The 175395-nt window shown below is 71.8% G+C and carries 168 protein-coding genes and 1 pseudogene; 69 read left to right on the top strand and 100 right to left on the bottom strand.

Annotated features, from left to right (window positions below):
- A partial coding sequence (locus tag ACWEF6_RS08815) for an ALF repeat-containing protein (RefSeq protein WP_449682340.1) occupies positions 1–890 on the bottom strand: 890 nt, incomplete at its 3' end.
- A 286-nt stretch (positions 891–1176) separates the two neighbouring features.
- Here ACWEF6_RS08815 and ACWEF6_RS08810 point away from each other — a divergent pair.
- Entirely contained in the window at positions 1177–1683 is a 507-nt protein-coding gene (locus tag ACWEF6_RS08810; RefSeq protein WP_449682339.1) for a hypothetical protein, read from the top strand.
- A gap of 43 nt (positions 1684–1726) precedes the next feature.
- On the opposite strand, the gene ACWEF6_RS08805 is transcribed toward ACWEF6_RS08810, so the two are convergent.
- Positions 1727–2395 carry a YoaK family protein gene (locus ACWEF6_RS08805; protein WP_449682338.1) on the bottom strand — a complete coding sequence of 223 codons (669 nt, stop codon included), beginning with the start codon at positions 2393–2395 and terminating at the stop codon, positions 1727–1729.
- Positions 2396–2667: 272 nt separating this feature from the next.
- On the opposite strand from ACWEF6_RS08805, the gene ACWEF6_RS08800 reads away from it, so the two are divergent.
- The gene (locus ACWEF6_RS08800; RefSeq protein WP_449682337.1) at positions 2668–3519 is read left to right on the top strand and encodes a helix-turn-helix domain-containing protein; all 852 of its coding nucleotides are present in this window, start codon (positions 2668–2670) and stop codon (positions 3517–3519) included.
- A 304-nt stretch (positions 3520–3823) separates the two neighbouring features.
- Here ACWEF6_RS08800 and ACWEF6_RS08795 read toward each other — a convergent pair whose 3' ends face one another.
- From ACWEF6_RS08795 to ACWEF6_RS08770, 6 genes are all read right to left on the bottom strand, one after another.
- Positions 3824–4942 carry an amidohydrolase family protein gene (locus ACWEF6_RS08795; protein ID WP_449682336.1) on the bottom strand — a complete coding sequence of 373 codons (1119 nt, stop codon included), beginning with the start codon at positions 4940–4942 and terminating at the stop codon, positions 3824–3826.
- A complete protein-coding gene (locus tag ACWEF6_RS08790; RefSeq protein WP_449682335.1) occupies positions 4939–5463 on the bottom strand; it encodes a GNAT family N-acetyltransferase in 525 nt (174 codons plus the stop codon). Before ACWEF6_RS08790 ends, ACWEF6_RS08795 begins: the two co-directional genes overlap by 4 nt.
- A 79-nt stretch (positions 5464–5542) precedes the next feature.
- Complete coding sequence (locus ACWEF6_RS08785; RefSeq protein ID WP_043783250.1) at positions 5543–6295, bottom strand: succinate dehydrogenase/fumarate reductase iron-sulfur subunit; 753 nt, start codon at positions 6293–6295, stop codon at positions 5543–5545.
- Positions 6292–8208 (bottom strand): fumarate reductase/succinate dehydrogenase flavoprotein subunit, encoded by a 1917-nt coding sequence (locus ACWEF6_RS08780; protein WP_449682334.1) that lies wholly within the window; start codon positions 8206–8208, stop codon positions 6292–6294. Before ACWEF6_RS08780 ends, ACWEF6_RS08785 begins: the two co-directional genes overlap by 4 nt.
- 52 nt (positions 8209–8260) lie before the next feature.
- Positions 8261–9085: a hypothetical protein gene (locus ACWEF6_RS08775; protein ID WP_449682333.1), complete on the bottom strand. Its 825-nt coding sequence runs from the start codon at positions 9083–9085 to the stop codon at positions 8261–8263.
- Positions 9082–9369 (bottom strand): hypothetical protein, encoded by a 288-nt coding sequence (locus tag ACWEF6_RS08770; protein ID WP_003054488.1) that lies wholly within the window; start codon positions 9367–9369, stop codon positions 9082–9084. The genes ACWEF6_RS08775 and ACWEF6_RS08770 overlap by 4 nt, the downstream gene beginning before the upstream one ends.
- Before the next feature lie 234 nt (positions 9370–9603).
- On the opposite strand from ACWEF6_RS08770, the gene edd reads away from it, so the two are divergent.
- From edd to ACWEF6_RS08735, 7 genes are all read left to right on the top strand, one after another.
- Positions 9604–11493, top strand: a complete 1890-nt coding sequence (gene edd / locus ACWEF6_RS08765; RefSeq protein WP_449682332.1) for a phosphogluconate dehydratase — start codon at positions 9604–9606, stop codon at positions 11491–11493.
- On the top strand, positions 11490–12095 hold the full coding sequence (eda, locus tag ACWEF6_RS08760; protein ID WP_449677723.1) for a bifunctional 4-hydroxy-2-oxoglutarate aldolase/2-dehydro-3-deoxy-phosphogluconate aldolase: 606 nt from the start codon (positions 11490–11492) through the stop codon (positions 12093–12095). Before edd ends, eda begins: the two co-directional genes overlap by 4 nt.
- A gap of 204 nt (positions 12096–12299) precedes the next feature.
- Positions 12300–14267 carry a PEP/pyruvate-binding domain-containing protein gene (locus ACWEF6_RS08755; protein ID WP_449682331.1) on the top strand — a complete coding sequence of 656 codons (1968 nt, stop codon included), beginning with the start codon at positions 12300–12302 and terminating at the stop codon, positions 14265–14267.
- Positions 14268–14289: 22 nt separating this feature from the next.
- Entirely contained in the window at positions 14290–15597 is a 1308-nt protein-coding gene (locus tag ACWEF6_RS08750; protein WP_449682330.1) for an MFS transporter, read from the top strand.
- A 176-nt stretch (positions 15598–15773) separates the two neighbouring features.
- Complete coding sequence (locus ACWEF6_RS08745) at positions 15774–16532, top strand: DUF6119 family protein (RefSeq protein WP_449682329.1); 759 nt, start codon at positions 15774–15776, stop codon at positions 16530–16532.
- 69 nt (positions 16533–16601) lie between these two features.
- Positions 16602–17267 (top strand): DUF6119 family protein, encoded by a 666-nt coding sequence (locus ACWEF6_RS08740; protein WP_449682350.1) that lies wholly within the window; start codon positions 16602–16604, stop codon positions 17265–17267.
- Between the two features lie 76 nt (positions 17268–17343).
- The gene (locus ACWEF6_RS08735; protein WP_449682328.1) at positions 17344–17514 is read left to right on the top strand and encodes a hypothetical protein; all 171 of its coding nucleotides are present in this window, start codon (positions 17344–17346) and stop codon (positions 17512–17514) included.
- Between the two features lie 37 nt (positions 17515–17551).
- Here the strand turns inward: ACWEF6_RS08735 and ACWEF6_RS08730 are convergent, their stop codons facing one another.
- From ACWEF6_RS08730 to ACWEF6_RS08715, 4 genes are all read right to left on the bottom strand, one after another.
- A complete protein-coding gene (locus ACWEF6_RS08730) occupies positions 17552–18079 on the bottom strand; it encodes a regulatory protein RecX (RefSeq protein WP_449682349.1) in 528 nt (175 codons plus the stop codon).
- Between the two features lie 150 nt (positions 18080–18229).
- A complete protein-coding gene (gene recA, locus ACWEF6_RS08725; RefSeq protein WP_449682327.1) occupies positions 18230–19276 on the bottom strand; it encodes a recombinase RecA in 1047 nt (348 codons plus the stop codon).
- A 236-nt stretch (positions 19277–19512) separates the two neighbouring features.
- Positions 19513–19707 (bottom strand): DUF3046 domain-containing protein, encoded by a 195-nt coding sequence (locus tag ACWEF6_RS08720; RefSeq protein WP_310976440.1) that lies wholly within the window; start codon positions 19705–19707, stop codon positions 19513–19515.
- A 31-nt stretch (positions 19708–19738) separates the two neighbouring features.
- On the bottom strand, positions 19739–21574 hold the full coding sequence (locus tag ACWEF6_RS08715) for an Hsp70 family protein (RefSeq protein WP_449682326.1): 1836 nt from the start codon (positions 21572–21574) through the stop codon (positions 19739–19741).
- 433 nt (positions 21575–22007) lie between these two features.
- Between ACWEF6_RS08715 and pdxA the strand changes: the two genes are divergently transcribed.
- The 5 genes from pdxA to def all read left to right on the top strand — a co-directional run bounded on the left by pdxA (position 22008) and on the right by def (position 30794).
- Positions 22008–23300: a 4-hydroxythreonine-4-phosphate dehydrogenase PdxA gene (pdxA, locus tag ACWEF6_RS08710; protein ID WP_449682325.1), complete on the top strand. Its 1293-nt coding sequence runs from the start codon at positions 22008–22010 to the stop codon at positions 23298–23300.
- Positions 23297–24574 carry an MFS transporter gene (locus ACWEF6_RS08705; RefSeq protein ID WP_449682324.1) on the top strand — a complete coding sequence of 426 codons (1278 nt, stop codon included), beginning with the start codon at positions 23297–23299 and terminating at the stop codon, positions 24572–24574. Before pdxA ends, ACWEF6_RS08705 begins: the two co-directional genes overlap by 4 nt.
- On the top strand, positions 24546–25334 hold the full coding sequence (locus ACWEF6_RS08700; protein WP_449682323.1) for a DeoR/GlpR family DNA-binding transcription regulator: 789 nt from the start codon (positions 24546–24548) through the stop codon (positions 25332–25334). The genes ACWEF6_RS08705 and ACWEF6_RS08700 overlap by 29 nt, the downstream gene beginning before the upstream one ends.
- A complete protein-coding gene (locus ACWEF6_RS08695) occupies positions 25327–29997 on the top strand; it encodes a DEAD/DEAH box helicase (RefSeq protein WP_449682322.1) in 4671 nt (1556 codons plus the stop codon). Before ACWEF6_RS08700 ends, ACWEF6_RS08695 begins: the two co-directional genes overlap by 8 nt.
- Before the next feature lie 296 nt (positions 29998–30293).
- The gene (gene def / locus ACWEF6_RS08690; protein ID WP_449682321.1) at positions 30294–30794 is read left to right on the top strand and encodes a peptide deformylase; all 501 of its coding nucleotides are present in this window, start codon (positions 30294–30296) and stop codon (positions 30792–30794) included.
- A gap of 4 nt (positions 30795–30798) precedes the next feature.
- Here the strand turns inward: def and ACWEF6_RS08685 are convergent, their stop codons facing one another.
- The 5 genes from ACWEF6_RS08685 to ACWEF6_RS08665 form a co-directional block, all read right to left on the bottom strand.
- Positions 30799–31860, bottom strand: a complete 1062-nt coding sequence (locus tag ACWEF6_RS08685; protein ID WP_449682348.1) for a GNAT family N-acetyltransferase — start codon at positions 31858–31860, stop codon at positions 30799–30801.
- 74 nt (positions 31861–31934) lie between these two features.
- Entirely contained in the window at positions 31935–32057 is a 123-nt protein-coding gene (locus tag ACWEF6_RS08680; RefSeq protein ID WP_449682320.1) for a hypothetical protein, read from the bottom strand.
- 101 nt (positions 32058–32158) lie between these two features.
- Positions 32159–32890 carry a VOC family protein gene (locus tag ACWEF6_RS08675; protein WP_449682319.1) on the bottom strand — a complete coding sequence of 244 codons (732 nt, stop codon included), beginning with the start codon at positions 32888–32890 and terminating at the stop codon, positions 32159–32161.
- A 58-nt stretch (positions 32891–32948) separates the two neighbouring features.
- On the bottom strand, positions 32949–33719 hold the full coding sequence (locus ACWEF6_RS08670; protein ID WP_449682318.1) for a maleylpyruvate isomerase family mycothiol-dependent enzyme: 771 nt from the start codon (positions 33717–33719) through the stop codon (positions 32949–32951).
- Positions 33709–34854, bottom strand: coding sequence for an SAV_6107 family HEPN domain-containing protein (locus ACWEF6_RS08665; protein WP_449682317.1), 1146 nt, complete (start codon positions 34852–34854; stop codon positions 33709–33711). The genes ACWEF6_RS08670 and ACWEF6_RS08665 overlap by 11 nt, the downstream gene beginning before the upstream one ends.
- Before the next feature lie 167 nt (positions 34855–35021).
- Here ACWEF6_RS08665 and ACWEF6_RS08660 point away from each other — a divergent pair, with 167 nt between their 5' ends.
- Together ACWEF6_RS08660 and ACWEF6_RS08655 are read left to right on the top strand one after the other, a co-directional pair.
- A complete protein-coding gene (locus tag ACWEF6_RS08660) occupies positions 35022–35534 on the top strand; it encodes a YbaK/EbsC family protein (RefSeq protein WP_449682316.1) in 513 nt (170 codons plus the stop codon).
- Positions 35531–36103 carry a GNAT family N-acetyltransferase gene (locus tag ACWEF6_RS08655; protein ID WP_206792398.1) on the top strand — a complete coding sequence of 191 codons (573 nt, stop codon included), beginning with the start codon at positions 35531–35533 and terminating at the stop codon, positions 36101–36103. The genes ACWEF6_RS08660 and ACWEF6_RS08655 overlap by 4 nt, the downstream gene beginning before the upstream one ends.
- Before the next feature lie 18 nt (positions 36104–36121).
- Here the strand turns inward: ACWEF6_RS08655 and ACWEF6_RS08650 are convergent, their stop codons facing one another.
- The 3 genes from ACWEF6_RS08650 to ACWEF6_RS08640 form a co-directional block, all read right to left on the bottom strand.
- Positions 36122–36985: a DMT family transporter gene (locus ACWEF6_RS08650; protein ID WP_449682315.1), complete on the bottom strand. Its 864-nt coding sequence runs from the start codon at positions 36983–36985 to the stop codon at positions 36122–36124.
- 214 nt (positions 36986–37199) lie between these two features.
- Positions 37200–38882 (bottom strand): DUF885 domain-containing protein, encoded by a 1683-nt coding sequence (locus tag ACWEF6_RS08645; RefSeq protein ID WP_449682314.1) that lies wholly within the window; start codon positions 38880–38882, stop codon positions 37200–37202.
- 42 nt (positions 38883–38924) lie between these two features.
- Positions 38925–39809: a methylenetetrahydrofolate reductase gene (locus ACWEF6_RS08640; protein ID WP_449682313.1), complete on the bottom strand. Its 885-nt coding sequence runs from the start codon at positions 39807–39809 to the stop codon at positions 38925–38927.
- A 49-nt stretch (positions 39810–39858) separates the two neighbouring features.
- Between ACWEF6_RS08640 and merB the strand changes: the two genes are divergently transcribed.
- Genes merB through ACWEF6_RS08615 form a run of 5 tightly spaced genes read left to right on the top strand, consistent with a single transcriptional unit; the run spans position 39859 to position 44156 of the window.
- Complete coding sequence (merB, locus tag ACWEF6_RS08635; RefSeq protein ID WP_449682312.1) at positions 39859–40548, top strand: organomercurial lyase; 690 nt, start codon at positions 39859–39861, stop codon at positions 40546–40548.
- A 60-nt stretch (positions 40549–40608) separates the two neighbouring features.
- Positions 40609–41700 (top strand): polyprenyl synthetase family protein, encoded by a 1092-nt coding sequence (locus ACWEF6_RS08630; RefSeq protein ID WP_449682311.1) that lies wholly within the window; start codon positions 40609–40611, stop codon positions 41698–41700.
- A 1-nt stretch (position 41701) separates the two neighbouring features.
- Positions 41702–43174 carry a phytoene desaturase family protein gene (crtI, locus tag ACWEF6_RS08625; protein ID WP_449682310.1) on the top strand — a complete coding sequence of 491 codons (1473 nt, stop codon included), beginning with the start codon at positions 41702–41704 and terminating at the stop codon, positions 43172–43174.
- Positions 43171–43380: a hypothetical protein gene (locus ACWEF6_RS08620; RefSeq protein ID WP_449682309.1), complete on the top strand. Its 210-nt coding sequence runs from the start codon at positions 43171–43173 to the stop codon at positions 43378–43380. The genes crtI and ACWEF6_RS08620 overlap by 4 nt, the downstream gene beginning before the upstream one ends.
- Positions 43377–44156 (top strand): LLM class F420-dependent oxidoreductase, encoded by a 780-nt coding sequence (locus ACWEF6_RS08615; RefSeq protein WP_449682308.1) that lies wholly within the window; start codon positions 43377–43379, stop codon positions 44154–44156. Before ACWEF6_RS08620 ends, ACWEF6_RS08615 begins: the two co-directional genes overlap by 4 nt.
- Positions 44157–44160: 4 nt before the next feature.
- Here ACWEF6_RS08615 and ACWEF6_RS08610 read toward each other — a convergent pair whose 3' ends face one another.
- The 4 genes from ACWEF6_RS08610 to ACWEF6_RS08595 all read right to left on the bottom strand — a co-directional run bounded on the left by ACWEF6_RS08610 (position 44161) and on the right by ACWEF6_RS08595 (position 46159).
- Complete coding sequence (locus tag ACWEF6_RS08610) at positions 44161–44682, bottom strand: CGNR zinc finger domain-containing protein (RefSeq protein ID WP_449682307.1); 522 nt, start codon at positions 44680–44682, stop codon at positions 44161–44163.
- 240 nt (positions 44683–44922) lie between these two features.
- The gene (locus ACWEF6_RS08605) at positions 44923–45339 is read right to left on the bottom strand and encodes a hypothetical protein (protein ID WP_449682306.1); all 417 of its coding nucleotides are present in this window, start codon (positions 45337–45339) and stop codon (positions 44923–44925) included.
- 6 nt (positions 45340–45345) lie between these two features.
- Entirely contained in the window at positions 45346–45744 is a 399-nt protein-coding gene (locus tag ACWEF6_RS08600; RefSeq protein WP_449682305.1) for a hypothetical protein, read from the bottom strand.
- 46 nt (positions 45745–45790) lie between these two features.
- Positions 45791–46159, bottom strand: coding sequence for an Rv2175c family DNA-binding protein (locus ACWEF6_RS08595; protein WP_449682304.1), 369 nt, complete (start codon positions 46157–46159; stop codon positions 45791–45793).
- 103 nt (positions 46160–46262) lie between these two features.
- Here ACWEF6_RS08595 and pknB point away from each other — a divergent pair, with 103 nt between their 5' ends.
- From pknB to ACWEF6_RS08570, 5 genes are all read left to right on the top strand, one after another.
- On the top strand, positions 46263–48287 hold the full coding sequence (gene pknB / locus ACWEF6_RS08590; RefSeq protein ID WP_449682303.1) for a Stk1 family PASTA domain-containing Ser/Thr kinase: 2025 nt from the start codon (positions 46263–46265) through the stop codon (positions 48285–48287).
- Positions 48284–48493: a hypothetical protein gene (locus tag ACWEF6_RS08585; RefSeq protein WP_310976463.1), complete on the top strand. Its 210-nt coding sequence runs from the start codon at positions 48284–48286 to the stop codon at positions 48491–48493. The genes pknB and ACWEF6_RS08585 overlap by 4 nt, the downstream gene beginning before the upstream one ends.
- Positions 48494–48548: 55 nt before the next feature.
- Positions 48549–50045, top strand: coding sequence for an SPFH domain-containing protein (locus tag ACWEF6_RS08580; protein WP_449682302.1), 1497 nt, complete (start codon positions 48549–48551; stop codon positions 50043–50045).
- 136 nt (positions 50046–50181) lie between these two features.
- Positions 50182–50886 (top strand): hypothetical protein, encoded by a 705-nt coding sequence (locus tag ACWEF6_RS08575; protein WP_449682301.1) that lies wholly within the window; start codon positions 50182–50184, stop codon positions 50884–50886.
- A 186-nt stretch (positions 50887–51072) separates the two neighbouring features.
- Positions 51073–52389 carry a wax ester/triacylglycerol synthase family O-acyltransferase gene (locus tag ACWEF6_RS08570; protein ID WP_449682300.1) on the top strand — a complete coding sequence of 439 codons (1317 nt, stop codon included), beginning with the start codon at positions 51073–51075 and terminating at the stop codon, positions 52387–52389.
- On the opposite strand, the gene ACWEF6_RS08565 is transcribed toward ACWEF6_RS08570, so the two are convergent.
- Positions 52386–52547 carry a hypothetical protein gene (locus tag ACWEF6_RS08565; protein ID WP_449682299.1) on the bottom strand — a complete coding sequence of 54 codons (162 nt, stop codon included), beginning with the start codon at positions 52545–52547 and terminating at the stop codon, positions 52386–52388. The genes ACWEF6_RS08570 and ACWEF6_RS08565 overlap by 4 nt on opposite strands.
- 95 nt (positions 52548–52642) lie before the next feature.
- On the opposite strand from ACWEF6_RS08565, the gene ACWEF6_RS08560 reads away from it, so the two are divergent.
- Together ACWEF6_RS08560 and ACWEF6_RS08555 are read left to right on the top strand one after the other, a co-directional pair.
- On the top strand, positions 52643–52852 hold the full coding sequence (locus ACWEF6_RS08560) for a hypothetical protein (protein ID WP_449682298.1): 210 nt from the start codon (positions 52643–52645) through the stop codon (positions 52850–52852).
- 288 nt (positions 52853–53140) lie between these two features.
- A complete protein-coding gene (locus ACWEF6_RS08555) occupies positions 53141–53341 on the top strand; it encodes a LuxR C-terminal-related transcriptional regulator (RefSeq protein ID WP_449682347.1) in 201 nt (66 codons plus the stop codon).
- Here the strand turns inward: ACWEF6_RS08555 and ACWEF6_RS08550 are convergent.
- On the bottom strand, positions 53338–54729 hold the full coding sequence (locus tag ACWEF6_RS08550) for a class II 3-deoxy-7-phosphoheptulonate synthase (RefSeq protein WP_449682297.1): 1392 nt from the start codon (positions 54727–54729) through the stop codon (positions 53338–53340). The two genes, ACWEF6_RS08555 and ACWEF6_RS08550, sit on opposite strands and share 4 nt — an antisense overlap.
- Before the next feature lie 24 nt (positions 54730–54753).
- On the opposite strand from ACWEF6_RS08550, the gene ACWEF6_RS08545 reads away from it, so the two are divergent.
- Positions 54754–55350, top strand: a complete 597-nt coding sequence (locus tag ACWEF6_RS08545) for a hypothetical protein (RefSeq protein WP_449682296.1) — start codon at positions 54754–54756, stop codon at positions 55348–55350.
- 10 nt (positions 55351–55360) lie between these two features.
- Here the strand turns inward: ACWEF6_RS08545 and ACWEF6_RS08540 are convergent, their stop codons facing one another.
- From ACWEF6_RS08540 to gltB, 5 genes are all read right to left on the bottom strand, one after another.
- Positions 55361–55672 carry a hypothetical protein gene (locus ACWEF6_RS08540; RefSeq protein ID WP_449682295.1) on the bottom strand — a complete coding sequence of 104 codons (312 nt, stop codon included), beginning with the start codon at positions 55670–55672 and terminating at the stop codon, positions 55361–55363.
- Between the two features lie 39 nt (positions 55673–55711).
- Positions 55712–57106: an alpha/beta hydrolase gene (locus ACWEF6_RS08535; RefSeq protein WP_449682294.1), complete on the bottom strand. Its 1395-nt coding sequence runs from the start codon at positions 57104–57106 to the stop codon at positions 55712–55714.
- Positions 57107–57188: 82 nt separating this feature from the next.
- A complete protein-coding gene (locus ACWEF6_RS08530; RefSeq protein WP_449682293.1) occupies positions 57189–58070 on the bottom strand; it encodes a trypsin-like serine peptidase in 882 nt (293 codons plus the stop codon).
- Between the two features lie 161 nt (positions 58071–58231).
- Positions 58232–59740 carry a glutamate synthase subunit beta gene (locus ACWEF6_RS08525; RefSeq protein ID WP_449682292.1) on the bottom strand — a complete coding sequence of 503 codons (1509 nt, stop codon included), beginning with the start codon at positions 59738–59740 and terminating at the stop codon, positions 58232–58234.
- Positions 59733–64286: a glutamate synthase large subunit gene (gltB, locus tag ACWEF6_RS08520; RefSeq protein ID WP_449682291.1), complete on the bottom strand. Its 4554-nt coding sequence runs from the start codon at positions 64284–64286 to the stop codon at positions 59733–59735. The genes ACWEF6_RS08525 and gltB overlap by 8 nt, the downstream gene beginning before the upstream one ends.
- Before the next feature lie 301 nt (positions 64287–64587).
- Between gltB and ACWEF6_RS08515 the strand changes: the two genes are divergently transcribed.
- Positions 64588–65373, top strand: a complete 786-nt coding sequence (locus ACWEF6_RS08515; protein WP_449682290.1) for an SDR family oxidoreductase — start codon at positions 64588–64590, stop codon at positions 65371–65373.
- Positions 65374–65493: 120 nt separating this feature from the next.
- Here ACWEF6_RS08515 and lgt read toward each other — a convergent pair whose 3' ends face one another.
- From lgt to ACWEF6_RS08495, 4 genes are read right to left on the bottom strand one after another with little or no spacing between them, the layout of a single operon-like run.
- On the bottom strand, positions 65494–66522 hold the full coding sequence (gene lgt / locus ACWEF6_RS08510) for a prolipoprotein diacylglyceryl transferase (RefSeq protein WP_449682289.1): 1029 nt from the start codon (positions 66520–66522) through the stop codon (positions 65494–65496).
- A gap of 18 nt (positions 66523–66540) precedes the next feature.
- A complete protein-coding gene (locus tag ACWEF6_RS08505; protein ID WP_449682288.1) occupies positions 66541–67710 on the bottom strand; it encodes a M20 metallopeptidase family protein in 1170 nt (389 codons plus the stop codon).
- Positions 67707–68831 (bottom strand): amidohydrolase family protein, encoded by a 1125-nt coding sequence (locus ACWEF6_RS08500; protein ID WP_449682287.1) that lies wholly within the window; start codon positions 68829–68831, stop codon positions 67707–67709. The genes ACWEF6_RS08505 and ACWEF6_RS08500 overlap by 4 nt, the downstream gene beginning before the upstream one ends.
- Positions 68828–70255 carry an APC family permease gene (locus ACWEF6_RS08495; protein ID WP_449682286.1) on the bottom strand — a complete coding sequence of 476 codons (1428 nt, stop codon included), beginning with the start codon at positions 70253–70255 and terminating at the stop codon, positions 68828–68830. The genes ACWEF6_RS08500 and ACWEF6_RS08495 overlap by 4 nt, the downstream gene beginning before the upstream one ends.
- Before the next feature lie 55 nt (positions 70256–70310).
- Between ACWEF6_RS08495 and ACWEF6_RS08490 the strand changes: the two genes are divergently transcribed.
- Positions 70311–71669, top strand: coding sequence for a glutamine synthetase family protein (locus ACWEF6_RS08490; protein WP_449682285.1), 1359 nt, complete (start codon positions 70311–70313; stop codon positions 71667–71669).
- On the opposite strand, the gene ACWEF6_RS08485 is transcribed toward ACWEF6_RS08490, so the two are convergent.
- The 7 genes from ACWEF6_RS08485 to ACWEF6_RS08455 form a co-directional block, all read right to left on the bottom strand.
- Complete coding sequence (locus ACWEF6_RS08485; protein WP_449682284.1) at positions 71661–72317, bottom strand: peptidoglycan recognition protein family protein; 657 nt, start codon at positions 72315–72317, stop codon at positions 71661–71663. The two genes, ACWEF6_RS08490 and ACWEF6_RS08485, sit on opposite strands and share 9 nt — an antisense overlap.
- Positions 72318–72364: 47 nt before the next feature.
- Positions 72365–72931, bottom strand: coding sequence for a Uma2 family endonuclease (locus tag ACWEF6_RS08480; protein ID WP_449682283.1), 567 nt, complete (start codon positions 72929–72931; stop codon positions 72365–72367).
- Positions 72932–73065: 134 nt separating this feature from the next.
- The gene (gene trpA, locus ACWEF6_RS08475; protein ID WP_449682282.1) at positions 73066–73857 is read right to left on the bottom strand and encodes a tryptophan synthase subunit alpha; all 792 of its coding nucleotides are present in this window, start codon (positions 73855–73857) and stop codon (positions 73066–73068) included.
- Complete coding sequence (trpB, locus tag ACWEF6_RS08470; protein ID WP_449682281.1) at positions 73854–75065, bottom strand: tryptophan synthase subunit beta; 1212 nt, start codon at positions 75063–75065, stop codon at positions 73854–73856. The genes trpA and trpB overlap by 4 nt, the downstream gene beginning before the upstream one ends.
- Entirely contained in the window at positions 75062–75871 is an 810-nt protein-coding gene (gene trpC / locus ACWEF6_RS08465) for an indole-3-glycerol phosphate synthase TrpC (protein WP_310976495.1), read from the bottom strand. Before trpC ends, trpB begins: the two co-directional genes overlap by 4 nt.
- 124 nt (positions 75872–75995) lie before the next feature.
- A complete protein-coding gene (locus tag ACWEF6_RS08460; RefSeq protein ID WP_449682346.1) occupies positions 75996–76523 on the bottom strand; it encodes a Trp biosynthesis-associated membrane protein in 528 nt (175 codons plus the stop codon).
- 43 nt (positions 76524–76566) lie between these two features.
- Positions 76567–78126, bottom strand: a complete 1560-nt coding sequence (locus ACWEF6_RS08455; RefSeq protein WP_449682280.1) for an anthranilate synthase component I — start codon at positions 78124–78126, stop codon at positions 76567–76569.
- 95 nt (positions 78127–78221) lie between these two features.
- Between ACWEF6_RS08455 and ACWEF6_RS08450 the strand changes: the two genes are divergently transcribed.
- A complete protein-coding gene (locus ACWEF6_RS08450; protein ID WP_449682279.1) occupies positions 78222–78836 on the top strand; it encodes a TetR/AcrR family transcriptional regulator in 615 nt (204 codons plus the stop codon).
- A gap of 150 nt (positions 78837–78986) precedes the next feature.
- A complete protein-coding gene (locus ACWEF6_RS08445; RefSeq protein ID WP_449682278.1) occupies positions 78987–79820 on the top strand; it encodes a helix-turn-helix domain-containing protein in 834 nt (277 codons plus the stop codon).
- A gap of 8 nt (positions 79821–79828) precedes the next feature.
- On the opposite strand, the gene ACWEF6_RS08440 is transcribed toward ACWEF6_RS08445, so the two are convergent.
- Genes ACWEF6_RS08440 through hisF form a run of 4 tightly spaced genes read right to left on the bottom strand, consistent with a single transcriptional unit; the run spans position 79829 to position 81694 of the window.
- Positions 79829–80191, bottom strand: a complete 363-nt coding sequence (locus ACWEF6_RS08440; RefSeq protein ID WP_310976500.1) for a DUF1304 domain-containing protein — start codon at positions 80189–80191, stop codon at positions 79829–79831.
- Positions 80188–80550: a phosphoribosyl-AMP cyclohydrolase gene (hisI, locus tag ACWEF6_RS08435; protein ID WP_086841627.1), complete on the bottom strand. Its 363-nt coding sequence runs from the start codon at positions 80548–80550 to the stop codon at positions 80188–80190. The genes ACWEF6_RS08440 and hisI overlap by 4 nt, the downstream gene beginning before the upstream one ends.
- A complete protein-coding gene (locus tag ACWEF6_RS08430; RefSeq protein WP_310976503.1) occupies positions 80547–80924 on the bottom strand; it encodes a hypothetical protein in 378 nt (125 codons plus the stop codon). The genes hisI and ACWEF6_RS08430 overlap by 4 nt, the downstream gene beginning before the upstream one ends.
- Complete coding sequence (gene hisF / locus ACWEF6_RS08425; RefSeq protein ID WP_310976505.1) at positions 80921–81694, bottom strand: imidazole glycerol phosphate synthase subunit HisF; 774 nt, start codon at positions 81692–81694, stop codon at positions 80921–80923. Before hisF ends, ACWEF6_RS08430 begins: the two co-directional genes overlap by 4 nt.
- Before the next feature lie 108 nt (positions 81695–81802).
- On the opposite strand from hisF, the gene ACWEF6_RS08420 reads away from it, so the two are divergent.
- The 3 genes from ACWEF6_RS08420 to ACWEF6_RS08410 all read left to right on the top strand — a co-directional run bounded on the left by ACWEF6_RS08420 (position 81803) and on the right by ACWEF6_RS08410 (position 84520).
- Entirely contained in the window at positions 81803–82975 is a 1173-nt protein-coding gene (locus ACWEF6_RS08420) for a phytase (RefSeq protein WP_449682345.1), read from the top strand.
- A gap of 70 nt (positions 82976–83045) precedes the next feature.
- The gene (locus ACWEF6_RS08415) at positions 83046–83546 is read left to right on the top strand and encodes a SigE family RNA polymerase sigma factor (RefSeq protein ID WP_449682277.1); all 501 of its coding nucleotides are present in this window, start codon (positions 83046–83048) and stop codon (positions 83544–83546) included.
- Positions 83543–84520, top strand: coding sequence for a hypothetical protein (locus ACWEF6_RS08410; RefSeq protein WP_449682276.1), 978 nt, complete (start codon positions 83543–83545; stop codon positions 84518–84520). The genes ACWEF6_RS08415 and ACWEF6_RS08410 overlap by 4 nt, the downstream gene beginning before the upstream one ends.
- Here ACWEF6_RS08410 and ACWEF6_RS08405 read toward each other — a convergent pair.
- Positions 84510–85448, bottom strand: a complete 939-nt coding sequence (locus ACWEF6_RS08405; RefSeq protein WP_449682275.1) for a hypothetical protein — start codon at positions 85446–85448, stop codon at positions 84510–84512. The two genes, ACWEF6_RS08410 and ACWEF6_RS08405, sit on opposite strands and share 11 nt — an antisense overlap.
- 223 nt (positions 85449–85671) lie before the next feature.
- Here ACWEF6_RS08405 and ACWEF6_RS08400 point away from each other — a divergent pair, with 223 nt between their 5' ends.
- Complete coding sequence (locus tag ACWEF6_RS08400; protein WP_310976514.1) at positions 85672–86058, top strand: PPOX class F420-dependent oxidoreductase; 387 nt, start codon at positions 85672–85674, stop codon at positions 86056–86058.
- Here the strand turns inward: ACWEF6_RS08400 and ACWEF6_RS08395 are convergent.
- The 5 genes from ACWEF6_RS08395 to ACWEF6_RS08375 form a co-directional block, all read right to left on the bottom strand.
- The gene (locus tag ACWEF6_RS08395) at positions 86042–86518 is read right to left on the bottom strand and encodes a GNAT family N-acetyltransferase (RefSeq protein ID WP_449682274.1); all 477 of its coding nucleotides are present in this window, start codon (positions 86516–86518) and stop codon (positions 86042–86044) included. The two genes, ACWEF6_RS08400 and ACWEF6_RS08395, sit on opposite strands and share 17 nt — an antisense overlap.
- 82 nt (positions 86519–86600) lie before the next feature.
- Positions 86601–87179, bottom strand: coding sequence for a TetR/AcrR family transcriptional regulator (locus tag ACWEF6_RS08390; protein WP_449682273.1), 579 nt, complete (start codon positions 87177–87179; stop codon positions 86601–86603).
- Positions 87180–87394: 215 nt separating this feature from the next.
- Positions 87395–88141 (bottom strand): bifunctional 1-(5-phosphoribosyl)-5-((5-phosphoribosylamino)methylideneamino)imidazole-4-carboxamide isomerase/phosphoribosylanthranilate isomerase PriA, encoded by a 747-nt coding sequence (gene priA, locus ACWEF6_RS08385; protein ID WP_449682272.1) that lies wholly within the window; start codon positions 88139–88141, stop codon positions 87395–87397.
- A gap of 36 nt (positions 88142–88177) precedes the next feature.
- On the bottom strand, positions 88178–88795 hold the full coding sequence (gene hisH / locus ACWEF6_RS08380; RefSeq protein WP_449682344.1) for an imidazole glycerol phosphate synthase subunit HisH: 618 nt from the start codon (positions 88793–88795) through the stop codon (positions 88178–88180).
- A 32-nt stretch (positions 88796–88827) separates the two neighbouring features.
- The gene (locus ACWEF6_RS08375) at positions 88828–89691 is read right to left on the bottom strand and encodes a hypothetical protein (protein ID WP_449682271.1); all 864 of its coding nucleotides are present in this window, start codon (positions 89689–89691) and stop codon (positions 88828–88830) included.
- Between the two features lie 170 nt (positions 89692–89861).
- Here ACWEF6_RS08375 and ACWEF6_RS08370 point away from each other — a divergent pair, with 170 nt between their 5' ends.
- The 3 genes from ACWEF6_RS08370 to ACWEF6_RS08360 are packed head-to-tail and all read left to right on the top strand — an operon-like array spanning position 89862 to position 91839.
- Positions 89862–90038, top strand: coding sequence for a hypothetical protein (locus tag ACWEF6_RS08370; RefSeq protein WP_449682270.1), 177 nt, complete (start codon positions 89862–89864; stop codon positions 90036–90038).
- Between the two features lie 48 nt (positions 90039–90086).
- Entirely contained in the window at positions 90087–91259 is a 1173-nt protein-coding gene (locus tag ACWEF6_RS08365; protein WP_449682269.1) for an acyl-CoA dehydrogenase family protein, read from the top strand.
- Between the two features lie 37 nt (positions 91260–91296).
- Positions 91297–91839 (top strand): NIPSNAP family protein, encoded by a 543-nt coding sequence (locus ACWEF6_RS08360; protein WP_449682268.1) that lies wholly within the window; start codon positions 91297–91299, stop codon positions 91837–91839.
- Here ACWEF6_RS08360 and ACWEF6_RS08355 read toward each other — a convergent pair.
- From ACWEF6_RS08355 to ACWEF6_RS08345, 3 genes are all read right to left on the bottom strand, one after another.
- Entirely contained in the window at positions 91825–92250 is a 426-nt protein-coding gene (locus ACWEF6_RS08355) for an NUDIX hydrolase (RefSeq protein WP_449682267.1), read from the bottom strand. The two genes, ACWEF6_RS08360 and ACWEF6_RS08355, sit on opposite strands and share 15 nt — an antisense overlap.
- 635 nt (positions 92251–92885) lie before the next feature.
- Entirely contained in the window at positions 92886–93779 is an 894-nt protein-coding gene (locus ACWEF6_RS08350; RefSeq protein ID WP_449682266.1) for a transketolase family protein, read from the bottom strand.
- Positions 93780–93782: 3 nt separating this feature from the next.
- Entirely contained in the window at positions 93783–94475 is a 693-nt protein-coding gene (locus tag ACWEF6_RS08345) for a thiamine pyrophosphate-dependent enzyme (protein ID WP_449682265.1), read from the bottom strand.
- A 52-nt stretch (positions 94476–94527) separates the two neighbouring features.
- Here ACWEF6_RS08345 and soxR point away from each other — a divergent pair, with 52 nt between their 5' ends.
- Positions 94528–94989: a redox-sensitive transcriptional activator SoxR gene (gene soxR, locus ACWEF6_RS08340; RefSeq protein ID WP_310977196.1), complete on the top strand. Its 462-nt coding sequence runs from the start codon at positions 94528–94530 to the stop codon at positions 94987–94989.
- 34 nt (positions 94990–95023) lie between these two features.
- Positions 95024–95557: an RNA 2'-phosphotransferase gene (locus ACWEF6_RS08335; RefSeq protein WP_449682264.1), complete on the top strand. Its 534-nt coding sequence runs from the start codon at positions 95024–95026 to the stop codon at positions 95555–95557.
- Between the two features lie 395 nt (positions 95558–95952).
- Here ACWEF6_RS08335 and ACWEF6_RS08330 read toward each other — a convergent pair whose 3' ends face one another.
- Positions 95953–96546, bottom strand: a complete 594-nt coding sequence (locus ACWEF6_RS08330; RefSeq protein WP_449682263.1) for a TetR/AcrR family transcriptional regulator — start codon at positions 96544–96546, stop codon at positions 95953–95955.
- A gap of 206 nt (positions 96547–96752) precedes the next feature.
- On the opposite strand from ACWEF6_RS08330, the gene ACWEF6_RS08325 reads away from it, so the two are divergent.
- The 3 genes and pseudogenes from ACWEF6_RS08325 to ACWEF6_RS08315 all read left to right on the top strand — a co-directional run.
- A complete protein-coding gene (locus tag ACWEF6_RS08325) occupies positions 96753–98927 on the top strand; it encodes an MMPL family transporter (protein WP_449682262.1) in 2175 nt (724 codons plus the stop codon).
- Positions 98928–99019: 92 nt separating this feature from the next.
- The gene (locus ACWEF6_RS08320; protein ID WP_449682261.1) at positions 99020–99370 is read left to right on the top strand and encodes an effector-associated constant component EACC1; all 351 of its coding nucleotides are present in this window, start codon (positions 99020–99022) and stop codon (positions 99368–99370) included.
- A gap of 66 nt (positions 99371–99436) precedes the next feature.
- Positions 99437–100783, top strand: a pseudogene (locus ACWEF6_RS08315) (caspase, EACC1-associated type); the annotation flags it as partial.
- Here ACWEF6_RS08315 and ACWEF6_RS08310 read toward each other — a convergent pair.
- From ACWEF6_RS08310 to hisD, 5 genes are all read right to left on the bottom strand, one after another.
- The gene (locus tag ACWEF6_RS08310) at positions 100674–101588 is read right to left on the bottom strand and encodes a hypothetical protein (RefSeq protein ID WP_449682260.1); all 915 of its coding nucleotides are present in this window, start codon (positions 101586–101588) and stop codon (positions 100674–100676) included. The pseudogene ACWEF6_RS08315 and the gene ACWEF6_RS08310 sit on opposite strands and share 110 nt — an antisense overlap.
- Positions 101589–101759: 171 nt before the next feature.
- A complete protein-coding gene (locus ACWEF6_RS08305; protein ID WP_449682259.1) occupies positions 101760–101918 on the bottom strand; it encodes a hypothetical protein in 159 nt (52 codons plus the stop codon).
- Complete coding sequence (hisB, locus tag ACWEF6_RS08300; RefSeq protein WP_308675145.1) at positions 101915–102514, bottom strand: imidazoleglycerol-phosphate dehydratase HisB; 600 nt, start codon at positions 102512–102514, stop codon at positions 101915–101917. Before hisB ends, ACWEF6_RS08305 begins: the two co-directional genes overlap by 4 nt.
- Positions 102511–103611, bottom strand: coding sequence for a histidinol-phosphate transaminase (locus tag ACWEF6_RS08295; protein WP_449682258.1), 1101 nt, complete (start codon positions 103609–103611; stop codon positions 102511–102513). The genes hisB and ACWEF6_RS08295 overlap by 4 nt, the downstream gene beginning before the upstream one ends.
- A complete protein-coding gene (gene hisD, locus ACWEF6_RS08290; RefSeq protein ID WP_449682257.1) occupies positions 103608–104933 on the bottom strand; it encodes a histidinol dehydrogenase in 1326 nt (441 codons plus the stop codon). The genes ACWEF6_RS08295 and hisD overlap by 4 nt, the downstream gene beginning before the upstream one ends.
- An 83-nt stretch (positions 104934–105016) precedes the next feature.
- On the opposite strand from hisD, the gene ACWEF6_RS08285 reads away from it, so the two are divergent.
- Complete coding sequence (locus ACWEF6_RS08285; protein WP_449682256.1) at positions 105017–105811, top strand: carbon-nitrogen hydrolase family protein; 795 nt, start codon at positions 105017–105019, stop codon at positions 105809–105811.
- A 96-nt stretch (positions 105812–105907) separates the two neighbouring features.
- Here the strand turns inward: ACWEF6_RS08285 and ACWEF6_RS08280 are convergent, their stop codons facing one another.
- Genes ACWEF6_RS08280 through eccB form a run of 3 tightly spaced genes read right to left on the bottom strand, consistent with a single transcriptional unit; the run spans position 105908 to position 108671 of the window.
- Complete coding sequence (locus ACWEF6_RS08280; RefSeq protein WP_449682255.1) at positions 105908–106546, bottom strand: response regulator; 639 nt, start codon at positions 106544–106546, stop codon at positions 105908–105910.
- A complete protein-coding gene (locus tag ACWEF6_RS08275) occupies positions 106543–107238 on the bottom strand; it encodes a response regulator transcription factor (RefSeq protein ID WP_235190866.1) in 696 nt (231 codons plus the stop codon). Before ACWEF6_RS08275 ends, ACWEF6_RS08280 begins: the two co-directional genes overlap by 4 nt.
- Before the next feature lie 11 nt (positions 107239–107249).
- A complete protein-coding gene (gene eccB / locus ACWEF6_RS08270; protein WP_449682254.1) occupies positions 107250–108671 on the bottom strand; it encodes a type VII secretion protein EccB in 1422 nt (473 codons plus the stop codon).
- Positions 108672–108811: 140 nt separating this feature from the next.
- Here eccB and ACWEF6_RS08265 point away from each other — a divergent pair, with 140 nt between their 5' ends.
- Positions 108812–109852, top strand: a complete 1041-nt coding sequence (locus ACWEF6_RS08265; RefSeq protein ID WP_449682253.1) for a type VII secretion protein EccE — start codon at positions 108812–108814, stop codon at positions 109850–109852.
- A gap of 1 nt (position 109853) precedes the next feature.
- On the opposite strand, the gene ACWEF6_RS08260 is transcribed toward ACWEF6_RS08265, so the two are convergent.
- The 7 genes from ACWEF6_RS08260 to ACWEF6_RS08230 all read right to left on the bottom strand — a co-directional run bounded on the left by ACWEF6_RS08260 (position 109854) and on the right by ACWEF6_RS08230 (position 116556).
- Positions 109854–111119: a glucuronoxylanase gene (locus ACWEF6_RS08260; protein WP_449682252.1), complete on the bottom strand. Its 1266-nt coding sequence runs from the start codon at positions 111117–111119 to the stop codon at positions 109854–109856.
- Positions 111120–111199: 80 nt separating this feature from the next.
- Positions 111200–112570, bottom strand: coding sequence for a type VII secretion integral membrane protein EccD (eccD, locus tag ACWEF6_RS08255; protein ID WP_449682251.1), 1371 nt, complete (start codon positions 112568–112570; stop codon positions 111200–111202).
- Positions 112570–112890, bottom strand: coding sequence for a YbaB/EbfC family nucleoid-associated protein (locus ACWEF6_RS08250; RefSeq protein ID WP_310977180.1), 321 nt, complete (start codon positions 112888–112890; stop codon positions 112570–112572). The genes eccD and ACWEF6_RS08250 overlap by 1 nt, the downstream gene beginning before the upstream one ends.
- Positions 112887–113357, bottom strand: a complete 471-nt coding sequence (locus ACWEF6_RS08245; RefSeq protein WP_449682250.1) for a hypothetical protein — start codon at positions 113355–113357, stop codon at positions 112887–112889. The genes ACWEF6_RS08250 and ACWEF6_RS08245 overlap by 4 nt, the downstream gene beginning before the upstream one ends.
- Positions 113357–114718 carry a WXG100 family type VII secretion target gene (locus ACWEF6_RS08240; protein ID WP_449682249.1) on the bottom strand — a complete coding sequence of 454 codons (1362 nt, stop codon included), beginning with the start codon at positions 114716–114718 and terminating at the stop codon, positions 113357–113359. Before ACWEF6_RS08240 ends, ACWEF6_RS08245 begins: the two co-directional genes overlap by 1 nt.
- 3 nt (positions 114719–114721) lie before the next feature.
- Positions 114722–115753, bottom strand: a complete 1032-nt coding sequence (locus tag ACWEF6_RS08235; RefSeq protein WP_449682248.1) for a WXG100 family type VII secretion target — start codon at positions 115751–115753, stop codon at positions 114722–114724.
- A gap of 32 nt (positions 115754–115785) precedes the next feature.
- On the bottom strand, positions 115786–116556 hold the full coding sequence (locus ACWEF6_RS08230; protein ID WP_310977176.1) for a WXG100 family type VII secretion target: 771 nt from the start codon (positions 116554–116556) through the stop codon (positions 115786–115788).
- Between the two features lie 142 nt (positions 116557–116698).
- Between ACWEF6_RS08230 and eccCa the strand changes: the two genes are divergently transcribed.
- The gene (gene eccCa, locus ACWEF6_RS08225; RefSeq protein WP_449682247.1) at positions 116699–120625 is read left to right on the top strand and encodes a type VII secretion protein EccCa; all 3927 of its coding nucleotides are present in this window, start codon (positions 116699–116701) and stop codon (positions 120623–120625) included.
- 20 nt (positions 120626–120645) lie between these two features.
- Here eccCa and ACWEF6_RS08220 read toward each other — a convergent pair whose 3' ends face one another.
- Positions 120646–121272, bottom strand: coding sequence for a hypothetical protein (locus ACWEF6_RS08220; protein WP_449682246.1), 627 nt, complete (start codon positions 121270–121272; stop codon positions 120646–120648).
- Positions 121273–121761: 489 nt separating this feature from the next.
- On the opposite strand from ACWEF6_RS08220, the gene ACWEF6_RS08215 reads away from it, so the two are divergent.
- From ACWEF6_RS08215 to ACWEF6_RS08200, 4 genes are all read left to right on the top strand, one after another.
- Positions 121762–123771, top strand: coding sequence for a trypsin-like serine protease (locus tag ACWEF6_RS08215; RefSeq protein ID WP_449682245.1), 2010 nt, complete (start codon positions 121762–121764; stop codon positions 123769–123771).
- A gap of 63 nt (positions 123772–123834) precedes the next feature.
- Entirely contained in the window at positions 123835–125385 is a 1551-nt protein-coding gene (locus ACWEF6_RS08210) for a tachylectin-related carbohydrate-binding protein (protein ID WP_449682244.1), read from the top strand.
- A 16-nt stretch (positions 125386–125401) separates the two neighbouring features.
- Positions 125402–127267, top strand: coding sequence for an FG-GAP-like repeat-containing protein (locus ACWEF6_RS08205; RefSeq protein WP_449682243.1), 1866 nt, complete (start codon positions 125402–125404; stop codon positions 127265–127267).
- Positions 127268–127326: 59 nt separating this feature from the next.
- Positions 127327–127770, top strand: coding sequence for a YdeI/OmpD-associated family protein (locus ACWEF6_RS08200; protein ID WP_449682242.1), 444 nt, complete (start codon positions 127327–127329; stop codon positions 127768–127770).
- Here ACWEF6_RS08200 and ACWEF6_RS08195 read toward each other — a convergent pair whose 3' ends face one another.
- Both ACWEF6_RS08195 and ACWEF6_RS08190 read right to left on the bottom strand, forming a co-directional pair.
- Positions 127771–129177, bottom strand: coding sequence for a class I adenylate-forming enzyme family protein (locus tag ACWEF6_RS08195; RefSeq protein ID WP_449682241.1), 1407 nt, complete (start codon positions 129175–129177; stop codon positions 127771–127773).
- A 31-nt stretch (positions 129178–129208) separates the two neighbouring features.
- A complete protein-coding gene (locus ACWEF6_RS08190) occupies positions 129209–130198 on the bottom strand; it encodes a hypothetical protein (RefSeq protein WP_449682240.1) in 990 nt (329 codons plus the stop codon).
- 217 nt (positions 130199–130415) lie between these two features.
- Here ACWEF6_RS08190 and ACWEF6_RS08185 point away from each other — a divergent pair, with 217 nt between their 5' ends.
- The 6 genes from ACWEF6_RS08185 to ACWEF6_RS08160 all read left to right on the top strand — a co-directional run bounded on the left by ACWEF6_RS08185 (position 130416) and on the right by ACWEF6_RS08160 (position 134486).
- Entirely contained in the window at positions 130416–130760 is a 345-nt protein-coding gene (locus ACWEF6_RS08185) for a WXG100 family type VII secretion target (RefSeq protein WP_152603733.1), read from the top strand.
- Positions 130761–130777: 17 nt separating this feature from the next.
- On the top strand, positions 130778–131080 hold the full coding sequence (locus ACWEF6_RS08180; RefSeq protein WP_003057455.1) for a hypothetical protein: 303 nt from the start codon (positions 130778–130780) through the stop codon (positions 131078–131080).
- 103 nt (positions 131081–131183) lie between these two features.
- Complete coding sequence (locus ACWEF6_RS08175; protein ID WP_086847144.1) at positions 131184–131570, top strand: hypothetical protein; 387 nt, start codon at positions 131184–131186, stop codon at positions 131568–131570.
- On the top strand, positions 131567–132862 hold the full coding sequence (locus ACWEF6_RS08170) for a WXG100 family type VII secretion target (RefSeq protein ID WP_449682239.1): 1296 nt from the start codon (positions 131567–131569) through the stop codon (positions 132860–132862). Before ACWEF6_RS08175 ends, ACWEF6_RS08170 begins: the two co-directional genes overlap by 4 nt.
- Positions 132862–134130, top strand: a complete 1269-nt coding sequence (locus tag ACWEF6_RS08165) for an alpha/beta hydrolase (RefSeq protein WP_449682238.1) — start codon at positions 132862–132864, stop codon at positions 134128–134130. The genes ACWEF6_RS08170 and ACWEF6_RS08165 overlap by 1 nt, the downstream gene beginning before the upstream one ends.
- Entirely contained in the window at positions 134127–134486 is a 360-nt protein-coding gene (locus ACWEF6_RS08160) for a hypothetical protein (RefSeq protein WP_449682237.1), read from the top strand. The genes ACWEF6_RS08165 and ACWEF6_RS08160 overlap by 4 nt, the downstream gene beginning before the upstream one ends.
- Positions 134487–134693: 207 nt before the next feature.
- Here the strand turns inward: ACWEF6_RS08160 and ACWEF6_RS08155 are convergent, their stop codons facing one another.
- The 4 genes from ACWEF6_RS08155 to nadA form a co-directional block, all read right to left on the bottom strand.
- A complete protein-coding gene (locus tag ACWEF6_RS08155; RefSeq protein ID WP_449682343.1) occupies positions 134694–135830 on the bottom strand; it encodes a S8 family serine peptidase in 1137 nt (378 codons plus the stop codon).
- Positions 135831–135917: 87 nt separating this feature from the next.
- Entirely contained in the window at positions 135918–136811 is an 894-nt protein-coding gene (gene nadC, locus ACWEF6_RS08150; protein WP_449682236.1) for a carboxylating nicotinate-nucleotide diphosphorylase, read from the bottom strand.
- Complete coding sequence (locus ACWEF6_RS08145) at positions 136808–138451, bottom strand: L-aspartate oxidase (protein WP_449682235.1); 1644 nt, start codon at positions 138449–138451, stop codon at positions 136808–136810. Before ACWEF6_RS08145 ends, nadC begins: the two co-directional genes overlap by 4 nt.
- The gene (gene nadA, locus ACWEF6_RS08140; protein WP_449682234.1) at positions 138448–139458 is read right to left on the bottom strand and encodes a quinolinate synthase NadA; all 1011 of its coding nucleotides are present in this window, start codon (positions 139456–139458) and stop codon (positions 138448–138450) included. The genes ACWEF6_RS08145 and nadA overlap by 4 nt, the downstream gene beginning before the upstream one ends.
- 113 nt (positions 139459–139571) lie before the next feature.
- Here nadA and ACWEF6_RS08135 point away from each other — a divergent pair, with 113 nt between their 5' ends.
- Together ACWEF6_RS08135 and ACWEF6_RS08130 are read left to right on the top strand one after the other, a co-directional pair.
- Positions 139572–140204, top strand: a complete 633-nt coding sequence (locus ACWEF6_RS08135) for an NUDIX hydrolase (protein ID WP_449682233.1) — start codon at positions 139572–139574, stop codon at positions 140202–140204.
- A 40-nt stretch (positions 140205–140244) separates the two neighbouring features.
- Positions 140245–140961: an LON peptidase substrate-binding domain-containing protein gene (locus tag ACWEF6_RS08130; RefSeq protein ID WP_449682232.1), complete on the top strand. Its 717-nt coding sequence runs from the start codon at positions 140245–140247 to the stop codon at positions 140959–140961.
- Positions 140962–141743: 782 nt separating this feature from the next.
- Here ACWEF6_RS08130 and ACWEF6_RS08125 read toward each other — a convergent pair.
- From ACWEF6_RS08125 to ACWEF6_RS08080, 10 genes are all read right to left on the bottom strand, one after another.
- Positions 141744–142772 carry a M48 family metallopeptidase gene (locus tag ACWEF6_RS08125; RefSeq protein WP_449682231.1) on the bottom strand — a complete coding sequence of 343 codons (1029 nt, stop codon included), beginning with the start codon at positions 142770–142772 and terminating at the stop codon, positions 141744–141746.
- Between the two features lie 48 nt (positions 142773–142820).
- Positions 142821–143417, bottom strand: coding sequence for a DUF2567 domain-containing protein (locus ACWEF6_RS08120; protein ID WP_449682230.1), 597 nt, complete (start codon positions 143415–143417; stop codon positions 142821–142823).
- Between the two features lie 369 nt (positions 143418–143786).
- Entirely contained in the window at positions 143787–143990 is a 204-nt protein-coding gene (gene bsaP, locus ACWEF6_RS08115; protein ID WP_396137001.1) for a biotin synthase auxiliary protein BsaP, read from the bottom strand.
- Positions 143977–144990 (bottom strand): biotin synthase BioB, encoded by a 1014-nt coding sequence (bioB, locus tag ACWEF6_RS08110; protein WP_449682229.1) that lies wholly within the window; start codon positions 144988–144990, stop codon positions 143977–143979. The genes bsaP and bioB overlap by 14 nt, the downstream gene beginning before the upstream one ends.
- Before the next feature lie 79 nt (positions 144991–145069).
- A complete protein-coding gene (gene bioD / locus ACWEF6_RS08105) occupies positions 145070–145789 on the bottom strand; it encodes a dethiobiotin synthase (RefSeq protein ID WP_449682342.1) in 720 nt (239 codons plus the stop codon).
- Positions 145790–145908: 119 nt separating this feature from the next.
- Positions 145909–148092 (bottom strand): SulP family inorganic anion transporter, encoded by a 2184-nt coding sequence (locus ACWEF6_RS08100; RefSeq protein ID WP_449682228.1) that lies wholly within the window; start codon positions 148090–148092, stop codon positions 145909–145911.
- A gap of 307 nt (positions 148093–148399) precedes the next feature.
- Positions 148400–150631: a bifunctional SulP family inorganic anion transporter/carbonic anhydrase gene (locus tag ACWEF6_RS08095; RefSeq protein ID WP_449682227.1), complete on the bottom strand. Its 2232-nt coding sequence runs from the start codon at positions 150629–150631 to the stop codon at positions 148400–148402.
- Positions 150632–150839: 208 nt separating this feature from the next.
- Positions 150840–152120, bottom strand: a complete 1281-nt coding sequence (locus ACWEF6_RS08090; protein WP_449682226.1) for an adenosylmethionine--8-amino-7-oxononanoate transaminase — start codon at positions 152118–152120, stop codon at positions 150840–150842.
- Positions 152121–152254: 134 nt separating this feature from the next.
- Positions 152255–153466, bottom strand: coding sequence for a cytochrome P450 family protein (locus ACWEF6_RS08085; RefSeq protein ID WP_449682341.1), 1212 nt, complete (start codon positions 153464–153466; stop codon positions 152255–152257).
- Positions 153467–153488: 22 nt separating this feature from the next.
- The gene (locus ACWEF6_RS08080; RefSeq protein WP_449682225.1) at positions 153489–153902 is read right to left on the bottom strand and encodes an SRPBCC family protein; all 414 of its coding nucleotides are present in this window, start codon (positions 153900–153902) and stop codon (positions 153489–153491) included.
- Between the two features lie 64 nt (positions 153903–153966).
- Here ACWEF6_RS08080 and ACWEF6_RS08075 point away from each other — a divergent pair, with 64 nt between their 5' ends.
- A complete protein-coding gene (locus tag ACWEF6_RS08075; protein WP_449682224.1) occupies positions 153967–154581 on the top strand; it encodes a uridine kinase in 615 nt (204 codons plus the stop codon).
- On the opposite strand, the gene ACWEF6_RS08070 is transcribed toward ACWEF6_RS08075, so the two are convergent.
- The 4 genes from ACWEF6_RS08070 to ACWEF6_RS08055 form a co-directional block, all read right to left on the bottom strand.
- Positions 154578–155735 carry a glycosyltransferase family 4 protein gene (locus ACWEF6_RS08070; RefSeq protein ID WP_449682223.1) on the bottom strand — a complete coding sequence of 386 codons (1158 nt, stop codon included), beginning with the start codon at positions 155733–155735 and terminating at the stop codon, positions 154578–154580. The two genes, ACWEF6_RS08075 and ACWEF6_RS08070, sit on opposite strands and share 4 nt — an antisense overlap.
- A 71-nt stretch (positions 155736–155806) precedes the next feature.
- Positions 155807–156862, bottom strand: coding sequence for a C40 family peptidase (locus ACWEF6_RS08065; RefSeq protein ID WP_310977148.1), 1056 nt, complete (start codon positions 156860–156862; stop codon positions 155807–155809).
- 443 nt (positions 156863–157305) lie between these two features.
- Positions 157306–157563: a hypothetical protein gene (locus ACWEF6_RS08060; RefSeq protein WP_449682222.1), complete on the bottom strand. Its 258-nt coding sequence runs from the start codon at positions 157561–157563 to the stop codon at positions 157306–157308.
- A gap of 124 nt (positions 157564–157687) precedes the next feature.
- The gene (locus ACWEF6_RS08055; protein ID WP_449682221.1) at positions 157688–159085 is read right to left on the bottom strand and encodes an NYN domain-containing protein; all 1398 of its coding nucleotides are present in this window, start codon (positions 159083–159085) and stop codon (positions 157688–157690) included.
- Between the two features lie 97 nt (positions 159086–159182).
- On the opposite strand from ACWEF6_RS08055, the gene ACWEF6_RS08050 reads away from it, so the two are divergent.
- Entirely contained in the window at positions 159183–160886 is a 1704-nt protein-coding gene (locus ACWEF6_RS08050) for a DEDD exonuclease domain-containing protein (RefSeq protein WP_449682220.1), read from the top strand.
- A gap of 220 nt (positions 160887–161106) precedes the next feature.
- Here ACWEF6_RS08050 and ACWEF6_RS08045 read toward each other — a convergent pair whose 3' ends face one another.
- On the bottom strand, positions 161107–161874 hold the full coding sequence (locus ACWEF6_RS08045; protein WP_449682219.1) for a MerR family transcriptional regulator: 768 nt from the start codon (positions 161872–161874) through the stop codon (positions 161107–161109).
- A gap of 44 nt (positions 161875–161918) precedes the next feature.
- On the opposite strand from ACWEF6_RS08045, the gene ACWEF6_RS08040 reads away from it, so the two are divergent.
- Both ACWEF6_RS08040 and ACWEF6_RS08035 read left to right on the top strand, forming a co-directional pair.
- Positions 161919–162656 (top strand): maleylpyruvate isomerase family mycothiol-dependent enzyme, encoded by a 738-nt coding sequence (locus ACWEF6_RS08040; protein WP_449682218.1) that lies wholly within the window; start codon positions 161919–161921, stop codon positions 162654–162656.
- Between the two features lie 45 nt (positions 162657–162701).
- Positions 162702–162983, top strand: coding sequence for an Lrp/AsnC family transcriptional regulator (locus ACWEF6_RS08035; protein WP_086848133.1), 282 nt, complete (start codon positions 162702–162704; stop codon positions 162981–162983).
- Positions 162984–163193: 210 nt separating this feature from the next.
- Here the strand turns inward: ACWEF6_RS08035 and qcrB are convergent, their stop codons facing one another.
- From qcrB to ctaE, 4 genes are all read right to left on the bottom strand, one after another.
- Positions 163194–164876, bottom strand: a complete 1683-nt coding sequence (qcrB, locus tag ACWEF6_RS08030) for a cytochrome bc1 complex cytochrome b subunit (RefSeq protein ID WP_449682217.1) — start codon at positions 164874–164876, stop codon at positions 163194–163196.
- Complete coding sequence (qcrA, locus tag ACWEF6_RS08025) at positions 164873–166039, bottom strand: cytochrome bc1 complex Rieske iron-sulfur subunit (RefSeq protein WP_310977140.1); 1167 nt, start codon at positions 166037–166039, stop codon at positions 164873–164875. Before qcrA ends, qcrB begins: the two co-directional genes overlap by 4 nt.
- On the bottom strand, positions 166036–166854 hold the full coding sequence (qcrC, locus tag ACWEF6_RS08020; protein WP_310977139.1) for a cytochrome bc1 complex diheme cytochrome c subunit: 819 nt from the start codon (positions 166852–166854) through the stop codon (positions 166036–166038). Before qcrC ends, qcrA begins: the two co-directional genes overlap by 4 nt.
- Before the next feature lie 63 nt (positions 166855–166917).
- Complete coding sequence (gene ctaE, locus ACWEF6_RS08015; RefSeq protein ID WP_063749462.1) at positions 166918–167541, bottom strand: aa3-type cytochrome oxidase subunit III; 624 nt, start codon at positions 167539–167541, stop codon at positions 166918–166920.
- A gap of 95 nt (positions 167542–167636) precedes the next feature.
- Between ctaE and ACWEF6_RS08010 the strand changes: the two genes are divergently transcribed.
- The 3 genes from ACWEF6_RS08010 to trpD all read left to right on the top strand — a co-directional run bounded on the left by ACWEF6_RS08010 (position 167637) and on the right by trpD (position 169562).
- Complete coding sequence (locus ACWEF6_RS08010) at positions 167637–168050, top strand: hypothetical protein (RefSeq protein ID WP_449682216.1); 414 nt, start codon at positions 167637–167639, stop codon at positions 168048–168050.
- A gap of 61 nt (positions 168051–168111) precedes the next feature.
- Complete coding sequence (locus tag ACWEF6_RS08005) at positions 168112–168522, top strand: response regulator (RefSeq protein WP_310977137.1); 411 nt, start codon at positions 168112–168114, stop codon at positions 168520–168522.
- A gap of 5 nt (positions 168523–168527) precedes the next feature.
- The gene (trpD, locus tag ACWEF6_RS08000) at positions 168528–169562 is read left to right on the top strand and encodes an anthranilate phosphoribosyltransferase (protein ID WP_449682215.1); all 1035 of its coding nucleotides are present in this window, start codon (positions 168528–168530) and stop codon (positions 169560–169562) included.
- A 215-nt stretch (positions 169563–169777) separates the two neighbouring features.
- Here trpD and ACWEF6_RS07995 read toward each other — a convergent pair whose 3' ends face one another.
- Positions 169778–170698, bottom strand: coding sequence for a DMT family transporter (locus tag ACWEF6_RS07995; RefSeq protein ID WP_449682214.1), 921 nt, complete (start codon positions 170696–170698; stop codon positions 169778–169780).
- An 83-nt stretch (positions 170699–170781) separates the two neighbouring features.
- Here ACWEF6_RS07995 and ACWEF6_RS07990 point away from each other — a divergent pair, with 83 nt between their 5' ends.
- Positions 170782–171741 carry a GlxA family transcriptional regulator gene (locus ACWEF6_RS07990; RefSeq protein ID WP_449682213.1) on the top strand — a complete coding sequence of 320 codons (960 nt, stop codon included), beginning with the start codon at positions 170782–170784 and terminating at the stop codon, positions 171739–171741.
- A gap of 53 nt (positions 171742–171794) precedes the next feature.
- On the opposite strand, the gene ACWEF6_RS07985 is transcribed toward ACWEF6_RS07990, so the two are convergent.
- Both ACWEF6_RS07985 and ctaC read right to left on the bottom strand, forming a co-directional pair.
- Positions 171795–172214: a cytochrome c oxidase subunit 4 gene (locus tag ACWEF6_RS07985; RefSeq protein WP_043781541.1), complete on the bottom strand. Its 420-nt coding sequence runs from the start codon at positions 172212–172214 to the stop codon at positions 171795–171797.
- Positions 172215–172246: 32 nt separating this feature from the next.
- Positions 172247–173188 carry an aa3-type cytochrome oxidase subunit II gene (gene ctaC / locus ACWEF6_RS07980; RefSeq protein ID WP_449682212.1) on the bottom strand — a complete coding sequence of 314 codons (942 nt, stop codon included), beginning with the start codon at positions 173186–173188 and terminating at the stop codon, positions 172247–172249.
- A gap of 185 nt (positions 173189–173373) precedes the next feature.
- Between ctaC and asnB the strand changes: the two genes are divergently transcribed.
- Entirely contained in the window at positions 173374–175308 is a 1935-nt protein-coding gene (asnB, locus tag ACWEF6_RS07975; protein ID WP_449682211.1) for an asparagine synthase (glutamine-hydrolyzing), read from the top strand.
- Positions 175309–175395: the final 87 nt, after the last annotated feature.

Genomic DNA, 175395 nt, shown 5'->3' with positions numbered 1-175395 from the left:
GCCCGGTTGGCGGCGTCGGCCGCCCGCGCCGCGGCCTGGGCGGCCTGCTCGGCCGAGCCCTGCGCCTTGCGCGTTTCGTCGGCGGCGATCTGCGCGTCGACCTTCGCGGCCGCGGCGGCGGTCGCGGCCTGGTCGGCCGCGTCCTTCGCCGCCTGCGTCTGCTCGGTCGCGCGGACTTGGGAGCTCTTCGCGAGGTCGGCGAGCTGCGCGACCGTCGCGGTCTCCTGGTCACGCTGCAACGCGACCTGGTAGCCGCTCTGGAGGAACCAGCGCACGTCGTCCGCGCTGGACGACAGCGCCCAGTTGCCGACCTTCTTGACCTCGGCCCCGGCGGCGTTGATCAGCCGCTGCACGGCGATCCGGTCGTCCATCACCTGGGCGCGCTGGTAGCCCTGGCCGAGGAAGGCCAGCTGGGCGTCGGACGTGCCGTTGAGGGCGGTGTTGGCCGCGCTCTTCACGGTTGGGCCGGTGGCGGCCGACTGGAGCCGCGAGACCTGCACGCGCAGGTCGGTCTGCCAGGGCTGTCGCCACCCGTTCGCGAGGAAGGCCCGCACATCGGCGATGGTGCCGCCGAGGGCGGCGTTCGCCGCGTGCTGCGTTGCCGGGCCGCCGGTGGAGATCATCTGCTGCACGGCGACGCGGTCGGAGACCTCCTGCACCCGGCTCAGCCCGGTGGCCAGGAAGGTGTGCACGTCGTCGTCGGTGCCGCACAGCGCGGCCTCGGCCGCGCGGGAGATCACCGGGCTGCCGTCGCGCATCAGCGCCAGCACCCGCTGGCGTTCCGTCGGCTGCGGCGGGTCCGCCGCCGCGGCCGGTGTCGCCATGATGCCGGCGACGAGCGCGAACGCCGTCGTCGCCGTCAGAACGGCCCGTAGGTGTCGGATGCCCATGTACCCCGCTGCCCCCTCGTCAGATCGGCAGGGGGTTCGGCGGCAGCAAGCCGCCGGCTGCCGCGCCCACGCGGTCCCCCCTGTGTCAGCCGAGACGTACCTTAAGCGCAGGTTCGCCGTGAAGAAAAGACTCCGATCAAGTAATGATCACCGCCGTTGACCGGACCGTGGAACGGGGGATACGGTCCGTCTGTTCTCGCATGGGGGGCCATGTCGGGTCGAGGACGCAGCACCCTGTCCGGCGACGCGCGCCCAGCCCCGTCAACGACAAGGAGTGCAACCCGACATGCGTTTCCGCACCACCCTGCTCGCCGCGGCCGCCGTCGCCGGCGCCGCCGTGATCTCCGGCACAGCCGCGATCACCCACGCCGCGACCGCCGACGACACCCCGCCCGGCCTGGTCGAGGACTACAGCTACCCGGGCGCGGACAAGATCCTGCGCGACCGCGGCATCACCCTGGTCAGCGGCGACGGGCACATCGTCCTGGTCGGCTGCGCCGACCACACCGGCGTGATCGAGGTGTACTCGACGAACAACCCGGCCGACCACGGCACCGACCCGGGTCACTACTGCTTCCAGGTGACCGGGCCGAGCGGCTACCTCAAGCTGAGCATCCCGTACGCCTTCCAGGCCAAGGGCGACGACCAGGAAGCGCACAACGTCAAGGCGACGGTCACGATCAAGGGCGCCCCGACCACGGTGAACGTGGACACGCACGGCTGGACCGGATTCGGCGAGGGCGCGGGGCAGGACCCGGCGACGCTGGTCGAGCTCAGGGTCACCGGCGCCTGATCCGGCTCCGGGGAGGCCACCGCGGTGGCCTCCCCGGTCCCGGTCAGTCCTCTGTGGACCGCTTCGCCCGGTGCAGCGCGGCGAGCACGGCCAGGACCAGCACCAACGCCACGGCGAGCGCGGCCCACATGGCCACGTGCAGCTGCAGCAGCCCGCCGGCGAAGGCCCCGGCGAGCATCGCGCCGACGGCGGCCACCTTCCGCAGCGGGTGGGAGCCGGTCCCACCGGCCGCCTTGGAGTCGGCCGCGAAGCCGGTCAGCGTCATGGTCAGGACGGTCGTCGTCAGGTCGGGCGCCCCGATCCGGCGGACGGCGGCGTTCTGCAGGCCCATCGCCAGCCCGAGCACGACGATCAGCAGTTCGGCGCCGAGCCGCGTACCGCCGCCGAGGGTGGCGGAGAGCACGACGGCGACCGCGATCAAGGCGGCCTGCACCACGGTCGCCTGCCGCAGCGCGTCGTAGTCGTCCTCCCGCCGCGCGAGCCGGCCACCGGCGAGCGCGCCGGCCAGGAACGCGAGCACGGCGGTCAGCGAGGCGAGCACCGACAGCGTCGTCTCCCCCGCCGCCGCGAACCCGAGGAACACCACGTTCCCGGTCATGTTGGCGACGAAGACCCGGCCCAGCCCGAGGAAGCTGACGGCATCGACCACCCCGGTGACGACGGTCAGCGTCAGCAACAGGGCGGCCAGGCCCCGCGGTTTCGGTTCAGCCATGCGGGCAGTCAACCACCTCGCGCCCGGCCGCGCTGCCGTCGGCCGCCCCCGCACCGAAGCGGCTCCGCACCATTTCGCCGAATCGCCGGACGCATTTTTTACGCCGCCCTATATCGCTTAGGATGCGCGAAGCGCCTTCGCCGCGCGAAGCAGCTTCACACCGCTTCGGGAGCCGGATTGCGTTGTCACACAGGCGGAACAGCGACCTCCTTGCGGTGAATCCGCGCGCGGCGTGCGTCGTTTTGTCGGAGGTCCCCTCTACCGTCCGTGCCATGACCGAAAAGAGCACGGTGCGCACGCGCGAAATGGCCTACGAGCTCAAGGGCCAGCGCGAGCAGAAGCGGATGACCCTGCGCGAGGTGGCCCGCCGCGCGGACTGGTCGGCGTCGAAGGTGTCGGCCTGGGAGAACGGCCGCCGCATCTCGGCGGTCGACGCCGCGATCTACCTCGCCCACTGCGGCACCGGAGCCGCCGAACGCGCGCGGCTCCTCGAGCTGGCCAAGCCGTCCGGCGACCTCTACTGGGTGCGGCCGTACTTCGACAAGCTCGTCGACCCGACGAAATCCCTCCTCATCCAGGAGAACCTCGCGCGGTCGATGGTCTACTACAGCCCGGCCGCCATCCCCGGGATGCTGCAGACGGAGGAGTACGTCCACACCTGTTTCGAACTCACCGGCCGCTACACCGCGGACAGGCTCGACACGCTGACCCGCGCCCGCGTGGACCGGCAGCAGCTCCTGCAACGCCACAACCCGCCGAGCTGCACCTTCTTCATCCACGAGCGCGCGCTGCGCTCGGTGGTCGGAAGCCCGTCGCTCATGCACGAACAGTTGCAGAACCTCGTGCTGGCCACGAACCTGCCGCACTGCGTCATCCGGGTGGTCCCGGAGTCGGACCCCACGTTCCGCGTACTGAGCACGACGTTCACGGTCATGGAGTTCCCCGAACACCCACCGGTCGTCTACGAAGAGACGTACACCGCGGGCTTGTTCGTCGACGACCGCATCGCCGTGGAGGCGTTCTACCTGCTCACCACCCGCCTGGAACAGGTGGCCCTCCCCGAAGGCCAGTCCCTGGAGTGGCTCGTCCGGTTCGCGGACGAGTACGAACGCCTGAGACAGTGACCGAGAACGTCACCGCAGCCCGGGCCACGAAGGCACCCGGCGCCGGGCACCGCACAGCCGAATGGCTTGCGTGGCAACGGTTCCACGCCGAGGAGACGGCTTCGAGCCCAGCTACGCGTCCCTCTTTCTCCGACCCCGGCGGAATACTGATGCGCCCGGCTCACGCTCGAAGTCCACCGAGCTGATCCACTCGAGGTCGCCGCCGGCATCCTCTTCGCCGATCACCAGCCGGGAACCGAGCCCGGATACCTTCTTCGGCCACCCTGCACCGAAAACGCCCCCATCAGAGGTCCGGCTCAACCACTCACGGACGCGCCCCGATAACGCGCTTCCCACCCTGCCAGACCGCCCGGGTCCGCCCCGGCAGGTCGGTCACGTCGAGACCCGTGCCGTCCAGCAGCACCAAATCCGCGCGCAACCCCGGCTCGATGCGGCCGCGGTCGTCGTCGAGGCGGAGCAATCGCGCCGCCTCGGAGGTCGCCGCCTTCAGCGCCGCCGCTTCGCCGAGCACCTCGGCCAGCAGTCGCAATTCGGTCGTCAAGTCGACATGGGGACGCAAAGCCAGGTCCGAGCCGGCGGCGATGCGGACCCCCGCCTCCGCTGCGAGCCGGAGCGAACGGCGGTGCGTCTCGGCGAATTCGCTATCGCTGATCGGCGAGAGCGTCGGCACGTACCAAGCGCCGGCCAGCGCCTCGACGGCGGCGTCGTCGAGGAAGGTGCCGTGCTCGATGCTGCGTGCCCCGGCGCGGGCAGCCGAGACGACGGCGGCGGACGTGTGCGCGTGGGCCAAGACGTCCCGGCCGCAGCGGCGGGCCTCGTCGACCAGCGCGGCGAGCTCGTCGTCGGTCGGCCGGACGTCGGTTCCCGAGCGCACCGCTCGCATCGCCCCGCTCGCACCGACCTTGATCCAGTCGGCGCCCGCCCGCACCATCCGGCGGACCGCCGCGCGCGCCGAGTCCGCGCCGTCGAAGAGCGGGTCGGGCAGCGACGGGTCGCCGTAGTGGTCGACGGCGCCGGCGGGCGGCTCCCAGCTGTCGCCGAGGCCGCCGGTCGGCCCCAGCTGACGCAGGCTGATCAGCAGGTCCGGCCCGGCGATCCACCCCTCGCGCAGGGCGTGCTTGAACCCGGCGTCGGCGCCCCAAGCGTCTCGGACGGTTGTGATCCCGCGCGCCACCAACCCGTGCAATACCGGCACGGCTTCGAGGATCCGGGCGCTGCGCGGCAACGGCTCGGGCCGCGGAAAGGCGACGTGTACGTGGCAGTCGATGAGCCCCGGAATCAGCAGCCCGCCCGCGCAGTCGACCCGCTCGCCGTCGAGGCCCCGGCCGACTTCGGCGATCCGGTCGCCGTCCAGCCGCACGTCCGCGCGGGTCGTCTCCCCGGTTTCGGGGTCGAATACGCGCGCTCCGGCGAGCACCGTCACGCGAGCTCCTTGCGGTAGATGAGGAAATCGCACGGCGTGGCCAGCGACGGCGCGAGGTGCGGGTAGTCCTCGGCGAGGTCGGCGCGGTGCGTCACGCGGTAGCCGAGGCGGCCGTACCACTCGGCCAGGAACTGCTTCGACGGATGCGTCCAGCCGCGTGGCACGAGCAGTTCGAGCTGCATCTCCCGGCATCCGGCGTCGCGGCTGGTCTGCTCGGCGAACCGCACCAGCTCCCGCCCGACGCCGAGGCCCCGCCGTGCCGGATCGGCGGCGAGCATGCCGAATTCGCCGACGACGTCGTCGAGCCGCCGGATCCGCACGGACCCGGCGAGGTCACCGTCCGCGAAGGCCGCGGCGATTTCCCCGGCTGCCACGAAGCCGGTGATCTCGTCGCGGGACGTCCGGTCGGTGCTTCCCAGCCAGAGCCCCTTCTCGGACTCGGCGTAGACCTGGTTGACCAGCCCGGTGATCCGCTCGATCACCGCGGGGTCGGCGGACGGCGGCAGCAGCTCGATCTCCATCCCCCCACCTTGCCACGGCGAAAAAAGACGCTCGCGAACCGGCCCGAGGCGCGGTTCGCGAGCGTCGAGGGGGAAAGCCCTACTTGTCCCGCCGGAAGAGCTTGTTGCCCAGCCACACGATCGGGTCGTACTTCCGGTCCGCCACGCGCTCCTTCATCGGGATCAGCGCATTGTCCGTGATGTGGATGCCCTCCGGGCACACCTCCGAACAGCACTTCGTGATGTTGCAGTACCCGAGACCGTGCTCGTCCTGCGCCGCGTCACGCCGGTCCGCGACGTCCAGCGGGTGCATCTCCAGCTCCGCGATGCGCATCAGGTACCGCGGCCCGGCGAAGGCTTCCTTGTTCTCCTCGTGGTCGCGCACCACGTGGCAGGTGTTCTGGCACAGGAAGCACTCGATGCACTTGCGGAACTCCTGCGACCGCTCGACGTCGACCTGCTGCATCCGGTACTCGCCCGGCTTCAGGTCCGCCGGCGGCGTGAACGACGGGATTTCGCGCGCCTTCGTGTAGTTGAACGACACGTCGGTGACGAGGTCGCGGATCACCGGGAACGTCCGCATCGGCGTCACCGTGATCACCTCGTCCTCGGTGAACGTCGACATCCGCGTCATGCACAGCAGGCGCGGGCGGCCGTTGATCTCCGCCGAGCACGAGCCGCACTTGCCCGCCTTGCAGTTCCAGCGGACGGCGAGGTCCGCGGCCTGGGTCGCCTGCAGCCGGTGGATGATGTCGAGGACGACCTCGCCCTCGTTCACCTCCACCGTGAAGTCCTGCAGCCCGCCGCCGTCGGCGTCGCCGCGCCAGACCCGGAAACTCGCCTTGTAGCTCATGCCTTGCTCCCGGGGTGCGTCTCGAGCTCCGCATCGGTGTAGTACTTCCCGAGTTCGCCGAACTCGAACAGCTCCAGCAGGTCCTGCCGCAGCGGCACCTGCTCCTTCACCTCGACGTCGACGTCCGGCACCACCGGGTTGTCCCCCGGGGACGCCGAGCACACGAGCAGCTTGTTGCGCCAGTCCGCTTCCATGCCGGGGTAGTCGTCCCGTGTGTGCCCGCCGCGGCTTTCGGTTCGCGTCAACGCCGCCTTCGCGACGCACTCGCTGACCATCAGCATGTTGCGCAGGTCGATCGCGAGGTGCCAGCCGGGGTTGAACTGCCGGTGCCCTTCGACGGTCACGCGCAGGATCCGTTGCCGCAGCTCGTCGAGCTTCGCCAGCGCCTGCGCCATCTCCTCCGCCTTGCGGATGATGCCGACCAGGTCGTTCATCGACTGCTGCAGCTCGGTGTGCAGCGTGTACGGGTTCTCCGCGGAAGCACCGGCCGGCGGGTCGAACGGCGCGAGCGCCATCTTCGCCGCGGCGTCCACATCGGACTCCAGCACGGCGGGCCTGCCGTCGAGACCGGACACGTACTCGGCCGCGCCCAGGCCTGCGCGCCGGCCGAACACCAGCAGGTCGGACAGCGAGTTGCCGCCGAGCCGGTTGGATCCGTGCATGCCGCCCGAGCACTCGCCGGCCGCGAACAGGCCGGGCACGCTCGCCGCCGCCGTGTCCGGGTCGACCTCGATGCCGCCCATGACGTAGTGGCAGGTCGGGCCGACCTCCATCGGCTCCGCGGTGATGTCGACGTCCGCCAGCTCCTTGAACTGGTGGTACATCGACGGCAGCCGCTTGCGGATCTCCTCGGCCGGCAGCCGGCTGGCGATGTCGAGGAAGACGCCGCCGTGCGGGGAGCCGCGGCCCTCCTTGACCTCGGAGTTGATCGCGCGGGCCACCTCGTCGCGGGGCAGCAGGTCCGGCGTGCGCCGGTTGTTGTCCGCGTCGGCGTACCAGCGGTCGGCTTCGTCTTCGCTCTCCGCGTACTGCCCCTTGAACACGTCGGGCACATACTCGAACATGAACCGCTTGCCGTCGGAGTTCTTGAGCACGCCGCCGTCACCGCGCACGCCCTCGGTGACGAGGATGCCCTTGACGCTCGGCGGCCAGACCATCCCGGTCGGGTGGAACTGGACGAACTCCATGTTGATCAGCTTCGCGCCCGCCCGCAGGGCCAGCGCGTGGCCGTCACCGGTGTACTCCCACGAATTCGACGTCACCTTGAACGACTTGCCGATGCCGCCGGTGGCGAGCACGACCGCGGGCGCCTCGAAAAGGATGAACCGCCCGCTCTCGCGCCAGTAGCCGAACGCGCCGGCGATGCGGCCCTCGGTGGTGAGCAGCTCGGTGACCGTGCACTCGGCGAAGACCTTGATCTTCGCTTCGTAGTCCCCGGTCTCGGCGAAGTCCTCCTGCTGCAGCGAGACGATCTTCTGCTGCATCGTGCGGATCAGCTCGAGCCCGGTGCGGTCACCGACGTGCGCCAGCCGCGGGTAGGTGTGCCCGCCGAAGTTGCGCTGGCTGATCCGGCCGTCGGCGGTGCGGTCGAACAGCGCGCCGTACGTCTCGAGCTCCCAGACGCGGTCCGGCGCCTCCTTGGCGTGCAGCTCGGCCATCCGCCAGTTGTTGAGGAACTTCCCGCCGCGCATGGTGTCGCGGAAGTGGACCTGCCAGTTGTCGTTCGAGTTCGCGTTGCCCATCGAGGCGGCGCACCCGCCCTCGGCCATCACCGTGTGCGCCTTGCCGAACAGGGACTTGCACACGACGGCGACGCGGAAGCCGCGTTCACGGGCTTCGATCACGGCGCGCAGACCGGCGCCACCGGCACCGATCACCACCACGTCGTAGCTGTGCCGTTCGACCTCGGTCATGAAGAGATTCCACCTCGGAACTGGGGACGTCTGTGGTTGGGAAGATGCGGCGCTAGTTGACGAATCTCAGGTCCGAGATCGCGCCGCTGGCGACGAGCATGACGTAGAAGTCGGTCAGCACCAGCGTGCCGAGCGTCGTCCAGGCCAGCGTCATGTGGCGGGTGTTGAGCTTCGAGACCTTGGTCCAGATCCAGTAGCGCACCGGGTGCTTGGAGAAGTGCTTCAGCCGCCCGCCGGTCACGTGCCGGCACGAGTGGCAGGACAGCGTGTAGGCCCAGAGCAGGATCACGTTGGCCAGCAGGATGATGTTGCCGAGCCCGAAGCCGAAGCCCCCGGTCTTCCCGTGGAACGCCGTGATCGCGTCGTAGGTGTTGACCAGCGAGACGATCAGCGCGACGTAGAAGAAGTAGCGGTGGACGTTCTGGATGATCAGCGGCAGCCGTGTCTCGCCGGTGTACTTGGCGTGCGGTTCCGCGACGGCGCAGGCGGGCGGGGAGAACCACACCGACCGGTAGTAGGCCTTGCGGTAGTAGTAGCAGGTCAGGCGGAACCCGAGCAGGAACGGCAGCACCACGAAGCCGAGCGGGATGAACCCGGGCAGGTCGCCGAACCAGTGGCCGAAGTGGCTCGAGCCTTCGACGCAGGAAGTGGACAGGCACGGCGAGTAGAACGGCGTCAGGTAGTGGTAGTCGGGCACCCAGTATGCGGTGCGCACGAACGACCGGACCGTCGCGTAGATGATGAACGCCGACAGTCCGAGCACGGTCAGCAGCGGCTGGAGCCACCACCGGTCCGTGCGGAGGGTGCGCTCGGCGATCCGGGCCCGCTTGGGGGCCCGGACGCCGGTGCCGACGCCGTTGTCAGCGGGAGCGCTCACCGCTGGTCGCGCTTGTAGCCGCCGACGCCTTCGTCATCGGCGCCGTGCCACAGCGCCGGGTCGTAGGGGGTGTCGGGGACGGGGACGCGCTCCGCGGCCTTCGCCTGGGCGGGCACCGCGAGGGGCACGCCGTCGAGGTCCGCGGTGTCGATGTCGAGGCGCTCGACGTCGTTGGCGAGCCGGCGGACCGCCGACGCGTCGCCGTAGCGAGAGCGCAGTGCGCCGACGCACTGCCGGAGCTGGCCGATGGTTCGCCGCAGCTCGGCGATCTCGGAGGTGGACATCATGCCTCCCGTGTGGTGGGGCTGGCAGGGAACCGGCTACGGCTGTGCCACGCGTCGTGCAGTGTGACAACTAGCACACTAACGGTTCCAGAGGTGATCGGGGTCACGCGGGTCGATCTTCTGAATCGATTTTGATTCGACGTTTTCCCGAGGTAGTGTGGCCAGTGTCACGACCCTGAGGCGTCAGCGCTGCCGTCCCGCGGACCACCCCACACCAGTGATCCGGAGCCGGACATGAGCCCGACCCCCACCACATCGTTGCACCCCGTCATCGCCGAGGTCACCGCCCGCATCGCCGCGCGCAGCGCCGCGACGCGCTCCGCCTACCTCGACCGCACGGCCGCCGCGCACGAAGAAGGCCCGGTCCGCCGCGGCCTCGCGTGCAGCAACCTCGCCCACGGTTTCGCCGCGATGGACGGCGTCGACAAGGAAGCGCTGCGGGCCGCGCGCGCTCCCGGCGTCGCGATCGTGTCGTCCTACAACGACATGCTTTCGGCGCACCAGCCGATGCAGGAATACCCGGCCTGGCTGAAGAAGGCCGTGCGCTCGGCCGGCGGGGTCGCCCAGTTCGCCGGCGGCGTGCCCGCGATGTGCGACGGGATCACGCAGGGCCGCGCCGGCATGGAGCTGTCGCTGTTCAGCCGCGAGGTCATCGCGATGTCGACGGCGATCGCGCTCTCCCACGACATGTTCGACGCCGCGCTGCTGCTGGGCGTCTGCGACAAGATCGTCCCGGGCCTGCTGATCGGTGCGCTGTCGTTCGGCCACCTGCCGGCGATCCTGATCCCCGCGGGACCGATGAACTCCGGGCTGCCGAACAAGGAGAAGGCCCGCGTCCGGCAGCTCTACGCCGAGGGCCGCGCGACCCGCGAAGACCTCCTCGACGCCGAAGCGGCGTCGTACCACTCGGCCGGCACCTGCACCTTCTACGGCACGGCCAACTCGAACCAGATGGTCGTCGAGGTGATGGGCCTGCACCTGCCGGGCGCCAGCTTCGTCCAGCCGGGTTCTTCGTTGCGCCAGGCGCTGACCGAGGAAGCGGGGCGGCGGGTCGTCGCGCTGTCCCGTGGCGAGGAGTACACGCCGGTGGCGCGGATCCTCGACGAGAAGGCGTTCGTCAACGGCGTCATCGCGCTGCTCGCCACCGGCGGGTCGACCAACCACACGATGCACCTGGTCGCGATCGCCGCGGCCGCGGGCATCCAGCTGACCTGGGACGACTTCTCCGACCTGTCGGCCGTCGTGCCGCTGCTGGCCCGGGTCTACCCGAACGGCAGCGCCGACATCAACCACTTCCACGCCGCCGGCGGCATCCAGTTCCTGGTCGGCACGCTGCTCGACGCCGGGTTGCTGCACGAAGACGTGCACACGGTGGCCGGGTTCGGGCTGCACCGCTACCGCGCCGAGCCGATCCTGTCCGACGGTGAGCTGGTCTGGCGGGACGTGCCCACCCGCAGCCTCGACGAAGACGTGCTGCGCCCGGTGTGGCGCCCCTTCGCCGCCGACGGCGGGCTGCGGATGGTCGAGGGCAACCTCGGGCGCGCGGTGGTCAAGGTGTCCGCGGTGGCGCCCGAGCACCGGGTGGTCCAGGCGCCGGCGCGGGTGTTCACCACGCAGGAGGACTTCAAGGCCGCGTTCGACGCCGGCGAGCTGGACCGGGACGTCGTCGTCGTGCTCCGGCAGCAGGGCCCGCAGGCCAACGGCATGCCGGAACTGCACGGCCTGACACCGGCGCTGGGGGTGCTGATGGACCGCGGGTACGCCGTGGCGTTGCTCACCGACGGTCGCATGTCGGGCGCCTCGGGCAAGATCCCGGCGGCCATCCAGGTGACGCCGGAAGCGGCGGCGGGCGGCCTGATCGCCCGCGTCGCGGACGGCGACGTCATCCGGCTCGACGCGTCGGCGGGCTCGCTAGACGTGCTGGTCGGTGACGAAGAACTCGCCCGGCGTGAACTTGTGGACGCCCCTCCGTCCGAAGCATCCTGGACCGGCACCGGCCGAGAGTTGTTCGCCGCGTTGCGCCGTGCCGTCGGCCCCGCTGACCAGGGCGCTTCGGTGTTCGGCGGCTTGACGCCGGAACACTTCGGAACGCCCGCTTTCGCTACCCAGGAGGTTGGTCAGTGACCACCGGTCAGGACCTGCTCGAGCTGTCCCCCGTGATGCCCGTCGTGGTGATCGACGACGCCGACGACGCGGTGCCCACGGCCCGGGCCCTGCTCGCCGGCGGGATCGGGGTCATCGAACTGACCCTGCGCACCCCGGCGGCGTTGTCCGCGATCGAGCGCGTCGCCGCGGAGGTGCCGGACATCGTCATCGGCGCCGGCACGGTGACCTCGCCGGACCAGGCGAAGCAGGCCGCCGACGCGGGCGCGAAGTTCCTCGTGACGCCGGGCTGCACGGACGCCGTCGTCGACGCGTGCTTCGAGTCCGGGCTGCCGTTCCTGCCGGGCGCGAGCACGGTGTCCGAGGCGATGCGGCTGGCCGAGCGCGGGCTTTCGGCGTTGAAGTTCTTCCCGGCGGAGGCCTCCGGCGGTGTCGCGTACCTGAAGTCGATCGCGGGTCCGCTGCCGTCGCTGAAGTTCTGCCCCACCGGCGGGATCACGGTGGCCTCGGCGCCGTCCTACCTGGCGCTGCCGAACGTCGGCTGCATCGGCGGATCGTGGCTGACGGCCTCGCTCGATCCCGCCACGATCGAGAAGCTGGCCGCGGAGGCGGCCGCGCTGTAGCGGAAATCACCCCGCGTCATCGCCGTCCCCTAACGGCGGAATACGCGTCCGCATTCCGGGAGCACCGTTCCAGTGCGTTGGAACGGTGCTCCGAGCGGGTGTGGCGCCGGTCATGCATCCCGCTGAATGGCGCATTCGCCGCTCTGGTGCGTTATTTACCTGCCTGTTATCGTTTCTCTTCGCTATTTCCAGCGAGGAGAATCCGTGTCCCTGACCAGCGTGGTCACGCCCAGTCCTGCCCCCGAGACCGTCGCCGCCCTGGTCGGCGAACGCCTTTCGGTGTCCGCACTCCACCAGCTCGGCGGCACTCTCGGCGGTTATTCCTTCGTCAAGGTCGTGGTCGACCGCGAGCAGGAGAAGATCCACTTTCTGAACAACGCGTGCCATTCCTTTCACGCGATCTATATCGGCGAAGAGATCCTCGGTGTCGGCGAAGAACGCGTGCGCGCCGAGATCGACTCGTACAACGAGGCTTTCTACCACGCGCCGGACCGCCGGTTCCTCCTCGGCATTCTCGCGCTGCACCCGCAGATGCTTTCGCTGGAGACGGTCGAGGTCGACACGATGCCGGCCGCGTTGATCCGCGAGTTCCACGCCTTCGTCGCGCAGTACGTCGACCCGGCGCTGCCGCTGCTGTTCAAGCCGGCCAACCAGCTGCAGGAGCGGATCGTCCGGGAGATCCCGGCGAGCGAGCTGCCGCGCGTCTTCGCGCACGAGCTGTTCTCCACGGCGCCGTTCGTGGCGCTGAACCCGGGCACGGCCGTCGGGCGGCTGCGCGCGTTCCGCAGCGAAGCCGAGTACCGGGCCGCGACGCTGGACTGGACCGACATCATCGTGATGGACCGCGTCCCCGACGACATCCCCCGGCTGGCGGGGATCGTCAACGCCCGGCACACGACGCCGTTGTCGCACACCAACGTCCTCGCCACCGGCTGGCAGATCCCGAACGCCGTCCAGCTCGGCGCCCTGGCCGAGATCGAGCGCCGCGGGCTCGACGGCCGGTGGGTCGAGTACACAGTGGACGCCCAGGCGCTGACCCTGCGCGAGGTCGACGAGCCGGCCGACGCGGCCCCGCCGTCCTGGTACGCCCAGCGCGTCACCCTGGAACAGCCGGAGGCCGACCACAGCGCGATCGTGAACCTGGCCCGGCTGCGCGCGGCCGACCGCCACCGCTACGGCACCAAGGCGGCCAACCTCGGCGAGCTGCACCACGTGCTGACGCACGGGTCCCAGCGGCTGCTCGGCTTCTACCAGGTGCCGCGGCCACCGCGGGACAGCCTGCTCCCCTATCTGGCGCGGCTGCTGGACGTCCCGCTCGACGCGGACCTCGGCGCCGCGGCCCGCCGGCTGCTCGACGAGCACGTCCGCGTCCCACGTGGCATCGCGCTGCCGTTCTCCCTGCAACGCCGGTTCCTGGAGTCGTCGCCGCGGATCCAGCAGGCCATCGGCAAGCTGAAGATGGCCCTGGAGCTGGACGCGCGGGAGATCGAGCCGCTGTGCGTCGAGCTGCAGGGCCTGATCCGGTCGGCACGCCTGCCGGGTGCGCTCGCCGGCGAGATCGACTCGGCACTGGTGTCGCACCTGGCCGGCGTGCGGGCGTTCGTCGTCCGGAGTTCGTCGAACGCGGAAGACCTCGCCGGGTTCTCGGCCGCCGGGATCTACGAGTCGCACAACCACGTCACGACGGCCGAGCGGATCTTTGCCAGCGTCAAGGAGGTGTGGGCGTCGCTGGTGTCGGTGCGCAGCGTCCGGCTGCGGCAGCAGGCCGGGATCTCCCTCGACGAGTGCTACATGGGCGTGGTGATCCAGGAGCAGGTCGCGGCGGACTTCGGCGGGGTGCTGGTGACGACGAACCCGATGAACCGAGCGGACTTCCGCACGGTGTACGTCAACGTCTCACCGCGCGTGACCGACGTCGTCGACGGATCGGCCCTCCCGATGCAGTACCTGTATTCGACGGTCGAGGGCGGCGGCCGCACGCTGTCCCTGGGCGACGCGCCGGCGGACCTCGACTCGCGGGCACACGACCAGCTCCAGCGGCTGGCGATCGCCGGCCGCCTGCTGCAGGGCCACTTCTCGCCCGACTACACGTTCGACGCACCGGTGGACATCGAGTGGCTCGCCGACGGCGAGCACCTCCACCTCGTGCAGCTGCGCCCCTATTCGGCTTGACCTCCCCGGGAGAAACGCGATCATGCTGGGCCTCCGTCTGCCCGCGAAACCCGACGTCCAGCGAGCCGTCCGGCTCACCTACGGGTTCCAGTTCTTCTTCGGCCTGCTCCTGTGGGTGCCGATCTTCTACTCGTACCAGAAGCTCGTCGGGCTCACTGACAGTGAGATCTTCGGCATCCAGAGCATCTACTACATCGTGTTCTGCCTGCTCGAGATCCCGACCGGGATGATCGCCGACCGCTTCGACTACCGCACGTCCCTGACGGCGGGCGCCGGCGTGCTGGTGGCGGCGAACCTGGTGCCGGTGTTCCTGGGCTCGTACGCGGGGTTCCTGGTGCACTTCGTCCTGATCGCCCTGGCCCGCTCGCTGGTGTCCGGCGCGCAGAGCGCGTATCTGTACGAGTACCTGCACGCCGCCGGCGCGGGGGAACACTACCTCCGCGTGGAGGGCGTCGGCCGCGCGTACAGCCTGGTCGGCAAGATCCTGTTCTGGCCGGTGATCGGCCTCCTGATGTCCTGGAGCCTCCCCTCCCCGTATTGGTTGACGGCGATCAACGCGGCCATCGCGCTCGCCTTCGCGGTCAAGCTCCCCCCGATCCCGGGAGGCCGCCGCGTGACCGGCAAGACGGCCTCGCTGGTGGCCGGAGTCGGCGGCGCGCTGTCGGCCCTGCGGTCGTCCCGCTGGCTGGTGCTGCTGATGGTGCAGGGCGTCGCGATGTTCACGTTGGTGCGCATCTGCCAGGTGAACCTGTTCCAGCCGATCCTGGAATCGAAGACGCTCTCGGTGAACTGGTACGGAGCGGTCCTGGCCGCGATGACGGTCTTCGAGGCCCTGGGTGCGGCCCGCCCCCATCGGCTCCGCCGCGCGATCGGCCCGGTGGGCACGGTCTTCACGCTGACGATCGTGATGGCGGTGTGCCTCGGGGTGATCGTGTTCGTCGGCTCCTTCCCGGCGGTGGTCCTGTTGTGCGTCTTCGCGGTGGCGACGGGCATCGCGTTCCCGGTCCAGAAGCAGCTGCTGAACGACTCCATCCCGGACTCCCGCTACCGGGCCACCCTCCTGTCCATGGAGTCCATTGTGGACAGGGCGGTGTGCGCCCTGGTGGCGGTGGCCCTGGGCGCGTACTTGGCAGCCGGGCAGCTGAACGAGTTCCTGGTCCTGACGGCCATCGTGACGTGCGTCGCGATGGGCTTGCTGGCGTTGCTGTTGCTGGCCGTGCGCAAGCACCGCTCCGACCGCCGCCGACCGGCCGTCGAGGCCATGGACAGCCACGCCTCCCTCGTACCGGACCGACCTGCCGTTGCCACGGCTCGAAACTCCGCGCAGTGAACTTGGATGCAGGAAGTCCACTCTGATTCTTCTTGTGGATGAGGATCGAATTATCCAGTAAATGACCAATTTCCGTCCACTTTGGATAACTGTGAAGTCTCGCCGCGAGGGCCGACCGAGTGAATGCCCTTGCAAGCCGTGGACTTGATCAGCTGAGCGTTGATATCGATCCGTAGATGACCGAGCAGCCGATCGGAGCAGACGAGCCGAGCTCATTCCCGACACGCAAGATGAGCCTGTACCGGATGTACCCGGCCGACTCGCTGCAGGAACTCGCCGCGCTGAAGATCCTCGATGACGCAGCGGAGAGGTTCACCCACCACGAGGTCCGGGTCGGTTCGACGCCGGGCTTGTTGATCTCGGGCGAGTCACCGGCGGAAGTGGTGGACTGGGTGCCAGCGATCACTTCGTTGACCGGGGTGAACCTCGGCTTCACCAGCACTACCGCATCCGCGGCTCTATTCCTCCGGATCGGCGACGTCAACTACGCACTGACTTTCGGACACGGGTGGCGATACCTGCGGGACAGCAAGCTCGACCGTGAGTTCGGCCTCGAGGTGGCAGTCCGGCTGCTCGATCCCGACGAGATCCGTCGCATCACGCGGTGGGCGCTCAGCGCCAAGGCGAGAGTTGACCAGAACATGGTCCCCGGCGGCCAGGGTCTCTGGGCCTTCGGTTTGAGAGAGCATGTCGAGCTGGTGCGTAAGCTCAGCGGCAAGGTGCACGGCGACATTACTGTCGACCTCGCATACGTCCGGCAGCGAGGCAACTACCGGAACTTCCGGCTCAACCTGGAGTGCGGTGACGGAGTTCAACTTCCCCTGGGCATCCAGGGGAAATCTTCGGAGTCGGACTTGCGACTTACTCGACTCGACCGTGGTCGATCTGCTGGCACAGCCGGATCGGAATCGATGACCTCCGCACGGGGATCGTGAGTCAGCCCGCCGCAGAGCAGCTCCGAGCACTACGCACAGCACGATCGAAGGCCTCGACGAAACCGGCAAATCACTCGGTGGAACGTTAGTGCGCTTCCCTGGATGGCTGCCGAGATCATCGACCCCGGGTGTCGCTACATCCTCCTCGACGGCGATTGGTACCGACTCGGCGACAAGTACCTCCAGCACGTGGATCGGATCGTCACCGAGGCCTTCGCGAACACTCCGGCATGGACACTTCCGGCTTGGAACATGGCTCCGCTCAACTCCGCCACCAACTCGGTGCACGAGCGGGACTACAACAGATATGTTCCAACCGTCGACGACAGGTTTCTGTGCCTTGATCGCAAACTGCTCAGAACGAGAGTCCATCCGCAGGGGTTCGAAACCTGTGATCTGCTCGGCCCCGGCAACGTTCTCGTCCATGTGAAGAAGGTCAGCAGCGAGACCGGCTCGTCAGTCCTCAGTCACCTTTTCGCGCAAGGCTTGGTGGCCGTCGAGAGTCTCAACGATCCGGCCACCTGGACCGAGTTCATCGAATTGGTCCGGAACCAGGACCCGGCCAGAGCCGAAACCCTCGGCTCCAGGCCCGAAGGTTTGGTGTACGCGATCCATCGATCCGATAAGCCACTTCTACCGAGCTCCCTCTTCACCTTCGCACGGTCAGCCCTGGTCTCCGCTGCGATCTCACTGACCTCCGCCAATATCCCGTTGCAGATCAGTGTGATCCCTTAGGGTCAGATTTTCCGGTTCGATCGACAAGCATGTCGGGCGCCGTTACCGCCGCCGCGGCTGCCGGTGGAAGTAGACCGTGACGTGCGTCGCGATGGGCTTGCTGGCCTTGCTGTTGCTGGCCGTGCGCAAGCACCGCTCGGACCGCCGGGTGCCGACGGCCCGCCGTCCCGGCCAGGCCGGCACGAGCCTCCCGACGGCCGCCCCGGAACTCCGCGTGCAGCACCGAGTGGGAGAACTCCGCCGCTGACCCACGGCCCCGGGCACCCGCCCGGAGCCCGAACCCGTCAGTCGATGACGGCGTCGTCGAGCAGGGTGGACTCCGCGCCGTACTCGCGGAGTTCCTCCCTGATCACGGTGTAGGCCAGGCCCTGCGGGTAGCCCTTGCGCGCGAGGAAGCCGAGCAGCCGCCGCAGGGCGGTCTGTTCGTCGACGTTGCCGAGCGAGCCGAGGCGCTTGCGGACCAGTTCCCTGGCCATCTGCTCCTCGGACTCGCGATCGACCTCGCCCGCCGCCTGCGCGGCGACCTCACCGTCGACGCCCTTGCGCCGCAGCTCGGCCACCAGCGCGGTGCGGGACAGCCCCTGGTTCGCGTGCCGGGACTTCACCCACAGCTGGGCGAACTCCTCGTCGTTGACCAGCCCGGCCCGGTCGAGCTTGCCGAGCAGGGTTTCGCTGGTTTCCTCGTCGAATCCCTTGCGCTGCAACGCCTGCCGCAGCTCTTCCTGAGTCCGCGGCCGAGCGGCCAGGAGATCGAAGCAGATCTCCTTGGCCTTCTTGTACCGCTCCTCGGGAGCGAGCTCGGCCGGCGGCACCTTCGGCGCCCTGGCCACCTCGATCACTCCTCGTTCTCACGGCCCCAGCAGACACGTCACCGAGGCCGGACGTCACCACCCGGCGCAACTCCGGGGGACACGGCGAAGGGACAAGGGCGAGCGCACACTCACCCCGCCGCTCCCCTCCGATCAGAAGTCGACCGGCGCCGGGACCGCGTCGACGGCGGCCGCGTCGACCTGCGGGCCGATGCCGAGCTTCTCCTTGATCCGCTTCTCGATCTCGTTGGCGATGTCCGGGTTGTCGCGCAGGAACCGGCGCGCGTTCTCCTTGCCCTGGCCGAGCTGGTCGCCCTCGTAGGTGTACCAGGCACCGGACTTGCGCACGATGGCCTGGTCGACACCCATGTCGATGAGCGAGCCCTCGCGGGAGATGCCCTGGCCGTACAGGATGTCGAACTCGGCCTGCTTGAAGGGCGGCGCCACCTTGTTCTTGACGACCTTGACGCGGGTCCGGTTGCCGACCGCCTCGCCGGCGTCCTTCATTGTCTCGATGCGGCGCACGTCCAGGCGGACCGACGCGTAGAACTTCAGCGCCTTGCCACCGGTGGTCGTCTCCGGGGAGCCGAACATGACGCCGACCTTCTCGCGGAGCTGGTTGATGAAGATCGCCGTCGTGCCCGAGTTGGACAGCGCACCGGTGATCTTCCGCAGCGCCTGGCTCATCAGGCGGGCCTGCAGACCGACGTGCGAGTCACCCATCTCGCCCTCGATTTCCGCGCGCGGCACGAGCGCGGCCACGGAGTCGATGACCAGGATGTCGAGCGCCCCGGAGCGGATCAGCATGTCCGCGATCTCGAGGGCCTGCTCACCGGTGTCCGGCTGGGAGACGAGCAGCGCGTCGGTGTCGACGCCGAGGTTCTTCGCGTACTCCGGGTCGAGCGCGTGCTCCGCGTCGATGAAGGCCGCGATGCCGCCGGCGCGCTGCGCGTTCGCCACCGCGTGCAGGGCGACCGTCGTCTTACCGGAGGACTCCGGGCCGTAGATCTCGACGACGCGGCCGCGGGGGAGCCCGCCGATGCCGAGTGCGACGTCGAGGGCGATCGAGCCGGTGGGGATCACGGCGATGGGCGGCCGGGTGTCCTCGCCGAGGCGCATCACCGAGCCCTTGCCGTACTGCTTGTCGATCTGCGCGAGCGCGAGCTCGAGCGCCTTGTCCTTGTCGGGTGCTGCAGGCATGGAAGTCCACCTCGCTGGTCGAAGCCCCGTGTCCCGGGGTCTGTGTCGGTTCTTCAGCTGTCCGGTCCGACGCTAGCGGCGGGGACCGACAATTCCAGGCGCGGCGCCCAATCTGTGGATCGCTGGACCCGATGTGGACAACACCTTAGACGAACACCTGTTCGAGGTCGGCAGCGACACACCCTTGCACTAGGATTTTCGCCCACCCGGGTCGACCCTGGCCCGGAAACCCCAGGTCAGCGCCGTTCGACCGGGACGTCGAAGGCGTCGCAGACCTCGCGCCAGATCTCCTTGGCGGGGATTCCCGCGGTCAGCGCCTGGTCGACGGTGCGCCCGCCGAGCCCGCTCAGGACGTGGTCCCTGGCCAGCACCTGGGCCCGCCCGGGACCGAACTCCTCGGCCATCAGCCGCCGGAAAACCGTGATCCGCATCGGCCCCACTCTAACCGGCGGGCCCGGCCGGCTACTGCCCCGGCTGGACGCTCGCCTCGAAGTAGTCCGCCAGCGTGCCGGGCGTGGTCGCGGCCGCCTGGTCATTGGTGTTCAGCTGGTAGATGAACCCGGCCAGCGGCCGGTCCGCCACCGTGAACACGAGCACCGCCGACGTCTTCCCCGCGGCCGACGAGTAGTGCCCCTTGAGCCCGTTGCCACCCCAGTCGGCCTCGGTGCGGTCGCCGCCCGCGGAGGCGAGCAGCCCGTCGGTGTACTGCTTGAGCGCGTCGGCGCTGTCACCGTGGACGTAGGTGACCTGCGTGCCCGCCCGGCCCGGCGCGGAGCAGGTGGAGGAGGCGCCCAGGCGCTGCGCCGGCGCCGCCGGGCCGTTGCCCATGCCCGGCTTGCAGTCGCCGGTGTCGGCGATCTTCCCGGCGAGCTGGCGCAGGCATCCGGTGAAGCCCTTGTCGTCCTCCTGCCCCGGCGTCTTGCACTGGTCCGCGGTGTAGGTCGGCACCGAGGACGACGACGTGAGGAAGAACGTCACCCCGGCCGCCAGCACCACGACGACCGCGGCCGCGATCCCGATCAGCAGCTTCTTCTTCCCGCGAGGCTCGGCCTTCTCGGGCGCGGGCGCGTACGCCGGGAAATTCGACGGCACCGGCTGCGGGCCGCTCGGCGGGAAGTTCGACGGCGCATAGCCCGGGTACTGCGGAGGCGGCGGCGCGTACTGCGGGCGGTGCGGCGGCGCACCCGCGGCCACCGCTCCTTCGACGTTCTGGGTGCGCACGGACAGCCCGTCGCGGGCCACGTGCTGCGCGCCGAGCGCGACCGCGGTCTCCGGCTGGTCGAGGCTGCCCGGCACGACGCCGAGCTTCTCCGCGATCATCGTGCCGACCAGCGGCAGCCGGCTCGACCCGCCGACGAGGTAGATGCCGGCCAGCCGGTCCGGGGTCAGCCCCGACGACCGCAACGTCCGCGACAGCAGTTCGACGCTGCGCAGCATCGCCGGCCGGACCAGGCCTTCCAGCTCGCCGCGCGTGACGAGGACGTCCTTGAACGGCTCGGGCATCGGCACCTCGGTCTGCGGGTGCCGCGACAACGCCTCCTTGGCCGCCTTGACGTCCTCCTGCAACGCGCGCCGGGTGCGCCGGTCCCCGGTCGATTCCGGCCGCAGGAGCCGCTGCCAGCGCTGCGGGTCGGAGTGCGACACCTCGCGCCCGACGTGCACCATCAGCGCCTGGTCGACGTCGAGGCCGCCCAGGTCGGGCAGGCCGTCCTCGGCGAGCACGGTGAACCCGTTCTGGGTGGCACCGACGACCGCGACGTCGAAGGTGCCCGCGCCGAGGTCGTACACGGCGAGCGCCTGCCCGGGCGCGAGCGACTTGCCGGGGAACGACGCGAAGTGCGCCGCGGCGGCGACCGGCTCGGGCACCAGCAGGATGTTCGGGCCCATCCCGGCGAGCCGGGCGGCGGACATCAGCACGTTCCGGCGCGTCTGCCCCCACTGCGCGGGGTGGGTCAGCCGGACCTCGTCGGGCTGCTCGCCGCCGAGCTGGCGGGAGGTTTCTTCGAGCACGCGGCGCAGGATGGCGGCCAGCGCGTCGGTCACCGGGACGACGTCGGTGCCGAGCAGCAGGGTCTGCTCGTCGATGCGGCGCTTGGGGTTCGGTTCGAAGCGCGTCGGGTCGAGGCGGGCGCGCCGCTCGGCGTCGCGGCCGACCATGATCGTGCCCTCTTCGGTGGCGAACACCGCCGACGGCATGTTGGCCGAGCCGTCCACTTCAACGACCCGGGGCGGCCTGCCGTGCGCCGACAGCACGGCGACGGTGTTGGACGTCCCGAGGTCCACCGACAGGATCCGCACAGCACTCCCCTTCGCGAAAACACGCCACGACGGCGCCCGCGTGATGCTGCCATGTGCGCGGTCACCGTGCGTGCGGACCCGGCAAAGTCACTGCTCCTTGACGCGGGCGGCGATCAAGGTGCACGATAGTTGCGCAGTTCGATCAACTCGACTGCTCGAAATGCGCAACAAGGGAGGGTCCGATGCCGGAAAGCGGGATCGACGCGCTGATGGGTGCACTTGGGTACCCGGCACGTCCCGCCGCCACACGCGGTGCGGGCGGCCATCGACCTCGTCGGGCCGGTCGAACTCACAGGGAAACGCGCGGACACGACGCTGAGCGGCAACGTCGGCGCGGAGCCCGAAGCCGTCCTGGCCTCGGCGCCCGAAGCGCGGGCCCGGCCCGGCCGCCGCCGCGCGCGAACTCCTGGCCGCCGGCCACCGTGTGGTGGGCATGCGAGCACGCGCACCCGGAACACCGGTCGCCCCGGCTCCCGCCCGCCCTCAGGGGGACACCCGGCTGGTACTCGGCGCGCATCGGATCGGCGGGCTCCACGCCACCTGCGGCGACATCGCCGTCGAGGTCACCAAGGCGCTCGGGGCCGAAGTCCTGCCCTTCGCGATCGCCGGACGGCTGTCCGGCGGCGGGCTGATCGGCTGGCGCGGTCGCCTGCCCGAAACACCTCAACCACGTCCTGGCCACCGGAAGGAACAACCTGTGAGCGACCTGCCCGTTCTCGCCGTCACCCTCGGCGACCCCGTCGGCATCGGCCCGGAGATCACCCTCAAGACCCTCGCCGAGCCCGAAGCCCTCCAGCTGGCGCGCGGGGTGGCGGTGGGCGACGCGATCGTCCTGGAACGCCTGGTCCGGCACCTGGGCCTGCACCTGGAGATCAACCCGATCGCCACGGTCGCCGACGCGCGCTTCACCACCGGCGTGATCGACGTGCTCAACCTCGGCGTCGTCACCGAAGACCTGCCGTGGGGCGAGGTGAACGCGACCGCGGGTGCGGCGGCGGTCGGGGCGATCGAAGTCGCCACCCGGCTCGCGCTGGCGGGCGAAGTCGACGCGGTGGTGACCGCGCCGATCAACAAGGAGGCCATCTGGGCGGCGGGCTCGCAGCACCTCGGGCACACCGAGATGCTCGGCGAGCTGACCGGGTCGACCCGGTTCAACACGATGTTCTGGGTGTCCGGGCTGAAGATCTTCTTCGCCACCCGGCACCTTTCCCTCCGCGAGGCGATCAACCAGATCACCCGCGAGAACATCGAGTACGCGATCCGGGAGGCGTACACCGCGCTGGAAGTCTTCGGCACGGAGAAACCGAGACTGGCCGTGGCGGCGTTGAACCCGCACGGCGGGGAAAACGGCAAGTTCGGCGACGAAGAGATCGTCGCGATCGCCCCGGCGGTCGCCGCCGCGCGGGTGGCCGGGCTCGACGTGGTCGGCCCGATCCCCGCGGATTCCGTGTTCCACCAAGGGATCCAGGGCCGGTTCGACGGCGTGCTCTCGCTCTACCACGACCAGGGGCACATCGCGTCGAAGACGTACGACTTCGACGGCACGGTGTCGGTGACGGTCGGCCTGCCGATCCTGCGCACCTCGGTCGACCACGGCACCGCGTTCGACATCGCCGGCACCGGCCGGGCGTCGCACGGCACCATGCGGGCGGCGTTCAAGGCCGCGGCCACCCTGGCGCCCTACGCGCGGAAGCTGCCCGTCATCTACCCGCCGAGCCTCCGGTGATCCCCCGCAAGCGCTGGGCGTACGTCATCCCGGTCGCGGTGGTCATGTACATGCTGGCCTACCTCGACCGCACGAACGTCGCGGTGATCCTCCCCTACATCGGCGACGACTTCCCGTTGTCCGCCAGCGCGAAGGGGCTGGCGAGCGGCATCTTCTTCGTCGGCTACCTCGTGCTGCAGATCCCGGCGGCGGTGCTGGCGGCGAAGTGGAGCGCCCGCAAGACCGTGGTGCTGCTGATGATCGCGTGGGCGGTCGCGGCGGTGTTGTGCGGCCTGGTGCGGAACGAAACGCAGCTGCACCTGGCCCGGCTGCTGCTCGGGCTGTTCGAGGGCGGTGTGTGGCCGGCCGTGCTGATCCTGCTGGCGTCCTGGTTCCCGCAGGCGGAGCGGGCGCGGGCGAACGCGCTGTGGATGACGTGCCTGCCGATTTCGGCCATCCTCATGTCGCCGCTGTCCGGGTTCATGCTCGACCACATGTCCTGGCGCTGGGTGTTCGTCCTGCAGGGGCTGCCGCCGCTGGTGTGGGCGGTCGTCTGGTGGTTCGCGGTGGCCGACCGGCCGGCGCAGGCCCGGTGGATCTCGGCGGCGGAACGCGAATACCTCGAAACCACCTTGAAGACCGAAGAAGACGCGAAGCCGGCGTTCGCCAAGCAGGGCTACCGGCAGGCGCTGGCGAACCGCCAGGTGCTGTTGCTGGTCGGCGTCTACTTCTTCTGGATCACCGGCTTCTACGGCTTCTCCCTGTGGCTGCCATCGGTGGTGAAGACCATGACGGGCGGCTCGGCCACCGCGGTCGGCTTCCTGTCGGCTGCGCCGTACGTGCTGGCGCTGGCCGGGATGGTCGCCTGCGCGCACTGGTCCGACCGCACCGGCAACCGGCGGCTCGCGGTCACCGTCCCGCTGCTCGTCGCGATCGCCGGGTTGCTGCTGGGCAACCTCGTGCACTGGCCGGCGGCCGTGCAGCTGGTCCTGCTCTGCGTCGTCGCGACCGGCGTCTACATGCCGTACGGGCCGTTCTGGGCCATCCCCAGCCGGGTCCTGGGCATCGAGGTCGTCGCCGTGGCGATGGGCCTGATCAACGCGCTGGGCAACCTCGGCGGGTTCGCCGGGCCCTACTTGGTCGGCTGGCTCACCGATGTCACCGGCACGGCGACCACCGGGTTCGTCGTCCTGGCCGCGTTCCTCGCCGTGGCCGCCGGCCTGGCGTTCTTCGGGCTGAAGCCCGCGACTGTGGAAGAGTCGGCGCATGTCCCAGCCGCGACCAGGCACCCGTGACCGGCGCGCGCTGCTGCTGGAAGCCGTCCGTGACGGCGCCGGCGGCATCGCGGAGCTGGCCGAAGAGTTCGGCGTCTCCGAGTCGACGATCCGCCGCGACCTCGCCTCGCTCGCCGGTGCCGGGCACGTCGTCCGCACCTACGGCGGCGCGCTCGACACCGAACGCAGCCCCCGAGAGAAGGACCGGGAGCACGCGGCCGCCAAGGAGGCGATCGCCCGGGAGGCCGCCGCGCTCGTCCAGGACGGCGAGGTCGTGCTGCTCGACGCCGGCACGACCACCGGCAGGCTCGCCCGCCACCTCGCCCACCGCGAGGGGCTGACCGTGGTGACCAACGGCGTCACCGCGATCCGCGAGCTCGCGGGCTTCCCCGGGATCGACCTCATCGTCCTCGGCGGCCGGCTGCGGCACCCCAGCGAAGCGATCCTCGGCGAGAGCGTGCTCGCGCAACTGCGGCACATCTCATCCGATCGGGTGTTCCTGGGCGCGGACGGCGTGGTCGCCGATCGGGGGCTGTGCTGCCCGTCACTGGAGCAGTCGGTGGTCAAGCACGCGATGCTCCACGCGGGCGGCGAAGCCTACGTGCTGGCCGACCACTCCAAGCTGGACCAGGCCCCTTTTTCCTACTGGGCCCCCCTGGACCGCGAGTACCGGCTGATCACCGACGAGCCGAAGGTCGACGTCACGTTCCCGCAGTTCGCCCACAGCGTGATCCTGGCGAGCGGGCCGGAAACTGTCGGTGGTGCCGCGCATCATGAATGACGTGGCTACCGATGTGCTCGACCTCTTCTCCCCCGCGACCCGGGACTGGTTCGCGGGGGCCTTCGCCGCGCCCACCGCGGCGCAGGAAGGGGCCTGGCGGGCCGCGCACGCGGGTGAGCACGCCCTCGTCGTCGCGCCGACCGGGTCCGGCAAGACGCTGTCCGCGTTCCTCTGGGCGCTGGACAGGCTCTCGGTGGAGCCGCGGCCGGCCGAAGCCACCAAGCGCTGCCGGATCCTCTACGTCTCGCCGCTGAAGGCCCTCGCGGTCGACGTCCAGCGGAACCTGCGGGCCCCGCTCGCCGGCATCTCGCAGGCCAGCCGCCGGCTCGGGCTGCCGGTGCCCGGCATCGAGGTCGGCATGCGCACCGGCGACACCACCGCCGCCGAGCGCCGCACGTTCGCCAAGACACCGCCCGACGTACTGGTCACCACACCGGAGTCGCTGTTCCTCATCCTCACGTCGTCGGCGCGGGAGTCGCTGCGCGGCGTCGAGACCGTGATCGTCGACGAGGTGCACGCGGTCGCCGGCGGCAAGCGCGGCGCGCACCTGGCGCTCTCGCTGGAGCGGCTGGACGCGCTGCTCCCGAAGCCGGCGCAGCGGATCGGCCTGTCGGCGACGGTCCGCCCGATCGACGAAGTGAGCGCGTTCCTGGCCGGCGGCCGTCCGGTGCGCGTGGTCCAGCCGAAGCTGGCGAAGACCATCGAGGTCCGCGTCGAGGTCCCGGTCGAGGACATGAGCAACCTCGACGCGCCTCGCAGCGGCCCGGCCCCGAGCCCGCTCGACGCGCTGGAATCCCTGGAGTCGCTGACCGAGGCCTTCCCACCCGGGGACATCGCGCCGGGTGGGCTGGGCACCCTCGAAGAGATGGCCGGCAACCCCGTCCAGCGGCCGTCGATCTGGCCGGCGGTCGAGGAGCGGGTGCTGAGCCTGATCCGCGCGCACCGCTCGACCATCGTCTTCGCCAACTCGCGCCGGCTCACCGAGCGGCTCACCGCCCGGCTGAACGAACTGGCCGCCGAGCAGACCGAGCTCACCCCGGCCGACACGGTCCCCGCGGAGGCCATCGCGCAGTCCGGTGTGAGCACCGGGGCACCGCCGGTGATCGCCCGGGCCCACCACGGATCGATGTCGCGGGAACAGCGCACGCACGTCGAGGAGTCGCTGAAGTCCGGGCAGCTGCCGTGCGTGGTGGCGACTTCGTCACTGGAACTGGGCATCGACATGGGCGCCGTCGACCTGGTGGTACAGATCGAGGCACCGCCGACGGTGGCGTCCGGCCTGCAGCGCGTCGGCCGCGCCGGGCACCAGGTCGGCGCGGTGTCGTCCGGGGTGATGTTCCCGAAGTTCCGCGGGGACCTCGTCTCCTGCGCGGTCGTCGCGGAGCGGATGGCGACCGGGGCGATCGAGGCGGTCCGCTACCCCCGCAACCCCCTGGACGTCCTGGCGCAGCACGTCGTCGCCATGGTGGCGCTGGAGCCGTGGACGGTGCCGGACCTGGCCTCGCTGGTCCGGCGGGCGGCTCCCTTCGCGGCGCTGCCGGACGACGCCCTGCACGCGGTGCTCGACATGCTGGCCGGCCGTTACCCGAGCGAGGAGTTCGGCGAGCTGCGGGCGCGGATCACCTGGGATCGCATCGGCGGCGAGCTGCGCGGGCGGCCCGGCGCGCAGCGGCTGGCCGTCACGTCGGGCGGCACCATCCCCGACCGCGGCCTGTTCACCGTCATGACGCCGGGAGCGGACGACAAGCCGGGTTCGCGCGTCGGCGAGTTCGACGAAGAGATGGTGTACGAGTCGCGCGTCGGCGACACCATCCTGCTCGGCACGTCGTCGTGGCGGATCACCGACATCACGCACGATCGCGTCATCGTGGTCCCGGCGCCGGGTGAACCGGCGCGGATGCCGTTCTGGAAGGGCGACGCGCCAGGGCGCCCACTGGAATTGGGCCGCGCGCTCGGGAAGTTCGTCCGCGAATTGTCCACTTCGGACGATGTGAAGGCGCGCGAGCGAGCCGAGGCGGCAGGCCTGGACCAGCGGGCGTGCGACAACCTGCTCGCCTACCTGACCGAGCAGAAGGCGGCCACCCGGCACGTCCCGAACGACCGGACGATCCTGCTGGAGCGCTACCGCGACGAACTCGGCGACTGGCGGATCGTCGTGCACTCGCCGTTCGGCGCGCAGGTGAACGCACCGTGGGCCCTCGCGATCGCCGCGCGGTTGCGGGAAAACCGCGGGGTGGACGCGCAGGTGGCGCACTCCGACGACGGCATCGTCCTGCGGCTGCCGGATGCCCTGGACGCCGATGGCGGCGAAGTCACCATCGGCGCGGACGACGTGCTGCTCGACCCCGAGGAGGTCGAGCAGCTGATCGTCGCCGAAGTCGGCGGCTCGGCCGTGTTCGCGGCACGGTTCCGGGAGTGCGCGGCCCGGTCGCTGCTGCTGCCCCGCCGGGATCCGCGGCGGCGGACTCCGCTGTGGCAGCAACGGCAACGCGCGTCCCAGCTGCTCTCGGTCGCGGCGAAGTACGAGCGGTTCCCGGTCGTGCTCGAGGCCATGCGGGAGGTCTTGCAGGACGTCTACGACGTCAGCGGCCTGCGTGAGCTGATGGCCGACGTCCGGGCCCGCAAGGTCCGGCTGGTGGAGGTGGAGACGCCGGCCGCGTCGCCGTTCGCGCGCAGCCTGCTCTTCGGCTACATCGGGATGTTCCTGTACGAGACCGACGCACCGCTGGCCGAGCGGCGGGCAGCGGCGCTGTCGCTGGATTCGGCGCTGCTGGCCGAACTCCTGGGCACCGAGGCGATCCGCGAGCTGCTGGATCCCGAAGCCGTCGCCGAAGTGCAACGGTCGCTGCAGCGGCTCGACCCGGACAGGCACGCCCGCTCGGCCGAGGACGCTGCCGACCTGCTGCGGTTCCTCGGCGACCTGACCGTCGAGGAGGCCGCGGAACGCGGGATCCAGGCCGAGTGGCTCACCGAGCTGGAAGCGGCCCGGCGGGCGATCCGGGTGCGGATCGGCGGCGCGGAACGGTTCCTGGCGATCGAGGACGCCGGCCGGGTACGTGACGCGCTGGGCACCGCGCTGCCGGTGGGCGTGCCCGAGGCGTTCACCGAACCGGTGGCGGACCCGCTCGGGGACCTGCTGTCGCGCTACGCCCGCGGCCGGGGCCCGTTCGCGGCGGCGGACGCGGCCGCGCGGTTCGGGCTCGGCACCGCGGTCGTCACCGGCGTGCTCGACCGGATGACCGGGGAAGGCCGCCTGGTCCGCGGCGAGCTGAGCCCGGTCGGCCATCCGGAAACCCACGGCGTCGGGGTCGAGTACTGCGACGCGGCGGTGCTGCGCCGGCTTCGGCGGGCGTCGCTGGCGAAGCTGCGCGCCGAAGTCGAGCCGGTCGAGCCGGCGGCGCTGGGCCGGTTCCTGCCCGCGTGGCACGGGTTCGGCGGCCGCGTCCGGGCGGCCCCGACGGCGGACGACGTGCTGTCGGTGGTCGAGCAGCTCGCCGGGGCACCGTTGCCGGCGAGCGCGGTGGAGTCGCTGATCCTGCCCGGACGGCTGCCGGGCTACTCCCCCGCCCTGCTGGACGAGCTGACAACGGCGGGCGAAGTGACGTGGGCGGGTTGCGGCGCCCTGTCCGGCGGCGACGGCTGGATCGCCCTGGCCCCGACCGACGTGGCCGACCTGCTGCTGCCCGAAGTAGTCGAGGACATTCCGACCGGCCCGCTGCACGACGCGATCGTGTCCACATTGGAGGGTGGTGCGCTGTTCTTCCGCCAGCTGGTGGACCGCGCGACGGTCCTGGTGGACAAGGCCCCCAACGACGCGGAAGTCGTGGCGGCGCTGTGGGACCTGGTCTGGGCCGGGCTGGTCACGGGCGACACCCTCGGCCCACTGCGGGCGCAGGTCGCCGGGCACGGCGCCCACAAGCCCCGTCGCCAGGCTCCCCGCGGCCGCTACGCGCGGCTGCGGGCAGGCCGACCCCAGATGCCATCGCGGTCCGGCCCGCCGACGGTCGCAGGGCGCTGGGCACTGACCCCACCCCGCGAGACCGACGCAACCCGCCGGGCGCACGCGAGGACGGAGGCGTTCTTGGAGCGCCACGGCGTCCTGACCCGCGGCGCGCTGGACACCGAACGCGTCACGGGCGGGTTCTCCGGGATCTACAAGGTCCTGCGCGGCATGGAGGACACAGGCCAGGTGATCCGCGGGTACGTGGTGGAGGGCCTCGGCGCGGCCCAGTTCGCGGCCAAGGGCGCGGTCGACCGCCTGCGCGCCCTGTCCGGCCCAGGCCGCCCGGCCCCGGGCCGCCCAGTGGTCCTGGCGGCGGCGGACCCGGCCCAACCGTACGGCGCAGCCCTCCCCTGGCCGGCAGCAACGGGCGACACGAAGCACCGCCCCGCCCGCAAGGCAGGCGCACTGGCAGTCCTGGTCGACGGAGTCCCGGCCCTGTACGTGGAGAGAGGAGGCCGATCCCTGCTGAGTTTCACGGAGGAGCGCCAGCCGCTGGCAGAGGCGGCCCAGGCATTGTCGGCAGCGGTCCGCGAAGGCTGGCTGGGCCAGCTGTCGGTCCAACGCGCAGACGGCGAGCAAGCCCTGACCTCAGAGCTGGCGGAGGTGTTGCAGGAGGCAGGCTTCCGAGCCACGCCCTCAGGCCTGCGCCTACGCGCCTGAGACCGGAGCGGACCGGCCGAGCAGCCCACACCGAAACCGGTCGGGGCGGATCAAGCCGGTGCGGGGACCAGGCGAAGCGCTCAGCCGCAAGCCGGAATCGCCTGCCTGGCCCGCCGCGACTTGCCGTGCTCGTTCCACCGAACCCGGTCGGCCCGCCCCACCGCGATCTCCGCCCCCGACCCCAGGCAGCGCAGACCCAAGCTGTCCCCAGGCGAGGCCGGTTGGCGATTCCCGCGCGATCGGCTTCCTCGCTGCCCTAAGCTGCCAGTCCGACACGCACGAAGGATGTTCTGCTCATGGCGATGCGCGAACTGCGCTATTTCGGCGACCCGATCCTCAAGTCCGTCTGCGATCCGGTCACCGTGTTCGACGAGAAGCTCGAGGCGCTCGTGCGGGACCTGGTCGACTCCGTCAAGCCCGCCGGGCGCGCGGGGCTGGCCGCGCCGCAGATCGGAGTGGGGCTTCGCGTCTTCAGCTACGACGTCGCCGGGCTGACCGGGTACGTCATCAACCCCGAGATCGTCGAACTGTCCGAAGAGACACACGAGATCGACGAAGGCTGCCTGTCCGTGCCGGAACTGTGGTTCCCCACCCAGCGCGCGAAACACGCGAAGGTGCGCGGCGTCGACGTCCACAACGAGCCCATCGAGGTCGAAGGCGAAGACGTGCTGGCCCAATGCCTGCAACACGAAACCGACCACCTCGACGGCGTCCTCTACCTCGACCGGCTCACCGCCGAGCGCAAGAAGTCCGCCCTGCGCGAGGCGCGCGGCAAAGACTGGTTCTGGAAGCGCTGACGGCTCAGGCCGGCAGGAACAGCCTCAGCCGGGCGCCGTCGTCGATGCTGCGTTCCGTGCGCAGGCCTGCCCGGGCCGCCGTGCGGGGCAGGATGTCGTCGCCCGCCAAGCACTCCGCGGACAGCTCCGTGATGCCCTGGGCCTCCGCCAGCACCGCGAGCCGCGCCAGGAGGGCCGTTCCGATTCCCTGCTGCTGCCAGTCGTCCTCCACCAACAGGGAGATCTCCGCGCCGCCGGTGAGTGTCGGGATGAGCTGGGCCAGGCCGATCACCTCGCGGCCGAACACGGCCAGCACGCTCGTGCCGCGCGGCGGCACCAGCAGCCGGTGGAGGCGGCGGCGCGGGACCGTCCGCACCCCTGTGTGGTAGCGGCGGAACAGGGTCGCCATCGAGCAGCGGCGGTGCAGTTCGGCCACCGCGTCGGCGTCGCCGGGGACGCCCTTGCGCAGGACGATCGCCGCGCCGTCCGGGCGGTCGAGGACCACCGGGCCGGCCGCGTTCCGGGCCGCTGCCGCGAGCAGTGTCACCAGCGCTTCGGCGCGGGTCAGCTCCAGCTGCACGAACGGCGCCCACTGGCGGCGCGCCACCAGCGCGCCTCCGTCGGTCAGCGCGAACACCGCCCGGTGCCCGCTCTCCGTGCGCGCCGGGTTCGCCTCGACGGCGGGGACGAGTGTGACGACGTCCGCGGCCAGCACGTCCTTCAGCACCTCCACCAGGCGCGCCGGGTCGTCGATCGCGCGGCGGGCCGCGAGCAGCGTCGACGCCGACGGGTCGACGAGCTCGTGGACGTCGGCGTCGATGATCGCCGTGCACTCGCAGCCCTCGGCGCGGATGGCGTCGACCAGGTGCCGCCGGGGCAGGCCGGTCGCCGGGCGCAGCACGATCTCGTCGAGCACTCCGCCCGGCACCGGCAGCACAGACAGCCCGAGGATGTTGCACTCGAGGTCGGCGAGCCGGATGGCGATGCGGGCGAGGGTGCCCGGGTGGTCGTGCATCCGGATCCGCACCCGCCACGCCGACGGCGCCGCCGGCTCCTCGGCGACGGCCGTCCGGCCCGGCTGGGGCAACGCTTCGGAAGTCTCCATGCCCCCACGGTCCCCCGGGGTTGTTGCCGCTCCAGGACGCCGGTGTTTCGCGCAGATCAGCGTTCGACGCGGCCCGGCAACGCCGCCGAAACACTCAGCCAGGACCGCAGCTCGATGGCCAGCGCGACCGGGGCGTCCGGCTGGACGAGGTGCCCGGCGCCGGCGACCGGGGCGACCACGGCGTGCCGTGGCAGAACACCACCGCGGGCCCCGATCCGGCGCGATCCCAGGCGATCCGGCGCCCCTGCCAGTCGAAGAACTCCATGATCCGCAAGCTAGGTCAGCGCGGGGTGAGCACGCAGAACTCGTTGCCCTCCGGATCGGTCAGCACCCGCCACGGCAGCGCGGGACCGCCCAGGTCCGCCGGCGCCGCACCGGCCGCGATGACCTGCGTCACCGCCGCGGCGTGATCAGCTTCCGCCGGGGGCGCGACGTCCAGGTGCACGCGGTTCTTGCCCCTCTTGACGTCGTCGTTGCGCAGGAACTCCAGCCACGGCCCCCGGCCGGACGGCGCGCGCAGCCCCACCAGGACGTCACCTTCGCGGGCCTGGATCGGGCGGCCGGTGATCCCCGCCCAGAAGCCCGCCAGCAGCTCCGGGTCGTGGGCGTCGACCAGGATCGACGCCACCGCGCCGGTGTCCGCGTACCGCTCGCGGGGTTCGAGGACGCAGAACTCGTTGCCTTCCGGGTCCGCGAGCACCACCCAGGGCACGTCGCCCTGCCCGAGGTCGACCCGGCGGCCACCCAGCTCCAGGGCGCGCGCCACCAGCTCGGCCTGGTGCTCCGGGGTCGTGCTCGCCAGATCCAGGTGGATGCGGTTCTTGACCTCCTTGGGTTCGGGGACCGGCACGAAGACGAGGTCCAGGTCCCAGCCGTCGCTTTCCGGGGCCCGGACGTCGACCTCGCCGGGCTCCTCGACGGCGACGTGCCAGCCGAGCAGCGCGGCCCAGAAGTCCGCCAGGACTTCCGGGCGCGCCGCGTCGATCACCAGGTTCACCAGGCGCGTGGTCATGCGCCGCAGGCTAACCGCCACCTCCGACAATTCCGGTTCGGCTTCCCCACCGGCCGGGTCATCGGGTCGCGAGCCGCAGCAGCGCCCAGAGCTGGGCCGCCTGGTCGTGCACGCCGCGCACGGTCACCGCGGTCAGGGACGCTCGGCCCCAGAGCCACAGGTAGATCTGCGCGGGTTTGGCCGCCGTGACGACGTCGTCCGCGGCCTCGGCCTCCTCGGCCGAACAGCGCCAGGCCTCGGTCGTGACGGGGCCGGCCCGCGCGATCCAGCTGTGCGCGCCGGCGCGGACGCCGACCGAGCCCGCCTTCGTGCCGGTCAGGCCGAGCATCGGGAGCTTCTGCCCGAACCACAGGGTGAGCACCTCGTCGATGCCGTCGATCGCGACGTCTTCGGGCACGCCGCGCGGCTCGGCGCCCGACGCCTGCTCGATGTCCACCCGGTGGACGACCGTCTCGTGCAGCATCCGCCGGCGCCAGAACCCGTAGGTCCGGTCGGCCGGCCACCAGGTGTCGGCGCGGTCCTCCGGGTCGTGCGCGGCGAGCTCGTCGAGCAGTTCGGTGAGGCCCTCCTCGAGGAACGCCCGCAGGCTCTGGCCCGGCTCGGGTTCGCGTGGCCAGTCTTCGGGGCTGCGGCCGTCGGTCAGCCGGCGCCGGACCAGCCGGTAGAGGCTCCCGACGTGCCGGGCGACCTCGCCGATCGACCAGCCGGGGCAGGCGGGCACCGGCGCTTCGGTCGGCGCCGCGTGCACCGCTTCGGCGAGCAGCCTGCCTTCGATTCCCAACGCCGTGAGCAACCGCCCCTGGTCGACCGGGCCGTGCTCACGCGACATGGGCTTCCCCGGTGATCGGCAGGCCGTGCACGAGACGGCGAACGAGCTCGAGGAACGGCGTGGCGGCCCCGACCAGCCCGGCGGCGGACTCGGCGGTGACCTTCCCGGTGATCCCGGCCTGCGCGGCGGCGCGGGTGGCCGAGTTGCTGGCGAAGAAGGCGGACCATTCGCGCAGCTCGGGGGCGACGGAGTCGAGCAGCACCCAGGTGCTGGCGGGCCGCGCCCGCCCCCGGTGCGGCCGCCCCCGGGCGGCGAGCACGGCAGCGGCCCCGCGAAGGGCGGCGAGGTAGGCACCGATGAAGCGTTCGGCGGGCCGGGTCTCCTGAGCGGCCTCGGCCAGCCCCCGCCGCGCTTGCGCCAGCAACCCGGCGGCCGCCGGCGACGCGGGCGGACGCAGGGACATGGGCAGCGGCGACTGATCGGAGTCGGCGCCGGGCGGGCGGAGCTCCATGGGAAGTTCGGGCTCGCCGGCGGCCGGGGCTTCGGCCATTGCGGGCGGCTGGGTCTGCGGCTTGACAGGCTGCCCGGAGTCGGCAGCGGACGGCGCGATCGGCTGCGGCTCGGCCTGCGGCGAACCCGCCAACGCGGCGGGCTGGGCGGAGCCGGTAGTGGACGGCATCACCGGCCGCGGCTCGGCCTGGGGCGAACCCGCAAGCGCGGCCGACTGGCCCGAGCCGCCACGAGACGGCGCGACCGGCTGCGGCTCGGCCTGCGGCGCATCCACCAGCGCGGCGGGCTGGCCGGAAGCGAACGGCGCCACCGGCTGCGGCGCATCCGCCAACGCGGCGAAGTCGCCGGAGCCGGCAGCGGACGGCGCGACCGGCTGCCCAGCCAGCTCCACAGCCGACAACTCGAGCTGCCCCGAATCCGCGACAGTCCGGCCCGAATCGGTGGTCACCGGGCGGGTCTGCGCCGGGATCGCCGGGGCCGGCAGCTCGGCTCCCGAAGTGCACAGGGCGATCGGCAGCTGCGGCTGCCGGGAATCCGCCGCCGACGACGGGCGCTGCCGTGAGTCCGCTGCCGGCGACACGCACTGCCGGGAGCGGCGGGCGCCGACCGGGGATGGCTGCGGGCGCAGCGACATGGGCAGCTCCGGCTGCCCGGGATCCGTGGGGGACACGACCTTGACGGACATGGCGACCCTCCTCCTGCGCGGGTGAGCCCCGGCACCTGTCCGGTGCCCGCTCACCGATGTCGAACGCCTGTTCGAACAATTTCCAGAGTAACCCCCGACCCGGTGCCCGCTCAACCCCAGGGGGCGTGGTGCGGGACACCAGGTCGGTGCCGTGATCTCATACGTTCATGAGTTCGCTGGAGCACCCCGCCGTCGCCAAGGTGGCGGCCGCGCTGGCCGAAGCCGGGCAGCGCGGCGCCGCCGAGGGCATCCGTGTCCTGCCCGCCGAGGTCCGGACCGCCGCTCAGGCGGCCGAGGCACTCGGCGTGCCCGTCGGGGCCATCGCCAACAGCCTCATCTTCCGCCTGGGGTCCGACAAAAAAGCGCTCCTCGCCCTCACCTCGGGTGCCCACCGCGCCGATCCGGCCACCCTCGAACGGCTGGCCGGGGGCACGATCGGCAAGGCCGACGCCGATTTCGTACGGACGCACACCGGGCAGCCGATCGGCGGCGTCGCGCCCGTCGGGCACCCCTCGCCGCTGCCGACCCTGGTCGACACCGCGCTGCGCAAGCACGACGTCGTCTGGGCCGCCGCCGGGCACCCGAAGGCTGTCTTCCCCACGACCTTCGCCGGGCTGGTCGCCTTGACCGGGGGCACCCCGGGCGCGCTCGGCGGCGCGGAGGAGGATGGACAGCCGTGACCGCGATGCCCGCCGGCTGCTCCCGGTACGTCCAGCTCTCCGCGGACGAGTTCCGCGCCCGCCTGCCCGAAGCGCTCGACATCTACGTCCGGGCGATGCGGTACCCGGCGGGCACCGCCGAGCAGCGCGCACCGATGTGGCTCACCCACGCGCTGCGCGAGGGCTGGCGCTGCATGGCCGCGCTCGACGCCGACGACGTCCTGCTCGGCGTGGCCTACGGCTACCGCGGCCGGGCCGGGCAGTGGTGGCACGAGCAGGTCCGCCACGGCCTGAGCCGCCGGTCCGGGGCCGCCGAGGCCGACCGGTGGCTGGCGGACTACTTCGAGCTGACCGAGATCCACGTCCGGCCGGAGAACCAGGGCCACCAGATCGGCGAGGACCTGCTGCGCAGCCTCCTCGAAGGTGTCCCGAGCGCGAACGTGCTGCTGTCGACGCCCGAGGGCACGAGCCGGGCGTGGAAGCTCTACCGCCGCACCGGTTTCGTCGACGTCCTGCGCGACTACCACTTCGCCGGCGACCCGCGGCCGTTCGCGATCCTGGGGCGGGCGCTGCCCCTCGACCCGCGCTGAGCCGAGGGGCAGCAGCTCTCACCGCGGCTCGGGCCGCCAATAACCGACGACCAGCGCCGCGACCAGCACGGCGGCGCCGCACCAGGCCGTGACGCTGAGCCGTTCACCGAGCAGCGCGGCGGAGAGCACCGCGGCCGTCAGCGGCTCCAGGACCGCCGACAACGAGCCGAGCACGGGGTGCGCGTCGGCCAGTCCGCGCAGGTACGCGGCGTACGCGAGCGCTGTCGGGACGGCGCCGAGGTAGCAGACGATCGCGAGGACGTCCGCGTGCAGCGGGACCGCCATGCCCGCCCAGCCCGCGGCCGGCAGGAGCAGCAGGCCGCCGGCGAGGCAGCCGAACCCCGTCGTCGACAGCGGGTCCAGGCCTTCGACGGGCTTCGCGGTGACCAGCGTGAGAGTGGCGAAGCCGGCCGCCGCGAGCAGCGCGAAGCCGAGTCCGCCGAACGAGATCGCTTCGCCCGGTGACCACTGGAGCAGCACCAGGCCGGCGAGGGTGCCCGTCACCGAGACCAGCGTCCAGCGGCGGAGTTTCCGCACCGACGCGAGGGTGACGAAGACGGGCGCGGCGCCGATCGTGGTCATGGTCGCGACGCTCACCGAGCTGAGCGCGACGGCCGCGAAGTAGCTCGCCTGGAAGAGGGCGAACAGCCCGCCGACGGCGAGGACGCGCCGGCCGGCCTCCGCCGTGCGGGGCAGGGGACGGCCGTTCAGGAGGAGGGTCGCGACGGCGCCGCCGACGAGCAGCCGGTAGTCGGCGACGGCGAGCGGGTGGAGGCCGGCCCGGCGGGCGAGCAGCGAGCCGGCGAGGCCACCGGTGCCCCAGAGGACACCGGCGAGGATGAGCGCGGCCGAGGAATGGGCGCGCGTGGACAGAGACACCAAGGGAACGCTCCTGCGTCGAAGGAAAACGGAGATCGACGACGCGGGGTGAGTGCGCACCACGAATCAGCCGCAGGCCCCGAAGGCCACGCGGCGGAGGACCACCCCGCTCAGGCGCGAGGCGGTGGGGTGACGAAGAGGATTCGGCGCACGAGGCGAACCTATCGGGGCGGGGCGGAGCGGGGCCACCGGTTTTCGGTGACCCCGCCTCGAGTGCTCAGTCCAGGTGGGACAGCTGCTCCCGCAGCGTGTCCAGACCCATCCCGCCCAGTTTGAGCGCCTCCGTGTGGAACCGCTTGATGTCGAACCCGGCGCCGGCGCGGGCCTGGGCCTCGGAGCGGGCCGTCAGCCAGAGGCGCTCGCCGATCTTGTACGCCGGGGCCTGGCCCGGCCAGCCCAGGTAGCGGTCGATCTCGTCGCGGATGTGGGCCTGGTCCGTGATCGTGCGGGTCAGCATGAACTCCAGGCCCAGCTCCGGCGTCCACCGCTCGCCCTCGTGGAAACCCGTCCCGGCCGGGATCTGCAGCTCCAGGTGCATGCCGAGGTCCACCACCACGCGGGCGGCGCGGAACAGCTGCTCCGACAGCATCCCCAGCAGGTCGCCGTCGTCGGCGAGGTAGCCCAGTTCCTCCATCAGGCGCTCCGCGTACAGGGCCCAGCCCTCCGCGTGGCCCGAGGTGAACGCCAGCAGCCTCTGGTACTTGTTCAGCCCGCCCGACTGGTCCACCGCCGTCGCGATCTGGAGGTGGTGGCCCGGTGCGCCCTCGTGGTACACCGTGCTCGTCTCGCGCCAGGTGCTGAACTCGTCGCGGCCCGCCGGGAGGGACCACCACATGCGGCCCGGCCGCACGAAGTCCTCGCTCGGTCCCGTGTAGTACGCGCCGACGCCGCCTCCGGGCGGGGCGATCTTGCACTCCAGGGCCATCACCCGGTCGGAGATGTCGAAGTGCTTGCCGCGCAACGACTCCAGGGCGTCGTCGGACAGGCGCTGCATCCACGCCTCGAACTCCGCGCGGCCGCGGATGCGGTACCGCGCGTCCGCGTCGAGCGCGGCCGCGGCCTCCGCGGCGGACGCGCCCGGCTTGATGCGGTTCGCCACCGCGCGCATCTCGGCCTCGATCCGGGCGAACTCCGCCCAGCCCCACTCGTACGCCTCCCGCAGGTCCAGCGTGGCGCCGACGAAGAACCGGGACCACAGGCGGTAGACGTCCTCGCCGACGGCGTCCTTGACCGGGGCCTTCGGGGCCAGTTCGGCCCGCAGGAAGCCGGCGAACTCCGCGAACGCCTCGTCGGCGGCCCGCGCGTGACGCCCGAGGTCGGCCTGCAGCCCTTCCGGCGACCCGCCGCCGGCGAGCTCGGTGAAGAACCCCGTCTCCTCCTTCAGGCCCGCCCACGTTTCGCACTGCTCCGCGACCTTCGCGACCTGCCGCAGCGCCGCGACGTGCCCCGCGTCGGACGCCGAGAGCAGGCCGCTGCGGATGTTCGCCAGCGCCTGCGGGACCTCGGCGATCCGGTCCGAGAGGACCGCCCAGTCCTGCTCGGTTTCCCGGGGCATCAGGTCGAACGCCATCCGCAGTTCCTGCACCGGGCTGGAGATGACGTTCAGGCTCGCCACGTCCAGGCCGGCCTCGTGGATCTCCAGCTCCAGGCCGACGCGCTCGGTGAACACGGCCTTCGCCGCGCGCTCGGCGGCGTCGCGCGGCTCGGCGGCGGTGACGGCGGCGTGCGCCCGCGCGGCCAGGCCGGCGCGCTCGGCGTACCCCTCCGCCGAGTAGTCGGTCAGCCGGTGGTCGTGGCCGGCGATGCCGTGCGCGGTCGCCGCGACCGGGTCGGCGGCCGCGTAGTCGTCGACGTACCGGTCACAGGTTTCGTGCACGCCTTCGGAAGCAGTAGAAGCCATGCAGGGCACGCTACCGGGCCACCCGTACCCGGTGGTACGTACTTAAGCACGGGCCGGGACGAGACCCAATCGCGCGATCACCTCGCGCGTCGCCTTCGAGCGGTTGAACGTGTAGAAGTGCAGGTTCGGCACGCCCTCGGCGATCAGCTTCTCGCACAGCTCGGTGGTGACGTCGATGCCCGCCGCGCGGAACGCCTTGGGGTCGTCGGCCAGCGGTTCGAGCCGGTCCAGGACCTTGCGGGGGGCCGGCGCGCCGGAGAGCTTGATCGTCGTCTGCAGGGTCCGCATGGTCGTCAGCGGCATCACGCCGGGCAGCACCGGCACGTCGCAGCCGGTCGCGGCCACCCGGTCGCGCAGGCGCAGGAAGTCCTCGGGATCGTGGAACAGCTGGGCGATCGCGAAGTCCGCGCCCGCGCGCAGCTTGCGGACCAGGTACTTCGTGTCCGACTCGAGGTCGGACGAGCGCGGGTGGCCGTAGGTGTAGGCCGACACGCCGACGCAGAAGTCGCCCAGCTCGCGGACCAGCTGCACCAGCTCTTCGGCGTAGGTGAGGCCCTCGGGGTGCGGGATCCACTCGCCGTAGACGTCGCCGGGCGGGTCGCCGCGCAGCGCGAGGATGTTGCGGACGCCGACCGAGGCGTACCAGCCGATCACGTTCCGCAGCTCGGCGACGGAGTGGTTGACCGCGGTCAGGTGCGCCATCGGCACCAGCGTCGTCTCGGTCGCGACGCGGGCGATGCTGCGGACCGTGCCGTCGCGGCTGGAGCCGCCGGCCCCGTAGGTGATCGACATGTAGGCCGGGTCGTACGGCTCGAGTTCCCGGATGGCCTTCCAGAGGACGGCCTCGTCCGCCGTGTCCCGGGGCGGGAAGAACTCGATGGAGAACTTCGGCCCGTCTCCTCGCAACCGCTCGATCACCGACGTCATACCTCGAATGTTAAGGGTCCCGGCTCTAGACTCGATACAGGAGTGAGCGATGAGGGATGACGACGCGAGCTGGGACGAGGACGTGCGCCTGGCCGTCTACCACGCCTTCGCCGGCCGCGGCCGCGCGCCGACCGGGCCGGAGCTGGCCGACGCCGCGGGCGGGTCGCTCGCCGTGGCCAAGCAGGCGCTGCACCGCCTCGCCGACGCCCACCACCTGGTGCTCGACGAGTGCGAGCACGTCGTGCTGGCCCACCCGTTCGCGGCGAAGTCGCTCGGCTTCTCCGTGATGGGCTCGAACACGCTCTGGTGGGGCGGCTGCGCGTGGGACTCCTTCGCCATCCCCCACCTGGTCGACACCGAGCCCGAAGTGCTCGTCGCGACCCGCTGCCCCGGATGCGGGCAGCCGCACGCACTGGTCGTGAACCGCGCGGGGCCGCCGGAAGGCGCGCAGGTGGCGCACTTCCTGGTGCCCGCCGCGCGGATGTGGGACGACGTGCTGCACACGTGCGCGCACCAGCGCCTCTTCTGCTGCGAGTCCTGTGTGGACGCCTGGCTGGCGGAAACCGGGCAGGCCAAGGGGTCCGTGCTCGACCTGGTCACCCTCTGGCGGCTCGCGCGCGGCTGGTACGCGGGCCGGCTGGAGCGCGGCTACCGGCGGCGCGAACCGCACGACGCCGTCGCCTACTTCGCCGAAGCGGGCCTCACCGGTCCGTTCTGGGCCGCCACGGCCGGAGTCTGATTCACCACATCCGGGAGCCCCGGCGGGCCGTGCCCCCGCGAGTTCGGCGAGGATGGCGGGATGAACGCGCCCGCCGCCGACAGTGACCTGCCCGCCCACGTCGAGCGCGCGCTGGCCGGATTCCTCGACCGGGCGGGCACCGCGATCCTCGACACCGAGCCCACCGTGGCCGCCGGGATCGACGCGCTGCGCGGGTTCGTGCTGGGCGGCGGCAAACGCTTGCGCCCGACGTTCGCCTGGTGGGGCTGGCGCGGCGCGGGCGGCGACCCGGCGGGCGCGGACGCCGAAGGCGTGCTGCAGGCGGTGTCCAGCCTGGAGCTGATCCAGGCGTGCGCGCTGATCCACGACGACCTCATCGACTCCTCCGACTCCCGCCGCGGCAACCCGACGGTGCACATCGCGGGCGCGAAGCTGCACGCCGACCGCGGCTGGCTCGGCTCGCCCACGACGTTCGGCCTGGCCACCGCGGTCCTGGTCGGCGACCTGGCGCTGGCCTGGGCCGACGACATGTTCGCCGACGCGCCGCTGCCCGCTGCGACGCTCGCCGCGGCCCGCCCGGCCTGGCGCGCGATGCGCACCGAAGTCCTCGCCGGGCAGTACCTCGACGTCCGCACGCAGGCCACCGGCGACGCCTCGGTCGAGGCCGCGCTCAAGATCGACCGGCTCAAGACCGCCGCCTACACCGTGCAGCGGCCGCTGCACCTGGGCGCCGCGCTCGGCGGCGCGTCCCCGGAACTGATCGCCACGCTGCTGGAGTTCGGCGGCGAGGTCGGCGTGGCGTTCCAGCTGCGCGACGACCTGCTCGGCGTCTTCGGCGACCCGTCGGTCACCGGCAAGCCCGCCGGGGACGACCTGCGCGAGGGCAAGCGCACCCTGCTCGTCGCGCTCGGCCTGCAGCTCGCCGCCGAAACGGGCGAGCGGGCCGCGGCCACGGTGATCGCGGACGCGATCGGCGACGCGGACCTGTCCGACGAAGGCGTCGAGACCGTCCGGATGGCGTTGCAGCAGGTCGGCGCGGTCGACGCGGTCGAGCGCCGGATCGACGAGCTGACGACGGCGGCGATGGCCGCGCTGGACCGCGCGCACCTGGCCGAGCCCGCGCCCGCGGCGCTGACCGGGCTGGTCGTCAAGGCCACCCAGCGGACGTACTGACGTGCGGACGAGCAGGGGGCCCGCCGACCACGTCGTCGTCATCGGCGCCGGGCTGGCCGGCCTCTCGGCGGCGCTGCACCTGCTCGGCGCGGGACGGCAGGTCACGCTGCTGGAGCAGGCGGACGTCCCGGGCGGCCGGGCCGGGCAGCAGAGCTTCGACGGCAACGCCGTGGACACCGGCGCGAGCGTGCTCACCATGCCGGAGCTGCTCGAAGAGGCGTTCGCCGCAGTCGGCGAGCCGCTGGCCAAGAACCTGCGCCTGACCAGGCTCGACCCGGCGTACCGGGCGCGGTTCGCCGACGGCAGCTCACTGGCGCTGCGCACCGACGGCGACGCGATGGAAGCCGAAATCCGCGCCTTCGCCGGCGCCCGCGAAGCGGCCGGCTACCGGGCGTTGCGCCGCTGGCTGACCGAGCTGTACGCGGCGCAGAAGGACCACTTCCTGGCCGCGAACTTCGACTCGCCGCTCGACCTCGCTCGCCCGGAGCTGGCCCGCCTTGCGGCGCTGGGCGGCTTCGGGCGGCTCGGCCCGCGCGTCGGCCGCTACCTGCTCGACGAGCGGGTGCGGCGGCTCTTCACCTTCCAGGCGCTCTACGCGGGCCTCGACCCGGCTCGCGCGATCGGCGCGTACGGCGTCATCGCCTACATGGACACCGTCGGCGGCGTCTACTACCCCGAAGGCGGGATGGGCGAGATCGGCCGGGCGATGACCGGCGCGGCCGCGCGAGCGGGCGCGGACGTCCGGTTCGGCACCGAAGCGGCCTGGCTCGAACGGGTGAACTCGCGGGTGCGCGCGGTCCGGACGCGCTCGGGCGAGCGGATCGCCTGCGACGCCGTCGTACTGGCCACCGAGCTCGGCACGGCCTACCGGCTCCTCGGCGCGCGGCCCCGGCGCCCGCTGCCCCTGCGCTATTCGCCGTCGGCCGTAGTCCTGCACGGGCGGACCGGCGAAAAGTGGGACCTCGGGCACCACACGATCTTCTTCGGCGGCGCCTGGGAGCGGACGTTCGCCGAGATCATCCGCGAGGGCAAGCTGATGAGCGACCCGTCGCTGCTGGTCACCCGGCCGACGGCGACCGACCCGGGGCTGGCCGGGCGCGGCGGCGAGATCGTCTCGGTGCTCGCGCCCGCACCGAACCTGCGCCGCGGGCCGATCGACTGGGAGCGCGTCCGCGGGCCGTACCGCGAAGAGCTGCTGCGGACCCTGGAGGCACGCGGGCTGACCGGCTTCGGCGGCGAGTTCAGCGTCGACGAGACGATCACCCCGGCGGACTGGGCGGCGCGCGGGCTCACCGCCGGGACGCCGTTCTCGCTGGCGCACACGTTCACCCAGACCGGCCCGTTCCGGCCGGCGAACCTAGTCCGCGCGGCCGGGAACGTCGTGCTGGCCGGCTGCGGCACCACGCCCGGCGTCGGCATCCCGCCGGTGCTCATCTCCGGCCGGCTGGCGGCGGACCGGATCACCGGCCGGTGAACGAACTCGACGCGGCGTTCGGCGTTTCGCGGTCGCTGCTCGAGGCCCGCCGCCCCGACCCGCGGATCCGGGCGGCGATGGCGTACTTCGTCGCGCGGAGGCGGGCGGTGGCGCCGAAGTCGCGGAGACTGGTGGTCGCACTACCCCCATCGGCCACGGTCTGGGCGCGCGAGACGTTCCGCGGCGGTCGTAGGCTGCGATCATGACCCAACGACGCATCCGGATCGGCCTGCAGCTCCAGCCGCAGCACGCCGACTACGACAGCATCCGGCGCACCGCGTCGGCCGCCGAAGACCTCGGGGCCGACATCGTCTTCAACTGGGACCACTTCTACCCGCTGTACGGCGAGCCCGAGGGCAAGCACTTCGAGTGCTGGACGATGCTCGGCGCGTGGGCGGAGTCGACGTCCCGGGTGGAGATCGGGGCGCTCGTCACCTGCAACAGCTACCGCAACCCCGAGCTGCTGGCCGACATGGCCCGCACGGTCGACCACATCTCCGGCGGCCGGCTCATCCTCGGCATCGGCTCCGGCTGGTTCGAGAAGGACTACGACGAGTACGGCTACGAGTTCGGCACCGCCGGCGGCCGGCTCGACGACCTCGCCGAGTCCCTCCCGCGCATCGAGTCGCGCCTGGGCAAGCTGAACCCGGCGCCGACCCGCAAGATCCCGGTGCTCATCGGCGGCGGCGGCGAGAAGAAGACGCTCAAGCTGGTCGCCAAGCACGGCGACATCTGGCACGGCTTCGGCGACCCGGAGGTCGTCGGCCGCAAGGTCAAGATCCTCGACCAGCACTGCGCGGACGTCGGCCGCGACCCGGCCGAGATCGAGCGTTCGTGCGGCGTCCAGGGCGACCCGGACGAGCTCGGGCCGAAGCTCCTGGAGCTGGGCGTCACGACGTTCACCGTCGGCGTCGGCGGCCCGGACTACGACCTCGACGCGCTGAAGTCCTGGATCGCCTGGCGCGACAAGAACCAGGGCTGACGCTTCACCCGCGCGCCCGGTGCGCGGCGACGCGTTCGCGCGTCGCGCACCGGGGCGAGCAGTACCTCCGCGGGCTTCCCCCGCCCGTGTGGGCGAACGGCTTCCCGCACGTCGGGGACGCGCACAGCCCGCCCGGCACGCCCTGGCGCTCCGCCAGCAGCGACGCCAGCCCCAGGGCCGAGGACGTCACCAGCCACGCTCCCCACGGCCCGTCGTCGGCCGCGTCCGCGTGCAGGTGCCAGCCGTAGTCCTCTTCGTGGTTCGTCAGGCGCGGCGGGCCCGCGTACGCCGCGAACAACGCGTTGAGCACCGAAGCCGCCGAAGCGACGTCGCGCGCCGCGAACACTTCGCGCAGCTCAAGAGCCGCCGCCCGCAGTTCCGCGATGTCCTCCGGGGACAGCGCGATCTCCGGTTCGCCGTGGTCGCGCAGCACCCGCGCCACCGCGGCCGGGTCGGGGGACGGGACCAGCAGGACGTTCAGCAGGTCGACAGCGCGCTGCACGGAATCCCGGTGCGGAAAGGCCATGCCCCACTGTAACGTCTCGACAGTGATAAGACGTTACCTCCTCGGCGCGACGCTCGCCCGGACCGGTGACGAGCTGTCCGGGCCCGCCTTGCTGCTGCTCGGGATGACCGCGGGCCCGCACGCCGGGGCCGCTCTGCTCGCCGGGCTGACCGCGGCCGCCGCCGTGGGCGGGCCCGGGTTCGGCGCCCTGCTCGATCGCAGCGCTCACCCCGGGCGGCTGCTCGCCGTCGCGCTGGGCGGCTACGCGGGCGGGCTCGCGCTGGTCAGCGCCCTCTTCGGGCACCTGCCGCTGGCCGCCGTGGTCGGCGTGGCGGTCGTCGCCGGACTGCTCACCCCCGCCATCGCCGGCGGGTGGACCGCGCAGCTGCCCACCGTCGCCGGGCCCGCGTTGCCGAAAGCCAGCCGGCTCGACGCCATGACGTTCACCGCCGCCGCCCTTGCCGGGCCCGGGCTCGCCGGGCTGCTCGGCGGCCCGGCCGGCCTGGTCGTCGCGGTCGGCATGGTCGCCGCGGCGATTCCCGTCGCGTGGCTCCTGCCGGAGCGGACGCCGAAGAAGTCACGCCTCAAGGACGGCCTCCGGGTCCTGGTCCGCAACGCGCCGCTGCGACGGGCGACCGTCGCCTCGACGATCTCCTGCACGGGGATCGGGATGGTCACCGTGTGTTACCCCCTGCTGGGCGCGGCGTACCTGCGCGGCCCGGCGGACGGCGCCCTGCTGCTGGCCGTCCTGGCCGTGGCCTCCCTGCTGGCCAACGCCGTCTTCGCGAAGAAGCCGCTGCCGTGGACGCCCGACCGGATCGTCTGGCTGAGCACGCTCCTGCTGGCGGCGAGCTGCCTCGTGGCCGCGACCGGACACGGCGTCGTCGTCGCGGCCGTGCTGGCCGGGTTCGCCGAAGGTCCGCAGCTCACGGCGTTGTTCGCGATCCGCCACCGGGAGGCGCCGGAGCACGTGCGCGCGCAGGTGTTCACGACGGCGGCGAGCGTGAAGATCACCGGGCTGGCCGCGGGCGCGGCGCTGGCCGGGCCACTGGCCGCGTGGTCGCTGCCGGCGTGCCTGATCATCGCGGCGGCTGTTCAACTGATCGCCGCGGCGAGCTGTATCAGCAGGTCAGAACGCCATGGCCTGGGCGCGCCGCTTGACCTCGGTGCCGTGGCTGGTCCGCAGGGCGTTGATGGGCGTGCTGCCGGGCAGCGTGTCGTCCGCGGTGAACAGCCACCGCAGCATCTCGGTCCGGGAGAACCCCGAATCGGCGAGCACGGTGATCGTGCCGGTCAGGCCCTTGACGACGCCGTCCTTCACGAAGAAATCGCTGGGCACGCACAGTTCGCCGCCGCGCTTCAGCGCGATCAGCTGCCCGTCGCGCAGCATCTGCCGGACCTTGTTGGCCGAGGTCCCGAGGACGGTCGCCACCTCCGTCAACGGGAGGACCGCGATGGCGGTGTCGAGGATGTCTTCGGCGACAGGAATCCCACTCACAGGTGACACTGTGCCACATTTCGTCCCCTCACCCGCTAGTGCGCACGGGTGACCCGCGAGGTCTCCTCCACGAGGCGTGGCCGATTCCGTACGATCCATACTCGTGACACGCACCCAACCCAGCCTGGTCGGCACGCTCTTGGAGCGGCGCTACCGGGTGGACCGGCTGCTCGCCCACGGCGGAATGTCTTCCGTCTATCGGGGGACGGACACCCGGCTGGACCGTCCGGTCGCGATCAAGATCATGGACCCGCGCTTCGCCGACGACCGGTCGTTCGTCGACCGGTTCGTGCGCGAGGCGCAGTCGGCGGCGCAGCTGCACCACCCGCACGTCGTGGCGGTGCACGACCAGGGCTTCGACCTGCCGCCGGGTGCCGAGTCGGGCCTGGCCTTCCTGGTGATGGAGCTGGTGGACGGCGGGACGCTGCGCGACCTGCTGGACGACGAGGGCCCGCTGGACGTCGCGGTGGCGCTGAGCGTCGCCGAGCCGGTGCTGTCGGCGCTGGCCGCCGCGCACGCCTCCGGGCTGGTGCACCGGGACGTGAAGCCGGAGAACGTGCTGATCGGCCGGGTCGGGCAACACACCGGCGGTGCGGTGAAGGTCGCGGACTTCGGCCTGGTGCGGGCCGTGGCGAGCGCGGGCACGACCAGCTCGAGCGTCATCCTCGGCACGGTCGCCTATCTCGCCCCCGAGCAGGTCGAAACCGGCGCGGCGTCCGCGCGCGGCGACGTCTACTCGGCCGGGATCCTGCTCTACGAAATGCTGACCGGCCGGGTCCCCTACACCGGGGACACGGCCATCTCGGTCGCCTACCGGCACGTGAACGACGACGTGCCGCCGCCGAGCCGGCTGCGCCCGGACCTGCCGCCCGCCCTCGACGACCTGGTCGTCCGGGCGACGCGCCGCGACCCGCAGCTGCGGCCGGCCGACGCCGGGGAGTTCCTCACCGAGCTGACCGCCGTGCGCGCCCAGCTGGGCCTGCTGCCGGTGACCGTGCCGATCCCGGTGTCCCACGGCCAGGGCGACCTCGCCGACACCGAGCGCACGCTGCCGCGGATCCCGCAGGTGCCGGACACCGAGAAGACGATGCCGGTGCACCGCCCGGACGTGACGCGGGCGCTGAGCCACGCCGCCGGGCCGGCGACCACCCGGGTGCCGCCCGTGGCGCCGCCCCCGCCGCGGCGCCGGAGCCGGCCCGAGCCGGAGAAGCCGCCGCAGGACAACCGCAAGAGGATCCTCGTCATCGCGGCCGCGGTGCTGCTGCTCGGCGGCCTGATCGGGGCGTTCGCGTTCATCCTCACCGACACCGGCGGCGACAAGACCGCGCGGGTGCCGAAGCTGGTCGGGCTGAACCAGGCCGCGGCCGGCGACGCGCTGCGGGCGGTGAAGCTGAACCCGCAGTTCAGCCAGGAGTACGACAACACCGCGCCGTCGAACACGGTGCTGCGCGCGGACCCGGCCGAGGGCACCACGCTGTCGCCGAACGCGACGGTCTCGGTGGTGCTGTCGAAGGGCCGCCCGCAGGTGCCGGACATCCAGCCGGGCACCGCGCTCGCCGACGCCGAGCAGGCGATCAAGGCGTCGCAGCTGACCCCGGTCCGCGGCGGCGACGACTTCGACGCCGAGGTCCCGCAGGGCGCGGTCATCCGCACGACGCCGTCGGCGGGCAGCCAGCTGACCATCGGCGGGCAGGTCACGATCATCGTGTCCAAGGGCCCGATCCCGCTGCCGCCGGTCCCGGACGTCACCGGCCGGCCCAAGGACGAGGCCTTCCAGCTGCTGCAGCAGGCCGGGTTCGAGCCGTTCCAGGCGGGCGAGGAGTTCAAGCAGGACGTCCCGGCCGGCGCGGTCACCCGGACCGACCCGCCGGCGAACGCCCAGCCGAAGGCCAAGCGGATCGGCGTGTTCGTCAACAACGCGGTCCAGGTGCCGGACGTCCGGTTCCGCTCGTTCGAGGACGCCCAGAAGATCCTGGAGCAGGCGGGCCTCAAGGCCGACCGCGACGGCGGCCGCGGGCGCGGCAACGGCGGGGGCGGCGGGTTCGACTTCGTGTTCCAGCAGGACCCGCAGCCGGGCACGTTCGTGGCGAAGAACTCCAAGGTCAAGCTGAAGGGCTTCGGGGGATGATCGGCAGCCGAGGCCGCGTGACGGGCACGATCGGCCCCGGCCTCATCGGCGAAGTTCTGCTGAACGTCCGCGGCGGGACCGAGGCGTTCTACGCGTACCCGGCGGACCCGGAAGAGACGTTCAGCTCCGGCACCCAGGTGCTGGTGGTGGACTTCGAACCGCCGCGGACGGTTTATGTCGAACGGTGGCAACCGCTGACCCGCTGACGGCGTCGAAGAGGCACCAACACACCCACAACCGAAAAGCGAGGGGGTCGGTGCCATGAGTTTCGTCGAAATCCTGCTGGTCTCGGCCGGTGGCGTCATCGCCGTCCTGATCGTCGTCTTCGGGATCCTGCGGCTGCTCTACAAGGTCGCCGAACCGAACGAGGCGCTGATCATCTCCGGGCTCGGGGTCCGCGTCGACCGGGCCGAGACCGCGGACAGCCTGGGCTTCAAGATCATCACCGGCCGCGGGGTGAACGTCATCCCCGGGTTCCAGACCGCGCGGCGGCTGTCGCTGGACACGCGCGGGGTCAACCTGCAGGTCTCCTGCGTCACCAAGCAGGGGCTGCCGGTCACCGTGCGGGCCGTGGTCATCTACAAGGTCGGGGACGACTACGCCTCGATCGCCAACGCCGCCCGCCGGTTCCTGGACCAGCAGAAAGGCATGAACGACACGATCCACGAGCTCTTCTCCGGCCACCTGCGCTCGATCGTCGGCGGGCTGACCATCGAGGAGATGATCCACAACCGGGACGCGCTCACCGGCGAGGTCCGCCAGTCCTCGGCCACCGAGATGATCAAGCTCGGACTGATCGTCGACTCGCTGCAGATCCAGGAGATCGACGACGAGTCCGGGTACATCCTCAACCTCGGCAAGCCGCACGCCGCCGCGATCGCCGCGTCGGCCCGCATCGCCGAGGCGCAGCGGGACCAGGAGGCCGCCGAGGTCGAACAGGTCTCCGCCGCGAAGAAGGCGGCCGCCGTCCGCGAGAGCCAGATCCAGCAGGCCGGCTACCAGGCCGAGGTCGACCAGGCGCGGGCGAAGGCGTCGCAGTCCGGTCCGCTGGCCGAGGCGACCGCGCGCCAGGAGGTCGTCGTCCAGGAGACCCGGGCCGCCGAGCTGGAGGCCGCGCTGGCCGAGCAGCGGCTGCAGTCGCAGGTCCGCAAGCCGGCCGACGCGAAGGCCTACGACACTCGCACCACCGCCGACGCCGCCCGTGACGCCTCGATCGCCAAGGCCCAGGCCGAGGCGAAGGAGACCGAGCTGCGGGCCGCGGCGGACGCCACCCGCGTCAAGACGGCCGCCGAGGCCGAGGCCCAGGCCACCAAGGCCCGCGCCGAGGCGATGGCGGGCGCGACCCGGGCGACCGGTGAGGCCGAGGCCGCCGCGGCCAAGGCCCGCGGTCTCGCCGAGGCGGAAGCCGCGAAGGCCCGCGGCCTCGCCGAAGCCGAGGCGGCCCGCGCGAAGGGCCTGGCCGAAGCCGACGCGATCAAGGCGCGCGCCGCGGCGCTGGCGGAGAACCAGGAAGCCGTCGTCGCGCAGCAGCTGGCCGAGCGCTGGCCGGAGATCGTCGAGGCGGGCGCGAGCGCGTTCGGCAACGTCGACCACATGGTCGTGCTCAACGGCGCCGACGGCATGTCCGACATGTTCGCCAAGGCCCTTTCACTCGGCGGAACCGGTCTCGGCCTGGCCCGGCAGCTCATGGACGCCATGGGCAAGCCGGCCGAAGACGAGACCGCCCGGCGCAACGGCGAGCTCAAATTGAGCGATTGACGAGTCACGCTGCGTGCGGCCCTTGTGTCCGGGATCACCGGAAGCAGGGGCCGTACGCCCGATCGGGGGCGGAAATTCCCGGGCGGTTGTCCTACCGTGGGCGCATGGTGCCGGACAGCGTGTCGCGGGCCGCCCGATGAGCAGCTTCTTCACCGGCGGTCCGCGCGAGCGTCCCCTGTTCCCCGTCCCGGAGCAGGAGCTCTACGCGTTCAACGGACGGCACTGGACCGATCCCCCGCGCGAGTACATCGTCCCGGCGGTGCTGCCGTGGGCGCAGCCGCTGGGCCGCTCCGAACGCACGGTGGTCGCGCTGCGGGCCATCGAGGTGTGGCCGGAGGCGCTGACCCTGCGCGTCACGGTGTACTCGCGGGACAGCCTGGTCGACGACCCCGCCGAGGGGCTGATCGACCACCGCCGCAAGCCCGACTACAACGGGCTGCTGATCGGCGTGCTCTACGCCGACGGCAGCCGGGCGAGCTCCGAGACGATCTCGGTGCCGTCCGCGTCCGAGCCGGAGGCCCCGGTGCTGCGGGCCACCCCGGTCGGCGGCACGCGGTTCGCCGTCGAGCATGAGATCTTCCTGTGGCCGCTCCCCTCGGCCGGCCCGCTCAAGCTGGTCGTGCAGTGGACGGACCGCGAAATCCCGGAGACCCGCACGACGCTCGACGGCGGCGCGATCCGCTCCGCGGCGAAGGACGCCGCGGAAATCTGGCCGGGACTCGGCCGGCGGCAGGTGAACGGCCTGCCGGTGCGCCGCGTCGGCAAGCAGGTGGCGCTCACCCCCGATTGGGGGGCGCCGGTCGCCCAGGCGGACGCCCCCCGGCCTGCTCCGGGGGAATGAACCTCCTTCTCGATCTGTGAGCCCGGGCACCGCGGCCCGGGGTATCTCGAATGGATGAACGGGGCCGCTCGTTAGCGTGGTGGAAACACTTCGACCACCCGGCCGTCATGTCGGGCTGGTGCAGTGGGTTCCTTCCCTTCCGACGCACGTGGCCGTGCGCCCCCCGCGAACCCGGAAAGGTCGCCCATGGCAGGCTCGCCGCTCAGCGCACTCGACGTCGCATTTCTTTGCCTGGAAAGCGAAACCACCCCGATGCACATGGGCGCGGTGGTCACCTTCACCGCCCGCGGCCACCTCGACCCGGCCGCGCTGACGGCGTTGCTCGCGCAGCGGGCCGCCCGCCTGCCCAAGCTGCGCCAGCGGGCGCGCGCCGAACTGTTCCCGCCCGGCTCGGCCCGCTGGAGCGACGACCCCGGTTTTGTTGCGAGCGACCACATTCACCACGTCGTGTTGAGCTCACTGTACGAGCCGGACCCTCTGTCCGCGTACGCGTCGCGGTGGATCGCCGAGCCGCTCGACACGACCCGGCCGCTGTGGCACCTGACCCTCGTCACCGGGCTGCCGGACGGGAAATTCGCACTGCTGTTGAAACTGCACCACGCGCTCACCGACGGCGCCGGCGCGTACGCGGTCGCGGCCGGGCTGCTCGACGGCGTCAAGCTGCCGGAACGGATCGCCGCGCCGGCCCGCCCGATCCCGGCGCCGCGCTCCACTTTGGACACGGTGAAGGACGCGCTCGGCACGGTGTGGGGCCAAGCGAACGAGACCGCCGGGATCGCGTCGTCGCTCGTGCGGGCCGCGCGCCCGCCGCTCTCACCGGTGTCGGCCCCGCCGTCGGCCGAGCGGCGCCTCGGGTTCGTCCGGCTGCCGCTGACCGAGCTGCGCCGGGTGCGCCGCACGCACGGCGGTACGACCAACGACGTCGTCCTGGCGGTGCTGTCGGGGGCGCTGCGCGAGTGGCTGGTGAACCGCGGGCAGCGCGCCGACGGCCGCACGCTGCGCGCGCTGATCCCGGTGAACGTGCGCGGCCGGGCGGCCGACCAGCTCGGCGGCAACAAGCTTTCGGGCTACCTCTGCGACCTGCCGGTCGGCGAAGACGACCCGGTCGAGCGGCTGCGGGTGGTCCGCAGGGCGATGACCCGCAACAAGGCGGCGGGCCCGAGCCGCGGCGCCGGCGCGCTGCCGTTGCTGGCCGGCCGCGTCCCGCCGCTGCTGCACCGCCTGGGCACCCGCACCGCGGGCCAGGCCGCGCCGATGCTGTTCGACCTGGTGATCACCACGGTCCCGCTGCCCCCGACCCGGCTCTCGCTCGACGGCGCCCGGCTGGCGGAGGTCTACCCGTTCGTGCCGCTGGCCCCGCGCCACGCGGTGGGCATCGCGGTCGCGACCTACCGGGATTCCGTCCACGTCGGACTGCAGGCCAACGGCGCGGCGGTGCCGGACGTGGGTTCCCTGCGCGACGCGGTCCTGAAGTCGGCCGCCCGGCTGCTCGACGCCTCCTAACGCATCACCTCCGTGGCCTCGTCCAGTTCGAGGTGACAGGCGTCCCGGGTGACGATCAGCGCCTCGACGCCGTAGACGAGCATCAGGGCCATCGTCAACCGGCGGTGCTCCTCCGGCGGCAGCTTGCCTTCGAGGGGCTCGAGGACCTGCCGGGTCATGCGGATCCGGCTCTCGCCGCGGACCGGCGCCTCCGCCGAGGTGTCGCCTTGCTCGAACCAGCGGTCGAGGTTCGCGCGGACCAGGGCGCGCCAGTATGGAGAAGCTGCGGGACCGTGAAGCGATCCGCGGCTGCTACGAATTCCTGTTCGGGGCGATGCTGGAAGAGCGGATCGAACCCGTCTCACGCCGGTACGGCGGCGACTTCCTCGTCGACGAATGCCGGGTCACCTGCCTGACCGGCAAGGACGGCCGGATGACGCGCGAGAACGTCTGGCAGGGCCCGCCGGTCCCGGTCGGCGGGTGATCGCCGTCGTCCTGGCCGGAGCTTGCCCGATGGCCACCACCGGAGTCACGGTGGTGGCCACCGCGGCGACCGGCGCGGAAGCGATCGAGGCCGTGCGCGAGCACCGGCCGGACGTCCTGGTGGTGCCGGTCCTGGTGTTCACCGAGCCGGACGACGACGTCGCGCTCACCGGCGCCCTGCGGGCCGGGGTGCGCGGCTACCTGCCCGCCCACCCCGGGCCGGCCGACGTCGCGCGCGCGATCCGCAACGTCGCGGCCGGCGCGGTCGTGTTCGGCGACGGCCTCGCCGCTGCCAGAGCTCAGCCCACGGGACCGCGAGATCCTGGCGCCGGCCGCGGGCGGTGTCGCCGACGCGGTGATCGCGCGCCGCCTCGGGATCGCGCCCAGGACTGTGCGCAACCGCGTGTCGGTGATCAGCGTGAAGCTGGGGGCCAGGGGCCGCGCGCGGGCGCTCACCCTGGCCCGGGCCGCGGGCCTGGCCCCGGTCTAGCCGCGGAGCATCTCCGCGACCAGGAACGCCAGCTCCAGCGACTGCTGCGTGTTCAGCCGCGGGTCGCAGGCCGTTTCGTAGCGGCCCGACAGGTCGACGTCCGAGATCTCCTGGGCGCCGCCGAGGCACTCGGTGACGTCTTCGCCGGTCAGCTCCACGTGGATGCCGCCCGGGTAGGTGCCCAGCTTGTTGTGCACCTCGAAGAAGCCCTGGACCTCGTCCACGATGCGGTCGAAGTGGCGGGTCTTGTAGCCGGTCGACGACTCGTGGGTGTTGCCGTGCATCGGGTCGCACTGCCAGATGACCTTGTGCCCGGACGCCTCGACCTGCTCCACGATGGCCGGCAGCACCTCGCGGACCTTGCCGTTGCCCATCCGCGCGATCAGCGTCAGCCGGCCCGGCTCGAAGCGCGGGTCGAGCCGCTCGACGTACTCCAGGGCCTGCGCCGGCGTGGTCGTCGGGCCGATCTTCAACCCGATCGGGTTGGCCAGGAGCTCGGCGAACGCGATGTGCGCGCCGTCCAGCTGGCGGGTCCGCTCGCCGACCCAGAGGAAGTGCGACGAGAGGTTGTACAGCTTCGGGTTCGCCACGTCGGCGTTGTCCAGGCGCAGCATCGAGCGCTCGTAGTCGAGCAGCAGCGCCTCGTGGCTGGCGAAGATCTCGGTCGACTGCAGCGACGTGTCGGTGACGCCGCACGCCGACATGAACCGCAGGCCGCGGTCGATCTCGTTGGCGAGCGACTCGAAGCGCTGCGCCGCCGGCGAGGCCGACACGAAGTCCTTGTTCCAGTCGTGCACCTGGTGCAGGTCGGCCATGCCGGCCGCGGTGAGGGCGCGGACCAGGTTCATCGCGGCGCCCGCGTTCGCGTAGGCGCGGATCATCCGGCCCGGGTCCGGCACGCGCAGCTCGGGCTTGGCGACCAGGGAGTTGATGATGTCGCCGCGATACACCGGCAGGCCCAGCGCGTCCGTCGCGGCCGAGCGCGGCTTCGCGTACTGCCCGGCGATGCGGCCGACCTTGACCACCGGCAGGCTCGCGCCGTAGGTGAGCACGACCGCCATCTGCAGCAGCGTGCGCAGGTTGGCCCGGATGTGCGGCTCGGTGTTGGACTCGAACGTCTCCGCGCAGTCACCTCCCTGCAGGAGGAAGGCCTCGCCGCGGGCGACCATGGCCAGCTGCCCCTTGAGGCGGTCGATCTCGGGCGGGACGGTGATCGGCGGCACGCTCTCCAGCACGGCGCGGACCCGGCGGGTCGCCTCGGGGTCCGGCCACTCCGGCTGTTGCGCGGCCGGGAGCGCCAGTGCCTTGTCGAGCCGCTGACGCAGTTCGGGCGGCAGCGGCGGCAGCTCGGGCAGTGTGTCGACGGGGACGTCCACAGTCCAGTTCACGCAGACCAATATAAGGTTTGCGCCGTGCTCCGCTTCGCCAGGTTTGCCACCGAGGTCTTGGCACCCTGGGTGTGGGTGCTCACGCTGCCCCTCGCCGTCGCCTGGGCCGCGACCGGCCACCGGCCGCTGCCGGCCCTCGGCTGGGGCCTGCTGATCTCGGTCACCGGCTCGCTGATCCCGATGGCGGTGATCGTCCGCGGGGCCCGGCGCGGCCGGTGGGACGGCCACCACGTGACGAACCGGGCGGGCCGCCGGGTGCCGCTGCTGGCCGCCGGGGTGTCGCTCGGCCTCGGCTTCGCCGTGCTGCTGGCCGGGGGCGCACCCGCGCAGCTGGTCGCCCTGGCGGCGTCGATGCTGGCGAGCCTGCTGGTCGCGGTGGCGATCACGTTCGGCGCGAAGTTCAAGATCTCCCTGCACGCCGCGGTCGCCTCGGCCGCCGTCGTCGTGCTGGCCCTGACATACGGGCCGTGGGCCCTGCTGCTCGCCCTGCCCGCGGCCTGGGTGGCGTGGTCACGCGTCGCGCTGCGCGACCACACCACTCCCGAGGTGCTGGCCGGCCTGCTGATGGGGGTCGTCGTCGGCGGGGGCGGCTACTGGGCGCTGCTCACCGCCTTGACCTGACCACCGGTCTTCAGCAGGGCCGCCCCGAGGCGAACGTCGCGAACACGGTGGCGCTCGAGAACGCCGGAACCCGCAGCATCAATCCGCTGTATTTCGGGCCGGTGTACAGGCACCAGGTGTTCTGACTGCCGTTTTGTTCGGCGAACGCGGTGAACGGCGGTGTGATCGACGGTGTCGGCACCCCGAGGCAGAGGTCGTTGCCGTCCGTGCCGAGCAGCCGGAGGCTTTCCGGAATGCAGAACGTGGTCCGGGCCGACGCCGCGGGGGCGGCCAGCAGGGCGGCGGCCAGCACGGGCACGACGAAGAACAGCACTCTTTTCATGATTTTTCCCCTCATTTCCCCCGAGGGGAAAAATCCCCCTCACCGCCCAGACTGGCAGGAACCGTCCGCCGCCGGGAAGACCCCGTCACGCAGATAGCCCAGCACCGCTTCGTTTCCGCAAGCGTTTTCCCGCGTGAAGACGCCGTGCCCGCCGGCGTCGACGGTGATCATCCGCGCGCGGGCCCCGAACGCCGCCCGCGTCTCCCGCGCACCCGACAGCGGGGTGGCCGGATCGCGCCGGTTCTGCACCAGCAGGACGTTCGCCGGGCCGGGGCCGCCGACGCGCACCGGCGGCTCGGCGCGCTCGACGGGCCAGAACGCGCACGGGTTCACGTTCGCCGCGGCGGGACCGAACATCGGGTGCCGCGCCCGTTCGCGTTCGACCGCGTGCTGGTAGTAGCCGACCTGCTCGGGCCAGTCGAAGTCGTTGCAGAGCACCTGGAGCTGGAGTGCGGCATGGTTGTCGCCGTCCAGCGGCCCGGCCGCCGCTCGCGCGACGCCCGCCCAGTCCCGCGCCATGGTGGGGAAGGAGGCGTCGTCGTACAGCCCGTTCCAGGTGTTCGAGCGGAATTCCGGGCCGCGGACGGCGGCGAGCTCGAAGAACTTGGCCGTGACCGCGGCCGGCGTCCGCCCCAGGTGGTAGACGTCGTCGCGCTCGGCCGCCCACGCGGCGAAGTCCGGGAAGCGGTCGTCGAAGCCTTCCGCGAAGCGCTGGTTGGCGCGGACGTCGAGGCCGCGCGGGCCGAGGACGCTGTCGAGCACGATCCGGTCGGTGCGGGCCGGGAACATCGACGCGTAGGCGGCGCCGAGGTAACTGCCGTAGGAAACACCGTAGTAGGAGATCTTCTTCTCCCCCAGTGCTTCCCGGATCCGGTCGAGGTCGCGGGCGGTGTTCGCGGTCGTCATGTGCGCCAGGAGGTCCTTTGTGGACGCACTGCCGCACTTCGCGGCCACGGCCCGCGCTTTCGCCGCGGTGGCGAAGACGTCCCGCGGCCTGTCCGCATAGGGGCCGAGGACCGCGCCCCGCTCCTCCGGCGTCGTCATGCCGCAGGTCACCGGCGTGCTGTAGGTGGTGCCGCGGGGGTCGAACCCGATGACGTCGTAGACGTCCGGCAGGCCGGAGCCGCCCATCCGCTGCAGCAGCTGGGCGGGCATGGCGAGCCCGGGACTGCCCGGCCCGCCGGGGTTCATCAGCAGCACGCCGCGCTTCTTGCCGGGGGCGGCGGCGTGCCGGGAGAGCGTGAGCTCGATGGTCCGGTCCGGGTGCGCGTAGTCGAGCGGCACGCGCAGGGTGGCGCATTCGAGGCCGGCCGTCGGGGACGGCGACATGCCGTAGTCCGGGCAGGGGGTCGTCCACTGGAGTCGTGGTGCCGCCTCCGCCTCAGCCGGGGGCGCGGCGAGCAGGAACACCAGGGCGATCAGGATTTTCCGCATGCCCCGAGCCTGGCCTGCCCGCAGCGCGCGGACGTCAGCCCAGGGACCGGAACTCGTGCTCCGCCCCTGGGCTGACGTGCGGTCACGCGGCTTGCGCGCGGTTGTACAGGTTCTGCGCGTCGGTGCCGAAGTACGGCCCGAACATGTAGCCGGGCAGGAAGGTGTAGCCGAAGCTGTTCACCGAAGCCTGCACGCCGGTGCCGGTGCCCTCGTTGAACGACAGGAACCACGGACCGCCGCTGGAGCCACCGGTCATGTTGCAGTTCATGCCGTGGTCCTTGGTCAGCAGGAAGTCGGTGAAGGTGCTGCCGCTGCAGTAGATCAGCTTCGTCCCGTCGTAGGGCGCGGCAGCCGGGTAGCCGAAGGTGTACATGGTCTGGTTCTTCGGCTGGTTGAAGGCGATGCCCTGCGCGCCGACGACGTCGGTGAGCCGCTGCGAGTTGAGCGGGTTGACCACGGCCATGCCGACGTCGTAGTTCATGTCCTCACTGGCTTCCCACTGCGGCGTGGTGAGCGTGGTCTTCGCCGTCCACTGGCCGTAGGGGGCGTTGCCGTTGTTGTAGCCGGGCACGAAGACCCACTGGGTGTGCCAGCTGCCCTGGTACTTCACGCAGTGCCCGGCGGTGACGACGACGCTGCCGTTGGTGCTGGTGACGGCGTCCCCGGAGCACGACGCTTTCTGGCCGTTGAACAGGAAGAACACCCGCCCGGCGGTCTGCGTGACCTGGCCGCCGCCGCTCCAGGTTCCCCCGCCGTTCGGGATGCTCTGGATGATCGTGCTCCGCCCTTTGGCCACGTCTTTCGGCGTGACTTCCGGGGCTTTGACGAGCGACTCCATGGGGACGGCCGCCCGCATGGCATCGGGCGTCCAGAAGGGTTTCGGTGCCGCCTGGGCCGGGGTCCCGACCAGGGCGAACGCGAGAGCGAGGACGGCGGTGATGACCGCGGTTTTCGTGTGCTTCAAGACGCCCCACCTTCCGCAGAAGTGAATCGTCGCAAAGGCGACACAGCTACTCGAAAGTAGTTGTCTGTGTACAGAGTGCACAGCCACCGTTCGGCGTAACGCTTTCCGAATGCGGCGAAGGCCCCCTCACCAGTGGCGAGAGGGCCTCCGAGACGAACGGATCAGACGACCGCGAGCGGAAGCGCCGTCGGGTGCACCGGGGCCGGGAGGTCCGACGCCCCGGTCAGGTACGTGTCCACCGCGTTGGCCACCGAACGGCCTTCCGCGATCGCCCACACCACCAGCGAGGCTCCCCGGTGCGCGTCACCGCAGACGAACACGCCCGGCGTCTCCGTCTGCCAGTCCGCGCCGCACGACAGGGTTCCCCTGCGAGTCAACGAAAGGCCCAGCCCGTTGAGCAGCGGCATCTCCTCGACGCCCTCGAAGCCGATCGCCAGCAACACCAGGTCCGCCGGCAGCGTCTCGACCTCGTCGTTCACCGGGATGACCTCACGACGGCCGGAAGCGGGATCCTTCTGGACGCGGACCTGCTGCAGCTCCACCGCCGTGACGCGCCCCTCGGAAGACCCGACGAACCGGCGCACCGCCACCGCGAACTTCCGCTCGCCCGCTTCCTCGTGCGCCGCGTACGTGCGCAGGATGTACGGCCACGTCGGCCACGGCGACCGCTCGTCGTCGCGCACCGAGGGGGGCATCGGGTACTGGTCGAGCTGGGTCACCGACAGGGCGCCCTGGCGGGTTGCCGTTCCGTAGGAGTCCGCTCCCGTGTCGCCGCCGCCGATGATCACCACGTGCTTGCCGCGGGCGTCGATCGCCGGCGGGCCGTCGCCCTCGACGTACTTGTTGGCCGGGACCAGGTGCTCCATCGCCAGGTGGATGCCCGCCAGCTCGCGGCCCGGGGTCGTCGTGTCGTCGCGGCCGCGCAGGGCGCCGACCGCCAGGACCACCGCGTCGTACTGCGCGCGCAGGTCGTCCACCGACAGGTCGACGCCCACCTCGCAGCCCGTCACGAACCGGGTGCCCTCCTTGCGCAGCTGCGCCAGGCGCCGGTCGAGGACCTTCTTCTCCATCTTGAACTCGGGGATGCCGTAGCGCAGCAGCCCGCCGAGGCGGTCGTCGCGCTCGAACACCGTCACCTCGTGCCCGGCGCGGGTCAGCTGCTGGGCGGCGGCGAGCCCGGCCGGCCCGGAGCCGACGATCGCCACCCGGCGGCCGCTGGACACCTCGGACACCTGCGGCTGGACGTAGCCCGCTTCCCAGGACTGGTCGGCGATCGTCTGCTCGACGCGCTTGATCGACACCGGCCCGCCCGAGGCCGGCGAGATCGACAGCACGCAGCCCGCTTCGCACGGCGCCGGGCACAGCTTCCCGGTGAACTCGGGGAAGTTGTTGGTCGCGTGCAGCCGGTCGCTCGCCGCGGCCCAGTCGCCGCGGCGGACCAGGTCGTTCCACTCCGGGATCAGGTTGCCCAGCGGGCAGCCGGACCCCCCGGAGTGGCAGAACGGGATGCCGCAGTCCATGCACCGCGACGCCTGCTTGCGCACCTGCTCGTTGCGCTCGTTCGGGTCGACGTCCGCGTAGACCTCGCCCCACGAGGAAAGCCTTTCCTCATAGGACTTCTTCGCGGGCTCTTCGCGTTCGAACTTCAGGAAACCGGTCGGGTCAGCCACGAGCGGCCTCCATGATCGCCTCGTCGACGTCGCGGCCGGCAGCGCGCGCCGCCTTCGCCGCGTCCAGGACCCGCTGGTAGTCGCGCGGCATCACCTTCGTGAACGCCACGGACCGGCGCGGCCAGTCGCCGAGCAGCGAGGCCGCCACCGCGGAGCGGGTGAGATCGTAGTGCTGTTGCACGGTTTTCTTCAGCCACGCCAGGTCGTCCGCGGTCGGGCGCAGCAGGTCCACCATGTCCTGGTTGACCTTCTTCGCGTCGACGTCGAGGACGAAGGCGATGCCGCCGGACATGCCGGCCGCCAGGTTGCGCCCGGTCGGGCCGAGCACCACCGCGCGGCCGCCGGTCATGTACTCGAAGGCGTGGTCGCCGACCCCTTCGGCGACGACCGTGGCGCCCGAGTTGCGGACGCAGAACCGCTCGCCGACCTGGCCGCGCAGGAAGATCTCGCCGCCGGTGGCGCCGTAGGCGATCGTGTTGCCCGCGATCGTCTGCGCCTCGGCGGCGAACGTCGCCTCCGGGTCGGGGCGGACGACGACCCGGCCGCCGGAGAGACCCTTGCCGACGTAGTCGTTCGCGTCGCCGACCATGTCGAGGGTGATGCCGCGCGGCAGGAACGCGCCGAGCGACTGGCCCGCCGAACCGGTGAGCTTGACGTTGATGGTGTTCTCGGGCAGGCCGTCGCCGCCGTAGCGGCGGGTGATCTCCGAGCCCAGCAGCGTGCCGACGGTCCGGTTGACGTTGCGCACCGGCAGCTCGATGTTGACGTGGTGGGCGTCTTCCAGGGCCGCCTCGGCGAGCTGGATGAGCGTGCGGTCCAGGGCGTGCTCGAGGCCGTGGTCCTGGCCGCGGGTGCGCCGCTTCGCGCCGCCGTACGGGGTCTCCGACGGCATCTCGAAGATCGGCTTCAGGTCGAGCCCGGCCGCCTTCCAGTGGTCGACGGCCTCGTCGGTGTCCAGCAGCTCGGCGTGGCCGATGGCCTCGTCCAGCGTGCGGAAGCCCAGCGCGGCCAGCGTTTCCCGGACTTCTTCGGCGACGAACTTGAAGAAGTTGACCACGTGCTCGACCTGGCCCGTGTACCGCTTGCGCAGCTCGGGGCTCTGCGTGGCGACGCCGACCGGGCACGTGTCGAGGTGGCAGACGCGCATCATGATGCAGCCCGCGACGACGAGCGGGGCCGTCGCGAAGCCGTACTCCTCGGCGCCGAGCAGCGCCGCGATGACGACGTCCCGCCCGGTCTTCATGGCGCCGTCCACCTGCACGGTGATCCGGTCGCGCAGGCCGTTGAGCAGCAGCGTCTGCTGGGTCTCGGCGAGGCCGATCTCCCACGGCGTGCCCGCGTGCTTGAGCGAGTTCATCGGGGACGCGCCGGTGCCGCCGTCGTGGCCCGAGATGAGCACGACGTCGGCGTGCGCCTTGGACACCCCGGCCGCGACCGTGCCGACACCGAGCGAGGACACCAGCTTCACGTGGATGCGGGCGTGCTCGTTGGCGTTCTTGAGGTCGTGGATCAGCTGGGCCAGGTCCTCGATGGAGTAGATGTCGTGGTGCGGCGGCGGCGAGATGAGGCCGACACCCGGCGTCGAGTGCCGGGTCCGCGCGATCCACGGGTAGACCTTGTTCGGCGGCAGCTGGCCGCCCTCGCCGGGCTTCGCGCCCTGCGCCATCTTGATCTGGATGTCGTCCGCGTTCACCAGGTACTCGCTGGTGACGCCGAACCGGCCCGACGCGACCTGCTTGATCGCGCTGCGGCGCTCGGGGTCGTACAGCCGCTCCGGGTCCTCGCCACCCTCGCCGGTGTTGGACCGGCCGCCGATGCGGTTCATCGCGATGGCCAGGGTTTCGTGCGCCTCGGCCGAAATCGAGCCATAGGACATCGCGCCGGTGTTGAAGCGCTTGAAGATCGCTTCGGCGGGCTCGACCTCGTCGAGCGGCACCGGCTCGCGGACGCCGTCCTTGAACGAGAACAGCCCGCGCAGCGTGCCGCCCTCGCGGTAGAGGCGGTGCACCTCGTCGGTGTACTTGCGGTACACCTCGTCGCGGCCGGTCTTGGACGCGTGCTGCAGCAGGAACACCGTCTCCGGCGTGAACAGGTGCAGCTCGCCCTCGCGGCGGTAGGCGTACTCGCCACCCGTCTCGAGTCCACGGTGGACCCGATCGGTCGGGTTCTCCGGGTACGCGCGGCGGTGGCGCGTCGCGACCTCTTCGGCGAGCACCTCCAGGCCGACGCCGCCGAGCTTCGACGACGTCCCGGTGAAGTACTCGTCGAGCAGGTCCTGGCTCAGGCCGAGGGATTCGAAGACCTGGGCGGCGGTGTACGCGCCGACCGTGGAGATGCCCATCTTGGACATGATCTTCAGGACGCCCTTGACCAGCGCGTACACGTAGTTGCGGACGGCCTTGGCGGGCTCGATGCCGGTGACCGCGCCCTGGGAGATCATGTCTTCGATGGTCTCGAAGGCCAGGTACGGGTTGACCGCGGCGGCGCCGTAGCCGAGCAGCAGCGCGATGTGGTGCACCTCGCGCGCGTCACCGGATTCGACGACCAGCGCGACGCGCAGGCGTTCCTTGGTGCGGACCAGGTGGTGGTGCACCGCGGAGACCAGCAGCAGCGACGGGATCGGCGCCATCCGGTGGTCGGAGTCGCGGTCGGACAGCACGAGCGTGCGCGCACCGGCCGCGATCGCCTCGGACGCCTCCCGCCGGACGCGCTCGATCGCGCCGGCGAGCGCTTCCGCGCCACCGTCCACTTCGTACAGTCCGGAAAGGACGCTGCAGGCGAAGCCGGGGAGGTCGCCGTCGTCGTTGATGTGGATGAGCTTGGCGAGCTCGTCGTTGTCGATGACCGGGTACGGCAGCTTCAGGTGGCGGCACGACGCCGGGCCGGGGGCGAGCAGGTTGCGCTCGGGGCCCATGATCCGCGCCATGCAGGTGACGAGTTCCTCGCGGATCGCGTCCAGCGGCGGGTTGGTCACCTGGGCGAAGTTCTGCTTGAAGTAGTCGTAGAGCAGCCGGGACCGCTGCGACAGCACCGCGGGCGGGGTGTCCGACCCCATCGAGCCGATCGGCTCGGCCCCCTTCTCGGCCATCGGCGCGAGCAGGATCTTGAGCTCTTCTTCGGTGTAGCCGAAGGAAAGCTGGCGGCGCAGCACGGAGTCGTGGCTCTGCACGACGTGATCGCGGTCGGGCAGCTCGGCGATCTGGAGCAGGCCCGCGTGCAGCCACGAGTCGTAGGGCAGCTCGCTCGCCAGCGCGGACTTGACCTCTTCGTCGTCCACGATCCGGCCGGCCACCGTGTCGACCAGGAACATCTTGCCGGGCTTGAGGCGCCCCTTGGCGACGACGTCCTTCGGGGCGACGTCCAGGACACCGGCCTCGCTGGCCAGGACCACGCGGTCGTCGGCCGTGCGCCACCAGCGCGCCGGGCGCAGGCCGTTGCGGTCCAGGACCGCGCCGACCAGGCTGCCGTCGGTGAAGGTGACGCACGCGGGGCCGTCCCACGGCTCCATGAGACTGGCGTGGAACTGGTAGAACGCGCGGCGCTCGGGCTTCATGGTGGCGTGGTTCTCCCACGCCTCCGGGATCATCATCAGCACCGCGTGCGGCAGCGACCGGCCGCCCAGGTGCAGCAGCTCGAGGACCTCGTCGAAGGACGCCGAGTCCGACGCGTCCGGCGAGCAGATCGGGAACAGCCGGGACAGGTCGCCGGGGAGGACGTCGGATTCCAGCAGCGCCTCGCGGGCCCGCATGCGGTTGCGGTTGCCGCGGATGGTGTTGATCTCGCCGTTGTGGGCGACGAACCGGAACGGGTGGGCCAGCGGCCACGACGGGAAGGTGTTGGTGGAGAAGCGGGAGTGCACCAACGCGATGGCGCTTTCCAGGCGTTCGTCGCGCAGGTCGGCGAAGAACGCGGGCAGCTGCTCCGGCGTCACCATGCCCTTGTAGACGATCGTCCGCGAGGACAGCGACGGGAAGTACGTGCCGCAGCCGGCGTTCGCGCCCTCGTTCTCGACGCGCTTGCGCAGGCAGAAGGCCTGCCTGTCCAGCTCCACGCCGGATTTTCCGTCGGCGGTGACGAAAAGCATGGCGAAGTGCGGCATCACCGAGCGGGCGGTCGGGCCGATGTCGGCGCGGTCGGCGTCGACCGGCACCTCGCGCCAGCCGAGGACCTCCAGGCCCTCTTCGACGGCGATGCGTTCGGCCAGCCCCACGGCCTTGCGGCGCTGCTCGGCGTCTTGGGGCAGGAAGGCGATGCCGGCGGCGTAGGTGTGGTGGCCGTCTTCGTCGGACGCGGGCAGCTCGAAGCCGGCCTCGGCGCGCAGCAGCGCGTCGGGCAGCTGCAGCAGGATGCCGGCGCCGTCGCCGGAGGTGGGCTCGGCGCCCGCGGCGCCGCGGTGGTCGAGGTTGGTCAGCGCGGCCAGGCCGTCGGTGACGATGCCGTGGGAACGGCGCCCGCGGATGTCGGCCACCATGGCCACACCGCAGGAGTCCTGCTCGGTCTCCGGGTCGTACAGACCCTGCTTGCCGGGCATGGCGGAGAAGATCAACGGGACCTCCTTCGTCGTCTTGTTCGTGCGGGGCCGGGCTACCGGCCGGGAAGCGCACGGGACGACGATGGCCCGCTTCGTTAGCGCGACTTTAACACCTGGGAAACATGCCAGCAGCATCTCAGAGCGCCCCGGACGGCGTCGGACGGTAACGATCTGGCTGCGCGGAACGACGTAGTTCCTGATGGGCTTCCGGTAGTTCGTTCCGCTAAGTATACGGCCCGGAAACTCCGGTCAAGTCTAACGTGACCTGATCGGCTCGCTGTGTCCGCGGTCACTAGAACGTGTTACATTTCGCCGCATGATCCTCGATCGGTTCAAGCTCACCGACCAGGTGGCGGTGGTCACCGGCGCCGGGCGCGGGATCGGCGCGGCCACCGCCGTGGCCCTCGCCGAGGCGGGCGCCGACGTGGTGATCGCGTCCCGCACCGCCGCCCAGCTCGACGAGGTCGCCGCCCGGGTTTCCGCGGCCGGCCGGCGTGCCGTGCCGGTGCCGGGGGACCTGTCCGCACCGGAGGCGGCGGCCGCGCTGGCCGAGACGGCGGTCTCCGAGTTCGGCCGGCTCGACCTGGTCGTCAACAACGTGGGCGGCACGTACCCGCGGCCCCTGCTGGAGTCGACGGTGGACTTCATGGAGGAAGCGTTCCGCTTCAACGTGGCGACGGCCCACGCGCTGACGGTGGCGGCGGCCCCCTCGCTGCTGGACACGGGCGGCTCGGTCGTCAACATTTCCTCGGCCATGGGCCGCCTCGCGGGCCGGGGCTTCGCGGCGTACGGAACGGCGAAGGCGGCCCTGGCCCACTACACGCGCCTGGCGGCGGCGGACCTCGCCCCTCGCGTCCGGGTGAACGCCATCTCGGTGGGCTCGGTGGCGACGTCAGCCCTGGAGATCGTGGTGGGCAACCCGGAGCTCCGCGCCAAGATGGAGGGTGCGACCCCGCTGGGGAAGATCGGCGAGGCGGAGGACATCGCGGCGACGGTGGTGTTCCTGGCGTCCCGGGCGGGCGGGTACATCACCGGCAAGATCCTCGAGGTCGACGGCGGGCTGCAGGCGCCGAACCTCGAGCTGGGCCTGCCGGACCTCTGACCCGGCGTCAGTCCAGAGCGCCCCAATGTGGCGTTCGGTGCGTCCAGCGCACCCAATGTGGCGTTCGGTGCGTTGGACGCAACCAACGCCACATTGGGGCGCTTGGGACCAAGCGCCCCGTCAGCTCTCGTCGGTCTTCTTCGGCTCTTCGGCCTGGGCCTCCGAGGAAACCGGCTTCTCCGAGGAAGCCGGGGCCTCGGCCGTGACCTTGGCGGGCTCGGCCTCGGGCTCCTCGGCCGGGGCCTCCGCAGCCGGGACCTCGTCCGGCTCCGCGGCGTCCTTGCTCACCAGGGTCTCCGGTGCCTCCCGGGGCCCGCGCTTGCCCGCGACCACGAAGTACGCCACCGCGCCCGCGAACAGCAGGATCGACGTCCACACGTTCACCCGCAGCCCGAGGATGTGGTTCGCCGTGTCGGTGCGCATCATCTCGATCCAGCCGCGGCCGACCGTGTACCCCGCCACGTAGAGCGCGAACGCCCGGCCGTGGCCGAGCTTGAACTTGCGGTCCGCCCAGACCACCAGGAGCGCGACCAGCAGGTTCCAGATCAGCTCGTACAGGAACGTCGGGTGGACCGGGCTCTCCGGCAGCGGGATGTGGCCCGTCGCGACGCCGTTCAGGAGGTTGTCCGGGTCCTCCGGGTTGAAGCGCTGGTAGACCTCCAGGCCCCACGGCAGGTCCGTGTGCGCGCCGTAGAGCTCCTGGTTGAAGTAGTTGCCGATGCGGCCGATGGCCTGCGCGACGACGATGCCCGGCGCCACCGCGTCCGCCACCGCCGGCAGCGGGATGCCCTTGCGGCGGCAGGCGATGAGCGCACCCACCGCGCCGAGGGCGATCGCGCCCCAGATGCCGAGGCCGCCGTCCCAGATCGCGAACGCGTTCCACGGGTTACGGCCCTCGGTGAAGTACAGCTCGGGGTCGGTGATCACGTGGTACAACCGGCCGCCGACCAGGCCGAACGGCACCGCGAACACCGCGATGTCGATCACCGTGCCCTTGGTGCCGCCGCGGGCGATCCAGCGCCGCTCGCCCCACCAGATCGCCACGATGATGCCGGCGATGATGCACAGGGCGTACGCGCGGAGCGGGATCGGTCCCAGGTGCCAGACACCGCGGTCGGGGCTCGGGATCGTCGCGAGGTAGGCGCTCATCACGCGGCCACCGTAGCGCTAAGGCGCCGGAGCTTCCAAGGCGGCCAGGTAGCCCGCCACCAGCGCGTGCGCGACCTGGGTGACGGCTTGGTCACGCGGCAGGAACCGCTCGTCGTGCAGGCTCGGCACCCCCGCCGTGTCGCCGAGGCCGACGAACAGCATCAGCCCGCGGGTGCCGCCGCCGCAGTAGTGGGCGAAGTCGTCGGCGCCGAAGGAGCGGAACTGGTCGTCGACGACGAAGCCGGCGTGCCGCAGCCACCGCTGCGCGCCCGCGGCCAGCGCCGCGTCGTTGTCCAGGACCGGCTCGCAGGGGCTGATTTCCAGCTCGGCCGTGCAGCCGTGGGCCCGCGCGGTGCCGTGGACGATCTCCGCCAGCGTTTCCAAGGCCCGTTCGCGGTCCTTCGTGCGCATCAGGCGCAGCGAGCCGAACGCGCTCGCGCTGTTGGGGACGACGTTGGCCGCCGCGCCGCCCTGGATGCGGCCGATCGAACAGACCGCGCCGAACACCGGGTCGATCCGGCGGGACGCGAGCTGCTGCAGGCTCACCACCAGCTGGGACAGCGCCAGGATCGGGTCGCGCAGCAGATGCGGGTAGCCGGCGTGGCCGCCCTGGCCGTGCATCGTCACCTCGAACTCGTCGGTGGAGGCGTTGACCGGCCCCGGCACCGCCGAGACGACGCCGTGCGCGATCCGCGGCTGGACGTGCGCGCCGATCACCGCGTCCACGCCGTGCTCGGCCAGCACCCCGGACTCGACGACGTCGAGCGCGCCCGGCGGCGACGTCTCCTCCCGCGGCTGCAGCAGCGCCAGGATCGGCCGCGGCACGCCGACGCGCTGCGCGGCCCGGCCGACGGCGACCAGCGCGGCGAGGTGGACGTCGTGGCCGCACGCGTGCATGAACTCGTTCCCGGACGCCCACGGCACGCCGGTGCCCTCCAGCACCGGCAGGGCGTCGAGCTCGGCCCGCAGCGCCACGGCCGGGCCGGCCCCGCCGGGCAGCGGGATGGCGCGCCCGGTCTTGGCGACGCGGGTGCCGTCGCCCGCGCCGAGCGCGCCGGCGACCAGACGGGCGGTGTCCTCCTCGTCACCGGAGCCGCGCGGGTCGGCGTGCACGGCGTGCCGGAGCTCGACGGCGGCGGGCAGTTCGTCGGCGATCGCCTGCGTCCACCGGGTCCACAGATCACTCACACGTGCTCCAAGCGGTAGATCCTTCTCGCGTTCTCGTGTCCCACCAAAGCACACAGCCGGACGGCGTCCTTTTCGGACATCGCGTCCGCCTCCAGCGCGGCCCGCAGGAAGTCCGACAGGCCCTGCCGGAACAGGGCCGTGCCCAGGTGGTACAGCTCGGCCAGGCCGAAGGCGTCGGTGGAGAAGAGCACCTTCCCGAACGGCGCGAGCTCCAAGAGCTCGGCCAGCACGGCCGGCGCCCGGAAGCCCGCGTTGTGGGTGATGAGCCCGGCGTCGACGAACACGTGCTCGAACACCTGCGCCAGATACGCCGCGTGACGGTGGAACGGGTAGTTGTGCAGCAGCAGGATGGGCACGCCGCGGCCACGGGTGGCCCGCAGCAGCCCGGTGAGCAGCAGCGGGTCGCACCGGTGCAGGTCGACGTCGGAGTCGCCGTAGCCGACGTGGAACTGCACCGGCAGGCCCAGGTCGAGGCCGGTGAACACGAGGTGGCGGTGCAGCACCTCGTCGGCCAGCCGGCCGCCGCCCGCGGCGAGCCACCGCCCGGCGGCGGCCTCGACCTCCGCCGGCGACGGCCGCTCCCCGGCCAGCTCCAGGCCGACGCGGTACGCGGCGATCGACTTGAGCCCGACGGCCGTCGCGGCGCGGTTCCCCAGCTCGTCGGCGAAGGCGCCGGCGAACCCGGCCGCGGTGGTTCCCCCGATCACCGCCTCGGCCACCTGTTCCAGCCGGACGACGTCGTGCGCGCGGGTGCCCGCGAGCTCGGCGAACTCCGGCGTGGTGGTCAGCGCGTCCGGCAGGAAGCCGCCGTCCAGCAGGAAGCCGGTCGTGCCGGTGGCCCGCAGGAACCGCCGGGCCACCTCGGCCGCGCCCAGTTCGGCGCGGCGCTCGAGGTAGGCCTCGGCCGGGGCGTGCTTCGGCAGGTCGAGCACGGGCGCGCAGCGGGCCCGCACGGCCAGCCCGATCAGCGAGTCGAACAGGCTCGTCCCCAGCGGTGACGGCGCGTCGGCCTCGGTCAGCATCGCCTCGAAGTCCGCGCGGGTCACGTCCCGGGTGACGACACCGTGGCAGTGGTGGTCCACCAGCGGCAGATCCGCGACGAACGGGAGCAAACTCGTCATGCGCCTCCGTCCGCGTTCGTCAGCCTCTCCCCCACCCTACGAGCGAACCGCGGCGCGGACAGGACGGCGATCACGGCGAGCACCAGCACCGCCGAGGCCACCACCGGGAACCACCGCGCCGGACCCTCGGTGGGGTACGGCACGACGTTGACGTACACGGTGTACCCGAGCACGGCGAGCGCGCCGATCGGGAAGACGAGGTGCCAGGCCGGCACGCGCATCCGGCGCTTCACGAACAGCAGCAGGATCGCGCCGACCGTCGTGAGCAGGTAGATGACCAGCAGGATGAGCGTCCCGATCGAGCCCGACCAGGCGAACGTGTCCGACGCCGTCGCGCCGAAGAAGACCGCGCACACCACGATGATCAGCGCCGCCGCGGCGGTCACGGCGCTCACCGCGGCCACCGGCGTGCCGCGCGAGGACGTCCGGCCGAGGCCGCCACCGGCGTCGCGGCCCAGGGCGTAGAGCAGCCGCGAACCGCCGACGACGCAGGCGAGGCAGCAGCCGAACGCGCTGATCGCCGCGCCGACGCTGATGACGTCGCCGGCCCAGGCGCCCGCGTACCGGCTGCCGAGGTCGCCGAGCAGGGACGGCGAGTCGTGGAACGCGCTCGCGTCGCTGCCGAACGCCATCATCTCCACGGCCGTCACCACCACGAAGTAGAGGCCGCCGAAGAGCGCCGTGCCGAGGATCGCGCGCGGGATGTTGCGCTTCGGGTCGTGGGTTTCCTCGCCGAGCGTCGCGGCGGCTTCGAACCCGGCGAAGGACAGGAAGCCGAAGACCGCGCCGAGGAACACCCCGGACAGCCCGGTTTCCGGGACGAAGACCGCCATCGTGAACCGGGCGCCGCCGGGGGCGTTCCCCGCGACGAGCCGGACGCCGATCACCACGGTGACCAGCAGGATCACCGCGATCGTCGCGCCTTCGACAGCGAGCAGGGTGCTCGTGCCGCGGCGCGCGGGGACCACGGACAGCAGCCAGGCGCCGAGCAGCGCGACGGCCGTCAGCACGAACGGCCCCCAGGACGGCGGATCCGGCCAGATCCCGGTCTGCGTCAGGAAAGCCGTGCCCAGCGTGCCCGCCGCCGAACTGGTGACGACGGCGTAGAACGTGTACGTCCCGAGCAGCCCGATGCCCGAGACGACCCCCGCGCGCGGGCCGAGGGTCGCGCCGACGAAGGCGTACACCGACCCGGCGTGCTGGTAGTACTGGCAGAGCTTGACGAAGCCGTACGCGACCAGCAGGACGCCGACCGCGGAGAGCAGGAAGGCGAGCGGCACCGCCCGGCCGGCGGCCGCGGCGGTCTGCTGGGGGTTGATGTTGGCGGCCATGCTCGGGGCCATCAGCGCCACGGACAGGCCGACGGCCTGCCAGACGGAGAGGGAGCGGCGCAGCCCTGGACGGGTTTCGACGGTGTCTGACACGATCTTCACCTCTCTTCTCAGGTGAGCGGATCCAGTGAACAGCGATGGGGGCAGGATGAGCCAGCTCGATCGGGCAGAGCTCGCGCAACAGGGCGCACTCCGGGCCGACGGCCTGCGCGCCGCCGGCGTGGAGCTCGTCGCGCTGACCTTCGTGGACAACAGCGGCATCGCGCGGGTGAAGGCGGTCCCGGTGGACCGGCTGTGGTCGGCCGCGGCGTGGGGCGTCGGCGCGTCGAACTCGTTCGACTTCTTCCTGGCCACCGACGAGATGGTGGGCGGCGAGTACTCGCGCGGCCCGGTCGGCGACCTGCGGCTGCACCCGGACCTCGACGCGCTCGTGCCGCTGGCCGCGCAGCCCGGCTGGGCGTGGGCGCCGGCCTGGCGCTACGATCAGGAAGGCGAGCCGCACCCGCAGGACGCGCGGGCGCTGGCGGCGGCCGCGACGGCCCGGCTCGCGAAGCTGGGCTACAACGTGCGGACGGCGTTCGAGATCGAGTGGGTGGTCACGGCGGCCGACGCGCCGGACGACCCGCGCTCGGCCACCGCGGGCCCGGCGTACGGCTACGCGCGGCTGTCTTCCCAGGCGCGTTACCTGCGGACGCTGGTGTCCACGCTGGGCGCCCAGGGGGTCGCGGTGGAGCAGATCCACCCCGAGTACGCGGCCGGGCAGTTCGAGGTGTCGGTGGCGGCGGGCGACCCGGTGCGCGCGGCGGACGTCGCCGTGCTGACGCGCGAAACGATCCGGACGGTCAGCGAGCACCACGGGCTGCGGGCGTCGTTCACGCCGAAGTTCGCCCCGGACGGCGTCGGCAACGGCGGCCACGTCCACCTGAGCCTGTGGGACGGCGACCGCAACCTGTGCGCCGGCGGCGACCGGCGGTTCGGGCTCACCGAGACGGCGGAGGCGTTCGGCGCCGGGATCCTCTCCCGGCTGCCGGCGCTGCTGGCGATCGGCGCGCCCTCGGTGGTCAGCTACCTGCGGCTCCAGCCGCACCACTGGGCCGGGGTGTTCCACGCCTGGGGCCTGGAGAACCGCGAGGCGCCGCTGCGGCTGGTCCAGGGCCCGGCCGGGCAGCGCGACCGGGCGGCGAACTTCGAGGTCAAGTGCTTCGACCTGACGGCGAACCCGTACCTGGTAGTGGCGGCCCTGCTCTTCGCGGGCCTGGCCGGGCTTTCCGAGAAGGCGCCGCTGCCGGCCCCGGTCGACGTCGACCCGGGAACGCTCCCCTCGGCGTCGCGGCTGCCGGCGTCGCTGGCCGAAGCGGTGACGGCGTTCGAAGCGGACTCGGCGCTGACGTCGGCATTCGGCCCCGAGCTGGCGACGACGCTGATGGACGTCCGCCGCGGCGAGCTCGACCGGCTGGGTGCGTTGCCGCCGGACGAGCTGTGCGCCGTGATGCGGTACCTACATTAGGGCTTTCGCCACCTCGCTCCGGAGCTGCGGGAGCTTCGCGTAGAGCTGGTCGCCCGGGCATTCGGTGTTGTAGTAGTCGCGGTGGCCCTTGATCTCTTCGACGGGGATGCCGTACTGGCGGCAGATGTAGGCGCAGAAGACGACGAGCGACGCCCACTGCGGCTGGGGCGGTTCGACGCTGGTGTAGAGGCCTTCGTTCTCGATGCCGATGGCGTTGGTGTTCTGCCCGGGGCAATGCGCGCCCTGGATCATGGTGGTCCGGCCGCGCAGCGCGTCGAGGCTGCCGTGCCGCCCCTCGAGCCGATACCCGCCGCGGCTGACAGTGAAGTGCTGGCCGGTGTCGGACCAGTGGTTGTTGTCGATGTGGTCGTGCTGGTCGTCGCGCGCGACCTGGAAGGCGTGGGCCAGCGAGTAGTCGGTGCTGTTGGCGCTGGCGATGTGGTGGATGAGGATCCGGTTCGCGGGGTGGTCGAGCGTGGTGAGCGCGTCGGCGGGCGGCCGGGCACCCCACTCGGCACAGCTGTAGATCCGCGGTTCGGTTCCCGCGGCTCGGGCGGCTCGGGGGAGGACCAGGCCGGCAGCCCCGGCGACGGCGAGCCCGGCGGCACCGCGGAGGAAGCTGCGCCGCGGGAGGTGTGCGATGTCCATGGCGCGGACTTTGCCGCGGAGGCGTACAGCTTTCGTACAAAGACGGATCAGGCGAGGCGGATTGTGGCGGTGAAGGGGCGAGTGAGGGCGAGATCCGTTTTGTCGCTCTTGGCGACGGGTTCGTACTCGCCGGCGTGGAGTTCGAACAGGGTCGCCGCGATGGGGTCGCCGGGCTCGACGAGGAGGTAGTACGGGATCAGGGCTTCGGCGTAGATGGCCCGCTTGAGGACCCGGTCCTGGATTTTGGTCGACGGTGAGACGATTTCCGCGGCCAGGAGGACATCGCTCGCTGCGTAGGCGACGGTGTCGACGCCGGGGCAGTTGAGAATCACCAGGTCGGGGATCAGCAGCCGTTGTGGTCCGATCCGCACGTTCACGCCGGGGAGCAGCTCGGTGTCGTCTGGCAGCGCAGGTGCGAGGGCCAACTGCAGTTTCTGCAGGAGCCGCTGGTGGCGGGAGGTCGGCGCGGGACTCACGAAAAGAGCTCCGTCCACGACTTCGATCCGCTGCCGTGACACCTGGTCTTCGGGCAGGGCGAGAACTTCGTCGACCGTCCACCCTTCCGGCCTCGGCGGGATGTGGAATTCAGCGCCGGGTTCAGTCGGTGCCGCCATCGCGCTTCACCTCCGCTCCCGTGCGTCGCCGTGGGTCTGTCCCAGTGTGGCATGTTCGCTCGGTCCCCTCGTTGTGGATCATCACACGAGGAGTATGCAGACCGCCACCGACAGTTCTGATCGGGCGATGGGTGTCACGCAGGTGTGACGGCCCGGCGCACACCTTCGGCCAGCTCCGCCGACAACGCACGCACGCCGTCCGCACCCTCGGCCGCCGCCGTGACCAGGGCGGAACCCACGATCACCGCGTCCGCGAACGAAGCCACCTCGGCCGCCTGGTCGCCCGAGCGGACACCCAGGCCCACGCCGATCGGCAACGACGTGTGCGCCCTCGTCCGCCGGACCAGCTCTTCCGCTCCCGCGCCGACCTGGTCGCGCGCGCCCGTCACGCCCATCACCGCGGTCGCGTAGATGAACCCCGACGACGCCGCCGCCGTCAACGCCAGGCGCTCCTCCGACGACGACGGCGCCACCAGGAACGTGCGGTCCAGGCCGTGCTCCTCCGAAGCCGTCATCCAGGCGCCGGCCTCGTCCGGGATCAGGTCCGGGGTGATCAAGCCGAGCCCGCCCGCCGCGGCCAGGTCGCGGGCGAAACGGTCCACGCCGTAGCGGTTCACCGGGTTCCAGTACGTCATCACGACCGCGCGGCCGCCGCGGGCGGACACCGATTCGACCACCTCGAACACGTGCTTGAGGCGGAAGCCGTTGTCCAGCGCCGTCACCGACGCCGCCTGGATGGTCGGGCCGTCCATCACCGGGTCCGAATACGGGACGCCGACCTCGATCAGGTCCGCGCCGCCGTCGACGCAGGCCGCGATCAGGTCCTTCGAGCCGGCCACCGTCGGGAAGCCCGCCGGGAGGTAGCCGACCAGTGCGGCGCGGCCCTCGGCGCGCGTCGAGGCGAAGAGGTCGTCCAGCCCGCTCATTCGTTCACCAGTCCGAACCACTTGGCCGCCGTGTCCATGTCCTTGTCGCCGCGGCCGGAGAGGTTCACCACGATGAGGCCCGAAGGGCCCAGCTCGCGGCCCAGCTCCAGCGCGCCGGCCAGTGCGTGCGCCGACTCGATCGCCGGGATGATGCCCTCGGTGCGGGACAGCAGCTTGAACGCGTCCATCGCCTCGGCGTCGGTCACCGGGCGGTACTCGGCGCGGCCGGTGTCCTTGAGCCACGCGTGCTCCGGGCCGACGCCCGGGTAGTCGAGCCCGGCCGAGATCGAGTGCGACTCGACCGTCTGGCCGTCCTCGTCCTGCAGCAGGTACGTCATCGCGCCGTGCAGGTTGCCCGGCGTGCCCTTGGTGAGCGTCGCGCCGTGGCGGTTGCCCTCGATGCCTTCGCCGCCCGGCTCCAGGCCGACCAGCCGCACCGACGGGTCGTCGTAGAAGCCCGAGAAGATGCCGATCGCGTTCGACCCGCCGCCGACGCAGGCCGCGACGACGTCGGGCAGGCGCCCGGCCTGCTCGAGGATCTGCGCGCGGGCCTCTTCGCCGATCACGTGGTGGAAGTTGCGCACCATGGTCGGGAACGGCGCCGGGCCGGCCGCCGTGCCGAACAGGTAGTGCGTGCTGTCGGCGTTGGTGACCCAGTCGCGCAGCGCCTCGTTGATCGCGTCCTTCAGCGTCCGCGACCCGGTCTTGACCGGGATCACCTCGGCGCCCAGCAGCCGCATGCGGGCCACGTTCAGCGCCTGGCGCTCGGTGTCGACCTCGCCCATGTAGACGACGCAGTCGAGGTCGAGCAGCGCGCACGCGGTGGCCGTCGCGACGCCGTGCTGGCCCGCGCCGGTCTCGGCGATGACCCGCTTCTTGCCCATCCGCTTGGTGAGCAACGCCTGGCCCAGCACGTTGTTGATCTTGTGGGAGCCGGTGTGGTTCAGGTCCTCGCGCTTGAGGAACACGCGCGCGCCGCCGGCGTGCTCGCCGAAGCGCTTGGCCTCGGTGAGCAGCGACGGACGGCCGGCGTACTCGCGCAGCAGGCGGTTGAACTCGTTCAAGAACTCCGGGTCGTGGCGGGCCTTCTCGTACTCGGTGGCGACCTCGTCGACGACGCCGATCAGCGCCTCCGGCATGAACCGCCCGCCGTACGGGCCGTAGTAGCCGCGCTCGTCCGGGTCGTGTTTGCCGTGTTCGCCCGTCACCGCGACGGCCTCGGGCAGGCGGGGTGGGACCCGGCGGTGACCAGCTTGACCAGGGCACCCTTCGGGTCGCCGGACGCGACGAGCCCCTCGCCGACCAGCACCGCGTCGGCGCCGTGGCCGGCGTAGGACATCAGGTCGCCCGGGCCGCGGACGCCGGATTCGGCGACCTTGTAGACGTCCATCGGCAGGCCGGGGGCCAGCCGCGAGAAGACGTCGCGGTCCACCTCGAGGGTGTGCAGGTTGCGCGCGTTGACGCCGATGACCTTGGCGCCCGCCTCGAGGGCCCGGTCGGCCTCCTCGGCGTTGTGGATCTCCACCAGCGCGGTCATGCCGAGCGATTCGACGCGGTCGAGCAGGGCGACGAGCGCGTTCTGCTCCAGCGCGGCGACGATCAGCAGCACCATGTCGGCGCCGTGCAGGCGGGCCTCGTGCACCTGGTACGGGCTGACGATGAAGTCCTTGCGCAGGATGGGGATGTCCACCGCGGCGCGGACCGCGTCCAGGTCGGCCAGCGAACCGCCGAAGCGGCGCTGCTCGGTGAGCACGCTGATCACGCGCGCCCCGCCGGCTTCGTAGTCCTTCGCCAGCGCGGCCGGGTCGGGGATGTCGGCCAGCTCGCCCTTCGAAGGGCTGCGCCGCTTGACTTCGGCGATGACGCCGATGCCGGACTCGCGCAGGGCGGCCATCACGTCGCGCGGCGCCGGGGCGGCGGCCGCGCGCAGCTTCAGCTCGTCGAACGGCAGCGCGGACTCCCGCACGGCGAGATCTTCCCGCACGCCGGCGACAATGTCTTCGAGCACGCTCACCGGGCGCCCCCACCAGGGCGCGTGCTCACGGATTCACTCGCAAGGTCGCTCACAAAAACCTTCCCCTTCCCGCCGAAACGATGCTAACCCCCGCATCCGCGACGCCCGGTTCCGGGTGTGCGCGTTACTCCGAATGCCTCCCCCGCACGTCGGTCGGATCTTCCCCTTCGGACAGGGCCTCCCACAGCTCCGCGTCGGGGTCACGGACCTTTTTCCGGGTGGCCGGAGCCGCGTACTTCGCCCCGAGCCGGGTGGCCCGGGACGCACCCTTGACGGCTGCCAACCCGCCGGTGGCGACGAGAATTCCCCCGAGCACGGCCAGGCCGCGGCCCAGCAGCATCTGGGTGACCGGCAGGCCGTCGGCGTAGCCGGAGAACCGGACCCCGGCGACGCCGAGCCAGACCGCCGCCACGCCGGCCAGCGCCAGCACGACGCCGAGCGCGCGCCGCGCCCAGCCGCCGGTGGCCACCAGCCCGGCCACGCCGGCCAGGGCCAGCAGTGCCAGCGGCACGAGCGCGGCGGCCTGCTGCTCGCCGGTCTCGCGGTAGAGCACCGTCCCGCGCACGCCGCCGTCGCGGAACTCGGCGAACCACGTCAGCCGTGACGCACCCCACAACGCGGCCGCGCCCAGCAGGAGCGCGGTCACCATCATCCACAGTGGACGCTTCGAGGGGGCCGGGTCCGGGCCCGGCGCGTCAGACACGGGCGGCGTCCGCGGCCGGGTCGAGGGCGCCCGCCGGCACCATCGTCTGCGCCGCGGCCACCGCCGACAGCACGGTCCGGGCCTTGTTCAGCGACTCGGTGTCCTCGTAGTCCGGCACCGAGTCGGCGACCACCCCGCCGCCCGCCTGCACGTGCGCGATGCCGTCCTTGACCAGCGCCGTGCGGATCGCGATCGCGGTGTCGGCGTCGCCGGCGAAGTCGAGGTAGCCGACGACCCCGCCGTAGAGCGCGCGGCGGACCGGCTCGAGCTCCTCGATCAGCTCCATCGCGCGGACCTTCGGCGCACCGGACAGCGTCCCGGCCGGGAAGCACGCCGTGACCGCGTCGAACGCCGTCTTGCCCTCGGCCAGCTCGCCGGTGACGGTGGACACGATGTGCATGACGTGGCTGTAGCGCTCGATCTGGAAGAAGTCGACCACGCGCACGGTGCCCGGCTTGCAGACCTTGCCGAGGTCGTTGCGGCCGAGGTCGACGAGCATCAGGTGCTCGGCGCGCTCCTTTTCGTCGGCCAGGAGGTCCTTGGCCAGCTTCGCGTCCTCTTCGGGGTCGGCACCACGCCAGCGGGTGCCCGCGATCGGGTGCGTGGTCGCGCGGCCGTCCCGCACGGTGACCAGGGATTCGGGGCTGGAGCCGACGATGTCGAAGCCTTCGAGCCGCAGCAGGTACATGTACGGGCTCGGGTTGGACGTCCGCAGCACGCGATAGATGTCGAGCGCGTCGGCCGCGGTCGGGATCTCGAACCGTTGCGACGGCACGATCTGGAACGCTTCGCCGGCCTTGATCGCTTCGACGGCCTTCTCGACGGCCGCGTGGAAGTCTTCCTTGGACCGCTTCCGCACGAAGTCCGGCGCGGGCCGGTCGAACGCGGCGACGGTGGCGGGCGCGGCCACCTGCAGCTGCTCGGTCATCGCGGAGAGGCGGGCGACGGCGTCGTCGTAGGCCGCGTCCACGCGCTCGGGCGAATCGTCCCAGTTGACGGCGTTCGCGATGAGCGTGACCGTGCCCTCGTGGTGGTCGAACGCGGCCAGGTCGGTGGCCAGGAGCATGGTCAGCTCGGGCACGTCGAGGTCGCGCTCGGCCAGCTCGGGCAGGTTTTCCAGCCAGCGCACGGCGTCGTAGCCGATGTAGCCGACCATGCCGCCGGTCAGCGGGGGCAGCCCGGGCAGCGGCTCGGTGTGCAGGGCCTCGATGGTCTCGCGCAGGACCTCCAGGGGGTTGCCCTCGCTGGGCAGGCCGACCGGCGGGGTGCCGGTCCAGACCGCTTCGCCGTCGCGGACGGTGAGCGCGGCCGGGCTGCGGACGCCGATGAACGACCAGCGGGTCCAGGACGCACCGTTCTCGGCGGACTCGAAGAGGAACGTGCCGGGCCGGTCGGCGGCGAGCTTGCGGTACACCCCGATCGGCGTCTCGCCGTCGGCGAGGACCCGGCGCACGACCGGGATCACGCGGCGGCTCTCGGCGAGGACGCGGAAGTCTTCGCGGGACGGGCTGACCGTGCCGGGACCGGCCGGACCGGCGGATGCGCTGACCATGGACCTCATTGTGCCGGTCCCCCGGCACCCGGCTTCTCCGGGTGTCGAATTCAACGCTCATTGAATTTCATGGATCCGTGCGTCATGATGGGTGCGTGAGCACCACGGACCACACCGAGACTACTGCCCGTCGCCGCGGGCGCCGCCCGGCCGGCCAGGACACCCGCACGGCGCTGATCGACGCCGCGCGGTCGGTGTTCGCCGAAAACGGCTACGACGGTGCGACCGTGCGCGCGATCGCCACTCGCGCCGGCGTCGACGCGGCGATGGTCAACCACTGGTTCGGCAGCAAGGAGGGCCTGTTCGCCCAGGCGGTCCTCGAGCTGCCGTTCGACCCCCTGGAGCTGCAGAAGGCGCTGCGCAACGGCCCCGCCGACGAGCTGGGCGAGCGGATCGTCCGCACGTTCATCACCCGCTGGGACAGCGCGGGCGGCGGCCAGTTCGTGGCGCTCATCCGCAGCATCACCGGCCACGAGCAGGCCGGCCACGTGCTGCGCGACTTCTTCCAGCGGTTCTTCAGCGGGCTGATCACCTCGATCGGCTCGGACCGCAACGCGCTGCGGATGAACCTGTGCGCGACCCAGATGGTGGGCCTGGGCATGGTCCGGTACGTGGCGAAGTTCGAACCGCTCACCACCGAGGACGTCGAGGTGCTGGTGCGGGCGATCGCGCCGAACCTGCAGCGCTACCTGACCGGCGAGATCGGCTGACCCCGCGACCGGAATCGCGTCGAAGCCGCAAGAAAAGGCACAAGTCAACCGGCTCGCGCGTCACCCGAATGCCGGACGAATTGCGGCCGATCGCCATTCGTGGACACCATTCGCACAATCGTGGAATTGAGCGATTCGTAGTATCGCCGCATGAAGCCAACGTCTTCGGGACCCGCCGCGAGAACACTGGCCGCTTCGCTGCGCGAAGAACGCGAAGCGCGCAAAATCGGCCTGCGGGCTCTCGCCGACAAACTGGGCATCCTCCCCCAGTTGCTGTCCGTGTGGGAAAAGGGACAGCGCCTGCCGAGCGTCGAAGACGTGTCGGCGATCCTGGCGCTGCTCGGCGTCACCGGGGAAAAGCGCGACCGGATCCGGGCGCTCGCCCGGCACGCCCGCGAACCCAACTGGCTCGCTTCGGGCAACACCGATCTGCCCTTCGCGCTCACCACGAGACTGGACCTCGAACGGACCGCGAACGCCATCACCTCGTGGTCGCCGCTGATCGTTCCCGGGCTGCTGCAGACCCCGGACTACATCCGCGCCATCGTGGACAGTTCCGCGGTCCCGATCGAACAGGCCGACCGGCAACTGCGGGTCCGGCTCGCCCGGCAGGCGATTCTCACCCGCCGCGAACCCATCCGGTTCACCGCTTTGCTCGGCGAACGTTCCCTGCAGGAGGATTTCGGCATTCCCGGGGTCATGTCCGACCAGATCGACCACCTGGAGGCGGTGTCACAGCGCCGGAACATCAGCCTGCGGATCGTCCCCGCCGGAATCGGTTACCACCCCGGCCTGATCGGCCCGTTCGAAATCTACGAGTTCCCCGGTTCGCCGCCGATCGTCTCCGTCGAACACGTCTGCTCGACGGCTTTCCTGCACGAGGACGCGCAGATTTCCGGGCACCAGCAGGTGGCCAGGCTGCTCGCCAAGGCCGCGCTGAGCGAGGAGGCTTCCCTGGCGCTGCTCCGGGACGCCGCCCGGTGACCGGACGGCTACCGCGCGAGCAGCAGCGCGATGAGCGCCAGCGCGCCGGGGACCACCTGCACGAACAGGATCCGCTTGCTGGCCGTCGCGGCGCCGTAGAGGCCCGCGACGATCACGCAGACGATGCCGTAGAGCTTGAGCTGGAACCCGGTCGGGTCGCTCGCGATGAGGCCCCACACCAGCGCGAGCGCCAGGAAGCCGTTGTACAGCCCCTGGTTGGCGGCGAGCGTCTTGGTCTCCTCCGCGAACTCCTTCGTGGTGCCGAAGCCGGCGCGGGCGCGGGGCGACGTCCAGAGGAACATCTCCAGGACGACGATGTAGAGGTGGATCAGGGCGACGAGCCCGACCAGGATGTCGGCGACGATGGTCACGCGTGCTCTTTCTCATCCGCCAGGAGGAGGCGTTCCTCGGTGTCGAAGCAGGTGTGCGTGCCGGTGTGACAGGCCGGGCCGGTCTGGTCGACGCGCAGCAGCACCGTATCGCCGTCGCAGTCGATCCGCACCTCGCGAACGTGCTGGTAGTGCCCGGACGTTTCGCCCTTCACCCACAGCTTCTGCCGGCTGCGCGACCAGTACGTCCCGCGGCGGGTGGCCAGTGTCGCCGCGAGGGCGTCGTCGTTCATCCAGGCCATCATCAGCACGTCCGAAGTGGCGTGTTCGACGACGACCGCGGCGATCAGGCCGTCGGCGTTGCGCTTGAGGCGCGCCGAGACGGCCGCGTCCAGGGTCATGCGGTGGCTCCCAGGATGTGCCGCTTGAGCGGCATCGAGTTCAGCAGGACGAACGCGTAGCCGTAGCCGGCGAAGGACAGGCCGGAGAACAGCTTGTTGAACCACAGCTCGGCGGCGAGCAGCAGGAACGCGTGCAGCAGCGCGAAGACGACGGTGACGACCAGGCCGCCGATCCGCGCGCTGCCCATCTTCAGCACGAGCCCGGTGGTCACCACGGCCCCGAGCAGCAGCGCGAGCGCGGGCATCCGGTAGATGGCCAGGCCCGCCCCGGCGCTCAGCACCGGGATCAGGTCGAGCAGCGCCCACGCGACCGGGAGCCCGACCAGCAGGCCGGCGGTCACCTTCACCTCGACGGGTGCCTGCCAGGACTTCACCGGACCTCGACCCCGCCTTCGCGCAGGGCGCCCTTGACGTCCCCGATCGTCAGCTGTCCGAAGTGGAACACGCTGGCGGCGAGCACGGCGTCGGCCCCGGTCCGCACCGCGGGCAGGAAGTGCTCGACGGCCCCCGCTCCCCCGCTGGCGATCACCGGGACGCGCACGGCCTTGCGCACCAGTTCGAGGAGTTCGAGGTCGAAGCCGTTCTTCGTGCCGTCGGCGTCCATGGAGTTGAGCAGGATCTCGCCGACGCCCAGCTCCTCGCCGCGGGCCGCCCACTCGACGGCGTCGATCCCGGTGCCGCGGCGGCCGCCGTGGGTGGTGACCTCGAAGCCGGAGGCGGTCGGCTCGCCGCCCTCGGGCACGCGGCGGGCGTCGACGGACAGCACGATGCACTGGGCACCGAACCGCCGCGACGCCTCGCTGAGGAACTCGGGCCGCGCGATGGCGGCGGTGTTGATGCTCACCTTGTCGGCGCCGGTCCGCAGCAGCCGGTTGACGTCGTCGTTGCTGCGGACGCCGCCGCCGACGGTGAGCGGGATGAACACCTGCTCGGCGGTCCGGCGGACGACGTCGTAGGTGGTCTCGCGGTCCCCGGAGGAGGCCGTGACGTCGAGGAAGGTGAGCTCGTCGGCGCCTTCGGCGTCGTAGCGCCGGGCCAGCTCGACAGGGTCTCCGGCGTCACGGAGGCCGGCGAAGTTGACCCCCTTCACCACCCGGCCCGCGTCGACGTCGAGACAGGGGATCACCCGCACCGCGACAGACATGGCCACCAGCGTAGTCAAGGGGGTCGGACCGGCCGCGATCCGGCATCCGCCGTTCACGCCCCGGCCACCCGGTTCGTCTAGTTTCCGCGCGTGCGCAGACTCCTCCCGGTGGCCGTGGCCGCCGTCTCCCTCCTGACCGCCGTCCCCGCGTCGGCCGCTCCCCGCGACCCGGCGCCCGTCCTCCAGACCCAGGCCTTCGTCGACGACGCCGGCGCCACCCCGGCCGACGCCGACGCCGACGACCCGGCCATCTGGGTGCACCCGCGCGACCCCGAGCGCAGCGTCGTCCTCGGTGCCCTGAAGGAAGGCGGCCTCGCCGCGTTCGACCTCGGCGCGCGGACCCTGCAGCTGGTCCCCGCCGGCCCCGGCGGGCGGTTCAACAACGTCGATGTCGTCGGGGACCTGGCCGTCGTCAGCGACCGGGGCCGGGACCGCGTCCGCGTCTACCGGATCGACCCCGCGGGCGCGGCGGCCGGCGCGCACGTGCTGCGGGACGTCACCGACCCCGCCGCCGCACCGGTGTTCTCCGCGTCGGAGTCCGAAGTGGACGAGCAGCGGACCGCCTACGGCCTGGCCGCGGGCCGGGACCCGCGCACCGGTGTCCGGTGGGTCGCGGTGACCCGGCGGCACGAAACGCGAGTGGCGCTGCTGCGGCTGGTGGACCGGCCGGGCGGGTCGGTCGGCACCGCGCCGATCGACACCGTGGACCTGCCGGCGCGGTTCCGGCTGCCGGACGGGACCTCGTGGTCGCCGTGCGAGGAGCCCGGCGAGGGACCCCAGCTGGAGGGCTCGGTGCTCGACGGCCGCGTGCTCTACACCGCCCAGGAAGACGTCGGGATCTGGCGGATCCCGCTGACGTCCGGGGGCTTCGGGCGGCCCGAGCTGATCGACCGCGTGCGCTCCTTCGGCGTCCCCTCGCGCTGGGACGCGGCTTCGGAGGAGTGCGTCCCGGACGGCGCCGACCCCGGCTACGGCGGCCGCCGGCTGACGGCCGACGCGGAGGGGCTGGCGGTGGCGAACGGCACGCTGTTCGCCTCCAGCCAGGGCGACTCGCGGTTCGTCGTGTACGGCCGGCACGTCCGTGACCTGCGGATCGTCGCGGGCCGCGGCACGGACTCGGTCGAGCACTCCGACGGCTCGGCGATCAGCACCGCTTCCCTCGGCCGCCGCTTCCCGCACGGCCTCCTGGTGGTCCACGACGGCGAGCGCCGCCCGTCGGCCGGGGACCTGCCGACCACGGGTTTCGCGTTCGTCCGGCTGGAGGACGTCCTGCCCCGGTGAAAAAAGTTCCGTCCGCCGTGCAGCGGCACGGCCCCCTCGCGCGTCCACAGGAGTGACCGAAAGGACGCGTGTGACCTTCGAAGAGTTCGTGGCGGAGCGGCTGGACGGGCTGCTCCGCTACGCCACCGTCCTGACGAACGACCCGCACCTGGCGCAGGACGTCGTCCAGGACGTGCTCCTGCGCGCCCAGCAGCGGTGGGACGGCATCGCCGCGCCGCCGGCCTACGTGCGGCGGATGATCACCAACGAGTACCTGTCCTGGCGGCGGCGGGCGGTGCGGCGGATGGTGTCGAGCAGCCACGACGTCCTCGACGACTTGGGCCCGCCCGAACCCGACCCCGCGACCGCCTACGACGAGCGGGACGCCATGCTCGGCCTGCTCGCCACGCTGCCCCGCAAGCAGCGCGCGGCCGTCGTGCTGCGGTACTACGAGAACTACTCCGACGCCGAGATCGCCGCCGTCCTGCGCTGCGGCGCGTCGACCGTGCGCAGCCAGATCTCGCGCGCCCTGACCACCCTGCGCCAAGCCGGGTTGAAGCACACCGCCGTCACCACCGGAGCCCCCGAATGACCCGCAGCGACCACGACACCGAGACGCTGATCCGGGACAGCCTCGACCGCCTCGCCGCCCGCGCCCCGGACGGCCACGCGGTGCGCGACGCGCTCGCCCGTGCCGGGCGGAGGCGGCGGCCGGCGACCCGGCTGGCCCTGGTCGCCGCCGCCGTGGTCGTGGTGGTCGTCGGCGTCATCTCCGGCACGCAGCTGCTGACCCGGCCGGACCTGGCGCCGGCCGCGAGCCGGCCGGTGCTCGGCTACGGCCCGGAGTGGCTGCCGGACGGCTTCACCGAGCAGTACCGCGAAGGCGGCCCCGGGCTCACCCCGCAGGTCCGGCAGTGGACGGCCGGCTTCGCCAAGGTCACGCTGACGGCGTACCCCACCGCCGACCCCGAGTGGTCGCAGACGGCGCTGCGGATCGCGTCCATCAAGGACCAGGTCTTGGTGCACGGCCGGGTCGCCATGCTCACCGGCTCCCGCGGCACCGCGGAGCTCACCTGGCTGGCCGACGAGCAGCACGTGCTGGTCGTGCAGGTCCTCGGGATCCCGGACGCCGGCGCGATCGCCCAGCGGGTCGCCGGCTCGGTCGCCACCGACCCGGTCGGCGTCCGCGGCGAGCTGCGGTTCGGCCCGCTGCCGGCCGGGCTGGCCGAACGTTCGACCGTGGTGAAGGGCACCGGCCCCGGTGACGCGGGTACCGAGCTGACCGCGGCCGACCCGGCCCGGCCGTCGGTCGCCGCGGTCCGGGCCGCCGCCGGCCGCGATGCGCCCGGCGTGCAGGGTGCCGAACCGGTGACCGTCCGCGGCGGCGAAGGTTTCTTCGTGCCGCCGGCGACCGGGCGGGACGCGATGGTCGCGGTGCCGCTGCCGTCGGGGCGCTGGCTGACGGTCTCGGGAGCGCGGCCGGAGGCCGAGCTGATCGCCGTCGCGAACGGCGTCCAGCTCGACCCGGCACCCGACTACCGCTGGCTCGGGCGGGCTACCAGTTGATCATCGGGAACCAGATGATCCCGAGCCGGCCCAGCACGCGGACGTCCCAGTAGAGCAGCGTGAACGTGCCGCCGACGAGCAGGGCCACGCCGGTGACGGTGGCGATCCGCGCCGGTTTCGCGGCCAGCCAGCGCTGCACGCGCCCGCCCGTGGCGTAGGTCAGGATCAGGAACAGCACCGCCATGACGACGATGTTGCCGAGCGACTGCAGCGCGAACGCGGCGGCGCCGTAGAGGACGTCGTGCTGCTCGGCGGCGTCGCGGAACATGATCCGGAAGAGCGGGTACGGCCGTCCGATGAGGAACCCGCCGATGAGCGCGCCCATCAGCACGAGGGGCGCGGCGGGGTGGCGGCGCGTGAAGCCGGCGAAGGGGTTGCGGAGGATGCCGAGGGCGATCAGGCCCATCAGGAGGAAGACCAGGCCGACGACGCCGAAGGCGACCATGGACTGGATGCTGCGCGGGGAGAGCCCGGTGGTCTTCGCGGTGGAGAACTGCGGCATCCGCGTGCCGACGAGCGCGACGATGACGCCGTAGACGACGGACACGGTGAGCATGCCGGCGGAGATCCAGCCGAGCGGTTTGAGCGCGTTCCGCTTCCCGCCTGCCTGGTCGCCGACCAGCGGCGCGACGGCGCCGAACGCGGCGATGTTGCAGGCGGTGAAGGAACCCGCGAGGCCGGAGACGAAGGCGAAGAGCGTCCCGGCGAGGACGCCGCTGATCGGGGTGGCTTTGGCGTCGTGGCCGAGGAGCCCGTTCGCGACGCTGTCGCCGATCACGGAGTCGACGAAGGGGGCCGACCAGATGGCGGTCAGCACGAACCCCGCCACGACCGCCGCGACGGCGATCGCGGCCCGGCGCGCGGGATACGGCCCGGCGCCGAAGAAGCCTGCCTGCGGATGAACCGGTACTTGCTGTTTGACCGCCATCGATGCCCTCCAGGGTGCGGGAACCCAGCCCGAAAAGCGTTGCAGGTAGATGTGTTGAAACGCTTCGGCCAGGCGTGTGGGCTTTCCGCGCCGAAAGGCCTATGCATTCTTCACACCGGTCACGGTGGGACATGACCTTCCCCGGCGGCGCCGAGTGCGGTCTCGCGTGGGCGGTACACCGCTACCCGGGCATCGCCGTCCGCCACCCGGCTACGGTGGGCTCATGACCTCCGAGACCGACCGCCTCGCCGCCGAGCGCTACGTCGTCCTGACCACGTTCCGGCGCGACGGGCGGGCCGTGCCGACCCCGATCTGGGTGGCCGGCCGCGACGGCGAGCTGGTGCTGTGGTCGGTGCGCGAGGCCGGCAAGGTCAAGCGCATCCGCAACAGCGGCCGCGTCGAGGTCCAGGCCTGCGACGTCCGCGGGCGGAAGACGCACGGCGCGAAGGTCTCCGGCCAGGCCCGGCTGCTGGACGCCGCCGAGACCGAGCAGGTCCGGCGGGCGATCGCCCGCAAGTACGGCATCGTCGGGCGGGTCACGATGTTCTTCTCGAAGCTGCGCGGCCCGGAGGACCGGACGGTCGGCATCGCGGTCAAAGTGGACGGCTGAAGCTGCGGAAGCCGCGCCGCAGGTAGTTCGGCAGCGCGTTCGGGTGGTCGAGCGTCGAGGTGTGCAGCCAGACGCGCCGCGTCCCGGGCAGCGCCCACGCGTCGGCGACGACGAGGGTGAGCGCGCACCCGCCGAGTCCTTTCCCGACGAACTCCGGCAGCAGGCCGAACGTGGTGATCTCGACGTCGTTCCCGGGCTGCGGCTCGAAATCCGCGGCGCCGGCGAGTTCGCCGTGGTATTCGACGAGCCGGTATTCGCGGCGGGGTGCGGCGAGCCAGCGGTCCCACTCGGCGTCCCCGCGGGTGGCGCCCGGCCACCGGTACGGCGTCCCGATCCGGACGTGCAGCTCACGGATCAGCGGCCCCGGCCCGGTGGTCCGCAACGCGACCCCGTCGACGAGCGGAGCGGGGTTCAACTGGCCGGCGGCGGTCATTTCGAGCTGGGTGACGATCTCCTCCACCCGCGGCAACCTACGACGCACGGCGTCCGCTGTCAGCCGCTTTTCGGCCTCAAGCGGCGGCGTGCAGGGCGGCCGCAGGCGGTCACGGCTGCCCGGCCAGCAGCCGCTCGACCAGCGCGGTGACCAGGTCGCGGCGCTCCTGCTCGGTGAACAGGTCCGGCAGCGTCAGCCGTTCCATGATCAGCCAGTTCAGCGCCAGCCACAGCAGGACCACCATCGTGCCGTCGCCGGGCAGGCCGGACTTCTCGTGGTACTCGACGTTGAAATCGACGTCCGTGCGGATGCGGCTGGTCAGCACTTCCCGCAGTTCCGGACGGCGCGCGGCTTCCAGCCGCAGTTCCAGCAGGGCCAGGAAGCCCGTCGGGAACGCGGCCACGCGGTCGACCAGCTCGTGCATCAGCGCGGTGACGCGGGCGCGGTCACGCGGGCCCGCCAGGCCGCCCGCGATCACCGCGTCGTCCACCAGCCGCTCGTAGACCCGCTCTCCCGCGTGCTTGAGGATTTCGCCGCGGTTGGCGAAGTAGTTGGACGCCGTGCCGACCGGCACCTCGGCCTGCTGGTCGACCGCGCGGAAGGTGAGCCCGCGCGCGCCCTCGTTGGCCAGGACTTCGATCGCGGCGTCGAGCAGCGCCGCGCGCCGCTCGGGATTGCGTCGCACCATGACGTTGACACCACTCCAGACGTAGTACTACCACGGCCTCAACCACTTCGCCCAAAGTACTACATCCGGAGTTAATCCACATGCGCAAGCTCGTGCCCGGCGATCCGCTGGCCCTGGCGCGGCGGCTCAAGGCCGAGACGGCCTGGACATCTGGCTGTGCGGGCGATCGACGAACTGGTGGTCAAGTCCTACCCGGTGGTCGCGGGGATCACGACCTACCGCGCCTGGACCTTCGCGACCGCGGCGAGCGCCTCGGGCAGCGTGAACGCGCCGGCGTAGAGCGCCTTCCCGACGATCGAGCCCTCGACCCCGTCGGACGCCAGGCCCGCCAGCGCGACGAGGTCGGCCACGCTCGACACCCCGCCGGAGGCGATCACCGGTGCGTCGGTGCGGGCGACGACGTCACGCAGCAGGTCGAGGTTCGGGCCGCGCAGCGTGCCGTCCTTGCTGACGTCGGTGACGACGTAGCGGGACGCGCCGTCGCGGTCGAGGCGTTCCAGGACGTCCCACAGGTCGCCGCCATCGGAGGTCCAGCCGCGGGCCGAGAGGCGGTGGCCGGCCTCGGTGATCCGCACGTCGAGGCCGATCGCGACGCGGTCGCCGTACTCGCCGATCACCCGGGAGGTCCACTCCGGGTCTTCGAGCGCGGCGGTGCCGAGGTTGACCCGCCGGGCCCCGGTGTCCAGGGCGGCCTTCAGCGACGCGTCGTCGCGGATGCCGCCGGACAGCTCGACCTTGACGTCGAGCGTGCCGACGACCTCGGCGAGCAGCTCGCGGTTGCTGCCCTTGCCGAACGCGGCGTCGAGGTCGACCAGGTGGATCCACTCGGCGCCGTCGCGCTGCCAGGCCAGGGCGGCTTCCAGGGGGCTGCCATAGGAGGTCTCGGTGCCGGCCTCGCCCTGGACGAGTCGCACGGCCTGGCCATCGGCCACATCAACGGCGGGAAGCAGCGTGAAAGTCACGCGGGTAACTCTAGGGCGGCGACCCGGCTCACCCGGTCAGAGGGTCGCCAGCCAGTTGCGCAGCAGATGCGCCCCGGCGTCGCCCGACTTCTCCGGGTGGAACTGGGTGGCCCACAGCGGCCCGTTCTCGACCGCGGCGACGAAGTCCTCGCCGTGGTGGGCCCAGGTGACCTTCGGTTCCTGGCCGGGCAGGCCGTCCAGTTCCCACGCGCGCGCGGCGTAGGAGTGCACGAAGTAGAACCGTTCGTCCGGGTCCAGCCCGGCGAACAGCTGCGAGTCCGCGGGCGCGCGCACGGTGTTCCACCCCATGTGCGGCAGGACGTCGGCGTGCAGCCGGTCGACGACCCCTGGCCACTCGCCGGTGCCCTCGGTCTCCTCGCCGTGCTCGACGCCGCGGGAGAAGAGGATCTGCATGCCGACGCAGATGCCGAGCACCGGCCGCCCGCCGGCCAAGCGCTTGCCGATGATCCGGTGCCCGTGCACGTCCAGCAGCCCCGCCATGCAGGCGGAGTAGGCGCCGACGCCGGGAACGACCAGGCCGTCGGCTTCGACGGCGGCATGCGGGTCGGCGGTGACCTCGACGTCGGCCCCGGCGCGCGCCACAGCGCGTTCGGCGGAGCGGAGGTTGCCGGAACCGTAGTCGAGGATCACCACACGAGACACGCCACCCAGCGTAGCCGTCGCTCTCAGCGGCGTTCGAACGAATAGACGTCGGTCACGGTGTTGCAGGGCGACGGCGGCACGACCTCGACGCGCAGCACGCCGGCGTCGTAGTCGACGCCTTCCGGGGTGAAGGTGCCCGTGCAGGTGCTGACCAGCGGGACCTGGCCGAGCTCGTGCACGTCCGCGGTGACGTCGCGGCCGTCGAGCGGCCGGGCGAGGTCGATCTGCAGGAGCTGCAGGTTGGTCGGGTACAGGTCGTTGTACGGGTCGCTCGTCGCGCAGATCAGGCGCGTCACGCCGACGAAGTCACAGCCCTGGGCGCTGCGGACGTGGTGGTCGAGGTGGATGCGGGCGGCGACCGGCAGGTCGCCCGCCTGCCGCGGGCCGCGGGGGTTGAGGAACGGCGTCGGGGAGACGTAGAGGCGGTCGATTTCGCCGAGCGGGCCGGAGACGAGCCACTGCCCGTCGGGCGTGGCCGCGACCTGGGCGTTCGCGTTCACGGCCGGCTCGTCGGGCTGCAGCGGGTGGACGAACTCCGTCGTGGTCCCGTCGGGCCGGGTGACCAGGTACATCTTCGTCGTGGGCGTCGGGGTGCGGGTGTCCTGGTAGACGTCGAAGACGTAGCCGCGCAGCGAATCGGGGTCGCCGACGTGGCCCCAGCCCTCGTCCTTGAGCGGCTGCGGGATGGTGGCGGCGTTGCGGTAGACGAGCTCGGGGACGTGGCCGGGCCGTCGCAGCGTGGCGAGGCCTTCGCCGCTGATCCGGTTCTCGGCGGTGGTGTGGCCGACCTGCCGCCAGCCACTGCCGTGCGCGGTGGCGACGCCGGCGCCGGCGAGCAGGGTGGCGGTGGTGAGGGCGAGCAGACTTGCCGTCCGCAGTGTGCGCATGTGCGCTCCTCGGGAGTGGAGGCCTTGGCGGCGGCGACGTCATCCTGCCACAGAGCGCACGCTCCCCGGAAAAATCTTGAAGACACCCGTTTGAGCGTCCCGCTCGCCGGGTATCACTTCACCCGATCGTGTGCGCTGAGGTGCCACGACCGGACGCCAGGGAGGCGAAGATGGCCGAGGACGATCTGCTGTCCCAGATGCTGCACGCCTGGCGCGACGACATCGAAAGCGTGCCGTTCCCGCAGTTCAGCGAGCTGCTGATCCCGCGCCAGCAGACCCGCCCACGGTGCGGCCCGAGCACGTCTGCTGCGCGCGTGACGAACGCCACGCGGAGAACAGACGCCTGACTGTGGTTTCCTGCGGGGGCCGCATCGACGCGTCCCCCGGGAGCCCTCATGAGTCGCACCCCTGACCCGCACGACTTCCTCGACCTCGACGCCGGGCTCGCCGAGGAGGAACGGGCGATCCGCGACGCCGTCCGCGCGTACGCGAAGGACCAGCTGCTCGGCCACGTCGCCGACTGGTACGAAACCGGCGCGCTCCCCGCCGCGGAACTCGCGAAGGGCTTCGGCTCGCTCGGCCTGCTCGGCATGCACCTGGAGGGCTACGGCTGCGCCGGCACCAGCGCCGTGGCCTACGGCATCGCGTGCCGCGAGCTCGAGGCCGTCGACTCGGGCCTGCGCAGCTTCGTCTCGGTGCAGGGATCGCTGGCGATGTACGCGATCCACCAGTGGGGCAGCGAAGAGCACCGGCAGGAGTGGCTGCCGCGGATGGCGACCGGCGAAGCGCTGGGCTGCTTCGGGCTGACCGAGCCGGACGCGGGCAGCGACCCGGGCTCGATGCGGACGCGGGCGGTGCGCGACGGCGACGACTGGGTGCTGTCCGGCACGAAGATGTGGATCACCAACGGAACCGTCGCCGACGTCGCGGTCGTCTGGGCCCAGACCGACGACGGCATCCGCGGCTTCGTGGTCCCGACGGCCACGCCGGGCTTCACCGCGAACGAGGTCAAGCACAAGCTGTCGCTGCGGGCGTCGCTGACCGCGGAACTGGTGCTCGACGGCGTCCGGCTGCCGGCGTCGGCGGCGTTCCCCGAGGTCCGCGGGCTGCGCGGGCCGCTGTCCTGCCTGAACGAAGCTCGCTACGGGATCCTGTTCGGGGTCGTCGGGGCGGCACGCGCGTGCTACGAAGCCGCGCTGGAGTACACGCTGTCGCGGTCGCAGTTCGGGAAGCCCCTGGCAGGGTTCCAGCTGACCCAGCGCAAGCTCGCCGACCTGGTCGTCGAGGTCAACCGCGCCGGGCTGGTGGCGCTGCAGATCGGCCGGCTGAAGGACGCCGGTTCGCTGCACCACAACCACGTCAGCTTCGGGAAGATGGCGAACGTCCGGTCGGCGCTGGACGTGGCCCGGACCGCGCGGTCGATGCTGGGCGCCAACGGGATTTCGCTGGAGTACCCGGTGATGCGGCACATGGCCAACCTCGAGACGGTGCTGACGTACGAGGGCACCGAGGAGATGCACGCGCTGTCACTCGGTCAGGCGGTCACGGGGCTCGCGGCGTTCCGCTGACCGGTTTTTGTCGGTGGTGCCCGCTAGCTTCGGCGGCATGACGTTTTCCGAGTTCGAAACCGTGGTGGAGCTGCGGCGCTACACCTTGCACCCCGGCCGGCGCGACGAGCTGATCGAGCTGTTCGAGCGCGAGTTCGTCGAGCCTCAGGAGGCGGCGGGCGCGCACTTGTTCGGGCTGTTCCGGTCGAGAGCGTCACCGGACGAGTTCGTGTGGCTGCGCGGCTTCCGCACGATGTCCGAGCGCAAGGCGGCCCTGGAAGCGTTCTACTCCGGCCCGGTGTGGCAGGAACACCGGTCGGCGGCGAACGCGACGATGGTCGACTCCGACAACGTGCTGCTGCTGCGCCCGGTCCGCCGCGGCCTGGCGGCGCCACCACCGGGCGCGGGCGTGCACGTGACGATTTCGCCACCCGCTCCCCCACCGGAGCCGGCGTTCGCGGCGTTCGAAACCGAGCCGTCTCCGAACAACTTCCCGCAGCTGCCGGTCCGCACGGACGGCCCGTTCTCGGTGTGCTTCAGCCGGGTGCCGTCGGAGTCGTCGTTCGAGCTGGTGCCGACTACCCGGTCACTGATCCGGTGAGAGGAGTTCGATGAGCCCGGTGGGGTAGAGGATCTTGCTGCCGTCGCGGAAGTCGCGGACGTCGACCCAGCGCGCGGTGGCGGGGTCGTCGAGGATCTTCATCTCGGCGAGCTCGTACCGAGCGCGATCGGCGAACTCGGCGGCGTAGAGGAAGACGATCTCGTGCCCGGGCCGGTCCTGCCAGGTGAAGACGTTCTCGAGCACGCCGAGCAGCTCGTTGACGACGATTTCGGCGTCGAGTTCTTCGCGGAACTCCCGTTCGAGGGCATCCTTGCTGCTCTCGCCGAACTCGATGCCACCCCCGAGCGGCCGGTGGAAGGTCTGGTCCTTGAACTCGTCGTGCGCTTCGAAGACGAGAAGGGAGTCGCCGCGCCGGATGACGGCGAGCACGATGGGCCGGATCGATGGCATGGCGGCCACGCTATCGACCCGCGGCTCCCGAAGCACGAGCCCGGCAACCCGCCCGGCCCCGGCGACACCGAGCACCCCGGCGGCCACCCACCCCCGAACACCCCGGCCACGGCAACGACCACCACCCCGACGGGAGGTACACCCAGGGCGAAGACCCCATCTTGACGTCGTCCCACACTCCTCGACTGGGCCTGAATACCGGCCTGACATGGTCGGATCCTGGAGGGCGAGGCGCATGCGCAGGCTTCGGCTCGTCGTCGCCCTGGCGTTGCCCGGTCTCTTCGGCTACGGCAAAGGCCCGCTCCCGCCGCCCGGCGAGAGTGAAGACACGTCGGGGAGCGCAAGTGCCCGCGGTGCGGCGGCACCCTCCGCCGTCGCGAAGGCAAGTCGTACTGCCGCGAGTGCGCCAGGGTGATCTACAAGTCGCCGGGGAACGGCTGAGGTGGCCGGCCCCGCGCTGCCCGACGCCGCCGTCGGGCTGGGGTCCGCATCGGCCGCTACTTCAGGGCTCCTGCTCGCGCTAGGCCCGTACTTCCTCGCGTACATCGCCTATCGCGTCCGTCGCGGCGGCGAACCCGAACACCTGCGGTACAAGCATCCCGCCGCCGGTACCCCCAGCACCGGCGACAGTGCCGCTACTCCCCCAAGAACGCCCTGATCGAAAACCCCAGCGACCCGGCATCCAGCCCGTGCGCCAGATCGTGGTCCCCGATGCTCCCGTACGTCCGGACCTCCACGTCCCGCCGCACGCCCAGCGACCGCAACCGGTGCGGCACATCGGAAAGCGCCTCCGCCACCCACGCCGCCGACGTTCCCGCCAGGTACGGCTCCACCAGCACGACGGAAGCGGACGACGCAAGCACCGCCGACCGCAGACCGGCCGCGTCGAACGGGCGGATCGTCGAGGCGTACAGCACCGTCACGTCCACGCCCGCCGTCGCGCGCAGGACCCGGTCGAGCACCGGGCCCACCGCCACCACCACGCCGGCCGACCCGGACCGCAGCCGGGTGAAGCCCACGCCCAGGTGCGGGGAAGCGTTTTCCTGCGCCGAAAGCCGCAGGTAGACCCGGCTGTCCCCGGGGATCGACTCCAGCAGCAGGCGCTCGGCCTCGGCCGGGTGACCCGGCACGTGGACCGTCCAGCCCGGCAGGGAATCGATCAGGGCGACGTCGCCCGGGGACTGGTGCGTGCGCCCCGCCGTCGGCATGTCGTACGACCCTCCCCACGACACCAGGACGCCACCCACGTCCTGGTGCGAGAAGTCCAGCTTGATCTGCTCGAAGGCGCGCTCCACCAGGAACGGCGGGAACGTGTGCACGATCGGCCGCAGGCCCGCCAGCGCCAGCCCGGCCCCCGTGCTGACCAGCAGCTGCTCGCGGATCCCGACGTTGATCACCCGGTCCGGGTGCCGCCGCGCGGCGCCGGCGAGCTGCGCGGCCGAGATGTCGGCCAGCACGACCGCGACGTCCGGGTCGGCGTCGACGATCTGCTCGGTGGTGGCGAGGAAGGTTTCCCGCATCGGCAACATCGTTCAGCCCTTCGGTTCGACGACGGCGACCACGGCGAGAGGCCGGCCGGGGTGAGTGGTGGTGAAGGCGTCGTACAGCGCGTCGTGGTCGCGGCCGGACACCGTGCGCGTCTCCCAGCCTTCGACGGCGAAGCGGCGGGCGATGCCGTCCGGCCAGCCGCGCGTCGACGACTGGTTGTCGACCACCACCGTGGTCAGGTTTTCGAGGCCTTCGCGCGCCGCGACGACGATCGCCTCGTGGTTCGAGCCTTCGTCGAGCTCGGCGTCGCCGACGAGTGTCACGACCTTCGCGTCCGTCAAGCCGCGGGCGCGCAGGCCGAGCGCGGTGCCGAACGCGATCGGCAGGCCGTGGCCGAGCGAGCCGCTGGAGATTTCGACGCCGGGGATGCGGCGCCGGTCGGGGTGGTAGCCGAGCCGCGACGCCGCGTTGGACCACGTCGCCAGTTCCGCCTCGGCGATGAAGCCCTTCGCGGTGAGCACGGCGTAGTAGGCCATCGGCCCGTGTCCCTTGGACAGCAGGAACCGGTCGCGGCCGGGCTCGCGGAAGTTCTCGGAGGTGACGTCGAGCACCCGGTCGTAGAGCACCCACAGGACGTCCAAAGTGGACTCGGCGGCGGCGCTGTGCTTTTCGTCGCCGGTCATCAGCGAAATCAGCCGGGGCAGATCGGCGTAGCCCGGTGCGGTCACAGTGGTCATGACCCGACGATGCAACCTCGACTAAACTCGAAGTCAAGGATAGCCTGACCAGGTGACCAGGCTCGCTGAACATCTCAGCATCGGACAGGTGGCGGAACGCAGCGGGGTTCCGCACACGGCACTGCGGTTCTACGAGGAGAAGGGGCTGATCAGCTCGGAGCGGTCGGCGGGCAACCAGCGCCGCTACGCACGCTCGGTGCTGCGTCGCATCGCGTTCATCCGCGCGGCGCAACGGGTCGGGCTCTCGCTCGAGGACATCAGCACGGCGCTGGAGACGCTGCCGGCGGACCACGCGCCGACGAAGGCGGATTGGGCGCGCCTGTCCCGAGACTGGCAGCACGAGCTCGACGCGCGCATCGACGCCCTGCAACGGCTTCGCGACCGCCTCACCGGCTGCGTCGGCTGCGGCTGCCTCTCCCTGCGCAGCTGCGCGCTGTACAACAACGACGACGAGCTGGCCCGCTTCGGCCCGGGCGCGAGCAAACTGCGCCCGGCGGTCGAGGGCGGCATCTAAACCGCTTGCGCGCGGGGAGGATGCTGGGGAGGCAATGAACGAAAAGGAAATCATCCGCATCTCGAAGCGGCTGTCCCGGCACCTCCGCCACGACCCCGCCGCCCTCGGCCTGACCCTGGCGCCCGGCGGCTGGGCACCGGTCGACGCGCTCCTGCGCGCGCTCGCGATCACCCGCCCGGAGCTGGACGAAGTGGTCAAGAAGAACAACAAGCGCCGCTTCGCCTTCGACGAAACGGGCACGCGCATCCGCGCCAGCCAGGGCCACAGCATCCCGGTCGACTTGGCGTTGCCGGACGCAACACCCCCGGACATCCTCTACCACGGAACGGTCGCGAAGTACCTCGACGCAATCTTCCGCGAGGGCTTGCGCCCGATGAACCGCCACGCGGTCCACCTGTCGGCAACGATCGAAACGGCCCGCACGGTCGGCGCCCGCCGCGGCAAGCCGCTGATCCTCCGCATCGACGCCGCCGCAATGACCGCGGCCGGCCACACCTTCCAAGTAAGCGCCAACGGAGTCTGGCTGACGGCTTCAGTCCCCCCGCCCTACCTCAGCCACCTCACCTAACCCCGTGTCGCCCCTCCAATCACGCGAGATCGCCGCCCAAACACGCGAGTTCCGCCCCTGATCACGCGAGTCCCGCCTTCAATCACGCGACTCCCGCCTTCGATCACGCCGACCGACCCTCCCGGCAGGCGAGCCGACCGATCAAGGACACGCCCCTCGCGTGATTGAGGGCGGGACTCGCGTGATTGGGGGCGGAACTCGCGTGATTGCGGGCCGAACTTGGTTGATCGGGGCCGGGACTCGCGTAACCACAGGCCGAACTCGCGTGACCGGACGCGGAACTCGCGTGATCAGCGGGGCATCTCGCGGGCTTGGGGAGGCATCTCGCGTGATCAGCGGGGCATCTCGCGTGATCAGCGGGGCATCTCGCGTGATTGGAGGGGCATCTCGCGTGATCAGAGGGTCGACACGGGGGTGAGGGGGCGGCGGCGGGGGCGGCCGAGGAGGCGGCGGCCCACGTCCAGGAGTTCCGTTCGCAGCTCTTCGTCGCCCAGGCCGGCCAGGTCCGGGGAGCCTCCGGCCATCGCGATCCCGGTCAACGTCACCAGGGCGTTGACGCGGGCTGCCGTGTCCGGGTCCGGGCCCGAGAGGATGCCCAGCATCGCGCGGCCGAAGCCCTCCATGCCGCCGTGGGCGGACTTCTCGATCGCGCGGGCGATGCCCGGGTCGCTCGAAAACAGCGCCACCAGCGCGCGGTGGCGGATCACCAGATCGACGAACCCCTCCAGCAGCAGGTCCACCTGCGCTCCCCGGCGCTTCAACGCCGCCGCTCGCCGGACGAGGTCGTCCAGGTCGCGGACGCCCGGCTCCGCCACCGCCTCGGTGATCTCCGCCTTCGTCTTGAAGTGGTAGTACACAGCCGCCTTGGTGATGCCCAGCGCGTCGGCGATCATCTGCAGCGACGTGCCCTCGACCCCGTGTTCGGTGAACAAGCGCAGTGCGGTCTGCAGCAGTCGGGTCCGGGTGTCCTCGGCCGGGCCGGCGGTCATTCTTCCTCCTCAGCGAGCCGTCGGAGCCTACGTCACGCCCTGTCGATCGGCAAACCGCCTTACTAGCCGAACGGCTAGGGATAAACCTTGCTGTTCGGCAAGTCACATACTTGCCGATCGGCTTGGAGTCGCCCTTGCCGATCGGCTAGCTTGGAAACGACCCTGTGGAGTGAACTGACCCCGTTCGGGCGAAACGGAGCTGACTCGTGGCGACCTTCCTGTACCGGCTCGGCCGGTTTTCCTTCCGGCGCAGAGCGCTGGTCGCGGCCGTCTGGGCGGCGGTCCTGGTGGCACTGGGCCTGGGTGCGTTGACGCTCTCGAGCCAACTGTCGAACTCGGTGACGATCCCCGGCACCGAGTCGCAACGGGCGATCGACCAGCTCACCGAGAAGTTCCCGCAGGCCAACGCCGGTGGTGCCACCGCGCGCGTGGTCATCGAGGCCCCGGCCGGCACCACGGTGACCGACGCGAAGGGCAAGGCCGCCGTCGAAGCGCTCGTCGGCCAGCTGAAGACGGCGCCCAAGGTCGCCGCGGTGGTCGACCCGTTCCAGGCGCAGTCGATCTCACCCGATCGGCGCGTCGCCCTCGCCCAGGTCAGTTACGGAGCGAAAGCGTACGAACTGACCGACGAGGACCGTCAGGCCCTGCTGGACACCGCGAACGCCGGACGCGCCGCCGGGTTCACCGTCGAGTTCGGCGGTGACGCCGTGCAGGGCGTGCCCGCGACCGGCGCCACCGAAGGCCTGGGCGTGGCCGTCGCCGCCGTCGTGCTGATCATCACCTTCGGCTCATTGCTCGCGGCCGGCATCCCGCTGCTCACCGCGCTGATCGGCGTCGGCACCGGGATGGCGGGCATCTTCCTCGCGTCCGGGTTCCTCGAGCTGAACTCGAACACGCCGGTGCTGGCGCTGATGATCGGCCTGGCCGTCGGCATCGACTACGCGCTGTTCATCGTCTCGCGCTACCGCCACGAACTCGGCATCGGCCGCGACCCCGAAGAAGCCGCCGGCCGCGCCGCGGGCACCGCCGGGTCCGCCGTCGTCTTCGCCGGGCTCACCGTCATCATCGCGCTGGCCGGCCTCACCGTGATCGGCATCCCGTTCCTCGGCCAGATGGGCGTCGCCGCGGCCGCCACCGTCGCGATCGCCGTGCTCATCGCCCTGACGCTGCTGCCCGCGATCCTCGGCTTCGCCGGGTCCCGGGTCGCCGGCGGCCGCATCCGGCTGCGCCGCAAGCCGGTCGAAACGACGCACGGCGAGCGTTGGGCGCGGTTCGTCGGCCGCCACCGCATCCCGGTGCTGCTGGTGGCGCTGGCCGGGATGGCCGTCGTCGCGCTGCCCGCGCTGAGCATGCAGCTCGGCCTGCCCAACGACAGCACCGCGGCACCGGAGTCGACGCAGCGCAAGGCGTACGAGATCGCGAGCCGCAGCTTCGGCGAAGGCTCGAACGGCCCGCTGCTGGTCGTCGTCGACGTCTCCGCGAGCGGCAACCGCCAGGCCGCGCTCGGCCAGGCCGCGGCCGACATCCAGAAGCTGCCCGACGTCGCCGCCGTCACGCCGCCGCGGCTCAACCAGGCCGGCGACACGGCGTTGCTCACGGTGATCCCGAAGAGCGGCCCGAGCAGCATGCAGACCGAGGACCTGGTGGCCGCGATCCGCGCGGAATCCGGCAACCTGGACGCGAAGCTGGCCGTCACCGGCCAGACCGCGGCGAACATCGACGTCTCGGAGAAGCTGTCGGACGCGATGCTGCCGTACCTGGCGCTGATCGTCGGGCTGGCGTTCGTGCTGCTGATGCTGGTGTTCCGCTCGGTGGTGGTGCCGCTGAAGGCGACGATCGGCTTCCTCGGCTCGGTCGCGGCGACGTTCGGCGCGGTGGTCGCGGTGTTCCAGTGGGGCTGGCTGACGGACCTGCTCGGCGTCGAGTCGACCGGCCCGATCATGAGCATGCTGCCGATCCTGCTGATCGGCGTGCTGTTCGGGCTGGCGATGGACTACCAGGTGTTCCTGGTGACGCGGATGCGCGAGGAGCACGTCCACGGCGCGGAGCCGCAGGAAGCAATGGTGACCGGCTTCCGCCACGGCGCCCGGGTGGTCGTCGCGGCGGCACTGATCATGATCAGCGTGTTCGCCGGCTTCGTCCTCGCGGAATCGTCACTGATCCAGTCGATCGGCTTCGCGCTGGCGTTCGGCGTGCTGGTGGACGCGTTCGTGGTCCGAATGACCCTGGTCCCGGCCGTGATGTCGCTGCTGGGCCGCAGCGCGTGGTGGCTGCCGAAGTGGCTGGACCGCATCCTGCCGGACGTCGACGTCGAGGGCGAGAAGCTCACGAAGCACCTGGACGAGCCCGAGGAGCGGGAACTGGTCGGCGCGAATCGCTGACCGAGGAATTACGGCCTGGCCGTGACGTGGGCAAAACCACGTCGTGGCCGGCTTTCCCGTTTTCCCGTCAGGCACGAACTACACTACGACGCGTGACGGGGAGAACAGTATCGATCACGGTCGAGGGTGAAGACGACGCACTGGGTCTGCTGCACTGGCTCGAGGAAGATTTTCCCGGGAAAGCGCGCCTGGACAACCGGTCCGCCGGCAAGGGCACGATGGGCCCGGCCCTCGACACCGTGACATTGGTGCTCACCAGCGGCTTCACCGCGATGACGACGTCGCTCGTCGCCTATCTCAGGACGCGAGGCATGAAGGTCGACATCACGGTGAAGGCAGGTGACAAAACTGTTTCCCTCAAGGGGGAACGAGTCCACCGGACCGCCATGAAGGACCTGAAAGACGCCGCGGTAGCGCTGGCCGAGCAACTCGGCGAGGAATGAATGCGCCTGGCCGACCCCGCCGGGTCCAAAGCGATCCTGATCGGCGCCGCGTAATACGACGACCCGGCGCTGCCGGAGATCGCCCAGGCGCGAGCCAACGTCGAGGACCTCGCTGCCGTCTTCGCCGACCCGGAGCTCGGCGGCTTCCTGCCCGGCAACATCCGCACGATGATCAACCCGCGGCACAAGGACGACGCGGGCTTGGAAATCGCACGCTGGTGCCGCACCGCCACCGACACCTTGGTCGTCTACTACGTCGGCCACGGACTGGTCGACGTCAACGGCGAGCTGCTGCTGGCCACGAGTGACACGTTCGAGGCCGAGAAGGAGCACCATTCCCTGCGCGCCGACCTGCTGCGCCGGGCCGTACGGGACAGCGACGCCAAGATCAAGATCTTCGTCGCGGACTGCTGCTACTCCGGCCGCGCCTTCGGCAAACCGATGGCGGACAAGGCTTCCGGCGTCCTCGAACAGATCGAGACGACGGGCACGTGCGGGCTGGCTTCGGCGCCCGACAACCTGGCGTCGCTGTTCGTAGAGGGCGAGCGGCACACGGTGTTCTCGGGTGAGCTGATCACGGTGTTGCGGGACGGGTTGCCCGGCGAAGGGCCGGTGCTCCCGCTGTTCACGGTCTACCGGCAGTTGCGCCGCCGGATGCGGGAGCGGAACCATCCCGAGCCGAAGATCGTGCACAGCGACTCGGTCAGCGAGTTCGCACTGGTTCGCAACCGCGCCCACCGCTCGGCGGAAAAGCCGGTTCCCCGCACCGACGATCGGCCAGTCACCGCCGTGCCGACCGACCCGGCACCAGCACTGCCGCGGCTGCACACGATCGCCGAGGCCGACGAGCTCGTGAGCCGCGACGGCACCACGTACACCGAGCTCGCCTCGGCCGCGACAAACCCGGGCTGGCCCGTCCTCGCCCGGTTGCGTTTCGTCTCGGAGCTTGTGCACGCGGACCAGAAGTTTTTCGCCGAGCAAGCTCTGCGGGAATTCCTGGTACCCGACTCGGCGCAGTCATTCCACGCCATCAAGCGGCTGCGCCGGGGACTGACCACCGGACGGGCATGGGAAAGCGGCAATTGGGACGTCCGCGAGCTACTCCCGGGCACCGAGCCGGTCACCGACGCCGAAGCCCGGCAGCTCTGGGGAACCGCGATGGCCATGCTGCTCGCCGCCGCCGAGCTGCCCAACCCGCTGCGCGTTCAGGCGATCCGGGAACTCGCCGACCTCGGCCACCCCGACGAGGCGGAGCTGATCGCCCAAGGCGTGCTCCGTGGCCGCCTGGCCGACCCGGCGCTGATCAGCGCGACAACGGACTTTCTGCGCCGGGCAGCAGGCGGAACACCGGATCGGACTGACGCAGACCATCGAGGACGCCGGCAATCCGGCCGGGCAGCGCCCCCGCACTGATTGCGAGAACGAGGTCGGTGAGCGCCCACCTGCCCCACCGGGCCGCAGCAAAGGCCGCGGCGATCGCGCCCAGCACAAGAACGCCCACCAGCCAGCCCGGCGGCTTCCCGAACATCAGCGCGACCAGCGCCGCCACGACGAAGAAGCCGGCGACCAGCGAGCCCACCACCGCGAGGCGGTTCTCGACGTTGTCGATGACTTCGTCGATGGCTTCCCCGACGACGTCGCTCGAAGCGTCGTCATCGGCGAACGCGTGGAGCAGGAAGAACCCGAGCAAAGGCACGATCAGGTACGCACCGGCCACCGCGGCGGCCGTCAGCAGGAGCTCGACGAAGCCCGCCAGGTCGAACGTCGCCACGGTGGTGATCAACACGACGGCCGCGCTGGCCCCGAAGCCCGCGGCCAGCATCAGCAGGTACGCGTAATGGTCCGTCAAACGCCCGTACTCCGGCAGACTGTCGTACAGGAGGATCGTCACCACGGCGACCGAGGCGGCGGCGAACGACGCCGTGCTCAGGTTCACCAGGTCGTCCCAGCCGGAACCGAAGTCGACGAAGATGTCGGCGACCAGCGACGCTATGGCGAAGAACGGCAACCTGACGATCAATGCCTCCCCGCCGTCGGCGAACGAGACGGCCACCGCCCCGATGCCGACCAGCGCTACCATGACGATGCCGAGCAGTGGCTGGGGAGCGTGTATCCGCTCGTCGAAATGCGTCACTTTCCGAGCGACCACCGCCGCGATCCCGACGGCCAGCACGAAGATCCCGAAGCCGTACCCGTGCTGGGCCATCGCGGTCAGCACCAGCGCGGCGCCGACGCCGACCGCGAACCAGGAGCTACCCGTGACCACGCCGGCGCTCTGCGGCGGAACGCTGACGACGAGATGCGCCAGGAGGCCGGCGACACCCAGGACAGTCACGAACAGTCCAGCTTTGCCCACGGTCGGTCATCGTACCGCCGCGGGGCTGGAACGCTAGCTGGAGAACCAGAAGATCGCGCCGCCGATGGCCAGGAGGGCTGCGATGCCCAAGACCACCGCCAGGAACTTCGACGACTTCCAGGTCGACCAGACCCCGCCCACCAGGAAACCTCCGAGGGCGAGCAACAGCACCCCGACCACTCCGTTGCTCACAGGACGCCCTTCGTCGAGGGGATGCCGCCCGCGCGCGGGTCCGGCTCCGTGGCCGCGCGCAGCGCCCTGGCCACCGCCTTGTACTCCGCCTCCGCTATGTGGTGGGGGTCGCGGCCGTGGATCACCCTTACGTGCAAGGCGATCTGCGCGTGGAACGCCAGCGAGTCGAACACGTGGCGGGTCAGCACGAACGGGTAGTTCCCGCCGATCGTGAACGTGTTGAACTGCTCCGGCTCGCCCACGTGCACGCAGTACGGCCGACCCGAGACGTCGATCGCCGCGTGGGCCAGGGTTTCGTCCATCGGGATCCAAGCGTCGCCGAAGCGGCGGATTCCGCTCTTGTCGCCCAGGGCCTGGCGGATTGCCTGGCCCAGGACGATCGCCGTGTCCTCGACCGTGTGGTGGGCGTCGATGTGGACGTCGCCCGTGGCTTCCACCTTCAGATCGAGCGAGCCGTGGACACCGAACGCCGTCAGCATGTGGTCGTAGAACGGGACGCCGGTCGAGATCTCGACCTCGCCCGTCCCGTCGAGGTCCAGCTGCACGGAGATCGAGGACTCCTTGGTGGTCCGTTCGACCTTGCCGATGCGGGTCATCGGGAAACTTCCTTACTCGCCTCGAGGAAGGCGTCGTTCTCTTCCGGGGTGCCGATGCTCACGCGCAGGTGACCGGGGATGCCCGGGTCGCGGATCAGCACCCCGCGATCCAAATAGGACTGCCAAGCCGCGGCCGGGGACGCGAACCGTCCGAAGAGGACGAAGTTCGAGTCGCTCGGCACCGGGTCGTACCCCAGTCCCGCCAACGCCTCCACGACGCGGTCGCGCTCCGCGGCCAGCTTGTGCACACTATCCAAAGTGGCGTCCGCATGCCGCAGGGCCGCCCGCGCCGCCGCCTGCGTCAGGCGCGAGAGGTGGTAGGGCAGGCGCACCAGCTGCAGCGCGTCAACCACCGCCGGCGCCGCCGCCAGGTAGCCGAGGCGGCCGCCCGCGAAGGCGAACGCCTTGCTCATCGTCCGCGACACGATCAACGACGACGGGTAGTCCGCCAGCAGCGAGACCGCGCTCGGCTGGGACGAGAACTCCGCGTACGCCTCGTCGACGACCACCATTCCGGTGGCCGCGTCGAGCACCGCGCGCAGCTCGTCGAGCGGGATCGAGCCGCCCGTCGGGTTGTTCGGGCTGGTCACGAACACGATGTCCGGCCGCTTCGAGCGAACGAGAGCGGCCGCCGCGGCCGTGTCCAGCGAAAAGTCGTCGCGGCGGGGCGCCGGGACCCACTCGGTGCGGGTGCCGGACGCGATGATCGGGTGCATCGAGTACGACGGCTCGAAGCCCAGCGCGCTGCGCCCCGGCCCACCGAAGGCCTGCAGGATCTGCTGCAGCACCTCGTTGGACCCGTTCGCCGCCCAGACGTTCGCCTCCGACAGCACCACCCGCGTCGACACGCTCAGGTAGTCCGCCAGGTCCTGCCGCAGCGCCAGCGCGTCGCGATCCGGGTAGCGGTGCAGCTCGGCCGCCTCCGCACGGACCGCCTCCGCCACGTCCGCGACCAGCGCGGGCGGCGGCGGGTACGGGTTCTCGTTCGTGTTCAGCCGGACCGGGACGTCCAGCTGCGGCGCCCCGTAGGGCGACTTGCCCCGCAGGTCTTCGCGCAGCGGCAGCTGGTCCAGCGTGACCTCTTCGCCGATCGTCATCGGACCGAACCTCCGAAGCGCGCGGCGACGGCCTCGCCGTGCGCGGGCAGGTCCTCGGCGTCGGCCAGCGCGACGACGCGGCCGGCGACCTCGCGCAGCGCCTCCTCGGAGTAGTCCACGACGTGGATGCCCTTGAGGAAGCTCTGCACGGACAGACCCGAGGAGTGGCGGGCGAACCCGCCGGTGGGCAGCACGTGGTTGGACCCGGCGCAGTAGTCGCCGAGCGACACCGGGGCGTACGCGCCGACGAAGATCGCGCCCGCGTTGCGGACCCGGGCGGCGACCGCCCGCGCGTCCGCCGTCTGGATCTCCAGGTGCTCGGCGGCGTACGCGTCGACGACCCGGAGGCCATCCTCCACTGTGGACACCAGGATGACGCCGGACTGCTTGCCGGCCAAGGCTTCGGCGACCCGCGAACTGTGCTTCGTCACGGCGACGCGGTCGACCAGCTCCTGGTCGACGGCGTCGGCCAGCGCGGTCGACGTCGTCACCAGGACGCTCGCCGCGAGGGGGTCGTGCTCGGCCTGGCTGATCAGGTCGGCGGCGACGTGCACCGGGTCGGCCGTCTCGTCGGCGAGGATGGCGATCTCGGTGGGCCCGGCCTCGGCGTCGATGCCGATCAGGCCGCGCAGCAGCCGCTTGGCCGCGGTGAGGTAGATGTTGCCGGGGCCGGTGACGATGTCGACGGGCGCCAGCTCGGCGCCGTCGGTGTCCGTGCCGCCGTACGCCAGCAGCGCGACGGCCTGCGCGCCACCGGCCGCCCACACCTCGTCGACGCCGAGGAGCTCGGCCGCGGCGAGGATGGTCGGGTGCGGCAGCCCCCCGAACGCGGCCTGCGGCGGCGAGCAGACGACCAGCGAGCCGACCCCGGCGATCTGCGCCGGGACGACGTTCATCACCACGGTCGAGGGGTACACGGCCAGCCCGCCCGGGGCGTACAGCCCGACGCGCTCGACCGGCACCCACTTCTCGGTGACCGTGCCGCCCTCGACGACGGTGGTCGTGACGTCGGTGCGGCGCTGCTCGGCGTGCACCTTCCGGGCCCGGGCGATCGACTCCTCCAGCGCGGCCCGCACCGCCGGGTCGAGCTCCTCCAGAGCGCGGGTCAGCGACGCCCGCGGCACGCGCACGGACGCCGGGCGCACCTTGTCGAACTTCTCGGTGTACTCGAGGACGGCTTCGACACCGCGGTCACGGACCGCCTCGACCACCGGGCGCACGTGATGCAGCGCCGCGTCCACGTCGTATTCGGCGCGGGGGAGCGTGGCGCGCAGTTCGGCGGCGGTCGGGACCTGCCCGCGCAGGTCGGTGCGGTTCAACATGCCCCCAGGGTACGAGGTCACACCCAGCGGCTTTTCAGCGATACTCCCCGGTGACGGCCGATCCCAGCATGCAGGAGGCAGCGGTGGCGCGAATCGCGTTGTGCCAGGTCAACTCGGGTGACGATCCGGAGGCGAACCTGAAGCTCGTTCGCGAAGGCGTCGAGGCCGCGGTGGCGGACGGCGCGCGGATCGTCGTATTCCCCGAAGCGGCCATGGCGCGCTTCGGACGGCCCCTGGAGCCGGTCGCGGAAGCGCTCGACGGCCCGTGGGCGTCGGCCGTGGCCGCGATCGCCGCCGAGCACGACGTGGTCGTCGTCGCCGGGATGTTCACCCCGGCCGACGACGGGCGGGTCCGCAACACGCTCCTGGTCACCGGCGGCGGGCACCACCGCGGCTACGACAAGATCCACCTCTACGACGCCTTCGGGTTCGCCGAGTCCGAAACGGTGGCGCCCGGGTCCACGGCGACCACGTTCGAGCTGGACGGCGTCGTCTACGGCGTCGCCACCTGCTACGACGTCCGGTTCCCGGAGCTGTTCCGCGCGCTAGCCGACGACGGCGCCGACGTCGTGCTGCTGCCGGCGTCGTGGGGCGCGGGCGAGGGCAAGCGCGAACAGTGGGAGGTGCTGGTGCGGGCGCGGGCCCTGGACTCGGGCTGCTGGGTGCTGGCGTGCGGCCAGGCCGACCCCGCGGCGACGGGCGTCACGGTCAACCCGAAGGCACCGACGGGGATCGGGTACTCGCTGGTCGCGGACGGCTTCGGCCGGGTGGTCGCCCAGGCCGGGGCGGCGCCGGAAACGCTGCTCGTGGACGTCGATCCGGCGGTGTCGGCCAAGGCCCGCGCCGCCACGGGAGCCTTGGCCAACCGGCGCCTCTAGCGCCCCAATGTGGCGTTCGGTGCGTCCAGCGCACCCAATGTGGCGTTCGGTGCGTTGGACGCAACCAACGCCACATTGGGGCGCTTGGGGCCGGGGCTAGCGGAGGAGGCCTTCGCGGATGGCGACGCGCACGAAGCCCGCGCGCCGCCGTTCGCCGGTCTTGTCGCGGATGCGGTCCAGGTAGGACCGGACCGTGCGGACGCTGATGTTGAGGATTTCCGCCACGTCGACGTCCCGCTCCCCCGCCGCCACCAGGCGGAGGACCTGCTTTTCCCGCTCCGACAGCACGATCTTCGGGCCGGCGTGCCGCTCTTCGCTGTCCTGGATGATCATCCCGGCCAGCGTCGGCGACACGTACGCGTTGTCGTCGGCGATCGTGCGGATCGCGCGCAGGAGCTCGTCGCCGTCGACGTCCTTGGACAGGAAGCCCTTCGCCCCCGCCTGCATCGCGCCGAGCACCTCCGGCTGTTCCGCGTGCGCGGACACCACCAGCACCTTGTGCCCCATCTGCCCCACTTCCAGGACCGCGGCCGCGTCCTGAACCCCCCGGAGCTTGAGGTCGAGGACGACGACGCTGCCCGCGGGCTGGTCCTGGACCGCGAACCGGGCCACCGAGTCGGCAACCGCGCCGAGCTCGATGTCGGGCGCCTCGGTGAGCACGCGGCTGAGCGCGTACCGGTAGAGCGGGTGGTCCTCGATCACCCCGACCGGGATGCGCCGCGCGGAGTCGCTCATTTGCGGCCGCCGCGCCGGGGGCCGGCCTCGCCGATCAGGCCGCGCCGGATGGCCTCCTTGACCAGGCCCGGCCGCCGCCGTTCGCCGGTCTTGTCGCGGATGCGGTCGAGGTAGCCGCGGACCGTCCGGACGCCGATGCCGAGGATCAGCGCGATGTCGACGTCCCGTTCCCCGGCCGCCACCAGCCGCAGCACCTGCTCCTCGCGCGGGGACAGCTCGGCTTCGGCCGACACAGCGGGCCGGTCGGCGTTGTCCTTCATGATCATCCCGGCGACCACCGCCGAGACGTACGCGCCGCCGCCGGCGACCGTCTTGATCGCGATCAGCAGCTCGTCGGCGTCGACGTCCTTCGACAGGAACCCGCGCGCCCCCGCCGCGATCGCGCCGAGCACGACCTCCGGTTCCGCCTGCGCGGAGACGACGAGCACGTGGTGCCCGAGCTCGCACACCTCCAGCACGGCCGCCGCCCCCGCGACGCCCGGCAGGCCGAGGTCGAGCAGGACCACGCTGCCCGGCGGCTGCCGGTGCACGTGGAACCGGGCGACCGAATCGACGACCGCGCCGAGCTCGACGAAGTCGGCTTCGGCCAGCACGCGTTCGACGGAGACGCGGTACAGCGGGTGGTCTTCGATGACCGCGACCCGGACCCGCCCCTGGTCCAGCTCACCCTCGGTCGGACGCTCTTCTGTCATGTGCACGACTTTCACCCCGTTCCACCCGACGGAGCCGGCCGCCCGGCCGTGGCCGGGTCCAGCGCGGGGCCCGTCGGCACCAATGCCAGCAAACTACCTGTGACCGGCGGTTTGGCGACGCCTCCATAGCCGAGCGAGGCCAAGGCCTGCGCATTCACCACCGGGTACTTCCGGCCCGTGTCGGTCACCAGGTACGCGGTGACCGAACCGGCTTCGACGACGACGGCTCCCCCCGAGGGAGGTACGAACACCTCGTCCGTCACCCTTGCTTCGGTCCGGGTGGCGACCTGGATGGCTTTGGCCCCAACGGGAAGCGGGAATTCGGCCGAAACGAGCAACCGGCTGCCCTGAACGCACAGCGCCACGGAGTTCCCGGTGATCGGCGCCTTGCCGGGGATGCGGTCGGGGTAGGCGGCCGGATCGGCCCCGCCGGCCCGCGGCGCGCCGACCTTCGCGACCGCGGCGACGTCGGCCGCGCGCACGTCGACCGGCTTCGGCGTCCCTTCGTAGGCGGACGCGTTCGCCTCGGTGGTGACCAGCAGGCTCGCCTCGGTCTGCCCGACCGGCTCGAGCCCGTCCCGGCGCACGAGGTAGTACGACGTGGCGGCGCCGGGCGCGGCCATCGCGTCCACGACGGCGAGGACCTGGCCGACCCGGGTGTCCCGGCCGCCGACCCGCGGCCCCCGGTCGCCGGCGCCGTCGACGGGCAACGCCGTCAGGTCGCGGCCGGCCGGGACGGTGTCGATCCACCGCGACGACACCGCGATCGTCGGGTAGCTGTCGAACTGCAGCGCGGTCGCGGCCTCGTCGCTCAGCTGGTAGCGCCGCCCGCCGGCGAGCAGGAAGCGCTCCCCCTGCGGCAGCCGCACGATCACGCCCTGGTCCCGCGGCAGCTCGACGCCGGACGCGGGCGCGGCGAGCAGGACGGCGGTGCGCGGCTCGGCCGACGCGGGCGCGTCCTGGGTGGTCCGGCTGCAGCTCGTCCAGGGGACGGTCACGAGCGCGTTCGACGACGGCAGCGAGTCGGGCGCGCCGGGGATGCCGATCTGGGTGCCGCGGCCGGCCTTGCCGAGGTTCTCCGGCGAGACGGACACGGTGGTGTCGCCGTTGCCGCCGGCCAGCAGCCGCGCGGAGGCGTAGTTGAGCACCGGGTGCAGGACGCCGTCGGCGCCGAGCACGAACCGCGCGCCGGTGCCTTCCTCGACGATCACCTTGCCGCCGGCCAGCCAGTCCTTGCCGCCGGAGGGGTTGAGCAGCCCGATGATGCCGAAGACGGCGGTGACGAGGAGGGCGGCCACGACCCCGAGGACGGTGCTCAACACGAGTCGCCGGCTGGGTGAGACGGGGTGGTTGGCGTCGGCGGCGACGAGCGCGGAAACGAGCCTGCGGCGGAGGAACTGGTACGCCTGGATCTGGTCCCGCTGCGTCCACACGCTGTTGTGCCCCCGGATGTGTGCGTCATCCTCCCGAGCAGCCGATGCTAGGCACCCGACCGGGGTGCGGCGAGGGTAATTTTTACGCCCACGCGCTATCCGGGCAGGCAGTAGCGTCGGGGCCGGGGAAAGGGGAGCCCGTGTCCGTCGATACCGCCGTCCACCTGGCACCGTCCCGGCCCGCGGCGACACCGCTGCCGTGGTTGCTGCCGATCCGCCCGCTCCAGGCGGCGCTGTGGGAGCTCGCGGCGATCGCGGTGCTGCTCGCCTGGCTGGTCGACGGCGTCGCCCAGCCGGTCAAGCTCGGCGTCAGCATCGGTGCGGGGTTGCTGGTGCTGCTGACGTCGGTCCGCTTCGCGGGGCGGCACCTGGCGGGCTGGGCGGTCACGTGGACGGCGTTCCGGTTGCGCCGCCACGACACCCGCCGCGAAGGCCCGGACCCGCTGTTGAACGTGGCCGGACCGGTGAAGGTCCGCCAGCACGTGGACCGGGCGGGCAACCGGTTCGGCGTGGCGGAGATCGACGGCGGCTGGAGTGCGCTGGTCCGGTTGATGCCCGGCCCGGGAGCGCCGGAACCCCTGGTCGAGGCCCTGCGTGCGGCTTACCGGCGAGCGGACATCCCCCTGGCATCGGCCCAGCTGCTGACCTGGGCGATTCCCCGGGGCGACCAGGTGCTGAGGGTCCGCTGGCTGGCGGTCCGCTACCGCCCGGACCAGGCCCCGATAGCGGCGCTGGCCCGCGGAGGCGGCGAGCTGGGAGCGTTGCGAAGCACGGCGTCAGCGGCGTTGAGCTTGATGGGAACGCTGGCGGAGGCCGGATACCAGAGCACGGTCCTGGAGGCAGGAGAGCTGGCGAAGGAGCTCCGGGTGGCCCTGGGCGTCCAGGGAGCGGCAACGGCAGAGCCGGACCGCTGGAAGTCCTGGATGTGGGGCGATTCGACACAGATGTGCTTCACCCAGAGGTCCCCGAGGATGCTGGACGTGGCGGTACCGGGGGCGGCCTTCACGGCAACGTCGTACACGCTGACAAGAACGGCGGGAGGCAAGGAAAAGGCGGAGGTGACGGTCCGAGTGGGCGCGCGCCCGGGTGCTCCGGTTCCCGTGCCGCCCTCGGTGGTCCCGCTGCACGGGCGGCACGGGGCCGGGGTCCGGAAGACGCTGCCCCTCGCGCTGGACAGCTGACTCAGTTCACCACGAACGTCCTGATGCTCCGATCAGGCAGCTGAGCGGTGAAAGCCCCGTTCGACAGGGTCACGTCGGTGGACCGCGCCAGGGTCGCGCTGCCACTGGTCACCCAGCTCTGCGCGGCCCCGGAACCGATATCCCGCACAGTGAAAGCAAGATCCACCGCAGCGGTGTTCTTGTTGATCGCCACGATCACAACCCGAGACCCGCTCTTGAACGCGGAAACGTAAACATTGGCCTGCGGATTGGCCGTAGCCGTGACCCGCGAGTACCCCGGCCGAACCCACTTCGAGAAGTGCGCCATACAGGCACCCCGCTTGCTGATCTGCCCATCCTCCCGCATCGGACCGTACGACCGCCGGATGTACCACCAAACGTAGGTCTGGAACCGCCCGTCCACCAAAGCCCGGTGCATGTGCTCACCGACGTCGAGAGCCTGTGGCCACAGGTCGGCGGAGTCGGTGCTGTTCGGGTAGTAGACCTCCGTCATCCACAACTCCTTACCGCCACCCTTCTGCTGAAAAAGCGGATAGGGCAGATCGGCGAACCGGGTCCCGTAGAGGTGCGCACCGATGATGTCCACATTGGCCAGAGCGGAAGCATCGTTCAAGATAGGGTCGGACATGGCCTTCCGATACTGGAACGATTCGGGCGCAATGACCCGGGTACTCAACGACCCGGCATTCTCCCGCAGGAACCGCACGATCTCCGCGGCGGTCCAAGCCGTCCAGTCGTGCGCATAATCCGGCTCGTTCTGCACCGAGATCCCGTACAGGGGCACCCCGTTGTTCGCCATGAAGGCCGTGAAGTCGTTGAGGTGCTGCGCATAGGACCCATAGGCGTTGTACCGCAGCCGCTTCCCCCCGGAGAAGCTCTCGGTCATGGAGGCGGGCGGGTTCCACGGCGAGGCGATCACCTTGGCCCCGAGCTGACTGGCCCGCTTGGCCGTGGCGACCTCGCGACTCCAGTTGTTCCGATCCTCGTGCACCGGAATACGCAGCACGGTGAACCCCAGCTGGCCGGTCCCGTTCCCGAACGCGGTCTCCCGCTGAGCGGCGTTGAGATCACTGATCCACACGGTGTGGTTCATCCCGCCGAAGCCCAGGATCGTCTGCTGCACGTTCGACGGCTCGACGACCACCGCGCTGGCCGCCGCGGCCGGTGTCCGGCCCGCCAGCACCGGCAACGCGGCTCCGGCGGCCAGCACCGTCCGCCGCCGCAGCGGCGACCCCTCGATCCCGGACCGGTCTCGACGTGAAGTCATGAGCATCTCCCTAAGTCGACTGCCTGCACAGTCTGGGAGCGCTCCCACTGATCAGTATTAACAGCGTTCACGCGCCGGCGTCAACCCCGGACGGCTTCGTACACCCCCGCGATCATCGCCACCACCGGCACCAGCGACAGCAGGACCAGGAACTCCGTCACGTCCAGCAGCCGCGACCAGTACGGCGAACGCAGCCCGCGCGCCACCCGGGTGGCGTACACCAGGCAGAGCACCGCGGCCAGGACGACCGCGCAGCCCGCCGCGAAGATCACCGTGCGGTCACCCGAAGCCACCAGCCACACCCCGGCGCACACCAGCGTCGGCACGCCGAAGCCGACCAGCACCAGCCGCTGCGCGCGGCCCGCGTACGACCGCGACCGCAGGATCCAGGCCACGCCCAGCAGGGCCGCCAGGCCCGCGTCCCACGGCCCGCCCGCGGAAAGCACCACCGACGCCGCCAGCACCACCAAGCCGAGGGCCACCAGCAACCCGGTCAGCACCGCCTGGGCCCGGGACGTCCGGCCGATCATCTCCGTGCCCAGCGACGGCTGTTCGTCCGCGCGGAACGCCTCCATGTCGTCCGGGACGCGCGGCAGCGGCAGCCGCGCCAAGCGCAGCGCCAGCATCGGCGCCACCGCCGCCAAGGCCGTGCACAGCACCGCGACCACGGCCGCGGCCGAACCCGCGGAGACGCCGGCCAGCAGCACGACCCCGGACGTCACCGCGCCGAAGCCCGCCGCGCCCGTGATCGCCACGAACCACGGCAGGCGGTCCGCCACCGAGACCGCCGCCAGCACGCCGTACACCGTCACCGCCGCGAACCCCGCGGCCAGGGGGCCCGCCGAGAGCGAGAACAGCGGATGCGGTGGCAGCACCGACATCCCCGCCAGCAGCGCCACGCCGACGCCGGCCAGCGACCCGGCCGCGCCGGCTTCGGCGTCACCGTACGCGCGGCTCAGCGCGCCGCCGCCGAGCAGCAGCACCAGAGCCAGCAGCCCGGTCCCGATCGGGGCCAGGACGCTGCCGGACGCCGCCGCCTGGACCAGCAAGCCGCCCGCCAGCAACAGGACCACGGCCGCGACCAGCCCGGACCGCCGGGCCACCGACGGCCCCCAGCCCCCGGACGTGTCGGCGACGCTGGCGATCGAGTCGACGACGTCGTCGAACAGCAGCGGACCCCGCGGGCGCTCCCGCGGGGTCAGGTGCAGCACTTCGCCGTCCCGGATCTGGGCCGCGGCGACGCTCAAGCCCAAGGCCAGCGGGGCGCCGCCGAGCCGGGAAAGCACCCAGCCGGGGTGCTCGGCCGACGCCTGCCCGGACGCGCCGGCGAGCCGGACCAGCTGCGGCACCAGCTCGGCGAACGTCGACTGCTGCGGCAGGGCGACGTCGACGCGGGCCCGTGGCGTCACCACCGTGACCCGGCGAGTCGTGCCGGTCAGGGAAGCGGTCATCACACGTCTTTCGCGGCCGCGATGACCGGGGCGAACTTGGCGGACGACGCCTCGGCCAGCTTCTGCAGCCCGGCGTTCACCGCTTCCAGCACGATCTCCGAGAGGTTGCGGGCGTCGTACTCGCGGATCGCGCGCGGGTCGATGTCGATCGAGGTGAAGCGGCCGTCGCCGCGGAGGGTGACGGTGACCTCGTTCTGCCGCGAGTGCGCCTTGATCTCCATCGCCTCGACCGTGCGCTGGATCCGCTGGACTTCCTCGGTCTGCTTGCGGACCTGGGAGAGGAGCTCGTCCATGTCGGGCACCGCGTACGGATCGGTCACTGTTGCTTCCCTTCGTGCTGGCGGACGTGGACGCTGGCCACGAACCGCTGGAAACCGGGTGAGAGCCGCCGGGCGGTCGCGGGCGCGGCCGTGCAGGCGAGCTCGAGCACGAGACGCTCGGCCGGCGTGGCGCCGGGGACCGTCAGGTGCACCTGGGTCTGGATCAGCTCGGTGCCTTCGCCGGTGCGCAGCCGCAGCAGCTGCATGACGGCGGGAGCGGCCGCGTCACCGACGTCGCGGCGGCTCAGCACGTCGAGCCCGGCCAGCGTCCGCGAAAGGCGTTCGACGGCTTCGCCCGCGATCGCGTCGATCGTCGTGTCGTCCGGCCGCTGCTGCACGCTCACCGTGATGTTCGGGACGAACTCGCCGGGCGCGGCTTCGTGCACGGCGACGAACACCGCGCCGGAGTCGCCCGGGTCGACCGCGGTCCAGCCGTCGGGGATGACGAAGTCGAGGGGAAGGGTCATCACAGCCCCACGTACGCGACCGCGTCGTCCCAAGCGGCACCGACGGCGTCGGCCGCGTCCGAAGCCGCGTGGCCGACGGCGTCGACCGCCGCGCCGCCGTACTCGCCGATCGTGTGGCCGAGTTTCGGCAGGTCGATGTCGATCTTCGCGCCGACCCCCAGGCCGAGGCCGAGTGCCGCGCCCGCCTTGAAGTTCACCTTGAGGTGCCCGGCGTCGTAGACGGCCTGGGCGTCGAGCTGCGCGCCGAGGCCGTACTGCAGCGTGCCGTTCGCGCCGACGCCGATGCCCGCGACGTCCGCGGCGACTTCGCCTTCGACCTTGCCGCCGACGAAGACGTTCGCGTGCGCGCCGACGCCGTGGGCGCCGATCGTGCCGGACGCGCTCGCCTCGCCGCCGCCGAACACCGTGCCCTTGGCGTGGGCTTCGGCGACGCCCCACGCCTTCTTGGCTTCGGCTTCCCCGTGCAGCGCCGCGAGTTCCGCGTGCCCGGACGCGGAGGCGTCCCAGCCCTTCGACGTGATCTTCCCGTCGTACTCCGGGGACCAGCCGTCCTGCTCGTGCTGGAACTTGTAGTAGGTGATCTCGGTGTTGCGGCCGATCTTCTCCTTCAGCCCGGACGCTTCCGGCTGCCCGAACGGCGTATCCGCCTTCTTCGGCGCCCGGGTGCCTTCGAGGCCGTCCCAGGTCAGCTTCTTCCAGCCGGAGTTGCCGAACCACGACGGCACGGTCCGCTGCCGCTTCCGGCCGTCGAGGGGCTCGCCGTTGAGCCAGTGCAGCGGCCCGCGGGCCCACTTGCCGAGCTCGTGCTCCAGGCGGCCGACGCCTTCGGGCGGGAACAGCTCGGCCAGCGCGTCGGAGAACTCCTCGACGACCTCGCGGGCCGCGGCGACGCTCTGTTCGCCGAGCTGCCGCGCGGCCTGGATGAACGCGCCGACCGAGGCGGAGTTCACCGCGCGGGCCTGCGCCGTCAGCTGGGCGGCGTAGGAGTCGAACTGCGCGAGCACCGAGTCGATGGCGGCTTCGGCGGACTGTACGAGCCGGGCCGCGGTGGCGAGCCGGTTCGCCTGGTCACCGAGTTTCGTGGCCGTGTCGGCGAGCTCCTTGCCGAGCTCGCCCGCGGCCGTCGCGAAGGCCGTGTAGGCGTCGCCGTCCCAGTCCGCGTGCAGGGCCTTCGCGGACTCGTCGATTTCCTTCGCCTGGCCGGAAACCGCCGACGCGCGGGTCGCGACGCGCTGCGAGGCGGCGCTCAGCGCCCCGGGGTCCCCGGTGACGCGCCGGCGGCATTCGACGAGCACGCGCCGGTAGCCGGACAGCACGGAGCTGACCACCCCGGACGCGTCGACCACCCCCGAGCCCGCCACCGGCTAGTTCCCGGCCGCGTCGTAGCCGACGTGCTGGCTGAAGTGCTTGCCGTTGAAGTCCAGGTCGATGTCGAGGTCGAAGTCCTGGCCGCCCGGAGCCTCCACAGTGGACTCACCGGTGGTCAGGTTGGTGTGGATGACGACCTCGTCGGCGTGCCCGGCCGCCGGGGCGGGAATCGACGGCGCGGGTGCGGGTGCGGGCGCGGGCACCGAGGGCGTCGTCGCCGGGTGGTCGACGGGGATCCAGCTGTTCGCGGGTGTGGCACCGGTGGCACCGGTGCCGCTGGAACCGCCGCCGGTGGCGAGCGCGGGCGGGGTGTAGTCGGTGAACGAAGGCTGCTGCGGGATCCCCCCGCCGCTCCCGCCCGCCACCGCCTGCTGCCCCGACGGGCTCGCCACCGGCGGCGGGGTCTGCGGCGCGGTGACCGGGGTGCTCCCGATCGACGGCGCCGTCGCACCCGAGCTGCCGGAGGAGTGGTGGAAGAGCTTCTCGATCTCGCCGATGACCTGGGCGAGCGTGGTGACCTGCTGGGCGAGGTCCACCGCGCCGAGCGCCTTGAGCAGCGCGCCGATCGCGGTGATGAACGCCCGCAGCGACGCGCTCGTCGCGGTCGACAAAGCGACCGCCGCCCCGTAGGTCCACCAGTTCGACATCAGCGCGGCGACCGTGGGGTTCACCGCGGAGACGACCGCGCGGTAGGCCTCCTGCGCGGTCTTGATCAGCGTGCCGGAGACGCCGAGTAGCTCGGCGCCCTTCTGGACGACGTTGATGATCTTCGTCAGCTGGTCGAGCGAGTCGCTGATCTTCTTCAGCGCCGACTCGCTCGCCGCCCCCGACCAGATCTTGCCCAGCTGGTCGGCGGCCTTCGTCAGCTCGTTGTACATGCTGATGAACTGCTCGGCCTTGCGGACCAGGTCCACCACGTGCTTCGCGATCTGCTCCGGCTGCCCGGTCACGATCTGCGGCAGGATCGTGATCGGGCCGCCCGAAGACGCGGTCGCGTCCATCGCGCTGGAGTTCGGGAAAGTCAGCATCGGTCCTCACATCAGGTTCGAGGGGCGGACGATCAGACGACGGAGGCGGGCCGGTAGACGCTGACCTTCGCCAGCCCGCCGGTGCGGGCGTCGAGCAGCCCGTGGTTGTAGAGGCGGCCGCCGTCGCCGGCGACGCCGATGACCGGCTGGCGGTCGGAGAACAGCAGCGGCTCCACCACCACGACGTCACCGCTGTGCACCCCGCCGGGCACGTCGGAGAACGTCCGCGCGGTGCCGGCGTAGACCTCGATCAGCCCGACCCGCGCCTGGTTGTCGGCGTCGCCGGCCAGCCAGTCGTTGAAGTCGGCGACACCGTGGAAGCGCGTGTCGGTGATCGGGTGGTCGCCGAGCCGGCCCAGCCGCGCGTCCCCCAGGTAACGCAGCACGTTCCCGACCGACGACGGCTCGCCGTGCGCGCCCGCGCTGTCGTTGATGGCCAGGGTGGCGAGCTCGGAAGCGTGCGAGCTGCCCCAGATCGACGACGCGGTGCTCGCCGGGGCGTGCCCGCCGCCGTAGCCGGATGCGACGTCCTGGTCGGCCGCCTGGTAGGCGTCGGCGCTGGCCTTGACCAGCCCGTTGATCTGCTGCAGCAGCTGCAGCAGCGTGCGGACGGCGGTGATCTGGCCGGAGTGCAGGGCCGCGTTCGCGGCGGCGACCGCGCTGCCGAAGGTCGCGAACGACATCGGCTGCACGACGAGCCGTTCGAGGTCGGCCACGGCGTTGATGCCGTGCGCGATGATGCCCCCGACGTTGCCCACGGCGGAGCGCATCGCCTCGGGCTCAGCCCGGTACTCGCCGGCCATGGGTCTCCTTCCGGGGGGTGTGCTCGGCTGAGCGTAGGTTCGGCCCCGGAAGCGGGCGGACGGCAAAAGTACCCACCGTGCGCGCGCGGCGAGTGGCCAAAATACCGGTCAGAGCCGCCCCGATCCGCTGGAGCATTGCCGCATGAGCCTCATCCCCGAGCGCCCGTCCGAGATCGTGCTGCAGTCGCCGCCGATGCTCCCGAAGAGCTCGTCCGGCGGCATGGTCCAGCTGATGATGTTCCTGCCGATGATGCTCGGCATGGGCGCGATGTCGTTCGTCTACATCGGACGCGACGGCGGCGTGATGACGTGGATCTTCGGCGCTCTGTTCCTCTGCGCCATGGGCGGCATGGTGGTGATGTCGCTGGGCCGCGGCGGGATGGCGAAGAAGGCGCAGATCAACGACGAGCGCCGGGACTACCAGCGGTACCTCTCCGGGCTGCGCGCCCAGGTCCGCGAGATCGCCGACGGCCAGCGCGCGGCCATGGTCGCCGTCCAGCCCGACCCGGCCGACCTGTGGGCCTACGTCGAGACCGGGAAGCTGTGGGACCGGCGCCGCAGCGAGCCGCAGTTCGCGCAGGTGCGCGCGGGCACCGGGCCGCAGCGGCTCGCGACGCCGCTGAAGGCGCCGCAGACCGTGCCGCTGGAAGACCTGGACCCGGTGTCGTCCACCAGCCTCAAGCACTTCATCCGCACCTACTCGACGGTGGACGGCCTGCCGGTCGCGCTGTCGCTGCGGTCGTTCGCCGCGGTCACCGTGGCCGGGCGGCGGCCGGCCGTGCTGGGCCTGGTGCGGGCGCTGCTGTGCCAGCTCGTCACCTTCCACTCCCCCGCGGACCTGCGGGTCGCGCTCTGCGTGTCGCCGGACCGGCAGCACGACTGGGAATGGGCGAAGTGGCTGCCGCACGCGACGGCGGCCGGGGCGGCCGACGCCGTCGGCTCGCGGCGGCTGGCCGCCGACACCGCGGCCGGGCTGGCCGAGCTGCTGGGCGCCGACCTCGGCGAACGGCCCGCGTTCAGCCGGCGCGCGGCGGCCGAGCTCGACCTGCCCCACCTCATCGTCCTGGTCGACGGCGGCAACGCCCACGGCGAGCCCCGGCTGATCGGCTCGGACGGGCGGCTCGGCGTCACGGTGATCGAGGTCGGGCAGGAGCAGCCGCGGACGTCGTCGTCCGAGAAGCTGCTGAGCCTGCACACCGCGCCGGAGTCCCTCGGCATGGTCGTCGGCGAAGGCGGCGAGCAGCGGCTCGGCTTCCTCGGCCGCCCGGACGTCCTCGACCGCGGCGCCGCGGAAGCCCTCGCGCGGATGCTGACGCCGTTGCACACGCCCGCCGCGGTCGTCGGCGAGAAACCGATGTCCGCGACGTTCGGGCTGGCCGGGCTGCTCGGCATCGGCGACCCGCGCGACACCGACACGGCCGTGACGTGGGCCCCGCGGGCGGCCCGCGACCGGCTCCGGATCCCGCTGGGCGTCAACCCCGAAGGCCGTCCGGTCGAGCTGGACCTCAAGGAGTCCGCCGAGGGCGGCATGGGCCCGCACGGCCTGGTCATCGGCGCGACCGGGTCGGGCAAGAGCGAGCTGCTGCGGACGCTGGTGACGGCGCTGGCCGTGATGCACTCGTCGGAGACGCTCAACCTGGCGCTCATCGACTTCAAGGGCGGCGCGACCTTCGCCGGGATGACCGGGCTGCCGCACACGTGCGCCGTGATCACCAACCTCTCCGACGACCTCGCGCTGGTCGACCGGATGGCGGACGCGTTGAACGGCGAGCTGCTGCGGCGGCAGGAACTGCTGCACGCGGCCGGGAACTACGCGTCGGTGCGCGACTACGAGAAGGCCCGCGCGGACGGCGCGCCCCTGGACCCGCTGCCCTCGCTGCTGGTGATCATCGACGAGTTCAGCGAGCTGCTGTCCTCCCGGCCGGAGTTCATCGACCTGTTCGTCGCGATCGGCCGGCTCGGGCGGTCGCTCGGCATCCACCTGCTGCTGGCCTCGCAACGGCTGGAAGAGGGCCGGCTGCGCGGGCTCGACTCGCACCTGTCGTACCGGATCGGCCTGCGGACGTTCTCCGCCGCGGAAAGCCGGGCGGTGCTGGGGGTCGCGGACGCCTACCACCTGCCGCCGGTGCCGGGGTCGGCGTACCTGAAGTCCGACACCGAAACGCTGATCCGGCTCAAGGCGGCCTACGTCTCCGGGGAACTGCCGCCGCGCAGCACAGTCGTGCGCGAGGACGGCCAGGAGCTCGGCGTGCTGCCGTTTTCCCTGGCGCCGGTGGAAATCCCGGTGACGACCGAGGTGTCCGCGGCTCCTGCGGAGGACGGTACCGGCGAGACGATCATCGGCGCGATGCTCTCGCGCCTGGAGGGCCGCGGCCCGGCCGCGCACCAGATCTGGCTGCCGCCGCTGGCCGAACCCCCGACACTGGACCAGCTGCTGCCGCCGCTCGGCGAAGACGCGGCGCGTGGCCTGTGCCCGCTCGGCTGGGGCGGCAACGGCAAGCTGACGATCCCGGTGGCGCTGGTGGACAAGCCGTTCGAGCAGCGCCGCGACCTGCACTGGGCCGACTTCTCCGGCGCGGCCGGGCACGCGCTGATCGTCGGCGCGCCGCAGAGCGGGAAGTCGACGCTGATGAAGGACATCGCGGGCATGCTCGCGCTGACGCACACGCCGGCCGAGGTGCAGCTGTTCGTGCTGGACATGGGCGGTGGCGCGCTGGCGCCGATCGCCGGGCTGCCGCACGTGTCGGGGTACGCGACCCGCCGGGACGCACAGCGCTGCCGCCGGGTGGTGGCCGAGCTGACGACGTTGCTGGAGCAGCGCGAGGAGTTCTTCGCGGCGCAGGGGATCGAGTCGATGGCGGCGTTCCGCGCCCGCCGGTCCGAGTTCACCGAGAGCACCGACGAACGCGAGTTCGGCGACGTGTTCCTGTTCGTGGACAACTGGACGACGATCCGCCAGGAGTACGAGCAGCTGGAGGAGCAGATCACCGGCCTGGCCGCGCGCGGGCTCGGCTTCGGCATCCACGTGATCGTCTCGCTCAACCAGTGGATCGGCGTCCGCGCCCAGCTGCGCGACGCCATCGGCACCCGCTTCGAGCTGCGCCTGGGCGACCCGATGGACTCCTCGATCGACCGCAAGGTGGCGGCCAACGTCCCGGCCGACCGCCCAGGCCGCGGCATCACGGCGGAGAAGCTCCACTTCCTGGCCGCGTTGCCCCGCATCGACTCCGACCAGCGCCCGGACACGATCGGCGCCGGCGGCGTCGACCTGGTGCGGCGGATTTCCGAGGCGTGGCAGGGGCCGCGCGCCCCGCAGGTCCGGCTGCTGCCGCCGGAGGTGCCCCTGGACGGGTTGCCGCCGGCCCCTTCGCGTCAGGTGACGCTGGGCATCGCGGAATCGACGTTGCGCCCGGTGTACCTGGACTTCGCGGCGGACCCGCACTTCGTGGCGTTCGGCGATGTCGAGTCGGGCAAGTCGTCCCTGCTGCGAGCGATCGCCACGGGAATCACGTCGGCGTACACGCCGGAGGAAGCGGCGATCATCGTGGCGGACTACCGCCGCGGTCTCCTGGGCGCGGTGGCCGAGCCGCACCTGCTGGGGTACGCGGGCGCCGAGGGCAAGCTCACGGACCTGATCGCGGAGTGCGCCCAGGCGATGCGCAACCGCCTGCCGGGCCCGTCGGTGACGCCGGAGCAGCTGCGGAACCGCTCGTGGTGGCGCGGGCCGGAGCTGTTCGTGCTGGTGGACGACTACGAGCTGGTGGCCACGGTGGGCCGCAACCCGTTGCAGCCGCTGCTGGAGTTCCTGCCGCAGGCCCGCGACATCGGCCTGCACCTGGTGATCGTCCGTGGGTCGGGCGGGGCCGGCAGGGCGTTGTTCGAGCCGGTGCTGCAGCGGTTGCGCGAGCTGGGCTCGCCGGGGCTGATCATGTCGGGGACGAAGGACGAAGGGGCGTTGCTGGCGGACGTGAAGCCGTCACCCCAGCCCCCGGGCCGGGGAACGCTGGTATCGCGGCGGCACGGGACCGGGCTGGTCCAGGTGGCGTGGACGAAACCGGCGGAGTCCTAGGCACCGCGCCCGGGCGGAGCTCAGCGCGCGGGCCCGGTGGTCTCGGCGGCGAAGTGGTAGTAGCAGATCGCCCGGTGCTTGCCCGCGGCCCAGCTCGCCGAGGTCGGCGTCATGACCTGCACGCGGACGTCGGGGACCGCGCGGGCCTCGGCTTCGCAGCGGGCCAGGGTGTTCCGGTAGAGCTCGAGGATGTCGGGCATCGGGCCCTCGCCCAGCGGGAGCACCTCGAACGCCTCACCGGTGTGCTTCTCCGCGCACGACAGCCGGAACACGTCGGCCTCGCCCGACGCCGCCGGAGCATGGAAGCAGTCGCCGACGACGAGGTCGAGGCCGTGCGCCCCGCCTTCGGGCAGCCGGTCCTGGGTGGCCGTCCGCTGCTGCCACCACGCCGTCCCGGTGCCGATCCGGTACGCGAGCACGCCCGTCCAGGCGGTGAAGGCGACCAGGCCGCAGACGACGAGCACCAGCCCCCGCTGCCGCTGCTTCCGGATGCGCGAGAGGGCGATGAGGCCGAAGACGGGTGCGAGGAGGCCGCCGAGGAGCCCGGAGACGAGCGTGGCGACGGCGTACCGGCTGATCGGCTGCTGCCGGAGTTCGGCGCGCATCAGCTCGTCGAAGAGCTCGGGGTCGTGCTGTGGTGCTGTCATCGCTCCCGGGCCCTCGAGGGCAAGAATTGCGGGCACGCCGGAAAATGCGTGCGGAAATGAATGAGAACGCCCCTCTTCACCGCCGCCGCAGCGACAGACTTTCACACACTAACCCACCACACTGGCAAGCCGGAATGTGAGGCACATCACGACCCATAACGGTAATGACCGGAGTTTGCTGTCGATGGGACCACGGGGCGGATGAACGCCCCATGGGGGCCTGACCTGCGCGGCTGCGACCACCGTCACGGTGGTTGCGACGTTCGGCGTATGGACAGGCCGGGAGGGATCGACTAGGGGAGGAAACACCGGTCGGGGGGCCGGCTGGCGCGTGGGGAAATCCATTCCCCCGATGCGCCGTTTTTCCGCTGAGCGGGACACGTCTGAAACCATCGATTCGCCATTCCGCGAACCCATTCATCGAGGGCGCACTCCACCCGGGAGAAAGCCGCCCTGATCTGTTCCGCACAACGAGGGGAGAACACCCGCATGTCCATCCGTCCCAGGGCCGTGGCCATCACCACGGCCTTGCTGGCCGCCGGGCTGCTGACCACCGGTCCCGCCGAAGCCGTTTCCGGCGGGACCGCCGCCGCGGCGGGCGCCTATCCGTACGCCGCGAAACTTACCGCCGACGGGCGCGCCTGCGGTGGTGCGCTCATCGCGCCCGACCTCGTCCTCACCGCCGCCGGCTGCTTCCCCGAGAACCCGCAGGGCGGGGTGCCCGCCAAGGCGACCACCGCCACCATCGGGCGGACCTCCCTGAGCGGCACCGGCGGGCACGTCGTGGGCGTCACGAACGTCGTCGTCCGGGCCGACCGGGACGTCGCGCTCGCCCGGCTCGCCACGCCGGTCACCGACATCGCTCCCCTGCCGCTCAGCACCATCCCGGCCGGCTCCGGCGGCGGCGACGAAACGTTCAGCCTGGCCGGCTACGGCCGCACCGAAAGCGAATGGGTGCCCGACACGCTGCACGTCGGCACGTTCAAGGCGGCGTCGTCGACGGCGACCACCCTGTCCCTGACCGGCACGAACGGCACCGACGCCTGCAAGGGCGACGCCGGCGCGCCCATCTTCCGCGACGCCGGCGGCCGCACCGACGTCCTCGCGGTGACCAGCACGTCCTGGCAGCACGGCTGCTTCGGCGAGACCACCACCCGCCAGGGCACCGTCGCCGCCCGCATCGACGACATCGCCGGCTGGATCCGCCAGCAGGCACTGGCCCCCACCGCCAAGGCCGTCGGCCACGCGATCACGCTGACCTGGCACGCGGTGGCCGGCAGCATCGGCTACCGCGTCTACGCCGCGGCCACCCCGGACGTGCCCGTGGACAGCGCGCACCTGCTCGGCAGCGTCGGCGGCACCTCCTACACGCAGACCGGCCTGCCCGCCAAGCAGACCCGCTACTACCGGGTCGTCGTCGCGACGACCGACGGCTGGACGAGCACGCCGACCGACGTCGTCTCGGCGACCACCCCGGTCTCGGCGGGCAACGACTTCACCGGCGACGGCAAGGACGACACCGGCGCGGGCTACGACCTCAAGAACGCCCGTACCGGCGTGTATGTCTGGCCGACGAGCGCGGACGACGGCGTGGGTGCCCCGCAGCTGAAGTGGAACACCGACGGCTGGGAGGCCGCCAAGGCCCGCTGGGTCACCGGCGACTTCAACGGCGACGGCCGCACCGACTTCGGCGCCTTCTACGACTACCTCGACGGCGGCTCGAACCTGTTCCTCTGGTACGCCAACGCTTCCGGCGGGTTCGACAGCCAGGGCATCAAGTGGAGCGGCGCCTTCCGGCCGCTCAACGCCCGGTTCACCACGGGCGACTTCGACGGCGACGGCCGCACGGACATCGCCGCCGCCTACGACAACGGCAACGCCGACCTGAGCATGCTGACCTGGCACGCGACGGCGTCCGGCTTCGACGCCCCGGTCACGCAGTGGCGCACCGGGCCGGGCAACTGGAACCTCGCCCAGTCGAGCTGGCGGGGCGGCGACTTCAACGGTGACGGCCGGGCCGACCTGGCCGCCTTCTACGACTACCGCGACAACTCCGCGAACCTGTTCCTCTGGTACGGCACCGCTTCCGGCGGGTTCGACGCGCAGAACGTCAAGTGGAACGGCGGCATCCCGTCCGGCAAGGCGAAGTTCCTCTCCGGCGACTTCGACGGCGACGGGCGCACCGACCTCGGCGCCGCGATCGACCTCGGCGGCGCGAACCTGACCTTCCGCACCTGGCACGGCACCGCCACCGGCGTCGACGCGCCGGTCACGCAGTGGACGACCGGGACCGGGGTCTGGAACCTCGCCCAGTCCCAGTGGACCACCGCCGACTACGACGGGGACGGCCGCACGGACCTGGTCGCCTCCTACGACTACGGCGCCTCGAACACGAACCTGTTCCGCTGGCACGCCAACGCCTCCGGCGGGTTCGACTCCGAAGGCGTCAAGTGGAGCAGCAACGGCACGTTCAACGCCGCCCAGTCGACCTTGTTCTGACCGTTCCACCGGTGGCGGCGTCCCGCTCGGGCGCCGCCACCGCACCCACCGAGGGGGAAACCGATGCACCCACGCGGCCGGACCCGGCTCACCGCGCTTTCCGTCACCCTGCTCGCCGGCGGTCTGCTGACCGCGACCCCCGCCGAAGCGCTGTCCGGCGGCACGGTGGTGCCGGTCGGCACCCACCCGTTCCTCGCCCGGATCGCCACCCCGACGAAGTCCTGCTCGGGCGCCCTGATCGACCCGTCCTGGATCCTCACCTCCGCGACCTGCCTGACCGCGGGCGGCGCGGGCGCCCCGACCGAAGCCGCGACCGTCGTGGTCGGCGACGTCGACCTGGGCACCGGCGCCGGGTTCACCGCGAAGCTGACGAAGGTCGTGCGCCGCACCGACCGGGACGTCGTCCTGGCGAAGCTGGAGAAGCCGGCGACCGGCGTCCAGCCGATCGCCCTCGGCACCACCGCGCCGCAGGCCGGGGACACCCTGCAGGTGGCCGGCTTCGGCCGGACCGCCACCGAGTGGGTGCCCGCGCGGCCGCGTGTCGCGCCGTTCACCGTCTCGGGCGTCAACGGCGCCACCGTGACGGTGTCGTCGGCCGACGGCACCGACGCGTGCAAGGGTGACGCCGGCGGTCCCGCGTTCCGCCTGGCGGGCGGCACCGCCCAGCTGGTGGCGCTGAGCAGCACGTCGTGGCAGCACGGCTGCCTGGACGTCACCGAAACCCGGTCCGGCGGCACCGAGACCCGCGTCGACGACCTCGCCGGGTGGATCCGCGACACCACCGTGCCGACGCCGGTTTCGTGCCCGGAGGGGGCGGCGATCTGGACCGCCCGCGCCGACGGCAGCCTCTGGCGCTACGTCCACCTCGGCCCGGCCGACGGCGCGGTCAGCTGGTCGCAGCCGAGCAGCGCGATCGGCTGGGGCTGGGACGGCCGCACCCTGGCCGGCAAGGGCGGCGTCATCTGGGACATCCACCGCAACCACGGTTCGGGCGACCAGTTCGCCTCCGGCGCCCTGAAGCGCTGGACGTACTCGACGGTCACCGGCTGGAGCGGCGGCGGCCAGGTCGGCAACGGCTGGGACCGCTACCTCACCGACGAGTACCGGCGCCGGATCACCGTCGACGAGAAGAACCGCATCTTCATGGTCGACGACCAGGGCCGGCTGAAGTACTACCTCTGGAACGACGCGACGGGCACGTGGGTCAACGGCGCCGGCGACGTCCTGGACACCGGCTGGTCCCGCTTCGACTCGATCACCGCGGCCGGCGACGGCGTGCTGTACGCGCGCAAGCCGAGCGGCGAGATGTTCCGCTTCGAGTACGACTTCACGGCCTCGGCGTGGGCAGACAAGGACCGCGCGGTCGGCGTCGGCTGGCAGATGTTCAGCGAGGTCTTCTCGCCGGGCGGGGACGTCCTGTACGGCCGCGGCAGCACCGGCACCAGCCCGTTCGACGGCCAGACCGGCCCGGTCCTGCGCTGGTACCGGTACTCGGCCAACACCGAAACGTGGGCGCCGTCCGGTCCCGACCACATGGGCGTGACGATCGGCTCCGGCTGGAACACCGAGATCCACGTGACCGCCGCCCCCGACTCCTGCAAGCTCGCCGGCTGACCGAGGAGAAGACCCGATGAAGAGAGTGACAGCGGTTTCGGCCGCCCTGCTCGCCGCGACCGCGGCCGGCATCGTCCCCGCGGCCGCGGTTCCCGGCCCCGCGGCGATGAACCTCGGTTTCGCGGCCAAGCTCACCGCCGACGGCCGCGCCTGCAGCGGCGCGCTCGTCGAACCCACGCTCGTCCTCACCGCGGCGAGCTGCTTCCCCGAGAACCCGCCGGCGAAGCCCGTCAGCGTCACCGTCGGGACGCACACCGCGAAGGTGCTCACGGTGCTCCCGCGCACCGACCGCGACGTCGCGCTCGTCCGGCTCGACACCACGATCACCGACGTCCCGACGCTCAAGCTCGCCGCGACGGCCGGCGTGCCCGGTGCGTCGGAGGAGCTGTCGCTGGCCGGCTGGGGCCGGACGGACACCGAGTGGGTGCCGAACGAGGCGCACGTCGGCAAGTTCACCGTCTCGGCGTCCACCGCGACGACCCTGTCGCTGACCGGAGCCGCCGACGCCTGCAAGGGCGACGCCGGTGCGCCGGTCTTCCGCGCGGACGGCACCCTGGCCGGGGTGGCCGGGGCGTCCTGGCAGCACGGCTGCTTCGGCGAGACGGAAACCCGCCAGGGCACGACCGCCGCCCGCGCCGACGACCTGCGCGGCTGGATCCGTGGCCAGGCCATCATCGGCACGGCCAAGGCGGCCGGCCACGGCGTCACGCTGTCCTGGACCCCGCTCACCGCTTCCGACGACGTGACGTACTCGATCTACGCCAGCTCGAGCGGTCCCGTCGTGGTCAGCGCCGAACAGCTCGTCGGCACCACCAAGGCGAGCACGTTCCTCCACTCGGCCACGGCCCGCAAGACGTGGAACTACCTGGTCGTCGCGAACGGCGCCGCGAGCCCGCAGTTCACCGCCACCACCGGCCCCCGGTCCCTGACCGACTTCACCGGTGACGGCAAGGCCGACATCGCCACCTTCACCCGCGGCAGCGCCGGCGACGTCTTCGTGGCCGGCTCCGACGGGACGAAGTTCACCGGTACCAGCGCCCTCTGGCACGACCGGTTCTCGATCGGTGCGGAAATCCCGCTCTCCGGTGACTTCGACGGGGATGGCAAGGCCGACGTGGCCACCTTCGCCCGCGGCGCCGGGGCGGATGTGTACGTCGCTCTCTCCGACGGGACCAAGTTCAACGGCAACGGCGTGCTGTGGAACGAGTTCTTCGCCGCGAACGACGAGATCCCCGCGGTCGGGGACTTCAACGGCGACGGCAAGGACGACATCGCCACCTTCACCCGCGGAGACAGCGCGGATGTCTACGTCGCCCTCTCCGACGGGACGAAGTTCACCAGCAGTGCCCTGAAGTGGCACGACTACTTCGCCCCGCACGGCGAGACCCCGGTGATCGGCGACTTCGACGGCGACGGCAAGGACGACATCGCCACCTTCACCCGCGGCACCACCGGCGACGTGTACGTCGCCCTCTCCGACGGCACCAAGTTCGTCGGCAACGAGGTGAAGTGGCACGACGACTTCGCCTACAACGCCGAAGTTCCCGCGGTCGGCGACTTCAACGGGGACGGCAAGGACGACATCGTCGTCTTCGCCCGCGGAGAAGGTGCGGACGTGTACGTCGCCCTGTCCGACGGAACGAAGTTCACCGGCAGCGGCGTGAAGTGGCACGAGTTCTTCGCCTACGGCGACGAGATCCCCGCGGTCGGCGACTTCACCGGCGACGGCAAGGCCGACATCGCCACCTTCACCCGCGGGACCTCGGCCGACGTCTACGTCTCGGTGTCGACCGGGACGAAGTTCGGCACCAGCTCCGCCTGGCACGGCGACTTCGCCTTCACCAGCGAGGTGCCCGTCCCGCGGGCGATCGCCATCCTGTGAGCGGCGGACCGGGGGCCGGCCGTCCCGCCCGGGCGGCCGGCCCCCGGCATACTCGGGGCATGAAGTTCCGCACCCAGGTCCTGCTCGGCGGCAAGACCGCGACCGGCCTGCCGGTTCCCGCCGACGTCGTCGAGGCGCTCGGCGCCGGCAAGAAGCCCGCGGTCACCGTGACGCTCGGCGGCCACACGTACCGCACCACCGTCGCCGGCCGCGGCGGGCAGTTCCTGGTGCCGCTGAGCGCGGAGAACCGGACACAGGCCGGGGTCGCCGCCGGGGACGACGTCGAGGTCGAGATCGCCCTCGACACCGCGCCCCGCGAACTCGAGATCCCCGCCGATCTGGCGGCGGCGCTCGCCGCCGACGAGGCCGCCCGGACCCGGTTCGAGAGCCTGTCCTACAGCGCGAAGCAGCGGTTCGTGCTGCCGATCGGCCAGGCGAAGACCGAGGAGACCCGGCAGCGGCGGGTCGCCAAGGTCATCACGGACCTGCGCGCCGGGAAGTAGTCAGTCCACGACGGACGCCCGCAGCGCCGCCTTGTCCGGTTTGCCGGACGGCGCCACCGGAACTTTCCCCACGAAGCTGAACCGCGCCGGCACCGCCGCCTCCCCCAGCTCGGCCGCCACCGCCTTGCGCACCTCGTCCAGGTCCGGTGAGCGGCCCGGCGCCGGGACCACGAACGCGTGCGCCGCCTCGCCGGTCAGCGGGTCCGGGACCGCGACCACGTACGCCTGATCGACGTCCGGGCACGCCGCGATCGCCCGCTCGATCGGGCCGGTGTAGTGGATGATCGCGTTCACGATCACCACGTCCCGCGCGCGGCCGGACAGGTGCAGGTAGCCCTCGGCGTCCACGAACCCCAGGTCCTGCGTGCGCACCCAGCCGTCGCTCAGCACTTCGGCCGTGGTCACGTCGTCACGCCAGTACCCCGCGAAGGCCGACGGCGTCCGCACCCACACCTCGCCCTCCCGGACCGCGATTTCGACCGTGTCGCAGGCCTTCCCGACCGAACCGGCCCCCTCGTCCGCCCGGCAGATGGTCAGCATCCCGGTCTCGGTCTGGCCGTAGGCGTGGTGCATCGCGGGCCCGATCCGCTCGGCCGCCTCGGCGAGCGTGTGCGGCGGCACCGGCGACCCGGCCACGATCAGCCTCCGCAGCGCGCTCAGGTCGACGTCTTCGGTCCGCAGCACGTCCAGCATCCGGTGCAGCCGCGGCACGGTCGTCAGCGCCGCCGTGATGCCCAGCCGCGGCAGCACCCCCGGGAAGTCGGGCAGCGCCTCGGGGATCACCGCCGTACCGCCCGCGAACAGGCAGACGCCCAGCTGTTCGACCATTACCGCGCTGGAGAGGGATCCGAACAGCAGGTACCGGCCGAACCCCGTCCCCAGCCGCTCGTGCGCCGAGCCCGGCACCGGCGGCTGCCACACGCGGCCTTCGGTCAGGGCGCGGTAGCTGTAGGCCACCCCCTTCGGGACGCCGGTGCTGCCGCTGGTGAACACGACCGTCGCGATGTCGTCCGGCCGCCCCTGCGGCACCGGCTCGACGGGGGACGTCCGCAGCAGCGACGCCACCGGCAGCATCGGAACCCCGGCTTCCCACGGCTCGTCGGCGACCACCGCGGCGAGGTCCCCGAGGATGTGCCGCAGCTGCGCCTCCGGCAGCCCGGCCCGCACGGCGACCGCGCGGGCGCCGAGGACGTGCACCGCGACCAGGGCCGCGAACCCCTCCGCGGTGACGGCGGTGGCCAGCCCGACGCCGTCGCCCGGGCCGAGCCCGGCGGCCCGCAGGCCCGCGGTGAACCGGCCGATCAGGTCCCGCAGCTCGCCCCGGGTGGTCACCCGCGGTCCGTGGTCGAACGCGGGGACCTCCGGAGCGCGCTCCAGCTCGTCCAGCAGTGCCTGCGGGTGGACCATCGCGAACCGCCTCTCGCCCGGGTGTCCCGGTCTACCGGGCGGATCTCAGAATTTCGGCAGAGACGACCGCTTCCCGCGGGAGCGACCGCAGCGACAGCGTGCCCGCGACGGCGACCGCCGCGATCAGGCCGGTGGCCGCGGCGAGCGTCCAGAAGTCCGGGTGCACGATCGACTGGCCGCGCTCGGCCTGCCAGGTGAGCAGCCCGAGCAGGCCCAGGTAGCCCGCGCCCGCGGTCCGGACCAGCCGGCGGCGGACGACGTCGGATTCGAGCACCCGGTACCGGCGGGCCAGCAGGAGCAGCCCGAACGCGGCCAGCGGCAGCACCTGCAGCGCGTGGATGCCGATGAAGTGCGGGATCCGCAGGTCCCCGCCGACCGTGCTCCAGCCGACCACCGGCAGCCCGGGGCCGCCGTCGTCGACGCCGACCGAGTGCGCGCCGAACGTCGAGTACTCGCCGGTCGCCTCGAGCGTCGCCTGCTGCGCCGGCGTCGGCGAGAACATCAGCGTCGCGACGTACATCCCGGCCACGGCCAGGCCGGCGCCCCAGCGCAGGGCCGAGCGCAGCGCGCGGTCCGGGATGCGCTGGAACAGCAGCAGGACGGCGACGGCGGCGGTCATCGACCACGCCGTGTAGGCGCCACCCGCGACGACGTTGTTGATCGCGGCGTCCACCGGCGTGGACTGGTTGAAGTGCAGCGTCCGGCCGCGGACGATGATCTGCCACACCAGCAGCACGAAGTCGAGGCCGATGCCGACGGCGAACAGCGTGCCGAACCACCAGCCGGTCCGGCGGGCGCGGCGCACGTGCGTCAGCAGCCAGGCCAGCGTCAGCGCGTACAGCCCGATCGACACGGAGAACTTGAAGGGCTTGAGCCAGATCGGCGCGTTGACCAGCGTGCGATCATCGAAGAGGAGCCCGAGCAGCGAGACCGCGCACAGCACCCCCATCGCCCCGGCGAGCACCACCAGCGGGCGGTGCCACGAGCGGAGCGTGACCAGCGGATTTCCCTTGTCTGCCATGGTCTCGAGCGTGCCGCCGGAGCGGCGGGGAAACACTGGAGCGCACCACCGGACCGGGGTGGGGCGCGCCCTACCCCCACTCGCGTGGGTAATAGTGCCGTCACCGCGACCGGCAGTTGTGCCGTTTGACCACACTGGCCTCTTTTCTAGCGTGACTTTCACACCGCGCGGACCACCGCGCCAGGGGTATTCGCTTCAGGAAGGAGGTGGCCCGTCGATGTCCAGTCCGGGATTCCAGGCAGATTCCGCTGCCATGACGCGCGCCGTCCAGGGTTTCGAGGAAACCGCGACGAACGCCAAGTCCACGATGGCCAGCTTGGAGTCCGAGCTGACCGAGGCGCTGCGCAACTACAAGGGTGACCAGGCCGTGGCCTTCTGGGACCTCCAGCGCCGGCTGCAGGAAAAGATGTCCGCCGCGGTGAAGGAGCTCGACACGATGTCGCAGCTCGTGCACACCAGCCACGCGAACTACGGCCGCGGCGACGCCGACGTCCACCAGAGCTTCCAGGGGGTCGGCAACACCCTCGAGGGCTCGGGCGTGCTCCCCCGCCTCAACCCCTGACCGAGAGGACGCCCACCATGGCCGACGTCGTCGAAATCAACTTCGCCGCGCTGCAGCACAGCTCGGCATCCCTGGCCGCCAAGGCCAAGGCGCTCACCTCGCAGCTGGAGCAGCTGCACCAGAACCTGCAGCCGATCACCGCGACCTGGTACGCCTCCGGCAGCTCCGCCGGTGACGCCGCCCGCCAGGCGGAGACCCGCCTGCGCCAGGCCACCGCGGACATCGTCGCGATCATCGCGCAGTTCGGCGGGAAGGTCGGCGAGGCGCACGACCTCCAGCAGTCGCTGGAAAACCGCAACCAGGGACTGTTCGCGGGCTGACCCGCGCCCCAGACGTCGGTCGACCGGTGCGGGAAACCCCCCGCTCGCACCGGCCGACCGGCTTTCCCCATGTCAGCCCCATCGCGCCAGAGAGCCGGGACCGATGCCAGACCAGTCGTACTACGTCCACCTGGAATCGCTGAAGGACTTCGTGCGGGAGCTGGAGACCCAGATCCACGCGATGTCGAAACCGAACGACTTCCTGCTGACCCTCGGCGAGGAACCGCTGCTGTTCGGCGAGTTCGGCGAGGCGGGGTCGCTGGCCGACGCCCACCGCGCCGCCGTCTCGGAGATGCAGGGCCTGCTCGACCAGGTCCGCAGCGCGATCGGGTTCGCCCAGGACGTCACCACCACGGTCGCCGACGGGTACCAGCACGCCGACCAGTCGGTCGCCGGGGACCTGCACGCCTCGGGTGCCGTCACCGGCCTGCTCGACCCGGTCCTGGGCCTGCTGGGCGGCGGAGACACGGACGGGAGCCGCAAGGGATGACGAACACCGCGCACACGAACTTCGCCGCGTACAGCCACCAGCAGCTGTACGCGATGCTGCAGGCCGGCGACCCCAACAGCGCGCGGCACGCCGCCGACAAGTGGAAGTCCGCCGCGCTGCACCTGCACGAGCAGGCCCACAACCTCGACGCCGAGCTCACCGAGTTCAAGGACCAGTGGACCGGTGGCGCGGCCGACCAGTACCAGCGGATGATCATCGACCTCGCGAACGGCATCTCGAAGGTGGCGCAGACCGCGGAGGCGATGAACGTGACGCTCGGGGACGCCGCCGACGCCCTGGTCAAGGCCAAGAAGGAGATGCCGCCGCCGGTTTCGGTGCCGGACGTCGCCCCGGCCGACGTCGCGCTCGCGGTGAACCCGCCGCTGCTGCCGCCGGACGCCTCCCCCGCGGTCGTGCAGGCCGCGGCGCAGCAGCGTCAGCAGGCCATCGCCAACGTCGAAGCGCAGCAGGCCGCCGCGAACGCCGCGGGCTCGGCGCACGGCCGGGCGATCGTCGTGATGACCCAGCTCGCCGGCGAGTACACCGTCGCGGAGGAGTCGATCCCGGCGTCGCCGAACGCCGTCCAGACGCCGCCCACGCCGCCGGCCGGCGGGGGTGCGGGCAGCGCCGGTTCGCCGGGGCTCGTCGGCAACGGCATGACCGGCGGCGGCGTCGTCGTGACCCCCACCGACGGGCACCCGCTGCCCGGTGGCGGGACAACGACCCAGCCGGGGACGACCGTGCCGACGTCGAACCCGCTGTTCGGCGACATGTTCACCGCCGGGCTCGCGGCGGCTTCGGCGGCCGCGTTCGGCCGGTTCGGCTCGATCATGCCGAAGGTGCCGTCGTGGGCGAGCGGCAAGGACCCCAAGGACGGCAAGGAAGAGCCGCCGGGCACGAAGCTCGGCGGGGGCGGCGCCGGCGTCGAAGGCGGTGCCGGGGGCGGCATCCCGATCGGCGGCGGGGACGCGCCTTCGCTCGGCGGCGGCGGCGTCCCGGTCGGCGGCGGGCTCACCGGTCCCGGCGAAGTCCCGGCGGCGCACTCCGGCCTGGCCGGCGACGGCGGCGCGGGCAACGCGCTGAGCGGCCTGGCGGGTGGCGCGGCCGGGGCCGCGGCGGCGTCGGCGGCCAAGGGCGCGATGCCGATGATGCCCATGATGCCGATGGGCATGGGCGGCGGCGGGGACATGGGCTCCGGGCGCCGGATCCCGGCGTGGCTGGTGGAGACGGAGAACGTCTGGGGCCAGTCCGCCCCGGTCGCGCCGCCGGTCATCGGCGAAGACAGCGTCTGATGACGGCGGCGGGCTACCGCGTCGCCCCGGCGCGCCTCGACACCGAGGCGGGCGAGTCCGGCTCGCGCGCGGACGCGTTGGGTACGGCGCAGCAGGCGGTGGCGGGCGAGAAGCTGCCCGCCGCCGCGTTCGGCCAGGTCAGCGAGTCGGCGTCCGCGGCCAAGACGTTCGAGAAGACCATGACCGAACTGGGCGCGAAGCTCGAATCGAGCGTGTCCCGGCTTCGGACGATCCAAAGTGGACTCACGGCGTGTGCCGCCGGCTACCGGCGCACCGACGCGCAGATCGCGGCGATGTACCGGGCGCTCATGCCCGAAGATCCGTTGCCTCGCGCGGGAAATCCCGCCGGCATCGGCGGCTCGGCGGACACCGGGACGTGGGCGCACGCGATCGCGGGCAACCGCGTCAAGGTCGCCGATGCGCTGACGGCCGAACGTGCGCGGCTGGCCACGTTGACCGACGACGGGGACATCGCGCGGTCGCAGGCGCGGGTCAACCTGTACGAAGACATCCTGGCGAACAACCGGCAGATCCTCCGGTTCGATCCCTCGGGCAACGGCCGGATCGCCGAGCTCGTCGGGCACATCGAGCCGGGGACGCGCAATGTCGGGCTGTTCGTGCCCGGCGTCAACACGCAGATGGCGAACTTCGACGCCTACGCCGGCCTCGGCCGCAGCCTGGTGGCCGCGGACCCGTCCGGGCGCACGGCGGTCGTCGTCTGGGCCGACGGGGTGTTCCCGCAGGGCCCGGTGGCGCAGGGGCCGGACGCGGCGTACGCCCAGGCGATGGCGCCGGACCTGAAGGGTTTCGCCGACGACCTGCGCGGCGAGATCGCGAGCCACGCGGGTTCCGGCGTCACGCTGACCGCGATCGGGCACAGCTACGGCGGGGCGACGGTCGGGCTGGCCGAGACGCACGGCCTCGACGTCGACCGCGTCCTGCACGTCGAGTCGGCGGGCATGGGCCACGGCGTGTGGTCGCCGGCCGACCTGCCGGCGAGCCAGGCGGGCGTCCAGCGGTTCTCGATGACGGCTCCGCTCGACCCGATCGTGGTGGCGCAGGGCAACGCGTGGGGCCTGGAGTGGACCGGCATCGGCCACGGCGCGGACCCCGACGTCTTCCCGGGCGTGACGGAGCTGCCGACCGGCAACGACGCGTCCGGTGCGGCACTCTGGGGCGTGTCCTCCCACAACGACGTGCTGAAGCCGGGTTCCGATTCGTGGACGAACATGTACCGCGTGCTCACCGCGGGCGGTGACGTCCGATGACGCCCGAACTGACCCGCCTGGCGGCCGAGCTGACATCGGTGATCGACAACGTCGCGGCAGCCTTCGGCGGCCCCGCGGACCCGACGCTCTCGGGCGAACTCGACTGCGACCCCACCAGCCCGGGTCACCTCCTGTGCTGGCAGTACGGCGTCCGCGTCGACCACCCGGCCGCCCCGGAAACCACCCTCCCGGCACTCCTCCCGACGTTGCGCCGCAACGGCTGGCAATCCCACGACCGCAGCACCCCCCGAGAGCAGATCACCCGCTTCACCCGCAACGGCGCCGACTTCACCATCCACATCGCCGGCACGGTGACGATCATCGGCTCCACCCGCCCAGTCCCCGCCCACCCCTGAACCGACCCTCCAATCACGCGAGTTCCGCCTCCAATCACGCGAATTCCGCCTCCAATCACGCGAGCTCCGGCTCCAATCACGCGAGCTCCGGCTCCAATCACGCGAGCTCCGGCCGGGATCACCCCGGCCGACCGGCCAAGCCCGTGATCCGAGGGGCGACCCGCGTGACTGAGCACGTAAACCGCGTGATCAGAGACGTAACTCGAGCTACGGGGTGAAGCGGGTGGGGCGCCAGCCTCGGCGGCGGGCCCGGCGGACCGCCGCCACCGTCACGCCGGCGGCCGCGGCCAAGGCGACCCCGGCCAGGGCGATCGTGCCCGCCGGGACGTCGGAGCGGCGGGGGGCGGGGGCCGCGGCGGGGACCACCATCGGCGAGGAAGCGGACGGGAGCACCGAGCCCGGCGGTGGGACGTCGGCCGGCAGGGTCGAGGACACCGCCGCGTAGGCGTCCATGACTCCCCAGCCCAGCCGCGGGTCGTGGCCGCCGGACGGCGGCCGGTGGGCCGTCAGCGTCAGCCGGGTCACGACCTGGTCGCCCGACAGCGCCGGGTGGTAGGCCCGCACCAGGGCCGCGACCCCGGCGACGTACGCCGCCGCGAGGCCCGGGTCGGTCACCGGCCAGCGGTGCGCCACCGCGCCGCCCGCGCCCGCCGACGTGCTCACCAGCTCCGCGCCCGGCGCCGCGACGCCGACGTAGTCCCCCGCTTCCGTCTGCACCGGCTCCCCCGCCGGGTTCACCGAGCCGACCGCCAGCACCCCCGACGTCGCCGTCGGGTACGTCCGCGCGCCCTGCTGGGTCGCCGAAGCCGCCGAGACGACCACCGCTCCTTCCGCCCGCGCCCGCGCGACCGCCCCCGACAACGCCGGACTGTCGACCGCCGCGGGCACCGCGACCAGGATCACGCTCGCGCGCCGGTCCACGGCCCGGTCGATCGCGTCGGCCAGCTCGGCCGGGTCACCGCCGTCGCCGGTGGTGTAGCGGATCGGCAGCAGCCGCACGCCGGGGGCGACCCCCGCGAACGTCGTCGCCGGATCGGGCTGGGCGCCGACGATCCCGGCCGCGATCGTGCCGCGGCCGTCGCAGTCCGTGCGCTCGGTGCCGGGGCCGCCCTCGAGCTGGCCGGGCGCGAACTGCGTGTTCTGCCCGTCGACGCCGGTGCCGATCACGGCCACCAGCTGGCCGTCGCCGCGCGTCAGCGGCCACAGCCGCGCCGGGTCGACCAGGCGCTGGCCCCACGGGACGTCACCGGCGTAGGTGCCGGACGGGTTCGCGCACCCCTGCGCCGAGGCGGCCGGCGCACCGAAGACGCCCGACGCCGCCACAAGGCCCGCCACCGCAAGCACCGCCGGTAACCGCACCCGCACCCCCGAACCGAAAGACGGTGGCGGAAAAGGGATTCCGCCACCGCCAGTCTAGCCCGGATGACCGCCTCAGCGAAGGTCCATGCCGAGATCCAGTGCCGGCGAGGAATGGGTCAGCCCGCCCACCGACAGATAGTCCACACCGGACAGTGCGTAGGCCTTACCACGGTCAAGGGTCAGTCCACCAGAGGATTCCAGCCGCGTCTTCGGCGAGACTTCGTCGCGGCGCACGACCGCCCGGCGGCACTCCTCCGGCGTGAAGTTGTCCAGCAGCACCTCGTCCGCCCCGGCGGTCAGCGCTTCCTCCAGCTGCGCGAGCGTGTCGACCTCGACCTCGCAGGCCAGTTCCGGTGCGTGCGCCCGGGCCGCGGCCAGCGCCGCCGTCACCGAGCCCGCGGCGACGACGTGGTTGTCCTTGATCAGCACCGCATCGCCGAGGCCCAGCCGGTGGTTGACCCCGCCGCCGCAGCGGACGGCGTACTTCTGCAGCAGCCGCAGCCCCGGCAACGTCTTGCGGGAGTCCCGGATCGCACACCCGGTACCGTCCACTTCGGACACCCAGGCGGCGGTCGCGGTGGCGACGCCGGAGAGGTGGCACAGCAGGTTCAGCGCCGTGCGCTCGGCGGTGAGCAGCCCGCGCACCGGGCCGGCCAGCACCAGCGCGGGCTCCCCGGCGACCAGCTTGTCACCGTCCTCACGCCGGGCCAGCACCTCGTACCCGTCGCCCAGGACCATGTCGAACACGGCGAGCGCGACCGGCAGCCCGGCCACGACGCCGTCGACGCGCGGGGTCAGCTCGGCGACCGCGGTCGCGTCGGCCGGCACCGTCGACGCCGTCGTCGCGTCCGGCCCGTACCGCAGGTCTTCGCCCAGCGCCGTGGAAACCACGCGCTCGACGTCGTCGACGTCGAGCCCCGCCGCCGCGATCAGGCGGCGGACGGGTTCGGAGATCGGGAACGTCATGCCACACCTTCCAGGGGGATGGGGTCGGCCAGCACGGGCTGGCCCGACGGGCTGAGCCGGATGAGCTGGCTGCGTCGCCGGCCGTCGTCGCGCGCCGGGAAGTCGGTGCGCACGTGACAGCCCCGCGACTCGGTGCGCCGGACGGCCGCGGCGAGCAACGCCTGCGCCACCACGGTCAGCGCCGCGTCCTCGACCGCCGCGTGCGTCCACAACGGAGTGTCCGAAAGCGACAGATCGAGCACCGAACCGGCGGCCGCCAAGCCGTCGGCGTCCCGGCCGATCGCCGCGTACCGGCTCATCACGCGCTGCAGCGAATCGCGGTCCGCGGCCGGCGCGGTCGTCCACGAGGGCAGCCGCCCCCGCGAAGGATCGGCCAGCAGCCCGGCCGCGAGGTCCGCCGCGACGGCCTCGGCGACCCGCTGCCCGACGACCAGGCCTTCGAGCAAGCTGTTGGACGCCAACCGGTTCGCACCGTGCAGCCCGGTCCGCGCGACCTCGCCCGCCGCGTAGAGCCCGGCCACCGACGAGCGGCCGTCCACAGTGGTCACGACGCCGCCGCAGGAGAAGTGCGCCGCCGGGGTGACCGGGATCGGGTCCACGGCCGGGTCGAGGCCCAGCGCCGCGCACGCCGCGAACACGGTCGGGAACCGCTGCGCGAACCCCGCGACGCCGGTCGCGTCGAGGAAGACGTGGTCGTCGACGCCGCCGGGCGCGGTCCCCATCCGCCGGGTGATCGCCCCCGAGACGACGTCCCGCGGCGCGAGGTCGCCGAGCGGGTGCACGCCCCGCATCACCGGCAGCCCGGCGCCGTCGACCAGCGTCGCGCCCTCGCCGCGCACGGCCTCGGTGACCAGCGGGCAGCGGCCGCGCGCACCCGGGGTGTAGAGCACCGTCGGGTGGAACTGCACGAACTCGATGTCCGCCACGGTCGCGCCGGCCCGCAGCGCCAGGGCGAGCCCGTCGCCGGTGGCGATCTCCGGGTTCGACGTCGCCTGGTAGAGCTGCCCGAGCCCGCCGCTGGCCACGAGCACGGCCGAAGCGCGGACGACGCCGGGCACGCCGTGGCGGTCGAGCACCGTGACGCCGGCGACCCGGCCGCCGGGGGTGCGCAGCGCGTCGACGGCGATGTGGTGCTCCAGCACCGGCACCCCGACCTGCCCGGCCTGCGCGACCAACGCGCGTTCGACTTCGGCGCCGGTCGCGTCGCCGCCCGCGTGGATCACGCGGAACGCGCTGTGCCCGCCTTCGCGGCCCCGCGCGAGCAGCCCGGAGGCGGCGACGTCGAATTGCGCGCCGTCCGCCCGCAGCCGGGCGACCGCGGCCGGGCCGCCGTCGATGATCGAGCGCACCGCCGGCTCGTCGCACAGGCCGGCGCCCGCGGTCAGCGTGTCCTCGGCGTGCTTGGCGGCCGAGTCGTCGAGGTCGTGCTGGTCTTCCAGGACGACGGCGACGCCGCCCTGGGCCCAGCGCGTGTTGCCGTCCGCGACGGCGGCCTTGGTGATCACCAGGACGTGCAGCCCGAGAGCCTGCGCCCGCAGCGCCGCGGTCAGCCCCGCGACACCGCTGCCGATCACGACCAGGTCGGCGCGAGCCTCCCAAACCGGGGTTTTCGCCCGTGGGTCATTAACCGGCGTGGTCATTCGCCGCCGCCGGGCTGCCCGATCTCGATCATCCGCTGCACCGAAGCGCGAGCCTTGGCGGCGGTTTCGAGGTCGACGTGCACCTCGTCGAGGCCGTCACGCAGGCAGCGCAGCAGCGCGGCGGGCGTGATCATCTTCATGTACCGGCAGGACGCGCGGTCGTTCACCGCGCGGAAGTCGATGTCCGGCGCGGCCTTGCGGAGCTGGTGGATCATGCCGATCTCGGTGGCCACCAGGACGGTCTTGGCCTTGGTGTCGCGGGCCTCGTGGACCATGTCGCCGGTGGAGAGGATCTTGACCCGGTCCGGCGCCACGGCCCCCTCGCCGGCCAGGTAGAGCGCCGAGGTCGCGCAGCCGCACTCGGGGTGGATGAACAGGTCGGCATCCGGCTCCTCGGCCGCCCGCTCGGCCAGCTCGGCGCCGTTGATGCCGGCATGGACGTGGCACTCGCCGGCCCAGACGTGCATGTTCTCCCGGCCGGTGACGCGCTTGACGTGGGCGCCCAGGAACTGGTCCGGCAGGAAGAGAACTTCCTGGTCAGCGGGGATGGAGGCGACGACGTCGACCGCGTTCGAGGACGTGCAGCAGATGTCGGTCTCGGCCTTGACCTCGGCCGTGGTGTTGACGTAGGAGACGACCACCGCGCCCGGGTGTTCGGCCTTCCAGGCCCGCAGCTCGGCGCCGGTGATGGAGTCGGCCAGCGAGCAGCCGGCCCGCGCGTCCGGGATCAGGACGGTCTTTTCCGGCGAGAGGATCTTCGCGGTCTCGGCCATGAAGTGCACGCCGCAGAAGACGATGGTGGAGGCGTCGCTGCTCGCCGCGATGCGGCTGAGGGCGAGGGAGTCGCCGGTGTGGTCGGCGATGTCCTGGATCTCCGGGACCTGGTAGTTGTGCGCGAGCAGGACCGCGTCGCGCTGCTTCGCCAGGCGCCGCACCTCCTCCGCCCAGGCCGCGTTCGCCTCGACCCCGCCGTAGGGGGTGAGGTCCTGTTCGAGCGTCGAAGTCATGGTTGGCCCTCCTGGACCTGTCTCCGGTTTTCGCCTTACAATCGAAAACCGTGCGAAGTCATCTTAACACCCAGGCCCCCCTGGCCCACGAGGTTTTGGGCGCGGTCCTTCAAGTGCGCTCGGACACACTGCGGGTGCTGTTGTGGCGCCGGGCGCTGGACCCGCACCTCGGCCGCTGGTCGCTGCCGGGCGGGCGGCTGCGGCCGGACGAGGACGTCGAGACGTCGATCCGGCGCCAGCTCGCCGAGAAGGTGGATGTCCGCCAGCTCAAGCACGTCGAGCAGCTCGCGGTGTTCAGCGCGCCGGACCGCGTCCCGGGGCCGCGCGTGGTGGCGACGGCGTTCCTCGGTCTCGTCCCGTCCGACGTCGACCCGGAGGTGCCGGAGGACACGGAGTGGCACGACGTCGCTTCGCTGCCGCGGACGGCGTTCGACCACGAGGCGATCGTGCTGCGCGCCCGCGACCGGCTGCGTTCGAAGCTGTCGTACACCAACCTCGGCTTCGCGCTGGCGCCCGACGAGTTCACGATTTCGGCGTTGCGAGGCCTGTATTCGGCGGCGCTGGGTTACCGCGTCTCGGCGACCAACCTGCAGCGGGTGCTGTCCCGCCGCGGCCTGCTGGTCCCGACGGGTCACACGGCGGCACCGGGCCGCTCGGGCGGACGTCCGGCGGCGCTGTTCTCCTTCGCCGGCAAGGGCATGCAGATCACGGATCCGTTCGCGGTGTTCAAGCCGCCGAACCGGTGACCATCCTGCGCCGGAAGCGTTCTGCCCTTACGGTGGACGCGTGACCGAGCCGGAATCGGAAAGTGACGCGACGACGACGATCCTGCCGTTGTTCCCGCTTCAGACCGTGCTGCTGCCCGGCACCAAGCTTCCGCTGCACATCTTCGAACCGCGGTACCGGCAGCTCACGGCGGACCTGATGAGCGGAACGGTGCCGGGCCGCGAGTTCGGCGTGGTCGCCCTGCGCTCGTCCCTGACCCGCGAGGTCCGTGGTCTGGACCAGTTGCACGAGGTGGGCTGCAGCACGATCCTGCGCGAGGCCAAGCGCCTCCCGGACGGCCGGTTCGACGTGGTGACGCAGGCCCAGCGCCGCTTCCGCCTGCGCGAGCTGGACTGCGTGTCGGCCCCGTACCTGATCGCCTCGGTGGAGTGGCTCGACGACGACCCGGTCGCCCCGTCCGGAGACATGGCAGAGCGCTTGGCGACGGTGGCCCGCGCGGCCCACCAGAGGTATTGCGAAACGGCATGGCGCAGCGACGACTGGCAGGCCCCGGAACCGGAAACGACGATCGCCGAGCTGGCGTACGTGCTGGCGGCGGACTGCCTGCTGCCACTGGAGGACCGCCAGAGGCTGCTGGAGGAACGCCACCCGTTGCGCCGCCTGCGCATCGCGTGCCGGCTTTTGACGCGGGAGGCGGGGTTCTTGAACACGCTGGGCGCGGTGCCGCTGCCGCCCGGGGAGCTGACGGATCTGAGCCGGCCGGCCAGCTTGAACTGAGCCGGCTCTCGTTCTTGCGCAGGGTTTCGGCGAAGTCGGTCGCTGCTGCTGTGGTGGAAGGGTCTGCTGGCCGGTCTGCCCCACGGTGCAGCTGACTTGGGCGGGTGCGGGTCGGTTGGGGCGACGAGCTCGGTGCCCACCACCCCGAAGCCGTGATTGTCACTACGGCCGGTGGTACCGCGTCAAGGCGGGAAAGCGTGCCTTGACCCGGCACCACCGTCCGCGTGCTGGCTTCGGATCGGGGTGGCGGGGCAGGCCTGGGCGGGGGCAAGTCCGGGCGGTGAAGTACCTGGAGGACGCTCAGGCTTCGCCGGAGCCCAGCTAGAAAGGGCGGGCTACCCTCGGTGGCGGCAGGCGCGCCGTCGGTGTCTCGAATGAGTCAGTCGCACCCCTTCAAGAGCGCCAACAAGACCTCGCCGGGCCCCACCCGTTCCCTCGAAGCCGGTCGCTGCTGTGGTGGAGGCAGGTCCGTTGACTGGTCCCTGCCCAGAGGTGCAGCCGACTCGGGCGGTTCCCAGTGCTCACCACCCCGAAGCCACGATTGTCACTAAGGACGGTGGTGGCGGGGCAGGACTGGGCGGGGTGCAAGTCCGGCGTAAGCCTGCGGTCGAGACCGATGAGGCATCTGACCGAGCGCCCGCCTGACACGCCCCACCCATCCCTGGGGGCTGACCCCGGTCCAGTCTATCGGCCCCCACCCACGGAACCGGCGAAACTGCGGCGGACCGGCTCAGTTGTCCACACGCGGGCCGACTTGAGGACAACCGTCCCGGCAGCGGTGGTCAGGAGCCGGAGCCGTTGCCGAACTTGTTCCACACCTTGCCCGCCGCGCCCGAAACCGCTTCGCCGACGTCGCTGAACACCTTTGTCAGGGGGTCCGTCGATGAGTTCCACGATTCCTTGTACGACTGGGCCGCCGACTTCAAGTCGTCCTTCCAGTCCGATGCCGGGGTGTCGGCGTCGCGGCGTGCGTAGTCGCCCGCCAGGATTGCGCGGTAGTCCTCCGAGGCCGCCCACTTCTGCAGCTGCGCCGCGCGGACCACCGCGAACGGGTGCGACTCCGTCTCGACCGACTTGAGCTTGAGGAAACTGTCGCGGATGTCCTCGACCGACTCGTACTCCGCCGCCTGCTGCAGGAACGAAGGGACGTCGATGCGGGCCGGGTCGATGCCGCCCGCCACCTGGATCTGGGCGCGCAGGGCCGCCGTCGGATTCTGGCTGCACAGCAACCCCGCCCGGTCGCACGACAGCTCCGCCTTGCGGAACCACTCGCGCAGCGCCGCGATGATCGCGCGGATGCCGATCGCGCTGACCGGCGTCCACGACACCGCCGGCTGCAGCCCGATCAGCCGCACCATGATCGTGCGGTAGACCGCGTGCCCGGACAGCACGTGACCCATCTCGTGGCCGATCACGAACCGCAGGGACTCCTGGTTCATCAGCTCGACGAGCCCGGTGCTGACCCGGAGGAACGGCTCGTCCATGCCGACCGCCTCCGCGCGGATCCGCGGGTTCTGGAAGACGAACAGGTTCGGAACCGTGAGCAGGTCCAGCGTCTCGGCGCACTCGTGGCGCAGCCGGTCGAGCTCCGGGTACTGCTTCGGCCCGACGCGGATCGACGACGCCAGCGCCATCAGCCGCTCGCCGCGCTCGTTGTAGAAGCCCGAAACCGCCTTGACGACCTGGGCGAAGCCGGGGACCGCGCGCAACGTGGCGAGCGCGCCGCGGTCCACCGGGTGCTCGTATGCGCGCGGGCTGATGCCGGGAAAACGGACAGCGTTGTGCCGCGAAACCTCGATGTCCTCGGTCACTGTTGGTTCCCCCCTGTAGGTGACGGTCACCACCTTAGGGGAAACCGGTCAGCCGAGGCGGCGGCCCAGGTCGTCGCGCCCGTTCCAGGTGGCCAGCAGGGTGTAGGCGATCGACACGCCGAGCGGGCCGGTCAGCAGCACCCACCACGACTCCAGGCGCGGCGCCAGCTCGATCACCGCGCCCAGCGCGGGCGGGGTGGTGATCGTGTAGTGGCCGTTGGCCATCCGGAGGCCGATCCACATCGCCAGCGCGCTCGTGACCGCGACGCCGAGCACCGCGGCGAGGAACACCACCGGCCCGCGCCGCTCGCGCAGCAGCCAGACGACGACGCCGGCGACGATCCCGAAGCCGAGCGTGAGGAACCCGAAGATCGCCAGGTCGTCGAAGCGGTGCCAGCTCTCGAGTTCGAGCGCGCCCTGGGCGCCGTCGGCCGAGATGATCCGGACGCGCTCGGGCGGCGCGAGCAGGGACCACAGGAAGCCGATCGGGAAGCTGAACACGGTCAGCGCGAGCAGGACGCTCAGTGCGGGCAGCAGGTCCGCCTTGACCACGACCCGGGGCCGCCGCTCCCGGAACAGCACGGGCACCGACCACGGACCGGGCACGGCCGACGGCCGGTGCGCGGGCCCCGACGACTCACTCACCCGGACTCCTTCCTGCGACAGTGCCACCGAGCGTAACCGGTCGATGCGTGAGCGCCGTGAGCCGCTCGCCCGTGTCGGGCCGGGTGTTGTGAACGATCTGGTTAGTTACGCCGCGACCGCCGCGAAGCTGTGAACGATCTGGTTAGTTAGGCAGCGACGGGCGCCGGACCGTGAACGACCTGGTTCGTCACCGTGCGCCGCCCGAGCTCAGTGAACGATCTGGTTAGTTACGCAAGCCACATCCACCGAGGCAATGAACGGCCTGGTTAGTTACCCAGGCCGCGCCCGCCGAAGCAATGAACGATCCAGTTCGTTACCCACGCGCCACCCCGGAAGCGATGAACGAACCGGTTCGTCACCCGAGCCGCGTCAGCCGCTTGCCGTCTCGCCGTGGCGGCTGCAGCGGGCCGTCCAGCCGAGCGGGCTCACCTGGACCACCAGCCGGCGCGCGCAGAACGTGCAGTACCGCGGCGGCTCCAGTGCCGTCCTCGGGTTGTGGCACGCCGGGTGGTCCGCCCCACCCGGCGACTCCTGTCCACAATGGACACAAAACAGCGCGTCAGAGGCTGTCACTGAGGGCCTTGATCGGCATCTTGAGCTCGTCCAGCATCTCCAGGTCCGCCGAAGCCGGCCGGCCGAGGTTCGTCAGGTAGTTGCCGACGATGATCGCGTTGATCCCGCCCAGCATGCCCTGCTCCGCGCCCAGGTCACCGAGCGTCAGCTCGCGGCCGCCCGCGAAGCGGAGCATCGTGCGCGGCATCGCGAGGCGGAACGCCGCAACCGTCCGGAGCGCGTCGCGGCCCTCGACGATTTCGTAGTGCTCGTACGGGGTTCCCGGCTGCGGGATGAGGAAGTTCATCGGCACTTCGTGCGGGTTCAGCTCGGCCAGCTGCACGGCGAACTCCGCGCGCTGCTCGACCGTCTCCCCCATGCCGATGATGCCGCCACAGCAGACCTCCATGCCCGCCTCGGCGACCATCCGCAGGGTGTCCCAGCGCTCTTCCCACGTGTGCGTCGTGACCACCGACGGGAAGTGCGAGCGCGCCGTCTCCAGGTTGTGGTTGTAGCGGTGGACACCCATGTCGACGAGCTCGTCGACCTGCTCCTGCGTCAGCATGCCCAGCGAGCAGGCGATCTGGATGTCGTTGCCGTCCTCGCGGATGGCACGCACGCCTTCGCGGACCTGCGAGAGCAGCCGCTGGTCCGGGCCGCGGACGGCGGCGACGATGCAGAACTCCGTCGCGCCGGTCTCAGCGGTCTGCCGGGCGGCCTTGACCAGGTTGGGGATGTCGAGCCACGCCGACCGCACCGGCGTCGGGAAGCGGCCGGACTGGGAGCAGAAGTGGCAGTCCTCGGGGCAGCCACCGGTCTTCAGGCTGATGATGCCCTCGACCTCGACCTCCGGCCCGCACCAGCGCATCCGCACCTCGTGCGCGAGGGCGAGGAGGTCGGGCAGCCGCTCGTCGGGCAGCCGGAGCACGTCGAGGACCTGCTGTTCGCCGAGGCCGACGCCGTTTTCGAGGACCTGCTCACGCGCGAGGGCGAGAACGTCGGTGTCCGGGACTGCGGTCACGGCGGCTCCTTGATCGAGGTGGTGCGGGAAAGCGTCCCTCATCGTGCCCGAAGGGGCCACGAGGGGACAGCGATGCAGGTCACTTCCCGGCGGAAGCGCAGCCCGCGAAGAGCTCCGGGTCGAATTCGCCGCCGAACCACGGCGAGAGGCCGGCCCGGGCCGCGGTCAGGAAGTCCTCGCGGGACGCCTGGCCGATGCCGGCGGGCAGCACGCCGAGCAGCGGCGCCCCCGCCGCGACCGGCAGGTCTTCGAGGTTGGACAGCGCCGCCAGGTCCGGTTCGGCCGGCCAGGCGCCGATGATGACGCCGGCGACGGTCAGCCCGCGCTTGGTCGCCACCTCGGCCGTGAGCGCGGTGGCGTTCAGGGTCCCGAGGCTGGCTTCGGCCACGATGATCACGAGCGAGCCGAGCGACCAGGCGACGTCGGCGAGGCTGGCGCCGGTGCCGTCGAAGCGCACCAGCAGCCCGCCGGCGCCCTCGATGAGGGTGAGGTCGTGCGCGGTGTCGAGGTCGGACGCGGCCTGGGCGATCTCGCCGGGGTCGAGCGTGGGCAGGCCGCTGCGCCGGGCGGCCGCCTCGGGGGAGAGCGGATCCGGGTAGCGGCGCAGCTCGCGCGTGGTGACGTCCGGCCCGGCGAGGCGCCGGACGTCCTGGAGGTCACCGGGCTCGTCGGGCCGCACCCCGGTCTGGGCCGGCTTCAGCACGGCCACCCGCTGTCCCCCGGCCGCCGCCAGGGCCGCGATCGCCGCCGTGGTGATCGTCTTGCCGACCCCGGTCCCGGTCCCCGTCATCACCAGCATGGTCACGGACCATCAACATAGTGACTCCGTGCCCGGTCGCGCACGCGGGCCGTGGTCAGCGGGTCGCCGCGAGCCGGGCCCGCGGGCTGCGGACCCGGCTCGGACTCGGGCAACGGCGGTCAGGCGCCCGGCACCGCCACCGGGGCCCCGGCCGGGCGGAACGTCCGCTCGGCCGCGTCGAACAGGTACACCTGGGCGTCGCCGACGTGGAAGTACATGCCGGTCAGCTGCAGCTTCCCGGCCGATTCCGCCGCCGCCACGGACGGGTACTCGCGCAGGTGCTCCAGCTGCTGCAGCACGTTGTGCAGCGCCAGGCGGTCACCCTTGCGATCCGGGACACCGCCGTCGAGCGTGGCCGAGCCCAGCCGGTGCGCGCTCGGCTCCGCGTGGCGCAGCCAGTCCGACAGCGGCCCCGGCGGCGGGCCGTCGGCCAGCGCCGCCATCGCGCCGCAGGAGGAATGGCCGCAGACGACGATCTCCGCCACCCCGAGCACGCCCACCGCGTACTCGATCGACGCGTTCATCGACGCGTCGGCCTGCCCGGGCGGGACCAGGTTGCCGATGTTGCGGATGGTGAACAGGTCGCCCGGCCCGCTCGTCGTGATCAGGTTCGGCACGATCCGCGAGTCGCCGCAGGTGATGAACAGCGTGCGCGGCCGCTGGCCGTCGGCCAGGCCCGACAGCGTGTCGCGCAGCAGCGGGGCCGCGCGGCGGTGGAACTCCGTGGCGCCGCGGCGGGTCTGCTGGGCCGGGATCTCGACCGCTTCCGCCGCCTGCCACTCCGACCACGGTGCCAGCCAGCGCGGGACCGCCCGGCTCGCGGCGATCCGGGACCGCGTCGGGCGGCCCGCCTTGCCTTCGCCGAACCAGGGGTGGCCGACCTCGTCGACCTCCACCGTGCCGCCGGCGCGCTCGTGCGCCGTCTGCCAGGTGTGCAGGCTTTCGAATGCCGCGTGGTCCAGGTAGTCGACGACCAGCTCGAGCCGGACGGTGACCCCGGCCGGGACGGTCCCGAGCACCTTCGACAGCCGCGGCACCGACAGGAACGTCAGGACGCCTTCGACGACGACGCGCCAGTCGTCGCCTTCGCGCTCGACGTGAATGCCCGACCAGACCGTGCGGCGCAGCATCAGCACCAGCGCCAGCCCGATGCCCGCCAGCACGCCGGTCAGCAGGTCGAACACCACGACCCCGCCGAGGGTGAGCAGGTAGACGGGCAGATCACCGTGGGCCAGCACGGTTTTCATGTGCCCGGGGTTGACCAGCTTCGCGCCGACGTGCACCAGCAGCCCGGCCAGCGCGGCCAGCGGGATGCTCTGGATCAGCCCGGCGAGCAGGACGACGAACAGCAGCACCCAGACGCCGTGCAGCACCGCCGACGCCCGGGACTTCGCCCCGGCGGTGACGTTGGTGGAGCTGCGGACGATGACACCGGTGACGGGCAGGCCGCCCAGCGCGCCGGAGATCATGTTGGCCGTGCCCTGCCCGACCAGCTCGCGGTCGAGGTTGGCGCGCGGCCCGGTGTGCATCTTGTCGACGGCGACCGCCGAGAGCAGGCTCTCCACGCTGGCGATCAGCGCGATCGTGACGACGGCGAGGGCGAACCCGCCCCAGCCGCCGTCCGGCAGCTGCGGAACGAGGTGGATGTTCAGCAGGTCACCGGGCAGTTCGACGCGCGGGAGCGTCATCCCGAACCCGACGGACACCACGGTGGCCACCGCGATCGCGGCGAGCGGGCCCGGCACCTTGCGGACGGCTTCCGGCAGCTTCGGCCAGATCAGCAGCAGCGCGATGGTGATCAGGCCGACGATGGTGGCCGAGTCGTGGTGGGCGACGATCTGGGCGGGCAGCTCGGCGATGTTCTCGATCGCGGAGCTCTGGGCCTTGCCGCCGAGGATGACGTGCAGCTGGCCGAGCACGATCGTGACGCCGATGCCGGCCAGCATGCCGTGCACGATCGCCGGCGAGATGGCCAGCGCGGCGCGCGCGATGCGGCTCAGCCCCAGCAGGACTTGGCACGCACCGGCGAGAACGGTGATCGCACAGGTGACCGCCCACCCGAACGTCTGGATGGTTTCGTACATCACCACGGTCAGGCCGGCGGCGGGCCCGCTCACCTGCAGGGCGGAGCCGCCGAGCGCGCCGGCGACGATGCCGCCGACGACGGCGGCGATCAGCCCGGCGGCGACCGGGGCGCCCGAAGCGAGGGCGATGCCGAGGGACAGGGGGACAGCTACGAGGAAGACGACCAGTGAGGCCGGCAGGTCGTGTCGGAGCACGGCGAGGGGTCTCATGATCACCATGCAACCGGAAATCGAGTGAAATGTCCGCTATGCACCACCCGATCGAGTGAAGGATTGGCGATATTTCACCCTTTTGTCACAAATCGGACATCCCGTTAACGCCACGGTAACACGCGGCAGCCTGTCGCCCGACAGATAAATTCCGGACCAGATAAGGGCTTCACGCCAGTTCCCATGCGCCCCAATGTGGCGTTCGGTGCGTCCAGCGCACCCAATGTGGCGTTCGGTGCGTCCAGCGCACCCAATGTGGCGTTCGGTGCGTCCAGCGCACCCAACGCCACATTGGGGCGCTCGGGGCGGGCTGCGGTCAGTGCTCCAGCGCGCCCGCGGGGACGAACCCGCGGGCGGCATCGTCCAAAAGGGACACTTGTGCGGCGCCGACGTCGAAGTACATCCCGGTCAGCCGCAGCGCGCCCCGCTCCAGGGCGGCCGCGACCACCGGGTAGCCGCGCAGGGTTTCCAGCTGCTGCACGACGTTCTGCAGCGCCAGCTGGTCGGCCTCGGCGGCCGGCCGTTCGCCGCCGAGCAGGAGCGGTGCCTCGCGGCTGCGGCGCCGGAGCGTCGCCTGACCGTGGCGCAGCCAGCTGCCGAGCTGGTCGAGACCGTCCGGCGCCCGGCCGAGCAGCGCCTTCATCGCGCCGCAGGAGGAATGCCCGCAGACCACGATCTCGGCGACCTCCAGGACGCCGACGGCGTACTCGATCGCCGCGCCGACCGACGAGTCGGTGCCGTCTGCCGGCGGCACCAGGTTGCCGATGTTCCGCACGGTGAACAGGTCACCCGGCCCGCTGGTGGTGATCAGGTTGGGCACGATCCGCGCGTCGCCGCAGGTGATGAACAGCGTGTGCGGCTGCTGGCCGTGCGCCAGGCCGTCCCACGTCTCGCGCAGCAGGGGCGCGGTGCGGCGCTGGAACTCGGAGGCGCCGCGGCACAGCAGCGAGCTGGCCGTGCGCTGGGCGGGCAGCACGACGTGCTCGGCCTGCCACTGCGACCACGGCGCCAGCCACCGCGGCACGACCCGCGCGGCGACGCTGCGGCGCACGGTCGGCTCCCCCGCGCGGCCGCGTTCGAACCACGGGTGCCCGATCTCGTCGACGGTGACCCGCCCCGGGTGCGCCTGCTGCCAGCCGCGCAGGCAGTCGAACGCGGCGTGGTCGAGGTAGTCGACGAGCAGTTCGAGGGTGACGTCGGCGTGCGGGGGCAGCTCGGCGAGCACGCGGGTCAGCCGGGGCACGGACAGGAACGTCAGCGCCCCTTCGATGACGACGCGGTGGCGCTCGCCGTCCGTCTCGACGTGGATGCCGGAGAAGATCATCCGCCGCAGCATCATCGCGAGCGCGAGCAGGATTCCCGCCGCGACCCCGGTGAGCAGGTTGACGGCCACCGCGCCGGCCAGCGTCACGACGTACACCGGCAGGTCGCCGTGGCGGCGGACTTCCTTGAGACCGTGGAGGTTCACGAGCTTCAAGCCGACGTAGACCAGCAGCGCGGCCAGCGCGGCCAGCGGGATCAGCCGCAGGACGCCGGTGAGCAGGAGGCAGGCGGCGAGGATCCAGACGCAGTGCAGGATCGCCGACGCGCGGGTGCGCGCGCCGGCCTCGTAGTTGGTCATGCTGCGCACGATGACGCCGGTGACGGGGAACCCGCCGAGCGCGCCGGCGGCGACGTTCGCCGCGCCCTGCCCGATGAGTTCGCGGTCGAGGTCGGTGCGCGGGCCGCCGCGGAGCTTGTCGACCGAGACGGCGGACAGCAGGCTCTCCAGGCCGGCGATGAGCGCGATGGTGACCGCGGCGACGGCGAAGCCGCCCCAGCCGCCGTCCGGCAGCCGCGGCACGACGTGCAGCGCGGGCAGCCCGGCCGGGAGGTCGACGCGCGGGAGGGTCATCCCGGCCGCGACGGACAGGCCGGCGGCCAGCGTGACGGCGGCCAGTGGCGCGGGCACGCGGCGGACGGCCTTCGGCAGCCGCGGCCAGGCCAGCAGGACGCCGAGGGTGACGACGCCGATCAGCACCGCCTGGTCGTGGTGCGCGGCGACCTGTCCCGGCAGCGCCAGGACGTTGGCGAGCGCGGAACCCTGCGCCGAGCCGCCGAGGACGACGTGCAGCTGGCCGAGGACCAGCGTGACGCCGATGCCGGCGAGCAGGCCGTGCACGATCGCCGGCGAGACGGCGAGCGCGGCGCGGGCGGCCCGGGTGAGGCCGAAGAGGATCTGGAGCAGGCCCGCGGCGACGGTGATCGCGCAGGTGACGGGCCAGCCGTGGGTGGCGATCGTGTCGGCCAGCACCACGGTGAGGGCGGCGGAGGGCCCGCTGACCTGCAGCGGCGATCCGCCGAAGAGGCTCGCGACCAGCCCGCCGACGACGGCGGAGATCAGGCCGGAGAGCAGCGGCGCCCCGGCGGCGAAGGCCACGCCGAGGGACAGGGGGACGGCGACGAGGAAGACGACGATCGACGCGAGGACGTCGTGCTTGAGGTTCTCCAGGTGGGCGGAAGGCTTCGGGGGTCCGGTGTCGTGTTCGCCACGAACGATCTCGATCATGGGGGCAGGATCGCCGAAACCGCGCGAAAAGTCCGCTACGCAAGCATTTCTCGCGTTCGTCCGGGCACAGGACGGACCGGGTTCGGCGGCTGCTTCACACTTACCGCCTCGACCGTTCGCGTGGTTTCGATCTTGCTCTGCCACGCAGCGCGACGGTGAGGGACCTTCGGGTCTCGGTGTGCCGGTGGTCACACCCGATGTGCTGAATTCAGGCCTTTTCGGCGACCGCGAGCATCGCCCGGGTGATCACGGCGAGGTCGTCGTCCGTCGAAACGTAGGGCGGCATGGCGTAGACGAGGTCCCGGAACGGCCGCAGCCAAGCCCCGTTCGCGGTGACGACGTCGGTGGCGACGGCCATGTCGACGGGGTGGTCGAGCTGCAGCACGCCGATCCCGCCCAGCACCCGCACGTCGGTCACGGCGGGCAGGTCGCGCGCCGGGGCGAGGCCGTCGAGCAGAGCCTTTTCGATCCGGGTGACGTCGCTGCGCCAGCGGCCGTCGGCGAGCAGGCCGAGGGAGGCATTGGCGACGGCGGACGCGAGCGGGTTGCCCATGAAGGTGGGGCCGTGCGCAAGGACGGGCAGTTCGCCTTGCGCGATCCCGGCGGCGACGTCCGGGGTGCACAGGGCGGCGGCCATGCTCAGGTAGCCACCGGTGAGCGCCTTGCCGACGCACATGACGTCGGGGGTGACACCGGCGTGCTCGGCGGCGAACAGCGCGCCGGTGCGGCCGAAGCCGGTCGCGATCTCGTCGAAGACGAGGAGGACGTCGTGCGCTGCGGTGAGTTCCCGGAGGGCGCGCAGGTAGGCGGGGTGGTGGAACCGCATCCCGCCGGCCCCCTGCACCACGGGTTCGACGATCACCGCGGCGAGTTCGCCTTGGTGCCGCTCGATCGCGGCGGCCAGGACGTCCACATAGGACGGATCGGGCGGGGTGTCGAAACCGGACGGCGGTGCGGGCACGAAGATCTGTTCGGGCAGGACCCCGCGCCAGAGCGAGTGCATGCCGCCTTCGGGGTCGCAGACGCTCATCGGGGTGAACGTGTCCCCGTGGTAGCCGCCGCGCCAGGTGAGCAGCTTGTGCTTGCCGGTCCGCCCGCGGGAGCGCTGGTACTGCAGGCACATCTTGACGGCGACTTCGACGGAGACGGAACCGGAATCGCAGAGGAAGACGTGCTCGAGCCCGTCGGGGCTGAGGTCGGCGAGGGTCTTGGCGAGGGTGATGGCGGGTTCGTGGGTGAGGCCGCCGAACATGACGTGGCTCATCCGCCCGGCCTGGGCGGCGAGGGCGGCGTCGAGGACGGGGTGCCGATAGCCGTGGACGGCGGACCACCAGGAAGACATGCCGTCGACGAGCTCGCGGCCGTCGGCGAGGGTGAGGCGGACGCCGCTCGCTTCGGTGACCAGCAGGGACGGCACCTTCGCCGGCATCGGCGCGTAGGGGTGCCAGACGTGCTGGGCGTCCAGGGCGAGCAGGTCGGCTGGGTCCATTCCGCGACCCTACGACACCGGTTCGGCTCGGTTTCCAGCCCTGGCGATATCGGTCTCGGAGTTTCGGTGGCGGTTGTTTTGCCCACCACCCCGAAGCTCGATTGTGACTACGGCCGGTGCTGCGGGAGCGGTCCTCAAAGGCGGACCGGCAAGGTCTCCAGTCCGTGGACCAGTGAGCTGGTGCGGTACAGGAGCTCGTCCGGCTTCCCGTCCAGGGCGATGTCCGGGAACCTGTCCAGCAAGCCACCCAGTGCGATCTCGGCCTCCAAGCGGGCCAGCGGTGCCCCGACGCAGTAGTGGATTCCGTGGCCGAACGCCAAGTGGCCGCCCGCCGCTCGGGTGATGTCCAGCTTGTCCGGCTCCGGGTACCGCTCCGCGTCGCGGTTCGCTCCCAGCAAGGACACCAGCACGAACTCGCCCTCCGGGATCGTCACCCCCGCCACCTCCACCGGCTCCGCCGTGAACCTCAGCGTGGCCAGGTGGATCGGGCCGTCGAAACGCAGGAACTCCTCCACCGCTCCCGGCAGCAGCTCCGGCTCCGCGCGCAGGCGGGCCAGCTGCTCCGGCTCGCGCAGCAACGCCAGCACGCCGTTCGCGATCAGGTTGACCGTTGTCTCGTGGCCCGCCACCAGCAGCAGGAAGGCCATCGACACCAGCTCGGGCTCGGACAGCGAGTCGCCGTCGTCGCTGGCGTGGACCAGATCGGACAGCAGGTCTTCCGCCGGCTCGGCGCGCTTCTGGGCGATCAGGTCCGTCAAGTACGCGTACATGCTCGCCGCCGCGGCCTGGACCTGTTCCGGGTGCGCCGCCGCGCCCAGCAGGGTCTTGGACCAGCCCGAAAACTCCGAGCGATCCTCCTCGCGCACGCCGAGCAGCTCGCAGATCACCGTGATCGGCAGCGGCGCGGCGAACGACGCCACCAGATCCGCCCGCTCCTGCCCGGCCAGCGCGTCGAGCAGCTCCGCGGTGATCTCCTCCACCCGCGGCCGCAGCCGGGCCACCGTGCGCCCGGTGAACGCCTTGTTCACCAGCTTCCGCAGCCGCGTGTGGTCCGGCGGGTCCGAGTTCAGCATGTGCCAGTTCAGGTCCTGCCCCAGCCCGTTCAGCAGGGCCTCCGGCGGCAGCTTCGCTTCGGACACCCGGCGGATGCCCTGGCTGTTCTTCTGCAGCCGCGGATCGGCCAGCAGCGCCCGCGCCTCCGCGAACCCGGTGACCAGGTAGCACGGCAGCCCTCGCGGCGGCAGCCGCACGTGGCGCACCGGGCCGCCCCCGCGCAGCAGCTCCGAGAACACGTGCGCGTCCTGGGCGAAGTCCCGCGGCACCTCGAGGATCTCGTCGCTCGTCACGTCAGCCCCCAAACTCACCGCGTCAGCGTTCGGCGAGTGCCGTCACGACGCGCTCGGTCACGTCCTGCCAGTATGCCCGCTGTTCCTCGCGCTCTTGCGCGCCCTCAAGCCATTCCTGGTGGAACCGCAGCGTCGTCTTCGCCCCCGAGCCGCTCAGCCGCACCTGCACGGTCGAGTCGTGGTCCCAGTCGCTCGGCCGCCACGTCAGCCGCACCCGGTCGCCGTCGACGAAGCTGCGGATCTCGCCCACCGTGCCGTTCGCCGTTTCGTACTCCGCGCCCGCTTCCGTGGGCAGCTCGACCCCCGGGCCGAGCCAGATCGCGACGCCGTCCCGGCTGACCAGGAAGTCCCACACCGCCCCGGCCGGGTACGGCAGGGTGCGCGAGACGCCGATGTTCCACCCGGCACCGGCCGTCTTCCCCGCTGAAGAAGTCATGTCCTCATCCTCGCACCGGGGTACGACAAAACCGGCGGGCGGCCCGGGTGGAGGATGGGAACCCGTGCGCTACCGCCCGATCTCCCCCGCCGTCCTCGCCGGCGAACTCACCGACCGCATCGACGCGCTCGCCGGGCCGCGGCTCGCGGTGGCCGTCGACGGCGCGGCGGGCGCGACCGGGACCGCGGACCTCGCCGACGCCCTGGTCGATCCGCTGCGCCTGCGCGGCCGCGCGACCCTGCGCGTGTCGGCGCGCGACTTCCTGCGGCCCGCGTCCCTGCGCTTCGAACACGGGCGGACGAACCCCGACGCCCGCTACACCGACTGGCTCGACCTCGGCGCGCTCCGCCGCGAAGTCCTGGAGCCGCTGAAGGGTTCCGGCGAGGTCCTGCCGTCGCTGTGGGACGCCGAGCGCGACCGCGCGACCCGCGCCGAACGGGTGCCGCTGCCCGAAGGCGCCGTCGTGCTCCTCGACGGCGAGCTGCTGCTCGGCGCCGGGCTGGCCTTCGACCTGGCCGTGCACCTGTGGCTCTCCCCCGCCGCCCTGCGCCGCCGCGTGCCGGACGCCTGGGCCGTCCCGGCCTACGAACGCTACGAGGAAGAAGTGGACCCGGGGTCGCTCGCCGACGTCGTCGTGCGCGTCGACGATCCCCGGCACCCGGCGCTCTACACGCCTTAGCGGACCACGGCCACCGGATCGCCGTCCAGCAGGCCGGACAGCCGCCGCGCCATGACGTCCCAGCGCCAGTTCGCCGTCACCCACTCGCGGCCGGCCTGGCCCATCCGGCACGCCCGCACCGGGTCGGCCAGCAGGCTGGCTAGGGTCTCGCTCAGCTGCACGACGTCCCGGCCCTCCACGACGTGCCCGGTGACCTCGTCGAGCACCGCCTCGGGCGCCCCGCCGGAGTTGCCGGCCACCACCGGCAGCCCGGTCGCCGAGGCCTCCAGGTAGACGATGCCGAGCCCTTCGACGTCGAGGCCCTTGCCGCGGGTGCGCGCGGGCATCGCGAAGACGTCACCCGCGGCGTAGTGCGCGGGCAGCTCGGCCCACGGCACCGACCCGGTGAGCACGACGTCGCGCTCCAGGCCCAGCCCGGTGACCAGTTCGGTGAGCCTCTTGCGGTACGGGCCGCCGCCGACGATCAGCAGCGCCGCGTCCGGGACGCGCTCGCGGATCGACGGCAGCGCGCGGATCAGCTGGTCCTGGCCCTTGCGCGGGACCAGCCGCGACACGCAGACGACGGTCGGCCGGTCGCCGAGGCCGTGCCGGGCCCGGATTTCCGCGCGCCCGGCCGGATCCGGCCGGTACACCTCGGTGTCCACCCCGGACGGCAGCAGCTCCAGCCCGGCCATCGCGCCGAACGCCGCGGCGAAGCGGCCGCGGGTGTACCGGCTGACGTAGGTGACGACGTCGGCGGTGTCGCCGATGCGCCGCAGCGCCTGCCGCGAAGCCGGGAGCATGGACCAGCCGACCTCGTGACCGTGCGTCGACGCGACGACGCGGCGCGCTCCGGCCCGGCGCAGCGGGTGCCCCAGCAACGCGAGCGGCGCGGCGGCGCCGAACCAGACGGCTTCGCAGTCCCGCGCCCGCATGATCTGCTTCGCCCGGCGGAGCACGTCCGGCGTCGGCAGCATCAGCGACGTCGGGTGCCGGACGACCTCGAACGGCGCTTCGGCGTCAAACTCCTCGTGCGACCCCGTCCGCGACTCCCACGACGGCGCGTAGACGACCAGGTCGTCCGCCGGCAGCCGGGTGGCGAGGGAGTTCAGGTAGTTCTGGATCCCCCCGGGCCGCGGCGGGAAGTCGTTGGTCACGAGCAGGGTCTTGAGCACGCCCCAGAGGCTAACGGCGAAGGGGCGGCACCGCGTGTGCGGTACCGCCCCTCCGGGGTGCTGCTCCGAGGTCACGCCGTCGGGCGGCGCGCTCCCGAGTACTGGCTCTGCAGCGGCGAGATCTTCACGACGTCGCCGGTGTCGGGCGCGTGCACCATCTGGTTGTTGCCGATGTACATGCCGACGTGCGAAACGGGCGAGTAGAAGAACACGAGGTCACCCGGCTGGAGCTGGTCCCGCGGCACCGCGGTGCCGAAGGTCGACTGCTCGCGGCTGGTCCGCGGGATGGTCAGCCCGGCCTGCTTGTACGCCCACGACGTGAGGCCGGAGCAGTCGAAGTTGGTCGGGCCGGTGGCGCCGTAGACGTAGGCGCTGCCGAGCTTGCTCAGCGCGGCGTCCACGGCCGCCTGCGCGGCGGCGGTGGGGGCCTTGATGTTGCTGGGCGGCGTCCCGCCGCGGTCCTTCTGCGCGGCCTTGTCCGAGGCGCTGAGGTTCTTGTTGGCCGCCTTCAGCTGATCGATCTGGTCGTTCAGCGTCTTCTGCTTGGCCTTGATGTCCTCGGTCAGCTTGGCCGCGGCGTCCCGCGCGTCCTGCGCGCGCTTGGCGGCGTCGCTGGCCTTGGCGGCCGCGTCGGTGGCCTGCTGGACGGCGCCGGTGAGGTTGCCCATCGCGGCGTTCTTGCCGGTCGCGATGACCTCGAGCGCCGAGGAGCGGTCCAGGAAGTCCTGCGTGGACGTGCCCGCCAGCAGCGCCGACAGCTTGTTCAGCTGGACACCGCTGGTGAACGACGCACCGGCGAACTTGTCGACCTCGGTCTGGTACTTCTTCTGGCTCTCGGACGCCTTGGTGGCCTGTTCCTTGGCCGCGTTGACGTCGCCGGTGGCCTTGTCGAGCTCGCCCTGCTTCTTCTTCAGGTCGTCCTGGGCGGACAGCAGGTCTTCGTTGAGCTTCTCGGCCTGGGCCGCGAGGTCGCGGTACTGCGCGAGCGCGTCGGAGCCGGTGGGCGGGGTCTGGAGAACGGGGACGGGGGCGGCGGTGGCCGTCGGCTGGGCCACGGTGACGAGGGTGATCACCGAGGCCGCGGCGAGCGCACCTGAAACCACGCGCCTGAGGGAATGCGACTGCACGGTCGCGCGGGTCTCCTTTGGTCTCGGCCGCCGACGGGGACCGGGGCACGAAGAGGTCGGGGTGTTCCTCTTCACCGCTGTCCCACCCACCACGCACCCGGACCGTGCGCTTTTGCCATGCACGGGCCGCAACAGGTGAAGCACGCGGTGGTGGTTCCGGTTCCCAGCTTCCCGACAAAGCTGCGTCCGGCGGCGATCCCGTGTCGCCGCCTCCACAGACGGCCGGGGGCCACGAGATCTCGGACAGGTTACGAAAAGACCGCCACCACGTCCACCACCTCTCCGGCAAAAGCGCTGAGTGACGTCGCTGAACACCTTCGGACCAGGGCGGGAGGAAAGATGTGATGGGCGTTACACGCTGGGGTTTTCCGCGGGGCTTTTCGACTACCGACCGTTCACCGATTCAATCGACCATTCGGCGCGCCGTCACGAAACGGTGGAAATCAGGCGGTGCGCCGGATCGGTTCTTCCACCAGCCGCAGGTGTGGCACCATCCCGGCCTCGGCCAGCGCGTCGATCGCGCGCCGCTCGTCGGCGTCCCACGCCACCGCGGGTGGCGCGCCGAGCAGCACGCTCACGACGCAGTCGTGGCACGAGATGCCGCGCACCACGCAGCGGTCGCAGTCGACCACCAGGTTCTCGATGTCCGAAACGGCGATGTGCGAGACGTCCACTTCGGACAGCTCGGGCCGGTCGCTCATGTGGTCCTCCTCACGTCGGAACTGACTGAGGACGACGGTAGGCGCCACCACCGACAATTTCTGTGTCGTGCCGGGGCTTCGCCCCGGGCCGGGGGCTTCGCCACCCGGAACCCCCAAGGTGTGGTCAAACCCTCGACAGGCGGCTGACCAGCACCGATGACGGCGTCGGGTGGGCGCCGCGGCCCCGCACGGAGTCCGCGACCGCCCGGTCGGACGTCGCGACGACCATCGGCCGCCCCGCCGGCTCGGCCGCGACCAGGTTGCGGATGACGTCGTCGGCCAGCACCCCGCGGTCGGAGAACAGCACCCGCACCCCGCGGGGCACCGAGGCGGGGACCGACAGCACGCCGGCGCCGTCGAACACCACGGTGACCTCGGCGGACGTGCGCGCGGCGAGGGCCTGCAGCTGGTGGATCAGCCGGTCGCGCTGGTCGGCGAGGGCGAGTTCCGGATAGCCGGTCTTGGTGACGTTGTAGCCGTCGACGATCAGGTGCACGTTGGGCAGCGCGAGGTAGCGGTCCAGGGTGGACACGTCGGCGATCTTGCCGCCCTGGCCGGTGCCGGTGCTGGCGCCGCGGACCATGTCCGCCGGGCGGGCGCCGCGCGCGCCGAGGGCGAGCTCGCGGCGGAGGCCGGTGACGGCGCCGTCGATGGTGTCGATGAGCAGGGCGAGCCGCACCTCGTCGGCCTGCCGGGCTTCGCGCGCGGACTGGCGGGCGATCTCGGCGTCGGCGACCGCGCGCTCGGCACGGGCGCGTTCCCCGGCGACGCGCTGGCGTTCTCGCTCGAGCTGCGTGGTGAGGGCGGCGATCTCGTCGTTGCGCGCGGCGGAACCGCGCTCGGCGTCCGCGGACGCCGCTTCGGCCGCGTCCCTGGCCTGGCGCAGCTGGACGCCTTGCTCGCGAAGGCGCTTCAGGAGCTTCTCGACTTCGCCTTCGCGCTCGCCACGGGCGTTTTCGGCGGCTTGTTTCGCTTCGGCGAGCTCGGCGCGGACCTGGGCGAGCTCGGCCTCCAGCCGCTGGCTGCGGGCGAGCGCGGCGTCGCGTTCGGCGCGCAGGGCGTTTTCCTCGGCGTTGCGGGCGACCAGCCGGACGCGCCCGGTCGCCCCGGACTCGCCGAGCAGGACGGCGGCGGCCGCGGCGGCGACGGACTCGGCGGCGTTGGGGTCGAGCGCGTCGGTGCGGTGCTCGCGCAGCCACTCGATGACGGCGGTCCGGAACTGGGACGAGTCGGCGAGGGCCGCGAGCAGGGCGGCGCCGCCGAGCTTGGCGCGCTTGGCCGGCGCGAACTTCGCGACCGGCCGCAGCTGGCGGGGCACGTCGGTGGCGGGCAGTTTGGCGACGGCGGCCGCGGCGAGCTCGGCGATGCGGTCGCGCACCGGTTCGGGCAGCGCCGGCCAGGTCGCGGGATCGGGGTGTCCGGCCTGGTCAGCGGGCTCTTCGGCCGGCTCGGGGCGCGACGCGACGCCCGAGGGACCGACGGGGTCCCCGGGCGGCTCCGGCACGAGCGGCTGCGGGTGCATTGGTCCAGGGTAGGCCCCGCCTCCGCATCCCGCGCCGCGCACCACACGGACCGGCGGCGCGCGGAAACTGTCGGTGGTCGCCCTTAAAGTCCGGCCCATGCGTTCGGTCCAGGCTCAGCTCGCGTTCGACGAGCTCGGAACTCCCTTGCGGGACACCACCTTCGTCGTCTTCGACCTCGAAACGACCGGGGCGCCGCCGGGGCCGTCGGGGATCACCGAGATCGGCGCGGTGAAGGTGCGCGGGGGTGAGGTGCTGGGCGAATTCGCCACGCTGGTGAACCCGGGCACGCCGATCCCGCCCCAGATCGTCTCACTGACCGGGATCACGCAGGCCATGGTCTACGACGCGCCGCCGATCGAGGAGGTGCTGCCGGCGTTCCTGGAGTTCATCGGGGGCGCGGTGCTGGTGGCGCACAACTCCGGCTTCGACACGTCCCACATGCGGGCGGCGTGCGAGGGGCACGGGTACGTGTGGCCGAAGCTGACGGTGGTGTGCACGGTCCGGCTGGCCCGGCGGGTGGTGCCGCGGGACGAGGTCGGGCGGTACAACCTGACGGCGCTGGCGCTGCTGTTCGGGGCGAGGACCCGCCCGACGCACCGCGCCCTGGACGACGCGCGGGCGACGGTCGACGTCCTGCACGGGCTGCTGGAGCGGGTGGGCAACCTGGGCGTCCACTCGCTCGAGGAGCTGATGGGGTACCTGCCGGAGGTGACCGTCGCCCAGCGGGCGAAGCGGCACCTGGCGGCGGACCTGCCGTCGGCCCCGGGCGTCTACCTGTTCAAGGGGCCGAAGGACGAGGTCCTGTACGTCGGCACGGCGAAGGACCTGCGGCGGCGGGTGCGGTCGTACTTCACGGGCTCGGAGAACCGCAGCCGGATCCGGGAGATGGTCGCGCTGGCCGAGCGCGTCGACCACGTGGTGTGCGCGCACGCGCTGGAGGCGGAGGTGCGCGAGCTCAGGCTGATCGCGGCGCACCGGCCCGCGTACAACCGGCGGTCGAAGAACCGGCACCAGGGCTGGTGGATCGGCTTGACGGAGGAGGCGTTCCCGAGGCTGTCGGTGGTCCGCCTGCCGCGGCCGGGGGTGCTGGGCCCGTTCCGCAACCAAGCGGACGCCCGCACGACGGCGGACACCCTGGCCGGGGCGTCGGGCCTGCGAACGTGTACCCAGCGGATCTCGCCGCGGTCGGCGAACGGGACCCCGTGCGTGCTGGCGGAGCTGGGCCGCTGCGGGGCACCGTGCGCGGGCCGCCAGAGCGTGGAGGCCTACGGCCCGGCGGTCGAGTCGGTATCGGGCCTGATCGCGGGCGTGGACGGAGGTGCCCTGCACACGGCGGCGGCCCACGTGGAGCGCCTGGCGGCGGGCCGGCACTACGAGCAGGCGGCCCGCCACCGCGACGAGCTGGCAGGGCTGATCCGCGCACTGGGCCGGGCGCACCGGCAGGCCTCGCTGGCCTCGATCGGCGAGCTGATCGCGGCGGCCCCGGACGGCGCCGGCGGCTGGGAGCTGACGGTGATCCGCTACGGCCGCCTGGCCTCGGCGGGCGTGGCGCGGCGCGGGGTGCCGCCGATGCCGGTGGTGGAGGCGCTGGTGGCATCGGCGGAGACGGTCCTGCCGGAGCCGGGGCCGCTGCACGGAGCACCGCCGGAGGAGGTGGGCGTGCTGCTGCGGTGGCTGGCGCGCCCGGGGGTACGGCTGGTGCGGACGACCCGCCCGTGGGCCGAACCGACGGCGGTCGCAGGCTGGCGCGGGTGGCTGGACCTGGTCGCGGACGCGCACTCGCTGGAACGCGTCCACTGACCGGGCCGGGCGGGGATCGGCCCGCGTGACCGGGGTCGACACACGTGATCGGGGGTCGACACGCAGGAGAGGGGCCGGCCGGGGGGTCAGGCGGCTGAGGCGTTGAGCGCGTCCAGGAGCCAGGTGTGGGCGAGGCCCATCGAAACCTCCCCCGTGACCTCCCCGGCCAGGTGCCAGTACCGGCGCAGGCGCGGATTGCGGTCCGGGGCCGTCCGGTGGTTCAGGGACCTGCGGAAGGCCGGGCTGTCCGCCTTCCCCACCGCCGCCGCGTGGGCCGCCACGAAACGGTCCAGCTCCGGTCCCGGTGCCGGCCTGGCCCCCGCCGCCACCAAGGCCCCCGCCGCGACGCACGCCTCCCCACCTCGGCGTGCAACGCCTCCAGGTCCGCGATCCGGTCGTGGCCCGCCAAAGTGCTCTCCGCCAGCGAAGACGCCAACCGGACGGCCGCCGCCAGCACCACCAGCGAGGCGTATGCCACCACCTGGGCCGTCGAGGGCTCCGATGGCGGCTCCGGGGCACTCATCTCCAAGAACATCCGGGCCGTGTCCGGGGGAATCGGGCCCGTCGTCATCGGGCGCCACAGGCGGATCAGCGTCTCGCGTGCCGCGTAGCCGTCCTGGACCGCCGACAGGAGCTCCAAGCGGGCCGTGCGGTCGGCCGGTGGCGCCTCCGCGACCGCGCGGAGCACCGAACGCCGCCAGCTCAGCGTGGCCAGCTCGCGGTCGAGGGCCGTCCTCTCGGCCGCCACCGCCTCGTCGAGGGACCTGCGGCCGGCCAGGACGTCCGTGATCGGGCGCAGGCCCAGCCCGAGCCCGCGCAGCCTGCGCACCAGCGTCAGCCGGTCGATCGCCGCGCTGTCGAACCGGCGGTGGCCGCCCGCGCTGCGGACCGGCTCCAGCACGCCCTCGTCGCAGTAGAACCGGATCGTGCGGACGGGCACGCCCGTCCGGTGCGCCAGCTCGCCGATGCCGAGTGTGTCTCCGGTCACCTTCCGTCGAACCTCCAGCCGGGTGGAATTCCTACGGTACGGCCATGGACAACGCCAGACTCGCCGCAGGGCTCCGCCACCACACCGCCGGGTTCGCCGACGCCGTCGCGAACGCCGATCCGGACTGGACCGTGCCCACCTGCCCGAAGTGGCCGCTGCGGGTGCTCGTCGGCCACCTCGGCCAGGCCCACCGCTGGGCCGCCGGCATCGTCCGGGACGGCCCCTCGCCGGTGCCCGACCCCTTCGACGCCGACCCCGGCTCCCCGGACGAGTGGTCCGCCTGGCTGCACCAAGGCGCCGAGGACCTCGAAGACGCCGTGCGGGCCGCCGGGGACGCTCCGGTGTGGACCTTCTTCGGCCCGCAGCCGGCCCGGTTCTGGCTGCGCCGGATGCTGCACGACACCACCGTCCACCACGCCGACGCGGCCCTGGCCGCCGGCCGGGGCTTCACCGTGGCCCCGGACCTCGCCTCCGACGCGATCAGCGAGTGGCTGGACGTGCTGTCCGACCCCGTCACGGCGAGCCTCAACCCGGCCTTCGCCGAGCTCCGCGGCACCGGCCAGACCCTCCACGCCGACCCCGGCGACGGCCCCGGCTGGCTGATCACCCGCACCCCCGAGGGCGTCCGGTGGACCCGGGACAGCCAACCCGCGGACGTCACGCTGACCGGCCCGGTCACCGACCTCCTGCTCGTGCTCTACCGCCGCCTGCCCCTGGACCGCGTCACCGTCACCGGCGACGCAGCACTCGCCGCGCACTGGCTGGCCCACGCCGCGGCGTAGCTAGGATCGCGAGCGACACCCGCAGACGAGTCTTGGAGGACCCAGGTGATCACCGCGATCGTGTTGATCCAGGCAGAGGCGGACGCCATCCCGGACGCGGCGCAGGCGATCGCCGACATCGAGGGTGTCGGCGAGGTCTACTCGTGCGCCGGGGACGTCGACCTCATCGCCACCGTGCAGGTGTCCACGCACGAAGGGCTGGCCGACCTGATCCCCGGCAAGATCGGGAAGGTGCCCGGCGTGCTGAACACCGTCACCCACATCGCGTTCCGCTCCTACAGCCGCGCCGACACGGAATCGGCCTTCTCGATCGGCGTGGAGGACTAACGCCCCAATGTGGCGTTCGGTGCGTCCAACGCACCCAATGTGGCGTTCGGTGCGTCCAACGCACCCAATGTGGCGTTCGGTGCATCCAACGCACCCAACGCCACATTGGGGCGCTGGCGCTGGGCCGATGCGGCGGGCTGGATCCGAGATCGATCCGGGGTACGACGAAGGCCACCTCCCGCGGGAGGTGGCCTTCGTCGTACCTGGGACCTAGTGGTCCGACTGCTTCGCGGCCGACGCCGTCTCGGCGGAGTCGAACTCGCCGTGCTGGCCGTGCTGACCGTTCTCGCCACCGGAGTGGCCGTTGCCGTTGGCCCGCTCCAGTGCCGCCGTCTCCTCGGCCGGGTCCGGCGACCAGAACGTGCCCGGAACCGCGTGCCCGGCCGAACCCAGCTTGTTCATCTTCTTCGGCACCGACGCGCCCTGGTATTCGAGCGCGATCGCGTGGCCGTGGCTGTCCACCCCGGCCAGCGGCTGGTGGATCTCGATGAACTCACCGTGCGGCAGCCGCTTGATGATGCCCGTCTCGACGCCGTGCTCCAGCACCTCGCGGTCGGCCCGCTGCAGGCCCAGGCAGATGCGGTAGGTGAAGTAGTAGGCCAGCGGCGGCACGATCAACACGCCGATGCGGCCCGCCCACGTCGTCGCGTTCAGGGAGATGTCGAACTGGTCGGCGATGATGTCGTTGAAGCCGGACAGCTCGATGACCATGAAGAAGCCCAGCGCCATCGCGCCCAGCGCCGTGCGGACCGGGACGTCCCGGGGCCGCTGGAGCAGGTTGTGGTGCGCGGTGTCCTTGGACAGCTTCCGCTCGATGAACGGGTAGCCGAGCAGCAGGCCGAACAGGATCGGCATGCCGACCGCGCCGGGGAAGAACACCGCCGGGATCGTGTAGTTCCCGAGGTAGACCTCCCACGCGGGCCAGATCCGGAGCATGCCGTCCGCCCAGGCCATGTACCAGTCGGGCTGTGAGCCCGCCGACACCTGCGCCGGGTTGTACGGGCCGAAGTTCCACACCGGGTTGATCTGGAACAGCCCCGACATCAGCGCCAGCACCCCGATGACCAGGGTGAAGAACGCCCCGCCCTTGAGCGCGAAGTACGGCATGATCCGCACGCCGACGACGTTGGTCTCCTTGCGCCGCACCCCCGGGAACTGCGTGTGCTTCTGGTACCAGACCAGCGCCAGGTGCGCCCCGACCAGCGCCAGCATGATGCCCGGCAGCAACAAAATGTGCAGCGTGTACAACCGCGGAATGATCTGATCGCCCGGGAACTCCCCACCGAACAACGCCCAGTGAATCCACGTCCCGGCCACCGGCACCGACAACACGATGCCCGACAGCGTCGCCCGGATACCGGTACCCGACAGCAAGTCATCCGGCAGCGAATACCCGAAGAAACCCTCGAAGCACCCCAGGATCAGCAGCAGGCCACCGATCACCCAGTTCGCCTCACGCGGCCGCCGGAACGCCCCGGTGAAGAAGATCCGCAGCATGTGCACGGCCATCGACGCCACGAAGATCAACGCCGCCCAGTGGTGCAGCTGCCGCATGAACAGCCCACCACGCACGTCGAAGGAGATGTCCAGCGTCGTGCGGAACGCCTGCGACATCTCCAGGCCCTGCATGTTCTTGAAACTGCCGTGGTAGACGACCTCCTGCATCGAGGGGTCGAAGAACAGCGTCAGGTACACCCCGGTCAGCAACAGGATGATGAAGCTGTACAGCGCGATCTCGCCCAGCAGGAACGACCAGTGGGTCGGGAACACCTTGTTCATCTGGTGCCGCAGGCCCTTGGCCAGGTGATACCGCTGGTCGGCGTTGTTCGCGGCCTCGCCCAGCGCCTTCTCCACCGGGCTCGACCCCTTGGTCGGCGTGGTGAGTGAACTCATGACTTACGCTCCCAAAAGGCCGGACCGATGGCCTCGATGAAGTCGCCTCGCGCGATCAAGTATCCCTCTTCGTCCACCGTGATCGGTAGCTGGGCCAGCGGCCGGGTCGCCGGGCCGAAGATCGGCTTGGCGTAGTGGAGGGCGTCGAACTGCGACTGGTGGCACGGGCACAGGATGCGGTTGGTCCGCTGCTCGTACAGGGAGGTCGGGCAGCCGACGTGGCTGCAGATCTTCGTGTACGCGTAGTAGTCGCCGAAGTTGAAGTCCTCCTGGCCGGCCCGCTTGACCACCTTGGCGGCGTCGGTCGGGCGCAGGCGGATCAGCATGACCGGGTTGTCGACCCGGGTCAGCGCCTTGGCCAGCGCCTCGGCGTCGTTGCGCTCGGACTCGCGGAACGGGAAGACCGTCTCCATCGCGCCGGCGTCGAGGTCCTCGGCCTTGACCAGGGAGATCTCGGTCTCCTTGCCGTGCTCCACCTCGACCGGCTTGCCGGTGGCGCGGCGCATGTAGACCTTCTCGCCGGGGAAGTTCGGCTGCCAGCCGGTGTGCCACAGGGAGTCGCGGGACTCGCTGTCCTTCCACGGGTTCTTGATGAAGGACGCGACGGGCAGCGCCGCGGCCGCGAGGCCGAGCGCACCGGCACCGGCGATCGCCGAGCGCTTGATCAGCGAGCGGCGGGCGATGGTGCTGCGGTTCCCTGCGTCGGCCAGGTGCGCGAGGATCGTCGCGCGGTCGACCTCGGCCGACCCTTCGCCGCCGGCGTCGCTGCGCTGCTGCACCGCGACCTCGGCGGGCACGAACTTCTTCGTGTACAGGATCACGCCGATGCCCAGGCCGAGGATGGCCAGGCCGAGCGTGAGGCCGAGCATCGGGGTGTAGAGGCTGTACCAGAAGTGGGCGCTCTCGTTGTCCGGCGCCTCGTACTGCCACGGCCACCAGATCAGCGAGACGACGAACCCGATGCCGGCCAGCGCGGACAGGCCGAACCAGAACGCGACCAGGCGCTCGGCGCGCCGCTCCGCCCGGGTGCCCTCCACGGGCCACGGGGTCGGGTACTCGACGATCTCGACGCCGTCGAGCGCCCCGCCCAGCTTGACCAGCTGGTCCCGGTCCATCTCAGCCAGTTCCGCCTCCGACGGCGGCTTCGGCCCCTCGGCACTCATGCCTTCGATCCAATCCACAACGTCACGCCGATCAGCGCGGCGATCCCGACGATAAAGGCGATGACGCCCTCCGAAGCGGGGCCGACCCCGCCGAGGCCGTTACCACCCGGGTCATTGTTGCCGTCCGACACCGACTTCACGTAGGCGACGATGTCCTTCTTCTCCTCCGGCGACAGCTGCCGGTCGGAGAACTTCGGCATGTTCTGCGGGCCGGTGAGCATGGCCGTGTAGATCTGCTCTTCGCTGGCCGGGTCCAGGTTCGGCGCGTACTTGCCGGCGGACAGCGCACCGCCGCGGCCGGTGAAGTTGTGGCACGACGCGCAGTTGAGGCGGAACAGCTCGCCACCGCGGGCCGGGTCGTCGCCGCGCAGGGCCTCGCCCTTCTCGGCGGGCCGCTGGACACCGCCGCCGTGCGCCTGGATGTAGGCGCCGACCGCGTCGATCTCGGCCTCGGTCAGCTTCGGCGGCTTCCGCTCGACCTGCGCCTCCTGGCGCGCGGCGGGCATGCGGCCCGAAGAAGTCTGGAAGTACACCGCGGCGTCGCCGATGCCGATCAGGCTCGGCCCGCGGTCCTGCACGCCCTCGAGGTTCGCACCGTGGCAGGCGATGCAGGTGTTGTTGTAGACCTGCTCGCCGAGGCGCAGCTGCGCCGGCGTGCCCTGGGCCTGCGCGGTCTGCGGCTCCGGCACGAGCAGGGCGTAGCCGGCGCCGGCACCCACCAGCGCGATGCCGAGCGCGAGCAGGCCGGCGAACCGCCTCCGCAGCTTCGACCGCGCGCGGTAGCGGCGCTCCGAGGATTTCGTGCTGGTGGTCATCTTGCGGCAACCCTTGCTGTCAGTTCAGGCCGATGGTGAAGGTGGTGGCGGCTGGGTGAGGACCTACGGAAGGAGGTAGATCACACCGAAGAGGCCGACCCACACGATGTCGACGAAGTGCCAGTAGTAGGACACGACGATCGCCGACGTGGCCTGGGCGGGCGTGAACTTGCTCAGTTTCGTGCGGATGAGCAGGTACACGAAGGCGACGAGCCCGCCGATGACGTGCAGGCCGTGGAACCCGGTGGCGAGGTAGAAGACCGTGCCGAACGGGCCGGACGGGATCGTCATCCCCTCTTCGACCAGGTTGTGGTACTCGTTGGCCTGGCCGCCGACGAAGATCGCGCCCATGATCAACGTGATGATGTACCAGCGGCGCAGCCCGTAGACGTCGCCGCGCTCGGCCGCGAACACGCCGAACTGGCAGGTCAGCGACGACAGCACGAGGATCACCGTGAACGGGATCGCGTACGCCACGTTGAGGTGGAACTCCTCGCCGTGCAGCGGCGGCGGCCACTGGCCGGACGAGTTCTGCGCCTTGACGGTGAAGAACATCGCGAACAGTCCGGCGAAGAACATCAGCTCGCTGGAAAGCCACACGATGGTGCCGACACTGACCATGTTCGGCCGGTTCAGCGAGTGGACCCGCTGACTGATGGTGGGAGCTGCCGTTGTCACGCGTCGCATTATGTCCTCTCGCACCGCCGCTCCGCCGGGTGGGTCCACGGCGAGCCGTCTGCGTAACCGATCACACCGGATGCCCGGGAAGGTGAGAGCTACTCATGGGTTTACTCGACCGCCTGCTTGACCTGGTCAAGAAGCGAGAAACCGCCGGTCTGACGGCCGGCGCACCGGGGCTGAAGATCGTCGCCGAGGCCTTCGACCCGGCCGTCGCGGACTCCGCCGTGCTCGCCGGTTCACCCGCCTGGGTCAGCACGGCACCGGCCGTTCTGCGGCACCACCTGCTGCTGCCGCCGGACCGGCTCGAAGAGGCGGCGTCGATCCTCGCCCAGGACGGCTATGAGCTGCGGGAACCCACCTCTTCCGAGGAGCTGACGAGGGTGCTCGCGGTGCGCGTCCAGGTGCTCGACGCCCTGCATTGCGCCCAGGAGAGGTCCCGGATGGCCGGTCTCGCGCAACGATTGGGCGGCGACGCGCTCGGCTGGGACGCGCAACAGCCGGAGCCGACCGCGTGATGTCGGTCTCGGCCGATACGATCGCGGGAGACGTGCGGTGACGAGTATGGAGGCGTGCCTGATGGGCGAGCGGTCGATGCGGGTCCTGGTGTTCAGCCACAAGCCGGAGGTGCGCGAGGCGATCGTGAACGCGGTCGGCCGCCGGCCCGCCGCGGACCTGGCGCGCGTGGACTACGTCGAGGCGGCCGGCATCGCGGACGTGCTGTCCGAGGTGGACGCGGGGAACGTCGACCTGGCGATCCTCGACGGCGAGGCGCAGCCGACCGGCGGCATCGGCCTCTGCCGGCAGCTGAAGAGTGAAATCACCGACTGCCCCCCGATCGTGGTGGCCGTGCGGCGCAAGGACGACCGGTGGCTGGCCACCTGGTCGCAGGCGGACGCCGTGCTGGTGCACCCGCTGGACCCGCTGACCGCCGCGGAGACCGTCGCCGACGTGCTGCGCGCGCGACGGGTCCCCGTCGTGAACGGCTGAGCCCGGTGACCACCCCGGTCCCCCGCACCTGGCCACCCCTGCTCAAGCAGCTCATCGCCGGCGTCGACCTCTCCGCGGAGGACACGGCGTGGGCGATGGACCAGATCATGAGCGGCGCGGCGAGCCCGGCCCGGATCGCCGGGTTCGCGGTCGCGCTGCGCGCCAAGGGCGAGACGCCCGAGGAGATCGCCGGCATGGCGGCCACGATGCTGGCGCACGCCAAGCGGGTCGAGCTGGACGGCCCGGCGGTCGACATCGTCGGCACCGGGGGCGACGGCTCCAACTCGGTGAACATCTCGACGATGGCGACGATCATCACGGCGGCGGCCGGCGCGCCGGTGGCCAAGCACGGCAACCGCAGCGCGTCGTCGAAGTCCGGCGCGGCGGACGTCCTCGAAGCGCTCGGCGTGACGATCAGCCTGCCGCCGGAGGACGTCCGGCGCAGCCTCGACGAGGTCGGCATCGGGTTCTTCCTGGCGTCGGCGTTCCACCCGGCGCTGCGCCACGCGGGCCCGGTGCGCAGCGAGCTGGGCATCCCGACGACGTTCAACCTGCTCGGCCCGCTGACCAACCCGGCCCAGCCGGGCGCGGCGCTGATCGGCTGCGCGTACCCGGACAAGACCCGCGTGCTGGCGGAGACGTTCGCCCGCCGCGGCACCCGGGCCCTGGTGGTCCGCGGCGACGACGGCCTCGACGAGATCACCACGACGACGACGTCGACCGTGTGGGTGGTTTCGGGCGGCGAGGTCACCGAGCGCAGCTTCGACCCGGCAGCCGTGGGCATCGCCCGCGCGACGGCGGAGGACCTGCGCGGCGGCGACGCGGCGGCGAACGCGGCGGTGGTCCGCGACCTGGTGGGCGGCAAGCCGGGCCCGGTCCGCGACGCCGTCCTGATCAACGCCGCGGCCGCGCTGGCGGCCTTCACGGGCTTCTCGGAGTCACTGGAGGACGACCTGCGGGCCGGTCTGACGCGGGCGGCCGAGGCCATCGATTCCGGCGCCGCGGCCGCGCTGCTGGACCGCTGGATTGCCTTCACCTGACCCGCGACCCGCGTGCTCCAAGCCGGAACTCGCGTGACCGAACCCGGAACTCGCGTGATTGGGGCCAGATCTCGCGTGACTGGAGCCGGAACTCGCGTGATTGGGGCCGGACTCGTGAGTTCCGGCCCCAATCACGTCAGTTACGGCCCCAACCACGTTGGTTACGGCCTCGATCACGTGGGTTACGGGCCCGATCACGGGGGTGACGGGCCCGGTCACGATCGGCAGGCCGGTTCCCCGCGGGTTTCCGGGGCCGGAGCCGGCTGCGGGGCGGGCTTGCGGCCGCGCTGCGGTGCCAGTGCGGCCGCCAGGACCGCGAGCATGCCCAACGCCTCCGGCCAGCTCGGGCGGTGGCCGTAGAACAGGATGTCCACCAGCACCGCCACCACCGGGTACAGGTAGGACAGCAGCGCCACCGTCGTGGTCGGCAGCTTGCCGATGCTCGCGTACATCAGCACGTACATCAGCGCCGTGTGGACGGTCCCGAGCAGGACCAGCCACAGCAGCCCCGAGGTCGTCGTGGGCAGCGGCGTGACCAGCAGCAGGGGTGCCAGCACCAGCGCGCCCACCGTCGTCTGCACGGCGGCCAGGAGGTGCGGGCGGATGTGCTTCAGCTGCTTCGCCACGAAGGACGCTCCCGCGTACAGTACGGCCGCGCCGAGGGCGAGGCCGATGCCGGCCAGCTGCACCGGCTTGCCGTCCTCACCGTGGGCGGACAGCGAGATCACCGCCACGCCCCCGAACGCGATGCCGGCCCGGGCCAGGTGGCTCTTGGCGACCTTCTCGCCGAGGAACGCCGCGGCCAGGCCGACCAGGATCAGCGGCTGGGTGTGGTAGACGACCGTGCTGACCGAGATCGACGACAGCGCGTACGAGGCGAACAGCAGCACCCAGTTGCCGACCAGGAACAGCCCGCCCAGCACGGCGAGGCCGAGGTCGCGGCGGGACGGCCGCCAGGCCTGCAGCCAGCCGCGGGAGAGGCACCAGAGCACGAGCAGGGCGCCGCCGACGAAGCAGCGGGCGAAGGCCACGGCGGGGGCGGCCGCGCCGCTCTCGAGGACGACGGCGCCGATCGTGCCGGACATCGCCATCGCCGCGGACCACTGGAGCAGCGGGCGGGTTTCGGAGTTCGTCATGCCGACCAGGTTCGTCCGGATCGGCCGGCGCAACCAGTGTCAGAGATGACAACGGCCGCAAAACTTGTGACACACTGGCCGACATGGACGTCAACCGGATCGCGGTGGTGCTCGCCGACCGCGTTTCGCCGTTCGAACTGGGCGTCGCGTGCGAGGTGTTCGGCACCGACCGCAGCGCCGACGGCATCGAGGGCTGGGACTTCGCCGTCTGCTCGCCGGGCGGGACCGCGGTCGAGAGCTGGTCCGGCTTCGGGCTGGCCGGCCTGCGGGACCTGGACTTCGCGGCGTCGGCGGACCTGCTGATCGTGCCGACGTGCGCGCCGCGGACCGCGCCACCGCCGGAGCCGGTGCTGGACGTCCTGCGCGACGCCGCCGGGCGCGGAGCGTGGGTGGCGGGGTTCTGCGCGGGCGTGTTCTCGCTGGGTTACGCGGGCTTGCTGGACGGCCGCCGCTGCACGGTCCACTGGGTGTACGAGGCGGAGTTCCGGCAGCGGTTCCCGGCGGCCGAGGTGGACCCGCAGGCGCTGTACGCCGACGACGGCGGGATCCTGACCAGCGCGGGCACGGTCGCGGCGGTCGACCTGTGCCTGCACCTGGTCCGCCGGCTGCGCGGTGTCGCGGCGGCCACGACGCTGGCCCGGCGGATGGTGGCGGCCCCGCACCGCGCGGGCGGTCAGGCCCAGTTCGTCCAGGCGCCGGTCCCGGCGACGGCGGCGGGCGACGACGCCGTGGTCGCGGAGGCCCTGGAGTGGGTCGAGCGGCGGCTGGACCAGCCGTTCACGGTGGCGGAGCTGGCCCGCCGCAGCGGCCTGGGCGAGCGGACGTTCCTGCGCCGCTTCTCGGCCGCGACGGGCACGACACCGCACCGCTGGCTGACCGAGCGCCGCCTGGACCGGGCCCAGGCCCTGCTGGAGGAGGGCGGGCTGACGGTGGAGGACATCGCGGCGGCGTGCGGCTATGCGTCGGCGGCGGCGCTGCGGCACCAGTTCAGCCGGCTGCGGGGCACGAGCCCGTCGTCGTACCGGACGGCGTTCCGCGGCTGAAAAACAAAACTGGCCGCCACGCCCGGAAGCGTGGCGGCCGGCTTCGGTGAGGCTCAGTCGTGCGACGGGCCGGTGTGGTACTCGAACACCAGGCCGCCGATCGTGATGAGCAGCGCGACCAGGGCGATGACCAGCAGCCAGATGTGGAAGAACGCCAGCGCCACGGCTGCGAGCGCCGCGGTGGCCGCCATGCCGATCGGCCAGTAGCTGCCCGGGCTGAAGAAGCCCAGCTCGCCCGCGCCGTCGCTGATTTCGGCGTCCTCGCGGTCCTCCGGGCGCGGCTCGATGCGGCGGGCGACGAACTGCATGTAGCTGCCGGCCAGGAACGCGAGACCACCGGTGAGGAACAGCGCGACGATGCCGACCGGCTCGGCGCCGTGGGTCGCGGCCAGCGCGGTCCACACCCAGTACACGGCCGCCATGAACACGGCGAAGATCGCCACGATGAAGAAGATGCGGGCTTCGACCTTCATGGTCTTTTCCTACTCCTTGTGTGCGTGCGGCGTCAGTTCGACGCGGTCCGCGCGGTGCGGTCGGTGTTGAACGGCTGGGTGGTGACCGCGTGCGGGGTGCACAGCTCGCCGCAGTTCATCTTCGCCAGCGCCTCGGCCGCCGTGAACGACTGGCCCGTCGCCGGGTTCGTCTGCTTGCGCAGCGCGATGTACTGGTCGTACTTGTCCGCCGACAGCGCGCGGACCTCGAAGTTCATCACCGAGTGGTAGGTGCCGCACAGCTCCGCGCACCGGCCGACGAAGGAGCCTTCGCGGTCGATCTTGTTCTGGAAGGAGCTGTCCTGGTTGTTCTTCTCCGGGTTCGGCATGACGTCCCGCTTGAAGTGGAACTCCGGCACCCAGAAGGAGTGGATGACGTCGGTGGAGACCAGGTCGTACTGGATGGTCTTGCCGACCGGGAGCACCAGCAGCGGGATCTCGCCGGACGAGCCGACGGTGCTGACCTGCTGGCCGTCCGCCTTCTTCGCGTTCTCGTCCTCGTACTTGAACTCCCAGTTCCACTGGAAGGCCACGACCTGGACCTTGACGTCCGGGTTCGGGATCTTGTCCAGGACCTTCGACTCCGTCGTCGCGGTGAAGAAGAACAGGACGCAGACCATGATCGTCGGGACGACGACCGTGAACAGCTCGAGCGGGATGTTGTACTGGAACTGCCGGGGCAGCTCCTCCGGCTCGCCGTCGGCGGTCTTCTTCTTGCGGTGGAACGTCGCGGTCCAGAAGATCAGCGCCCACACGATGACGCCGACGACCAGCGCGGCGACCACGGTCCAGGTCCAGAGCGTCCGCATCTGGTTCGCCTGCTCGGTGACACCGACCGGCCAGCCGAACCGCAGGATCTCGTCGCCGGAGCAGCCCGTCGCGGTCAGCGCGACCAGCACGGCCAGCGCGGCGACGCGCACGGTCCGCTTCCCCAGGGTGCGCTCGGGTTGTCCCACTGCGCCTCGCCCTTTCACCCAGAGCCTCCTACGACCGATCTTTGTGACAGCCGGACTCTAGCCGAGTTGGCCCATCCTGCTGACCAAGGGGTAACCATCGACGCGCGTGGTACTCGCCACGACCACCCCGGCATACTGGGGCCTTCCCCCAGCCCGGTGAAGACCCTGAAGGTGTGTGAGTACCCGTGTGCGGCCTGCTTGGACTGATCTGCGCGACCGAGACCGGCGCGGCGAACGCGCGTGACGCCGTCGGGGCGGCCATGCGCTGCCAGCGCCACCGCGGCCCCGACGAGCAGGACACCTGGGCCGACGCCGAGGTCGTCTACGGCTTCAACCGGCTCGCCTTCATCGACGTCGAGCACGCCCACCAGCCGCTGGTCTGGGGCCCGCCCGAGGCGCCGGGCCGCTACACCATGAACTTCAACGGCGAGATCTACAACTACCAGGAGCTGCGGGCGGAGCTCGCCGAGCAGCACGGCGCGAAGTTCGAGACCGAGGGTGACGGCGAGGCCATCGTCGCCGGTTTCCACTACCTCGGCGCCGACTGGGTGAAGCGCCTGCGCGGCATGTTCGCCTTCATGATCTGGGACTCGCAGGAGAAGCGGGTCTTCGGCGCGCGCGACCCGTTCGGCATCAAGCCGCTGTTCTACTCGGCCGGCCCCGACGGCGTGGCGTTCTCCAGCGAGAAGAAGAGCCTGCTGGAGCTGTCGGACGTCCTCGGCGTCGCGCAGGAACTGGACCGCAAGGCCCTGCAGCACTACCTGGTGCTGCAGTACGTGCCCGAGCCCGAGTCGCTGCACACGGCGATCCGGCGCGTCGAGTCCGGGACGTCGTTCGACGTGGTGCCCGGCGGTGAGGTGAAGTTCACCCGCTACTTCCACCCGCAGTTCAGCGCCAGGCCGGTCAACTCCCCCGCCGAGGCCGAGGAGCTGTACCAGCGCATCGCCGATGTGATGCGCGACTCGGTCGGCAAGCACATGATCTCCGACCCGGACGTCACGGTCGGCGCGTTCCTCTCGGGCGGCATCGACTCCACGGCCACCGCCACGCTGGCCAAGGAGCACAACCCGAACCTGATCGCGTTCACCACCGGCTTCGAGCGCGAGGGCTACTCCGAGGTCGACGTCGCCGCCGAGTCGGCCGCCGCGATCGGCGTGAAGCACGTGGTCCGGACGGTGTCGGCGGACGAGATGATGGAGGTGCTGCCGCTCATCGTCTGGTACCTCGACGACCCGGTGGCCGACCCGGCGCTGGTCCCGCTGTGGTTCATCGCCCGCGAGGCCCGCAAGCACGTCAAGGCGGTGCTTTCGGGCGAGGGCGCGGACGAGCTGTTCGGCGGCTACACGATCTACAACGAGCCGATCTCGCTGGCGCCGTTCGAGAAGATCCCGGGCGGCATGCGGAAGCTCATCGGCAAGGTGTCGACGAAGATCCCCGAGGGCACCCGCGGCAAGGACCTCCTGCGCCGCGGCGCGCTCCCCCTGGAGGACCGCTACTACGGCAACGCCCGCAACTTCCGCGACGACCAGCTGCGGAACGTGTTGAAGACCTACCAGGAGGGCGTGGGCTTCAAGGACGTCACGGCGCCCTGGTACGACGTCTCGCGCGGCTGGGACCCGGTGGCCCGCATGCAGCACGTGGACCTCTACACGTGGCTGCGCGGCGACATCCTGGTCAAGGCCGACAAGGTGACGATGGCGAACTCGCTGGAACTGCGGGTGCCGTTCCTGGACGCAGAGGTGTTCAAGGTCGCGGCGTCGATCCCCCTCGATCAGAAACTGGCGCACGGCACGACGAAGTACGCGCTGCGCCAGGCCCTGGCGAAGATCATCCCGGCGCACGTGCTGAACCGCCGCAAGCTCGGCTTCCCGGTCCCGATCCGGCTGTGGCTGCGCAACGAGATGTACGACTGGGCGAAGGGCATCATCAGCGACTCGAAGACCGAGGAGCTGCTGGACAAGAAGGCGATCCTGGCGCTGCTGGAGGAGCACAAGGCCGGCCAGCTCGACCGCAGCCGCCAGCTGTGGGCGCTGATCGTGTTCATGCTGTGGCACGGCATCTTCGTCGAGCACCGGATCAAGCCGGAGATCCCGGAGCCGGTCTACCCGGTGAAGCTCTGAGGTCTGCCGCGGCCGGGGGTGGGGGGGGTGACGGGGTTGATAAAGCCCGACAACAAAAAAAACAACGCGGGGCGCGGCGGGCGCGGG

The sequence above is a fragment of the Amycolatopsis sp. NPDC004772 genome (genome assembly GCF_053601215.1).
Note: the sequence above shows the minus strand (reverse complement) of the source record. Positions and strands in the feature narration are given on the sequence as shown.

What these genes read in the sequence shown, in the direction of transcription:
- ACWEF6_RS08810 (WP_449682339.1), top strand. Translation starts at nt 1,177, where the DNA reads ATGCGTTTCCGCACCACCCTGCTCGCCGCGGCCGCCGTCGCCGGCGCC.
- ACWEF6_RS08805 (WP_449682338.1), bottom strand. Translation starts at nt 2,395, where the DNA reads ATGGCTGAACCGAAACCGCGGGGCCTGGCCGCCCTGTTGCTGACGCTG.
- ACWEF6_RS08800 (WP_449682337.1), top strand. Translation starts at nt 2,668, where the DNA reads ATGACCGAAAAGAGCACGGTGCGCACGCGCGAAATGGCCTACGAGCTC.
- ACWEF6_RS08790 (WP_449682335.1), bottom strand. Translation starts at nt 5,463, where the DNA reads ATGGAGATCGAGCTGCTGCCGCCGTCCGCCGACCCCGCGGTGATCGAG.
- ACWEF6_RS08785 (WP_043783250.1), bottom strand. Translation starts at nt 6,295, where the DNA reads ATGAGCTACAAGGCGAGTTTCCGGGTCTGGCGCGGCGACGCCGACGGC.
- ACWEF6_RS08780 (WP_449682334.1), bottom strand. Translation starts at nt 8,208, where the DNA reads ATGACCGAGGTCGAACGGCACAGCTACGACGTGGTGGTGATCGGTGCC.
- ACWEF6_RS08770 (WP_003054488.1), bottom strand. Translation starts at nt 9,369, where the DNA reads ATGTCCACCTCCGAGATCGCCGAGCTGCGGCGAACCATCGGCCAGCTC.
- edd (WP_449682332.1), top strand. Translation starts at nt 9,604, where the DNA reads ATGAGCCCGACCCCCACCACATCGTTGCACCCCGTCATCGCCGAGGTC.
- ACWEF6_RS08750 (WP_449682330.1), top strand. Translation starts at nt 14,290, where the DNA reads ATGCTGGGCCTCCGTCTGCCCGCGAAACCCGACGTCCAGCGAGCCGTC.
- ACWEF6_RS08745 (WP_449682329.1), top strand. Translation starts at nt 15,774, where the DNA reads ATGACCGAGCAGCCGATCGGAGCAGACGAGCCGAGCTCATTCCCGACA.
- recA (WP_449682327.1), bottom strand. Translation starts at nt 19,276, where the DNA reads ATGCCTGCAGCACCCGACAAGGACAAGGCGCTCGAGCTCGCGCTCGCG.
- ACWEF6_RS08720 (WP_310976440.1), bottom strand. Translation starts at nt 19,707, where the DNA reads ATGCGGATCACGGTTTTCCGGCGGCTGATGGCCGAGGAGTTCGGTCCC.
- pdxA (WP_449682325.1), top strand. Translation starts at nt 22,008, where the DNA reads ATGCGAGCACGCGCACCCGGAACACCGGTCGCCCCGGCTCCCGCCCGC.
- ACWEF6_RS08700 (WP_449682323.1), top strand. Translation starts at nt 24,546, where the DNA reads ATGTCCCAGCCGCGACCAGGCACCCGTGACCGGCGCGCGCTGCTGCTG.
- ACWEF6_RS08695 (WP_449682322.1), top strand. Translation starts at nt 25,327, where the DNA reads ATGAATGACGTGGCTACCGATGTGCTCGACCTCTTCTCCCCCGCGACC.
- def (WP_449682321.1), top strand. Translation starts at nt 30,294, where the DNA reads ATGGCGATGCGCGAACTGCGCTATTTCGGCGACCCGATCCTCAAGTCC.
- ACWEF6_RS08675 (WP_449682319.1), bottom strand. Translation starts at nt 32,890, where the DNA reads ATGACCACGCGCCTGGTGAACCTGGTGATCGACGCGGCGCGCCCGGAA.
- ACWEF6_RS08670 (WP_449682318.1), bottom strand. Translation starts at nt 33,719, where the DNA reads ATGTCGCGTGAGCACGGCCCGGTCGACCAGGGGCGGTTGCTCACGGCG.
- ACWEF6_RS08665 (WP_449682317.1), bottom strand. Translation starts at nt 34,854, where the DNA reads ATGTCCGTCAAGGTCGTGTCCCCCACGGATCCCGGGCAGCCGGAGCTG.
- ACWEF6_RS08660 (WP_449682316.1), top strand. Translation starts at nt 35,022, where the DNA reads ATGAGTTCGCTGGAGCACCCCGCCGTCGCCAAGGTGGCGGCCGCGCTG.
- ACWEF6_RS08645 (WP_449682314.1), bottom strand. Translation starts at nt 38,882, where the DNA reads ATGGCTTCTACTGCTTCCGAAGGCGTGCACGAAACCTGTGACCGGTAC.
- ACWEF6_RS08640 (WP_449682313.1), bottom strand. Translation starts at nt 39,809, where the DNA reads ATGACGTCGGTGATCGAGCGGTTGCGAGGAGACGGGCCGAAGTTCTCC.
- merB (WP_449682312.1), top strand. Translation starts at nt 39,859, where the DNA reads ATGAGGGATGACGACGCGAGCTGGGACGAGGACGTGCGCCTGGCCGTC.
- ACWEF6_RS08630 (WP_449682311.1), top strand. Translation starts at nt 40,609, where the DNA reads ATGAACGCGCCCGCCGCCGACAGTGACCTGCCCGCCCACGTCGAGCGC.
- ACWEF6_RS08615 (WP_449682308.1), top strand. Translation starts at nt 43,377, where the DNA reads ATGACCCAACGACGCATCCGGATCGGCCTGCAGCTCCAGCCGCAGCAC.
- ACWEF6_RS08610 (WP_449682307.1), bottom strand. Translation starts at nt 44,682, where the DNA reads ATGGCCTTTCCGCACCGGGATTCCGTGCAGCGCGCTGTCGACCTGCTG.
- ACWEF6_RS08600 (WP_449682305.1), bottom strand. Translation starts at nt 45,744, where the DNA reads ATGATCAGGCACGCCGGCAGCGACCACGCGGCCAGTGGCCCGGCCAGC.
- ACWEF6_RS08585 (WP_310976463.1), top strand. Translation starts at nt 48,284, where the DNA reads ATGATCGGCAGCCGAGGCCGCGTGACGGGCACGATCGGCCCCGGCCTC.
- ACWEF6_RS08580 (WP_449682302.1), top strand. Translation starts at nt 48,549, where the DNA reads ATGAGTTTCGTCGAAATCCTGCTGGTCTCGGCCGGTGGCGTCATCGCC.
- ACWEF6_RS08575 (WP_449682301.1), top strand. Translation starts at nt 50,182, where the DNA reads ATGAGCAGCTTCTTCACCGGCGGTCCGCGCGAGCGTCCCCTGTTCCCC.
- ACWEF6_RS08570 (WP_449682300.1), top strand. Translation starts at nt 51,073, where the DNA reads ATGGCAGGCTCGCCGCTCAGCGCACTCGACGTCGCATTTCTTTGCCTG.
- ACWEF6_RS08565 (WP_449682299.1), bottom strand. Translation starts at nt 52,547, where the DNA reads ATGACCCGGCAGGTCCTCGAGCCCCTCGAAGGCAAGCTGCCGCCGGAG.
- ACWEF6_RS08560 (WP_449682298.1), top strand. Translation starts at nt 52,643, where the DNA reads ATGGAGAAGCTGCGGGACCGTGAAGCGATCCGCGGCTGCTACGAATTC.
- ACWEF6_RS08540 (WP_449682295.1), bottom strand. Translation starts at nt 55,672, where the DNA reads ATGAAAAGAGTGCTGTTCTTCGTCGTGCCCGTGCTGGCCGCCGCCCTG.
- ACWEF6_RS08535 (WP_449682294.1), bottom strand. Translation starts at nt 57,106, where the DNA reads ATGCGGAAAATCCTGATCGCCCTGGTGTTCCTGCTCGCCGCGCCCCCG.
- ACWEF6_RS08515 (WP_449682290.1), top strand. Translation starts at nt 64,588, where the DNA reads ATGATCCTCGATCGGTTCAAGCTCACCGACCAGGTGGCGGTGGTCACC.
- lgt (WP_449682289.1), bottom strand. Translation starts at nt 66,522, where the DNA reads ATGAGCGCCTACCTCGCGACGATCCCGAGCCCCGACCGCGGTGTCTGG.
- ACWEF6_RS08500 (WP_449682287.1), bottom strand. Translation starts at nt 68,831, where the DNA reads ATGACGAGTTTGCTCCCGTTCGTCGCGGATCTGCCGCTGGTGGACCAC.
- ACWEF6_RS08490 (WP_449682285.1), top strand. Translation starts at nt 70,311, where the DNA reads ATGAGCCAGCTCGATCGGGCAGAGCTCGCGCAACAGGGCGCACTCCGG.
- ACWEF6_RS08485 (WP_449682284.1), bottom strand. Translation starts at nt 72,317, where the DNA reads ATGGACATCGCACACCTCCCGCGGCGCAGCTTCCTCCGCGGTGCCGCC.
- ACWEF6_RS08480 (WP_449682283.1), bottom strand. Translation starts at nt 72,931, where the DNA reads ATGGCGGCACCGACTGAACCCGGCGCTGAATTCCACATCCCGCCGAGG.
- trpA (WP_449682282.1), bottom strand. Translation starts at nt 73,857, where the DNA reads ATGAGCGGGCTGGACGACCTCTTCGCCTCGACGCGCGCCGAGGGCCGC.
- ACWEF6_RS08460 (WP_449682346.1), bottom strand. Translation starts at nt 76,523, where the DNA reads ATGATGGTGACCGCGCTCCTGCTGGGCGCGGCCGCGTTGTGGGGTGCG.
- ACWEF6_RS08455 (WP_449682280.1), bottom strand. Translation starts at nt 78,126, where the DNA reads ATGGTCAGCGCATCCGCCGGTCCGGCCGGTCCCGGCACGGTCAGCCCG.
- ACWEF6_RS08445 (WP_449682278.1), top strand. Translation starts at nt 78,987, where the DNA reads ATGAAGCCAACGTCTTCGGGACCCGCCGCGAGAACACTGGCCGCTTCG.
- hisI (WP_086841627.1), bottom strand. Translation starts at nt 80,550, where the DNA reads ATGACCCTGGACGCGGCCGTCTCGGCGCGCCTCAAGCGCAACGCCGAC.
- hisF (WP_310976505.1), bottom strand. Translation starts at nt 81,694, where the DNA reads ATGTCTGTCGCGGTGCGGGTGATCCCCTGTCTCGACGTCGACGCGGGC.
- ACWEF6_RS08410 (WP_449682276.1), top strand. Translation starts at nt 83,543, where the DNA reads ATGACCCGCAGCGACCACGACACCGAGACGCTGATCCGGGACAGCCTC.
- ACWEF6_RS08405 (WP_449682275.1), bottom strand. Translation starts at nt 85,448, where the DNA reads ATGGCGGTCAAACAGCAAGTACCGGTTCATCCGCAGGCAGGCTTCTTC.
- ACWEF6_RS08400 (WP_310976514.1), top strand. Translation starts at nt 85,672, where the DNA reads ATGACCTCCGAGACCGACCGCCTCGCCGCCGAGCGCTACGTCGTCCTG.
- ACWEF6_RS08390 (WP_449682273.1), bottom strand. Translation starts at nt 87,179, where the DNA reads ATGGTGCGACGCAATCCCGAGCGGCGCGCGGCGCTGCTCGACGCCGCG.
- ACWEF6_RS08375 (WP_449682271.1), bottom strand. Translation starts at nt 89,691, where the DNA reads ATGCGCACACTGCGGACGGCAAGTCTGCTCGCCCTCACCACCGCCACC.
- ACWEF6_RS08370 (WP_449682270.1), top strand. Translation starts at nt 89,862, where the DNA reads ATGGCCGAGGACGATCTGCTGTCCCAGATGCTGCACGCCTGGCGCGAC.
- ACWEF6_RS08365 (WP_449682269.1), top strand. Translation starts at nt 90,087, where the DNA reads ATGAGTCGCACCCCTGACCCGCACGACTTCCTCGACCTCGACGCCGGG.
- ACWEF6_RS08360 (WP_449682268.1), top strand. Translation starts at nt 91,297, where the DNA reads ATGACGTTTTCCGAGTTCGAAACCGTGGTGGAGCTGCGGCGCTACACC.
- ACWEF6_RS08355 (WP_449682267.1), bottom strand. Translation starts at nt 92,250, where the DNA reads ATGCCATCGATCCGGCCCATCGTGCTCGCCGTCATCCGGCGCGGCGAC.
- ACWEF6_RS08350 (WP_449682266.1), bottom strand. Translation starts at nt 93,779, where the DNA reads ATGTTGCCGATGCGGGAAACCTTCCTCGCCACCACCGAGCAGATCGTC.
- ACWEF6_RS08345 (WP_449682265.1), bottom strand. Translation starts at nt 94,475, where the DNA reads ATGACCACTGTGACCGCACCGGGCTACGCCGATCTGCCCCGGCTGATT.
- ACWEF6_RS08335 (WP_449682264.1), top strand. Translation starts at nt 95,024, where the DNA reads ATGAACGAAAAGGAAATCATCCGCATCTCGAAGCGGCTGTCCCGGCAC.
- ACWEF6_RS08330 (WP_449682263.1), bottom strand. Translation starts at nt 96,546, where the DNA reads ATGACCGCCGGCCCGGCCGAGGACACCCGGACCCGACTGCTGCAGACC.
- hisB (WP_308675145.1), bottom strand. Translation starts at nt 102,514, where the DNA reads ATGACCCGCATCGGCAAGGTCGAACGGACCACCAAGGAGTCCTCGATC.
- ACWEF6_RS08295 (WP_449682258.1), bottom strand. Translation starts at nt 103,611, where the DNA reads ATGACGATCGGCGAAGAGGTCACGCTGGACCAGCTGCCGCTGCGCGAA.
- hisD (WP_449682257.1), bottom strand. Translation starts at nt 104,933, where the DNA reads ATGTTGAACCGCACCGACCTGCGCGGGCAGGTCCCGACCGCCGCCGAA.
- ACWEF6_RS08280 (WP_449682255.1), bottom strand. Translation starts at nt 106,546, where the DNA reads ATGAGCGACTCCGCGCGGCGCATCCCGGTCGGGGTGATCGAGGACCAC.
- ACWEF6_RS08275 (WP_235190866.1), bottom strand. Translation starts at nt 107,238, where the DNA reads ATGACAGAAGAGCGTCCGACCGAGGGTGAGCTGGACCAGGGGCGGGTC.
- ACWEF6_RS08260 (WP_449682252.1), bottom strand. Translation starts at nt 111,119, where the DNA reads ATGACTTCACGTCGAGACCGGTCCGGGATCGAGGGGTCGCCGCTGCGG.
- eccD (WP_449682251.1), bottom strand. Translation starts at nt 112,570, where the DNA reads ATGACCGCTTCCCTGACCGGCACGACTCGCCGGGTCACGGTGGTGACG.
- ACWEF6_RS08245 (WP_449682250.1), bottom strand. Translation starts at nt 113,357, where the DNA reads ATGACCCTTCCCCTCGACTTCGTCATCCCCGACGGCTGGACCGCGGTC.
- ACWEF6_RS08235 (WP_449682248.1), bottom strand. Translation starts at nt 115,753, where the DNA reads ATGCTGACTTTCCCGAACTCCAGCGCGATGGACGCGACCGCGTCTTCG.
- ACWEF6_RS08230 (WP_310977176.1), bottom strand. Translation starts at nt 116,556, where the DNA reads ATGGCCGGCGAGTACCGGGCTGAGCCCGAGGCGATGCGCTCCGCCGTG.
- eccCa (WP_449682247.1), top strand. Translation starts at nt 116,699, where the DNA reads ATGAGCCTCATCCCCGAGCGCCCGTCCGAGATCGTGCTGCAGTCGCCG.
- ACWEF6_RS08220 (WP_449682246.1), bottom strand. Translation starts at nt 121,272, where the DNA reads ATGACAGCACCACAGCACGACCCCGAGCTCTTCGACGAGCTGATGCGC.
- ACWEF6_RS08215 (WP_449682245.1), top strand. Translation starts at nt 121,762, where the DNA reads ATGTCCATCCGTCCCAGGGCCGTGGCCATCACCACGGCCTTGCTGGCC.
- ACWEF6_RS08210 (WP_449682244.1), top strand. Translation starts at nt 123,835, where the DNA reads ATGCACCCACGCGGCCGGACCCGGCTCACCGCGCTTTCCGTCACCCTG.
- ACWEF6_RS08205 (WP_449682243.1), top strand. Translation starts at nt 125,402, where the DNA reads ATGAAGAGAGTGACAGCGGTTTCGGCCGCCCTGCTCGCCGCGACCGCG.
- ACWEF6_RS08200 (WP_449682242.1), top strand. Translation starts at nt 127,327, where the DNA reads ATGAAGTTCCGCACCCAGGTCCTGCTCGGCGGCAAGACCGCGACCGGC.
- ACWEF6_RS08195 (WP_449682241.1), bottom strand. Translation starts at nt 129,177, where the DNA reads ATGGTCCACCCGCAGGCACTGCTGGACGAGCTGGAGCGCGCTCCGGAG.
- ACWEF6_RS08190 (WP_449682240.1), bottom strand. Translation starts at nt 130,198, where the DNA reads ATGGCAGACAAGGGAAATCCGCTGGTCACGCTCCGCTCGTGGCACCGC.
- ACWEF6_RS08185 (WP_152603733.1), top strand. Translation starts at nt 130,416, where the DNA reads ATGTCCAGTCCGGGATTCCAGGCAGATTCCGCTGCCATGACGCGCGCC.
- ACWEF6_RS08180 (WP_003057455.1), top strand. Translation starts at nt 130,778, where the DNA reads ATGGCCGACGTCGTCGAAATCAACTTCGCCGCGCTGCAGCACAGCTCG.
- ACWEF6_RS08175 (WP_086847144.1), top strand. Translation starts at nt 131,184, where the DNA reads ATGCCAGACCAGTCGTACTACGTCCACCTGGAATCGCTGAAGGACTTC.
- ACWEF6_RS08170 (WP_449682239.1), top strand. Translation starts at nt 131,567, where the DNA reads ATGACGAACACCGCGCACACGAACTTCGCCGCGTACAGCCACCAGCAG.
- ACWEF6_RS08165 (WP_449682238.1), top strand. Translation starts at nt 132,862, where the DNA reads ATGACGGCGGCGGGCTACCGCGTCGCCCCGGCGCGCCTCGACACCGAG.
- ACWEF6_RS08160 (WP_449682237.1), top strand. Translation starts at nt 134,127, where the DNA reads ATGACGCCCGAACTGACCCGCCTGGCGGCCGAGCTGACATCGGTGATC.
- nadC (WP_449682236.1), bottom strand. Translation starts at nt 136,811, where the DNA reads ATGACGTTCCCGATCTCCGAACCCGTCCGCCGCCTGATCGCGGCGGCG.
- ACWEF6_RS08145 (WP_449682235.1), bottom strand. Translation starts at nt 138,451, where the DNA reads ATGACCACGCCGGTTAATGACCCACGGGCGAAAACCCCGGTTTGGGAG.
- nadA (WP_449682234.1), bottom strand. Translation starts at nt 139,458, where the DNA reads ATGACTTCGACGCTCGAACAGGACCTCACCCCCTACGGCGGGGTCGAG.
- bioD (WP_449682342.1), bottom strand. Translation starts at nt 145,789, where the DNA reads ATGCTGGTGATGACGGGGACCGGGACCGGGGTCGGCAAGACGATCACC.
- ACWEF6_RS08100 (WP_449682228.1), bottom strand. Translation starts at nt 148,092, where the DNA reads ATGGTGATCATGAGACCCCTCGCCGTGCTCCGACACGACCTGCCGGCC.
- ACWEF6_RS08095 (WP_449682227.1), bottom strand. Translation starts at nt 150,631, where the DNA reads ATGATCGAGATCGTTCGTGGCGAACACGACACCGGACCCCCGAAGCCT.
- ACWEF6_RS08090 (WP_449682226.1), bottom strand. Translation starts at nt 152,120, where the DNA reads ATGGACCCAGCCGACCTGCTCGCCCTGGACGCCCAGCACGTCTGGCAC.
- ACWEF6_RS08080 (WP_449682225.1), bottom strand. Translation starts at nt 153,902, where the DNA reads ATGACTTCTTCAGCGGGGAAGACGGCCGGTGCCGGGTGGAACATCGGC.
- ACWEF6_RS08060 (WP_449682222.1), bottom strand. Translation starts at nt 157,563, where the DNA reads ATGAGCGACCGGCCCGAGCTGTCCGAAGTGGACGTCTCGCACATCGCC.
- ACWEF6_RS08055 (WP_449682221.1), bottom strand. Translation starts at nt 159,085, where the DNA reads ATGCACCCGCAGCCGCTCGTGCCGGAGCCGCCCGGGGACCCCGTCGGT.
- ACWEF6_RS08050 (WP_449682220.1), top strand. Translation starts at nt 159,183, where the DNA reads ATGCGTTCGGTCCAGGCTCAGCTCGCGTTCGACGAGCTCGGAACTCCC.
- ACWEF6_RS08040 (WP_449682218.1), top strand. Translation starts at nt 161,919, where the DNA reads ATGGACAACGCCAGACTCGCCGCAGGGCTCCGCCACCACACCGCCGGG.
- qcrB (WP_449682217.1), bottom strand. Translation starts at nt 164,876, where the DNA reads ATGAGTTCACTCACCACGCCGACCAAGGGGTCGAGCCCGGTGGAGAAG.
- qcrA (WP_310977140.1), bottom strand. Translation starts at nt 166,039, where the DNA reads ATGAGTGCCGAGGGGCCGAAGCCGCCGTCGGAGGCGGAACTGGCTGAG.
- qcrC (WP_310977139.1), bottom strand. Translation starts at nt 166,854, where the DNA reads ATGACCACCAGCACGAAATCCTCGGAGCGCCGCTACCGCGCGCGGTCG.
- ctaE (WP_063749462.1), bottom strand. Translation starts at nt 167,541, where the DNA reads ATGCGACGCGTGACAACGGCAGCTCCCACCATCAGTCAGCGGGTCCAC.
- ACWEF6_RS08010 (WP_449682216.1), top strand. Translation starts at nt 167,637, where the DNA reads ATGGGTTTACTCGACCGCCTGCTTGACCTGGTCAAGAAGCGAGAAACC.
- ACWEF6_RS08005 (WP_310977137.1), top strand. Translation starts at nt 168,112, where the DNA reads ATGGGCGAGCGGTCGATGCGGGTCCTGGTGTTCAGCCACAAGCCGGAG.
- ACWEF6_RS07995 (WP_449682214.1), bottom strand. Translation starts at nt 170,698, where the DNA reads ATGACGAACTCCGAAACCCGCCCGCTGCTCCAGTGGTCCGCGGCGATG.
- ACWEF6_RS07990 (WP_449682213.1), top strand. Translation starts at nt 170,782, where the DNA reads ATGGACGTCAACCGGATCGCGGTGGTGCTCGCCGACCGCGTTTCGCCG.
- ACWEF6_RS07985 (WP_043781541.1), bottom strand. Translation starts at nt 172,214, where the DNA reads ATGAAGGTCGAAGCCCGCATCTTCTTCATCGTGGCGATCTTCGCCGTG.